This window comes from Pseudomonas fluorescens, assembly GCF_040448305.1.
GTDB lineage: Bacteria > Pseudomonadota > Gammaproteobacteria > Pseudomonadales > Pseudomonadaceae > Aquipseudomonas > Aquipseudomonas fluorescens_BH.
The window spans coordinates 2,009,265-2,239,950 of sequence record NZ_CP148752.1 but is presented as its reverse complement, the minus strand read 5'-3'; the positions used below and the strand labels follow the sequence as shown (position 1 = coordinate 2,239,950).

Annotated in this window: 203 protein-coding genes, 5 tRNA genes and 7 pseudogenes (2 of these 215 only partly in view); 120 read left to right on the top strand and 95 right to left on the bottom strand. The window is 56.5% G+C overall.

Annotated elements, in window-relative coordinates; translation table 11 throughout:
* From asd to leuC, 5 genes are all read right to left on the bottom strand, one after another.
* A protein-coding gene (gene asd, locus WHX55_RS10225; protein ID WP_007975660.1) for an aspartate-semialdehyde dehydrogenase crosses the window boundary here: on the bottom strand, positions 1–544 show its 5' portion. It extends 569 nt beyond the left edge of the window; only the first 544 of its 1,113 coding nucleotides appear in the window; the start codon lies at positions 542–544; the stop codon falls past the left edge of the window.
* A gap of 66 nt (positions 545–610) precedes the next feature.
* Positions 611–1,693 carry a 3-isopropylmalate dehydrogenase gene (gene leuB, locus WHX55_RS10220; RefSeq protein ID WP_056722174.1) on the bottom strand — a complete coding sequence of 361 codons (1,083 nt, stop codon included), beginning with the start codon at positions 1,691–1,693 and terminating at the stop codon, positions 611–613.
* A gap of 51 nt (positions 1,694–1,744) precedes the next feature.
* Positions 1,745–2,512, bottom strand: coding sequence for a class I SAM-dependent methyltransferase (locus WHX55_RS10215; RefSeq protein WP_150756479.1), 768 nt, complete (start codon positions 2,510–2,512; stop codon positions 1,745–1,747).
* 156 nt (positions 2,513–2,668) lie between these two features.
* Complete coding sequence (gene leuD, locus WHX55_RS10210) at positions 2,669–3,313, bottom strand: 3-isopropylmalate dehydratase small subunit (protein ID WP_150759155.1); 645 nt, start codon at positions 3,311–3,313, stop codon at positions 2,669–2,671.
* A gap of 10 nt (positions 3,314–3,323) precedes the next feature.
* On the bottom strand, positions 3,324–4,742 hold the full coding sequence (leuC, locus tag WHX55_RS10205; RefSeq protein WP_150756480.1) for a 3-isopropylmalate dehydratase large subunit: 1,419 nt from the start codon (positions 4,740–4,742) through the stop codon (positions 3,324–3,326).
* A 147-nt stretch (positions 4,743–4,889) separates the two neighbouring features.
* Here leuC and WHX55_RS10200 point away from each other — a divergent pair, with 147 nt between their 5' ends.
* Both WHX55_RS10200 and WHX55_RS10195 read left to right on the top strand, forming a co-directional pair.
* Positions 4,890–5,780, top strand: coding sequence for a LysR family transcriptional regulator (locus WHX55_RS10200; protein ID WP_008047336.1), 891 nt, complete (start codon positions 4,890–4,892; stop codon positions 5,778–5,780).
* A 65-nt stretch (positions 5,781–5,845) separates the two neighbouring features.
* On the top strand, positions 5,846–9,124 hold the full coding sequence (locus WHX55_RS10195; RefSeq protein WP_353742521.1) for a PAS domain S-box protein: 3,279 nt from the start codon (positions 5,846–5,848) through the stop codon (positions 9,122–9,124).
* 46 nt (positions 9,125–9,170) lie between these two features.
* Here WHX55_RS10195 and WHX55_RS10190 read toward each other — a convergent pair whose 3' ends face one another.
* The 10 genes from WHX55_RS10190 to gltX all read right to left on the bottom strand — a co-directional run bounded on the left by WHX55_RS10190 (position 9,171) and on the right by gltX (position 15,197).
* Positions 9,171–9,617 (bottom strand): Hsp20 family protein, encoded by a 447-nt coding sequence (locus WHX55_RS10190; protein ID WP_353742520.1) that lies wholly within the window; start codon positions 9,615–9,617, stop codon positions 9,171–9,173.
* 132 nt (positions 9,618–9,749) lie between these two features.
* On the bottom strand, positions 9,750–10,709 hold the full coding sequence (locus WHX55_RS10185) for a tRNA-dihydrouridine synthase (RefSeq protein WP_150756483.1): 960 nt from the start codon (positions 10,707–10,709) through the stop codon (positions 9,750–9,752).
* Positions 10,710–10,863: 154 nt separating this feature from the next.
* The gene (locus tag WHX55_RS10180) at positions 10,864–11,313 is read right to left on the bottom strand and encodes a thioesterase family protein (protein WP_150756484.1); all 450 of its coding nucleotides are present in this window, start codon (positions 11,311–11,313) and stop codon (positions 10,864–10,866) included.
* Positions 11,314–11,362: 49 nt separating this feature from the next.
* Positions 11,363–12,196, bottom strand: a complete 834-nt coding sequence (locus WHX55_RS10175; protein ID WP_150756485.1) for an alpha/beta hydrolase — start codon at positions 12,194–12,196, stop codon at positions 11,363–11,365.
* Positions 12,197–12,225: 29 nt separating this feature from the next.
* A complete protein-coding gene (locus tag WHX55_RS10170; protein WP_057715584.1) occupies positions 12,226–12,765 on the bottom strand; it encodes a TetR/AcrR family transcriptional regulator in 540 nt (179 codons plus the stop codon).
* Positions 12,766–12,951: 186 nt separating this feature from the next.
* A tRNA-Glu gene (locus WHX55_RS10165) sits at positions 12,952–13,027 on the bottom strand.
* Between the two features lie 80 nt (positions 13,028–13,107).
* A tRNA-Ala gene (locus WHX55_RS10160) sits at positions 13,108–13,183 on the bottom strand.
* A 53-nt stretch (positions 13,184–13,236) separates the two neighbouring features.
* Positions 13,237–13,312, bottom strand: a tRNA-Glu gene (locus tag WHX55_RS10155).
* A 79-nt stretch (positions 13,313–13,391) separates the two neighbouring features.
* Positions 13,392–13,467 (bottom strand) — tRNA-Ala (locus WHX55_RS10150).
* Positions 13,468–13,715: 248 nt separating this feature from the next.
* Positions 13,716–15,197: a glutamate--tRNA ligase gene (gene gltX, locus WHX55_RS10145; RefSeq protein WP_007997532.1), complete on the bottom strand. Its 1,482-nt coding sequence runs from the start codon at positions 15,195–15,197 to the stop codon at positions 13,716–13,718.
* A gap of 230 nt (positions 15,198–15,427) precedes the next feature.
* On the opposite strand from gltX, the gene WHX55_RS10140 reads away from it, so the two are divergent.
* Positions 15,428–16,516 (top strand): HlyD family secretion protein, encoded by a 1,089-nt coding sequence (locus tag WHX55_RS10140; RefSeq protein ID WP_353742519.1) that lies wholly within the window; start codon positions 15,428–15,430, stop codon positions 16,514–16,516.
* A gap of 49 nt (positions 16,517–16,565) precedes the next feature.
* On the top strand, positions 16,566–18,056 hold the full coding sequence (locus WHX55_RS10135; RefSeq protein WP_353743036.1) for an MDR family MFS transporter: 1,491 nt from the start codon (positions 16,566–16,568) through the stop codon (positions 18,054–18,056).
* Positions 18,057–18,191: 135 nt separating this feature from the next.
* On the opposite strand, the gene uvrB is transcribed toward WHX55_RS10135, so the two are convergent.
* Positions 18,192–20,207, bottom strand: a complete 2,016-nt coding sequence (uvrB, locus tag WHX55_RS10130) for an excinuclease ABC subunit UvrB (protein WP_150755145.1) — start codon at positions 20,205–20,207, stop codon at positions 18,192–18,194.
* Between the two features lie 335 nt (positions 20,208–20,542).
* Between uvrB and WHX55_RS10125 the strand changes: the two genes are divergently transcribed.
* On the top strand, positions 20,543–21,739 hold the full coding sequence (locus WHX55_RS10125) for an amino acid aminotransferase (RefSeq protein WP_008050829.1): 1,197 nt from the start codon (positions 20,543–20,545) through the stop codon (positions 21,737–21,739).
* Between the two features lie 134 nt (positions 21,740–21,873).
* Positions 21,874–22,083 carry a hypothetical protein gene (locus tag WHX55_RS10120; protein WP_150672795.1) on the top strand — a complete coding sequence of 70 codons (210 nt, stop codon included), beginning with the start codon at positions 21,874–21,876 and terminating at the stop codon, positions 22,081–22,083.
* Here the strand turns inward: WHX55_RS10120 and WHX55_RS10115 are convergent.
* On the bottom strand, positions 22,080–22,310 hold the full coding sequence (locus WHX55_RS10115; RefSeq protein WP_353742518.1) for a hypothetical protein: 231 nt from the start codon (positions 22,308–22,310) through the stop codon (positions 22,080–22,082). The two genes, WHX55_RS10120 and WHX55_RS10115, sit on opposite strands and share 4 nt — an antisense overlap.
* A gap of 230 nt (positions 22,311–22,540) precedes the next feature.
* On the opposite strand from WHX55_RS10115, the gene WHX55_RS10110 reads away from it, so the two are divergent.
* Positions 22,541–22,616: transfer RNA gene (locus WHX55_RS10110), tRNA-Asn, on the top strand.
* 117 nt (positions 22,617–22,733) lie between these two features.
* Here WHX55_RS10110 and WHX55_RS10105 read toward each other — a convergent pair.
* The 3 genes from WHX55_RS10105 to WHX55_RS10095 all read right to left on the bottom strand — a co-directional run bounded on the left by WHX55_RS10105 (position 22,734) and on the right by WHX55_RS10095 (position 27,736).
* Positions 22,734–25,820, bottom strand: coding sequence for an efflux RND transporter permease subunit (locus WHX55_RS10105; protein ID WP_353742517.1), 3,087 nt, complete (start codon positions 25,818–25,820; stop codon positions 22,734–22,736).
* Positions 25,817–26,938, bottom strand: a complete 1,122-nt coding sequence (locus WHX55_RS10100) for an efflux RND transporter periplasmic adaptor subunit (protein WP_353742516.1) — start codon at positions 26,936–26,938, stop codon at positions 25,817–25,819. Before WHX55_RS10100 ends, WHX55_RS10105 begins: the two co-directional genes overlap by 4 nt.
* A gap of 177 nt (positions 26,939–27,115) precedes the next feature.
* A complete protein-coding gene (locus WHX55_RS10095; protein WP_150728387.1) occupies positions 27,116–27,736 on the bottom strand; it encodes a TetR/AcrR family transcriptional regulator in 621 nt (206 codons plus the stop codon).
* Between the two features lie 87 nt (positions 27,737–27,823).
* Between WHX55_RS10095 and WHX55_RS10090 the strand changes: the two genes are divergently transcribed.
* Positions 27,824–29,335: an efflux transporter outer membrane subunit gene (locus tag WHX55_RS10090; protein WP_150728388.1), complete on the top strand. Its 1,512-nt coding sequence runs from the start codon at positions 27,824–27,826 to the stop codon at positions 29,333–29,335.
* Positions 29,336–29,519: 184 nt separating this feature from the next.
* Here the strand turns inward: WHX55_RS10090 and WHX55_RS10085 are convergent, their stop codons facing one another.
* From WHX55_RS10085 to WHX55_RS10075, 3 genes are all read right to left on the bottom strand, one after another.
* Positions 29,520–30,515 (bottom strand): AraC family transcriptional regulator, encoded by a 996-nt coding sequence (locus tag WHX55_RS10085; RefSeq protein ID WP_353742515.1) that lies wholly within the window; start codon positions 30,513–30,515, stop codon positions 29,520–29,522.
* 1 nt (position 30,516) lies between these two features.
* Complete coding sequence (locus WHX55_RS10080) at positions 30,517–31,530, bottom strand: AraC family transcriptional regulator (RefSeq protein ID WP_191624988.1); 1,014 nt, start codon at positions 31,528–31,530, stop codon at positions 30,517–30,519.
* Positions 31,531–31,789: 259 nt separating this feature from the next.
* Complete coding sequence (locus tag WHX55_RS10075) at positions 31,790–33,040, bottom strand: OprD family porin (protein ID WP_150755150.1); 1,251 nt, start codon at positions 33,038–33,040, stop codon at positions 31,790–31,792.
* Between the two features lie 361 nt (positions 33,041–33,401).
* Here WHX55_RS10075 and antA point away from each other — a divergent pair, with 361 nt between their 5' ends.
* The 15 genes from antA (at position 33,402) to WHX55_RS10000 (ending at position 47,537) form a co-directional block, all read left to right on the top strand.
* Positions 33,402–34,805: an anthranilate 1,2-dioxygenase large subunit gene (antA, locus tag WHX55_RS10070; protein ID WP_150755151.1), complete on the top strand. Its 1,404-nt coding sequence runs from the start codon at positions 33,402–33,404 to the stop codon at positions 34,803–34,805.
* A 2-nt stretch (positions 34,806–34,807) separates the two neighbouring features.
* Complete coding sequence (gene antB, locus WHX55_RS10065; protein WP_150755152.1) at positions 34,808–35,299, top strand: anthranilate 1,2-dioxygenase small subunit; 492 nt, start codon at positions 34,808–34,810, stop codon at positions 35,297–35,299.
* A gap of 19 nt (positions 35,300–35,318) precedes the next feature.
* Entirely contained in the window at positions 35,319–36,341 is a 1,023-nt protein-coding gene (antC, locus tag WHX55_RS10060; RefSeq protein ID WP_150728393.1) for an anthranilate 1,2-dioxygenase electron transfer component AntC, read from the top strand.
* Positions 36,342–36,445: 104 nt separating this feature from the next.
* Complete coding sequence (locus tag WHX55_RS10055; protein WP_150755154.1) at positions 36,446–37,606, top strand: ABC transporter substrate-binding protein; 1,161 nt, start codon at positions 36,446–36,448, stop codon at positions 37,604–37,606.
* Between the two features lie 66 nt (positions 37,607–37,672).
* The gene (locus WHX55_RS10050; protein WP_151213217.1) at positions 37,673–38,584 is read left to right on the top strand and encodes a branched-chain amino acid ABC transporter permease; all 912 of its coding nucleotides are present in this window, start codon (positions 37,673–37,675) and stop codon (positions 38,582–38,584) included.
* A 10-nt stretch (positions 38,585–38,594) separates the two neighbouring features.
* A complete protein-coding gene (locus WHX55_RS10045) occupies positions 38,595–39,611 on the top strand; it encodes a branched-chain amino acid ABC transporter permease (protein WP_353742514.1) in 1,017 nt (338 codons plus the stop codon).
* On the top strand, positions 39,608–40,357 hold the full coding sequence (locus WHX55_RS10040; RefSeq protein ID WP_150728322.1) for an ABC transporter ATP-binding protein: 750 nt from the start codon (positions 39,608–39,610) through the stop codon (positions 40,355–40,357). The genes WHX55_RS10045 and WHX55_RS10040 overlap by 4 nt, the downstream gene beginning before the upstream one ends.
* On the top strand, positions 40,350–41,036 hold the full coding sequence (locus tag WHX55_RS10035) for an ABC transporter ATP-binding protein (RefSeq protein WP_150755156.1): 687 nt from the start codon (positions 40,350–40,352) through the stop codon (positions 41,034–41,036). The genes WHX55_RS10040 and WHX55_RS10035 overlap by 8 nt, the downstream gene beginning before the upstream one ends.
* 6 nt (positions 41,037–41,042) lie before the next feature.
* Positions 41,043–41,846 (top strand): alpha/beta hydrolase, encoded by an 804-nt coding sequence (locus WHX55_RS10030; protein WP_353742513.1) that lies wholly within the window; start codon positions 41,043–41,045, stop codon positions 41,844–41,846.
* Between the two features lie 236 nt (positions 41,847–42,082).
* Positions 42,083–43,027, top strand: coding sequence for a PDR/VanB family oxidoreductase (locus tag WHX55_RS10025; RefSeq protein WP_150755158.1), 945 nt, complete (start codon positions 42,083–42,085; stop codon positions 43,025–43,027).
* 17 nt (positions 43,028–43,044) lie between these two features.
* Positions 43,045–44,376, top strand: coding sequence for an aromatic ring-hydroxylating dioxygenase subunit alpha (locus WHX55_RS10020; protein ID WP_150728326.1), 1,332 nt, complete (start codon positions 43,045–43,047; stop codon positions 44,374–44,376).
* The gene (locus WHX55_RS10015) at positions 44,366–44,899 is read left to right on the top strand and encodes an aromatic-ring-hydroxylating dioxygenase subunit beta (RefSeq protein WP_150759137.1); all 534 of its coding nucleotides are present in this window, start codon (positions 44,366–44,368) and stop codon (positions 44,897–44,899) included. Before WHX55_RS10020 ends, WHX55_RS10015 begins: the two co-directional genes overlap by 11 nt.
* Positions 44,899–45,492 (top strand): cysteine hydrolase, encoded by a 594-nt coding sequence (locus tag WHX55_RS10010; protein WP_151213220.1) that lies wholly within the window; start codon positions 44,899–44,901, stop codon positions 45,490–45,492. The genes WHX55_RS10015 and WHX55_RS10010 overlap by 1 nt, the downstream gene beginning before the upstream one ends.
* Positions 45,489–46,277, top strand: a complete 789-nt coding sequence (locus WHX55_RS10005; protein ID WP_150755161.1) for an SDR family oxidoreductase — start codon at positions 45,489–45,491, stop codon at positions 46,275–46,277. The genes WHX55_RS10010 and WHX55_RS10005 overlap by 4 nt, the downstream gene beginning before the upstream one ends.
* Positions 46,278–46,304: 27 nt before the next feature.
* The gene (locus WHX55_RS10000; RefSeq protein WP_353742512.1) at positions 46,305–47,537 is read left to right on the top strand and encodes a dienelactone hydrolase family protein; all 1,233 of its coding nucleotides are present in this window, start codon (positions 46,305–46,307) and stop codon (positions 47,535–47,537) included.
* 68 nt (positions 47,538–47,605) lie between these two features.
* Here WHX55_RS10000 and WHX55_RS09995 read toward each other — a convergent pair whose 3' ends face one another.
* Complete coding sequence (locus WHX55_RS09995; protein WP_353742511.1) at positions 47,606–49,123, bottom strand: nucleobase:cation symporter-2 family protein; 1,518 nt, start codon at positions 49,121–49,123, stop codon at positions 47,606–47,608.
* A 255-nt stretch (positions 49,124–49,378) separates the two neighbouring features.
* Between WHX55_RS09995 and WHX55_RS09990 the strand changes: the two genes are divergently transcribed.
* A complete protein-coding gene (locus tag WHX55_RS09990) occupies positions 49,379–49,660 on the top strand; it encodes a BrnT family toxin (protein ID WP_353742510.1) in 282 nt (93 codons plus the stop codon).
* Between the two features lie 3 nt (positions 49,661–49,663).
* Positions 49,664–49,969 (top strand): BrnA antitoxin family protein, encoded by a 306-nt coding sequence (locus tag WHX55_RS09985; RefSeq protein ID WP_150755164.1) that lies wholly within the window; start codon positions 49,664–49,666, stop codon positions 49,967–49,969.
* Positions 49,970–50,024: 55 nt separating this feature from the next.
* Here the strand turns inward: WHX55_RS09985 and WHX55_RS09980 are convergent, their stop codons facing one another.
* Positions 50,025–50,855, bottom strand: a complete 831-nt coding sequence (locus WHX55_RS09980) for an arylamine N-acetyltransferase (protein WP_150728332.1) — start codon at positions 50,853–50,855, stop codon at positions 50,025–50,027.
* 307 nt (positions 50,856–51,162) lie between these two features.
* Between WHX55_RS09980 and WHX55_RS09975 the strand changes: the two genes are divergently transcribed.
* A complete protein-coding gene (locus WHX55_RS09975; RefSeq protein WP_353742509.1) occupies positions 51,163–51,489 on the top strand; it encodes a hypothetical protein in 327 nt (108 codons plus the stop codon).
* A gap of 161 nt (positions 51,490–51,650) precedes the next feature.
* Here the strand turns inward: WHX55_RS09975 and WHX55_RS09970 are convergent, their stop codons facing one another.
* Entirely contained in the window at positions 51,651–53,222 is a 1,572-nt protein-coding gene (locus tag WHX55_RS09970) for a GGDEF domain-containing protein (protein ID WP_150728333.1), read from the bottom strand.
* Positions 53,223–53,465: 243 nt separating this feature from the next.
* Here WHX55_RS09970 and WHX55_RS09965 point away from each other — a divergent pair, with 243 nt between their 5' ends.
* On the top strand, positions 53,466–53,933 hold the full coding sequence (locus tag WHX55_RS09965) for a hypothetical protein (RefSeq protein WP_353742508.1): 468 nt from the start codon (positions 53,466–53,468) through the stop codon (positions 53,931–53,933).
* Between the two features lie 217 nt (positions 53,934–54,150).
* Here WHX55_RS09965 and WHX55_RS09960 read toward each other — a convergent pair whose 3' ends face one another.
* Positions 54,151–55,905, bottom strand: a complete 1,755-nt coding sequence (locus WHX55_RS09960) for a L,D-transpeptidase family protein (RefSeq protein ID WP_150759127.1) — start codon at positions 55,903–55,905, stop codon at positions 54,151–54,153.
* A gap of 85 nt (positions 55,906–55,990) precedes the next feature.
* Between WHX55_RS09960 and WHX55_RS09955 the strand changes: the two genes are divergently transcribed.
* The 6 genes from WHX55_RS09955 to WHX55_RS09930 all read left to right on the top strand — a co-directional run bounded on the left by WHX55_RS09955 (position 55,991) and on the right by WHX55_RS09930 (position 61,659).
* Entirely contained in the window at positions 55,991–56,719 is a 729-nt protein-coding gene (locus tag WHX55_RS09955; RefSeq protein WP_150755169.1) for a murein L,D-transpeptidase catalytic domain family protein, read from the top strand.
* 79 nt (positions 56,720–56,798) lie between these two features.
* Positions 56,799–58,505 (top strand): copper resistance system multicopper oxidase, encoded by a 1,707-nt coding sequence (locus WHX55_RS09950; protein WP_353742507.1) that lies wholly within the window; start codon positions 56,799–56,801, stop codon positions 58,503–58,505.
* Positions 58,506–58,515: 10 nt separating this feature from the next.
* Complete coding sequence (locus tag WHX55_RS09945) at positions 58,516–59,418, top strand: copper resistance protein B (protein ID WP_353742506.1); 903 nt, start codon at positions 58,516–58,518, stop codon at positions 59,416–59,418.
* Positions 59,419–59,470: 52 nt separating this feature from the next.
* Positions 59,471–59,854: a copper homeostasis periplasmic binding protein CopC gene (gene copC, locus WHX55_RS09940; RefSeq protein WP_150755172.1), complete on the top strand. Its 384-nt coding sequence runs from the start codon at positions 59,471–59,473 to the stop codon at positions 59,852–59,854.
* 3 nt (positions 59,855–59,857) lie between these two features.
* Entirely contained in the window at positions 59,858–60,793 is a 936-nt protein-coding gene (copD, locus tag WHX55_RS09935; RefSeq protein WP_353742505.1) for a copper homeostasis membrane protein CopD, read from the top strand.
* 80 nt (positions 60,794–60,873) lie between these two features.
* On the top strand, positions 60,874–61,659 hold the full coding sequence (locus tag WHX55_RS09930; RefSeq protein ID WP_353742504.1) for a transporter substrate-binding domain-containing protein: 786 nt from the start codon (positions 60,874–60,876) through the stop codon (positions 61,657–61,659).
* Positions 61,660–61,726: 67 nt separating this feature from the next.
* On the opposite strand, the gene WHX55_RS09925 is transcribed toward WHX55_RS09930, so the two are convergent.
* Together WHX55_RS09925 and WHX55_RS09920 are read right to left on the bottom strand one after the other, a co-directional pair.
* Positions 61,727–61,948 (bottom strand): hypothetical protein, encoded by a 222-nt coding sequence (locus WHX55_RS09925; protein WP_353742503.1) that lies wholly within the window; start codon positions 61,946–61,948, stop codon positions 61,727–61,729.
* A 105-nt stretch (positions 61,949–62,053) separates the two neighbouring features.
* Positions 62,054–62,434: a DUF6124 family protein gene (locus WHX55_RS09920; protein WP_353742502.1), complete on the bottom strand. Its 381-nt coding sequence runs from the start codon at positions 62,432–62,434 to the stop codon at positions 62,054–62,056.
* A gap of 774 nt (positions 62,435–63,208) precedes the next feature.
* Between WHX55_RS09920 and WHX55_RS09915 the strand changes: the two genes are divergently transcribed.
* From WHX55_RS09915 to WHX55_RS09880, 8 genes are all read left to right on the top strand, one after another.
* Positions 63,209–64,159 carry a glycosyltransferase family 2 protein gene (locus WHX55_RS09915; RefSeq protein ID WP_353742501.1) on the top strand — a complete coding sequence of 317 codons (951 nt, stop codon included), beginning with the start codon at positions 63,209–63,211 and terminating at the stop codon, positions 64,157–64,159.
* Between the two features lie 2 nt (positions 64,160–64,161).
* The gene (locus WHX55_RS09910) at positions 64,162–65,058 is read left to right on the top strand and encodes a DapH/DapD/GlmU-related protein (protein ID WP_353742500.1); all 897 of its coding nucleotides are present in this window, start codon (positions 64,162–64,164) and stop codon (positions 65,056–65,058) included.
* A complete protein-coding gene (locus tag WHX55_RS09905; RefSeq protein ID WP_151213231.1) occupies positions 65,058–65,684 on the top strand; it encodes a hypothetical protein in 627 nt (208 codons plus the stop codon). Before WHX55_RS09910 ends, WHX55_RS09905 begins: the two co-directional genes overlap by 1 nt.
* A 223-nt stretch (positions 65,685–65,907) precedes the next feature.
* Positions 65,908–66,144 (top strand): phosphopantetheine-binding protein, encoded by a 237-nt coding sequence (locus WHX55_RS09900; protein ID WP_151213232.1) that lies wholly within the window; start codon positions 65,908–65,910, stop codon positions 66,142–66,144.
* A 133-nt stretch (positions 66,145–66,277) separates the two neighbouring features.
* Positions 66,278–67,240, top strand: a complete 963-nt coding sequence (locus WHX55_RS09895) for a lysylphosphatidylglycerol synthase transmembrane domain-containing protein (protein ID WP_151213233.1) — start codon at positions 66,278–66,280, stop codon at positions 67,238–67,240.
* Between the two features lie 17 nt (positions 67,241–67,257).
* A complete protein-coding gene (locus tag WHX55_RS09890) occupies positions 67,258–68,010 on the top strand; it encodes a class I SAM-dependent methyltransferase (RefSeq protein ID WP_151213234.1) in 753 nt (250 codons plus the stop codon).
* 14 nt (positions 68,011–68,024) lie between these two features.
* Positions 68,025–69,164, top strand: a complete 1,140-nt coding sequence (gene rffA, locus WHX55_RS09885; RefSeq protein ID WP_151213235.1) for a dTDP-4-amino-4,6-dideoxygalactose transaminase — start codon at positions 68,025–68,027, stop codon at positions 69,162–69,164.
* A 266-nt stretch (positions 69,165–69,430) separates the two neighbouring features.
* Positions 69,431–71,074, top strand: a complete 1,644-nt coding sequence (locus WHX55_RS09880) for a hypothetical protein (RefSeq protein WP_353742499.1) — start codon at positions 69,431–69,433, stop codon at positions 71,072–71,074.
* Between the two features lie 55 nt (positions 71,075–71,129).
* Here the strand turns inward: WHX55_RS09880 and WHX55_RS09875 are convergent.
* Positions 71,130–71,351: pseudogene (locus tag WHX55_RS09875) on the bottom strand (site-specific integrase); the annotation flags it as partial.
* A 291-nt stretch (positions 71,352–71,642) separates the two neighbouring features.
* Between WHX55_RS09875 and WHX55_RS09870 the strand changes: the two are divergent.
* The 3 genes from WHX55_RS09870 to WHX55_RS09860 all read left to right on the top strand — a co-directional run bounded on the left by WHX55_RS09870 (position 71,643) and on the right by WHX55_RS09860 (position 74,485).
* Positions 71,643–72,386 (top strand): hypothetical protein, encoded by a 744-nt coding sequence (locus WHX55_RS09870; protein ID WP_353742498.1) that lies wholly within the window; start codon positions 71,643–71,645, stop codon positions 72,384–72,386.
* A gap of 121 nt (positions 72,387–72,507) precedes the next feature.
* Positions 72,508–73,938: a replication endonuclease gene (locus WHX55_RS09865; protein WP_353742497.1), complete on the top strand. Its 1,431-nt coding sequence runs from the start codon at positions 72,508–72,510 to the stop codon at positions 73,936–73,938.
* A 22-nt stretch (positions 73,939–73,960) separates the two neighbouring features.
* On the top strand, positions 73,961–74,485 hold the full coding sequence (locus WHX55_RS09860) for a hypothetical protein (RefSeq protein WP_353742496.1): 525 nt from the start codon (positions 73,961–73,963) through the stop codon (positions 74,483–74,485).
* Here the strand turns inward: WHX55_RS09860 and mobV are convergent.
* The 3 genes from mobV to WHX55_RS09845 all read right to left on the bottom strand — a co-directional run bounded on the left by mobV (position 74,476) and on the right by WHX55_RS09845 (position 77,791).
* Entirely contained in the window at positions 74,476–75,498 is a 1,023-nt protein-coding gene (gene mobV, locus WHX55_RS09855; RefSeq protein ID WP_353742495.1) for a MobV family relaxase, read from the bottom strand. The genes WHX55_RS09860 and mobV overlap by 10 nt on opposite strands.
* On the bottom strand, positions 75,495–75,962 hold the full coding sequence (locus WHX55_RS09850) for a hypothetical protein (RefSeq protein ID WP_353742494.1): 468 nt from the start codon (positions 75,960–75,962) through the stop codon (positions 75,495–75,497). The genes mobV and WHX55_RS09850 overlap by 4 nt, the downstream gene beginning before the upstream one ends.
* A gap of 329 nt (positions 75,963–76,291) precedes the next feature.
* The gene (locus tag WHX55_RS09845) at positions 76,292–77,791 is read right to left on the bottom strand and encodes a reverse transcriptase domain-containing protein (protein ID WP_353742493.1); all 1,500 of its coding nucleotides are present in this window, start codon (positions 77,789–77,791) and stop codon (positions 76,292–76,294) included.
* A 587-nt stretch (positions 77,792–78,378) separates the two neighbouring features.
* On the opposite strand from WHX55_RS09845, the gene WHX55_RS09840 reads away from it, so the two are divergent.
* The gene (locus WHX55_RS09840) at positions 78,379–79,815 is read left to right on the top strand and encodes a DUF2971 domain-containing protein (RefSeq protein ID WP_353742492.1); all 1,437 of its coding nucleotides are present in this window, start codon (positions 78,379–78,381) and stop codon (positions 79,813–79,815) included.
* Positions 79,816–79,829: 14 nt separating this feature from the next.
* Here the strand turns inward: WHX55_RS09840 and WHX55_RS09835 are convergent, their stop codons facing one another.
* Together WHX55_RS09835 and WHX55_RS09830 are read right to left on the bottom strand one after the other, a co-directional pair.
* Positions 79,830–80,099: a hypothetical protein gene (locus WHX55_RS09835; protein WP_353742491.1), complete on the bottom strand. Its 270-nt coding sequence runs from the start codon at positions 80,097–80,099 to the stop codon at positions 79,830–79,832.
* Between the two features lie 103 nt (positions 80,100–80,202).
* The gene (locus tag WHX55_RS09830) at positions 80,203–81,240 is read right to left on the bottom strand and encodes a site-specific integrase (protein ID WP_353742490.1); all 1,038 of its coding nucleotides are present in this window, start codon (positions 81,238–81,240) and stop codon (positions 80,203–80,205) included.
* A 686-nt stretch (positions 81,241–81,926) separates the two neighbouring features.
* Between WHX55_RS09830 and WHX55_RS09825 the strand changes: the two genes are divergently transcribed.
* Positions 81,927–82,241, top strand: a complete 315-nt coding sequence (locus WHX55_RS09825) for a hypothetical protein (protein ID WP_223532823.1) — start codon at positions 81,927–81,929, stop codon at positions 82,239–82,241.
* Positions 82,242–82,536: 295 nt separating this feature from the next.
* A pseudogene (locus WHX55_RS09820) lies at positions 82,537–82,899 on the top strand (NUDIX hydrolase).
* Between the two features lie 333 nt (positions 82,900–83,232).
* Here the strand turns inward: WHX55_RS09820 and WHX55_RS09815 are convergent.
* Entirely contained in the window at positions 83,233–85,263 is a 2,031-nt protein-coding gene (locus WHX55_RS09815; protein ID WP_223532821.1) for a hypothetical protein, read from the bottom strand.
* A gap of 316 nt (positions 85,264–85,579) precedes the next feature.
* Positions 85,580–85,792 carry an AbrB/MazE/SpoVT family DNA-binding domain-containing protein gene (locus tag WHX55_RS09810; RefSeq protein ID WP_223532819.1) on the bottom strand — a complete coding sequence of 71 codons (213 nt, stop codon included), beginning with the start codon at positions 85,790–85,792 and terminating at the stop codon, positions 85,580–85,582.
* 2,467 nt (positions 85,793–88,259) lie between these two features.
* On the opposite strand from WHX55_RS09810, the gene WHX55_RS09805 reads away from it, so the two are divergent.
* The 7 genes from WHX55_RS09805 to lhpI all read left to right on the top strand — a co-directional run bounded on the left by WHX55_RS09805 (position 88,260) and on the right by lhpI (position 94,624).
* Positions 88,260–89,135, top strand: coding sequence for a MurR/RpiR family transcriptional regulator (locus tag WHX55_RS09805; RefSeq protein ID WP_223532817.1), 876 nt, complete (start codon positions 88,260–88,262; stop codon positions 89,133–89,135).
* A gap of 13 nt (positions 89,136–89,148) precedes the next feature.
* Positions 89,149–89,904, top strand: coding sequence for a transporter substrate-binding domain-containing protein (locus WHX55_RS09800; protein WP_223532815.1), 756 nt, complete (start codon positions 89,149–89,151; stop codon positions 89,902–89,904).
* 113 nt (positions 89,905–90,017) lie between these two features.
* Positions 90,018–90,737, top strand: a complete 720-nt coding sequence (locus tag WHX55_RS09795; protein WP_223532813.1) for an ABC transporter permease subunit — start codon at positions 90,018–90,020, stop codon at positions 90,735–90,737.
* Positions 90,734–91,444 carry an ABC transporter permease subunit gene (locus WHX55_RS09790; protein ID WP_030131264.1) on the top strand — a complete coding sequence of 237 codons (711 nt, stop codon included), beginning with the start codon at positions 90,734–90,736 and terminating at the stop codon, positions 91,442–91,444. The genes WHX55_RS09795 and WHX55_RS09790 overlap by 4 nt, the downstream gene beginning before the upstream one ends.
* Positions 91,445–91,493: 49 nt before the next feature.
* Entirely contained in the window at positions 91,494–92,735 is a 1,242-nt protein-coding gene (locus tag WHX55_RS09785) for an FAD-binding oxidoreductase (protein ID WP_353742489.1), read from the top strand.
* A gap of 17 nt (positions 92,736–92,752) precedes the next feature.
* Complete coding sequence (locus WHX55_RS09780; protein WP_263293096.1) at positions 92,753–93,541, top strand: amino acid ABC transporter ATP-binding protein; 789 nt, start codon at positions 92,753–92,755, stop codon at positions 93,539–93,541.
* Positions 93,542–93,676: 135 nt separating this feature from the next.
* Entirely contained in the window at positions 93,677–94,624 is a 948-nt protein-coding gene (lhpI, locus tag WHX55_RS09775) for a bifunctional Delta(1)-pyrroline-2-carboxylate/Delta(1)-piperideine-2-carboxylate reductase (RefSeq protein ID WP_223532809.1), read from the top strand.
* Positions 94,625–94,719: 95 nt separating this feature from the next.
* Here lhpI and arsN2 read toward each other — a convergent pair whose 3' ends face one another.
* Positions 94,720–95,169, bottom strand: a complete 450-nt coding sequence (gene arsN2 / locus WHX55_RS09770) for an arsenic resistance N-acetyltransferase ArsN2 (RefSeq protein ID WP_223532807.1) — start codon at positions 95,167–95,169, stop codon at positions 94,720–94,722.
* 208 nt (positions 95,170–95,377) lie between these two features.
* Here arsN2 and WHX55_RS09765 point away from each other — a divergent pair, with 208 nt between their 5' ends.
* Entirely contained in the window at positions 95,378–95,566 is a 189-nt protein-coding gene (locus WHX55_RS09765; RefSeq protein ID WP_223532805.1) for an AbrB/MazE/SpoVT family DNA-binding domain-containing protein, read from the top strand.
* 224 nt (positions 95,567–95,790) lie between these two features.
* Here WHX55_RS09765 and WHX55_RS09760 read toward each other — a convergent pair.
* The 8 genes and pseudogenes from WHX55_RS09760 to WHX55_RS09725 all read right to left on the bottom strand — a co-directional run.
* Positions 95,791–95,969 (bottom strand): annotated as a pseudogene (locus WHX55_RS09760) (S-(hydroxymethyl)glutathione synthase); the annotation flags it as partial.
* A gap of 1,366 nt (positions 95,970–97,335) precedes the next feature.
* A complete protein-coding gene (locus WHX55_RS09755) occupies positions 97,336–97,740 on the bottom strand; it encodes a RidA family protein (RefSeq protein ID WP_353742488.1) in 405 nt (134 codons plus the stop codon).
* Positions 97,741–98,370: 630 nt separating this feature from the next.
* Entirely contained in the window at positions 98,371–99,714 is a 1,344-nt protein-coding gene (locus WHX55_RS09750) for an OprD family outer membrane porin (RefSeq protein WP_353742487.1), read from the bottom strand.
* Positions 99,715–99,880: 166 nt separating this feature from the next.
* Positions 99,881–101,725: a dipeptide ABC transporter ATP-binding protein gene (locus tag WHX55_RS09745; protein WP_353742486.1), complete on the bottom strand. Its 1,845-nt coding sequence runs from the start codon at positions 101,723–101,725 to the stop codon at positions 99,881–99,883.
* 11 nt (positions 101,726–101,736) lie between these two features.
* The gene (gene argH, locus WHX55_RS09740; protein WP_353742485.1) at positions 101,737–103,242 is read right to left on the bottom strand and encodes an argininosuccinate lyase; all 1,506 of its coding nucleotides are present in this window, start codon (positions 103,240–103,242) and stop codon (positions 101,737–101,739) included.
* A 6-nt stretch (positions 103,243–103,248) separates the two neighbouring features.
* Positions 103,249–104,865, bottom strand: a complete 1,617-nt coding sequence (locus tag WHX55_RS09735; RefSeq protein WP_353742484.1) for an ABC transporter substrate-binding protein — start codon at positions 104,863–104,865, stop codon at positions 103,249–103,251.
* Positions 104,866–104,890: 25 nt separating this feature from the next.
* Positions 104,891–105,754, bottom strand: a complete 864-nt coding sequence (locus WHX55_RS09730; RefSeq protein WP_353742483.1) for an ABC transporter permease — start codon at positions 105,752–105,754, stop codon at positions 104,891–104,893.
* Between the two features lie 7 nt (positions 105,755–105,761).
* Positions 105,762–106,682 (bottom strand): ABC transporter permease, encoded by a 921-nt coding sequence (locus WHX55_RS09725; protein ID WP_353742482.1) that lies wholly within the window; start codon positions 106,680–106,682, stop codon positions 105,762–105,764.
* Between the two features lie 193 nt (positions 106,683–106,875).
* On the opposite strand from WHX55_RS09725, the gene WHX55_RS09720 reads away from it, so the two are divergent.
* Complete coding sequence (locus WHX55_RS09720; protein WP_353742481.1) at positions 106,876–107,799, top strand: LysR substrate-binding domain-containing protein; 924 nt, start codon at positions 106,876–106,878, stop codon at positions 107,797–107,799.
* Positions 107,800–107,953: 154 nt separating this feature from the next.
* On the opposite strand, the gene WHX55_RS09715 is transcribed toward WHX55_RS09720, so the two are convergent.
* A complete protein-coding gene (locus tag WHX55_RS09715; protein WP_353742480.1) occupies positions 107,954–108,784 on the bottom strand; it encodes a hypothetical protein in 831 nt (276 codons plus the stop codon).
* An 882-nt stretch (positions 108,785–109,666) separates the two neighbouring features.
* Between WHX55_RS09715 and WHX55_RS09710 the strand changes: the two genes are divergently transcribed.
* Entirely contained in the window at positions 109,667–109,846 is a 180-nt protein-coding gene (locus WHX55_RS09710; protein ID WP_353742479.1) for a hypothetical protein, read from the top strand.
* A gap of 118 nt (positions 109,847–109,964) precedes the next feature.
* On the opposite strand, the gene WHX55_RS09705 is transcribed toward WHX55_RS09710, so the two are convergent.
* The 4 genes from WHX55_RS09705 to WHX55_RS09690 all read right to left on the bottom strand — a co-directional run bounded on the left by WHX55_RS09705 (position 109,965) and on the right by WHX55_RS09690 (position 112,791).
* Entirely contained in the window at positions 109,965–110,588 is a 624-nt protein-coding gene (locus WHX55_RS09705; protein ID WP_353742478.1) for an ATP-binding protein, read from the bottom strand.
* Between the two features lie 429 nt (positions 110,589–111,017).
* Positions 111,018–111,383 carry a hypothetical protein gene (locus WHX55_RS09700; protein WP_353742477.1) on the bottom strand — a complete coding sequence of 122 codons (366 nt, stop codon included), beginning with the start codon at positions 111,381–111,383 and terminating at the stop codon, positions 111,018–111,020.
* A 401-nt stretch (positions 111,384–111,784) separates the two neighbouring features.
* Positions 111,785–112,462 (bottom strand): transcriptional regulator, encoded by a 678-nt coding sequence (locus WHX55_RS09695; protein WP_353742476.1) that lies wholly within the window; start codon positions 112,460–112,462, stop codon positions 111,785–111,787.
* Positions 112,459–112,791, bottom strand: coding sequence for a type II toxin-antitoxin system HigB family toxin (locus WHX55_RS09690; RefSeq protein ID WP_353742475.1), 333 nt, complete (start codon positions 112,789–112,791; stop codon positions 112,459–112,461). The genes WHX55_RS09695 and WHX55_RS09690 overlap by 4 nt, the downstream gene beginning before the upstream one ends.
* 741 nt (positions 112,792–113,532) lie before the next feature.
* On the opposite strand from WHX55_RS09690, the gene WHX55_RS09685 reads away from it, so the two are divergent.
* The gene (locus WHX55_RS09685) at positions 113,533–114,549 is read left to right on the top strand and encodes a GlxA family transcriptional regulator (RefSeq protein ID WP_353743035.1); all 1,017 of its coding nucleotides are present in this window, start codon (positions 113,533–113,535) and stop codon (positions 114,547–114,549) included.
* Positions 114,550–114,667: 118 nt separating this feature from the next.
* Here the strand turns inward: WHX55_RS09685 and WHX55_RS09680 are convergent, their stop codons facing one another.
* The 4 genes and pseudogenes from WHX55_RS09680 to WHX55_RS09665 form a co-directional block, all read right to left on the bottom strand.
* Positions 114,668–116,008 carry an MFS transporter gene (locus WHX55_RS09680; protein ID WP_353742474.1) on the bottom strand — a complete coding sequence of 447 codons (1,341 nt, stop codon included), beginning with the start codon at positions 116,006–116,008 and terminating at the stop codon, positions 114,668–114,670.
* 226 nt (positions 116,009–116,234) lie between these two features.
* On the bottom strand, positions 116,235–117,446 hold the full coding sequence (locus WHX55_RS09675; RefSeq protein ID WP_353742473.1) for a M24 family metallopeptidase: 1,212 nt from the start codon (positions 117,444–117,446) through the stop codon (positions 116,235–116,237).
* 229 nt (positions 117,447–117,675) lie between these two features.
* Entirely contained in the window at positions 117,676–118,635 is a 960-nt protein-coding gene (locus WHX55_RS09670; RefSeq protein ID WP_353742472.1) for a helix-turn-helix domain-containing protein, read from the bottom strand.
* Between the two features lie 119 nt (positions 118,636–118,754).
* Positions 118,755–118,886, bottom strand: a pseudogene (locus tag WHX55_RS09665) (serine dehydratase beta chain); the annotation flags it as partial.
* A gap of 710 nt (positions 118,887–119,596) precedes the next feature.
* Here WHX55_RS09665 and hutC point away from each other — a divergent pair.
* From hutC to WHX55_RS09630, 7 genes are all read left to right on the top strand, one after another.
* Positions 119,597–120,259: a histidine utilization repressor gene (gene hutC / locus WHX55_RS09660; protein ID WP_353743034.1), complete on the top strand. Its 663-nt coding sequence runs from the start codon at positions 119,597–119,599 to the stop codon at positions 120,257–120,259.
* A 391-nt stretch (positions 120,260–120,650) separates the two neighbouring features.
* Positions 120,651–122,330 carry a urocanate hydratase gene (gene hutU, locus WHX55_RS09655; RefSeq protein WP_353742471.1) on the top strand — a complete coding sequence of 560 codons (1,680 nt, stop codon included), beginning with the start codon at positions 120,651–120,653 and terminating at the stop codon, positions 122,328–122,330.
* A 25-nt stretch (positions 122,331–122,355) separates the two neighbouring features.
* On the top strand, positions 122,356–123,522 hold the full coding sequence (locus WHX55_RS09650; protein ID WP_223532134.1) for a CoA transferase: 1,167 nt from the start codon (positions 122,356–122,358) through the stop codon (positions 123,520–123,522).
* On the top strand, positions 123,512–124,654 hold the full coding sequence (locus WHX55_RS09645) for an acyl-CoA dehydrogenase family protein (protein WP_150724758.1): 1,143 nt from the start codon (positions 123,512–123,514) through the stop codon (positions 124,652–124,654). The genes WHX55_RS09650 and WHX55_RS09645 overlap by 11 nt, the downstream gene beginning before the upstream one ends.
* A gap of 95 nt (positions 124,655–124,749) precedes the next feature.
* On the top strand, positions 124,750–126,177 hold the full coding sequence (locus tag WHX55_RS09640) for a cytosine permease (protein ID WP_046043091.1): 1,428 nt from the start codon (positions 124,750–124,752) through the stop codon (positions 126,175–126,177).
* A gap of 73 nt (positions 126,178–126,250) precedes the next feature.
* Positions 126,251–126,865, top strand: a complete 615-nt coding sequence (locus WHX55_RS09635) for a TetR/AcrR family transcriptional regulator (protein WP_223456352.1) — start codon at positions 126,251–126,253, stop codon at positions 126,863–126,865.
* Positions 126,866–126,870: 5 nt separating this feature from the next.
* Positions 126,871–128,094, top strand: coding sequence for a DUF3422 domain-containing protein (locus WHX55_RS09630; protein WP_353742470.1), 1,224 nt, complete (start codon positions 126,871–126,873; stop codon positions 128,092–128,094).
* 549 nt (positions 128,095–128,643) lie between these two features.
* Here the strand turns inward: WHX55_RS09630 and WHX55_RS09625 are convergent.
* Positions 128,644–129,549 carry a LysR family transcriptional regulator gene (locus WHX55_RS09625; protein WP_353742469.1) on the bottom strand — a complete coding sequence of 302 codons (906 nt, stop codon included), beginning with the start codon at positions 129,547–129,549 and terminating at the stop codon, positions 128,644–128,646.
* Positions 129,550–129,667: 118 nt separating this feature from the next.
* On the opposite strand from WHX55_RS09625, the gene WHX55_RS09620 reads away from it, so the two are divergent.
* Positions 129,668–130,510, top strand: a complete 843-nt coding sequence (locus WHX55_RS09620) for a type 1 glutamine amidotransferase domain-containing protein (protein ID WP_353742468.1) — start codon at positions 129,668–129,670, stop codon at positions 130,508–130,510.
* A gap of 95 nt (positions 130,511–130,605) precedes the next feature.
* Here the strand turns inward: WHX55_RS09620 and WHX55_RS09615 are convergent, their stop codons facing one another.
* Positions 130,606–131,286: a GntR family transcriptional regulator gene (locus tag WHX55_RS09615; protein WP_353742467.1), complete on the bottom strand. Its 681-nt coding sequence runs from the start codon at positions 131,284–131,286 to the stop codon at positions 130,606–130,608.
* Positions 131,287–131,482: 196 nt separating this feature from the next.
* On the opposite strand from WHX55_RS09615, the gene WHX55_RS09610 reads away from it, so the two are divergent.
* From WHX55_RS09610 to msrA, 8 genes are all read left to right on the top strand, one after another.
* Positions 131,483–132,283: a shikimate dehydrogenase gene (locus WHX55_RS09610; RefSeq protein ID WP_353742466.1), complete on the top strand. Its 801-nt coding sequence runs from the start codon at positions 131,483–131,485 to the stop codon at positions 132,281–132,283.
* A 30-nt stretch (positions 132,284–132,313) separates the two neighbouring features.
* On the top strand, positions 132,314–133,006 hold the full coding sequence (locus WHX55_RS09605) for an SDR family oxidoreductase (protein ID WP_353742465.1): 693 nt from the start codon (positions 132,314–132,316) through the stop codon (positions 133,004–133,006).
* Between the two features lie 128 nt (positions 133,007–133,134).
* A complete protein-coding gene (locus WHX55_RS09600) occupies positions 133,135–134,226 on the top strand; it encodes a glycerol dehydrogenase (RefSeq protein WP_353742464.1) in 1,092 nt (363 codons plus the stop codon).
* A 104-nt stretch (positions 134,227–134,330) separates the two neighbouring features.
* On the top strand, positions 134,331–135,218 hold the full coding sequence (locus WHX55_RS09595) for a transketolase (protein WP_277529050.1): 888 nt from the start codon (positions 134,331–134,333) through the stop codon (positions 135,216–135,218).
* 2 nt (positions 135,219–135,220) lie between these two features.
* Complete coding sequence (locus WHX55_RS09590) at positions 135,221–136,201, top strand: transketolase C-terminal domain-containing protein (protein ID WP_007977099.1); 981 nt, start codon at positions 135,221–135,223, stop codon at positions 136,199–136,201.
* 220 nt (positions 136,202–136,421) lie between these two features.
* Complete coding sequence (locus WHX55_RS09585; protein ID WP_353742463.1) at positions 136,422–137,732, top strand: MFS transporter; 1,311 nt, start codon at positions 136,422–136,424, stop codon at positions 137,730–137,732.
* Positions 137,733–137,909: 177 nt separating this feature from the next.
* Complete coding sequence (locus tag WHX55_RS09580) at positions 137,910–139,217, top strand: OprD family porin (RefSeq protein WP_353742462.1); 1,308 nt, start codon at positions 137,910–137,912, stop codon at positions 139,215–139,217.
* A gap of 428 nt (positions 139,218–139,645) precedes the next feature.
* The gene (gene msrA, locus WHX55_RS09575) at positions 139,646–140,152 is read left to right on the top strand and encodes a peptide-methionine (S)-S-oxide reductase MsrA (protein WP_353742461.1); all 507 of its coding nucleotides are present in this window, start codon (positions 139,646–139,648) and stop codon (positions 140,150–140,152) included.
* A gap of 424 nt (positions 140,153–140,576) precedes the next feature.
* Here msrA and WHX55_RS09570 read toward each other — a convergent pair whose 3' ends face one another.
* The gene (locus WHX55_RS09570) at positions 140,577–141,530 is read right to left on the bottom strand and encodes an LLM class oxidoreductase (RefSeq protein WP_223532825.1); all 954 of its coding nucleotides are present in this window, start codon (positions 141,528–141,530) and stop codon (positions 140,577–140,579) included.
* A 371-nt stretch (positions 141,531–141,901) separates the two neighbouring features.
* On the opposite strand from WHX55_RS09570, the gene WHX55_RS09565 reads away from it, so the two are divergent.
* The gene (locus WHX55_RS09565; RefSeq protein WP_223532803.1) at positions 141,902–142,339 is read left to right on the top strand and encodes a nuclear transport factor 2 family protein; all 438 of its coding nucleotides are present in this window, start codon (positions 141,902–141,904) and stop codon (positions 142,337–142,339) included.
* Positions 142,340–142,803: 464 nt separating this feature from the next.
* Here WHX55_RS09565 and WHX55_RS09560 read toward each other — a convergent pair whose 3' ends face one another.
* The 4 genes from WHX55_RS09560 to WHX55_RS09545 all read right to left on the bottom strand — a co-directional run bounded on the left by WHX55_RS09560 (position 142,804) and on the right by WHX55_RS09545 (position 148,722).
* Positions 142,804–144,426 (bottom strand): acyl-CoA synthetase, encoded by a 1,623-nt coding sequence (locus WHX55_RS09560; protein WP_223532801.1) that lies wholly within the window; start codon positions 144,424–144,426, stop codon positions 142,804–142,806.
* 136 nt (positions 144,427–144,562) lie between these two features.
* Complete coding sequence (gcvPB, locus tag WHX55_RS09555; protein ID WP_223532799.1) at positions 144,563–146,119, bottom strand: aminomethyl-transferring glycine dehydrogenase subunit GcvPB; 1,557 nt, start codon at positions 146,117–146,119, stop codon at positions 144,563–144,565.
* Positions 146,116–147,519: an aminomethyl-transferring glycine dehydrogenase subunit GcvPA gene (gcvPA, locus tag WHX55_RS09550; RefSeq protein ID WP_223532797.1), complete on the bottom strand. Its 1,404-nt coding sequence runs from the start codon at positions 147,517–147,519 to the stop codon at positions 146,116–146,118. Before gcvPA ends, gcvPB begins: the two co-directional genes overlap by 4 nt.
* A 36-nt stretch (positions 147,520–147,555) precedes the next feature.
* The gene (locus tag WHX55_RS09545; protein ID WP_223532795.1) at positions 147,556–148,722 is read right to left on the bottom strand and encodes an ATP-NAD kinase family protein; all 1,167 of its coding nucleotides are present in this window, start codon (positions 148,720–148,722) and stop codon (positions 147,556–147,558) included.
* 160 nt (positions 148,723–148,882) lie between these two features.
* Between WHX55_RS09545 and WHX55_RS09540 the strand changes: the two genes are divergently transcribed.
* From WHX55_RS09540 to WHX55_RS09530, 3 genes are read left to right on the top strand one after another with little or no spacing between them, the layout of a single operon-like run.
* Positions 148,883–149,488 carry a TetR/AcrR family transcriptional regulator gene (locus WHX55_RS09540; RefSeq protein WP_223532793.1) on the top strand — a complete coding sequence of 202 codons (606 nt, stop codon included), beginning with the start codon at positions 148,883–148,885 and terminating at the stop codon, positions 149,486–149,488.
* Positions 149,489–149,520: 32 nt separating this feature from the next.
* Positions 149,521–150,153, top strand: coding sequence for a hypothetical protein (locus WHX55_RS09535; RefSeq protein WP_353742460.1), 633 nt, complete (start codon positions 149,521–149,523; stop codon positions 150,151–150,153).
* The gene (locus tag WHX55_RS09530; RefSeq protein ID WP_353742459.1) at positions 150,116–150,442 is read left to right on the top strand and encodes a helix-turn-helix domain-containing protein; all 327 of its coding nucleotides are present in this window, start codon (positions 150,116–150,118) and stop codon (positions 150,440–150,442) included. The genes WHX55_RS09535 and WHX55_RS09530 overlap by 38 nt, the downstream gene beginning before the upstream one ends.
* Here the strand turns inward: WHX55_RS09530 and WHX55_RS09525 are convergent.
* From WHX55_RS09525 to WHX55_RS09495, 7 genes and pseudogenes are all read right to left on the bottom strand, one after another.
* Positions 150,387–151,157 carry a cytochrome c oxidase assembly protein gene (locus tag WHX55_RS09525; RefSeq protein WP_353742458.1) on the bottom strand — a complete coding sequence of 257 codons (771 nt, stop codon included), beginning with the start codon at positions 151,155–151,157 and terminating at the stop codon, positions 150,387–150,389. The genes WHX55_RS09530 and WHX55_RS09525 overlap by 56 nt on opposite strands.
* 56 nt (positions 151,158–151,213) lie before the next feature.
* Positions 151,214–153,190 carry a primary-amine oxidase gene (locus WHX55_RS09520; RefSeq protein WP_223532788.1) on the bottom strand — a complete coding sequence of 659 codons (1,977 nt, stop codon included), beginning with the start codon at positions 153,188–153,190 and terminating at the stop codon, positions 151,214–151,216.
* 355 nt (positions 153,191–153,545) lie between these two features.
* On the bottom strand, positions 153,546–154,952 hold the full coding sequence (locus WHX55_RS09515) for an APC family permease (protein ID WP_223532786.1): 1,407 nt from the start codon (positions 154,950–154,952) through the stop codon (positions 153,546–153,548).
* An 82-nt stretch (positions 154,953–155,034) separates the two neighbouring features.
* Positions 155,035–155,829 (bottom strand): SDR family oxidoreductase UcpA, encoded by a 795-nt coding sequence (gene ucpA / locus WHX55_RS09510; RefSeq protein ID WP_353742457.1) that lies wholly within the window; start codon positions 155,827–155,829, stop codon positions 155,035–155,037.
* An 81-nt stretch (positions 155,830–155,910) separates the two neighbouring features.
* Entirely contained in the window at positions 155,911–156,909 is a 999-nt protein-coding gene (locus tag WHX55_RS09505) for a helix-turn-helix domain-containing protein (RefSeq protein WP_223532782.1), read from the bottom strand.
* Between the two features lie 173 nt (positions 156,910–157,082).
* Positions 157,083–157,688, bottom strand: a pseudogene (locus WHX55_RS09500) (SulP family inorganic anion transporter); the annotation flags it as partial.
* Between the two features lie 570 nt (positions 157,689–158,258).
* Positions 158,259–159,029, bottom strand: a complete 771-nt coding sequence (locus WHX55_RS09495; RefSeq protein ID WP_128607829.1) for a DeoR/GlpR family DNA-binding transcription regulator — start codon at positions 159,027–159,029, stop codon at positions 158,259–158,261.
* A gap of 264 nt (positions 159,030–159,293) precedes the next feature.
* Here WHX55_RS09495 and WHX55_RS09490 point away from each other — a divergent pair, with 264 nt between their 5' ends.
* The 4 genes from WHX55_RS09490 to WHX55_RS09475 all read left to right on the top strand — a co-directional run bounded on the left by WHX55_RS09490 (position 159,294) and on the right by WHX55_RS09475 (position 161,711).
* On the top strand, positions 159,294–160,574 hold the full coding sequence (locus WHX55_RS09490; protein ID WP_223532780.1) for an HAD family hydrolase: 1,281 nt from the start codon (positions 159,294–159,296) through the stop codon (positions 160,572–160,574).
* 360 nt (positions 160,575–160,934) lie between these two features.
* A complete protein-coding gene (locus tag WHX55_RS09485) occupies positions 160,935–161,186 on the top strand; it encodes a hypothetical protein (protein WP_043302427.1) in 252 nt (83 codons plus the stop codon).
* A gap of 28 nt (positions 161,187–161,214) precedes the next feature.
* The gene (locus WHX55_RS09480; protein ID WP_008019294.1) at positions 161,215–161,439 is read left to right on the top strand and encodes a hypothetical protein; all 225 of its coding nucleotides are present in this window, start codon (positions 161,215–161,217) and stop codon (positions 161,437–161,439) included.
* A gap of 68 nt (positions 161,440–161,507) precedes the next feature.
* Positions 161,508–161,711, top strand: coding sequence for a hypothetical protein (locus tag WHX55_RS09475; RefSeq protein WP_043302433.1), 204 nt, complete (start codon positions 161,508–161,510; stop codon positions 161,709–161,711).
* 957 nt (positions 161,712–162,668) lie between these two features.
* Here WHX55_RS09475 and WHX55_RS09470 read toward each other — a convergent pair.
* Positions 162,669–162,803 (bottom strand): annotated as a pseudogene (locus WHX55_RS09470) (IS3 family transposase); the annotation flags it as partial.
* A gap of 843 nt (positions 162,804–163,646) precedes the next feature.
* Here WHX55_RS09470 and WHX55_RS09465 point away from each other — a divergent pair.
* Complete coding sequence (locus WHX55_RS09465; protein ID WP_150724743.1) at positions 163,647–163,922, top strand: pyocin activator PrtN family protein; 276 nt, start codon at positions 163,647–163,649, stop codon at positions 163,920–163,922.
* A gap of 1 nt (position 163,923) precedes the next feature.
* Here the strand turns inward: WHX55_RS09465 and WHX55_RS09460 are convergent.
* Positions 163,924–164,214, bottom strand: a pseudogene (locus WHX55_RS09460) (tyrosine-type recombinase/integrase); the annotation flags it as partial.
* Positions 164,215–164,917: 703 nt separating this feature from the next.
* On the opposite strand from WHX55_RS09460, the gene WHX55_RS09455 reads away from it, so the two are divergent.
* Complete coding sequence (locus WHX55_RS09455; RefSeq protein WP_223533103.1) at positions 164,918–165,196, top strand: hypothetical protein; 279 nt, start codon at positions 164,918–164,920, stop codon at positions 165,194–165,196.
* A complete protein-coding gene (locus WHX55_RS09450) occupies positions 165,193–165,468 on the top strand; it encodes a pyocin activator PrtN family protein (protein WP_150724740.1) in 276 nt (91 codons plus the stop codon). The genes WHX55_RS09455 and WHX55_RS09450 overlap by 4 nt, the downstream gene beginning before the upstream one ends.
* Here WHX55_RS09450 and WHX55_RS09445 read toward each other — a convergent pair.
* Positions 165,443–166,594, bottom strand: a complete 1,152-nt coding sequence (locus tag WHX55_RS09445) for a site-specific integrase (RefSeq protein ID WP_150724811.1) — start codon at positions 166,592–166,594, stop codon at positions 165,443–165,445. The genes WHX55_RS09450 and WHX55_RS09445 overlap by 26 nt on opposite strands.
* Before the next feature lie 103 nt (positions 166,595–166,697).
* Here WHX55_RS09445 and dusA point away from each other — a divergent pair, with 103 nt between their 5' ends.
* Positions 166,698–167,708, top strand: a complete 1,011-nt coding sequence (gene dusA, locus WHX55_RS09440; protein ID WP_353742456.1) for a tRNA dihydrouridine(20/20a) synthase DusA — start codon at positions 166,698–166,700, stop codon at positions 167,706–167,708.
* A gap of 54 nt (positions 167,709–167,762) precedes the next feature.
* Here the strand turns inward: dusA and WHX55_RS09435 are convergent, their stop codons facing one another.
* Complete coding sequence (locus WHX55_RS09435; RefSeq protein ID WP_353743033.1) at positions 167,763–168,596, bottom strand: undecaprenyl-diphosphate phosphatase; 834 nt, start codon at positions 168,594–168,596, stop codon at positions 167,763–167,765.
* A 524-nt stretch (positions 168,597–169,120) separates the two neighbouring features.
* On the opposite strand from WHX55_RS09435, the gene WHX55_RS09430 reads away from it, so the two are divergent.
* From WHX55_RS09430 to WHX55_RS09410, 5 genes are all read left to right on the top strand, one after another.
* The gene (locus tag WHX55_RS09430; RefSeq protein ID WP_353742455.1) at positions 169,121–169,861 is read left to right on the top strand and encodes a winged helix-turn-helix domain-containing protein; all 741 of its coding nucleotides are present in this window, start codon (positions 169,121–169,123) and stop codon (positions 169,859–169,861) included.
* A 29-nt stretch (positions 169,862–169,890) separates the two neighbouring features.
* The gene (locus tag WHX55_RS09425; RefSeq protein WP_353742454.1) at positions 169,891–170,325 is read left to right on the top strand and encodes a hypothetical protein; all 435 of its coding nucleotides are present in this window, start codon (positions 169,891–169,893) and stop codon (positions 170,323–170,325) included.
* Positions 170,322–170,633: an EAL domain-containing protein gene (locus WHX55_RS09420; protein WP_353742453.1), complete on the top strand. Its 312-nt coding sequence runs from the start codon at positions 170,322–170,324 to the stop codon at positions 170,631–170,633. The genes WHX55_RS09425 and WHX55_RS09420 overlap by 4 nt, the downstream gene beginning before the upstream one ends.
* A 34-nt stretch (positions 170,634–170,667) precedes the next feature.
* A complete protein-coding gene (locus WHX55_RS09415; RefSeq protein ID WP_353742452.1) occupies positions 170,668–171,354 on the top strand; it encodes a helix-turn-helix domain-containing protein in 687 nt (228 codons plus the stop codon).
* A 351-nt stretch (positions 171,355–171,705) separates the two neighbouring features.
* A complete protein-coding gene (locus WHX55_RS09410) occupies positions 171,706–173,100 on the top strand; it encodes an undecaprenyl-phosphate glucose phosphotransferase (RefSeq protein ID WP_353742451.1) in 1,395 nt (464 codons plus the stop codon).
* 663 nt (positions 173,101–173,763) lie between these two features.
* Here the strand turns inward: WHX55_RS09410 and rfaH are convergent.
* The gene (gene rfaH, locus WHX55_RS09405) at positions 173,764–174,294 is read right to left on the bottom strand and encodes a transcription/translation regulatory transformer protein RfaH (RefSeq protein WP_353743032.1); all 531 of its coding nucleotides are present in this window, start codon (positions 174,292–174,294) and stop codon (positions 173,764–173,766) included.
* 629 nt (positions 174,295–174,923) lie between these two features.
* On the opposite strand from rfaH, the gene WHX55_RS09400 reads away from it, so the two are divergent.
* The 17 genes from WHX55_RS09400 (at position 174,924) to WHX55_RS09320 (ending at position 195,174) form a co-directional block, all read left to right on the top strand.
* Positions 174,924–175,364 carry a low molecular weight protein-tyrosine-phosphatase gene (locus WHX55_RS09400; RefSeq protein WP_353742450.1) on the top strand — a complete coding sequence of 147 codons (441 nt, stop codon included), beginning with the start codon at positions 174,924–174,926 and terminating at the stop codon, positions 175,362–175,364.
* Between the two features lie 38 nt (positions 175,365–175,402).
* A complete protein-coding gene (locus WHX55_RS09395; RefSeq protein WP_353742449.1) occupies positions 175,403–177,631 on the top strand; it encodes a polysaccharide biosynthesis tyrosine autokinase in 2,229 nt (742 codons plus the stop codon).
* Between the two features lie 419 nt (positions 177,632–178,050).
* On the top strand, positions 178,051–179,292 hold the full coding sequence (locus WHX55_RS09390) for an oligosaccharide flippase family protein (RefSeq protein WP_353742448.1): 1,242 nt from the start codon (positions 178,051–178,053) through the stop codon (positions 179,290–179,292).
* A 40-nt stretch (positions 179,293–179,332) separates the two neighbouring features.
* Positions 179,333–180,490: a hypothetical protein gene (locus tag WHX55_RS09385; RefSeq protein ID WP_353742447.1), complete on the top strand. Its 1,158-nt coding sequence runs from the start codon at positions 179,333–179,335 to the stop codon at positions 180,488–180,490.
* A 120-nt stretch (positions 180,491–180,610) separates the two neighbouring features.
* Positions 180,611–181,519 carry a hypothetical protein gene (locus WHX55_RS09380; protein WP_353742446.1) on the top strand — a complete coding sequence of 303 codons (909 nt, stop codon included), beginning with the start codon at positions 180,611–180,613 and terminating at the stop codon, positions 181,517–181,519.
* Between the two features lie 1,212 nt (positions 181,520–182,731).
* Positions 182,732–183,760, top strand: coding sequence for a glycosyltransferase family 4 protein (locus tag WHX55_RS09375; RefSeq protein WP_353742445.1), 1,029 nt, complete (start codon positions 182,732–182,734; stop codon positions 183,758–183,760).
* 14 nt (positions 183,761–183,774) lie between these two features.
* Complete coding sequence (locus tag WHX55_RS09370) at positions 183,775–184,794, top strand: NAD(P)-dependent oxidoreductase (RefSeq protein ID WP_353742444.1); 1,020 nt, start codon at positions 183,775–183,777, stop codon at positions 184,792–184,794.
* 5 nt (positions 184,795–184,799) lie between these two features.
* Positions 184,800–185,645 (top strand): 3-deoxy-8-phosphooctulonate synthase, encoded by an 846-nt coding sequence (kdsA, locus tag WHX55_RS09365; RefSeq protein ID WP_353742443.1) that lies wholly within the window; start codon positions 184,800–184,802, stop codon positions 185,643–185,645.
* Positions 185,645–186,193: an HAD-IIIA family hydrolase gene (locus WHX55_RS09360; protein WP_353742442.1), complete on the top strand. Its 549-nt coding sequence runs from the start codon at positions 185,645–185,647 to the stop codon at positions 186,191–186,193. Before kdsA ends, WHX55_RS09360 begins: the two co-directional genes overlap by 1 nt.
* Positions 186,194–186,493: 300 nt before the next feature.
* Complete coding sequence (locus tag WHX55_RS09355; RefSeq protein ID WP_353742441.1) at positions 186,494–187,429, top strand: KpsF/GutQ family sugar-phosphate isomerase; 936 nt, start codon at positions 186,494–186,496, stop codon at positions 187,427–187,429.
* A 222-nt stretch (positions 187,430–187,651) separates the two neighbouring features.
* Positions 187,652–188,674: a UDP-glucose 4-epimerase GalE gene (gene galE / locus WHX55_RS09350; RefSeq protein WP_353742440.1), complete on the top strand. Its 1,023-nt coding sequence runs from the start codon at positions 187,652–187,654 to the stop codon at positions 188,672–188,674.
* Positions 188,675–189,355: 681 nt separating this feature from the next.
* Complete coding sequence (locus WHX55_RS09345) at positions 189,356–190,468, top strand: polysaccharide biosynthesis/export family protein (protein ID WP_353742439.1); 1,113 nt, start codon at positions 189,356–189,358, stop codon at positions 190,466–190,468.
* A 13-nt stretch (positions 190,469–190,481) separates the two neighbouring features.
* Positions 190,482–191,141 (top strand): YjbF family lipoprotein, encoded by a 660-nt coding sequence (locus tag WHX55_RS09340; RefSeq protein ID WP_353742438.1) that lies wholly within the window; start codon positions 190,482–190,484, stop codon positions 191,139–191,141.
* A 47-nt stretch (positions 191,142–191,188) separates the two neighbouring features.
* Positions 191,189–191,905, top strand: a complete 717-nt coding sequence (locus WHX55_RS09335; protein ID WP_353743031.1) for a capsule biosynthesis GfcC family protein — start codon at positions 191,189–191,191, stop codon at positions 191,903–191,905.
* Positions 191,902–193,983, top strand: coding sequence for a YjbH domain-containing protein (locus WHX55_RS09330; protein ID WP_353742437.1), 2,082 nt, complete (start codon positions 191,902–191,904; stop codon positions 193,981–193,983). Before WHX55_RS09335 ends, WHX55_RS09330 begins: the two co-directional genes overlap by 4 nt.
* The gene (locus tag WHX55_RS09325; protein ID WP_353742436.1) at positions 193,980–194,369 is read left to right on the top strand and encodes a VanZ family protein; all 390 of its coding nucleotides are present in this window, start codon (positions 193,980–193,982) and stop codon (positions 194,367–194,369) included. Before WHX55_RS09330 ends, WHX55_RS09325 begins: the two co-directional genes overlap by 4 nt.
* Positions 194,370–194,715: 346 nt before the next feature.
* On the top strand, positions 194,716–195,174 hold the full coding sequence (locus WHX55_RS09320) for a mannose-1-phosphate guanylyltransferase (RefSeq protein ID WP_353742435.1): 459 nt from the start codon (positions 194,716–194,718) through the stop codon (positions 195,172–195,174).
* A gap of 29 nt (positions 195,175–195,203) precedes the next feature.
* Here WHX55_RS09320 and WHX55_RS09315 read toward each other — a convergent pair whose 3' ends face one another.
* On the bottom strand, positions 195,204–195,788 hold the full coding sequence (locus tag WHX55_RS09315; protein WP_353742434.1) for a hypothetical protein: 585 nt from the start codon (positions 195,786–195,788) through the stop codon (positions 195,204–195,206).
* Positions 195,789–195,904: 116 nt separating this feature from the next.
* Positions 195,905–196,279, bottom strand: coding sequence for a hypothetical protein (locus WHX55_RS09310; RefSeq protein WP_353742433.1), 375 nt, complete (start codon positions 196,277–196,279; stop codon positions 195,905–195,907).
* A 470-nt stretch (positions 196,280–196,749) separates the two neighbouring features.
* On the opposite strand from WHX55_RS09310, the gene tal reads away from it, so the two are divergent.
* Positions 196,750–197,676 (top strand): transaldolase, encoded by a 927-nt coding sequence (gene tal, locus WHX55_RS09305; protein WP_353742432.1) that lies wholly within the window; start codon positions 196,750–196,752, stop codon positions 197,674–197,676.
* A 204-nt stretch (positions 197,677–197,880) separates the two neighbouring features.
* Here tal and rssC read toward each other — a convergent pair whose 3' ends face one another.
* The 3 genes from rssC to WHX55_RS09290 all read right to left on the bottom strand — a co-directional run bounded on the left by rssC (position 197,881) and on the right by WHX55_RS09290 (position 200,622).
* Complete coding sequence (gene rssC, locus WHX55_RS09300) at positions 197,881–198,363, bottom strand: anti-sigma factor antagonist RssC (protein WP_008003418.1); 483 nt, start codon at positions 198,361–198,363, stop codon at positions 197,881–197,883.
* Complete coding sequence (gene rssB / locus WHX55_RS09295) at positions 198,363–199,544, bottom strand: two-component system response regulator RssB (RefSeq protein ID WP_056722032.1); 1,182 nt, start codon at positions 199,542–199,544, stop codon at positions 198,363–198,365. The genes rssC and rssB overlap by 1 nt, the downstream gene beginning before the upstream one ends.
* A 388-nt stretch (positions 199,545–199,932) precedes the next feature.
* Complete coding sequence (locus tag WHX55_RS09290; RefSeq protein WP_150724718.1) at positions 199,933–200,622, bottom strand: VacJ family lipoprotein; 690 nt, start codon at positions 200,620–200,622, stop codon at positions 199,933–199,935.
* Positions 200,623–200,823: 201 nt separating this feature from the next.
* On the opposite strand from WHX55_RS09290, the gene WHX55_RS09285 reads away from it, so the two are divergent.
* Together WHX55_RS09285 and WHX55_RS09280 are read left to right on the top strand one after the other, a co-directional pair.
* A complete protein-coding gene (locus tag WHX55_RS09285) occupies positions 200,824–201,444 on the top strand; it encodes an HAD family phosphatase (RefSeq protein ID WP_150724717.1) in 621 nt (206 codons plus the stop codon).
* Between the two features lie 125 nt (positions 201,445–201,569).
* Positions 201,570–201,833: a DUF4404 family protein gene (locus WHX55_RS09280; protein WP_008020667.1), complete on the top strand. Its 264-nt coding sequence runs from the start codon at positions 201,570–201,572 to the stop codon at positions 201,831–201,833.
* Positions 201,834–202,007: 174 nt separating this feature from the next.
* Here the strand turns inward: WHX55_RS09280 and queF are convergent, their stop codons facing one another.
* On the bottom strand, positions 202,008–202,838 hold the full coding sequence (gene queF, locus WHX55_RS09275; protein WP_150717086.1) for an NADPH-dependent 7-cyano-7-deazaguanine reductase QueF: 831 nt from the start codon (positions 202,836–202,838) through the stop codon (positions 202,008–202,010).
* A gap of 61 nt (positions 202,839–202,899) precedes the next feature.
* Complete coding sequence (locus WHX55_RS09270) at positions 202,900–203,436, bottom strand: cupredoxin family protein (protein WP_353742431.1); 537 nt, start codon at positions 203,434–203,436, stop codon at positions 202,900–202,902.
* Between the two features lie 155 nt (positions 203,437–203,591).
* On the opposite strand from WHX55_RS09270, the gene WHX55_RS09265 reads away from it, so the two are divergent.
* Together WHX55_RS09265 and WHX55_RS09260 are read left to right on the top strand one after the other, a co-directional pair.
* Entirely contained in the window at positions 203,592–204,272 is a 681-nt protein-coding gene (locus WHX55_RS09265; protein WP_007995297.1) for a heavy metal response regulator transcription factor, read from the top strand.
* Positions 204,272–205,621 (top strand): heavy metal sensor histidine kinase, encoded by a 1,350-nt coding sequence (locus WHX55_RS09260; RefSeq protein WP_353742430.1) that lies wholly within the window; start codon positions 204,272–204,274, stop codon positions 205,619–205,621. Before WHX55_RS09265 ends, WHX55_RS09260 begins: the two co-directional genes overlap by 1 nt.
* A 124-nt stretch (positions 205,622–205,745) precedes the next feature.
* Here the strand turns inward: WHX55_RS09260 and WHX55_RS09255 are convergent, their stop codons facing one another.
* The 3 genes from WHX55_RS09255 to WHX55_RS09245 form a co-directional block, all read right to left on the bottom strand.
* Positions 205,746–206,990, bottom strand: coding sequence for a lipoprotein-releasing ABC transporter permease subunit (locus WHX55_RS09255; RefSeq protein WP_151213260.1), 1,245 nt, complete (start codon positions 206,988–206,990; stop codon positions 205,746–205,748).
* Positions 206,991–207,053: 63 nt separating this feature from the next.
* Positions 207,054–207,737: a lipoprotein-releasing ABC transporter ATP-binding protein LolD gene (lolD, locus tag WHX55_RS09250; protein WP_173677889.1), complete on the bottom strand. Its 684-nt coding sequence runs from the start codon at positions 207,735–207,737 to the stop codon at positions 207,054–207,056.
* Positions 207,738–207,744: 7 nt separating this feature from the next.
* Entirely contained in the window at positions 207,745–208,995 is a 1,251-nt protein-coding gene (locus WHX55_RS09245; RefSeq protein WP_150724712.1) for a lipoprotein-releasing ABC transporter permease subunit, read from the bottom strand.
* Between the two features lie 94 nt (positions 208,996–209,089).
* On the opposite strand from WHX55_RS09245, the gene WHX55_RS09240 reads away from it, so the two are divergent.
* Positions 209,090–209,671 carry a PilZ domain-containing protein gene (locus WHX55_RS09240; RefSeq protein ID WP_150724711.1) on the top strand — a complete coding sequence of 194 codons (582 nt, stop codon included), beginning with the start codon at positions 209,090–209,092 and terminating at the stop codon, positions 209,669–209,671.
* A gap of 14 nt (positions 209,672–209,685) precedes the next feature.
* The gene (locus WHX55_RS09235) at positions 209,686–210,408 is read left to right on the top strand and encodes a glycerophosphodiester phosphodiesterase (protein WP_150755192.1); all 723 of its coding nucleotides are present in this window, start codon (positions 209,686–209,688) and stop codon (positions 210,406–210,408) included.
* A gap of 42 nt (positions 210,409–210,450) precedes the next feature.
* Here WHX55_RS09235 and sthA read toward each other — a convergent pair whose 3' ends face one another.
* From sthA to WHX55_RS09220, 3 genes are all read right to left on the bottom strand, one after another.
* Positions 210,451–211,845 carry a Si-specific NAD(P)(+) transhydrogenase gene (gene sthA / locus WHX55_RS09230; protein WP_007984277.1) on the bottom strand — a complete coding sequence of 465 codons (1,395 nt, stop codon included), beginning with the start codon at positions 211,843–211,845 and terminating at the stop codon, positions 210,451–210,453.
* A 207-nt stretch (positions 211,846–212,052) separates the two neighbouring features.
* A complete protein-coding gene (locus tag WHX55_RS09225) occupies positions 212,053–213,027 on the bottom strand; it encodes an FAD:protein FMN transferase (RefSeq protein ID WP_353743030.1) in 975 nt (324 codons plus the stop codon).
* A gap of 491 nt (positions 213,028–213,518) precedes the next feature.
* Positions 213,519–214,982, bottom strand: a complete 1,464-nt coding sequence (locus WHX55_RS09220; protein WP_046041409.1) for a glyceraldehyde-3-phosphate dehydrogenase — start codon at positions 214,980–214,982, stop codon at positions 213,519–213,521.
* 363 nt (positions 214,983–215,345) lie between these two features.
* Here WHX55_RS09220 and mfd point away from each other — a divergent pair, with 363 nt between their 5' ends.
* Genes mfd through WHX55_RS09205 form a run of 3 tightly spaced genes read left to right on the top strand, consistent with a single transcriptional unit; the run spans position 215,346 to position 222,084 of the window.
* Positions 215,346–218,795 carry a transcription-repair coupling factor gene (gene mfd, locus WHX55_RS09215; protein ID WP_353742429.1) on the top strand — a complete coding sequence of 1,150 codons (3,450 nt, stop codon included), beginning with the start codon at positions 215,346–215,348 and terminating at the stop codon, positions 218,793–218,795.
* Between the two features lie 10 nt (positions 218,796–218,805).
* Positions 218,806–219,384: a CsiV family protein gene (locus WHX55_RS09210; RefSeq protein ID WP_150758842.1), complete on the top strand. Its 579-nt coding sequence runs from the start codon at positions 218,806–218,808 to the stop codon at positions 219,382–219,384.
* A gap of 6 nt (positions 219,385–219,390) precedes the next feature.
* Entirely contained in the window at positions 219,391–222,084 is a 2,694-nt protein-coding gene (locus tag WHX55_RS09205; protein ID WP_150724707.1) for a DEAD/DEAH box helicase, read from the top strand.
* A gap of 140 nt (positions 222,085–222,224) precedes the next feature.
* On the opposite strand, the gene WHX55_RS09200 is transcribed toward WHX55_RS09205, so the two are convergent.
* The 3 genes from WHX55_RS09200 to WHX55_RS09190 form a co-directional block, all read right to left on the bottom strand.
* A complete protein-coding gene (locus tag WHX55_RS09200; protein ID WP_007974037.1) occupies positions 222,225–222,962 on the bottom strand; it encodes an S-methyl-5'-thioinosine phosphorylase in 738 nt (245 codons plus the stop codon).
* A gap of 12 nt (positions 222,963–222,974) precedes the next feature.
* Positions 222,975–223,985 carry a beta-N-acetylhexosaminidase gene (gene nagZ / locus WHX55_RS09195; protein WP_056722002.1) on the bottom strand — a complete coding sequence of 337 codons (1,011 nt, stop codon included), beginning with the start codon at positions 223,983–223,985 and terminating at the stop codon, positions 222,975–222,977.
* 158 nt (positions 223,986–224,143) lie between these two features.
* Positions 224,144–224,851 carry a TetR/AcrR family transcriptional regulator gene (locus tag WHX55_RS09190; protein WP_150724705.1) on the bottom strand — a complete coding sequence of 236 codons (708 nt, stop codon included), beginning with the start codon at positions 224,849–224,851 and terminating at the stop codon, positions 224,144–224,146.
* Between the two features lie 229 nt (positions 224,852–225,080).
* Between WHX55_RS09190 and lexA the strand changes: the two genes are divergently transcribed.
* Positions 225,081–225,689: a transcriptional repressor LexA gene (gene lexA / locus WHX55_RS09185; protein WP_007995278.1), complete on the top strand. Its 609-nt coding sequence runs from the start codon at positions 225,081–225,083 to the stop codon at positions 225,687–225,689.
* A 10-nt stretch (positions 225,690–225,699) separates the two neighbouring features.
* A complete protein-coding gene (sulA, locus tag WHX55_RS09180; RefSeq protein WP_150758844.1) occupies positions 225,700–226,176 on the top strand; it encodes an SOS-induced cell division inhibitor SulA in 477 nt (158 codons plus the stop codon).
* 93 nt (positions 226,177–226,269) lie between these two features.
* Here the strand turns inward: sulA and WHX55_RS09175 are convergent, their stop codons facing one another.
* From WHX55_RS09175 to fadA, 5 genes are all read right to left on the bottom strand, one after another.
* On the bottom strand, positions 226,270–226,503 hold the full coding sequence (locus WHX55_RS09175) for a hypothetical protein (protein WP_046041430.1): 234 nt from the start codon (positions 226,501–226,503) through the stop codon (positions 226,270–226,272).
* Positions 226,504–226,597: 94 nt separating this feature from the next.
* Positions 226,598–227,122 carry a DUF6586 family protein gene (locus tag WHX55_RS09170; protein WP_150724703.1) on the bottom strand — a complete coding sequence of 175 codons (525 nt, stop codon included), beginning with the start codon at positions 227,120–227,122 and terminating at the stop codon, positions 226,598–226,600.
* Positions 227,123–227,383: 261 nt separating this feature from the next.
* The gene (topA, locus tag WHX55_RS09165) at positions 227,384–230,011 is read right to left on the bottom strand and encodes a type I DNA topoisomerase (protein WP_150755196.1); all 2,628 of its coding nucleotides are present in this window, start codon (positions 230,009–230,011) and stop codon (positions 227,384–227,386) included.
* Between the two features lie 114 nt (positions 230,012–230,125).
* Positions 230,126–230,362 (bottom strand): DUF1653 domain-containing protein, encoded by a 237-nt coding sequence (locus tag WHX55_RS09160; protein ID WP_353742428.1) that lies wholly within the window; start codon positions 230,360–230,362, stop codon positions 230,126–230,128.
* A gap of 99 nt (positions 230,363–230,461) precedes the next feature.
* Positions 230,462–230,686: the final stretch of an acetyl-CoA C-acyltransferase FadA gene (gene fadA, locus WHX55_RS09155; protein ID WP_007974051.1), read on the bottom strand. Its footprint extends 951 nt past the window's final position; 225 of the gene's 1,176 nt are visible here — the last part of the coding sequence; its start codon lies off the right edge, out of view — the gene reads right to left on this strand; the stop codon is at positions 230,462–230,464.

Sequence of the window (230,686 nt, the reverse complement as noted above, 5' to 3'; positions counted from 1 at the left end):
TCGCGCCCATTTGCTTGATCAGTTCACGCATGTTCTGCGCGCCGGCACCGGAGGCCGCCTGATAGGTCATGGCGCTCATCCACTCCACCAGGCCAGCTTCGAACAGGCCACCGAGGCCCATCAGCATCAGGCTGACGGTGCAGTTGCCGCCGATGTAGTTCTTGGTGCCTGCATCCAGTTGCTGGTCGATCACCTTGCGGTTGACCGGATCCAGAACGATCACCGCGTCATCCTGCATGCGCAGGCTGGAAGCGGCGTCGATCCAGTAACCCTGCCAGCCGGCTTCACGCAGCTTGGGGAAGACTTCGCTGGTGTAGTCGCCACCCTGGCAGGTCAGAATCACGTCGAGGGTTTTCAGCTCTTCAATGCTGTAAGCGTCCTTGAGCGGAGCAATGTCCTTGCCCACGGACGGGCCTTGGCCACCGACATTGGAAGTGGTGAAGAACACCGGCTCGATAAGATCGAAATCCTGCTCTTCCAGCATCCGCTGCATGAGCACGGAACCGACCATACCGCGCCAACCGATCAGACCTACACGTTTCATCGCAACTACACCTTCTTGAAATGTGGGCCGCTACCTTGTCTTGAATTTGGCAGCGGGCCCGAGAGATTACAGATTCCGCAGCGCGGCGACTACTGCGTCACCCATTTCCTGCGTACCGACTTTAGTGCAACCGGCCGACCAGATGTCGCCGGTGCGCAAGCCCTGATCCAGCACCAGGCTGACGGCTTTCTCGATGGCATCGGCCGCGGCCTGCTGGTTGAAGCTGTAACGCAGCATCATCGACACCGACAAAATGGTCGCCAACGGGTTGGCGATGCCTTTGCCCGCGATGTCCGGCGCCGAACCGTGGCACGGCTCGTACATGCCTTTGTTGTTGGTGTCCAGGGACGCCGACGGCAGCATGCCGATGGAACCGGTGAGCATCGAGGCCTGGTCGGACAGGATGTCGCCGAACATGTTGTCGGTGACGATCACGTCGAACTGCTTCGGTGCGCGCACCAGCTGCATCGCGGCGTTGTCGACGTACATGTGGCTCAGTTCGACTTCAGGATAATCCTTGGCCACTTGTTCGACCACTTCACGCCACAGCTGGCTGGAGGCCAGTACGTTGGCCTTGTCCACCGAGCACAGCTTCTTGCCACGAACCATGGCCATGTCGAAACCGACACGGGCGATGCGGCGGATTTCGCTTTCGCTGTACGGCAGGGTGTCGTAGGACTGACGCTCGCCGTTTTCCAGGGTACGGGTACCGCGTGGCGCGCCGAAGTAGATGCCGCCGGTCAGTTCGCGAACGATCAGGATGTCCAGCCCGGAAACGATTTCCGGCTTCAGGCTGGAAGCCTCGGCCAGTTGCGGGTACAGGATCGCCGGACGCAGGTTGCCGAACAGGCCCAGTTGCGCACGGATTTTCAACAGGCCGCGCTCAGGGCGGATGTCACGTTCGATGGCATCCCATTTCGGGCCGCCAACGGCGCCCAGCAACACGGCGTCGGCCGCGCGGGCACGTTCCAGGGTCTCGTCGGCCAACGGCACGCCGTGCTTGTCGATGGCAGCGCCACCAATCACGTCATGGCTCAACTCGAAGCCCAGGGCGAACTTGTCACTGGCCAGCTCCAGCACCTTGACCGCTTCGGCCATGATTTCCGGGCCAATACCGTCACCTGGGAGAATCAGAATCTGCTTGCTCATGCTTTCCTCATGTCATCAGTCGGTGCGCCCATGGACGCACCCGGAAAAATTCTATCGTTCAGCCATCAGCACCAGTACATCGGTACTGAACGAACCATCGGCCTCAATTTCAAAATATTCGCGCACTTCATTGCCCATCGACTGCTGCAACTCGCGGATCGCCGCGCGCATCACTTCAGGTGTGCGCATGCGCTCGACCCAGCTGTTGTACTCCAGGCGCAAGCGCTGACGGGTGGTACTGCGGGTGTGCAGCCCCGCCTCGCTGACCTGACGCAACCACTCGCCGGCGGAATAATCGCGCACATGGCTGGTGTCGCGCAGCACTTCGACGCTTTGCAGGTACGTGTCGAACAGCGGGCTACCCGGTGACAACACGTCGACGAACGCCGCCACACCGCCCGGCTTCAAGACTCGACGCACTTCCCGCAGGGCCACGCCCAGATCGCTCCAATGGTGCGCCGAATAACGGCTGAAGACGAAATCGAATTCACCATCGGCGAACGGCAGGCGCTCAGCGGCACCGTTGACCGTGGTCACGTTGCTCAAGCCACGATCGACAGCGGCAGCAGTCACCACGTCGAGCATCTGCTGCGACAGGTCATAGGCCACCACTTCTTTCACCAATGAGGCTACGTGAAAACTCACGTGACCGGCCCCGCAGCCAAGGTCCAGGACCCGGGCATCGCCCTGCCCGTCCAGCTCGGCCTGTAGCAGGGCGAATTCAGTGCCTTGAGCGTGGACGGCGCTGCTCAGGTAGGCCGAAGCCTGTTCACCGAATTGCTTCTGGACTACCTGGGTGTGCTGGGCGGTGCTGGTCATGGGGACTTCCTTTTGGGGGTGAGTCTTGTGGTGTTTGGGCTGCCGCCTTCGCGAGCAGGCTCGCTCCCACATTGGATTTTCAGTGTTTACAAAATCCCTGTGGGAGCGAGCCTGCTCGCGAAGAGGCCGGCCCTACCTACCGAAATGTCGGATCAATCACGCGTCGCGAAACAACCAAGGCTGGCTCGCACGATGCTTGGCCTCAAACGTCGCAATCGCATCGCCGTCCTGCAAGGTCAGGCCGATATCGTCCAGGCCGTTGAGCAGGCAGTGCTTACGGAACGCATCGATTTCGAAGCTCAACACCTTGCCGTCAGGGCGGGTCACGGTCTGGGCTTGCAGATCGACCTGCAACTGATAGCCCGGATTGGCCTCGACCTGCTGGAACAGTTCGTCGACTTCGGCATCGCTCAAGATGATCGGCAGCAAGCCGTTCTTGAAGCTGTTGTTGAAGAAGATGTCGGCATAGCTCGGCGCGATGATGCTGCGGAAACCGTATTCTTCCAGCGCCCACGGCGCGTGTTCACGGCTGGAGCCGCAACCGAAGTTCTCGCGGGCCAGCAACACGCTGGCGCCCTGGTAACGTTCGGCGTTGAGGACGAAGTCCTTGTTCAGTGGACGCCTGGAGTTGTCCTGATAAGGCTGGCCCACATCCAGGTAACGCCATTCATCGAACAGGTTCGGGCCAAAGCCCGTGCGCTTGATCGACTTCAGGAACTGCTTCGGGATGATCTGGTCGGTGTCGACGTTGGCACGATCCAAAGGCGCGACAAGTCCAGTGTGCTGGGTAAAAGCTTTCATGCTGCGCTCCTTAAATCAATTCACGGACGTCGATGAAACGACCGTTCACAGCGGCGGCCGCGGCCATGGCCGGGCTGACGAGGTGGGTACGACCACCAGCGCCCTGACGGCCTTCGAAGTTACGGTTGGAAGTCGAAGCGCAATGCTCGCCGGACTCCAAGCGGTCCGGGTTCATCGCCAGGCACATCGAGCAACCCGGCTCACGCCATTCGAAACCGGCTTCGAGGAAGATCTTGTCCAGGCCTTCCGATTCAGCCTGGGCTTTAACCAGACCCGAGCCCGGCACCACGATGGCCTGCTTGATGGTCGAGGCCACTTTGCGGCCCTTGGCGATCACGGCCGCCGCACGCAAATCTTCGATCCGCGAGTTGGTGCAGGAACCGATGAACACACGGTCGAGCTGAATGTCGGTGATCGCCTGGTTGGCGGTCAAACCCATGTATTTCAAGGCGCGCTCGATGGAACCGCGTTTGACCAGGTCCATTTCCTTCGCAGGATCCGGCACGTTCTGGTCCACCGCCAACACCATCTCAGGCGAAGTGCCCCAGCTGACTTGTGGCTTGATCTGGGTGGCGTCGAGTTCGACAACAGTATCGAACCTGGCATCAGCGTCAGACACCAGGTCTTTCCAGGCTTCGACGGCAAGGTCCCATTCCGCGCCTTTCGGAGCAAATGGACGGCCCTTTACGTAAGCCACGGTTTTTTCATCCGCCGCCACCAGGCCTACGCGAGCGCCAGCCTCGATGGACATGTTGCAGATGGTCATGCGGCCTTCCACGGACAGGTCGCGAATCGCACTGCCGGCGAATTCGATGGCGTGGCCGTTACCGCCGGCGGTGCCGATCTTGCCGATCACGGCGAGCACGATGTCCTTGGCGGTCACGCCGAACGGCAATTGGCCTTCGACCCGTACCAGCATGTTTTTCATTTTCTTGGCGACCAGGCACTGGGTGGCGAGCACATGCTCGACCTCGGATGTGCCGATACCGTGCGCCAATGCGCCGAATGCGCCGTGGGTCGAGGTGTGGGAGTCGCCGCAGACCACAGTCATGCCCGGCAAGGTTGCGCCCTGCTCCGGGCCGATGACGTGGACGATGCCCTGGCGAACGTCGTTCATCTTGAACTCGACGATGCCGTATTCATCGCAGTTGTCGTCGAGGGTCTGCACTTGCAGGCGCGAGACCTGGTCAACGATGGCGTCGATGCCGCCCTTGCGCTCCGGCGTGGTCGGTACGTTGTGGTCCGGGGTCGCGATGTTGGCATCGATGCGCCATGGCTTGCGCCCGGCCAGACGCAGGCCTTCGAAGGCTTGCGGCGAGGTCACTTCGTGGATGATGTGACGATCGATGTAGATCAGCGCAGAGCCATCGTCGCGCTGCTTGACCAAATGCGAATCCCAGAGCTTGTCGTAGAGCGTTTTGCCGGCCATCAGACGGTTCCTCATCAGCTTGTTTCTATGCCCCGGGTTTTGAAAGTCTCAATAACCCTTTGGCTTGTGAGGCTGATCCTATGGGGTTACATTAAATAACTCAAATTCATATTTTTTATGCTTTGGATAACCAACTGGAATACAACCATGGACCTGGCCAACCTCAATGCTTTTATTGCCATCGCCGAGACCGGAAGCTTCTCCGGCGCCGGCGAACGGCTGCACCTGACCCAGCCCGCGATCAGCAAACGTATTGCCGGGCTGGAGCAGCAATTGAAGGTGCGGTTGTTCGATCGCCTGGGTCGTGAAGTAGGCCTGACCGAGGCCGGGCGCGCCCTGCTGCCGCGGGCCTACCAGATTCTCAATGTCCTCGATGATACGCGCCGCGCCTTGACCAACCTCACAGGCGAAGTGACCGGCCGTCTGACCCTGGCCACCAGTCACCATATCGGCCTGCACCGTTTGCCACCCTTATTGAGGGAGTTCACCCGACGCTACCCACAAGTGGCGCTGGATATTCAGTTCCTCGATTCGGAAGTGGCCTACGAGGAAATTCTCCATGGCCGTGCCGAACTGGCGGTCATTACCCTCGCGCCGGAACCCCATGCGCTGGTCAAGGCCACCCCGGTGTGGGACGACCCGCTGGATTTCGTGGTTGCCCCGGAGCATTCGTTGCTCAATAACGGCAAGGTCAGCCTGGCGGATATCGCCCGACACCCGGCGGTCTTCCCCGGCGGTAACACGTTTACCCATCACATTGTGCAGCGGCTGTTTGAAGCCCAGGGCCTGACGCCTAACATCGCCATGAGCACCAACTACCTGGAAACCATCAAGATGATGGTCTCGATCGGCCTGGCCTGGAGCGTTTTGCCGCGCACCATGCTCGATGACCAGGTGGCGCGCATACCTTTGCCGGGCATACAGCTCACTCGCCAGCTAGGCTATATCCTGCACACGGAAAGGACGCTGTCGAATGCTGCTCGGGCTTTCATGGCCTTGCTGGATGCTCAACTCGATCCGCCAGGGACTCAAGGCTGACTTGTGCTACTCCTATAGAGCCGCGACCCCCTGTGCCAAACGCCCATTCAGCCTAAGGCTTGCCAATGCCCAAATCTGTTGACCGTATTCCGCCAATGCCGCGTATACAGGCACTTGACCCGAAAAACTCCGAACAGAGCTGGGAAAGTGCCTCGCAACTGTTGGCCGCGCTCAACGGCGCGCGCCTGGGTGCCTGGTATTGGGACATCGAGCGCGGGCAGATCAGCTGGTCCCGGGGTACGCAGGCGCTGTTCGGCTTCGACCCCCGCAAACCGTTGCCACGGGATCTGGAATACCTCGACCTGCTGCCCCCGGAGGATCGCGCGAAAACCCTTCGCGCCTTCCACGCGGTCATCGCTGGCGCGCCGTTGGAGCAAGCGATGCGTCACCGCATCCGCTGGCCCGATGGCAGCCTGCACTGGCTGGAAATCAACGGCAGCCTGTTACCGGACAAGCACGGCAGGCCACGGATGATCGGCGTAATCCGCGAGATTACCCACCAGCGCCAGCGCGAACAGGCGTTGAGCAGCTCGGAAAAACGCTTCGCCACCCTGTTTCACCTGTGCCCGAACATGGTCCTGCTGACCCGCCAGGAAGACGGCCTGATCTCCGAAGCCAACCAGTATTTCGAAAGCCTGTTCGGCTGGCCGGTGCAAAACGCGATCGGCCGCACCACTCTGGAGCTAGGCCTGTGGGTGCATCCCGAGCAACGGGACGACCTGGTCAAGGCCACCAAAGCCAAAGGCGACCTGGTCAGCATGGAAGTGCAGTTTCGCGCCAGCAATGGCCAGGTCCACGACGGCATCCTCAGTGCGCAGAAAGTCGAGCTCGAAGGCCAGCCCTATCTACTGAGCACATTCCTTGACACCACCGAACGCAAAGTCGCCGAACAGGCCCTCAAGGACAGCCAGGAACGCCTCGACCTGGCCCTGGACTCAGCGCAACTCGGCACCTGGGACTGGCACATTCCCAGCGGCATGCTCTACGGGTCGGCACGGGCCGCCCAACTGCACGGCCTGGACGCCAAACCCTTTCACGAGTCCTTCGACGAGTTCTTCGAAGGCGTGCCCGGCGAAGAACGCGACACCATGCGCGACGCTTACCGCAGCCTGCGTGAAGGCCCGGCCGGCAACTATCAATTGACCTATCGCGTGCAATTGCCCGACGGCAGCCCGCGCTACCTGGAAAGCCGCGCCCGCCTCTACCGCGATGACAACGGCGTGCCGGTGCGCATGGCCGGCACATTGCTCGACATCACCGACCAGGTGGAGCGCGAACAACGACTGGTGGCCTCCGAAGAAAAATTCGCCACGCTGTTCCAGGTCAGCCCCGATCCGATCTGCGTCACCCACCAGGACTCCGGCCAGTTCATTGAAATCAACTCCAGCTTCACCCAGACCTTCGGCTGGAGCACTGCCGACGTGATCGGCCGCAGCGCCGACGAAATCGGCCTGTGGGACGCTTCGGCGAAAAGCCTGCGACGGATCGAACAAGTGATCCGCGAACAAGGCCTGAACAACGTGGCCATTCTCGTCCAGCACAAGGACGGACAGGTCCTGACTTGCGTGATTTCCAGCCGCCAGATCAGCGTCGGCGACCAGGCCTGCATCGTCACTACGCTGCGCGATATCACCCAGCAACAGCGCTCGGAAGCGGCGCTCAAGGCCAGTGAAGAGAAATTCGCCAAGGCCTTCCACTCCAGCCCCGACGCCATCACCATCACCGAGCGCGACACCGGACGCTATCTGGAGGTCAACGACGGTTTCTGCCGCCTGACCGGTTACCGCGCCGAGGAAGTAGTGGGCCGCACGGTGTATCAGGTCGGGATTTGGGCTGAAGAAAAACAACGCTCGGCGCTGCTGGCCGAATTGCAGATCAAGGGTCGGGTTCATCACCAGGAAATGCTCGGGCGCAACAAGCGCGGCGAACTGCTCACCGTCGAAGTCTCGGTGGAACCGATCACCCTCAACGAAACCGCCTGCCTGCTATTGACCGCACGAGACGTCAGCCTGCTGAAAAACGCCGAAGCGCAGATCCGCCACCTGGCCTACCACGACCCACTGACCAACCTGCCCAACCGCGCCTTGCTGATGGACCGCCTGAGCCAGCAGATCGCCCTGCTCAAACGGCATAACCTGCGCGGCGCGCTGATGTTCCTCGACCTCGACCATTTCAAGCACATCAACGACTCCCTCGGGCACCCGGTGGGCGATACCGTGCTGAAAATCATCACCGCGCGCCTGGAGGCCAGCGTGCGCATGGAAGACACCGTCGCGCGCCTGGGCGGTGACGAATTCGTGATACTGCTCAGCGGCCTTGAAGGCTCGCGCAGCGAGGTCAGCGATCAGGTTCGCGAACTGGCCGACACCATCCGCGAACTGCTGTCCGAACCGATGTTCCTCGACGGCCAGCGCCTGCAAGTGACGCCAAGCATCGGCATTGCGCTGATCCCCGATCACGGCTCGACCCCGACCGACCTGCTCAAGCGAGCCGACATCGCGCTCTATCGCGCCAAGGACTCTGGTCGCAATACCGCGCAGATGTACCACAACACCATGCAGAAGGCCGCGAGCGAACGCCTGCGCATGGAAACCGACCTGCGCCTGGCGCTTTCCCGGGGCGAGTTTCGCGTGCATTACCAACCCCAGGTCGACGCCCGGGGCGACCGCATCGTCGGTGCCGAGGCCCTGGTACGCTGGAATCATCCGGAGCTCGGCCCGCAGTCACCCAACGAGTTCATCAAGGTACTGGAAGACAGCGGACTGATTCTGGAGGTCGGCACCTGGATCCTCGACGAAGCCTGCCAGGCCTTCAAACAATTGATCGACGACGGTCTGGTGAATCCGTACAAATTCAGCCTGTGCGTGAACATCAGCCCGCGCCAGTTTCGCCAGAACGACTTCGTCGAACGGATTGAAAACAGCCTGGCCAGTTATGGCCTGCCCTGCTCCCTGTTGAAGCTGGAAATCACCGAAGGCATCGTCATCCAGAACCTGGAAGACACCATCAGCAAAATGCGCCGCCTGAAAAAACTCGGTGTGAGCTTCGCCATGGACGACTTCGGCACCGGCTACTCCTCACTGACCTACCTCAAGCGCTTGCCGGTCGACACCCTGAAAATCGACAAGTCGTTTATCCGCGACGCCACCAGCGACCCGAACGACGCCGAGATCATCCGCGCCATCGTCGCCATGGCCCACAGCCTGGATTTGAAGGTGATTGCTGAAGGGGTGGAAACAGCGGAGCAGCTGGAGTTCTTGCAGGGGTTGGAATGCCATTTCTATCAGGGGTATTTGCACAGCCAGCCGTTGCCGGTGGAAGAGTTTCAAAAACTGCTGAAGTGACGAGCACAAAAAAGGGCGCCAATGGCGCCCTTCTTCTTGCTCCGACTTAGTGTTGCAGAGCCGGTTTTTGCGTCCCGTTGATCGGGATCCGTTTGGCTTTCGCCTCTTCCGGGATCACCCGCAGCAGGTCGATGCTCAACAGACCGTTGCTCAGGCCGGCAGCCTTGATCTCGATGTGGTCCGCCAGACGGAAGGACAGCTTGAACGCACGCTGGGCAATGCCCTGGTGCAGGAAGGTCACGCCCTCGTTGGCGTCACGTTTGCCACCACTGATGGTCAGCACACCCTTCTCGACTTGCAGCTCCAGGTCATCTTCCTGGAAACCGGCGGCCGCTACGACGATGCGGTATTGATCGTCACCGTGTTTTTCCACGTTGTAGGGTGGGTAGGTGCTGCCTGGCTCATTGCGCAGGGCGGTTTCGAACAGGTCGTTGAAACGGTCGAAACCCACCGAGGAACGGAACAGTGGGGCCAGGGAAAATGCAGTACTCATGTTTCAAATCTCCTGAAAACAATCAGCAAGGTTTTTTGTCTCCGCGACCCGAATTCGGCATCGCGTAACCCTTAGATAAGGACCGCTGATTGCATTTCAAGAGGTTATTTTCTGCTTTTTTTACAAAGAGTTTCAGGCGGCCTCAGCCACCGGCAGACCCAACAAGCGCGAGACGTTATCCAGTTCGGTCTCACGACGCAGGACGGTGAACAGCTCCACCGCCTCGGGATAATTGCGGGTCAGCATCGCCAGCCATTGTTTCAGGCGACCCGGCGACTGGCGTGGCGTCATTTGTGCCTTGGCTTGCAGCCAGAAGTCCTGGATCAGTGGCAGCAACTCGGACCAGGTCATCTCGACGACCTCCTCACCGGCCCGCGCCGCGGCGATCTGCCGGGCGAGATCCGGACGCGAAACCAGACCACGACCGAGCATGATGTCTTCCACGCCGCTGATCTCGCGGCAACGACGCCAGTCTTCGACGCTCCAGATGTCGCCGTTGGCGAACACTGGCACCTTGACCACGTCCTGCACCCGCGGAATCCACTCCCAGTGCGCCGGCGGCTTGTAGCCATCCACCTTGGTCCGCGCGTGCACCACGATGTGTTCGGCGCCGCCTTCGGCCAGGGCCGTGGCACACACCAGCGAACCGTCCGGGCTGTCGAAGCCCAGGCGCATCTTGGCGGTGACCGGAATGTGCGCGGGGACGGCACGACGGACGTGCTCGACGATCTGGTTGAGCAGCTCGGGTTCCTTGAGCAATACCGCGCCACCACGGGATTTGTTGACGGTCTTGGCCGGACAGCCGAAGTTCAGGTCGATCACTTCGGAACCCAGCTCGCAGGCCAGCGCGGCATTTTCTGCCAGGCACACTGGGTCGGAACCGAGCAGTTGCACACGCAGCGGCACGCCGGAAGCTGTCCGGGCACCGTTGAGCAGCTCCGGGCCGAACTTGTGGAAATAGGCAGGTGTGAGCAACTGGTCGTTGACCCGAATGAACTCGGTCACGCACCAGTCAATACCACCCACGCGGGTCAGCACATCGCGCAGGATGTCGTCGACCAACCCCTCCATGGGCGCCAAAGCAATTTGCATGAAAAACACACTCGAGGAAAAACGTGCGGCAGTTTACTGGATTGCGCGAGAAACCGCAGACCCCTTGTGGGAGCGAGCCTGCTCGCGAAAGCGCTCTGTCAGATACATTGATGCTGGATTTTCCGCCGCCTTCGCGAGCAGGCTCGCTCCCACATTAGATTTTTGCTGATTCCAAAGCATGCAACGCCGGGCCATAGCCCTCGATGAACTCTACCGGCATGCGCTTGGGCTTGCCGGTGGACAGCTCGATGCAGACGAACGTGGTCTGCGCGCGCAATAGCGTGGTGTTGTCACTGGGGCGGATCAACTGGAAGTGCCGGGTCATTTTCAGCCGCTGGTCCCAATCGACGATCCAGGTCGCCAATTGCAACTCGTCGTCCTCATAGGCTGCCGCCAGGTAATCGATCTCGTGCCGCACCACCGCCATCGCCCGGTCCAGCCGGCGATATTCGACCAGGTCCAGACCAAGGCGCTGGGAGTGGCGCCAGGCACAGCGTTCGAGCCAGGTCACGTAGACCGCGTTGTTCGCGTGCCCCAACCCGTCAATGTCCTCGGCGCTCACTTGCAGATCAATGATGAACGGCGTTTCCCGATCCCAGCCCATGCCCGACTCCCTGGTCAGATAATTTCGACCGGGGCAGTGTAACGGAAGCTCAGGCGGATTGGCGTGATTGCAGACTGCGCCCGGCCAGCAGTGATAACACGCCATCAATCACCCGCGGGTCGGCCAACACTCGCTGATGACCACCGTCTTTCAGACGCAACAAGCGGCTGTCGAACCAGGCTTCGTGAATCAGCTGGGATTCCTTCACCAAGACGAAGTTGTCGTCTTCGGCGTGGACAATCAGGCCAGGCATGTCGAGTTGATAGTGTGCGACATCCAGCGTCTCGGCTCGCATGCCGACGTCTTGCTCGACCTGGCGAATGAACGCCGAGCGGGCCTTCGGTGGCAGCCCGACATAGCGGGCAAAACCACGCAACACGCCGAGAATTCGCGCCGGAGCGGCAATGGTGACCAGGGTTTCGGTGCGCAAGCCCAACTGGACCGCGAGCATCGCACTGGCGCCGCCCATGGAGTGGCCGATGACCGCTTGCAGGGGTGGCAGTTCGGAAGCAGCTTCAAGCATGGCGCGGGCGAACAGCACCACATTCGCTTCGCTGCCCGGCGAGCGACCGTGGGCCGGACCATCCAGGGCCACGACCGAGTAACCGGCATCGACCAGCGCGGTGATGAGGCTGGCAAACTGCGTCGGCCGCCCTTCCCATCCATGCATCAGCAAGACTGCCGGGCCCTGGCCCCAGCGCAAGGCCGAGAGACCGAAACGCAGGGTGATCCGCTCGGACTTCGCCAACAGTGGCAGCTCCCAGTCACGCAGCGGCAGATCCCGTGGCGTCATGAACGCCTGTCGCATTTTGCTGGCGACCAGTTTCGGGGCAAACCAGCCCAAGGTGCCATTAACGCCACGAACCCACTTTAACGCGCTCATCGCATTCTCCTCAGGCCGCAGCCTTCAGGTCAACGCACTGCCGATTTGGCGGCGCGCAGTAATCGATCGGACAACTCTCCTGGCCCCAGCGCCCGCGCCAGAGCCAGCCCACCCACCATCAAGGCCATGTCGGCCAGGGCTTTTTCGGTTTCTTCAGGGCTGGCCGCCAACTGCGCGACCATCAATTCCACATGCTCATTGAGCGCGACACGAAACGCTTCCGGCAGCCGCCCCAGTTCGCCGACCGATGCCGGGATCGGACAGGCCGATTCGGAGGAGTCACGGTGCTTGCGCGACAGATAAAACGCAGCCACCAACGCGCGGCGCTCTTCGCCGGTCAATTCCGCGTCCATGTCGGCAATCAGGTCGCGGCGGTGACCGAGCAATTGCCTGAACGCCTCGAGCATCATCGCGTCCTTGCTTTCGAAGTGTGCGTAGAAGCCGCCGACCGTCAGGCCCGCCGCGCCCATCACTTCGCCCACGCTTGGTTCGGCCGGGCCGCGCTGAATCAGCGCTGCGCTGGCAGCCTTGAGGATGCGTTCGCGGGTTTGAGCTTTTTTATCGTTCATCGTTGCCTCCGAATATTACGATTGAAATATTATTCTCATAATAAATTTTAGCAAGTCATGGGCGTGACCGCTGGTCTGAAGAACAGTTTTTTTTGGAAATGGAGGAATTTGGCCAAACGCCAGACAAACAAAAGGGCCATTCAATAATTGAATGACCCTTATAAAATCCCGCAGAGCGGGTAATCGTGGCGTCCCCTAGGGGACTCGAACCCCTGTTACCGCCGTGAAAGGGCGGTGTCCTAGGCCACTAGACGAAGGGGACACAAACCCTTCTATACAACTGATCAGTGCTGAGAGCTGATCGATTCAAGGCCGGTGTGGCCAGACCTTGAACTGTAAAATTGGTGGAGCTAAGCGGGATCGAACCGCTGACCTCCTGCATGCCATGCAGGCGCTCTCCCAGCTGAGCTATAGCCCCGGATTTTTCGCCTCGCGGCGGAGCGACATCTTGCAACATCGCTTCTGTAAAACTGGCGTCCCCTAGGGGACTCGAACCCCTGTTACCGCCGTGAAAGGGCGGTGTCCTAGGCCACTAGACGAAGGGGACGCAAACCCTTCTATACAACTGATCAACGCTGAGTGTTGATCGCTTCAAGGCCGGTGTGGCCAGACCTTGAAGTGTAAATTGGTGGAGCTAGACGGGATCGAACCGTCGACCTCTTGCATGCCATGCAAGCGCTCTCCCAGCTGAGCTATAGCCCCTCATCGTTGATGTCATCGCTGAGGACGGGGCGAATCTTAAGGGCGTATCGAAAGTCTGTCAAACTTATTTTTCAAAACAATTGAAATTTTTTGCCGACATAACAACCACTTACCGCCCTCGCCCGGAAAAACGGGGGTCTTGGGAAAGAACGCAGGCTCGTAGGAGCTGGCGAAGCCTGCGATCTTTTCAGGGCTACCGAAGAGCAGGATCAAAAGATCGCAGCCTTCGGCAGCTCCTACAAGGACTCTCAGGCGATAGCGCCCAGCAGCTTTTCCCACTCCTTGTTTTCTTTCTTCGACACACCGCCCAGCAGGTCAATCGCCTGACGCAGACGGAAACGGGTCAGGTCCGGCCCGAGGATTTCCATCGCATCGAGCACCGATACCGAACTCGCCTGGCCAGTGATCGCAGCGAACATCAGCGGCATGGCATCACGTAGCTTCAGCTCCAGGGACTCGACCACCGCCTGAATGGTCGCGGTGATGCTGTCTTTCTCCCACTGACGCAGGCTTTCGAGCTTCCACAAGATCAACTGCATCAACTGACGAACCTGATCGCCCGAGAGTTTCTTGGACTCGAACAGCTTGGCATCCGGATTCACGCCACCGGCAAAGAAGAACCCGGCCAGTGGTGCCACCTGGCTGAAGGTTTCGACCCGGCCCTGCACGTGCGGCGCGATCTTCATCATGTATTCGGAATTGAACGCCCACTTCTGCACCCGTGCGGCGAACTCTTCCACCGGCAGGTCACGCAGCCACTGGCCGTTGAGCCACGACAGCTTCTCGATGTCGAAGATCGGCCCGCCGAGGGACACGCGCTTGAGGTCGAAGTTGTCGACCATTTCCTGCAACGAGAACTTCTCGCGCTCGTCCGGCATCGACCAGCCCATGCGGCCCAGGTAGTTGAGCATCGCTTCCGGCATGAAGCCCATGCGCTCGTAAAAGGTTACCGAGGTCGGGTTCTTGCGCTTGGACAGCTTGCTCTTGTCCGGGTTACGCAGCAGCGGCATGTAGCACAGCTCCGGTTGTTCCCAGCCGAAGTATTCGTACAGCAGGATCAGCTTCGGTGCCGATGGCAACCACTCTTCGCCACGCAATACGTGGGTGATGCCCATCAGGTGGTCGTCGACCACATTGGCCAGGAAGTAGGTTGGCAGGCCGTCGGTCTTCATCAGGACTTGCATGTCCATGCGGTCCCACGGGATTTCAACGTCGCCACGCAGCATGTCCGGCACCACGCAGACGCCTTCGCTCGGCACTTTCATGCGGATAACGTGGGGTTCGCCTGCCGCCAGGCGACGGGCGACTTCTTCCTTGGACAGCAGCAGCGCGCGGCCGTCGTAACGCGGGGTTTCACCGCGAGCCATCTGCTCGGCGCGCATCTGGTCCAGCTCTTCGGCCGTGCAGAAGCACGGGAAGGCATGACCGAGCTCCACAAGCTGCTGGCAATACTTCTGATAAATATCGCCGCGCTCGCTTTGACGGTACGGACCGTGCGGGCCACCGACGTCCGGGCCTTCGCTCCAGTCGATCCCGAGCCAGCGCAAGGCGTCGAAAATCTGCTGTTCGGACTCGCGGGTCGAACGCAGTTGGTCGGTATCTTCGATCCGCAGGATGAACTCACCGCCGTGCTGCTTGGCAAAGCAGTAGTTGAACAAGGCGATATAGGCGGTACCTACGTGGGGATCCCCGGTAGGCGATGGCGCGATGCGAGTGCGGACGGTGGTCATGGCATGTCTCGAAAAGAATAAAAGCGAAGTTCAAACAAGGCGCGAATGGTAACAGGCGACACCCGCCCGGCTCCAGTGAACAGGGCATTTAAGCCAAGGTTGCGTCTGTAACGCCCGTATGGCGAGGTGAATGGCCGAATATCAGCCGATGGCATTTACCGCTTATCGGCTGTATGCCAGATTTGCCTGCTGATAACTTCTCTTACAATTTCTCGACTACAGTTTGCCTCATGCCTGCCCAACTCAAGCGTCGCCTCTTCTCGTTCCTGCTGATTGTCCTGTTGATTGCCGGGGGCCTGTTTGCCCATTGGCTCTTGAAGGGGCGCTTTTATGAAAGCACCGACAACGCCTATGTCCAGGGCGAGATCACCCGCGTGTCGAGCCAATTGGGCGCGCGTATCGATCAGGTACTGGTGCAGGACAACCAGCATGTCGAGAAAGGCCAGTTGCTGGTCAAACTCGAAGGCGACGACTTCCGCCTCGCTGTCGACCGCGCCAATGCCGCCCTGGCCACCCGCGAGGCCGAGCGCCTGCAAGCCCAGAGCAAACTGACCCAGCAGGCCAGCCTGATTGCCGCCAGCGAAGCGCAGGTCGCGTCCAGCCAGGCCAGCCTGGGTCGCTCGCAGATCGACCTGACCCGCGCCGAAACCTTGCGCAAACCCGGCTATATCTCGGAAGAACGGGTGACCACCCTGTCCGCCGACAACCACATTGCCCGCTCGCAAGTGGCCAAGGCCCAGGCCGACGCGCAAAGTCAGCGCCAGCAAGTCAACGCACTCACCGCCGAGATCAAACGCCTGGATGCGCAGATCGCCAATGCCAAAACCGATCTGGCCCAGGCCGAACTGAACCTGACCCGCAGCGAAATCCACGCGCCCATCAGCGGCCTGATCGGCCAGCGAGCAGCCCGCGAAGGCCAATACGTGCAGGCCGGCGCTTACCTGTTGTCGATCGTGCCGGACGAAGACATCTGGATTCAGGCCAATTTCAAGGAAACCCAGATTGGCCACATGCAACCCGGCCAGGAAGCCGAGCTGACCTTCGACGCCTATAGCGACACCCCGATCAAAGCCCGGGTCGACAGCCTGTTCGCCGCCTCGGGTGCGCAGTTCAGCCTGTTGCCGCCGGACAATGCCACGGGCAATTTCACCAAAGTCGTACAACGGATTCCGGTAAAACTGACCTTCGCCGCGGACAATCCGCTGCGCGGCAAGATTCGCCCGGGCATGTCGGTCACCGCCAAGGTGAACATCAAGGACGCCCCTGAAGATGTCACCCCCAAAGTGAGCCACAAAGTCGCCCCAGACGATGGCCGGTGATCAACTGATCCGCCCGGTCGGCGAACCGACCCGGCGGGACTGGATTGCGGTGATGAGCGTGATGCTCGGTGCGTTCATGGCGGTGCTGGACATCCAGATCACCAACTCCTCGCTCAAGGACATCCAGGGCGCGCTGTCGGCGACCCTGGAAGAAGGCTCATGGATTTCCACCTCGTACCTGGTGGCGGAAATCATCATGATCCCGCTCACCGCCTGGCTCGTGCAGTTGCTGTCAGCCCGGCGCCTAGCGGTGTGGGTGTCCCTCGGATTCCTGGCCGCGTCCCTGCTCTGCTCCATGGCGTGGAGCCTGGAAAGCATGATCGTGTTCCGCGCCCTGCAGGGGTTTACCGGTGGTGCACTGATTCCGCTGGCGTTCACCCTGACCCTGATCAAGCTCCCGGAACACCACCGCGCCAAGGGCATGGCCATGTTCGCCATGACCGCCACCTTCGCACCCTCCATCGGCCCGACCCTCGGCGGCTGGCTGACGGAAAACTGGGGCTGGGAATACATTTTCTACATCAACATCCCGCCTGGCCTGATCATGATCGCCGGCCTGATGTACGGCCTGGAGAAGAAAGAAGCCCACTGGGAATTGCTGAAAAGCACCGACTACGCCGGCATTCTCACCCTCGGCGTCGGGCTCGGTTGCTTGCAGGTGTTCCTGGAGGAAGGCCATCGCAAGGACTGGCTGGAATCGAGCCTGATCGTGACCCTGGGCAGCATCGCGCTGGTCAGCCTGATCAGCTTTGTGATCGTGCAGTTCTCCAAACCCAATCCACTGATCAATCTCGGTATTCTCGGCAACCGCAACTTCGGGTTATCCAGTATTTCCAGCGTCGGGATGGGGGTCGGTTTGTACGGCTCGATCTACCTGTTGCCGCTGTACCTGGCGCAGATCCAGAACTACAACGCCCTGCAGATCGGCGAAGTGATCATGTGGATGGGCGTGCCGCAGCTGTTCCTGATTCCGCTGGTGCCCAAGTTGATGAAGTTCGTCTCGCCGAAATGGCTGTGCACGCTGGGCTTCGGGCTGTTCGGGCTGGCGAGTTTCTCTTCGGGCGTGCTGAACCCGGACTTTGCCGGGCCGCAGTTCAATCAGATCCAGATCATCCGCGCCCTGGGCCAACCGCTGATCATGGTCACCATCTCGCTGATCGCTACCGCCTACATCCTGCCCCAGGATGCGGGATCGGCCTCGAGCCTATTCAACATCCTGCGCAACCTCGGCGGCGCCATCGGCATCGCCCTGCTCGCCACGCTGCTGGATGCGCGGACCAAGGTTTACTTTGACTACCTGCGTGAATCCATCGTGCCGAGCAATCCGCAGGTGGCTGAACGGATCGCCTCGCTGGCTGATCGGCTGGGCAATGAAACGGCAGCACTGGGCAAACTCAGCGAGATCGCCCACCAACAGGCGTCGATCATGGCCTACAACGATGCGTTTCATTTTGTCGGGATTGCGTTGGGGATCAGCATGCTGGCGGTGTTGCTGACCAAGAAGTTGCCGGAGGGGTTGAAGGCTGGGGAAGCGCACTGATTGACTGTTGTGCAGTGACGACTGGCCCTTTCGCGAGCAGGCTCGCTCCCACATTGGACCGCGCCGGTCATGACAACTCGGCCAACTGTGGGAGCGAGCCTGCTCGCGATGACGGCCTGACAGGCACTGCAAATGTCAAACAGTGATCAACCGCTCCCGCAACTTGCCAATCTCATCGCGCATCTGCGCCGCGGCTTCAAACTCCAGATCACGCGCCAACGCATACATCTTCTCTTCCAGGGCTTTGATACGCTTGGCGATCTCGCCCGGCGAGCGCAATTCCGCTTCGTACCTGGCGTTTTCCTCGGCAGCCTTGGCCATGCCCTTGCGCTTCTTGCTGCGCGAACCGGGCACGGTGGCGCCTTCCATGATGTCGGCGACGTCCTTGAACACACCTTTGGGGGTGATGCCGTTGGCCAGGTTGAAGGCAATCTGCTTGTCGCGACGGCGCTCGGTTTCGCCAATCGCACGCTCCATGGAACCGGTAATGCGGTCAGCATAGAGAATCGCCCGGCCATTGAGGTTACGCGCCGCCCGGCCGATAGTCTGGATCAGCGAGCGCTCGGAACGCAGGAAACCCTCCTTGTCGGCATCGAGGATCGCCACCAGCGAGACTTCCGGCATGTCCAGGCCTTCGCGCAGCAGGTTGATCCCCACCAACACATCGAAGGTGCCCAGACGCAAATCGCGGATGATCTCGACCCGCTCCACGGTGTCGATGTCCGAGTGCAGGTAACGCACGCGCACGCCGTGGTCGGCCAGGTAATCGGTCAAATCCTCGGCCATGCGCTTGGTCAGCGTGGTGACGAGCACCCGCTCTTCCAGAGCGACGCGCTTGCTGATTTCCGACAGCAAGTCGTCGACCTGGGTCAGTGCCGGGCGAATCTCGATTTGTGGGTCCACCAGCCCGGTCGGGCGCACCACCATGTCAATGACGCGGCCAGCGTGTTCGGCTTCGTAGTTGCCCGGGGTCGCCGAGACGAAAATCGTCTGTGGGCTGATGCGTTCCCACTCATCAAAACGCATCGGCCGGTTGTCCAGGGCCGAAGGCAGGCGGAAACCGTATTCGACCAGGGTTTCCTTGCGCGAGCGGTCGCCCTTGTACATGGCGCCAACCTGCGGAACGCTGACGTGGGATTCGTCGATCACCAGCAAGGCATCGGCCGGCAGGTAATCGTAAAGGGTTGGTGGCGCCGCGCCGGCTTCGCGGCCGGACAGATAGCGCGAGTAGTTTTCGATGCCGTTGCAGTAACCCAGTTCGAGGATCATCTCCAGATCGAAACGGGTGCGTTGCTCCAGGCGCTGGGCTTCCACCAGTTTGTTGTTGGAGCGCAGGTATTCCAAGCGCTCCTGCAACTCGACCTTGATGCCTTCGACCGCGCCCATCAGGGTTTCCCGTGGCGTCACGTAGTGGCTCTTCGGGTAGAAGGTGAAGCGCGGCAGTTTGCGAATGACTTCACCGGTCAGCGGATCGAATGCCGACAGGCTTTCCACTTCATCGTCGAACAGCTCGATGCGGATCGCCTCGAAATCGGATTCCGCCGGGTGGATATCGATCACATCGCCACGCACGCGGAAGGTCGCACGGGCAAAATCCATGTCGTTGCGGGTGTATTGCAGGTCGGCCAGGCGTCGCAGCAATTCACGCTGATCGAGCCGGTCGCCGCGATCCACGTGCAACACCATCTTCAAATAGGTTTCCGGGCTGCCCAGGCCGTAGATACAGGACACCGTGGTGACGATGATCGCGTCCTTGCGCTCAAGCAAGGCCTTGGTCGCCGACAGACGCATCTGCTCGATGTGGTCGTTGATCGAGGCGTCTTTCTCGATGAAGGTGTCCGAGGACGGCACGTAGGCTTCCGGCTGGTAGTAGTCGTAGTAGGAAACGAAATATTCCACCGCGTTGTTCGGGAAGAACGCCTTGAACTCACCGTACAACTGCGCCGCCAGGGTCTTGTTCGGCGCCAGCACCAGGGTCGGGCGCTGCACCTGGGCGATCACGTTGGCGATGCTGAAGGTCTTGCCCGAGCCGGTCACACCGAGCAGCGTCTGGTGCGCCAGCCCGGCTTCGATGCCCTCGACCATCAGGCGGATGGCTTCCGGCTGATCGCCGGCGGGCTCGAAACGGGTGACTAGCTGGAATTCAGACATGAAATACCTCTGGATCACTCTTGCCGGTAAAAACGGCACGAACGAGAAAGACCGCAAACGACCGATGTCGCCCGAAGAAAAAACTGGATTGTGCTCAATGTGGAGCCGATTGCCAGCGCTTTCAAGGCAAACGTCCTACATCGCGCTAAACCTTTGCCGACGCCATTCGACTAACGGTCGATAAATAATCGGAAAAACTTACCCGAAATGCTGATTCGCCTGTCGCCAGCCATCGCCGATGGCCTCTATACTAGCTCCCCGTTTGTGCACCGCTCTAGTGCATTCGGCTGGAGCGCTACACGTCCCTCCACACTCCATTCAGAGCCGCCGCAATAATGAGCCTGTTCTCCGCTGTCGAAATGGCACCACGCGATCCAATCCTGGGCCTCAACGAAGCATTCAACGCCGATACCCGGACCAACAAAGTCAACCTGGGAGTCGGTGTTTACTGCAACGAGGAGGGGCGAATTCCACTCCTGCGCGCCGTTGTCGAAGCCGAAACCATTCGCGCCGCTCAACACGTTTCCCGTGGCTACCTGCCAATCGACGGTATCGCCGCCTACGACCAGGCTGTGCAGAAATTACTGTTCGGCAATGATTCGCCGCTGATCGCTGCCGGCCGCGTGATCACCACCCAGGCCGTTGGCGGTACTGGCGCACTGAAAATCGGTGCCGACTTCCTCAAGCAACTGCTGCCGAACGCCGTCGTGGCGATCAGCGACCCGAGCTGGGAAAACCACCGCGCCCTGTTCGAAACCGCCGGTTTCCCGGTGCAGAACTACCGTTACTACGACGCCGCGACCCACGACGTGAACCGTACCGGCATGCTGGAAGACCTGAACGCGCTGCCAAACGGCTCGATCATCGTGCTGCACGCCTGCTGCCACAACCCGACCGGCGTGGACCTGAGCCCGGCGGACTGGAAAAACGTCCTGGAAGTCGTTAAAGCCAAAGGCCACGTGCCGTTCCTCGACATGGCCTACCAGGGCTTTGGCGATGGCATCGACGAAGATGCCGCTGCCGTACGCCTGTTCGCTGAGTCGGGCCTGACTTTCTTCGCTTCCAGCTCGTTCTCCAAGTCGTTCTCGCTGTACGGCGAGCGCGTTGGCGCCCTGTCGATCGTCAGCGAATCGAAAGAAGAAAGCGCGCGCGTGTTGTCGCAAGTCAAACGCGTGATCCGCACCAACTACTCCAACCCGCCGACCCACGGTGCCAGCGTTGTCGCTGCGGTGCTGAACAGCCCGGAACTGCGCGCCCAGTGGGAAGCCGAACTGGCCGAAATGCGCTTGCGCATTCGTGGCATGCGCACCCAGATGGTCGACCTGCTGGCACAAAAAGCGCCTCAGCGCGATTTCAGCTTCGTCGGTCGTCAGTGCGGCATGTTCTCCTACTCCGGCCTGACGGTTGAGCAAGTTCACCGTCTGCGCAACGAGTTCGGCATCTACGCCCTGGACACCGGCCGCATCTGCGTGGCTGCGCTGAACCAGAGCAACATCAAGGTTGTGACGGACGCTATCGTCCAGGTCATCTGATTACGCCTTGACCTGAAAACGGGAAGCCACTGGCTTCCCGTTTTTTATTTGTTGCAGATTAATCTCAAAGCGGTGGCTCTGCCCTCTAAACTCCACAGGCTTGTATACACCCTGGAATTCCTGCGAGAACCCACATGAAAAACGATGACCTGCGCGCCGACCGCGATGACCTGGATGACCTGGATCACTTCACCCCCCGCGCCCCGACAAAACGCGGCAATAACCTGGTAATGCAAGTCGCTGCTGGTGTATTCCTCGGCGGCCTGGCCCTGTGGCTGGTGCAATTGGGTGCCACGGCGCTCTACGCCAAACTGATGCTTGCCACGATTACCTTCGGCGGTTAAGCCAGTTCGGTCGCACGCTGGCTGGCAGCGTCGTCGTAGGCGACATACAGCGATTCCGCGACCTGGCTCTTGATCGCTTTAGTGCTTTCCAGGCCCAGGACAAAACCTTCGGCCTTGCCACCGGCGCGATTCAACTCATCAACGGTGCTGGCCTGAGTGATCGCGTCGAAGAGTTTTTCGACGTGCGGGCCGACACCTTTGGGCAGGCTGATCTGTGCGATGCTCATGCGAGCACCTCGTTGTTTTCGGGCGTTGTGATGGTCAAGCGAGACATGGCGCGTACCTTTTCGGCGAATGGCCGGCAGCGCGTGTCACCACTTCCGGGCAGCCATGGTAGACCTCGCCGGCGATTCTGGTAACCGCCAATCACCGATAAACCACCGTCCGTCCCGACGAATCCGCCGAGTTGTGATCAGGTGCTTGACTTCTCTTTTTGAATCAGTAACATAGGCGCCATTCCGCGATAGCTCAGTTGGTAGAGCAAGTGACTGTTAATCACTGGGTCCCTGGTTCGAGTCCAGGTCGTGGAGCCAGACAAGGTTCCAGAGAAGGCTTTCAAAATCTCTGCCCCCCCCCCGAAAAACCCGCCTTATGGCGGGTTTTTTCGTTTTGGCGTTTCGTCAGATTCCGGTGGGTACCAGCCGTTTTTATCAAGCAACATGAGTGTTCGCTGCAAGCTCATGCGCGGGCTCCGGCTTGATCTTGAACCAGAGGGCGTACATCGCTGGCAGGAACACCAAGGTCAGCACGGTGCCGGCAAACGTACCGCCAATCAGGGTGTAGGCCAGCGTTCCCCAGAACACCGAATGGGTCAGCGGAATGAACGCCAACATCGCTGCCAACGCAGTGAGAATCACGGGCCTCGCGCGCTGCACAGTGGCTTCGACCACAGCGTTGTAAGGCGACAGGCCGGCTTGCTCATTGGAGTGAATCTGGCCAATGAGGATCAGCGTGTTGCGCATCAGAATCCCTGACAAGGCAATCAATCCCACCAAGGCGTTGATCCCGAACGGCTGCTGGAACAGCAGCAGAATTGGCACCACACCAATCAGGCCCAAAGGCGCGGTGGCGAACACCATCATCATTGCCGACATCGAGCGCACCTGAATAATGATGGTCAGCAACATCAGCGCGATCATGATCGGGAACAACGGCAGCAATGCCTTGTTCGCTTTACCCGACTCCTCGATCGAGCCGGCAAACTCAATCCGGTAGCCAGCCGGCAGTTTTTCGATGATGGGCTGCAACTGCGTTATCAAGGCGTTGGAAACGTCGGGAGGCTGAAGACCTTCAGCCACGTCACCGCGCACGGTTATCGTCGGCGTACGATCACGACGTCGCAGAATGGGCTCCTCCATGCGCACATCCACCACCCCTACCTGGGACAGCGACACGCGCTGCCCTTGGGCGCCGGTCAGCGTGAAGGCGGCAATTTTCGACGGATCCAGACGCGTCTCCCCAGCGGAGCGAGCCACCACCTGAACCGCACGAATGTCCTCGCGCACCTCGGTGACAGGCACCCCCGTGAGCAGGAATTGCAACTGTTGCGCGACGTCGCTCGAGGTCAAGCCGAACGCTTGCAGGCGATCCTGATCCAGCGTGAGATGAAGTGCCGGTGCGCGCTCGCCCAAGTCGGTATTGACGGTCCTCATCATGGGGCTGGCGGTCATGATCTCACGCACCTGCGCGGCGATATCTCGCAACAACGCGGGGTCGGCTCCCATCACCCGGAAAGCCACCGGATACGGTGAATAAGGACCAAATACCAACTGCGTCACCCGCACCCGGGCTTCAGGCGCCAAGCCATCGGCCGCGGCTTGTCTGAGGCGGAGCTTGAGCGCCTCACGCTCTTGCTGGTTCGCCGTCAGGACGACGATTTTTGCGAAGGATGGATCGGGCAGTTCAGGGGCCATCGCCAAGTAGAAGCGCGGCGCGCCCTGGCCAATGTAAGCGGTGACGATCCTGGCTTCCGACTGCTGAGCCAACCACGCCTCGACCTTGGCCGCCGCCACATCAGTCTGCTCGATAGAGGTGCCGTAAGGCATCTGCACCTCGACCAGCACCTCAGGCCGGTCGGACGTTGGGAAGAACTGCTTCTTGACCACGCCCATGCCCAGAATCGCAACAACAAACAAGCCCACGACGGATGTCGCCACCAGGCCTTTGCGGCGGATCACACTGCCCAGCAGACGCCTGAAACGCTGGTAGTTCGGCGTACCGTAAATCGCCGTATGCCCGCCTTCAGGCACCTTGATCTGCGGCAGCAGTTTGACGCCCAAGTAAGGGGTAAACACCACGGCCACCACCCAGGAAGTGATCAGCGCAATGCCAACGATCCAGAACATGTTCGCGGTGTACTCACCAGCGGTCGACTTGGCAAAACCGTTGGGCATAAAGCCGATCGCCGTCACCAACGTCCCCGACAACATCGGCGCGGCCGTGTGGCTCCAGGCATAAGCGGAGGCCTTGATTCGGTCGTAGCCCTCCTCCATCTTCACCACCATCATTTCAATGGCAATGATTGCATCGTCCACCAGCAGTCCCAGCGCCAGAATCAACGAGCCCAGGGTAATTCGATCGAAGTCTTTGCCCGTGGCCGCCATGACAATGAACACGGCCGCCAGGGTCAGCGGCACCGCCGCGGCAACCACAACGCCAACACGCCAGCCCATGCTGAGAAAACACACCAGCAGCACCACGCCCAAGGCAGCAAAAAACTTCACCATGAACTCGTTGACGGAGGCGCCAATATTCACCGCCTGATCCGTGACCTTGGCCAGGCTCATGCCCAAAGGCATCTGCTCGTTGATCGCTCTGGCCTCAGCGTCCAGCGACTTCCCCAAATCCAGGCCGTTCCAGCCGTCGCGCATGACCACGCCGAGCAACAGTGCCGGCTCGCCGTTGTTGCGTACCAGGAACGTCGCGGGGTCCTCATAACCGCGTTTGACCTCAGCCACATCGGACAACTTGAGGGTTCTGCCCTGCACCGTCAGTGGGGTATTACGAATCTTCTGCAGGTCATCAAACGCGCCATCCAGGCGGATGAAAACCTGTGGGCCCTTCGCTTCAACCGAGCCGGCCGGCGTTATCATGTTCTGCGTGTTCAACGCACTGAAGATGTCTCGTGCGGAAATGCCCAGCGTCGCCAGACGCTCGTAGGACAGCTCGACAAAAATGCGCTCGGCCTGTTCACCGATGATGTTGACCTTCTTCACACCCGCCACATGCAGCAGACGCTGGCGCAAGCTCTCGGCTTCGCGCACCAACAGTCGTTGCGGCTCACCCTTGGCCTTGAGCGCATAGAGCGCGAAGGTGACATCGGAATACTCATCATTGACCATCGGGCCGATCACCCCAGACGGCAACCCCTTCTGCTCATCCAGGACTTTCTTGCGCGCCTGGTAAAACTCCTCCTGGACGGCTGAGGGCGGCGTGCTATCGAGCAGATAAACCGTGGTGAATGCCAAGCCGGGTCGGGTAAAGGTCTCGGTCCGATCGTACCAACGCAGTTCCTGCATGCGTTTTTCCAGCTTTTCTACCACCTGGTCTTGCATCTCCCGGGCCGTCGCCCCAGGCCAGGCAGTGACCACCGTCATTTGTTTAATGGTGAATGCGGGGTCTTCCGCACGCCCCAGTTTGAAGAAGGCGTACAACCCACCCACAGAAATCAGCAGGATCAAAAACAGGGTGATTGAGCGCTCGCGTACGGCCAGCGCCGAAAGATTGAAGCCGCTCATCGACTTACCTCAACCACTGAATTTTGCGGAGCATCAGCGAGTTCAGTCCTGACCTTCTCACCCTCATTCAGCAAGTGAGCACCCAATGCGACAACACGATCACCCACCTGCAGATCACCCGTCACGCGCACGCTGGCCTCATTATTCAGGCTGCGAACCTTGATCGGGCGCCATGCCACCTGCTCCGGTTCCCCGTCCACCACCCAGACCCCCGGGCCTTTACCGGCGTCGTAGAGGGCCCCCATGGGCACCTGCAATTCCTTGGTATCAGCAACATCCGTGTCAGCGATAACCACTGAGATCGTCGAACCCAGAGTGGCGTTGGAGAGCGCCCCCTCCAACACATAACGCGCTTCAAACGTTCGGGTCTGTTGGTCGGCAGAGTCGGACAACTGGCGCAAACGCGCTTTACCTGCAGTCTGGTGCTGGCCGTATAGCTCAACCGTCGCCGCCGAGCCCAGCGCAGGACGTAGCGTCTCGGGTAACTGGATCACGGCCTCGCGCTGCCCTGAATGGGCAACACGCACCACCACCTGACCTGCGCCAACCACCTGCCCCGGCTCCGCCAAGGTATCCACTACCACCCCGTCAGCATCCGCCAGCAACGTCGAATAACCGGTCGCGTTTTTCGCCACATCAGCCTGGGCTTGGGCAGCGTTGAGTTGGGCTTTCGCCGAGTCGGCGGCCGCTTTGAACCCTGCGTAAGCTGAAGCAGATACCGCTCCGACGGACACCAGATCACGGTAGCGAAGCTCGTCATCGGAGGCCTGCCGAGCTCGGGCCGTGGCGGCCAGTACCGCTTCCTGCTGTGCCCGAGCGGTCAGCGTCAGGTCGTTGGCATCGATACGCATGAGGGGCTGCCCGCGCTTGACACTCTGCCCAGCATCCACCAAACGCTCCAAGACCTTCCCAGGTACCCGAAAACCGAGATCGCTCTGAACTCGAGCCGCGACGATACCGGTGAATACCCGTGCCGCAGGTGATGAGGGTTGAACCACACCAATGCGCACCAAGGGCATCTGGAGACGAGGATCTGCAGGCGTGGCCTCGTTGCAGGCCGCTAGGGCAAACGGCAACAAGCCAATGAAAATGAATGACAGGTGGGGGCGCTGGATCATAGAGACCTCTCGGTAGCGAATGCTCCATGCTTATTCAAGTGACCATTTATGTCAATAGTCACTAACGAGACGAATGAACATCGCCCACTTGATCAGAGCAAAGCAAAGAGGCTCGATATCTGGTTTTTTCAGGCGCACACGCTGATACGGATGCGCAGCGCATCCGTCATCAGAGGTTTAAGGCATCAGGCTGCGCAGAACAAGATTGGAGATGAGAGAAGGGGCTTCTTCAACTAAATCGAGGTTGTACTGCAATAGCAGAGGATTGATGAAGGGCCGCAGAGCGAGATGAATCGCCTCTACCGTCTCGTCCAGCGGTGTCTTGCGTTCAAACTCGCCGAGCTCACGCCCCTCACGCACGATTTGCAACACGAAGCTCTTGATCTGAGCGTCATAGCCTTGTGAGCTGGGCCAGCGCTCCGACGCGGCGAACGCTGCGATGTCGTAGAGTTTACGGTCGTTAAAGAACAGGCTCACACCAGTAGCGATTACGGTTTTGACCAGGCGCCGAAAACGTTCAGTCGGCGAGATGCCGTCTACATTGATGGCCTGCTCCACTGCCACAACGATTTCAGTCAGGCAATTGGTACAGATAGCGTTACCAATCGCCTGCTTGGATTCAAAGAACTTGTAGATGTAAGCCTTGGAAAAACCGATGGCCTTGGCTAGGTCAGAAACCGTTGTTTTGCCGTAACCGTACTGACTGAAATGCTCGTTGGCCGCCGCAACAATCTGGTCTCGAATGTCGTGATCGGCTGGGCCACGGGCGCTGGGCGAAGAAACGGATGGCTGATTCATGCGAGCAGCTTACTCATCCCAAAGGTGGTTGACAACTTGTGACCAAATTGTAACATCGTCACAAGCCGCCCCTTTCGCAGGTATCGCATGCACCCTCCTCCTCGTTTCGCCGTCTTACTGTGTTTGGGTATGGTTGCAGGTTGCGCAGTGGGGCCCGACTACTCAAAACCCAGCGTGGAATTGCCCGAGCATTTCTCGGCGCAAACGTCCAAGGCACTGGGCGCCGCAAATGCCGATCTCGCCGCTTGGTGGAACGCATTTAATGACCCGATACTCAGTCAGCTGATAAATCGAGCACTTGAACAGAACCTCGATTTAGCCCAGGCAACCGCAAGGATCGAGCAGGCTCGCGCCGGTTTGGGCGCGGCTAACGCAGCCCTCCTGCCGTCGGCTACCGTCAACGGCCAAGCGGCCCGAGCCCGTCAGTCATTGGAGACTCCGTTGGGCCAAGTGCTGAATTCAGACCCTTCCTATAATCGCTACGGCAGTGCCTATGAAGCGAATCTGAATGCCGGCTGGGAGCTGGATGTGTTTGGCGGGTTGCGCCGAGGTAAAGAAGCCGCCTTCGCCGATTATCAGGCCTCGCAAGCCGGAGCGATTGCCACACGCCTGGCAGTGGTCGCACAGACAGCCGATCTTTACATCAGCATCCGTGGCCTTCAAGCACGCCTGGAAATTGCCCGGCATCAAGTAGCCACGCGACAACAACTGCTCACCACCATCGAACACCTCTACGCAAAAGGACTGGCAGCTGAACTGCAGTTGAACCAGACCCAAGGAGCGCTGAATCAAGCGCAGGCAACCGTGCCGGTACTGCAAGCTGGCCTTGATGCGGCAATGAACGCGCTAGATGTCATGCTGGGCAAGGCACCGGGCACTTATAGCGCGCAGTTGACCAAGCCAGCGCCTATCCCTGATGTGCCAGGCCTCACGGACATGGGTGCTCCGGCCGACCTGCTGCGTCGGCGTCCAGACTTGATCGTCGCTGAGCGCCGTCTTGCGGCATCCAGCGCGCGCATCGGAGAAGCCATGTCCGAGTACTACCCCAAACTGTCTGTGGCTGCGCTGCTCGGCAGTGCTACATCGGTATCCAGCGCAAACCTGTTCAGCAACGGCGCCAGTCAGGCTTCGGCGGCACTGGGATTACGCTGGCGGCTGTTCGATTTTGGCCGCATCAACGCTCAAATTGATTTGGCGAAAGGCCAAGAAGCCGAAGCCTTGGCCGCTTACCGCCAGTCCGTTCTGCGGGCCTGCGAAGATGTGGAAAGCGCTGTTTCGGCACGGATCAACCGCGAGCAACAATCGACACGACTCGTCCAGGGCGAGTCGGCGTATGCGAAAGCCCGAGCGACGTCGTTTGTCGCCTATGAAAAAGGCGTGGTCAGCCTGATCGAAGTGCTGGATGCCGATGAACACCTTTTAGCGGCATCTGATGGCAGAGCCCAGGCACAAACTGAATCGGCTCGCGCTGCAGTGGCCACGTTCAAAGCATTGGGAGGTGGCTGGCAGCGAGACGACTCAGATGCTCGCGTTGTCTCAAAAAGAGCGGGAACTCGAATGTTTTTTCCTGATCCAGGGATATCGAAAGAACTCCAATAAAATACGGGCTGGATTAGGATAATCGTAGGGATACATATACTAAAAAACAGAATAATTTCATTGTAGAACAAATGCTTATTTTTCTGTTCGAGTCCAGGTCGTGCCAGACAAGGTTCGGAGATCAAAATCTCTGACCACAAAAAACCCGCCTTATGGCGGGTTTTTTCGTTTTGGCGTTTCTTGTTCATGCCTGAGACTTCATCGTCTGCTTCGGCAACTCTCCAAACCGCTGCCGATAGTAATTGGCAAACCGCCCCACATGCCCAAACCCGAACTCCAGCGCCACCTCAGTCACACTGCAGTGCGGCCGCGCCAGCAAGTACTCCCGGGCGGCTTCAAGCCGTAATCCGCGCAAACGGTCCATCGGGCTTTGACCGTATTCGCGCTGGCATAACGTGTTCAAGCTGCGAATGCTCACCCCGGCGGCAACCGCCAGTTCAGCCAGGCTGATGCCCTGGGCAAGGTGTTCGCGCATACAAACGTCGATTTTTTGCAGTTGGCGGGTGGGCTGCCGCGGCGAAGGCGACTCTTGTTGCGCAACGCCACAATGGCTGAGTAGAAACAGCGGCAGGCTTTGCTCCAGATGCTGTAACCAGCGCGAAGGCGTTGCGCTCGCCTCGCCCTCGGGCAAGTGCTCCAGCAACTCGCTGACCAGACGAAACCAGCGCATCGCCAGCGGGCGTTGCAGGCGGCTGACCGGCGCCAACGTGAAGCCCGACGGCAAGTCATCGGCCAGTGCCCTCTGGCTGGCATCGAGCAATGCCCGGGGCAGCTTGAGGATCAGTTGCTCACAGCCCTCCTCCCACACCACTCGCGCGTGTTCACGCGGGGACAGAATCGCCACTTCTCCGGGGCTAACGCCATAGCCCATGCCGTCGGACTCAAGGGTGGCACTGCCGCGCAGCGGCATCTGTACCAGCACGAAATCTTCGAAAGGCTGCGGCCGGATTTCTACCTGGCCGCCGTAGCGCAGCGCATACAGTTCGCAACTGGCGACCTGGCCGCGATAGAACGCCGTATCGACACCACCCCGTGGCCAATCCAGCTCATGCTCCACCAGCGCTTGCCCCATCAAACGCTGGGTTTCCTGCGCCGAGCGGCTGGTGAAAACCGGCTCGCGGCACATCAGCGACAAGTTCAGGCCCACGCTGTTGGCGGTGGCGGCTTGTAAGGTCGTCATCTCAAAGCGACCGATTGCGACGGGCTTCGCTGCGTTGCAGGGTGGCGCTGGGCGTTTCGTTGAACAGCTTGCGGTACTCGCTGGCGAACCGGCCCAGATGCGAGAACCCCCAGCACATCGCGATCACGGAAATGTTGCGCACCGAGGCGTCTTCAAGGATTTCCTGACGCACCGCGCCGAGGCGATACTTTTTCAGGTAAGCCATGGGCGAGACACCGAAGTGCTTGCGAAAGCCTTCGAACAGCTTGAAGCGGGACACCCCTGCTGCCGCCTCGATGTCTTCCAGGTGCATGTCTTCGCGGGCGTTGCTTTCGATGAAGTCCTTGGCGCGCACCAGGTAGTACGGCAACTTGGCGCCCAATTGGTCACGCAGTTCGGCACTGTAGTTGTTGGGCTGGGAAAGGATCAGGCCCTTGATCAGCGCGCTTTCGATATCGCGGGTGAAGAACACTTGATTGAACAGATCCTGGCCGCGCTCCAGCTCATCGATGTAGTAACGGGCCAGCCGCCACCAGGAGGCCGAGGCACCGTTGACCGCGTCCATCACTGGCTCGAACTTCACCGGCATTTCCAACGGGCGCTGGAGCATGCCTTCCAGGGTCTGGCGCATGGCCATGCGGGTGATCACCACGGAAATCTTGTGGCAGTCACCGGCCATGGTCAGTGCCTGGGTTTCGTGGGGGGTTACGATCAGGCCCTGGTCCTGGCTGGAGTACAACCGGCGACCGTCCTTGAGCAGCTCCTGTTCGCCGCGAATCGGCAGGCTGAGGCTGTAGCAATTGAGGTGTTCGGCATCCTCGACGCCGATGGTCACGTCGGTGCCGTATTCCATCCGGCCCAAGGTCGTGGACATGGATTTGAACACATTGGCCTTGTGGTGAAACTGAATCCGGTTTGGCTGGCTGGTCTGCAGTTCGTGCGGCCCGCAAATGCCGGCCATCCACGCGCGGGCACCGGCCAGGTCGTAGCGATCTATGCGGATATCTCGAAACTGGGCAACATTTGGTTCGGTCATCTCAGTACACCCACGGCAATGGACATCGACACGCTCTTCGGCGCGTATTTTCATTGGGTTTGCAAGGGCTATGCCCAGCCGGTGCGAACAGGCGATATCCGCATTTTTTGGCTAGTAATCGGAAACTATCTGGATATCGAACGCGCTGTGCGGCGTTGATGCGCACAGCAACGGTGCCGGCAAGGGTCAACGCCATGGGTAATGCGCTACCCAAGGCGTCACTTCAGCGCACAACCGCGTTCGATTTGAGGGCAGGACGTTACCAAAATTTCCAGGTGTAAGTGGTGATCAGGCGGTTCTCCACCCAGTCATTGCCGTGGCTGAATTTGGCAACGACGTTGCCGGCCTCCACCCCCACGCCTTTGAGCGGGCCACTTTGCACCACATAAGACAGCACCAGGTCACGCTCCTGCTCCGCCGCCTGGCTGAGGTTGTCGCCACGGTCCACCGACGTACCCTTGAAGTAGCGGGTCATGAAATTCAGGCCGGGCACGCCGAGGGCGGCGAAATCGTAGTCATAACGGGCCTGCCAGGATTTTTCGTTGGGCTTGATGAACCCCACCCGCGACCAGTTCACCAGAAACGGCTGCGGGACAAAACCGCCCAGGGTTGGAAAGTTGCTGTCACCGAGCATGCGTTGATATCCCACGCCGAAGCGGTGCCCGCCCTTTTTCAGCGAGGTCATGGCACCGTAGGAACGGTTGTCGATGTCGCCATAGAGGGCGTCGCCGTCTTCGCTGTTGTTGAAGTAACGCAGGTCGGTCTTTAGCCCATAACCGTCGCCCAGATCCGCCAGATGGGTGATACCCAGGTAGTGCTGCTGATAGATGTCTTCCAGTTGCGCGTAGAAGTAGGTGCCGGTCAGCGAAGGGGTGAAGGCATAACTGGCGCCGGCGAGGTTAAGACCGTCGCTGCCGTGGCGCACGCCGGAACCGGTCTGCAGGTACAGCTTTTCGTAGTTGGAGGAGTTACGCGCCCCGATCTCCGTCAGCCGTCCGGCGGTCAATGTCAGACGGTCGACTTCCTTGGACTCGAGCAAGGCACCGCGATAGGTCGTGACCAGTTGGCGCGAATCGTCAATGATCACCACGGGCAAGAGCGGCCGCAACTCACCGACTTTCAGCTCGGTTTTCGAATAGCGCATTTTCAGCGTCACACCGCCGCGGCCGTATTCATCGGCCTGCTCCTGACGGCTCTGGCTGTAAGGGATGATGGTGTCATCGCCGCGCCCGCCACCGCCGTCCAGACGATAGGCATACTGCGCCTCTGCATCGAGGCCGAACTGCACCGGGCCTTCGGTATAGCCGGAGGCGAAACGCAGGTCGAAACCCTGGGTCCAACTGCCCACTCGCGAATGGGGCGGGTTGTTCTCCTTGTAATCCCGATCAATGTAAAAGTTGCGGGTACCCAGCGTCAGCTTGCTGTCGTTGACCACATCCGCCTGTGCCAACAATGGCGTCAACAAGCCAACTGTTTGAACCCCCCGAACTAACCACGTTTTATGCAACATATTATTTCTTCCCCCTGCCGCTTATAGAGCAACACATGAATAGAAGGCACTTCTGGTACGGAACCCAAGGCCATGAGAAATGGCAGTTTCCAGCGACCTGCAGCGAGACACTCTGATGGTGCTTCGATTGAAATTAAGCCGTAACAAGTTCGTCAGCGGCTATCCCGTTACTGAACGACAAATAGCCATTTGCTCAGCCGACAAGCGCAACAAAAGCCAGTGTTTACGGGGATAACCCGCCAACAGCCGAAGAACAGGGCTTATTTTCCGGATGGGTTTCCACTATTAAGCGGATAGACCCTGCCAGCCACCACGGCATTAAATGAACCCATGAATTAGCCCATTGGCCGAGGACTGGGATATGACAACTGCACGAAGTGTCGAACAGTGGAAAAGTTATATAGAAAGTTGCCTGGACTTCCGCCCGGAAGACGGTGTTTATCGGATTGCCCGCGATATGTTTACCGACCCGGAATTGTTCGATCTGGAAATGGAACTGATTTTCGAGAAGAACTGGATCTACGCCTGCCACGAAAGCGAGATCGCCAATAATCACGACTTCATGACGATGCGTGCCGGGCGCCAGCCGTTGATCATCACCCGTGATGGTGAAGGTCGTCTCAACGCTCTGATCAACGCCTGCCAGCACCGCGGCACCACCCTCACCCGCGTCGGCAAGGGCAACCAGTCAACCTTCACCTGCCCCTTCCACGCCTGGTGCTACAAAAGCGACGGCCGACTGGTGAAGGTCAAGGCGCCGGGCGAATACCCCGAAGGCTTCGACAAGGCCACCCGCGGCCTGAAAAAGGCCCGTATCGAAAGCTACAACGGCTTCGTGTTCGTCAGCCTCGACGTGGTGGGCACCGATACCCTGGAAGACTTCCTCGGTGACGCCAAGGTGTTCTTCGACATGATGGTGGCGCAGTCGCCTACCGGTCAGCTCGAAGTGCTGCCGGGCAAGTCGGCCTACACCTACGACGGCAACTGGAAACTGCAGAACGAGAACGGCCTGGACGGTTATCACGTGAGCACTGTCCACTACAACTACGTGGCCACCGTGCAGCACCGCCAGCAGGTCAACGCCGAAAAAGGCCTGAGCGCCGGCGACACCCTGGACTACAGCAAGCTGGGTGCCGGCGACAAGGAAACCGACGACGGCTGGTTCGCCTTCCACAACGGCCACAGCGTACTGTTCAGCGACATGCCCAACCCGGCCGTGCGCCCGGGCTACGCCAGCATCATGCCGCGCCTGGTCAAGGAACATGGCCAGGGCAAGGCCGAGTGGATGATGCATCGCCTGCGCAACTTGAACGTCTACCCGAGCATGTTCTTCCTCGACCAGATCAGCTCGCAACTGCGGATCATCCGCCCGCTGGCCTGGAACAAAACCGAGATCAACAGCTTCTGCCTGGGCGTGGTCGGCGAGTCGGATGCCGATCGGGAAAACCGCATTCGCCAGTTCGAAGACTTCTTCAACGTGTCCGGCATGGGCACCCCCGATGACCTGGTGGAGTTTCGTGAAGCCCAGCGCGGCTTCCAGGCCCGCCTGGAACGCTGGAGCGACATTTCCCGTGGCGAAGGCAAGTGGGTCAAAGGCGCCACCCGCAACAGCGAAGCCATTGGCATCGCGCCGGCACTGACCGGCACCGAGTTCACCCATGAAGGCCTGTACGTCAACCAGCACGCCAACTGGCAGCGCTTTTTGCTCGAAGGCCTGGCGCGCAAGGCGGCCGAACAACAACCGTTGAAACTGCGTGAGGTGTGAACATGAATTCGCAACTGCAATACCGCATCGAGCAATTTCTCTACCGCAACGCCGAGGCTTGCGATGCCCAGGATTGGGACACTTACCTGGCCATGTTCAGTGACGACAGCGAGTTCCACCTGCCGCAATGGGATTCGGAGCACGTCTACACCACCGACCCGAAAAAAGGCATGTCGCTGATCTATTACCCCAACCGGGGTGGTCTGGAAGACCGGGTGTTCCGCATTCGCACCGGCAAGGCGGCGTCGACCATTCCGATGCCGCGCACCCTGCACCTGATCAGCAACGTGCGCATCGTGCCGCTGCAGGATGATGAGCTGGAGGTGCGCGTCAACTGGAGCACCCTGTATTACCGCATGCAAACCGCCGAACAGTTCTTCGGCCGCGCCACCTACCGCCTGCGCCCCGACGGCGAGAGCTGGAAGATCGCCCGCAAACACGTGGTGCTGCTCAACGACACGATCAACTCCGTACTCGATTTCTACCACCTCTGAACCCTGCGGATTAACGCCCATGACGTACAAGGTCGCCTTCAGTTTCGCCGATGGCAAAACACTCTTCTGCAACGTGCAGAACAATGAAATCCTGCTCGACGCGGCCCTGCGCAGCGGGATCAAGATTCCGCTGGACTGCCGCGAAGGGGTTTGCGCGACCTGCCAGGGCCGCTGTGAATCCGGGCAGTACACCCAGGACTACGTGGACGATGAAGCCTTGTCGGCCAGCGACCTGGCCGAGCGCAAGGTGCTGAGCTGCCAGACACGCGTGCAGTCGGATGCCGCCTTCTACTTCGACTTCGACTCGAGCCTCTGCGGCAGCAGCGGCCCGAGCAGCCTGCAAGGCACCGTGAGCGAGGTGCGGCAGGTCTCCCCAACCACCGCGATCGTGCACGTGGAAGTCGGCGCAGCAGGCGCGGCGCTGGACTATCTGCCGGGCCAGTATGCGCGTCTGCAAGTACCGGGCACCGAGCATCGGCGCTCGTATTCCTTTGCCTGCGCGCCGGGCAGCAGCAACCTGCAATTCCTCATTCGCCTGCTGCCCAGCGGCGTGATGACCGACTATGTGCGCGATCGCTGCCAGGTCGGTGACGTGATTCACATGGAAGCACCGCTGGGTGCCTTTTACTTGCGCCATATCGACCGCCCGCTAGTGATGGTGGCCGGCGGCACCGGGCTGTCGGCGTTCCTGGGCATGCTCGACCAAATCGCCGACCAGCGTGGCTGCGGTCACCCGGTACACCTCTACTACGGCGTGCGCGAGGCCGCGGACCTGTGCGAGGTCTCGCGCATCGAGGCCTATGCCGCAAGGATCCCGGGGTTCCGTTTCACACCCGTGGTCAGCAACACCGACCCCGACTGGCCGGGCAAGACCGGCTATATCGCCGAACACCTGGAGTTGGCCGAGCTGCGTGATCAGCCGTTCGACCTGTACCTGTGCGGCCCGCCGCCGATGGTCGAGTCGATCAAGGACTGGCGCCAGCAGCACGGCCTGGATCAAAGCCGCCTTTACCTGGAGAAGTTCACCGAGAGCAACAGCTGACACAGCGACCCATAACAACAATCAATCGGCCCGACCGAACACTGAATCACTGCCCTCATCGACATCTACCGTGCGTTGGCACGACCTACCTCATAGGCCGCCTCATGAAAAACCTGGTATTGCGTGCATGTCTGGCAACCTCCCTCTGCGCAGCGACGGCTGCCCAGGCCGTGGAGCCTGTCCGAATCGGCTTCATCACCACCCTCTCCACCCCCGCCGGCTACCTGGGCGAAGACTCGCGAGATGGCTTTCAGCTGGCGATCGATCAGGAAGACGGCAAGCTCGGCGGCGTGCCGGTGCAACTCATCGTGGAAGATGATGGCCTGCAACCGGCCAAGGCCAAGCAGATCGCCGACCGCATGAGCCTTGACGGCATCTCGCTGTACACCGGGGTGATTTTTTCCAACGTGCTGGCGGCCGTGATCAACACCACCACCAAGGACGCTTTCTACGTCAGCAACAACACCGCGCCCTCGACCCTGGCCGGTGAAAAGTGCATGGCCAACTACTTCGTCGGCTCTTACCAGAACGACACCCCACACGAAATGGCCGGTGTCGCCGCCAATGAGCTGGGCTACAAGAAGATGGTGATCCTGGCGCCCAACTATCAGGGCGGCCGTGACGCACTGGCCGGCTTCAAGCGCACCTTCAAAGGCGAAGTGACCGAGATCTACACCAAGCTCAACCAACTGGATTTCTCGGTGGAGCTGGCACGCGTGCGTGCGCTGGCGCCGGATGCGATCTTCCAGTTTCACCCGGGTGGCGGCGGCATCAACTTTGCCAAGCAATACGGCGGCTCGGGCCTGTCGGCGCAAATCCCGATGGTGGTACCGGTGTTCTCCATGGATGAACGCATGCTCGCCGCCACCGGCGAAGTGGCCAAGGGCACCAACATCGTCACCCTGTGGAACCCGCAATCGGACAACCCGGCCAACCAGGCCTTCGTCAAGGCTTTCACCGAGAAATACAAGCGCGTCCCGACGGTGTATGCCGCCCAGACTTACGACACGGCACGGCTGATTGGCGCCGCCCTGAAAACCTCCCAGGGCAACCTCAAAGACCAGGCGGCCTTCCGCGCGGCCATGAAGAACGTCAAATTCGATTCCATTCGCGGTGACTTCAGCTTCGCCCAAAACCAGCACCCGGTGATCGACTGGTACCTGCTGCAAGTGCAGGCCGGCGCCGACGGCAAGCTGATCGAAGTGCCGATCAAGACCCTGGCGACCCGCCACGTCGACAGCTACGCCGCTCAATGCTCGATCTGACCGACACCTGAGCCCCGTCCTCGCCCCGCAGTACAGCTGCGGGGCGTTTTCATGAGGAACGCAGTCATGTTATTGCTCGAACAGATTCTCAACGGCCTGCAATACAGCGCCTTGCTGTTTCTGCTGGCCTCAGGCCTGACCCTGATTTTCGGCATCATGGGCGTGATCAACCTGGCCCACGGTGCCTTCTACATGGTCGGCGCTTTCTGTGCTGCCTACACAGCCATGGCCACCGGTTCGTTCTGGCTGGGTGGCCTGGCCGCGCTGATCGGCTCGGCCTGTTACGGCGCGCTGATCGAAACCTCGATCATGCGCCGCCTCTACAATCGCGATCACCTGGATCAGGTGCTGGCGACTTTGGCCGTGGTGTTTTTCAGCAACGAACTGCTGACCCTGATCTTCGGCCGCAGCCCACCGGCGATGCCCACGCCCGAATGGTATTCAAGTTTTGTCGAAGTGTTGCCGGGGCTGATGTACCCGGTCAGCCGGCTGCTGTTCATCGCCGCCGGGCTGATCGTGGCGGTCGGCATGTGGCTGCTGATCAACCACACGCGCCTGGGCATGTTGATTCGCGCCGGTGCCGACGACCATGAAATGGTCGGCGCGCTGGGCGTCAACATCGCCCGGCTGTACACCCTGGTGTTCGTATTCGGCTGCGTACTGTGCGGCCTGGCCGGTTTCATGGCGGCACCGCTGCTGTCGGTGGAGATCGGCATGGGTGAAAAGATCTTGATCACCACCTTCGTGGTCATCGTCGTCGGCGGTGTCGGCTCGGTGCGCGGCGCGTTGGTGGGAGCCTTGCTGATCGGCATGGTCGATAGCCTGGGCCGTGCCTACATTCCGCCGCTGCTGGACCAACTGCTGCCCAGCGAAACCAGCGGCACCCTGAGCGCCGGGCTGATTTCCGCCAGCGCCTACATCGTCATGGCCCTGGTGCTGCTGGTGCGTCCGCGCGGCCTGCTGCCGGCCCGTGCCTGAGGAGAACGCTATGTCACCACGCCTCATCATTGACCTTGCGTGCCTGGCGACCTTCGCCTGCATGCCGTTGCTGGCCCATTGGTTGCACGAACCCTACCTGGTCAGTTTTTTCACTCGTCTTGCAATCTACGGCATGGCGGCCATCAGCCTGGACCTGCTGATCGGCTACGGCGCCATGGTCAGCTTCGGTCACGCCGCGTTCTTCGGCCTGGGCGGTTACATCGTCGGCATCATTGCCTTTCACACTTCCCAAGGCCTGCCGCTGTGGGGCTGGGAAGGCAGCAACAGCGCGCTGGTGGTGTGGCCGCTGGCCCTGCTGGTGTGCGCGCTGCTCTCGCTGCTGGTGGGTTACCTGTCGCTGCGCACCAGCGGCGTGCAGTTCATCATGATCACACTGGCGTTCGGCCAGATGCTCTACTTCGTGCTCGGCTCGCTGTCGTTGTACGGCGGCGACGACGGCATTCTGCTCAACGAGCGCAATACCTTCGGCGCACTGGATCTGGGTGACGCCAACCACTTCTACTACCTGTGCGTGGTCTTGCTGGCCGGCTGGTTGCTGCTGTGCCGGCGACTGGTCAATTCGCGATTTGGTTTTGTCCTGCGCGGGCTCAAGCAGAGCGAGCGGCGCAGTGTCAGCCTGGGCCTCAAACCCTTGCGCTATCGCCTGACGGCGTTTGTGATCGCCGGCACCGGCGGTGGCCTGGCCGGGATTCTGTGGGCCAACTACGCGCTGTTCGTCAGCCCCGACATGGGCGCCTGGCACAAGTCCGGCGAGCTGATGGCGATGGTGATCCTCGGCGGCGTCGGCACCCTGCTCGGCCCACTGCTGGGCGCGGCCACTTACCTGGGCCTTGAACAGGTACTGAGCCAGTGGACCGAGCACTGGATGCTGATCTTCGGGCCATTGCTGTTGCTGGTGGTGCTGTTCGGCAAGAAAGGCGTTTACGGTTTGCTGCTGAGCCTGTTGCAGCGCAAGCCGAAGGTGGTTGCCGTCAAACCGAACACCGCCGTGGAGGCACGCCCATGAGCGCACAACTGTCGATTCGTGATCTACACAAAGCCTTCGGTGCAGTAAAAGCCACCAACGGCGCCAGCCTTGAACTGGCCAAGGGCGAGTTGCACGCCATCATTGGCCCCAACGGCGCCGGTAAATCCACGCTGATCGCGCAGATCGCCGGGGAAATTTTCCCCGACCACGGCCAGATTCACCTCAACGGCCAGGACATCACCCGCGTGCCAGCCTGGCAGCGTCCGCGCCTGGGGCTGGCGCGGGCTTTCCAGGTCAGCCAGCTTTACACCGAGTTCACCCTGCTGGAGAACGTCGCCCTGGCCATCGCCGCCCGCGACGGCAAGGCGTTCGGCATGTGGCGTCCGCTGAGCCGCGACACCCGCCTGCTGGAACCGGCGCTGGGCTACTTGCAGCAGGTGGGCCTGGGCCTTCGCGCGCAAGACCCGGTCCACGAACTTTCCCATGGAGAACGGCGGCAACTGGAGATCGCCCTGGCACTGGCTCAGGAAGCTTCGGTGCTATTGCTCGATGAGCCGATGGCCGGGATGGGGGCCGACGAATCCGCGCGCATGACCGAGCTGCTGCACAGCCTCAAGGGTCGCTACGCGATCCTGCTGGTCGAGCACGACATGGATGCGGTGTTCGCCCTCGCCGACCGCATCACGGTGCTGGTGTACGGCCAGACGGTGCTGACCGGCAGCGTCGAACAAGTGCGCAACGACCCGCAAGTGCGGGCCGCTTACCTGGGAGAAGAACATGCTTGACGTTCAAGGCTTGAAAGCGGGTTATGGCTTGAGCCAGGTGTTGTTCGACATGCACCTGAGCATCGAGCAGGGCCAGGTGGTGTCGCTGATCGGCCGCAACGGCATGGGCAAGACCACCACGGTCAAATCGATCATGGGGTTGCTCAAGCCCAGCGCCGGCAGCATCCGCATCAACGGCACGGAAATGCGCGGTGCAGCGCCCTATCGCATCGCCAAGGCCGGCCTGGGGCTGGTGCCGGAGGGCCGACGCGCCTTCGGCACCTTGAGCGTGCGGGAAAATCTGCTGGCCACCGCCACGCGGGGCAAGTGGGACCTGGCGCGGGTCTATGAACTGTTCCCGCGCTTGCTGGAGCGCCAGGAGCAGCTGTCACGCACGCTGTCGGGCGGCGAGCAGCAGATGCTGGTGGTCGGCCGCGCGCTGCTGACCAACCCCAGCCTGCTGATTCTCGACGAAGCCACTGAAGGCCTGGCGCCGATCATTCGCGAGCAGATCTGGAGTTGCCTGGCCACCCTCAAGGCCGAGGGTGAGACGATTCTGGTGATCGACAAGAACCTCAAGGAAATGGCGCGAGTGGTCGACCGTCATCACATCATCGAGAAAGGACGACAGGTATGGGATGGCACACCGCTGGAGCTGGCCGCTCAACCAGAACTGTCGCAACGCTACCTGGGAGTGTGAGCAACCATGGACCTCAATCAGGCCTACAACAACGTCGCAGCCGTGGGTAATTTTCCACAGATCATGCAGCGCTTTCGCCAGCGCAGTGTCCAGACCTATGCGAGCCACGCCTGGCAGCGTGACGCGGCGTACGGCAATGCCCTGCGCGAGCGTTTCGACTGGTATGCCCAGGCGAATGCCGGGGCGCCGACACTGCTGTTCATTCATGGCGGTTACTGGCAGGCCTCGGACAAGGACGACTACGCCTTTATCGCCGAGGGCCTGATCGAAGCGGGTTTCAATGTCGGGTTGCTGGAGTACACCCTGGCGCCCGAGGCGAGCATGGGCACCATCGTCGGACAGATCGGCAAGGCACTGGACCACCTGCTGGCGCATCGCGAAGCCTTGAACATCGGTCAGCAGGTGGTGCTGTGCGGGCACTCGGCGGGTGGCCATCTGACCGCGCTGTATGCCCGGCATCCGCTGGTGACCCTGGCCATGCCGATCAGCGGCCTGATGGAGCTGGAACCCATCAGCCGCTGCTGGCTGAACGACAAGCTGCAACTGAGCGAAGAGGACATCGAGCGCTATAGCCCGCAAAGGCTGATCGGCGATGGCGCACCGTTGCTGGTGACCGTGGGCGGGGATGAGTTGCCGGAGTTGATCCGCCACTCGCGCGAGTACGCCAGTGCCTGTCGCGAGGCTGGGCACGCCGTGAGCCTTGTCGAGCTTGCAGGGTGTCATCACTTTGCGGTGCTGGACGATCTGGCCAGGGCCGATGGCGAACAGTTGCGGGCCCTGTTGAAACACCTGAACCCCCATTCCCTGTAGGAGCGAGCTTGCTCGCGATGAACCAGAGAACACCGCGGGGAATCAGGTTCCCCGCGTCATCGTTGACAACCATCGCGAGCAAGCTCGCTCCTACAGGGGTGCAGTATCCAGATTGCGCGCGGTGTTTTCAGGAAGTGGATCACTCTCGCCAGATGTGGATACCGGTTTGCCGTTTGCGGCTTTTTTGACCCCCTCAAGCTTCATAAAGTGACTACGAATTCAGACAGGAATTGCGTATGTCCAGCCTCTCGCTCAGGGTCCAACAGATCGAGCCTCTGACCCCCAGAATCCGCCGCGTGCTGCTGGTGTCCAGCAACGTCCAGCCACTGCCGGGTTTCACCGCCGGGGCGCACCTTGAGTTGCATGTCCCAGGCAGTCGCGCTCAACGCCGTGCCTATTCGCTGGTCAACCTGCCCGACGGCGAACACTACGAAATCGCCGTTCAGCTCGAAGAGGCGAGTACAGGTGGATCGCGTTGGGTGCACTCGCTCAAGGTCGGCGATGAACTGCTGGCCGATGCGCCACGCAACCACTTCCCACTGTGTGAAAACTCCGAACATGCCCTGCTGATCGCCGGTGGCATCGGCATCACGCCCATGCTTGGCATGGCCAGGTCGCTGCAAGCGGCGGGCAAGCCCTTCACCCTGCACTACGCCGGTCGCGATGAAGCACAGATGGCCTATCTGCCAGAGACCCGCGCCTGCCTGGACAACCATTGCTGGATCAGCGGCGGCGACCCGCAAAAGCGCTTTCCTGCCGCCGCAATCCTGGCCGCGCCAAGACCTGGCCTGCACCTCTACATCTGCGGCCCGAGCGCCATGCTCAACAGCGTGCTGGCCTGCGCTCGCGAACAGGGTTGGGCAGAAGATCACCTGCATTACGAACTGTTCAGCGGTGCCCTGGAAGTGGCCGGCGATAAAGGCTTTGAGGTGCACCTGCGCGAAAGCGGCGTGAACCTGCAAGTGGCCGCCGGGCAAAGCGTGCTGGAGGCCATGCTCCAGGCCGGCCTGGACCCGATGTTCGACTGCCGACGGGGTGACTGCGGGGTGTGCGTCGCCCAAGTCATCGACGGTCAGCCCGATCACCGCGACATCTGCCTGTCGGAGCGCGACCGCGCCAGCGGCAGTTTCTGCACCTGTGTCTCCCGTGCCAGCAGCGCGCTGCTGGTGCTCGATCTGTGACAAGCCGAGGACATCCCGTGATACCGACCAACGAGCAAATCGCTGCCTTGATCCGCGAGGACAGCGTACACAAGAGCGTCTACACCGACCCGACCCTGTTCAAGCTGGAGATGGAGCGCATCTACGGCAATGCCTGGATCTACGTCGGCCATGAAAGCCAGGTCAAGAACCCCGGCGACTATCACACCACGCGCATCGGCGATCAGGACGTGATCATGGTGCGCGGCGCCAACCAGCAGGTCAGCGTGCTGTACAACCGCTGCCCGCACAAGGGCGCCAAACTGGTGGCCGACGGTGACGGCAGTGTCGGCAAATTTTTCCGCTGCCCGTATCACGCCTGGACCTTCAAACTCGATGGCCAGCATCTGTCGGCGCCGCTCAAGAGCGGTTTCGAAGGCACCTGCTACGACCCCAGGCATCCGGATTTTTCCATGGTCAGCGTCGCCCGCGTCGAGACCTATCGCGGCTTCGTGTTCGCCAGCCAGGCGGCCTTCGGACCGGACCTGAAAGCGTTTCTGGGCGGCGTCATCACCTCCATCGACAACCTGTGCGACCGCTCACCGGTCGGTGAGGTCGAGGTGGCCGGCGGCATCTTCCGTGTTCAGCAGCGCTCGAACTGGAAAGTGTTCTACGAGAACCTGCATGACACCATGCACGCCCGCGTGACCCACGAATCGTCGGTAGACGCTGCGCGTGGCGAAGCCGAAGCCATCGGTGAAATGCCCTTCGAACTGCTGATCATGGACGGTAACGGCGAACCCTACGACTTCTGGGAAAAGCTCGAACTGCGCGCCTACCACAACGGCCACGGCTACATGGAAGCGATCTTCGACCCGGCCGCCGCCGAGCGCGACGAGGTCTCCCGCGCCCACTTCGAATGCCTGAGCCAGGCCTACGGCGAGCAGCGTGCCAAGGAGATCCTGGGCATGAATCGCCACAACACGGTGATTTACGGCAGCGGATCGCCGCACACGGTGTTCATGCAATTCCGGGTCATCCGCCCCATCGCCGTGGACCAGACCATGGTCGAGATCCAGACCTTCCGCTGCAAGGGTGCTCCGGATGCCGTGTTCGACCGCGCGCTGACCTATGCCAACGTCATCAACTCGCCCTCCTCCAACGTGATGCCCGACGACGTCGAAGTCTATGCCCGCTGTCAGGAAGGCAACATGACCCGCGGTGGCGAGTGGATCAGCATGCACCGCTACGCCGGCACCGATAAGCCGCTGGAGGACGGTGCAGTGTCCACCAACGGCACCAGCGAACTGCCGATGCGCAACCAGTTCGCCGCCTGGAAACAGTTCATGACCGCCACCCTGATTGCCAAGGAAAGCACCCATGCTGCTTGACCGCCGAATCGACGTCGACACCCGCCAATTGACCCCTGCCCAGGTCCCTGCCGAGACCCTGCGCCAGATCGAGCAGTTTCTTTATCAGGAGGCGCGCCTGCTGGATGAGCGGCGTTTCTGGGAGTGGGACAAGCTGTTCACCGACACCGGCATGTATTGGGTGCCGCACAAACACGAGCAAGCCAACCCGTTCGACCATATCTCGCTGTTCTGGGAAAACCGCATGCTGCGCGAAGTGCGGATCCGGCGAGTGGAAAACGCCCGCAACTGGTCCCAGCAACCGCAGACCCAAACCGCGCACCTGGTCGGCAACGTGATGGTCGAAGGTCTCGACGCCCAGGGCCTGCTGGTGGTCAGCGCCAGCTTCCAGTACAGCGAATGGCGCCTGGAACAACGCCAGCTCGCCGGTCGCTACACCTATAAGTTGGCCGCCCTGGACGAGGGTGGCTGGCAGATCCAGCTCAAGCGCGTGGATCTCATCAACTGCAACGATGTGTTCGCCAACCTCGAGGTATTCGTGTGATGAACGCGCCGCTGGTGATCGCCCTGCACTATCAGAACGACGTGTTGCACCCCGAGGGCAAGATTCGGGTCGGGCTGGGGGCCGATGACAGCGTGCGCGCCGCGCTGCTCGATGCGGCCGGTCGATTGCTCGCCGGCGCACGCGCCAAGGGCTGGCCGATCGTCCACGTGCGCGTGGCGTTCCGACCGGACTACGCCGACCTGATCCAGAACGCGCCGATCCTGCGCACGGTAGCCACCCTTGGCGCTGTCCGGGAAGGCAGTTGGGGCGCGGAGTTCCTCAGCGCTCTGGCCCCGCTGAACAGCCGCCACGAGTTCGTCGTCACCCATAACCGGATCAATGCGTTTTATGGCTCACCGCTGGAAACCGTGGTGCGCCGGTTCAATCCCTCGCACTTGTTGATCGCCGGCGTGGCGACCCACTCGGTGGTGGAAAGCACCGTGCGCCATGCAGTGGATTGCGGTTTCGAGGTGACGGTCGCAGCGGATGCCTGCGCCAGCGCGGACAGTGGCGCACACACGGCCTCACTGGCGAGCATGGCGCTGATCGCCCGTATCAGTCACGTCAACGAAGCTCTGGAGGACTGGTCATGATGCTCGAAGGCAAAGTGGCGATTGTGACCGGCAGCACCCAGGGGCTGGGGCTGGACATCGCTCGGCAGCTGTTGGCTGAGGGTGCCCGGGTGATGCTGGTGGGGCGCAACGCCGACAGTGGTCAGGCATTGGCGCAAGCGTTGGATTGCGGGTTTTGCGCCTGCGATGTGGAGCGCGACGAAGACATCGACGCGTGCATCGCTGCCACGCTGGCCCGCTTCGGCAGGCTCGACATACTGGTTAACAACGCTTGCCTATACGCCGATCAGGGGCTGGCCTCAGACCGCGCACAGTGGCTGAAAACCCTGAACGTCAATCTGGTGTCGGCGGCGATCTTTACCCAGAAGGCCGCCGTGCATCTGCCCAGCGGTGGCGTGGTGATCAACATCGGCAGTACCGGCGGCAAATTCGGCGCAGCTGGGCGCGCGCTCTACCCCGCTTCCAAGGCCGGCATCCTGCAACTGACGAAAAACCTGGCCATGACCCTGGCCCCGGAGCAAATCCGAGTGCTGAGCGTATCCCCGGCCTGGACCTGGTCGCCCAGCGTCGCCGAGTTCAGCGATAACGATCCGCAGCTGGCTGATCGGGTCGGGGCGCCCTTTCATCCGCTCGGGCGCATCGGTCGGGGTCATGAGATCGGCAGTGTCGTGGCCTTTCTGTGCAGCGCCGGTGCCGGCTGGATGACCGGTGTCGACGTGCCAGTGGACGGCGGCTTTTCGATTCTCGGGCCAGACCGCGGTGTGTCGCCGCGCGTGTGGTTCCAACAACACCGTGACAGCCAATAAATCTGATAACCGAATGAGGTAGATGACATGGGCAAGATGATTGAGATCCGGGCAACGGACAGCAACGCCACGTTCAGCGGTTACCTGGCCCTGCCGGCCAGCGGCAAGGGCCCCGGGGTGGTGATCGGCCAGGAGATTTTCGGGGTCAACGCCAACATGCGCGCCGTGGCCGATTTCTATGCCGAAGAAGGCTATGTGGCGCTGGTGCCTGACCTGTTCTGGCGCCTGCAACCGGGCATTGACCTGGGCTATACCGAAGCCGATTTTGCACTGGCCATCGACCTGTTCCAGCGCCTGGATGTGGACAAGGCCGTCACTGACATCGACGCCAGTTTCAACGCCCTGCGTGCACTGCCTGAAGTCGAAGGCACAGGCCTGGGTTATGTCGGCTTCTGCATGGGTGGCAAGCTGGCCTGGCTGACTGCCACGCGCACCGATGTGGCCTGCGCCGTCGGCTACTACGGCATGGGCATCGAACACCTGCTGCACGAATCGGAAAACCTCAAGGGCCGTTTGGTCCTGCATTTTGCCGAAAACGATGGCTACTGCGACGCCAGTGCCCGAGCCCGAATCAGCCAACACCTGGCCGGCAACGACAAAGCCGAAATCTACGTGTACCCAGGTGTCGACCACGCCTTCGCCCGGGCCGGGAGCTCACACTACGACAAACCGGCCTCGCTGATGGCCCATGAACGCAGCATCGCCGCCCTCAAGCGCGAGATCGGCCCCCACTTCAACCTGTCAGCCCTGTGGGAAGACCACATCCGCCACGAGTTCGAGACCCGCGACGTACCTGCCACCATGGCGACCATGGTCGCCGAGCCCTACGTCAACCATATTCCCACCATGACCGGCGGCGTCGGCGCCAGGGAACTCAGCCGCTTCTACCAACACCATTTCGTCCACGGCAATCCGCCGGACATGAAGCTCATCCCTATCTCCCGCACCATCGGCGCCTTGCAGATCGTCGACGAATTCATCATGTGCTTCACCCACAGCACCGAAATCGACTGGATGCTGCCCAACGTGGCACCGACCGGGAAGTACGTCGAGATTCCGATGCTGGGGGTGATCAAGTTCCGAGGGGACAAGCTGTACCACGAGCATATCTACTGGGATCAGGCCAGCGTGCTGGTGCAAATTGGCTTGTTGAACCCTGAAGGGCTCCCGGTGGCCGGGGTGGAAACGGCGAGAAAGCTGTTGGATGAACAACTGCCGTCCAATACGTTGATGGGGCGCTGGACGCAAAGCGAGCAATAGAGACCGCATGAATGCAAAAGGCCGATCTGTCACTCAACAGATCGGCCTTTTTTTCATCCGTCTAAACGTCAGACATGCTCACTGCTTTTCGCATGCACCGCATGTGGCTCGCCATGTCCGTGGTCCACCTCAACCACCGGAATTTCCTTGCCATCGCAGTCGTGAAGCTTTCCGTCGCTGAAGTAATCCCCTTCGCGCAACGCCGCCAGATCCTGATAACGCAGCACTCGCTCGGTACCGGCCGCAAACACTGATTGCTGGTCGGAGTTACCGGCGGTGAGATGGTTGAAGGTCAGGTTCAGCACGATGGCCATGATCGCCGAAGAACTGATGCCCGAATGGAAAATGGTCGCGAACCAGCTCGGGAAGTGATCGTAGAAGCTTGGTGCCGCGATCGGGATCATGCCAAAGCCAATCGAGGTAGCGACGATGATCAGGTTGACGTTGTTGCGGTAATCGACCTTGGACAAGGTCCGAATGCCGCTGGCCGCGACGGTACCGAACAGCACGATGCCGGCGCCACCCAGTACGGAGGTCGGTACGGCGGCGATGACCCGGCCCATGAATGGCAGCAGGCCCAGGATCACCAGGAACAGACCGCCAGTGGCCACCACGTAGCGGCTCTTGATGCCGGTGACCGCCACCAGACCGACGTTCTGGGCGAAGGCGCTTTGGGTGAAGGATCCGAAGATCGGCGCGAACATGCTCGACAGCATGTCGGCGCGCAGGCCGTTGCCCAGGCGTTTGGAGTCAACCTTGGTGCCGATGATCTCGCCGACGGCCAGAATGTCCGCCGAGGTCTCCACCAGCGTCACCATCACCACGATGCACATCGACAGAATCGCTGCGAAGTGGAAGGTCGGCATGCCGAAGTGGAACGGCGTCGGGAAGCCGAACATCGGGCCCTGGGTTACGGACGAGAAATCTGCCATACCGAGGAACACCGCGATGATCGTACCGACGACCATGGCCAGCAGAATCGACAGGCGGGAGATGGTCGCACTGCCGACCTTGCTCAGCAGCAGAACCAGCACCAGCGTGACTGCCGCCAGACCGATGTTCGCCATGCTGCCGAAGTCCGGCGCATGACTGTTGCCACCCATGGCCCAGCGTGCTGCCACCGGCATCAGCGTCAGGCCAATCGTGGTAATTACGATGCCGGTGACCAGCGGCGGGAAGAATTTTGTGATCCGCGAGAACACTGGCGTAATCAGCAAACCAATCAGGGACGCCGCAATCACCGCCCCCAGAATCGACTGGAACCCGCCCTCCCCGCCACTGCTGACAATCGCCACCATGGTCGCGACGCCGGAGAAGGACACGCCCTGTACCAGCGGCAATTGACAACCAAAAAACGGTAAACCCAGGGTTTGCAGCAACGTTGCCAGCCCCCCCGCAAACAATGAAGCAGCAATCAACAAACCGATGTCCGCCGGCGAGAGCCCGGCCGCCTGGCCGATGATCAATGGCACCGCGACGATACCGCCATACATGGTCAGAACATGTTGCAGGCCATAAGCCATATTCGCGCCGATCCCAAGATTTTCGTCCTCGGGCCGTTGGTGTGAAACATGGGGCGTTTTCATGGAGGGGGTTCCCTGGTTTTTGTTATGCGCACACTGTATGCAATAGTCAGGACAAATGTCTATAGAGTTGTATACAACTTATCAGTCACAAAATGGATACCTGGCCATTTCCGCCTGACACCCACTCTCCTGGCCCCGCCAAAAAACCTTGAAATACATCCCTCGCTGCCCACCCCCGGGTGCTGGCTAGTCTTCTGAATTCCTGGCGACCATCGGTAAGGCCCGCCCCTTCTATATACATATAAAGTATGCATAATGAAGCCATTCGAAATTCAGTTCCACAAGGCCAAGAACGCAGCCAACAAACTCAAGCACCAAGGCATCAGCCTCGCAGAGACTGAACCGGTATTCCATGACGAACGAGCGCTGACCATCGAGGACAACCACCATGATGAACAACGCTGGATCACCCTGGGGCTGGATGCCAAAGGCCGATTGCTGGTCGTTGCGTACACCCATCGCGATCCGAATTTCGTTCGAATCATTTCCGCGCGCGTCGCCACCAAAAGCGAGCGCCGTCAGTATCTGGAGGCATGACCGATGAAAGACGAATACGATTTCAGCAACGCCAGGCGCGGGGCCGTGGTGCCCGCCAAAGGCAAGACCCGCATTACCATCATGCTTGATGACGCCGTCATCGAAGCCGCCCGCGCCCTTGCAGAAAACGAGGGGTACGGCTACCAGACGGCGATCAACAATACGTTGCGCCGAGCCCTGCTCAACGAAGGCAAGACCGCACACCTGAAAAAAACCCTCACCCCTGCCGAACTCAAGGGCCTGGAGCAGAAACTGGCAGAGGCCTTGCGCGAAATCCAACGGGTGATGGAGCCGGGTGTCCGGCCCTGAAACACCAAGGGCCGATCAATCGGATCAGCCCCATGCGATGTCCAGGATCAGCCAGCTACTGCGGCGCTGCAATCAATCGTTGCAGAGTTCGCGCCAATTGCGCCTGTTCCGGTACGCGAATGCCGAACTCGCTGCCCAGCAGGCCAATCAGTTCCTGCACGTCCGTCACCTCCCGCCGCTCGCTGTCGTGGCCAATCCGGTGAATCGCGAAGCTGCCATTGTTGAGCGTACGCCGCCAGCCCTCCCCGGTGCGCGCCACCATCAACTGCTTGACGAAAGACGATTCGGGGTGGGTCGAGACGTACCAGTTGCCCACCGCAAAATCGATATCTTCCTGGCGTTGCAGGTCGAAGATGTACATCGCTCGCCATTCGCCCGCAACATTGGCGCGCAGGGTAAAGCCGTCGACGTGCAGGTCGATGCGATAAGGCTCGTGCGGGGTGGGTTGTTCGGCGCGGGTATCGAGCAACAGGGGCGCGGTCGGCACCATGCCGCCGAAGCCGACGTCGGTGATGTAGCGCACGTCATCGATGATGACCAGGCTCAGGCGATGGGTCCGGGCAGTCCAGGCGCCCTCCGGCTGGCCCATCACCACCCGGCCGCTGATGGCACGGGCGTCGAAACCCAAATCCTGAAGCAAGGCCAGGAACAGGTTGTTGAGTTCGTAACAGTAACCGCCACGACCATCGTGCAAGACCTTCTGCTCGATGGACGGCAAGTCGATCAGCACCGGCTCGCCGGATAACGTGGTGAGGTTTTCAAACGGGAAAACGCCGGTATGGCGCAGTTGCAGTTGGCGCAAGGTTTCCAGGGTCGGTGCCGCAGGTGCATCGAAGCCCAGGCGTCGCAGATACAAAGCACGGTCAGTCAGGCGTGGCTCGCTCATCGTTCAATCCTTTTGCACGCAAGCGGCGGATTAATCCGCCAGTGGCCGCTATGTATACGGGATCAAGCACTGTCGCCGACAATTGATTTAGCCAATCGCCTTGTGCGGATAATGCGCGCAGGCTATTGACGTTGAACGAAGCGATCCGCAACTTCTTCCTGAACGGGCACTCCTAAGGATGAGGTGCCTCCCCCACTGCGGCCCAGTGCCGGTTACGGTCAAGTCCGCGCCACTCGTCATCCGGTCGGCACCCACCGCGCGCCCCTTCACACCAACATCAGGTAACGACTCATCCCAGGAGACGACCATGATGAACATCAGAATGACTTCGCTGCTCTTGGCCGGATGGTTGTCGGCGACGGCCCTGGCCACTTTTGCGGCGTCCGGCGATAGCCCTGGCGCGCCCGGTACGGCACCCGGCGCAACCCGCAACTCAACCCTGCTGCCAGACAACAACCGACCCAGCGATCCCTCGGGCAACAACCGCGGCAGTCGCGGCCCCAGCACGTCAAGCGGCAGCACCGGCGTCAATGGTCCGGGCAGTGGCGCGGGCGGTGGCACCGGAGCACCCGGTGGCGGAACCGGCGGAGCTGGCGGCGGAACGGGTAGCTGGACAGGCAAAAGCCGCCAATGACCTGCAGTCATTGGCCGCTTTTTGTCGCCTGAGGCTTACATCGGCTTGACCGCCGGCGGGTTCCATTTGCCATTCAACGCCTCGGTTTTCGGGCTGTACAGACGCATGGTCAGGTTGAACGGCCGCCAGGCCCGGGAGACGAACCACCGGCGGAAAAAACTTCAACGGTCGGAACGCATCAACGCCTCGACACCGCCAGCCATCGACAACGTTGCCACGCGGTTTCGCCCCGAATGCTTGGCCTGATACAACGCCGCATCCGCCCGCTCGACGAACACGTCCATGCTGTCACGCCCCGACGGCACAAACGAATAGCAACCCAGACTGACCGTCACGTAACCGTTGGGCGAGCCGGTGTGATTGATGTGCTTGTCGATGACGCTGCGGCGGATCTGCTCGGCAATCGTCATGGCGCCATGGATGTCGGTGTCCGGCAGCAGCACCGCAAACTCCTCACCGCCGTAACGCACCGCCAGATCGGTCTTGCGTTGACAGCAACTCTTCAGCGCGCGTGCCACTTCGGCCAGGCAATGATCCCCCACCACATGACCGTAGGTGTCGTTGTAGCGCTTGAAGTAATCGATATCGAGCATGATCAGGCTCAAAGGGCTGGCCTGCCGGGCGCCGCGCCCGAACTCGATGCCCAGTGCCCGCTCGAACAATCGGCGGTTGGCCAGCCCGGTCAGGCTGTCGTGAGTGGCGATCAGCTCCAGCGCTTGCTGGGCCCTGCGCAAATCCGACTCGACCCGCTCGCCAACACGTACTTGATGAAGGAACCCCCACCCGAACAACCCCACGCCCAGCAACACCAGGGCAACGATGAGACTGGAGCGAAACGCCGTGTCGTACCAGCCTGCAAGAATGGCATCAGTGGACGACGCAGCGGCGACCACCAGCGGATACGCCTCCAGCTGTCGGTAGCCGTACATGCGAGTCACACCATCGATGGTGGAGGTGAACAGCGCATTGCCGGAGGTGGCCAGTGGCAGGAACTTCTGGAAAATCTCGCCCTGGGCCAGCGACACGCCGATCTGCGCCTCTACAAAAGGTCGACGCGCCAACAGCGTGCCATCGGTCAAGCCGAGAAACATCGAGCCGTTGTCGTCGAGGCTGAAACTTTTGAAGAACTGGTCGAAGTACGACATCTTGATGCCGGCCAGCAACACGCCCTGGAAATGCCCGTTCCTGTCGTTGACCCGTTTGGAAATCGGAATGATCCACTCGCCGTTTTCCCGACTGCGGATGGCCGGGCCGATATGTGCCACCGACGATACGTTCTGCTGGTGATACTTGAAGTACTCACGATCCGCGACCCCGGCACCCCGGGGCAGGTTTTCAAACGAGGTCACCACCCACTGCCCCTTCTGGTCGAACAGCAGGATGCCGTGCAACTGATCCAGCGCCAGCACCCGCCGGGCGAAAGTCTGCTGCAAGCGTGGCCGTTGGACCGGGCCGAAACCGTCGACCTGAATCCAGTCCACCAGACTGGTCAGCACCAGGTCGGCCTTCATGAAGGTGTCTTCGGCTTGCTGCGCCATGGCGCGCGTCAGGTTCGAAGACGCCACTTGCGCCAGGCTCAGGTCGTGGCGACGGGACTGTTCCAGTTGCAGGTAGAGCAAACCGCACAGGCACAGACACACCGTGGCAATGAACAATACCGCGGCCTTGCGCAGCGGTATGCGTTTCAATGCGACGCCAGGGGCGTGTTCCGGGTCGTTAAAGCGAGTGGGCAAAAGTTCATCCTGTCGGGGGGCAAGGCATGGGCATCGAGCTAAAGCCCTCAGTCTTTGTGGGCCGTAGTTTACGGGGTTATCCGTGATAAATGGGCGACCACTTGCCCAGTGGTCGCGCTGGCCCGGCGGTGCTGGCCGAGCACAACGTCCACACCCTGCTTGTGCTGCAATCATGACCCAGGGCAAGTGCTACCTGCGCGTCAACGAGCTACGATTAGACTGACCTCAATACAGGGAATCGACATGAGCAAGGCAGACGAACTCGCCGCAAAATTGAAACAGACACGGCTGACCAGCGCGGATCAGGCGATCGATGGCTGGCCGGGCCAGGTCTACGAACTGTATCAACGGATAGAGGCCTGGCTGCTGCCCTTGACCGAAGCGGGCCTGGTCCTGCGGCGCAACCCCACCCACGTGTTCGAGAGTCACCCCGATGGCGACGCTTACGACTACGCCATCGACCAGTTGGTGATCACCGGCAACGAGCACAGCATTACCTTTGACCCGGTTGCACGCTTCACCGCCGATGGCGAGGGGCGGGTCGAGATCCACACGACAGGCAACGAACTCGCCCTGTTGCGTACTGTGGACGAGCACGGTGAAACACACTGGTGGCTACAAACGATCGAGCAGGCCACCGCGCAGCTGGACGCGATAGCGCTGACGGAAAGCGATCTACTGGCAGTGGTGCAACAAGGGTTGGAGCTTTAGGGGGGTTGCCGAAGCACTCACATAAAAAAGGGTGCTCCAGAGGCTAATACACACGAAACCTGTGGGAGCGAGCCTGCTCGCGATAGCGGACTGTCAGTCACATTACTTCTGAATGTGCCTCCCTCATCGCGAGCAGGCTCGCTCCCACAAGGATTGCAGTGTTCAAACCCTTGACTGATCGGCATTACGCCCCAGAGGCGCCCTTTCCGGTCTTTGGTTACTGTTGGTTCCGCCCCGTCACCACCAATGGTATCTCTGCGAGACGCAAGTCCAGAGCCGGTAACTTCGTAGGCTGACTCAAGCCCTGCAACACCCTGGCATCGTAATCATAAATGTCGGGCTTGAACGTCACCCGCCCGTCATTGCTCAGGTCCACGGTCCAGTAAGCCAACAACACCGGCACTTTCACCGGCAGCAGGACGTTCTCGGTCCTGCCATTGGCCAGCTGCTTCTGGATGCCGGCGCTGTTCCAGCGCACCGGGTCGTTGAACAACAGCTCGACCAGTTGCAAGGGGTTTTCCACGCGGATGCAGCCTGAACTGGTGGCTCGAACCGTTTTGGCAAACAGTTCGCGGTGCGGCGTGTCATGCAGGTAAATCGCATAGTCGTTGGGGAAACGGATCACCACCTGCCCCAGCGAACTGTCGGGCCCGGCATCCTGACGCAGGTGGATGCCGCGTGGGTTGCTCCAGTCAACGTCCGACGGATCGAGCACATTGCCTTCGCGATCGAGCACGCGAATCCGGTTGGCCGCCAGATAGCCCGGATCGTTCTGGACTTTCGGAATCACGTCCTGCTTGAGGATGGTCGGCGGCACGGTCCAGGTCGGGTTGAACGTGATGTAGGTGATTTCGGCCTGGAACACCGGCGTACTGCGCACCGGTTTACCGACTTGCACCCGCGAACGCCAGATCGGCAGACCGTCGCGGTACATCGCCACCTTGTAGCCGGCGATATCGACGATCACGAACGTGCCCTGAAGCTTGTACAACAGCCACCGGGCGCGCTCCATGTTGACCCGCACCTGATCGATCCGCGCCCCGACCGGCACGTTCAGCGCCGCCAGCGTCGCCGCCCCCGCCACACCATCGACCCCCAGGTATTGTTCGGTCTGATACTTCTTCACCGCGGCAATGACCTTGTCGTCGTAACCGGCTTTTTTCGACAGGTGCGCATCCAGGTAACCGCCCGCCACCAGACGCGCACGCAATTGTGCGACCGCCACCCCATCCATGCCGGGCTTGAGCGATTGCCCTTCGGTCACTTTCGGCCAGCCGCCCGCAGCGTGCAGCTGGCGCAACCGGGCCAGGCCTTCACGCAAATTGCGGTAAATCTCTTCCTGAGGCGGTGCATCGGCGAATGCACGCGCCACGTCGTGGGCATCGAGGGCGGCAAACAGATTGTTCATGGCCTCGTGGGCATCGCCGCCGGCAGGATCGAAATTCCAGTGAATGTCCAGTCGCGACGGATCGACTTTGCCCTGTCGCAGTTGCAGCAGCGCGGTGATGAACGTGCGGGTCGCCGCCATGTCGAACATCGCCCGTTGCGCCGTGGAAGGCACGGCGGCCAGCAGCGATTCATGGGCTTGCGCCAGTTCGGTGATGCGGAAATCCGCCGGATTCAGGCCATCGATCCGAGTGTCTTCAAGGCTCTTGAGCAACTGGGCCACATCACGATCATCCGTCCACGCGGCGCGATAGTTGCGATGCATATAGAAATCCAGCACCACCCGGCTGACATCCACACGCTGATGGCGCCTGGAGGTGAGCAACGGCGGAAAGGCCGATCGCAGCGGCTCCAGCGTCGCCTGAATCGCATGGCCGACCGCATCGCCGGGCGTTGCGGCATCGATTGTGCTGCTCGCCACAGATACCGGCTCAATCGGCGAAATTTGCCCAAACGCCGCACCGCTGATCAGAAAGCCCATAAAAAACATGCGGCTTATGACGAATGACCTTGTTAACTGCACCATGGATAATCCTTAATCCCCCGTTTCAAACGACTGGCTTTCCGCTCGCTGCTAGCTAGACTCGAAATTATCATGATGAGACCCGACTATGGCGCTAAACCGCTTTGGCCTTTTATTTGCCATTTTACTGACGTGCCTTTCAGTAACGTCAGCCTACGCCGATTCGCTTGAAAACGCGCTGGTCAAAGCAGCACCCGGTGCCGACGCCAAAGTGATCGCCCTGGCCGTTCGTGCCACCCAATGCAGCCGTGCCCAAGGCGTCGCCCCCGCCCAAAGACTGGCGGTGATCGATTACTCCCTGCCCTCAACCGAACAACGCCTGTGGGTCTTCGATCTTAAACGGCGCAAGTTGCTGTTTCACGAACTGGTCGCCCATGGCCGCAACAGCGGTGAAAACATGGCCACGCTGTTCTCCAACCGCAACGAAAGCCACGCCACCAGCCTCGGCCTGTTCCGCACCCAGCAAAGCTACCGCGGCCAGAACGGTTACTCGTTGCGCATGGAAGGCCTGGAGCCCGGCTTCAACGACAACGCCTTTGACCGGGCCATCGTCATTCACGGCGCGCCCTATGTCAGCCCGGTGCTGGCCCGTGCCAATGGCCGCATCGGCCGCAGCCTCGGCTGCCCGGCCGTCAGGCCGGCGATTGCCCATCGGCTGATTGATTCGATGAAGGACGGGCAGTTGCTGTTTTCCTACTACCCGGACCAACGCTGGCTGAAGTCCTCTTCCTACATCAACTGCGGCGGCGACACCGTGGCCTCAAGGGAAAAGTCCACTTCAAGCCAGAAAACGACGTCCAACCTGTCAAAACTGTAATCTTCGCCTCAGCCTGCTGAAAGCACCGCCCGCTAGACTAGTCGACAAATTCAACAGGCTGACGGGCGGAACACACGGCATGCACTCCCACACTTCAAGACGCACCTTCGTCAAAAGCCTGGCCATCGGCGGGCTCTTCGGCGGCCTCGGGTTATGGCGCACGCCGGTCTGGGCGATCAACAGCCCCGGCGAACCCCAGGTGTTGGCCGGTCATGATTTCGAACTGTTCATCGGCGAATCTGCGGTCAACTTCAGCGGCAATCCGCGCACCGCGATGACCATCAACGGCGGCATCCCCGGCCCACTGCTGCGCTGGCGTGAAGGCGACACGGTAACGCTGCGGGTGCGCAACAGACTCAAGGACAGCACGTCCATTCACTGGCACGGCATCCTGCTGCCAGCCAACATGGACGGCGTGCCGGGGCTGAGCTTCAAGGGCATCGAGCCCGGCGGCATGTACGTCTACCAGTTCACCGTGCGCCAGAACGGTACCTACTGGTATCACAGCCACTCGGGGTTTCAGGAACAATCCGGCGTCTACGGCCCGCTGGTGATCGACGCCAAGGACCCGGAGCCGTTCCAGTACGACCGCGACTACGTGGTGATGCTCAGCGACTGGACCGACGAAGACCCGGTCGGCCTGATGAAGACCCTGAAAAAACAGTCCGATTACTACAACTTCAACAAACGCACCGTGGGCGACTTCATCCACGACGTCAGCGAAAAGGGCTGGGGGCCGGCCGTCGCCGACCGCAAAATGTGGGCCGAGATGAAGATGAACCCCACCGACCTGGCGGACGTCGGCGGCGCCACTTACACCTACCTGTTGAACGGCCAGGCACCGGATTCGAACTGGACCGGGGTGTTCCGCCCGGGGGAAAAGCTGCGGCTGCGCTTCATCAACGGCTCGGCCATGAGCTACTTCGACGTGCGCATCCCCGGCCTGAAAATGACCGTGGTCGCCGCCGATGGCCTGCACGTCAAACCGGTGAGCGTCGACGAGTTTCGCATTGCCGTGGCAGAAACCTTCGACGTTATCGTCGAACCCACCGAAGCGGCCTACACCCTGTTCGCCCAAGCGATGGATCGCACCGGATACGCACGCGGCACCCTGGCGGTGAAGACAGGACTGGTAGCGCCGCTGCCGCCACTGGACCCGCGCCCCCTGGTGACCATGGATGACATGGGCATGGGCGGCATGGACCACGGCAGCATGGCGGGCATGGATCACAGCAACATGGCCATGGGCGACATGCCCGGCATGCAGTCGCACCCGACCTCGGAAACCGACAACCCGCTGGTGGACATGCAAGCCATGTCCACCTCACCGAAACTCGACGATCCCGGCATGGGCCTGCGTAATAACGGGCGCCGCGTGCTCACCTATTCCGACCTGCGCAGCACCTTCGAAGACCCGGACGGCCGCGAGCCTGGCCGCACCATCGAGCTGCACCTGACCGGCCACATGGAAAAATTCGCCTGGTCGTTCAACGGCGTGAAGTTCTCTGATGCAGAGCCCCTGCGCCTCAAGTACGGCGAGCGGCTGCGGATCGTGCTGGTCAACGACACGATGATGATGCACCCCATCCACCTGCATGGAATGTGGAGCGACCTTGAAGACGAGAACGGCCAGTTCATGGTGCGCAAACACACCATCGACATGCCACCGGGCTCCCGGCGCAGCTATCGGGTCACAGCCGACGCGCTCGGCCGCTGGGCCTATCACTGCCATCTCCTGTACCACATGGAAATGGGCATGTTCCGTGAAGTTCGCGTGGAAGAATGAGGCGCACCCCATGATTCGATTCACCCCGTTTTTTTTAGCACTCGCGACCTCAACGGCGATGGCCGCCAGCGATGACATGCAAGGCATGGATCACAGCCAGATGGACCACGGTCAGATGCAAGGCATGGATCATAGCCAGATGGACCAAGGCCAAATGCAAGGCATGGACGACGGCCAGATGCAGCCCGCCGCACCCAGCGAAAGCCGTACGCCGATTCCGGTGCTGACCGATGCCGATCGCGCGGCGGTGTATGCCGATCCCGCCGGTCACCACGTACACGACAGCACGCTCAATTCATTTTTCCTCGCCGACAAACTCGAGTGGCAGGACGCCGATGACGGCAGCACCCTGGCCTGGGATTTGTCCGGTTGGGTTGGCGGTGACATTGATCGCCTGTGGCTGCGCTCCGAAGGTGAACGCACCAACGGCGTGACCGAAGACGCAGAAATCCAGGCCCTGTGGGGCCACGCCATTTCCCCGTGGTGGGACGTCGTCAGCGGCGTGCGCCAGGACTTCAAACCCGGCGCCCCGCAAACCTGGGCCGCGTTCGGCGTGCAGGGCATGGCGCTGTACAACTTCGAAGCCGAAGCCACGGCCTTCATCGGCGAAGGCGGCCAGAGCGCCGTGCGGCTGGAAGGCGACTACGACATCCTGCTGACCAATCGGCTGATCCTGCAGCCGACCGTCGAGGTCAACGCCTACGGCAAAAACGATCCGCAACGGGGCATCGGTGCGGGCCTGTCCAACACCGAGGCTGGTTTGCGCCTGCGCTACGAAATCCGCCGGGAGTTCGCGCCCTACCTCGGCGTGACCTGGAACCGCACCTACGGCAACACCGCCGACTACGCCAACGACGAAGGCGAGGACCGCAGCGAAACCCGCCTCGTGCTCGGTGTTCGGCTGTGGTTCTGAACAGACTCACCCCAAACCAACAACAACCGCTTCAAGCGGTAAAGGACCTTGCATGCGCATCATCAAACCCACCGCCGTCGCTATCGCGCTGCTCAGCGGCCTGCTTATTAGCACCCTCGCTCAAGCGCACCCCAAACTGCTCGCCTCCACCCCAGCGGAAGGCGCAGAAGGTGCGCCGCCCGAGAAGATCGAACTGCACTTTTCCGAAAACCTCGTCACCCAGTTTTCCGGCGCAAAACTGCTGATGACCGAAATGTCCGGCATGGCCCACGCCCCGATGCCGGTCAAGGCCAAAGTCAGCGGCGGCAGTGATCCGAAAACCATGCTCATTATCCCGACAACACCCTTGACTGCCGGCACCTACAAGGTCGAATGGCGGGCGGTGTCGTCGGACACCCATCCGATCACCGGCAACGTCACCTTCAAAGTGAAATGATCGATGAGCGACTCGGCCAACGTCGTGCTGCGGTTTGTGTTGTATGTGGATTTGATGCTGTTGTTTGGCGTGGCGCTGTTCGGACTCTACAGCTTCAAAGGACAGGAACGGCTATCCGGGACGGTGCTGCCCTTTCGCCGATTGTTGACGGCAACAGCCGGGCTCGGCGCACTGCTGTCCATCGCCGGCATGGTGCTGATGGTCCGCGCCATGAGCGGCGAATCAGACGTTGCCGAGTTGCGCCCTCACCTCGAAATGATGCTGTTCGAGACAGACGTCGGATTGGCCTGTGCTGTACGGATGATTGCATTAGCGGTCGCGGGTGTGGCGTTGATGCTCAACCCACGCGCACCCGGCATCAGCCTGGTGATCGCCGCCACCGCCGGCGGCATCGCCCTCGCCAGCCTGGCCTGGAGCGGGCATGGCGCCATGGACGAAGGCAGTCGCCGTTTCTGGCACTTTACTGCGGACATCCTGCACCTGTTGACGGCGGGTGCCTGGCTCGGCGCGTTGCTGGCGTTTGCCTTGATGGCGCAAACCCGGGCCCTGCAAACCGAAGCTCACATACGGTTGCTGGCTCGCGCGGTCAAGCGATTCGAATCTGTTGGTGCGCTGATCGTTGTGATCATCACCGTGACGGGCGTGGTGAACTACCTGTTCATCGTCGGGCCGAAGCTCGATGAGGCTTTACTCAGCCATTACGGAATTCTGCTGGCGATCAAGGTGCTGCTGTTTGCCGGGATGCTGGTGTTGGCGGCGCTGAACCGCTTTCATCTTGGCCCCTTGCTGGAGCGGTCGTTGCGAAAGGGCCAGTATCGCGCGGCGGCCCATGTACTTCGGCGCAGCGTGGTGGTGGAAATGGCCGCGGCGGTATTGATTGTGGGGCTGGTGGCGTGGTTGGGGACGTTGAGCCCGGAAGTGGAAATGAGCAATCTTTAGGCAGCGTGATTTTTCACAACCGTGAAAGTTTCACTACACTCTCCGCTTGAAAACCACTCCAGCCCAAAAGCCCGATAACAATGAAGAAAATCAAAAGAGCAATGATGCTCGGCGGCTTGCTCGTACTCTCCCTTGACGCCCAGGCAGAACCGTCGCATCTGGACAGCGTCATGCAACAGGGACAACTGCGCGTTTGCACCACCGGCGACTACAAGCCCTACACCCTCAAAGCCGAGGACGGCGAGCATTCCGGCATCGACATCGCCATGGCCCGCGCCCTGGCCGACAGCCTTGGCGTCAAGGTCGAGTGGGTGCCCACCACCTGGAAAACCCTGATGCCCGACATGCTCGCCGGCAAGTGCGACATCGCCATGGGCGGCATCTCGGTCACCCTGGAACGGCAGAAAAAAGCCTTCTTCAGCAGCATCCTGGACGTCGACGGCAAAATCCCGTTGGTGCGTTGCGAAGACCAGGCGCTGTACCAGACCGTCGAACAGATCAACCAACCCTCGGTTCGCCTGGTCGAACCCGCCGGCGGCACCAACGAAGCGTTCGTCCACGCCCACCTGCCCAAGGCGCAATTGCAGTTGCGCGACAACGTGAGCATCTTTCAGGAACTGCTGGATAAAAAAGCCGACGTGATGATCACCGACGCATCGGAGGCGCTGTACCAGCAGAAGCTCAAGCCGGGCCTGTGCGCGGTCAACCCCACGCACTACCTGCAATACGGCGAAAAAGCCTACCTGCTACCCCGCGACGACATCACCTGGAAGCTGTACGTCGATCAGTGGCTGCATTTGGCCAAGGCGACGGGCAACTACCAGAAAATACTGCGCCAGTGGCTGGCGGTGCCTGACGCCAAGTAACGGATCGTTTTTGCTCACAAAAAAGGGCGCTCACAAAGGAGCGCCCTTTTTCATTGCGGACCGCGTATCAGTCGTCGTGCAGCAAACCTGAACCGTATTCGCCGAAGCTATTGCCGAGCGCACTGCCATGGAAACTCATCTTGTCGGGGTTGCTGTTGGTCGGCCCCGGGCCAAAGCCGGCCGGCTGCACCGAGTCGGTCGAATAATCGCTATGGGAGTTCACACCGGAACAGGCACTCAGCAACAAAGCAACGGCCATCAACGAGACTTTGACGAGGTTTGCGATCATTCTTTTATTCCTGTGGGTTGAGGCGCGGGGACATGACCTTTGGCGGTCAGCCTATGCCTCACTTCAACGACACATCATGAAACTTTTCGCCAAGTCAGCGTTGGTTCAGGAACCGTGCGCACCTGGCGATACCTCACCCCCACTGCCTTGCGGATCGACATTGTCCAATGCTCGATTCACCAACAACTCCCCCACCACCGCCAGTTGCTGAATCGACAGAGCCAAACTGCGGGTTGAACCTTCGAGCTTGCAAGCCAGGTCAGTGGTCAAGACGTTCAATGATGCAAGGGTTTCGCAGGCATGACACAGGAGCGTTTCAATATCGACGTTGGGAAGAATGGTGAACACATGGCAGACGGGATCAGCGTGATTCGGGTTTCGCAGACGTTTACTGACCACCCGCTGAGAGTCAGCGGATAGTTGAGCAAGATCGAGAGAATCGGAAGCCATTGCGGTTTCCGGAGGGTCAGGCGTTATCTTTTTCATCGTTTTCGTTCCTAGAATTAACCAAAGGAACTGCCAGCATCACTTCCACATGATGGGGTGGCAGCTGTGCACGGGTGTGGAAGACCGGGGATCTAGGAACCCGACGCACTCGAAAGTGCCCCGCGCACAGCCGCCATAATTTAACAGCAGACATGAAAAAAGCGCCTGCTTAAATTTAGGTGGCGCCCTGTGCGCCCAGATCTTGTGAAGGGCTTCCACACCCTTGTCGCTGAATTTTCAGCGACAAGGGAGGTTAGCCGGGTGATCAGTGGGAGGGCAATATGGGCAATGGGGACGCGACTTGAGGGAAATCTCCTACTTTTTCGTGATGTTATCAACGCAATACCCAGCACCTGCCCAATCGTCCTGAGGCATGCCCAAGCCCCATTAGCCCAAATTCCCTTTGCCTTGCGGATCGACATTGTCCAAGGCTCGATTCACCAACAACTCCCCCACCACAGCCACTTGCTGAATCGACAACGCCAGACTGAAGACCACTACACCCCGACCAGATTGAAAACGAGAGGTAAAGTTTCCAGCACCGTGACACCTTTCCCCCCTTAGCTTAAAATCCGCGCCTTTAACCGACCTATCAACCTGCTTCGTTCGGTGGCCGGTTCCCTGAGGACTGCCAATCGGTTGGCATATGGCATGCCACCCCGCTGCACGTGATGCCAAGTAGCAAACAACAACTCTACAAGCCTGTAAAATCCAGACAGGACGCGTTAGCAGCATGCGTCATCGCACAATCGAATGATCAGGATGAGGCTCAAGGTGATTGATAAAACCGTCTCAGTAAGCTTGGTGGTACCCGTTTATAAAAGCGCAAGTACGCTCCCGCAATTTTACGAGCGCGCGCGCGCGACTCTTGATCAGATTTGCGACGACTGGGAGATTATTCTTGTCGATGACGCGAGCCCGGACCAGACGTGGCTTGCCGCTCTGGCACTGCACGAACAAGACTGCAGAGTCAAAGTCGTTCGCTTCGCGAAGAACAAGGGGCAACAACATGCTACGTTGTGCGGCATCGGCTATGCCTGCAAACGCTATGTCGTGACAATCGACGATGACCTGCAGTGCTTCCCCGAAGACCTCCCCCTGTTTATTGATCAACTTCAAGCCGGCAAGCATGTCGTCATCGGAAAGATCCCGAAGGCTGAAAAACAGCACAGCGCCTGGCGCAACATGGCTTCGCGCATCAACCAGAAACTGGTTAGCAAAGTCATGGGCAAACCGAGCGGTTTCAGCCTCTCGAGCTACAGGGCCATGAGTCAACAGGTGGCAAGACAGCTCGTCAGATACCAGGGTTCACACCCACATATCGCCGCGATGCTTTTTAATTCGGTGCCCGTCAGCATGATGGCGAACGTGAGCATTCGCCACGCGCCGCGCGCCGATGGCGGCCCGAGCACTTACACCCTTGGCAAGATGTTCAAAACGCTTTCGTTCCTTATCGTCAATTACTCCCTGTTGCCACTTCGCTACGTGTCGATCTGGGGCTTTTTGGTCAGCGCGTCGAGCATTTTATTCGCTATGTATGTTCTGTTGCGCACCCTCCTGACCGATCAAATAGTGCCAGGCTGGGCGTCGCTGGCGATCTTGCTGTCATTCCTCGCCGGTAACATCCTCCTGGCACTAGGTGTGCAAGGCGAGTACCTCGGAAGACTGGTCGAAAATGCAACCCACCTTAGTCAATTCCCCATTATAGAAGAGCATGTGGAGTAACGATGACATCCGCTTACCGCGTCGTGGATTATTTCCCTGCTGAACACATTTTAAACAATGGGGTCTTTGCACACCTCGACGAAATCGATGCGCAAACACCAGGCGCACTGGTGTACTGTCAGAACTTGCACTATTTGCAAAAGGCTTTGGCTACGCCCAACGTCGCGTGTGTCCTGTGCCCCGAAAGTTTAAAAAATGAAGAATTAGCGACTGAAAAATCAATTGTATTCTGTGCTGACCCACGTACCTCTTTTTTCCGCCTCTACAACCGTTTGAGTGAAGAGACAAAGTGCGCAACTGCGCAAGCACCGAGCATCGGCGACAATTGCACGCTGCACCCCAGCGCCGTTATCTCGCCACTGGCCACACTGGGTAACAATGTCGAAATTTCAGCAAATGTGGTGATCGAAGGCCCTGTCGAGATCGGAGACAATGTCTACATCGGTTCAAATGCCGTTATAGGCGCCGAGGGCTTGATCACGCTACGCAACGACAACGGCACGCTGATGGTGGTCAAACATCAGGGCGGTGTACGTATTGATTCGGGTTGCCAGATACTTGCTGGCGCAGTGATCGCGAGGTCCTTGTTCCAGCAGCCGACAACCATCAGCGAAAATTGCCAGATCGGCATCATGACCAACATTGGTCATGGCGCCGTGATTGGCAAGAACTCTGTGATTTCTGGCAATACCGTTATTGCAGGACGTACACGCCTGGGGGTCGGCGCATGGGTTGGCGCCTCTTGCTCCATCGCACAGGGCCTTGTGATTGGCGACGCGGTACAAATAAAAATGGGCTCGGTTGTCATCAGCGACATCGCGCCAAACAGCGTCGTTTCTGGAAACTTCGCAATCAACCACAGGGCTAACATGACAGCCCACCTCAGGAAACAAAAGTGATGCACTTCACCGAGCTATCACTGGGATTCAAAGGCGAACGAACCTACATACACGGGTCCGACATGCTCAATGCAACGATGCAGGCCATCACTCGCCATGCGCCGCACGCACGGATCGAAAAGCTGGACTTCAGAATCAGTAGAATGACCAACCACCTACTCACCTGTCACTGGTGGCCGAGAGCAACCCCTCGATCATTGCCAGGTGAGGCTGTCGCTACCTTCACCTTTCAACTCGATGGCATTGATCATGAAGGCAAATTGATTCAAGGCGAAGGTTGCGCCGATACACGACGTGCTTACGACGAGTCGCTGGTTGAAAAACAATGTGTTTTCACACCCGCCCATCGGTCAGTGAGCCTGACGACCATGCCAGATGACTTCTCTCCGATCGAAGTGCTGATATCCATGAACAAGGCACTGCTTCTCAAGGAATTGAGCATACCCAGTGGCAGCCAGTGGGTTTTCTGTCGCTGGGAAAGCCCGAAGTGGCCGCCGTGTTCTGACTTGAGCGGGGTAGGGCTCACACTTGAGCAGACGCTGGGCACTCGATTGACCCGTAGTCGCATTGAGCTCAATGCAGAACATATCGGTACGCTCTACTTCAGCGCCCTCAAGGTCGAGTAGCCTACCGCTGGCATACGAACCTTGCAGCAAGGCGAGGTGCCAGTTCAGCGAGGCTTATGGCTCGACGATCAACACTACACGCCTCTCTCGACAGCTGCTAATGTGCGACATCTTTTGAAGCAGGCAACCTCGTCATCTGCCAGCAATGCCACAAAGCCTCCCTCCCGCAGTACAAACGTACCGGCCGGGGTAACTTCAACACCTATACGATGAATTACTAACCATGCCCCAGACAAAAGAACAACTTATCAACATCATTTCCCAGGCTGATGTTGTAGCAGATGCCTCAACGCTACGCGACAATATTAGCCTCAGCGACCAGGGTGTTGACTCTCTCGGCATGTTCAACATCATTCTGTCTATCCAGGATCACTACGCCATCGAGATACCTGACGAGGATATTGAAGGCCTTAAAACCATCAATGACCTGGTCGATTACATAAAATCAAAACTGCAATAACCGACATCCCTTGTCATGTAGGGGAGGCAGACAGCATGTCCACTCTCCCTCATGCCGTTCTCGACCGTGACAGGGTTCGCCAACCTATTATCTATACAGCGTCAGCCTCACCCTCCTACGTTGAGCACCCTGCATGCCTTTGACGTTTTTGAAATTGTTGATCGCGTTTTTTATCTGTGCATTTCTCATACACACATTTGACCTTAAACTAACGGCATTAATCAGCGACATTACAGCATGGCACTATCTTGCGCTGGCGGCTGTTATCCCAATCACTTTGAGTTCTTTTTTTTCTGTCAACCGCTGGCAAGTGTTCCTGCGGCTCAATTCGATTGACGAAGCGTTAGCAAGCCTCTGGAAAATAAATCTGGTTTCTCAATTTCAAGGTTTGATTTTACCCTCGTCACAGGGAGCGGATGCCTTTCGTATGTTTCACATCGAACGACGCCACCCGAAAAAGCGGGGTACCGCAGGCAGTACGGTAATCATTGAGCGCATGATTGGACTATTGGTGTTATGTACCTTTACCCTTTTTGCCCTGCCCTTCTTACCTGCATCAGACAACTACGCTCTGCTCATCATGACCGTCGGCGCCGTCAGCAGCATAGCCGTAGTGGCCCAAATAATATTGACCAGCGAAAAAATCCATACACTTTATAGCGGCCGCACCGTCAATAACCCGTTACTTTCCCTATTGCTGGGGTATCTTCAGAAACTACATGCCAGCACGATTAACTTCCCCTACCGGCAGGCGCTCACGTCATCCCTGCTTTTTATCTGCTGCTATCAAATATCCCTGATATCGGTAGTGTATTTGGTATTTCGTGCCTATGGCTATGACATCCCCTTCATTCAGCACTTTGCTCTCTATCCGGTCATCGCCATCCTGACCATGGTTCCAATAACAGTGGGTGGGCTTGGGGTACGCGAAGGTTTTTTTGTTTATTTTTATGGTCTACTTGACGTCCCGGCCAATATAGCCGTGGGCGCCTCCCTGGCAAATTACATTCTAATGGTCCTGATTCCTGCCGCTTGCGGTGGCTTTATTTACTTGTGGGATACTATTCAGGAAAATCGCCTGAAAGATAAAAACTAAAACAGAGAGCCAGATTGATGCCCCCAGATCGCACCCCGTTCCCCAAGTCCGCCTTTGAGGCGCTTGCCCAGGCAGAGGCACGCCACTGGTGGTTTCGCGCCCGTAACCGCGTGATCATTTGGGTGCTGAAATCTCGCATCGGCAAAATCCGGAATTTCCTGGAGATTGGTTGTGGTACCGGCTTTGTGCTGGAAGGGATTCACCAGGAATTTCCCGAAACGACACTCTCCGGCACCGAGTTTTTCGAAGAAGGCCTGATGCATGCACGTCGACGCGTGCCCAGCGCAAGCTTTGAAAAGCTGGACGCGCGCGCCATGAGCGATGCAGAGCGATTTGATGTAATTGGCGCTTTTGATGTCATCGAACATATCGATGAAGATGAACAGGTACTGGCGAATCTTTCCCGCGCACTGCATAAGGATGGTCATCTATTGCTGACCGTTCCCCAGCACCGCTGGCTGTGGTCCGCGGCGGATGAACGCGCCTGTCATGTGCGCCGCTACACGCGACGCGAGCTTGTCGACAAGGTAGGCCGCGCCGGCCTTGAGGTTCAATACGTCACATCCTTTGTCACCCTGCTCGTCTCCTTGATGTGGCTGGCACGACAGCGCCCCGGTCAAAAAAATGCGGAAGTAAACAGCGAGTTCGATATTTCTGACCGGACCAATCGGCTCCTTGAGTTCGTTATGAAGATAGAGCTCGGCCTTTTGAAGGCAGGCATCACCTTTCCTCTCGGTGGTTCACTCTTGCTGTTAGCCAAAAAACCATAATCTGGAGACCTACAGTGAGCGACTTTAAAATTCCCTTCAATCGCCCTTTCATGACGGGAAAGGAACTTTACTATATTGCAGAAGCAAAGTTCCTTAATAAGCTTGCTGGTGACGGCCCCTTCACTCGACGTTGCCACCAGTGGCTTGAACAGTACACCGCCAGCGAAAAGGTACTGTTGACGCACTCATGTACTGCTGCTCTGGAAATGTCAGCCCTATTGCTCAATATTGAACCCGGGGATGAGATCATCATGCCCTCTTACACCTTCGTCTCCACTGCCAACGCTTTTGTATTGCGCGGTGGAGTACCGGTGTTTGTCGATATCAGAGAAGACACACTGAACCTGGACGAACGCTTGATTGAGGCTGCGATCACACCTCGCACCAAGGCAATCGTTCCGGTTCACTACGCTGGCGTCGCATGCGAAATGGACACGATTATGGAGATCGCCCGCCGGCACGGTCTCCGCGTGGTTGAGGATGCTGCGCAGGGGGTCATGGCCTCCTATAAAGGAAGAGCCTTGGGCAGTATTGGTGATCTGGGCGCATATAGCTTCCATGAAACCAAGAACGTGATATCCGGCGAAGGCGGCGCGCTATTGGTCAACGACCCGACACTGTCATTACGCGCCGAGGTTATTCGGGAGAAAGGTACGGACCGAAGCCGTTTCTTCAGAGGCGAGGTGGACAAGTACACTTGGCAGGAAGTCGGCTCTTCCTACCTGCCAGGTGAATTGACCGCCGCTTTTCTTTGGGCGCAGCTGGAAGAGGCACAGTCGATTACACAAAATCGCCTGGACAGCTGGAACCGCTATCACCAAGCGCTCGCAGGGCTTGAATCGACAGGCGCAGTACGCCGCCCGATCATTCCGGCAGAGTGCAAACACAATGCACACATGTACTATGTCTTGCTTGCTCCCGGCATCGATCGCCAACGCACGCTAGAGAAGCTTAAACACGACAATATCCACCCGGTGTTCCATTACGTACCGCTGCATTCCTCACCGGCAGGACTGCGCTACGGCCGAAAACATGGCGCGATGACAAATACAGACAGCCTGTCGGACCGCTTGATCCGCTTGCCACTATGGGTGGGGCTGACAGAGGAACAACAGGCAGGTGTCGTCGACTCGCTACAGCGCGCCGTTTCCTGAAGGGGAACACGCAGCGTGCAATTGCTGAACTGCACACTGCGTAGCTGCACCCATGACATTGGACGCACGGTATATCGTTACCAGTAGATAAATGAACTAACCGCTCAGCACATCTGAGGGCTTACCCGGAGTTTCCAGAGAGCTTTCAGGTTCGATGGATGCAATGCAGGTTCAATGCAGGGATTGGGCTATCATTGGCGCCGATTAATAAGCCTTTACTGACGAAGATAGAATAATCGATTTTTAAATCGACTGGGTGTTGAAGAATGAGAGATGTTTTAACAAATAAAATTCCAATAATTGTTCTGGCATTGTTCTTTGCTGTATTACTGAGCGGGGTATTTCTTCCGATTTATTCCGATGAAGTCATGACAAAATTCAGGGTTGCGCGGCTCTTTCTGGAGGACGGAAATGCGGTCACCCTTTTTCCACAATGCACAACAACTGCAGGGCGGACAGTTTCATGGGTATTTTATCCGGCCGGTATATTACTGTCGGCGATCTATGCCCACCTGGGTCCTCTTGGCTTGAGAGTGAGCGGGATTTCTTTATCGCTGATCTGGTTTGCCTTGCTCGCGTATTGGTGCTTGGCGCAGGCGCGTGATGTTGGAGGGGCTCTTCAGCGTTTCGCTGGATTGGTGGCGGTGGCTTCACTGGGTGTCCTACCCTATCTGTGGGTCTTGTCGCGCCCTGAACAACTTCTGATGCTGCTGATGCTGGTGCTTTGTTTGTTGGCACTCTTCTTCAAGGAGCAGAAGTCTGCGCGCGCGCAGGTGGCGATGACTGTCGGGCTTGCATTGTTGCTGACGTTATTTTTCTATGCTCACCCGAAGAGCATGTTCTATGCGCCATTCGCGCTAGCGGCCGTGTGGTTCGCGACGGCAACGTACCACAAAGCGATTCGCTATGGCTTGTGGCTGTTCGTCGTGGTTCTGTGCATTCAGAACTTTCACTATTTCGGCGCGCTGGCGGGCTGTCAGGATGCGCCGAACATTCAAAAAATGCTGGCGTTCAACACATTGTTACCGGGTATGCTGCTCTCTGCACCAGTTGAGTTTGTCAGCGCCGCTTACAATAATTTAATGAGCTTCCCTGACCGGTTGTTGATACATCTTACATTTAATGACACTTTTCAATCGGGCTGGCTGCCTCCCATGGTCGGTAGCTTTGAAGCGTTGCCGTACCTCAATCTTGCCATTTATTATTTTCTGTACGCGTTTATTATCGGAATCCACGTTGTAACCATCCCGATATTTCTGCTGCAAGTGGTTCGCCGCCAAGTGTCTGCGTCTGTCGTGCTGGCGCTGTTGTTGGTCGGCGCAGATTTAATCAATGCGTTTTTTTACAACATCCAGAATTTTTATGCAGCTAATCAATTCATGCCTGTATCGATCATCATCGCAGCCCTGTTGATGCACTCCCGGCGCGCAGTGAAGCCGAGTAACACACCCACGCTAGTAGCCTATTCACTGTTGTTGCTGCTATCTATGGCGTCGATGGTGACACTGTTAGCCCTCGTGACCCCTGCCATCACACGTAACTCCTCCTTCGCGCAATCGAGCTTGCCCGGGCAGCCGCTTTCGATTCCGGTGCTGGGGACTCAGCTTCACCTGGATTCAATCAGCAAGCTGGGGGTGTCATGTGGTATTCCTGCGGAGTCGGCAGAAAATGTCGTAGTGGACCACATGACATATTTTGCCTTTTTGCGCGACAAGCAACCGATCCACGTGCTCTATGTGTCTGAATTCGGCTACGGTGGCGACTTGAGCAACGGCAGGCTGCTGCCATTTCTCAAAGGGCTGAATAGCCCAGGCCTGATCACGCGTTGCGAATGGGTGCCGTCTGAATTCCGGCAGGCGCAAGAGAAGGACGATATGGGCTACTGCTGTGTCAATTTCGGCAAGATCTGACTAGCGTTACCGGCATTAGTGCCCTCGGCACCCCGGAAACGGGAGGCCGAGGGGGCTCGATCATTTCCTTGATCGTCACGCCCTTGCGCTGGGCCTTGGCAATTGCACCAGGTTCGGCCAGCTCAGCTTCGTGCCGCTTGAGCCAGGCCTGGGTCGTGGTCTTGCGATCGAAGGTCTGGCTTTCCTGATAAACTGTCACATCCTTTTGCATGATGCGGATCTGTGCGGTGTACGCTGCAGAGCCATCCTTGCGCTTGCGAACGGTGATCGATCCCATGGATTTTGCTACACGAGTGGTTTGCGTTGTCACATAGCAGCAAGGCTCGCTCAATATTAAGCAAAAACCGTAGTAAACCGTAGCAAATGAGAAGTAGCTAAATGCCGATGAAACCCACAGAAAACCTGGCCTATCCAGCAGATTCGGTATCCAGGAGGTTTTCTGTCGCGCCCATGATGGATAGGTAAATTTTCTCAATTGAATCATTAGCTTAAACAGCATCATGTGCACAACATGTGCACTCCCAGAATACCACGACGGCGCACAGGCGACCCAAGAGCTCTCTTCTAGATGCCAAGCCTTATTAATTTCTCCCGCAAGCACAACCTACCCCTTTTTGAGCGTTTGAAATCTCTGTTTCAAAAATGGGAGGACGTGAGCGATCCGGAACAACTTGCATGGCTCATCGCGCATCAAAGCGCCTTGGAGATGGACATACGCAGCGCCAGTTTGAACCGGGGACATAGCGCTAAGGAACGCAAGGGCAACGTGCAGCGGTATCTAGACACGCTCCTAAAAGCGCGAGACATATGGCTTGAAATCGAAAACGACGATCAAAGAGCCTTAGCCGGTTGCTTCAGAAAAATAGACACGGGCCATTTGGTTACGGAGGTCGTGGGCATTGAGCTGATGCTGAGGTCTTTTCAGCCCACTGAGGACATGGCCGAGTGGCGTAAACCGGCTTTGAATAAGCATCAATCTTGGGGCCCTGACACTGAAATGTTGGATTTGCTTATAGGAGCTGCTCAGCTTTGGCAGCAAGAAAAAGCCCCTAGGTCACATTCAAAAATCGATCCGACTCTCTATGCGGTCGTGTACATGAGCGGCATATGTGAACAGGCAGGCATCGAAACCTCCCCAACTCCTTCCAGCCGGTTCACAGAGGTAGTGCAGGCCTATTTCCAACACACATATACGGGTAATGTTGATGATCCTGGAAATAAAGACCGCACATCGTTCAAGGACTTAATCCATAAGGCTATGGAGCTGAGAAAAACCGACTACAAAGACCATTTTGAAGAACTTGGTTCGTAATCCAGGAGGCTGAAATCCACTGCGAGAGGAGTTTCGGAAAAAAAACCTCAATTCCCAGTCGCTTCAGATTCCCTGGAAATCTCCACTGTAGGCCCCGTCACCAAAGACGGAGCCCACAGACATGCAAGACAATCAGATTTGCCCTCCCTTTCCAACCTGCCTGACCAAACTCCCCAGCGCACGATTTCTATCCCTCATGGAGATTCGCATCTATGCGTCAGAAATCGCATCGCACTTCAAAGAAACCCCTCCCAACACAATCACCAAAATAAAATCTAAATATTTCTATAAAACAGAGTTTTACTCGGTGACTATCACATCGAGCTTATATAGCTCCATCATCCATCGATCACAGTGCAAATACTTTTGGAGACGAGAGTTAGAAAAAAGATCAAACCAAGATCGCCTTGACCACGAGGCAAAAAGTGGAATTGTAGGAAAAACAGGTTTAGCTAACAGCCTAGAGCCTGCTCAGCTCTATTGTTCTGACCCTACCTTACAACGAGCTAGAGAAAAGAGCGCCAACAACGAACGATCACTCGCGAGCTGTTATCTTCACAACACTCTAACGGGAGAAAAAGCCAACCTTCTTGACATTGTTAAAAGCAAAGAAGAAAACAGAGTCGCCGAACTATACAACCTGTGCAAGAGCCTAGAACGGCTCGCAGACTCACAGTCCTTCCAATGGTTATTCATTACTTTAACAGCACCACCAAAATACCACCCAAATCCGACCATTGGAAAAAAGCCACGCAACAGAAAAATCAAAATAAAAGACAGCCATGAATACATCAACAGTAATTGGCGCAAAATTCGCGCAATTTTAAATAGCCGAGGGATTCCCGCAAGCCCGGAAACCTATTTCGGATTTAGAGTCGTCGAACCGCACCAAGACGGATGTATTCACTGGCATCTTATTATATTTTCATCACCGGAAAAAATTAACGAAATCAAAAAAGCCATTCGCGAAAAATTTCCTACCGAGGCATCAGCAGACATCATGCTCGGCAAGACAGGCCCTGGAATGGCCAAAGCAGCCTCTTACATTTTCAAATACCTGACAAAGGGATTTTCAAAAAAAAATGAAGCAGTACAGGAGACGCCTAACAGTAAAGACCTAGAAAGAGAAGCGAAAGATCTAGCTTCAATGAGAAACAAAGAGCGTGTACAAGCTGCAATTAAAGCCTTGAACATTAGGCAATTCCAAGTTTTCGGCGTAAAAAATCTTATAACTACATTTAGACGGATAAACGCACTAAAGCTTAATGACATTTCTCCAGAAACTGGAAGTGTTCTCGAGTACGTAAAAAATGAAATCTGGAGAAACCCAAATGGCTACTACGTGATGCTTTCTAATAGTGAACTTTTCGGTTCCGAATCAAAAATCAAATTGATTATGGAAAGCTCAAAAAACTCGTACGGAGAGACAATAAAAAAATGTAAAGGTATAAAAATCGGGAATAGAGAATTCCTCAACGACTCACCCTTCAAGATCGAGCGTATCCAAAGATCCACTGAAGGCCGTAAAAACTCCAATTACAGTTATACATAATTATCCAAGAGGATCTCGCATAATGATCATTACTAGACAAGAATTCGATGAGACGATGAGAAAGGCTATCGAGTGGGGAAAAGATGGCCGATTTGAAGCAACAATTGCCCGGGTAATCGCTAAGCTCGAAAGCGGCGAGTTGTCCGTCGACGACCTTCCACCCCTTCCATCTCCGCCGCCAACAGATGAAGAAATTAAAGCTCTGCATTTCAATCTCAGCGAGCTCAACGCTGCGTGTGCCCACCAATGGCGCTACGTCTTCCAACATGTCCAACAGACCTTGGCCCCCACGCTAGAGGAAGCTTTAGTATCGTATCCCGGCCCCCTTGATGACTATGGCAACATTCGCTATCCGACGTACAGGGTCGTTGTTTATCCGCCTGGTGATTTCAAGATCGAAGTAGCCGAGGGCGAGGTCTACCTCGTCAATGATGAAATTAGCCATGCCGCACTGATCATCGGTGCTTGCGATCAGCCCGACGGCATCTACATTTTCGCCAAGCGCTACTGCCTGTGCCCGGACGGCAGCGCATTGTTCTACGACTGAGTTAGCGTATTTTCTCTTTCGTATTTGTGGCCCCTAATCGGGGCCATACTTTGTATAGCGGTGCGGTTTTCCAGTATTTCTAGGCGCCTCACTAAAGTGTCTCTCTCTGCTTCTAATGCAAGGACTGAATGCTCATCTGCGTTAGCTTCTCTCTCGCGTTCTTCGAGCGCTTTTAAACGACGTGCCAACGCTTCTTCTGCCTGTTTCAAAAGCATGCGTTTTTGCTCAAAAACCTGTAATCGCGCGCCTAGTTCCTCCGCCTTTTTACTGATCGCTTTACCTCTCGACACCAAGGCTTTTTTCATCGTCGCCCCCACTGCGGCGCCCTGCGCCTGTGACTCTGTAAGCGACTCGGCTTTGCGCCATGCTGCTGTCTTGATGCCCATGGCGGCGGCGGCGTAGTCTTTCGCTTCGAGCTGCGGAGCCAACCCGGCGGCGTTTAGCGTGGCATAAAAGCTTTTGATGTCGTGATGCTTCGCTTTGCTGCCTTCGACGCCCCGGTCAAGTCCCCGTTTTCTGCCGCAAGCTTCGTGGAAATCAGTGTGCATCTGACGCATCCTCGGCGGGCCGCCAAGAAAATCACGGCACGACAAACGATGGTCGGCGGTCATCGGAACAACGTAAGCGACAAGATGCGGCGTGGTCTCATCCAGGTGCACAACCGTTGAAATCACGTTCTCCTTCCCGTGGCGCTTCTGAAGCCACTTTAAGGCATCGTTAAAATAACCCCCGCCCATGTCGTCCAACGGGCCGCCATGGCGCTTAAACGCGTCTGGGGACGCTGTAATTAGGTACTCTATGCACAGCACTGACCGAGCTTTAATTTTTTCAGGCAATCGGTTCTGCAAACGTGCTTTGAGATCTTTAGCGCTTGCTGCCCCGACGACCCGATTTTTTGGGGTCATGGCCGGGTCAGCATTGGGCGTGAGTTGCTCACGGAAGGTGTGCTTTCCGGAGCGCACCACCGCAGCCATCGACTTCAATTTCTTAGTACGGATGATTGCAAAACTCATGAGGTATACCCGCTATCGTCGTGCTCGATACGCGGCTGTCTTTGCCAAGTAGGGACGTATTTTTGTGGAGTCCGCGCCACCGTTAGCGGAATTGTCGCGTTAATTGAGGCACCTTTTAACGCCCCCCCTAGCACTCGCAGAAAAATGTCCAATAACATCGCAATGGCTTGCATGATCAGAACAAAAAGCATTGCTTCTACGCGCAAAACTTCACGGAATTCGTCTTGGTCTACTTCAATATGCCGACGCGCCGCCCCGGTATTCTGCAACTTCAAAAGGGAGTCGAAAGCATTAGGCGCGTCGAATCGGCGAATCTCATAATAGTCATTTCGCAGTCGATCTGGGGACAAGTCCATCAACGCGCGTTGTATTACTTTATCTAGTTGTTCTCCTGGGAAGGTAGTGCCAGCTTCGGCCCACATAACTTTTTGGTTATCAGTCATAAAAAGAGTATTTGCTTGCATAGCGGTTTCCCCGTCTTGTTGTTTATTGATAGTTTGCAGACGGAGCAAAGAGCAAAGCAACACTTTGTGTAACCCACTACACATTCTTCGAATGGTGGGCCAGCGTGCCGCTGGACTGTAGACCAAGGGACTCCGCCCCTTGTAATCCCCGCGCCTCGCCGTCGTGGCAGGGGGCTGGGGGAGAAGCCTTCCCCAGTCCCCTGCTAATAGGCTGTTATTGCGGGGCTGCTATCAAGGATCGCTTCGCTGAGCTGCTCGCCCGTTCCTGCTCGCCCTAAAGGGCTGCGCGGGCTGCGGCCTCCGCACTCTCCTTGACAGCGTCAAAGGCATTAACCGTAGTAGTTATAGGTGTTGGAAGCGGGATTCATAACACCTTCAACGCCAAAGTCCAATAGACCCTTTTTTAGGGCTTGGTATATAAAGTAAAAACTAGGTAACTTCAGTAGCTTCTTTCCGTGAATCTTCTGCCTTCCTAGTTCAGACAATATATTGTTCCGTGAAACATTGAACGGGAAGTTATGGTCACGATTGTGACCCCAGCGCTTCAACAATTTCCCTCTGATATTGATCGCTTTGTAGATTGAGGTTACAAGCCAACCGTCAAGGTCTTTCAGTTGAGCTTCATTATTTATTAGCGGGTAGAAACTCATGACACCTTTGAAAAATATTCGATTGCTTACACCATTAATATAATTCGCGATCATTTGATCTGTTAGATCACCGTAAAGATAGCGTCTAATTTCCATTATAGCGCTAACCAGATTCTCGTCTTTGTTGTTAGCCGGAATTTTTAAGGCGGCGAGCTTTACGCCACGCAGCGGTTGGATTAAATGCTTATAAAGTATGTAGTTAATTTGTCTCTTGATTTTATTTTCAGAAGTTTCTTTGATTGAGATGTTGTCGGTAGAAACTGAATAACCAAGAAACTCGATAGATGGAGTGCTTTCCATTTCGACTTTCATGGTTTGCTTGCAAAGCAATCTTATACCTTTTGATTTTTCTGAATTTATTGCGATTCCAGCATCAAAAGAAAAATTACTTATTATTTGGGATGCCTTGCTGATTTTATCGTAGTCTTTTGACCAGATGATTGTATCATCTGCGTATCGCGCGAAGCGCAATCCCGCTTGTTCCAACTCTCTATCAAGTCGCCAGCATACGAGGTTTGCTAGGAATAAAGATATGGAAGTACCTTGCGGAATACCTTTTCCGCTAGTACCCAGAAATGATCGAATTACTTGATTTTCGTGAGCGCTAATCAGAAAGCCATTTTTATTGAATTGCTCAAACAAGTAACTGTGATCAATACTATCAAAGAATTTAGAGAAGTCGAATTCGGCCACATATATTCTTGAATTTTGATTTAACTCTATCCCAATGTCTTGTATTGCAAAGTGCACATTTCTGTCATTGCGATACGCATATGAAAAGGAGCTAAAACGATGTTTATTTTTTCTTATTAGCTGTTCATATATCATCCGAGATACAGCAGCATCAGGTATCTGATATACCGTTACTGAGCGATGACCGCCAGATGGTTTTGGAATTTGTTTTATAATTGGGTCGTGGGGGGAGTACGTTCCCGCCATGATTTTTTTTGCAATCGAATTCGCAATCTGCTTTTTGTTTTTTTGAACGTAAAAAGGGTTAAATTTTTTATCATTTATCCAATAGCTTGGGGTCTTTACCTCCTTCGCCCCAGGATTTGTCAACCGTTTAGTTTTTCTTTCATGTTCAAGGTGAAGCGCATTGTGATAAGCGTGTTGCCTTTGGGAGAGTTTTAGTGCTTCTGCTTCTATCAGATCAATTAGCTTATTTTCCAGGCTCATTATCTTTCTCCATAAAAAAGCCCGACGTTAGTCGGGCTATCACGGGTGCAACCACGTAAAAGTAAGTCGCTAGATTCGGTGGCAATAAGCTTTATCTCGACACCGGCCATATCTCTGAGTACGTCCCAGAGTACCAGGGCACCCGCTTGCCTCCTGAAGGCATGTCCCGATTCCATCATCTCTAAGCATGGTAGGTCAAGTCATTTTGACATCACTGAGGCCACTGACCTTCTATTGGCTACCTTTCGAACCGGAGACCTACTCACAGTATGGGTTCTGAATCAAATATGGATAAATATCATTGATATATAAGCGGAGCAAAGCTCCTTGCCAAATCGCGTCCCGAGCTGCTGATCGCCCAGAAGCTCGCGGCTGCGTAGATAAAACCCTACCTCGGCCCCACTGAAAGACGTGCGTTCTGATTTGCGTGTCAAGGATCCGCTACGCCTCGCTTATCGCCGTTCCTGCACGGTTCGTACCTCGCGTGAGGGCTGCGGCCACAACGGGATCCCTTGACACCTTTTGCTACCAGCATCAAAAGTACAGGTTCAGTCTCGGTACTCAGACAATAGAAATGGAATTTACAGATGATTTTCTACAGATTCAGATCAACTGACAGACTATTGGCAGGCAATCAAGAGCTCTCAAAGCAAACTATATTTTTCGCCCATCCAAAAAGCCTCAACGACCCTATGGAGGGATATAGAGAAATATATTGGCATGGCGATGAAATAGCTTGGAAAAATCTATTCAGGCACTACCTGCTATGTCTGGAAAGAATATGCATGCTTTCATTACTTTGCGATGAAAATCAGAATCTGACACCGAAGGACATCCCAATCCACGTAAGCATGGACGACTTCCCCACTCAGGAGGCCAAAAAATACTTCTTGGAAATAGCAGAAAAATTCTTCAGCAACGAACATATCACACTATTGATTGAGGCCATTCTAACCAGAACCACCCCAACAAGAAGGGATGAACTTACATTCTACCTAAGTTCGGTACATCCTTTAGCAATTGAACTAATCTTGGAAAAACATGAAGACCTCAAAATAATTCCTCCAAGAGCTAAAAAAAACCGGTCACCAGACGAGCTAATAAAAAAACTAGCCGAAACTCGCTTCGTAGAGAAAATCGAAAAACTAATTAAAAGTACCAGCACACATATAAACCCCGTAGACCATATTTTTTCAGCACAGAAAAATGCCAACTCTCAATTAAATCTAATTGCACGCTACAATGACGCCAAGCGAAGCAACGACTCGAACAAGCACCTTATAATTACGGAGTATCCTGAGACTTACACGAGACTAATAGCTGAACTAATTTATCCAGAATGGTATACAGCGTGCTTTATGTCTTCCTGTGAAAACTCATCCGTATGGGGTCACTACGGTGACAACCACAAAGGAGTATGCTTAATTTTTGAATCAGAGGATGATATAGAGAGCAACTCCCTATCTCTTAGAGGTATAAATGGCTGGGGTTCCAAGGGTGCATCGTACGGAAATATAAAATTTAAGTTCGAACCAATCAATTACGAAGAAGGTTTTGGAGAGATAGATTTCTTCCGTTCCTTAGGCCGCCTAACCCACCAAACTTTAAATTCAACTTGGCACACATTAGATGGAAAATTTAGCATCTGCGCAGAGGACATGAATAAATCCGAGGAAGACTGGAGAAGCATGTACTGGCAAAAATTTTACCGAGATATCAAAGTTAAATCCCCCGACTGGCACTATGAAAATGAACACAGGCTTATCCTGTGTGACATGATGAATAGCCACTCAGCCACCGAAGACCGGGTGTTAACCTATAATTTTGCCAGCTTAAAAGGAATAATTTTTGGCATCAACACAAGCACAGAAAACAAAATTGAAATAATGCGAATAATTGACGAAAAATGTACTGAGCACAGTAGAGAGAACTTTAAATTCTATCAAGCCTATTACTCGCCTCAACACAAATGCATAAAACACACAGAGCTATCACTTATAAGATATTCCGCACCTATCGTGTAAGGTCGTCAATCTGACTACAAGGCGTCTCTGACATGGCGCCTAGAGCCTTTCGCCTCTCGTACTTTGGAATACAAATCTTCGAGAAAACGCTTAACCTCACAAATAGGGTACAAGGGGTTATTTCCAAACTGAATATGTTGCGGCCCTTGCTTTCTCTTTCTCCACGCCTCCAGGGTAGAAACTTTAACATCCGCAAGGATCGCTAATTCCCCCTCAGTAAAAAACCCAAGAGTCCTCGCAATACCTTGGTATTTTTCATCCTCTATAATCATATCTTCTTGCATCATCTACACCTTTGCGCTTGTTCACCACATCAGTTTATGCAGCGAGCGCCAACAAGAAGAGGAGGAGAATTAAGAAAAAAAACTCGATTCTCCTCCTTGTTGCTTATGAAGATGCTAGACGTGATCGAGCAATGTGAACATCCGAGGCATTAATTTCTGTATAACGCTTGAGCATCGCCCATGTTTTATGCCCTGTCATCAGCGCTACATATGGTATCTCTAGACCATCACGGAAAAAATCCGCTGTCGCTTTATGCCTCAGATCATGAAATCTTAAATCTTCAATGCCGAGTTTTTTGCAAGCGCGCGTAAAAGCTGCGCTCACTGAAGCGGCCTTGACATTGAATATTCGACCATTATTACGACCTGAAATTAGGGCAATCACTATACTCCAAGCGTCATCAAACAGCGGGACAACCTGATTATTCCCATATTTCCTCTTTGGATCCTTTCTATCTCTGATCAAAACTGTTTTCGCGCCCCTATTAACATCTTCCACTCTAATTCTTGCAATTTCTCCCTGCCTCATTCCAGTATGAAGCGCAAACTTTACCAAAGTTGGCATATCAATGGACTGTCTGGAATTAGCATTCCAGTATGCATAAAGCCTTTTAAGTTCGGTTTCTGTAGGTTCACGTGATCGCTCGACACTCCTAGTCTTAAGACCAATATGCTTTAAACTTGCTCTAACATCTAGCGCAAGGCGTTCAGGGAGGTCAAGACGTCGCGAATGTCTTGCCCATTTAAGTACAGCAGACAGATTAGATAGATCTGACGCAATGGTCACCCCTCCTGCCCCTTCCTTAATACGTGACTCTACAAAGTCGCGTAAAACCATTGCGTTTAACAAACACAGCCTGACAGAACCAATCCTTTTAATTAGCATATTGAGAGTAGCAGTTTTTGTTTTTCCAAAGCGCTCAACTGACACTTCCACGTACTTATCAATTAAGTCCTTAACAGTTGCCTCTTTGGGCGGCTGAGCATATCCGACAGCAGAAATATATGTCGCTTGCCGCTCAATAGCCTCAGCCCATGACTTAGCCTCGCTTTTTGTCGAAAAAGTAGCTCCTCTGTAGGTACCAAATTTTCTAACCTGTACTCGCCATTTTCCACTGGGGAGTTTCGTAAAAGTAGCCATTCTTCATTCCTTAGTCGTTAGCGGTTGTGCTGCTTGCCGCCGTGATTCTGGAAATTTCTTACCCCATCGAAGAGACTGCAAATCAGGAAAAAAAACCCGATTTCACTCCAGCTAACCTTCCCCTTTTCGATCTGACCAAGCGTGCAGTCGGTGTGCAGTGCGATGCACCTGTATAATGCCGCCCACATGTACCCCTCCTGCCCACCGTGTGCACCTCATGTGCACCAGGCACCAAAACATCGCAAATTCCTGGCCGGAAATATGAATAATTCCCTTTTAAATCAAAACGTTATAAGTAGAAGATTTAGCGTCGCCCCGATGATGGATTGGAACTACTAAGACGAAAGAGAAAGCAAACAAAGGCCTCCAGAGCCACAAAATTTTCTTCGTACCACTTTCGTACCAACGCTATTTGTTAGCCCCCCTCAAATTGCTCAGCCCCTAGTCCCTTGGCGACGGGCAGAAATCGGCCAGGAACGGACGTTTATAGATACGAGCACTTAACCCAGTGCCAGCTGAGATGCTTGTTCGCAACTAGGCTGGGTTCGCTGATGGCTTACGCTGCCGTTGGTCGGCGCCTTGCGCAGCAGTGCGATAGAAAACTATAGGAATAAACCCTCGTGCCGATATCAGTGAGGCAAGGCCTGCGCGCGCCTGACCTTGAACCTGAGCGAACGAGCACATTGATGAGTGACAAATCTTTGGAAGAAAAAGCGGCAGTGATGGTCGACCCACATGAAACGATGGCCAGTATCGGACAGATCACTGCCGGGTGCGATGCCCTGCAACAGCGCCTGGACAAGGCTGATCGCGCGGTTCAGGAGCTTCAGGAGCAACTGGACTTGGCAAAGATGCTGATGACCCGTCTGCTGGCGGCGAGTTTTGCGTCGACCGGCAAACCTTCCGCGCCCCTGACAAACTGGGGGCTAAATGAGATCGACGTTGTCGAACGGGACATGGCCTGCTATTTGAATCCTACCAATGAGGCGAGTGCCGCTTGATAGGTCGCGCACTGAATGCCTACAGGCCGCGTAGATACTGGCTCCAAGCAGAATGCCGCTGTTGGGTTACCACAGCGGTTACCCATCGCGGTGTACCCAACCTGACTGGGCCTGCATGATCGCAGGCCCTTGGCGTTTCGGGTTGGGGTTACTCATGGGTTATCCCCTCACCAGTGACCGCCGCACCTGGCACTTTTTTGAGTTTGGCTTGCTCTAAATTCTGCGTTCGTCGATAAACGCGCCTTGAAGATGACATTTTTATTACAATTTAATGACATGCCTTCCGGGTCAATAGATGAAAGTCAGAGCTACAGTCATATGCGAGAGAGATAGGCATATCTTGCTCGTTCGCAAACCGAAGTCAAAATGGGCTTTGCCTGGTGGCAAAGTAGAAACTGGTGAAGCTATCGCTGGAGCTGCTGCTCGAGAACTTTAAGAAGAAACCGGGCTAAATGTTGATCAGCTCCTGTACATTTTTGAGTTCGATGCAGGCAACACACGCCACCATGTTTTTGAAGCCTCTGTCCCAGAGGCCGAAAACGCTACGCCTCAAAACGAGATCATCGAGTGCATTTGGCATTCTCTGAACACGTTTCATGACTCAGACACAAGCGATGCTACGAAATCGATTGTCAGATCATTTCTACGTCGCCTTTAACTCCCCCTCGGATCGTTCTGGTTCGCACAAAGGTTAATCGTCTCTTTGCATCATTCTGAGTGCCCGCAATGGGTCGTTTTTTGCCCTTCGCGACAGGTAACAATCGCCCCATAACGGACATTCGATCTCAATTGCGGTGGGGGCTTTAAATATTCGGTTCAAAACGCTAAAGCCTGCATAAATCCATGAAAAATCCACCCACCTGGCCATTTTCCGCAAAGCGGCTTGATCTTACCTATAGCCCCGCTTCGCGGAAGGGAGCCAAGGTTACTAGCCATTAGCAGCCGGTCACTCCGCCTTTTAATTTAGTCCCGGTCGGTAGCCGGTTGCTTATTATTTGAGCATCCCTGCAGCACGTGTGATACAGCCCATCCATTCGTGATGAGTGTCGGGGAAGTATACTTTTCCGGAAGCTCGGGTAATCGCTGTATAAAGCAAAGCTAGTTTTTTGGAAAGCAACCTTTTGCCGTGTAGATCCGGGGAGTAGTAGAGGTCTTCTGAGATAGCCATCCTCGAAAATTCAAAATTTTTCGCAGTGAAAACTGTCGCCAGCAATGGGCGTACAGGAGTGTGGTTCGCAAACTCAGCGAGTTCGGCACACTTGTAAAGCCCTGATACACCGAATTTAATACCGACTGAACCAAGCCATTGTTCAACCCTGAGAAAAGCATTGTTCCATTTCATCTCTTCATGGAGTTGGTCCCACGTCCGATAGCGGGCGATAGCACCATGTCTTGGTTTCTCGTTACTCATAAATAAATTCAAGCAGTCGTCTAGAAAAAGCTCAAAATTGTTATTCCAGTCGACTACTGCTGCACCTTGACCCATCTCCCGGCTGCGCACGAGCCAATCGAAAACTCCCCAGTCATCCGCTACCAAAATAACAGTCGACTCCGGAGGGAAGGAGTCAGCGGGATACTCCTCGACAACCATCTCTTTGGCCCTGTCAGCCGTAAAAGGTAGGGCTGAGGCGCCAGGAAAGATCTCTATAAGCGGATTGATGTATCCAACGAGAGCAGGTCCCGCACGCAACGAAGTTGCCATTTCTCGATGTCGAATCATTGCTTTATGCGGGACATATCGACCTTCAAGATTCTGGAATTGGTCGCCTAGAGAGATTACGGTTTGCGGCGATTTGTCGAGAAGCTCAACCATCGGTGCCGTAAGATCATGACTTTCGTCTATTAGTACAGTGTCAATACCATCTGGGACATAAAGTCCTCCCAAAGACATCTGTTTGATCCGGTGGTAACCGCGGACTGGAAGTGAGGGAGCTTCCAAGTCTAGCTGCGTCATTTTGTACCAAAGCTTAGCGGCGGCCGCTGCCACAATCTCCTGATCAATTGGAGATAGCCAACGAGTTTGATCCTGAGGGATATGGCGGGAAGTGATACACAAATCTTTAGACATGCAAAACTTGAAAATCACGGACCAGCACAATGCCGCTACTTGTGAGGCACTTCGATTGCCGATGGGGCTAAGCCCGACCCGCTCCGCAAGCTCCGAGTAAGACAGAGACAATCGAGACTCGGCCACCATCTTGTTTTGGAGAAATCTGTCCCCCTTCGATAGCAGTAACTCTGCCAGACTTTTGAAGGTGGAAGTCCGTACCTTTTCTTGGGAGAATCGGGCCCGAACTGCCTTAAGTTTTGGCTCAACGTCTGCTAGGAAAATAAAACGGCGTTTAGGCATCAAAGCCATGATTTCGTCCAAGACGAAGGTCTTGCCTGTTCCGGCATGCGCCTGTGCTTCAATTGAGTCTTTCTGGTTCGCGCGGATGTTGTGGATCAATCGAAGTTGGTGATCGCTCAACCTGATGACCGCACCACCAGGGCGAACATGTTCGTGCCTCACAGCTCCATAGACAGCCATATAACGCTTGGCGAAATCAAAATCCCAGCTGCCCTCTGGTCGAATGAATGGATGTTTGATGATCGTTTCTTTGTCAACCAGTCCAATGCCTAATTCAGCGGCTTGTGCGAGGCCTGCGATAAAGGCTGTCTGATCGTAAGCATCAGCCAAGGCGGATCTCAGCTGGTCGCTGTGGAGGCCTAGGAATCCCGCAAACTTCCGCTCCATCTCAATGGAGCGGACGGGCGATTTGATTGGTTTGGACAGCTGAAGCACGTAGAGGATCGCTGCTACTTCATACCTTGACAGGCGGGCTATGTCGGGGGCAGCTCCACGAGTTAGCGCGGTACTCAGCGTTTCGCTGAGTGGTATGAACCAGGTAGGTATCTTCATAAGTGTTGTATTCCATCCTTGGCAATTTTCACGGCTATCATGCCATGCCTCTGCCATCATAGTGAGTGAAGGCAATTGATGTTTTTCATCACCACTCATGACTGCTGTGGCCGAAAGCATGAATCGCCTCGGGTTTCTAGGCGCTTACAAATGAGGTTTTGATAGGGACCGACTAAGGCCAACTGTCTTTTGGCCGGTTTCAGCCGGTCGTGGAAGGCAGAAATCGGCCATACCGGCCCCTCTGGCGCGACGGCTAGACGGCTTAACGGATGCCCGCGTTGCGCAGGGCCGCAGGGGTGAAGTCGGTCGTGCTTGGATGGTAGGTGTAGTCGACGCCGCGCTTGCTCTCGTTACCCAGGTTTCCGACAACGTAGCGACCTTCCAGTAAATCATAGGTCGTAATGGCGGCAAAAGTGGCAATGCCCTGCTGATACTCCTAGAACATATGCCCATCCTTGTTCTCGAGCAAGGGAGCCAACAGCTCCTCCAGCGACGGATTCGGGTGGCGAGACAGGACGACACCATTGCGAGTCGTCTTTAGGTACAAGCGGTCGCCGACCGCCAAGCCTAGAGTTTGCAGCACCGCGTTGGGGAGGCGGATGGCACGGTCGCTCTCCCATTCTTCGATGATCACCTGGACGCTGAGCATGTGCGGTTCCTTAGCCTGGAAAACTCACGACAACCATTTTTATCGTTAGTTTCTCCGCTTACCTTTCAATGGGAAATCGATAGAAGAATATGCTCCCCGTGAACTTGACAAACTCACTGAGCGAGCGTTTTTTTCAAACACCCAATAGAAATCAGCTCCTTGATAGTTAGAACGACATCCAGTGCTGGCACTGCGTGAATTGGGATGACAACCTATTAGAAGCTATACAGCCCTGTGTTCTACCATCGTTGATATTCACGCCAATATAGATAAATCAAAGTGCAACGCATTAACCTCCGAGACACAAGTACAGGAACTAGCCCTCCGAAAATCCAACTCTTCCGAAGCGAAACAACAATTACTCGACGTAGCCTCCAATAAAAAATCAAAAACAGCCTATCACGCCCCCTCATTCGCACCGTGACACCCCTGCCCTCGCTAACTGGAGGCACATCTTAAAAATCATCATAATACAAAAAATAGCTGCAAATCACACCCACCATAGCGCCTTAGCGATCTTCAATCGCAACCCTTAGCCGAGTGGCGAAATCGAAACTGTTTTCCATATAGATAGTATAGCGATGGCACGATACCGGCTTGCTAGAGAAATCGAATTTGATTTCCATATAGATATATTAGCGATCGCAAGCTGATTGCTGCCACTCCAGTTCTTACCAATCACCAACCGCAGACCTCTACTGAGTAGCGAAATCGAAACTGTTTTCCATATAGATAGTATAGCGGCAGCACGATACCGGTTTGCTGGAGAAATCGAATTTGATTTCCATATAGATAGTATAGCGATCGCAAGATAATCACTGCCACTCCAGCTCTTACCAATCACCAACCGCAGACCTCTACTGAGTAGCGAAATCGAAACTGTTTTCCATATAGATAGTATAGCGACGGCACGATACCGGCTTGCTGGAGAAATCGAATTTTATTTCCATATAGATAGATATGCGGAAGTATTTGCGCAATATCTCAAAGCTGGAGAGTTCATCACATGCTTGCTATACTGAATCCGAGAAGAAATCGAATTCGTTTTCCAAATAGATAGATACTATGGAAACTAAAACACCCAATCATCGCATGGAGGATACAATGGCAATCGACTGGTACGCACTCACCTCATCATGTTTTTTTGGTTGCAGTTTAGGTGCTACGGATAACCGGGGTGATAGCCTCGGCCATTTAACTGCTCGCCAAAACGCCTGTGGCCGTCAATGGCTTACACAGTCTCTCCTCTAAAGAAAAGGCTGATTGCAAGAGCGAATTTAGCCAACATCTTGAGATGTGATCGAGCCGAGCAGGCGAGAGAATCAACCTCCGTAATATGCGCCCCTCCTCTAGAGATCGCACCCAGATCCAAAATTAGGATTTCTACGAAGAGGCAAGGAAGCGAACTTCGCCAACAATCCCTAGTAAGGGGTACCATTCTGACCCGGCCCACTCTATAGGATGCCCAACATGTCCCTTAATACTCTAACGACCAATCTTCAAACCCTAAAAAAATAATTGTTGGGCTAAGCCTAAACCAGGAATGGGCAGTGAAAGCTGCAAAAAACCTAACCAAGGTAAAAGACTACAGATCCGAAATAGTTATTCTGTCGAGTATTCTGTTTAACAATTGGCGATCATTTTAAGATCTCGAATTCTCAGAACTGTAGTAGTAGAGCCAACCTTCATCTTCTGCAGTCCTCCACCGGAAACCTGGAAAAACGGTCGATGGACTCCACCAGAAGCACGTCACCCTTGTGGGTATCCTTGATGCAGGCACAGTAGCCCCGCCTGAAGCACAAGGGGATGCATCAACAAGATGACCCGGAACCTTGAAAAAGGTATGGCAGCAGTACAGTGCTCAGCTTTACCCACCTAGCGGAAACTAGCCAAACCTACATGTAATCAACTGGTTAAAGCTATTGTACCCATCCCCTACCTAGCCTAAACTTTATTGACCTCGGTGCATCAGGCGGCGACTCATAATCCTTTGCTCCACGGTTCAAGTCCGTGTGGGCCCACCAATAAATTCAATGAGTTAGGCTCGCCATTCGGCGGGCCTTTTTCATTTCTGATTTCGGTAGCTTCGGTGGTAGTTATGGCGCAGCAAATCACCGCCAAGGACTTTAAAGCCGCTATCGACAAACTGAATACCGATCTCTGGACGTTCATCCACAATTGACCGTTTCAGAACTTTGCGTTTCTCCCTCCTCAGGCGTCCTGCCGACGATGCATTAGAAAATGACTGATGTCGCGCTAGGTGACCAAGAGGATGGCGCACATGGGATTCTTGGCTTCTTCACTGTACAAGGTCGTGCTTGGGGCATCCTGAAGCTCCAACCGAGTTGTCGATGCTGCGTATCAGAGTGACGACCATCGATCGTGACAGCTATCTGTCATGTATTGACTTAATGCCAGAAAACACGCATTTTCTTTCGTAAGCGCTGAAAAACAACAGGAAGCAGCCTTGAGCCAGCCCATCAAACAACGCCTTGAAAGCAGTCTTTCAACCGCCGCCGCCTCTGGCCGGGTGATTGCTAACTATATGCTGGCCAACCTCTATGAACTGCCGTTCCAGACTGCCGCTGATATTGCCGCGAAATTGAACGTCAGTGAATCCAGTGTGGGGCGCTTCTGTCGCTCCCTCGGATATAGCCACTTCAAAGACCTGAAAAACGACCTCAAGGTCGACCTGGGCGATGGCCCATGGCTGGTGGGCGATCGCTTGCAGGAGTTTCGCCACCAAGCCAGCCAGGGCCCGCAAGGCCTACCGCGCAGCTTCGAGTTGGAAGTCGCGGCCCTGGTTAAGGTTTACGAATATAGCCTCACCCCGAGCTGGCACAGCGTCAGCCAGCGCCTGGCCACACGGCGCAAGGTGTTCGTCGCCGGGTTCCAGACAGAGCGTGGCATCGCAGCATCCATGGTTCATCTGTTGCAGTACCTGCGCGATGACACACACTGGGTCGACGGTGCCGCCGGGCATTACGCCGACGTGTTGCTCAGTGCCCCCGAAGACAGTGCGCTGGTGGTGTTCGAAGCCCGCCGCTATTCCCGCCACGCCCTGACCCTGTGCCGCAAGGCCCGCGATGCCGGAATCCCTGTAACGCTGATCACCGACACCTTTTGCGACTGGGCCGAACAGAACGCTGATGAAGTGTTCCGCGTGCCCACCGAGTTCAACCTGTTCTGGGAATCGACAGCGGCGATGCTGTCGCTGGTCCACCTGCTTGTCAACGACGTCTGCAAACAGCTGGGTCCCGAGGTCGAAGGGCGTCTTGAAGCCATCGCGGCCTTACACAACGAGTTCGTTGGATACACATCATCACCAAACTCAAAACAATAAAACGAGGTGCTGGATGAAACACGTCATTCGCTTTGCCGGTGTATGCGCAATGGTCCTGGCCGGGGCCACCAGCGCGCAGGCTGAAGTACTGAAGATTGCTACCGAAGGCGCTTACCCGCCGTTCAACTACGTTGACTCGGACAACAAGCTGCACGGTTTCGATGTGGATATCGCCAACGCGTTGTGCGAACGCATGAACGTGCAGTGCAGCATCGTCGCCCAGGACTGGGAAGGGATTATCCCGGCGCTAATGGCGAAGAAATACGATGCGGTCGTGGCTTCGATGATCGCCACCGATGAGCGCAAGCAGAAAATCGATTTCACCCGGCACTACTACCGTACCCCCCTGTCCGTGGCAGTATCCAAGGACTCGAACATCACCGACGCCCAGACGAACTTCAAGGGCCGCACGGTCGGTGCCCAGGCATCCTCGACCCAGGCCATCTATGCCGAAGATCATTACGGCCCAGCCGGCGCCGACGTGAAGCTCTACCCTACCCTCGATGAAGCCAACAGCGACTTGGCGACTGGCCGGATCGACGGGGTGATTGCCGACAAATTCCCGCTGCTGGCCTGGGTCGACAGCGCTGGCAAGGACTGCTGCAAGATCATCGGCGACGTCAACGGCACCACCGCCGATGCCTCGATCGCGGTGCGCAAAGGTGACGATGTCCTGCGCGAGCGCTTCAACAAGGCGCTGGATGAGATCATTGCCGACGGCACCTATAAGAAGATCTCCAGTCGCTACTTCGCCTTCGATATCTATTGATCCCCCGAGCCCTCAGGCGCGCCTGAGGGTCGTTACTTGCCGACATGTTGCACCGCACCCACACACGGGTGCGGTGAGGGCGTGCGAGCTTAATTTACCGAGAGGGTTCGAGCATGTTCGAAAACCTGTCATTGCTATCCTTCGCCAGCGGCGGCTGGGGTTCAGCCTTGCTGGCCGGCGCTCTGGTGACCATTGTCCTGGCCCTGAGCTGCCTGCCGATTGGCTTGCCGCTGGGCCTGGGCCTGGCCTTGGCCGCCCGTTCCCGACGTCGCTGGCTGCGCTCCATGAGCACGGTGTTTGCCACCGTGTTCCGCGGGCTGCCCGAGCTGCTGACCCTGCTGATAATCTATTACGGCTGCCAGATCGGTGCGCAGAAACTGTTGGCCGCGATGGGCTACGAGGCCGAAGTCGCGATCAACCCCTTCGTCGCCGCGATGATCGCCTTCAGTCTGGTGTTCGCCGCGTTTTCCAGCCAGATCTGGCTGGGCGCCTTCAAAACCGTGCCCAAGGGCCAGTTCGAAGCTGCAGCCGCCCTGGGCCTATCCCGACGGACAACCTTTACCAAGGTGGTGCTGCCGCAATTGGTACGCATTGCTTTGCCGGGCCTGTCGAATAACTGGCTGTCGCTGCTCAAGGACACCTCGCTGGTGTCGACCATCTCCCTGGTCGACCTGATGCGCCAGACGAACCTGGCGGTCAGCGTCACCAAGGAACCGATGCTGTTCTACACCGTGGCCTGCTTTGGCTACCTGTTTTTCTCGGCCATTTCCGGCCGCCTGTTCCAGTTCCTGGAGCAGTATTTCAACCGCCATCAACGGAGCGTTCGCCCATGAGCTTCGATGAATTGCAAAATCTGTTCCTCAGCCCTGACTTGTTGGAGCGTTACGGTCCCCGCTTCATCGAAGGCCTGTTGGTGACTGCCAAGCTGGTGGCCATTTCCTTCACCCTTGGCGCCCTGCTCGGTCTGCTGATCGCCTTGGGCCGGTTGTCGAGTAACCGCTTTATCAGCCGTTTTACCGGCGTCTACGTGTATTTCTTCCGCGGTTCGCCGCTGCTGGCACAGCTGTTCATGCTCTATTACGGCCTGGGTTCGTTCAAAGGCTTCTGGCAGGACGTGGGTATGTGGTGGTTCTTCCGTGACGCCTGGTTCTGCACGCTGCTGGCCTTCACACTGAACACCGCGGCCTATCAGGCCGAGATTTTGCGCGGCAGCATCCTGGCCGTGACCCAAGGCCAGCGCGAGGCCTCGAAAGCCCTCAGCCTGTCGCGCTGGACCACCTTTCGCAAAGTCATCTTGCCGCAATCCCTACTGGTCGCCATTGGCCCGCTGGGCAATGAACTGATCCTGATGATCAAGGCCAGCGCCATTGCCTCGCTGGTGACCATCTACGACTTGATGGGAGTGACCAAGCTGGCCTTCTCGCGCAGTTTCGACTTCCAAATCTACCTCTGGGCCGCCGTGCTCTATCTGCTGATTGTGGAAGTCGTGCGGCGCAGCCTGAAAGCGCTCGAGGGCCGCCTCGGCCGTCACCTGCAGTAAACCAAATTTTCTCGGGCTGCCGTGCGCGCCCCTGCATCAGGGATACACCATGCATTGCGAAACCATCGTTCTGGGCGCAGGGATTGTCGGCGTCAGTACCGCACTCCAGTTACAGGCCCGTGGCCGTAAGGTCATGCTCATCGACCGCCAGCAGCCGGGTAACGGCACCAGCCACGGCAATGCCGGGCTGATCGAGCGCGCCAGCGTAATTCCCTACGCGTTCCCGCGCCAACTGTCGAGCCTGTTGCGCTACGCGGGCAACCAGCAGTCGGACGTGCGCTACAGCCTGAAGTACCTGCCCAAGGCCAGTCCATGGCTGCTGCAGTACTGGCGGCACTCCGGGACCAAGGGCTTGGCCGCCGCAACCCGGGCCATGCTGCCGTTGGTGGAGAACTGCATCAGCGAACACGACCTGCTCTCTGCACCGGCTTGCATGGATCACTTGATCCAGGCCAGTGGCTGGGTCGAGGCCTACAATTCTCCACAGGCGTTTGCCAAGGCCCAACGCGACGCTGCTGCGCTCATGGACTATGGCCTGAATTATGAAGTGCTCGACCGCGACCAGATGCATGCCCGTCAACCGGGCTTGCACAGCAGCGTGGTCGGCGGCATTCACTGGCTGGACCCCAAGACCGTTAGCGACCCCGGCGGCCTGACACGCGGTTATGCCGAACTGTTCGTCAAACGCGGCGGCGTGTTCGTCCTTGGTGACGCCCTATCCTTGCGCCAGCGCGTGGGTAAATGGGAAGTGCAGAGCGAACAGGGCCTGGTGATTGCAGACGAAGCCGTGGTCGCCCTCGGCCCGCAAGCCCGGGGCATTTTCGAGCCACTAGGGTATGACATTCCACTGGCGATCAAGCGCGGTTATCACATGCACTATGCCGCCCTGCCTGGCACGCGCTTGCAACAACCGCTGCTTGACCCGGTGGGCGGTTATGTCCTGGCACCGATGGTCGGCGGCATTCGCCTGACCACCGGGATCGAGTTCGCCGACAGCCAGGACCCGGTCAACGAAATCCAGCTACGTCGCTGCGAAGAGCTGGCGCGCGCCTTCTACCCGCTGGGCGAACGCTTGGATGCCGAGCCTTGGCTGGGACGCCGTCCATGCTTGCCGGACATGTGCCCGGTGATCGGCCCGGCGCCACGACACAAAGGTTTGTGGTTCAACTTCGGGCATGCCCACCATGGCCTGACCCTCGGCCCGGTCTGCGGCCGTCTGCTGGCCGAGTTGATGACCGGTGTCCCCCCCTTTACCAACCCTGCCCCGTACAGCGCCGAGCGCTTTCACTGATTGCCGGAGACAAGACCATGCATGCCCTCTCTGCCCGTGTAGACACTCCGCTCGCCGCAAGCCCGGACACCCGTAAGGTTGTGGTTGATATCGCCGGCCTGAACAAGTTCTATGGCGCCTTCCATGTGCTGCACAACATCGATCTGAAAGTGCGCGAAGGCGAACGCATCGTGCTCTGTGGGCCTTCCGGCTCCGGAAAATCGACGCTGATCCGCTGCATCAACCGCCTGGAAATCGCCGAAAAAGGCCGCATTCTGGTCAACGACACCGACTTGGCCCAGACCAACCGCGAGGCCGCCAAGGTCCGCAGTGAAATAGGCATGGTGTTCCAGCATTTCAATCTGTTCCCGCACATGAGCGTGCTCGATAACTGCACCTTGGCCCCAATTTCGGTGCGTGGCCTGAGCCGCAAGAAGGCCGAGGAACTGGCCCAGCACTTCCTGCAAAAAGTCGGTATCGCCAGCCAGGCCGGCAAGTACCCCAGCCAGCTCTCGGGGGGCCAGCAACAGCGCGTGGCGATCGCCCGGGCGTTGTGCATGGAACCCAAAATCATGTTGTTCGACGAACCCACCTCGGCGCTCGACCCGGAGATGGTAAGCGAAGTGTTGGATGTGATGGTTAACCTGGCCGGCAGCGGTATGACCATGCTCTGCGTGACCCACGAAATGGGCTTTGCTCGGCAAGTGGCCGAGCGCGTGCTGTTTCTCGACGGCGGCCAGATCATTGAGGACGCACCGCCTCAGGACTTCTTCAGCGCCCCGAACAGCGCGCGGGCCAAGGCCTTTCTTGCGCAAATTTTACACTGAGGCCACATACGAGCACGGCTTGCCTGCGATGGCTGTGCCGTCCATACGCCAGGCGTAGGCCGTTTATCAACGCACTTGCGCGCACAGCAGTTTCTTTCCGACATCCACTACTGATCTCAGCAAAAGGAATATTCAATGACAAATATGCTGGCGAATAATGCCGCCCCGAAAAACCTTGCGGTTACTGTCTGTGATCAAGCGCAGACAGCGGCACTGCTAGATTTCAAAAAACTCGTGGACGCTATTGCCCAAGCCGCAACCGAACTGGAAGCTGGTTCAATTCTGAGCCCTGAGCGCTTGGTTGTACCCCTGGGTGACGGCGGTGTTTTGCTGAGCATGCCCGCCACCGCCCAGGACATCGGCATCCACAAACTGGTAAACGTCCAGCCGGGGAATGTGCAGCGTCAGCTGCCCACGATCAACGGCACGGTAACCGTATGTGATGCCGTAACCGGACAAATAAAGTGCTTGCTCGACGGCCCAGAGGTCACAGGGCGTCGTACTGCGGCAGTAACCCTCCTGGCGATTCGAACGCTGTTGCAGCGTGAACCGAAACAGATCTTACTGTTCGGGACCGGCGCACAAGCACGTCATCACGTACAAGCTATCAATGCCCTTTACCCACAGTGCAAGCTGTGGGTAAAGGGCATTGACGCGCAAGCGACGGCAGACTTCTGCAACAACAATCGAGACCTGCACGAGCATTTGCAACCGCGCGGCGACAGCATTCCCGACGTGGATGTGGTAATCACCGTAACCACCAGCACAGAGCCGGTCTACAACGAGCTAGCCAAACCTGGTCGATTGATTATCGGTGTAGGTGCTTTCAAGCCAGAGATGGCGGAGCTCGGCAAAGTCACTCTGGACGGTAGCGTTCTCTATGCTGACGATACTGCCGGTGCGCAGCACGAAGCAGGCGACCTATTGCGGGCAGGTGTGGATTGGTCTCAAGTCAGATCGCTGGCCGCAGCCATTCGCGGCCCAATCGATTCGTCACGACCCGCTGTATTTAAAAGCGTTGGTACCGCGGCCTGGGACTTGGCCGCTTCGCGGGTCGCGCTCCACGCCCTTGCCAGCCAATAACCCAACTTCGGAAGCTTTGAATTATATAAATTGCACTCGGCCATCGCTAGCGTTGACTATCCACGCTAGCGGTGGCCCAGAAGCGATTCGATGGGTTACTTCGCACAATGGGAAGTGCTTAAAGTTTTCCGCAGGTAGCTTGCTGAGGAAGGGCACAAATGCTTGAACTGAGCTGTCTGGGTAATTGCGACAGGCGCCTTATCCCTATCAAGCAGTTCGTACCCACTGGTTGCAAAGAAATTAACCGCGTTTTGGGTCAACAAATGCAGTCGGGCTGCACCTTGGGAGGCCGCCAATTGTTCGAGTTCCGACAACACCGCTTTTCCCAGTCCCGCGCCACGATGCTCCTCGCAAACAACTAGAGAGCGCAGCAGAAGATCGGGACCAGCCCCCTCCAATCCTCCATATGCTACCCATTTCCCATCCACTTCGAATCGGTAAAACTGCCGTCCTGGATAGCTCACATCGTCGTAAGGCAATCCAGCCTGACTCAATGACGCACGGAGATGATTCAAACCACTACCCCCTACTTTAATCATCTGCATCGTCAGTACTCTTGTATGCTAGCTGACACTCAAGGCTAGCAGGCTCTCGCTGCTTGATCTCGCCCACTATGAGTTGTGGATTCAACCGGTCGTGACAGGCAGAAAATGACCAGAAGAGGTCATCAGCAGTCAGCATCACGCTTCAACTGGCGAAGACCTCGCGATCATAATGAATCATCCCCGCGAAGACCAAAGTGTGAGTAACATCATGACCGAAGCCCAGCGCTGGACAGTGAAATGCCAAGACCCTGCGGATGGAAGCGGCGACGTCATCATTGACTTGCCGCCTGACCTACTCGCCAGTTTAGGATTGAGCATCAGCGACGTACTGACCATTGAAGTGATCGACGGCGCGATAGTTCTGACGCCTAAGTCGAGCGACTCAGCTACACCCTGAATCGCGCCGGCGCGCTCGACCTAATCTCCAAACGGGCATATGCGAACGGCACATCTGAGCGGCGGCGATTGGACAGATTTTACGTAGCGACTCAGACTTCAAAACAGTGGCTACGTTTTTACACAGCTACGGTCGATTGCGGCCCGTCACGACAGGTAGAAATCGGCCAATAGTGGACGGCGGTGAACCGAATTTTGGTCAGGCTGCCCACTGGTTTTGAGCTAACTGGTGATCGCGCCATGCCCTTCATCCCATCGAAAGTCGCGCGCCTTGACCAGCGTGGCAAGATTATGGCCCACCCCGGTTTCTTTGCGGCATAGGGTGAAGTGGCAGCGATAAAAGAATCGTGGTTCAACCCAAGGAAAAAGCGTGCAGCCCCGCACAGACACTGCCCTGACGCCATGGATAGCTCCATTGAAGAACGATTTATCGGTACTTTATCGATTCGAGGGTTGGTATCGGAAAAGGGTGACCGTCGTGGTACTGGCCTTGCCTTGCCATAAAGAATGCCATACCCAACAGCCGCATTATTGTGATGCAAGGTCGTGGAAGTTAGGTTGTCTTCTTTCTCACGGATGGTCGAGGCAGAGGTTTACCAACTATTCAAATCCAAATTTTACAGCCTTTGTAATGTTTTCAATCAGTCATTCAACGCGGGTACTTTTTCAAGGCACGTAAAGTTGGTTGTTTTTGACCAGGGATAAAAGTCTGACCGTTCCCTATTTGAAAGATACCCACGCCCCGCTGAGATGTTCTGCACCGAACGCCGAGACCGTTAAACGCTAGACTTTCACCTGCTGTAATCCACCTATCTGTCCCGACTTATCGATTCCTGAACAATGCCTTTCATCTTCCGGCAGTCCGAACCTGGCCAGTTCAGAACGGCTGCGGCGACTGCCCTCATAGCTTCTGCGTCACCGTGTAAACCATCCGTGGCATCGACGTTTTTTGCAGAGAGGCACACGGCTGACTGCTCTGCGCCACCGCATAAAAAAAATGATCGCCAGTATCTTCAATGAAGATTGGACGCTTTGTCTTGTCTCTGTAATAAATGAGCTCATGCCACTACTGCTTTAATCTATTAAGAGCGAGTGATCATGAATGACGTCCGAAGCCACTTAAATCTTACTGATTCCACCATCGATATCGCTAGAAAACACCCTCTAGACGAGAGGAGTTTGTAGCTTGCCAGTTTAAATAGACTGAAGCGACCCTGGTTATGGGTTGTTTTTTTAGCTAACAGATGAGGAGCCTGAGAGGCTGCTTTGGGTCCAGAGTGTGTAAAAACGCATGCGCCGTTTTGAAGTCTGCGTTGCTACGTAAAATCTGCTGGTGCTTGTGTATCAGCAGACCAGAAATTTGCGTAGGAGCGCGATTTTTGCTCCAGTCCCGACTGTCAAACGTTTTTGAGCGCGACAGGTACTCAAAATCGGACTGGAAATCGCGTTTCTACGCGAAATCCACATCTGCTGACGTGCCGATAAATTTCAGATTTAACGTAGATGCGCATACTTCAATTTTGGTGAAGCGTTTTTACACACTCTGGGTCGTTTGCTGCCTATTGCGACAGGCAGCACTCGACAGCAGACTATCCGCTAGAACGGCTGGCGTTAATATGAAGCGGCGAGGAGATGTCTCAACACTCACGGGCCTTCCTTGCAGGCCGTGACAAGACTTGGTCTCTGGATGCTTTGGTTGGCGCGGTGACGGCTCTAATTCTATATGTTAATCCGATCCGCAAAAACTGAGCATCGAGCGAAGGAAATACTTCACTCACTATAAGTTTGCCGCACTGCCACACACTTGATTTCCACCAACAGTCCCGGATGTGCCAATTCACTGACACCTATGCACGTCCAAGCGCAAAGACCTTTGGGGAATACCCGATTCTTCACCTCACGAAACAAGGGCATATGCTGCGACATACCCATGTGATAGGTAGTCATCTCGACCACATCCTCAAAGCTGCAGCCTCCAGCGGCGAGCACGCGGTCAAGATTTTCCCAGGCGCTGATGAACTGTTGCTCAGGATCTTGGATAACGTCCAGTTCAGGAGTTCTTCCCACCTGACCGGCACAGTACAGTGTGTCGCCGAACTTGACTGCTGGGACGTAACCCGCTCGTTCAACGATGGGCCTCATAGAGTCTGGAATGATGATTTCACGGTACGGCATCGTTGGGTCTCCAAGCAGGTAATCAGCGGATTTTATCAGCCAAATCGATGAGGGATTTTTACACGGGCGTGACGAAAGCGCGCGCTCCGTAATTCGTTTACCAGTGTTGTGCGGCACAAGTAAGGTCAGTATTTTCTAAGAGATAAAAGAGCTTTTTTGACGTGGTTTCAGACCCCGTAGCTGTCGCACGCTACGCCAAGGGCCCCGTCAGACAGGTCCCAGATTTTGATTCCCTGCAACGGATTGCAACATTCCTCCTCTGAGAAAGTGTGCCATCCGCAGGCCGCGTGCTGATGCTCGGAGCGGCGATGGCTTTGAGCAAAAGAATTTGCCGACTGACAGCCGGAGTTGCGGTTTGCCGGAGTCCCCCCCTCCGCCGAAATGTTGAAACTTGCACAGGCAACCTTAGGCACGCTGCAGCACGAGTCGAGCTTCATGAAGGCTACATCGAAACCGCGCCAGAAGGACCGTTCGATGCAGCCACCTGTCTTCTGATACTGCAATTCATCCCACACGCGGAGCCTTGGGTGGCAGTGATTAGAGAAGGTGTAGATCCCCGCCCAGCTTTGGCTAGAACATTCAATTCCGCCAGGCTGGTACCGGGGTTGAATTTTTTTGGCCGGCTAACCGTTACCAAAGCGAATAGGTGTAATTTATGTAAAAGCGGGTTTGGTCCTGATCCTGGGCCGTAGTTGTCGGGAGCTGGGTGCGATAGTTTCCGCGACGAAGTGAAACGCCTAATCCTTTAAGCGAACCGCTTTGGATCGCATAGTCCAACCGATAATCACTCTCCCATTCGCTATATCGCCCGGTCGTTGCATTACCAATACCTCGGATATCCTGACCTTTGACGTACGTCCATTGTGCTTTAAACCCAGGAACGCCAACGCCAGCAAAGTCATATCGATAAATACCAAAACTGGAGTTTTCACCCGCGCGGGTAAAGTTGTTAATCATGATATCGGTGTAAAGGTAGACGCTGGCGCCTCCTTCTCCCTCCGGGCGCCCGTGACCATCAACCAGGTTGCCGTTGGTAACATAGGGCATACCACCGCCATCACTGACGCGCTGATGCCCCAGGGTCAGTGAATTGCCGCCAAGCGTATAAGTAAAAGCGGCAGACCACGTATTGTTATTTATTTCCCCTAATCCGCCAGCGTTATAACCATTTTTGTATTTGTAATTGGTATTACTACCATTTTTTCCATCCGAATGGCTATTGAAGTAGCGCAGATCAGTTTTGAAGGACTGCTCAGGTGATATCTGGAAATCATGGATCAAACCTAGAAAGGATTGACCGTAGTAATCTTCCAGTTGCGCATAATAATACTGAAGCATCAAGTCCTTCGTGGGCTTCCAGTCTGCGCCCGCAAAACGGAATGCATCGGAACCCTTGCGCCCCCCCGCAGAAATGCCGGCCCAGTTACTGGAGGCTCGACCGATAGCGCGGTTTAGTTGACCTGCCGTATAGGTAACGTCACCAAACTCTTTGGAGGTAACCATTGCGCCTTGAAAGGACTGAGGAAGAAGGCGCGAGTCATTGGCTACCAGGATCGGTAGGTTGGGAGCCAGCGCATTGCCTGCCTTCAACTCGGTTTTGGATAGCTTGATCTTGGCATTGGCACCTAGGCGGCTCCAGTTATCAACCGGGGTGCCATCTGAATCTACGGGGCTGACGGTATTACTGGTAGAGGTGCTGTGAGGAGAAATGCCACCACCCAGGTTCACACCCAGCAATCCCTGGATATCAAGCCCGAACCCTATAAGTCCTTGCGTGTAACCAGAGCTGAAATCAAATCTCAAACCTGTTACTGACTGGCGCTGATCCACTCCGTTAGTCCCACGCTGATCCCCTTCAAAATAGAGCGAGCGAGAGCTAACAGTGGCTTTGCTGTCATCCAGAAAACCGGAAGAGTAGCCGTGTTGATATATTGCGGCCAAGGTAAGGCCGAGCACCATTTTGCCCTTGTTCATCTATATTTTTCCCATGCACAGTAAAGACAGTTGTAAGCCGGAGGTTATTTTTTTTGTTTGCCAAACTTAAATAGCTTCAATACTTCGCAGGAAGCGTATTGAATTTTTATTTTTATAGTTCCGCCCTGGAGCGGCACAGGGCAGCAGATCGACTTCAACTAATCGACTACATAATGGCCGAATTAGCAACAAAGTGGCCAGGCGCCACTTCCAGATAGCTCACATCCGGTGCTTGATAGTTAATGTCGTAAATTCTGCTCGGCACAACTTCCTCCATAAGGCTGAACGGTTTCCTGGGGACGTTTAAATCAGCCGAAGGAACTGCGCTTAATAACTTCTGGGTGTAGGCGTGGTGTGGATTTTCGAATACCGAACGTCGCGGGCCGATTTCAACAATACGACCATGGTACATCACACCAACCCGATGACTGACCCGCTCAACCACCGCAAGATCATGGGAGATGAAAAGGAATGAAATCCCCATATCACGCTGCAAATCCTGCAGAAGATTAATCACTTGAGCTTGAATGGACACGTCCAGTGCCGATACCGCCTCATCGGCAATGATCAGCTTGGGCGATAGCGTCAACGCGCGCGCGATGCAGATCCGCTGCCGCTGTCCTCCGGAAAACTCGTGCGGATAACGTTGCGCATGTTCAGCAGACAACCCAACTCGCTCCAACAGGTTTCGAACCTGCTTGCGTGCCTCAGCGCCACGGGCAATGTTATGAACGTGCAGCGGCTCTAAAAGGCTGTCCTCGATCGTCAGTCGCGGGTTGAGAGATGCATAAGGGTCTTGAAAGACCATTTGAATGTCTCGACGCAGCGTCTTTAAACCGCTCTTGTTCAACGACGCAAGGTTTTTACCACCGAAGAAGATATCTCCTCCCTGTATGGGCATCAGGCCGGCGATTGCGCGCGCGCTGGTCGATTTGCCACACCCGGATTCTCCCACCAGAGCCAGTGTTTCACCTGAGTAAATGTCAAAGTCGATGGCTTCGACGGCATGAACCCGACGTTTGACTTTCCCAAAGAGACCGCCCTTGAGATCGTAGCGAATGGATAACGACTTTACGCTGAGGATAGGCGGATGTTTGTAATCAGGAGCAACGTTACAGAGTGCCTCCGATTCCGGTGAGGTTTCAGCCGTTTTATCATCGATCAAGGGAAATTTCGCGGGCAAACAAGTGCCGTGCATTGAACCAATTTTAGGAACCGCGGCCAGCAGTGCGCGGGTATAGGGTTGCTGAGGTGACTGCAAAATAGCCCTGGCGGAACCCTGCTCGACGGTCTTGCCTTTTTTCATCACCATCACTTTATCTGCGACTTCTGCCACGACACCCATATCGTGCGTGATAAAGATAACGCCCATTGCCAGGCTGCTTTGCAGCTCCTTGATGATACGCAGAATCTGCGCCTGGACTGTTACGTCCAGCGCGGTTGTCGGTTCATCGGCGATCAGCAATGTCGGCTCACAAACCAGTGACATGGCAATCATGATGCGCTGGCGCATTCCACCGGAAAGCTCGTGGGGAAATCGGTTCATGATCTGCTTCGCATCAGGGATGCGTACCAGGTCCAGCATACGTAACGCTTGGGCTTCAGCTTCTGCACGACTGCAGTGCTTATGCAGAACAATGGCCTCGGTGAGTTGAGAGCTTATCTTGAAGACCGGATTCAGCGAGGTCATTGGTTCCTGGAAGATCATCGACATTGAGGACCCTCTGAGATGACGCATCACGGACTCGGGAGCGGATACCAGATCGATTACTTTGTTGTCTTTGGTTTGCAGCTCCATCGAACCTGAAAGAATCCTGCCACCGGCTCGCTTGATCAGCCCCATCATCGCCATTGAAGTTACGGATTTACCGGAACCGGACTCGCCAACGATCGCAAGCGTCTGACCACGCATCACCTCAAACGAAACGTCACGTACGACGGTCGATTCGCGCCCAATAGCGCCGAACCCCACACTCAGGTTTTTAACGCGAACTACCAAATTCTCGTTCATGGGAAGCTCCTTTAATCGACAATCTTCGAGATGGCGGTATCGAGGTCTGCACGAGATTGGGCGACCTTCAGCCGATGTTGGGAAACCCACTCGCAGTCCTCCTGAAGCTCTTTTCGCGCAATCGACAACAACCGCTTGATTTCACCCGGGCCTACTCCACCCGCAGAGATCCGGGTTTCAACAAACCGACGCGGATTCAACGTATCGCGGACCTGCGCGTCAGAGTACTGGAGCGTTGAACCGATGGTTTCCATAGCGGCTTGATCCAGTGCAGCACCCGTCACCATTCCCGGCGATACACCGGCGAGCAAGCTGTTACGAACCAGGCGCGCCACCACGTGGTGAACCTGACGGAACGAGATACCTCGATCTCGAACGATAACATCGGCGAGATTGCTCGCTGTGCACCAGCTCCCCGACAAGAGAGCCGCCATCCGGTCCTCATGCACAACCAGTGTTTCGATGATACCGGTGAACAGATCGAGCATCCCTTCGGTGATCGCAAGGGCATCATGTATCAATGGCAAGTCACGCATTGCTTGATCGCCAGTCCCTTCGGACCTGAACGTCGCCAGCGCCGTGCTGAGCCAGGTAACGGACCCACCCGCTGCCTTCTTGATGGTTTCAAGGCCACTGGGATTTTTCTTCTGCGGGAAAATGCTGCTGGTGCCGCAGTAACCGTCGTGGCTCTCCACCGTCGCGAATTCGACACTCGACCAGATGTGCAGATCGGTAGCGAGGTCGTTCAAGTCAGCCATAACGAATGACAAAGCGCCGATTGTCTCTGCCGCGTACCACGCTTCTCGGCCCAGTTTGGAGTTTTCCACAAGGCTGTCAAAACCCAATAAATGCGTCGTACGCGCCCGGTCCAAAGGCCAGGAGGTACCGGCCAGCCCCACGGCTCCGAGAGGATTTCGATTGACCCTGCTGTATGCCTGCATCAGGCGATTGAAACTATCGTGCAGTCTCGAAGTAAAACTCAGCAGATAGTGGCCAAAGACCCAGGGCTGAGCGTGCTGCATATGTGTATAGCCCGGCATGATCGTGCTCGAGTGCTGAGCAGCCTTGTGAATCAGTGCCGCCTGAAATTCATTGATGCGATCCAGCACGACAAGAATGCGCTTGCGGTCGTACAGACGACGCACTGTCGCACCTTGGTCGATACGACTGCGGCCTGTATGCATTTGCCCTGCCGAATCTTCACCAATTTTGGAGAACAGGTACGATTCAACCTGGAGTAGAAAGCTGCCTTTCTTCACATCAAACGGAAAATCTGATGGAGACATTTCCCGTATCCGTCGAAGCTCCGCCAGGATGGCTTGCCCTACGGATGCAGACAGAATTTTCTGCTCTACGAGCATTACGGTATGAGCCAGGTCAACTTCAACGAATTCATGAAATTGCCGCTTCTCGGTTTCAAGAGCAGGAATGTCATGGTATTTGACCATGCGCTCAGCAGGAGGGGCACTCAAACGAGCATCAGTTAACAGGGTTTCGTTGGCATGTGCATTCGACATTTTAAATCACCGGTCAATAAGTTCTACATTCTTAAAATCGATGGTCCCTTCATAATCAATATCAAGACCATTCAAACCTTTGCGCACGCCGACAACTTGCTCTTGGTCAAAAAGAGGCAGATTGTCTGCATCCTGTTCCCATAGAATCTGTTGGATCTGACCGTAATAGGACATGCGCTTTTTCTCATCCAGCTCACGAGAGGCAAGTTTGAGATATTTGTCTACATCAGGATTGCTATACCCAGTTAAATTCTGTGGATCACCCGTAGACAACTTCCGGCGCAGGCGAATATCCGCATCAGAAATACCTGTACCCAGCAACCACATGTTTGCGTCATTGGTCCCTTTGCCCGTTCCCTTTCCTGGATCAGGGCGATACAAGTTCTTTTGATAAGTGGCCCATTCCCATACTTTGAACTCGGTTTTTAGCCCCACTGCATTGAGATAACCTTGAACAACCTCGGCGACTTGTCGGTCCTTGGTATAACGTCCCGCGGGGGTCCACATAACAACGGTTCCTGGATAGCCTCCTGGATAAACCTCGTTAATGATTTTTTTCGCGGCTTCAGGGTCGTACTTGACCGGAGCAAACGCCTGTCTTGCTTGTGTACCTTCGGGAAATGGACCCGTAGGCACCTTTCCATATCCAAGCAGAACTTTGCTTACTAACGCCTCGCGATCAATTGCCATGCTGACTGCACGGCGTATACGCGCGTCATCGAATGGCGGCTTTGTCAGGTTCATTTCAAAGAAAATCTGGAATGTACTGGGCACGCGGAGCAATGTGGATTTTTTGAGTTCCGTTAGCTCGATCGCGGCTTCTGGCGACAAATTAGCCGCGACGTCAGCATTATTTGTCCGCAGTTCAATTACTCGAGAGGAGTCCTCTCTTACTGGCCGAAATACAATTTTGGAAGGCTTCCCCGCCTCTCCATAAAAAGAGGCATTCCTTTCAATGACGGCCTGATCATTGGGTATCCAGCTATCAAAAATGTAGGGGCCAGTACCGACTGGATGATGTCCATAGGCTCGTCCGAATTTAGCAACCGCTGTGGGGCTATTCATTGACGAGGATTCTTTTGCCAGCAGTTCCAGCATGGTGGGGGAAGGGTTTTTTGTCGTAATCTGTACCTGATACGGCGACACGGCTTCCACCGACAAGATATCCGCATAAAAAGAACGATGCGGAGACCCCAATTTAGGGTTACTAATTCTATCTAGGTTGAACTTCACAGCCTCAGCATTGAAATCCGTACCATCGTGGAATTTGATTCCCTGCTTCAACACAAACGTCCATTGTTTGCCATCTTCCGTTCTGGACCATGACTCTGCCAAATCAGGTACAAAATTGGAGCGATCTTTTCCATCCCAAGCGATCAACCTGTTAAACAAGTGATCAATTACATTATAAGAAGGTACGCTGCGCGAAATGGCAGGATCCAACGTATCTATATCAGAGCCCTGGACGAAGGTTATTTGCCCAGTCTCTTTGGCATGGACAACCGTCGGCAAACTGGCCGACAGCCCTATGATGCCTAGAACAGAAAAACTTCGTATGAGTACTGCCAGGAAACTTAAGCGTCCCATCATCTTGTCTCGCTCTATTATTTTTGTGGAACTCATCGGCGACTACCCGCCCTGATTTCAATTAAGCGTTTCGCGATTTCGGATCGATATAGTCCCGTAGCGCATCGCCAACAATGTTGAAGCTCAATATGGTCAGGACAAGGGCGCATCCAGGCGCGAGCAAGACGTAAGGATGTGTTGTCAGCAACGGTCGCGACTCGGCGATCATCGAACCCCACTCCGGCGTTGGCGGCGGTGGGCCAAGTCCCAGGAAGCTAAGCCCGGAACCAATAAGGATGGCTTCGGCCAACGAGACGGTTGCCTGAATAATGACCAGCGAACCAATATTGGGCAGGATATGCACCAGCAACAATCGCAGATCACCGACACCGATGGATTTCGAGGCCAGTACAAACTCCCGATTTCTCAGCGCCATCACTGGCCCTGCAAAAAAACGGACGTAGATAGGGATGGTTGAAATGGCAATCGCAAGTGTCAGACTGAAGATGCTGTTTCCCGCGACGGTAATAATTAGAATTGCTACCAAGGTCCTAGGGAACGCAATCATGGAATCCATGACCCGCATTACCAAACTGGCGATGGCGCCGTTGTAATATCCGCAAGCTGCGCCTACCGAAACACCAACCAGCATCGCAATACCGACACTCGACACAGCGACAGTGAGTGTGATGCGTGCGCCCCACAGGACTCTTCCCAACAAGTCCCGACCCATTTGATCTGTTCCAAGCAAAGACTCGGTACCCGGACCAATAAGAGATTTGGACAAATTAATTTTAGTCACCGAATCCCAGTCAAACAAGAAAGGTGCGCAAATCGCAGCCGCGATCATTGCCAGGATGACTAGAAACGCACTAAACGCAAACCAACGCTTATTGGATATAAGGAAGCCAACAAAGCCCCACCGACGCTTTTTCGGCAGTTGCATATCAGCCTCAGTTGTAAGTGATGCGAGGGTCGAGGATGCCATATACGAGGTCCACAATTAAGTTGATGATCACTACCAAGGCTGCAAACACAAGGACTGTTCCTTGGACCACATAAATGTCTCGAGCCATAATTGCGTCAATCAGGAAGCGCCCCATACCGGGCCACGCAAATACAGTCTCGACAATAACGGCGCCGCCAAGCAGACGACCGAAGTCCATCCCGAAGACCGTAACAAGTGGAATAGCCGCATTGGAAAGTGCATGTTTAAGAACAACTTTATAGCTGGGCACACCTTTGGCGTAGGCGGTACGAATATAATCTTCTTTCAGCACGTCCATCATCGTGGATCGAGCCAGCCTCGAAAATGTGGCAACGTAAGGCAAGCCCAAGGTGAATGCAGGCAGTATCAAGTGCTGCCACCCTCCTCTTCCGGTGGGTGGTAGCCACCCCAAACTCGCTGAAAATATCGACATCAATATCAGCCCGAGAAAGAAGCCGGGTACCGAGATACCTAAAACTGCAAATGTGGTGAGCGAACTGTCAAGCCACCCCCTGGGTCGTAGTGCAGCGAGAATACCCAGTGGAACGCCAATGATTACTGCCAGCAGCATCCCAGCAGCCGTTAGCTCAATAGTTGCCGGGAGCGTTCTTGAAATGCCTTCCAGCACCGGGGTAAATGTCTGGAACGATTCACCGAAATCGCCACTGGCAATTTTTTTTACATAGATTATGTATTGAGTAGCGAGCGGTTGATCCAGCCCGTAGTTTTTCCGTATTTGCGCAACGTCTTCTGCTGTCGCATCAGGTCCCGCAGCGAGTTGAGCCGGATCGCCCGGAATAAAATGCATCACCAGGAATACCACAATGGATACTCCCAATAGCATCGGTAGCAGGAGTAATAACCTGCGGAGGGTGTAGTTCAGCACGAGTTGTCCTCTTTTTATTTTGCGTCAGCATTACCCGGCAGTATTACGAGGCCATGCTGTTGGGCTAAAAACAACGCAAACAAATCATCGCTCTGTCACATCACTATCGCAAACCGGCAACATGTTGGACGCGCATAACAAAATGTTATACGCTGGCTGGATGGCGCCCGTCCTACGACGATTGAGAGCTACGATGAAACTAAATCCCCGCCAGTTGGAAGCTTTTAGAACGGTCATGCTCACTGGGAGCATGACCGTCGCAGCTGAAGCTCTTCAGGTAAGCCAGCCCGCCGTTAGCAGGCTCATACGCGACCTTGAAATCGTACTTTCTCTTCGACTGTTTCGCCGCGAGGGTAATCGCCTCATTCCCGGCGCGGAAGCACAGGTCTTGTATGCTGAAGTCGATAAGTTCTATCAGGGTATTGAGCGAATTGAGCGCGTGGCAGAAGACCTGGTAATGCTCCGCACAGGAACTTTGAGGATCGGCTCAATGAGCACTCTTGGTCTCAGTGTTGTGGCTGAAGGGGTTTGTCGCTTTGCAAGAAACCACCCCGAGGTCAGAACATCTTTAGACGTTCGAAACTCTTTGGGAATCCTGGAACTGACATCTGCAAACCAAATTGATATTGGCTTTGTTCAGATTCCTTCGGGAGAGTATCCCGGAATCCAGGCGGTACCTCTGCCGCCCACAAGTGCGGTTTGTGTCATGCCAATTGACGATGTATTGGCCTCAAAAGATGTCGTCACACTTGATGACCTACACAAACGTCGACTGATTACGCTTAACACGAATAATCCGCTACAGCGTCGAATTACGTCAGCAATGGAGGCCCGCGGTGTTGCAGGCATCTCCTCCGTAGAAACCACCGCAGCCCACTCCGCCTGCGGTATGGTTTCCGGTGGGCTCGGAATCACAATATGCGATCCTTTTACCGCTTCGTACTCGAAGTATCCGGGGATTACTTTTAGAAAACTTGATCAAGACATACCATTCGAAGTTTCTATGGTGTTCCCCAGTCATCAGCAACGCTCTAAGTTGACGTTAGACTTTATGCGAGCAATGGAGAGTATATTCAAGTCGGAATTCATTTCCATGATTCCCCCTGTGGAGTATTAAACGGAACCTCCTGCAGGCTGCTGCCCCGTCAGGTAATATTGTTGGGAACGTTCGGGGTGCTCTGGAGGCCATCAATAGTAACGAAGACTTCATCAATATGAGGCTCGTGGTTCTCACAACGCCGGAGTAACCAAAAACGGCCATTGGGGTATTTCTACGATACCAAGGGCGATTGAGAGTCGCTTGGAGTTCTAGAGCGTACTTCTTGGCGAACTAGCAGGAATATCCCTGCTTCAAGCTCTGCCAGGTTGCCTGAAATTGAATGATCTACGGAAAACTTGCGCAAGGAACTCAGGAAGAGCCGATAGCCTTTGCCGTTCAGGGCAAAGCCCAGCCCTTCGCTGAGTACATCGTCCAGAACAGCGTACTTTTCGGGAGCAAGCATACGCAGATGCTTGCTGGCGAACGAAACACCCAGCCCGAGGATATTGGTACCTCCAAGGATTGCATCTTCGTCACTGGCGCCAGCAGTCCCTTTCAGCCACTCTTCCAACAAGTTCTCCAGTTTCTCCTTGCCGTTCCGGCGAAGGAGATTTGCCCATACCCGTTGCCCCCGCCCCCAATCGCAAACCTTTTGGCTAAACAGCAGCACATTTATGGGGCTCCCCGCCGAAAGAGCCGCTCCCAGGTTCTCCACATCGCTTGAGGCATCAAACTCCTTGCGTGCCAGCAGAATCGCGCTTTCAAGCGCAGACCTTGAGAACTTGAAACCGCAGAAATCTAGATCCTCAGAGTCGAACTCATGAGTCTTCAGCTCGAAGTCGTTGACTGTGCGCATTACTCCGTCGAAACAGGCAAAAGGCCATGGATGTATCGTCTCAGCGCCAAGTGCATAGGCGTCACAAGCCGGGCAGACGCTGACCCACTGCGTATTCGAGAACAGTCCGAACTGGTGATTTGCTTTGGTCTCATTGAGTGCGGCTTTGAGTGTGCGACCGTTGATGCGTGAAAGGGGTGATCCGCAGGTGTGTTTCTTAGCTGGCATATTGTATTTTTTCGTGCTTAGTGGAGAAATCAAAAAGCTGAGTTAAGGCATCCTTACTAGCATGCACTGAGTCCTCCCCAGTGTTGAAGATATATTCACACTTCTTACGGATCCTTCTTAACTGTTATATGCGATATTTACGAGTGTATCCAGGCAGTTACAGATAGTAACTTTTTTTACTTTTTTTGAGGTCATTTCGAACCACATGCAAGCTTACAGACGCAGTCCTTTGCTATCGTCCGAGCACCTGCTGAGTTATGGCGGGAGGGTGTGTGGAGCTTCAGGAATATCGCACCTGGCTGCTGATTGCTCCGTGTAGACAGCCGAGACATCTGCGTAGGCACGAGTCTTGAGTATTACAAACACAAGGTGCGGAATTGCACTCCACTTGACCACCTGATTGCAACGGTACTGATCACTCGTTTGCATTGCATCTGACCAGCCATTTGTGTCGGACTTGACCAGCAAGCTTAGTAACCATGTTCGGTAGAGAGCTGCCCATTGCTGCCGGCGGCCATAGGCAGAGATCGACCCTATATAGATAGTCCGGTGAAACGTTTCGCATGCCAGAGGGAAACTCCCAAGCGTTTCACCGTGAAACGTTTTGAACGCTTAGTGGGAATTCGACGGGTAGGTATCCGAAAGTCCGATGTAAAATTTTGGCCCTGCTTCGGACGCATGCGCTAGGGACATCAATTTTGCTTCGCTCGCCAGCCGCGTGAGTTCGCAATCCAAAAACAGCCCCATCACACCAGCATGACAGGGGTAGCCTCCTGAGGGCCGGCCAACAGCAATTTATGGCCAACGGACGAATAGCGGATTGAAATATGCTCGGATTGTGCGAGTTTTATGCATAAAGAGTGCAAGCAACCAGAGAGGTAAATGTTCCTGTCCAGAGAATCGCCGTTGGATTTTCCTCCCGCCAGTTTTGAGGCATTGATGGAGGCTATCCGGGCGGTAGACCGGGTGATGTTCTCCTCTGAGCGCTATGCCAAGGTGTTCTCCATGGATCAGCAGACCTTCGCGCTGCCCGCCCATGTCAGCCATCGCCGGAAAGCATGAAGTACGAGGGGCAACCGCTAGATCGATAGTTCTGCGAAATTACGGCTAACCAAATCGATAACGGCTCAACTCGACGGGTTCCCGTCTTCATATGGTTTTACGAACATCAAATTCGCCTCTACTGGCTGAAGTGGCCTATTTCGGGATAGTTGAACAGACGCTCAGCATAGGACTTCGCACTTCCAACTCGGTCGAGCAATTGGAGCGGGCCAGTTCCAACAACTGTAACCGGAAGACTCAACTGCGAAACCCGATGCAGGGCCGTGATGAGGGCGGCCAACTCTGGTTCAGCGACGTACTGAAGGTCATCGATAAAGATCACTACGGCCGTCCGTGCATGCCGCGCCGCTTCACCAACATGAGTCAACAAGGTGGCAAAATCCCCTTCGAGATCGCCGTTGTCGGCCAACCCCGGCTCGGGTTCGTAATCGAAATCCACCTCAATATCTTGGTAGCGTCTTTTTAGTGATTTTACGAAGCCTGAGAGCGCTCGGAGCGCTCTAATAGCAGCGTCTTTGGACGCTTGCATAGTGCTCATGCAAAGCAATGCAGCCCTTAATTGTGGGACAACCTGGGAAGACAACGACCGCTTTTCCGATGCTTCCGCATAGACTGCGTGGATACCAATCGACTCTGCGTCCGTCAGCATCTGATTCAGTAGAACCGTCTTTCCGACACCTCGTGACCCAACAATTATGAGATTTTTTGCTGGTCGCCCAATGCGAACGCGTTCGATCGACACTCGCAATCGTTCACGTAGATCGTCACGTCTAACCAGCTCAGGAGGTCGTGTACCACCACTGGCTGGGTAAGGATTACCTGTTACGACCATAGAAATGTACTCAAATGAACACTCCCTATACTGCCCAAAACCGCCCCTTCGTGACAGGCTGAAATCGGCCGATTCTGTTGAAAAAGTCGGTCATCCAAAACTGCCTGATCATTGATCGGTGAAAACGCCTTTTTTGCACGCTGCTGCGTGAAATCTGCGTCTGCAAACCTCTGCCGAAAATAAAGATTTCAATCTCGGACGCGTACCTTTCAGCTGCGGAAACCGTGGCCGACTTTTTCAACAGAATCGGCCAAGAGCAGTCCCTCAGACGCACTATGAAATGAGGGCCTATTAACATTGCGCCGGGCTTTCCTAGTGTGACCGGAGAAAACTCAAAACCTAGTCAAGGTATTTAATGACAGCGAATTTTGAACTGGCACGGTCGCCGTGTCGATCGGACTCGCCGCTCCAAATAACTGCATTTCCGCCAGCTTGCTTGGCCTTGAGGGCTACCGCCCCTTTCAAACTACTCATAGTTATCGGATTGGATACGCGCTCATCGGTAATAACCCCAAGCATTTGAAATTTTCGAGGTGGTTGACCATTTGTCCAAAAATCAATTCCATCGATAGTCTCCTTTGCACCGCCCTGTCCTTCAAATGTTCCATTTTTCGATTCGTATGGTTGAAAATTTGTAGTCGCATAAAGCGCGCACCCAGAGAACAACACTGCAACGATTATCATTGTGGGAAATAACATTTTCATAAGAAGGCCTTTGGGCAAATGGCTTTGGTGATATCCCCTCCAATTATGGCCAAAAATTGATTGGATGTTGTGTCGCTCGATCATGTTTGGATGAGCTAACCCAAGCGCTACAGGGACTCTTTTTTTCTACCCGGTTGGCTAATCACACCAGAGCCTTCATCAGCGTTTACTGACCCTGACGGCCACTTTCTTTGGGTCGGTTGCTGCCCTTCGTGACAGGCAGCAATCGGCCCAGGCTGTGTGAAAACGCACTGAATACTGTCGGCTTCCGAAATAAATGCGAACTTTTGGAAATAGCTGCAACAAAAAGCCCGCTGAGCGGGCTTGTGGGAGAACCTGTGGCTTTTCTCGGCAACGACATGTAAGCGTTCGATACCTATGTGCGCGACGTGGTAGCCTTATCAGCCCTTGGCTGGCCGCGATTTGGCCGGGGCCTTCCTCGACGATTCAACCAACTTCTGGTTTTCACGCATCAGATCGCCAAAAGATACGTGCTCTACGTACTCTACGGGCATCGACCTTTCGAGCCTCTTGGAAACCAGCTCGGCTCTACGCTTCTTGCGTTCCAATCTACCGTGCGTGATGTGGTTCTTTTGCCGAGGTTTCCCGGAAAGCATAGGTGTATCCGAAATGAATGCTTTCGGGTCCATATGGAAGCGCTTGGCCAGGGCCAAAGCCATTCTAGGGCTGATCGCCCTATCGCCATTGAGAACCTTGGACACCACGAATTTGTCGCCAATTTCGGGCAGATCCGAGCCGGTTAGTTCTAGTGTCTCCATCAAGTCCTTGATCAGTTGCACCGGTGTGATGGTGGCCTTGATCGCAGCGTTAAACGCTTTGAGCTGTTCGCCTTTCTGTTCGTAAGCCAGAATCGCGTCTTCAAGCTCGATAAGGATCTGCTCCTCATACTTGTTGAGGTCATGTCCGTCGGTCAGTTCATCAAGCAGCACAGTGGCGCGAGCGTAATCCTCTGGCCCCTCGATGCCGTTCACGAATTGACCGCGCAGCTGCTCCAGAAGCATTTGAAGACTTTCGAGCGCGGCGCGCACGCTCTGCGAATTTTCAAGAACAGTGGTCATGGTTTTGTTCCTCTTTTGTTACTGGCGTACCACGCGGTAGCGGTGTCGTAGTCAGCATGGGTGTAGATATGCTTCACGTAGAGCTTTTGCCGTTGGTAGTTGACGCCTGCTATCAGCCTGAGATTGTGCCCGCCAATATCAATCGCTACCCACCCCTCGGCAGCGCGGTGCTTAAACAGGTCGATGTTCTTCCCAAAAATACCCTGCAGTTCGTTGTAACTCTGGGGTTCCGCTGCTAACAGCAGTCTGAGACAGCGCTCCAACCCGCTGCGATCGTTGGGGTATCGATCGGCAGCATCCTCAAACTTCTGTTTGATTAATACGTCCATGGGCATTCCTAACCTTTAGGGTCAACTATACGCCAGTTGTCTTTTTTGACAACTACACCCCGTCAGTCCCGCAGTGGAGCTTTGAAGGCTCCGCGAACCGGACCGGCTGTCAGTAGCGTCTCCGCTCTTCGTGGAGCTGGTGGTAAACGGTTGACAGTAACGGATGCAACGCGGATTAGGTTGAATCGCCTAGGGCGGAGCGAAGTAGCGCGGCAGGTGGTCATGCGGCCTCTCTGTCAGGATTGCTCGGGAATCGTGCTCGATCTGGAGAGAGTCAGGTAGGGGCCTCCTGGGTCGACTGCTGCCGGACACGACTGGCTGAGATCGGCCGATTCTGTTGAAAAAGTCGGCCATGGTTTGCGCATCAGAAAAGTACGCGTCCGAGATTGAAATCTTTATTTTTGGCAAAGGCATCCGGGATCGGATTTCACGTAGCAGCGTGCAAAAAAGGCGTTTTCACCGATCAATGATCAGGCCGTTTTGGATGACCGACTTTTTCAACAGAATCGGCCATTTCCGGTCAGTCGTGACAGGTACAAACTCGCCCGCCTGCCTCGCTGTGGTTCCAGATCGTTGCTCTGAGGGGGGATTATCCATCTTGTCATGGTCTATTAACCGGGCACTCGGTGTAAGATCCAGTAACCCCATTAGCAGTGTTAACAATCACAAAAACGAGATGACGTTGCCCCGTCGGCAGCTTGTCAAAGAGCGCGTCACTGATGTAGTTGAGGAGCGGTAATGATGGCGAAACTCCAGACGGCGAAGCCCGTCACAGGACGTGACGCGAATGAACAACGGCCGGTGAAAACCGTAGGTTTTCTGGTCATCCCCAACTTCACCACCATCGGCTTCGCATCCGCCGTGGAAACACTGCGCATGGCCAATCTGGCTGCGCGCAAATCGATGTTCCGCACGGTTATCATCGCTGCCAGCCTGGAGCCGGTTACCGCCAGCAACGGCATGCGCATCCTGCCCGACTACAGCATTACCGATGCACCCAAGCTAGACATGCTATTTGTTGTCGGATCAAACCCGATCGTCTCCAATCACAGCAGCCGACCATTGCTCAATTGGCTACGCAAGTTGGCACATGAGCAGGTGCCACTGGGCGGGATTTGCACTGGAAGCCACTTGTTGGCTCGCGCCGATTTGCTCAAGGGTTATCGCTGCACGATTCACTGGGAAGACATCGAAGCGCTGAAGGAGCGTTTCCCGGGGATCATTATTTCCAACCAGCTGTTCGAGCTCGACCGTGATCGCTACACCTGCTCCGGTGGCGTGGCCTCCATGGACATGACTCTGCAGTTAATCAGCCGCGAACCCGGAGGTCGGGACATCGCAGCCCATGCGGCCGAGTTGCTGTTGTGTGATCGGGTACGTGGCGCCCAGGAGCAACAGCGCGTGCCATTGCGGCAAAAGCTGGGCACTTCGCAGCCCAAGCTCAGCCAGATGGTGGCGATCATGGAAGCCAATCTTGAGGAGCCGGTAGGGCTTGAGGAACTCGCGCGATTGAACGAGGTATCGGTGCGGCAACTGGAGCGCCTGTTTCACAAGCACCTGCAACGCACGCCGAGTCAGTATTACCTGGAGCTGCGCCTTTCACGGGCGCGACAGTTACTGCTGCGCAGCGAATCCCAGGTTCGTGATATCGCCCTCGCCTGCGGCTTCGTTTCCCCGGCACACTTCTCCAAATGCTACAGCCGTTTCTTCGGTGTATCGCCCATTGGTGAGCGTAAGCAAGTGGCTGCCCTGCATTGATTTGCAGGTTGGGTTCAACATTGATTTCAGCTGGAATGGCCACTTCGCGAGCTCGCTCCCACATATTGTAGGAGCGAGCCTGCTCGCGAAGGCGTCCCTTAAGGTCGCAGAAGAAAGGTCAGTCCTGTAACGCCTTATGCGCAGTTTCCCGGCTCGCCAGCATGGCTACCAATGCCACCGCCGCTGCCGCCAGTAGATACCAGGCTGGGGCCATTTTGTTGCCGGTCAGTTGAATCAGCCAAGTCGCGATAAACGGCGCGGTGCCACCGAACACCGCATTGGCGATGTTGAAGCTGAAGGCAAAACCACTAAAGCGTACGCGGGTGGGAAATATCTCGGCGAGGAAGCACGGCAAGGTGCCATCGTTCATCGCCAGGATCGCGCCGAACGCAATCTGAATCATCAGAATCACGATCAGCGGTTGACTCTCCAGCATCCCGAACAATGGAAATGTCAGCGCCAGGAACAATACCGACGCCGTCAGCAACATGGCCTTGCGCCCGAACCGATCCGACAGCTTGCCCATCAGAAAGATCAGCCCGATGTAGGTCGCCAGTGACACTGTCGACGCCAGGAACGAATCACTCTCGCTCATGCCCATTTCAGTGGACAGGTAGGTCGGCATGTAACTGAGCAACAGGTAAAACGCCACGGCATTCAGGCAGGTCACGCCGATCCCGATCATCACGCTGCGTCGGTGCACGGTCAGCAACTCACGAACCGGAGCGTGGGTCGCGCACTCCTTCGCTTCAAGGCGTTTCTCCATCTCCAGGAATTTCGGCGTGTCCTGCAAACTCATCCGGATATAGCGCCCCACCAAGCCAAATGGCGCGGCTAACAAAAAGGGCAAGCGCCAACCCCAGCTGTGCAGATCCTCGACACTCATCCACGCATGCAGTCCGGCGACAAACACCGCACCGAATAGCAAGCCAGCCGCCGTGCTCGCCGGGACGATGCTGGTGTACAAACCGCGTTTACCCTCGGGGGCATATTCGGCAAGAAAGGCCGATGCCCCGGCGTATTCACCCGAAGCGGAAAAGCCTTGGAACAAGCGAATCAGCAACAACAACGCCGGTGCCCACAGGCCGATATGGTTGTAGGTCGGCAGAATGCCGATGCAGAAGGTCGAGATGGACATGATCAAAATCGACCAGGACAACGCACTGCGCCGTCCGTACTTGTCACCGAAGTGCCCCCAAACCAATCCTCCCAACGGTCGGACAATAAACGACAGCGCGAACACCGCAAAGGTCGCCAGCAGTGCAGTGGCCTTGTCTGTTTGCGGAAAGAACGTTAGTGCGATGACGGTGGCCAGATAGCCGTAGGCCGCATAGTCGAACCACTCGACGAAGTTACCCATGAAACTGGCACTGGCTGCGCGCCGCAAGGCCTTGCGCTCGGACGTCTGTTCAAGTTTTTGGGCCAGGGTCGGTGTCAGGCTTGCACTTTGGGTGCTCATTTGGCACCTCCGGTAGTAGAGGTGCGGTGATCAAGATTGGAGATCGGGACGAAGAACATGACAAATACCCTCTATTGTTTTACTTGGCAGGGTTAAGGGTCAATAGATGCTGCGCGCTCTTGGCGTGCATGCGTTGTTTTTTTCCGGTTTATCTCAGCCGCCGGGAAGATTTTTTGCCACTCATCAAATCAAAACGCCGTACAGGTTCACTGTGCGGCGCCGGGTTTTACTTTTTGATGATGTTGTGTTCAGGGCCGTATGGGAATTTTGTGATGTTTTCTCCACCCTGTTCGTTGACGATCAGGATGTCGTGTTCACGATAACCACCGGCACCCGGAAGACCTTCGGGCAGCATGATCATGGGTTCAATTGAAACCACCATCCCCGGTTCCAGTACGGTGTCGATGTCTTCGCGCAGTTCCAGTCCGGCTTCACGTCCGTAGTAGTGGCTCAGCGTTCCGAAGGAGTGCCCGTAGCCGAAGGTGCGGTATTGCAACAGATCGTGTTCAAGGAAGATCTCGTTCAATTGCAACGCGATGTCGCAGCAACGCATACCCGGTTTGATCAGTTTCAGACCGGCCTCGTGCACCTTGACGTTAACTTCCCACAACCGCAGATGCTCGTCGGAGCAGTGGTCCAGGAATAATGTGCGCTCAAGTGCAGTGTAGTAACCGGCGATCATCGGGAAACAATTGAGGCTGAGGATGTCACCTTTGTTGACCTTTCGCGACGTTACCGGGTTATGGGCGCCATCGGTATTGATGCCGGACTGGAACCAGGTCCACGTGTCCATCAGCTCGGAATCCGGGAAGGTTCGGGCTATTTCGCGCACCATTGCCTGGGTGGCATGCAGGGCTACCTCATACTCTGGAACTTGGTCACGCAAGGCTTCGATGATGGCGGCACCACCAATATCCGCCACCCGTGCACCATGACGGATGATCGCGTGTTCTTCGGCGGACTTGATCATTCGCATCCGCATGCACGGTGCGGCGATATCGACCAGTTCAGCCTGCGGATAGCGGCTGGCGAGTTTGTCGCGGTTGAGCAAGTTCAGATGGTCGAACTCAATGCCGATGCGCCCGGCTTTGGGCAAGGCTTGCTGGATCGCGACGAAGTAGTTATCGCGCTGCCAGTCGGTATAGACGATGTTTTCAGTGCCTACAGTACGGCGCCATGGCTGACCGCCATCGATGTTGGCGCTGATGGTTACGGCCGTGTCCTGGGTCACGACCAGTGCGTACTGACGGCCGAAAGAGCAATACAGGAAATCGCTGTAGTAATTTATGTTGTGATAGGACGTGAAGACTGCCGCGTCGATATTGTTCTGAGCGAGATAAGCCCGCAATTTGGCCTGGCGGTTAGCGTATTCCTGAGCAGAGAACGTCGGGCTCACTTTTTCGCCGTTCTTGATCTGGATGGTTTTCGGCATTTGCATGTCATTTATCCTTGTCATTGATTGAGCTACAGAAGGCGCCAATCTGGCGGGCCGCTGAATGTCATTCGAACAGATGCAAACTGAGTTTTTTTGCGCGAATCCGACCTGTAGTTGGTCATATCCGCTATTTCCGGCAGCGCCCGTTCAACGCCCTCATGCAGAAACCAAAATGCCCCCGGCAAGCGCGAGAAAAGCCACTTGAAGGGGGCATTGGAAAAGGCTGACACGATCAGTGTGGGAACGCGCTTGCTCGAGATGAGAGCGGTGCATTCGTAGAGGGCGACTGACTCTGCACCTTCGTGAGCATGTTCGCGGCCAAATGCTCGCGAGGGTGGGCACCGAAGTATTGGCGATAACAGCGATAGAAATGTTGCAGCGAAACGAATCCGCACTCCCGAGCGACACCCAACAGGGACCGTTCACCGGAGCGCAACAGCTGACGCGCATGTTGCAGTCGCAAGTCCAGGTAGTGTCGAGAAGGTGAGCAACCCAAACTGCGTTTGAACAGCCGTTCGAGATGTCGCCGGGAGATCCCCATAGTCTCGACCAGTTCGTCGATACCCAGCGCTGGGCTCAAGTGCTCGCTCATTAATGCCAGTGTTGCCTGCAGCTTCGCCGGCGCGTCATGCAGGGGCAGTAACGGCCGGGCCTGGCGTGCTGCATGTTTTTCCATCCGCAGTATCAAACCACGACCGTGGGTCCGGGCGAGGAGTTCGTGCATCAATCCTTGAGCGGCCTGCGGGCCGACGCAGGTCAGGCGCTGGCGGTCGACACAGAACGGTGCGGCTACCGGCGTCAACCCGCTGTATGTAGCAAGCGCCAACGATGAGGCAGGCTCCGGCAAGCTGCAGCGGAATCCATCCAGGGCACCAATCTGCGCCAGCAGCCAACCCGCGTTGCCCAATGCTCCCAGGCCAATCGGTTGCGCGGCCCAGTGGGTCAGCTGCGCGTGAAGCTCTGGATGATCCGTCCGAAGATGCGGAGTGTCGTCGCCACAGAGGATTAGCACATCAAGCGTTTGTGACTGTTCCAGCGACGCAGTGGCGGTGGAAATTCCGTTGCTGGCCTTCAGTTGGCATCCACCCAGGCTAAGAATTTGCCACTGGCAAACACAGCGGCCCGTTAACTGATTGGCCAGGCGTAATGGCTCCAGCGCACTGGCCAGGGCATAAAAATCGAAGGCTTCCATCAACCAGAAACCAATATGCAGCACCGGCGGTTGTGGTCGGCCAGATTCGGTCAGTTGTAGCATTTCCCGCCCTCCCCTTTGGTCAAGGTCATTCAGCACTCGATGGAGCTGAACGCCAACCGTGCGCGCAAGGCCTCGACAAACAGAGCCCCTGTACGCAGAGGGGCGAAGGTATGGGAACTGGAGGGGCCGATTCCAATCTTGAATAAGTCAAAACACTGATAGCCATGTCGATCTCCGCGCCGCGTCAAAGGTGTCAGCAATGCACCCGATTGTCGGCGTCAGGGATCATCAAGGTATGTCAGATATCGACCCCTAAGTGCTCGCCACTGCCAGTGGCGTGATGGTGGAATTGCAGTGAGTCGGCCTTAGAGACGAACCTCAGTGCTGTCGTCTGCGCGCCTAAACTGATGACTTACGGTTGGCAGATACCGGCCCAGAGTGTGTAAAAACGCTTCACCAAAATTGAAGTATGCGCATCTACGTTAAATCTGAAATTTATCGGCACGTCAGCAGATGTGGATTTCGCGTAGAAACGCGATTTCCAGTCCGATTTTGAGTACCTGTCGCGCTCAAAAACGTTTTTACACAGCCTCGGCCAGAAGCGGCCCTTCACACTGAATCCATGTTGCGACCGGGCTAACAGCGCTTGCTCAAGAGCCATGTACATCTTGAGTTAATTGCCCATCACCCCGCCTCAACCTGGTTGGACTTCCGGGATTCCAGTATTGGCGGCAGGCCGCTCTCAAGTGGTTTAGAACAGCGCCCCCTTACCCCGTCGATGCATTGCATGCATAGGCGTATCCTTGACTGCAGAGTAAACTTCGTTCCTGGCCTATCGGTGCAATTCATTTTTACATTGGGAATTACTGTGTCCAAACCTATTGAGGATAATGCGTCCCTCGAGTCCTTTTCGCTCGAAAGCCCCTCCCCGCTATATGCACGGGTCAAGCAAATCATCATGCAGAAGATTCGCTCCGGTGCGTGGCTACCCAATTCCAAACTGCCCTCTGAAAGTGAACTCCTGAATTTGCTCGGCGTGAGTCGCATGACCATCAACCGGGCGCTACGAGAACTGACCATTGAGGGTTGTCTGGTGCGCATGCAGGGTGTAGGCACTTTTGTAGCCGAACCAAAAGGCCATGCGGCGCTGTTCGAGATCCACAACATCGCGGAAGAGATAGCGGCCCGAGGTCATGAGCATCGCTGTGAAGTTGTCGTGCTTGAGGAGATGCCTGAACGGGCGCGAGCTTCGATGCCCTTTCCCCTCGAGGGGGTCAAGCGCTTGTTCCATTCGGTTGTCGTGCATCACGAAAATGATGTGCCGGTGCAGATCGAAGAGCGCTTCGTCAATGCCGAGGTCGCACCCGCCTATCTGCAGCAGGACTTTACCAAGGTCACGCCTTACGCCTATCTGATTCAACTGGCCCCACTGACCGAAGGCGAGCACGTGGTCGAGTCGATCCACGCCAAATCTGCTGAATGCAAACTTCTGCAAATCAAACGCTATGAACCGTGCCTGCTGATTCGCCGCCGCACATGGGCGGCAATGGGTCAAGTGGGTTGCGCACGCCTGGTTTACCCAGGTTCGCGCTATCGCCTCGAAGGCAAGTTCGGCAACTGACTCACAGGTCGAGCGGCCCCCGCCTGCCGCTCGATAGACATCTCCCCCTAGCCATCCCTCTGAAGCTGTTACCCGTGCCGACCCAATTGGCAGAATGGTGACACTCCTCAAGCCGAGCGCGAAAAAGTGTTACATAACGCACAACTATCGTGACTACCAATCGAAAAGTTGCAACAACATTTTCGTCCATCCCGCCCTGCTCACAAATTTCGTATAAATTTTAACTATTTGATTTAAAACTATTTTATCTATTTTAGAATTTTTATTCGGCTTTCATCAGGCGCATTTGGCCCTTCACTTGCATTCACTTGTACATACAGGTTGGTATAAGATCATACAGACATCATAAGCGTGACTACCACCCCGCTCACCACTGAATGAGGAGATAACCATGACCACCAAGACCACTCGCCTGCGTGATGTCGAAATCCACTCTGCCCGCGGTAACAAGCTGACCGCCAAGAGCTGGCTGACTGAAGCGCCGCTGCGCATGCTGATGAACAACCTCGACCCGGAAGTCGCCGAGAACCCTAAAGAACTGGTGGTTTACGGTGGCATCGGTCGCGCGGCACGTAACTGGGAATGCTACGACAAGATCGTCGAAAGCCTGACCAACCTGAACGACGACGAGACCCTGCTGGTGCAATCCGGCAAGCCGGTCGGCGTGTTCAAGACCCACAGCAACGCCCCGCGCGTACTGATCGCCAACTCCAACCTGGTACCGCACTGGGCGAGCTGGGAGCACTTCAACGAACTCGACGCCAAAGGCCTGGCCATGTACGGCCAGATGACCGCCGGCAGCTGGATCTACATCGGCAGCCAGGGCATCGTTCAGGGCACCTACGAAACCTTCGTCGAAGCCGGTCGCCAGCACTACAACGATGACCTGAAAGGCAAGTGGGTACTGACCGCAGGCCTGGGCGGCATGGGCGGCGCTCAGCCACTGGCTGCAACCCTGGCCGGCGCGTGCTCGCTGAACATCGAATGCCAGCAGAGCCGCATCGACTTCCGCCTGAACAGCCGCTACGTCGATGAACAAGCCACCGACCTCGACGACGCGCTGGCCCGCATCGACAAATACACCAAAGAAGGCAAGGCGATTTCCATCGCGCTGCTGGGTAACGCCGCTGAAATCCTGCCGGAGCTGGTCCGTCGCGGCGTGCGCCCGGACATGGTCACCGACCAGACCAGCGCCCACGACCCGCTCAACGGCTACCTGCCGGCCGGCTGGACCTGGGACCAGTACCGCGCTCGCGCCAAGACTGAACCTGCCGCTGTGATCAAGGCCGCCAAGCAATCGATGGCCGTGCACGTCAAAGCGATGCTGGACTTCCAGAAAATGGGCGTACCGACCTTCGACTACGGCAACAACATCCGTCAGATGGCACAAGAAGAAGGCGTGGAAAACGCATTCGACTTCCCGGGCTTCGTACCGGCCTACATCCGTCCGCTGTTCTGCCGTGGCATCGGCCCGTTCCGCTGGGCTGCACTGTCGGGCAACGCTGAAGACATCTACAAGACCGACGCCAAGGTCAAGGAGCTGATCCCGGACGACGCCCACCTGCACAACTGGCTGGACATGGCCCGCGAACGCATCAGCTTCCAGGGTCTGCCGGCCCGTATCTGCTGGGTTGGCCTGGGCCTGCGCGCCAAGCTCGGTCTGGCGTTCAACGAAATGGTGCGCAGCGGCGAATTGTCCGCGCCCATCGTGATCGGTCGCGACCACCTGGACTCCGGTTCGGTGGCCAGCCCTAACCGCGAAACCGAATCGATGCAGGACGGTTCCGACGCCGTCTCCGACTGGCCACTGCTCAACGCTCTGCTCAACACCGCGAGCGGCGCGACCTGGGTGTCCCTGCACCACGGTGGTGGCGTCGGCATGGGCTTCTCCCAGCACTCGGGCATGGTGATTGTCTGCGACGGCACTGACGAAGCGGACGAGCGTATCGCTCGCGTGCTGCACAACGACCCGGCCACCGGTGTCATGCGTCACGCCGATGCGGGTTACCAGATCGCGATCGACTGCGCCAAGGAACAAGGCCTCAACCTACCGATGATCGGCAACGTCTAAGCCCCGGAATCGAGGAGCCTGCACCATGAGCAGCAGTCCGTTTACCCAACAACTCCAAGGCATTCGCGTGCTTGATCTGAGCCGCGTTTTGGCCGGTCCGCATTGCACGGCCATGCTCGCCGACCTGGGCGCCGACGTCATTAAATTCGAAGTCCCTGACCACGGCGATGACAGCCGTCACCTGGGCCCCTTCAAGGATGGCGAGAGTGTCTATTTCGGCCTGATCAATCGCGGCAAGCGCAGTGTCGAAATGGACTTCAAGTCCACTGCTGATCGTGCCCGGCTATATGAGCTGGTCCGTGACGCAGACGTCGTCGTGGAAAACTTTCGTCCCGGCGTGACACGTCGCCTGGGTATCGACTTCGACACCCTCAAGCAATACAACCCCAAGCTGATCTACGCGAGCATTTCCGGTTTCGGCCAGCATGGTCCGCTGTCGGCTAACCCGGCCTATGACATCGTCGCCCAGGCAATGTCGGGGCTAATGAGCGTCACAGGTTTTGCAGAGACAGGCCCTACACGCAGTGGCGAAGCCATCGGTGATCTTTGCGCCGGTGTTTATGCGGCCTGGGCCATCAGCTCCGCGCTATTCGCTCGCGAACGGCATGCACCCGGCGCCCAGTATATCGACGTCGCCATGTTCGATGTGTTGTTCAGCCTGCAAATGACCGGCCTGTCGAATCTCCTCGCCAATGGCGTTGCGCCTGGGCTGGTGGGCAACCGCCATCCGGTTTCGACACCCTTTGATACTTACCGCGCCGCCGACGGTCAAGTGGTCATCGCCGTGGCGAGCAACAAGCTCTTCCAACGGTTATGCGAATGCCTGGGCAAGCCAGCACTTGGCAGCGACCCACGCTTTGCCGATGACCCGCAACGCACACTCAACGAGCCGGCGCTACGCGCCGAAATCGAAGTCTGGACGCAGCAAATGAGCGTTGAGCAGGTCTGCGACATCCTGCTCGAGGCGGGCGTGCCGTCCTCCCCGGTGTGGAACCTCGCCCAGGCCGCCAGCAGCGAACAGGCCCAAGTACGACAGTTGCTGATTCACCCCGAAGGCTCCGCGCAACCGCTGGTACCGCAACCTGTTTTCTTCAATGGCCGCAAACCCCACGCAGTCACTCACGCCCCACGCCTCGGCGCCGACAACCATGCTTTCGGACTGAACAAACAGGAGCTTTCCCATGAACTTTGAATTAGATCAGGTCGAATTGGCCGTTGTCGAAACCGCTGAAAAACTGGCTCGCGAGGTGATCCAGCCGCGCGCCCAGCATTACGACGAAACCGAGACATTCTGTGCCGAAAGCCTGCAGGCGTTGGCCGAGCTGGGTGGCATGGGTATCAATTTGCCCGAAGAGTACGGCGGACTGGGCATTGGCAGCCTGGCCATGAGCCGCGTCGTTGAAGCCGTGGCTGGCGCCTGCGCCTCCACTGCATCGGCGTTGACGGCGCATTTTCTGGCAACCGATTCGATCCTGATCGGCGGTACCGAAGAGCAGAAGCACGAGTGGCTACCTCGCGCAGCGAGCGGTGAATTACTCGGCGCCTTCGCACTGACGGAGCCGGCAGCAGGCTCCAACCCGGCCGACATGCGCTGCCGTGCGCAGCGTGAAGATGGCGGTTGGCGGGTGCGCGGCAGTAAGCACTACATCACCAATGCCCGCGAAGCAGGCTTCATTGTGCTCTATGCCAAGACCGACGCCGAAGCCGGCCACAAGGGCATCAGTGCCTTCATGATTCCCCAGGGAACGGTAGGGATCAGCTTCTCCAGTCCGGAAAAAACCATGGGACTGCGTGGCAGCACGATCTATGAGCTGGCCCTGGACTGCTGGTTGCCCGAATCGGCATTGCTGGGCATCGAAGGTGCCGGCTTCAACACGGCAATGGCGGTGCTGGACCGGGGTCGCGTTGAAGTGGCGGCCATGTCCTTGGGGATCGCCAATGCCGCCTTGCAAGCGAGCTTGAACTGGGTCCGCGAACGGCAGATCGGCCCCAAGCCGCTTGCCGCCTACCAAGGCACACAGTGGCGTCTCGCCGACATGTATGCACAGCTGGAAGGTGCCCGCATGCTGACCTGGAAAGCCGCCGCTCGCCGCGACAGCGGTGAACGCTTCAGCCTGGACTCGGCCACCGCCAAACTGGTCGCCGCCGAATGCGCCGGTTTCATCACCGATGCAGCGCTCCAGCTCCATGGCGGTTATGGCTACATCCGCGACCTTCCACTGGAACGCTACGTACGCGACGCACGGATCCTGCGCATTTTCGAAGGCACGTCCGAAGTGCAGAAAATCATCATTTCGCGAAGCTTGCTCGACGCCCAGCGCTGATCGAGCGAAAAACCGGGCCTGTTTAACAGGCCCTCCCCTGAGTCACTCCCCCACGAGAAGGCTGTCGTACGGTACGACGCCCGAGAGGAACTGCCATGTCCGCCACCAAAGAAAGTGCGCAGCGCAAGACGTATATAGAACGGCGATCCATCGATTACATACCTGAGTCCGAGCGCCATGGCCGGCTGCTCAGTCAGTTCACCCTGTGGTTCGGCGCCAACCTTCAAGTCACTGCGATCGTCACTGGTGCACTGGCTGTCGTATTGGGCGGCGATGTGTTCTGGTCGCTGATTGGCTTGTTGATCGGGCAACTGTTGGGCGGCGCAATCATGGCGCTGCACGCCGCTCAGGGCCCCCAGTTGGGCCTGCCGCAGATGATCTCCAGTCGCGTGCAATTCGGCGTCTACGGCGCCGTTATCCCTATCGTCCTGGTCTGCCTGATGTACGTGGGCTTTTCTGCCAGCGGCTCGGTGCTTGCGGGCCAGGCCATCAGTCAACTGGTCAATGTCAGTGACGCCGCTGGCATCCTGATTTTCGCGGTGATGATCGTTGTGCTCACAGTGCTGGGCTATCGGACTATCCATTTGATCGGACGCCTGTCGAGCCTAATTGGCGTGGTGTCTTTCTTCTACTTGTTCTACCGCTTGCTGTCAGCTCATGACATCAGCGAGCTGCTTGGAAATCGACACTTTTCACTGGCCAGCTTTCTCTTGGCAATATCACTCTCGGCTTCCTGGCAGATCGCATTCGGCCCCTATGTCGCTGACTATTCGCGCTACCTGCCGAGAAAGACTTCAGCCTGGAAAACCTTTTTGGCTGTGGGCCTGGGCTCAGTGATCGGCACTCAAATTTCCATGGTCTTCGGTGTATTCGTCGCCGCCTTGGCGGGTGATCAATTTGCCGGCCACGAGGTGTCCTACATCGTCGGCATGGGGGCCAGCGGCGTCGTCGCGTCACTGCTGTTTTTCAGTATCGTGTTCGGGAAGGTGACCATTACCACGCTCAACGCCTACGGTAGTTTCATGTCTCTGGCTACCATCATCAGCGGTTTCAGAGGCAACCAGGAAATTTCCAAAACCGTGCGGTTGATCTACATCCTGGTCATGGTCGGATTCGCCACTGCGCTGGCGCTGTTGGGGAGGCATTCGTTCCTTCATGACTTCTCAGCGTTCATCCTGTTCCTGCTGGCCTTTTTCACGCCCTGGAGCGCCATCAACCTAGTTGACTTTTATCTGGTGACCAAGGAGCGCTATGACATCCCCGCCCTCTCCAATCCGGATGGTCGATACGGACGCTGGAATGTCACCGGCATAGCAGTCTACGCCCTCGGCGTAGTGATTCAGATGCCCTTCATAGCCACCAGTTTCTACACCGGCCCCTTGGTTGAAACCTTGGGTGGGACGGACATTTCGTGGTTGATCGGCCTAACCGTACCAGCCCTCATTTACTACTGGGTGGCGCGTAACTCGACGCAACGGATTCCCGCGCAGCTGATTCTTCCGGAAGAAGCCAATCCAGCCTGATTACACACTCACGGCAGGGCGGTCCAGCAGGACCGCCACTGCACTTCTCTCAACGCAGAGCGCCTGACCTCCTATGCTTGCCGCAAACACACCGAAGCACCCCGCCCCGAGTGCCCGCGACCGCCTGCTCGATGTTGCACTGGAACTCTTTGCAACGCGCGGCTACCAGGCCATCGGCCTGCGTGACCTGGCTGGCCAGTTGGGGCTGCATGCCGGCTCGCTGTACAACCATATCGAGAACAAACAAAGCCTGTTGTTCGAACTGATCGAAGGCGCGGTCTCCGACCTGTTGGCCGGTACCAAGCGCCGCATGCGGGGAGCCCGGACGCACCGCGACCGTCTCCAGCGCTTTGTGCACGCATTTGTGGTGTTCAACCTGACCGAGAAACATCGGCTAATGCTGGTGACACGGGAGTTCGTCAACCTCAGCGATGATCAACAACAGGAGATCAATCAGCTGAAGAGCAGCTACGCCACCCTGCTGAAGGCCATCGTTTCCGCCGAGTGTGGCGAAACTGGCTGCATCAGTGACCGCACAGGCCTGATCACAGAGGCCGTCATCGGCATGCTTTACGGACAGTCCCTCTGGCAAATCATTGACGTCCCGGAACAAAAACTCACGGATGCCCTGACTCACTTTGCCCTGGGCATCATTGCCTGCAGCAGAGACTCAGCGCTCAAGGCATAAGCACTATGCACCCGTTACGACATACGCTTCATGACGAACTGCACGCCCGCCCTTCCCTGTACTTCAGCGAGCCGGCTTATGTTTTTCACCTGGCCGTCTTGGGCAGCGACAATGAGCGACAGGCACTGCTCAACAGCCTCTACGACGAACCGGTCAGTGGTGAAATCCCCCAAGGCATCACCAGGCTTGACGAGCATTGGCTGAAATGGGAGCGACATGCGGAGTTCTTTACCCTTACTTACGTCGTCACCGCGAACACGGATCGCCCGCACTGGACTTCCTTGCCTGAGGCCCTGGCAGCAAAGATCAGCCCTTACACCCAGCGGCTGATCAACAGCGTGCAAATTGTGGTGCGCAACCATGACTCATGGGAGGGGGATCATGCGGCGTACGGATTCAAGGACCCGTGCGGCTCGTCCATCGGGGGTGGCGATGCGGCGGTGTGGAGCGACTTCCGGCTGAGCGAATGCGGTGAAAACAGATTTTTGTTCATCAACACTCACCTCAACGCCTACCGCCAAGGTCGAATGATTCGCCGGCTACTTGAGATTGAAACCTATCGCATGATGGCCTCGCTTGCGCTTCCAACAGCGAAGCAATTGAGTTCGCAACTCGATGCCTTCGATAGAACCCTGGTCGACCTGTCGGAGCGAAACGCTGCACCCGACTCCAGCAATGCAAAAAAACTGCTTTCAGAAATTGCAGCGTTGTCGGCCAAAGTCGTCAGTCTCTCAGCCAGGCACCGGCATCGCTTCAGTGCCACACAAGCTTACGCGCAGCTCGTATTCGAACGACTGGCAGAATTGCGGGAGAATCGCGCAGGTGACTACCAGCGCCTGGGAATCTTCATTGAGCGACGCTTCAAACCGACGGTAAGGTACTGCGCCGTGACGGAACAACGGCTCGATGTGCTAGCCAAGAGCGTGGCCAATCTAGGTGACCTTTTGCAGGCGCGCGTACAGGTAGAGATGGAAGAACAGAACGCCGAAATCCTGAAAAGCCTGAACGCCCGGGCCGATGCTCAGATCAAGATTCAGCGGGCGGTTGAAGGCCTTTCCATTATTGCCATCACGTACTACGTGCTGAGCTTGTTGAAATTGCTGTATTCGGGCGTCCATCTGCTGGGAGTCGACTTGTCACCAAGGTCCGCCGTGATTGTAATTGCGCCCGTCGCAGCACTCATACTTTTACACATACTGATGCGGATTAGAGCCGTAAAACATCACTAAATCGTACTGGAAACTGCAGTATCAAGAGGTGGGCGACCCCACTTTACTGTTGATCTGACGATCTTTACGATGAGTCAGCCCAGGCCGAAATCAGCTGACCGCAACCGACTGCTTTCGGTTGAATCCACAGTCGAAATCAGCCCTCCCGGACAGGCAGCGATCGGCCGAGGCTGTGTAAAAACGGTTTAGAGCAGGATTGACAGTCAGAACCAGAACGAAAATCGCGTTCCTACGCAAATTTCAGGTCCGGCTGATACACCAATCATTGGCAGATTTTACGTAGCGACGCAGACTTCAAAACAGTGTCTACGTTTTTACACAGCCTGGGCCAAAAGCAGCCTGTCGTGATGGCGAAAAATGTCCAAACGAGGTTGTTGTCCTTCACCAGTGCACAAGGGAATCTGAAACCGGCAAAAGTGGCTTCACATAAATTTCTCAGCACTCAAATTAGTTTGACGCAAGGAAGCCAATCCATAGTGTTTTTCAGCACCCACACAACGGGCCAGGAAGTTCGATCGCTCACCCTCTTGGGTGTCTAGTTGATGAAGCTCAGGACTGAGTTTTGGCTAAAATGAAGTCGATCAGCGCTCTGGATGCGGCTGACAACTGCCGGTGAGGCGGATAGATAATCGAGAATGGCCTGCTGCGCCCACTCAACTGCACAAGGACCTCTACCAACTCTCCGCGCAGCACCTTGTCGCGGATGATGAAGTCATAGGTCTGGCAGATTCCCAGACCGCTTTGTGCCAGTGAAACGATTCCGAGGACATCATCCGACACCACAACATTGGCGTGCGGTACCCACTCCAGGTTTTCCCCGTCAAGACAAAACAACCAAGGCCCGATCTTGCCGCTGCTGGGCATGATGAACGGCAAGCAAACGTGTTCGCTCAACATCTCCAGTGTCGCTGGGACACCGGCGCGAGCCAGGTACTCGGGGGAGGCAACCAGAGACAATCGAGCATCTTCCAGCTTGCGTCCGACCAAGCCACTGTCAGGCAACTGTCCCAAACGAATCGCCAGATCATAGCCCTCGGCAATCAGGTCAACGTTTCGATTGGTGATGCTCAGCTCCACCTGGACAGCAGGATACTGCCGGGTAAATGCGCTGAGCAGCGGTGGCAGACGGTGATGCCCATAGGTTGTCGGTACGCTCATGCGCACGCGTCCACTCAACTCGCCTTCTTGGCCTCGAATGGTTCGCTCCGCCTCTTCGATCTGTGTAAACGCCAGACGGGTCTGTTCCAGGTACAACCTGCCGGCGTCGGTGAGGCTTAGCCTGCGGGTGGTACGTCGCAACAGTTGTACGCCAAGGCGCGACTCAAGCCTGGTCAACGCGCGGCTGAGCACTGAAGGTGTGGTCGCCAGCGCGACGGCCGCAGCGCTGACAGTGCCCTGCTCCACTACCCGTATAAAGGCCTCCACATCACCAAGATGGTCAAATTTGCGCGGCATTATTGCTTTCCAGGTCCAAATGAATTCCATCGCAGGTAGTTTATCGCCATATAACACGCCAATAGAGTGTCCTGCCAAGGGGCGACAACCGTACGCCTGACTATTTTCTGGACTCGACATGAAGACACTGACCCGTATTGCCCTGACCACAGCACTGCTCGGTACCAGCCTGACAGCGAGCGCCAGCAATGTGCTTGTGGTGCTTTCCGATTCGGCGACACTCGATTTGAAGGATGGCAAGGTCTTCGCGACAGGGTTCTACCTGAACGAGCTGTTGCAACCGGTGAAGATGCTGCTCGACGCTGGCCACTCCATCACCTTCGCGACCCCGAATGGCAGGGTCCCGACCGTGGACAAGACGTCTATCGACAAAATGTACTTCAACAACGATGAGGTCGTGCTTGAGACCTACAAGCATCTGCTCGACCAATTGAAACTCACTGTGCCGGATCAATCGCCGGTCATCAGCCTCGCCCGGGTGGAACAGATCGGCTATGCGCATTTCGATGCAGTCTACATTCCTGGTGGCCATGCGCCGATGCAGGATCTGCTGCACAGCCGTTCGCTGGGTCGCTTGCTGATGGACTTCCATGCTCAAGGCAAGACCACTGCCCTCGTCTGCCATGGCCCAATCGCCCTGCTGTCGACCTTGCCTGATGCGCAGAACTTCACCCGCCAACTCCAGACCGCGAAACCGGTGAACGCCAGCGCCGACTGGATCTATGCGGGCTACAAGATGACCGTTATCAGCAACAAGGAAGAGGAAGCAGCCAAAGGCCTGCTCAACGGTGGCGAGATGAAGTTCTACCCGCAAACCGCGCTTGAGAAAGCAGGTGGGTTGTACAGCAGTAACACGGAAAACTGGACGTCCAATTTCGTCGTCGATCGCGAGTTGATCACCGGCCAAAATCCTGCATCGGCCACCGAGGTCGGCAAGGTATTGCTCGGCCGGTTGAAATAAAACGCCCGCTGCGAATGCGTAATACGACAACGCCCGACACTCCTACGGGGAGCTCGGGCGATGGCGTCAGGAACCTTGGAAAGCGGCGACAGGGTTCACGCCTCGGCCAGGTTTTCCTTTTTCTCCAGCCATTCGATCATCAGCTCGCCCCATGCAATGTCGGCTTGCATCGCCCCTTTGGCCTTGGCCGAATCCCGGTCGCGCAAGGCCTCCAGTACTTCGAAATGCTTGTGCTTGGAGCTGGCGAGTTCTCGCTTGGGCACTTCTGCGTGGAAACGGCTCAACAGGGGTCCCATGATGACCCACATGTTCTCCAGGGTTTTGGCCACGACGGGCATACGCGCAGCCGAGATCAACCCAAAGTGGAATTCCCTGTTGAGCAATGCGGCTTGCTTATAGTCGACAGAAACCGCCTTCTGGAAAGCATCCTGAATGGCTTGCAGTTTCTCCAGTTCCGGCTGGGTTACCCGAAGGGCTGCCATGCCCGCGGCCTCGCCTTCCAGCAGATGTCGGATCAACTGGATTTCCCGCAACTGGCTGACCGTCAGCTCAGGGACATAAATGGACGTCGCGGCCTTCATGTCCAGAGCGTGGTCGCTGACCAGGCGGAAAATCGCTTCACGCACAGGGGTGATCGACACGCCGAACTCTTCGGCCAGGGCGCTGATCCGCAAACGGTCCCCGGGTTGGTACTGCCCATCCATCAGCGCGGTGCGGATGATGGCGTAGACCCGTTCGCTCAAGTTGCCTTTATCGATGGGCTTATGCACGGTCACAGTTACTCGGTCTCCACTGTCAGTAAGGTTGTGCCCACCTGCCGGATAGATACAACGGCAGCCGGTGGCGACGATAACGCATCATACATCATGACCTTTTCATCGCCACTGCATTCGAGACGTAGTCTTGGTGTTGACGCATCGCAAGAACGAGGATATATCATGCATCATTACAAATTCACCAAGGAACAATTAAATGCCTATCAGCGGTAAAACACGGGTCGTCGTTCATTTGACTTACCCCGCCAAGCACCTGCGTACGCCTGAGTTTTTCAACCCACTGCTGGAGCGCCTAGGTTTTGACGGCGTGCTGGTGCCCTGGGAAGTCTCACCGCAAAACCTCGCCACGGCGTGGGAAGGATTGCGCGGAATAGAAAATCTGGCGGGGGTGATCGTCACCGTTCCGCACAAGCTGGAGGTGGCGAAATTGTGTGATGAGCTCAAAGGCACAGCCAGCCTGCTTAATGTGTGTAACGTTGCCAAACGCTTGCCTGATGGGCGCTTCAGCGGGCGCATGTTCGATGGCGACGGCTTCGTTGCCGGCCTGAAAAAAGAGGGCCATTACCTGAACAACAAACGGGTGTTGTTGCTCGGTGCGGGCGGCGCGGCCACCGGCATCGCCCATGCGTTGCTGGCCGAAGAGATCCGGGAATTGGTGATCAGCAATCGTACGCCGGCCAAGGCCGAAGAGCTGGTCGACGAACTTCGCCGAATTTTTCCTGCTCGCCAGATCAATGCCGGTCCCGCCGATGGCAGCGGTTTCGACGTGGTGATCAATGGCACCGCGTTGGGACTTAAAGCCGATGATCCCTTGCCCCTGGCGGTCGATACCCTGGCCCCGGGTACGGTGGTCGGCGAAGTAGTGATGAATCCGGATATCACACCCTTGCTCAGTGCCGCCGCCGAACGCGGCTGCGTGATTCACAAAGGTGCGCACATGATCACCGGCCAGATTGATTTGCTGGCCGAGTTTCTGTTTGCCCAATGCGGCACTTGATTCGCCTTTGACCAACCTGGAGAAAACACCATGAAAAAAACAGCCATCGTCACCGGCGGCGGTTCGGGCATCGGCCTGGCCACCGCACAACGCTTGCTCGCTGACGGCTATGAAGTGTTCACCGTCGGCCTCGGTGAACCCGAGCAACACGTGGAAGGCATTTACTACCAAGAACTGGATGTGACCTGCGATGAAGCGGTGAACGACTTCTTCAGTCGGTTCGAGCGCGTCGATGCCATCGTCAACGCCGCCGGAATCATCGATCACAACCGCGAGTGGGAGCTTGAAGGTTTCAGTCGGATCATGGACGTCAATCTGACAGCCGTGTTGCGCATCACCAATGCCGCCCTGCCCGGCCTGAAAGCTGCGCGCGGCGCGGTGGTGAATTTCGCTTCGATGTGGGGCATCTTCGGCTCGGCCAAGACCCCGGCGTACGCATCGAGCAAAGCCGCCATCAGCGAGTTGACGCGTTGCATGGCCGTGGCCTGGGCCACCGATGGCGTACGCGCCAATGCCGTGGCACCGGGCTGGATCCTGACCAACCTGTCGCGCCGCGCATTTGAAGACCCGGTGCGCTCGGAAGGCATCATGGCGCGAATTCCCATGAAAGCCTGGGGCGCTCCCGAGGACGTGGCCAACGTGATCGCCTTCCTGGTCTCGGACAACGCGCGGTACGTCACCGGCACCACGTTGCCGGTAGACGGCGGATATTCGATCGCCTGAGGTCAATTCGTCGATTGAGCGCTTGACCGCAAAAAAACATGATATATCATGCATCACAACAAAATCGAGCACTCGGCAACCTGCCGCCGATGCCTCGAATAACAATAAGCAGTGAAGTGAGGTACAGAATGAATCTGGTTTTCGGTTCTCCCGGAAGATACGTCCAAGGCACTGAAGTGCTCGCTCAGGCGGGGACGTATCTGGCGCATTGCGGTCGCAAGGCCTTGGTGGTCATCGACAGCTATGTATTGGGTTTGATCAGGTCGCGACTCAATGACACCTGCGCCCAGGCAGACGTCGAGTTGCACTACATCACCTTCGATGGCGAGATCACCGCAGACGGCATCGCCAAGTTGAGAAGCGCCGCCGCTGCCATCGAGTTCGACATGATCCTGGCTGTTGGTGGCGGCAAGTGCATCGACGCCGGCAAAGCCCTTGCCCACAGATCGGGCCGTGCACTCATCACCATGCCCACCGTGGCCTCCAACGATGCGCCAACCTCAAAAAACTACGTGGTCTACGACGCCCATCATCAATTGAGCGAAGTCGGCCACCTGCTGTGCAGCCCCCGCTATGTGCTGGTCGATACCGGCCTGATCGCCCAGGCGCCCCGTCAGTTTCTGCTGGCCGGTATCGCTGATGCCCTGACCAAGAAATTCGAAGCCGAGCAGTGCTTCAGTTCGGCTGGCGTAAACATGTTCGGCGCACGCCCGGCGCTGTCTGGGCTGGTGCTGGCGCGCGAGTGTTATCAGGTGATTCGTCAATACGCAGAACCGGCACTGGCCCAAGCCGGCAGCGGCCAGGTGACACCGGCCTTCGATTACTTGATTGAGGCCGTACTGCTGATGAGCGGCCTGGGATTCGAAAGCGGCGGCCTGTCCATCGCCCACGCCATGACCCGCGGCCTGTCGAAAATCCCCGGCGCGCAGCAACAGGTCCACGGCTGGCAAGTGGCGTACGGCTTGCTGGTGCAGCTGGTTCTGGAGGATCGCGACGCCGAACTCATGGGCGACATGTTGAGCTTCTATCAACGCATCGGCCTGCCTCGCAACCTGGCCGAACTGGGCGTATCGAGCATCGATGACGCGCTGCTGATGCAAGTGGCCGAGCCCACGCTCAAAGCGCCACACGCGCGCAACTTCGTCTCGGTCTCGGGCGGCCCGCTGACCTGCGACGAGTTGATCGGTGCCATGCGCGCCCTGGAAGGCCGGAGCCACTGACCGCGCACCGAAAACCCGTTGAACCCGCAACCACCCGGTTGAAGTTCAACCCGCACCACTGAGATTCAACTTCAGCAAATTCATGCCTGTGATTGGAGGTAGAGATGTCTACACCCCGCAAAACGCTCGAACAGTGGAAAGCCAGCAATTTTGTGCCTTCTGCCGAGACCGTCAAGAAGCTCAAGGACCGGGCGAAATTCGTTCGCCTTGAAACGATCCGCCTGATCGAAATCGCCAAGACCGGCCACTACACCTCGGTGTTTTCAGCCGCCGAACTGTTCTCGGCGCTGTACTACGACGTGATGACGATCCGTCCCGAAGAGCCGAAATGGCCGGGCCGCGACCGCTTCCTGATGGGCAAGGGCCACGCCGCCGTAGGTCAGTTCCCGATCTTGGCTGACCTGGGGGTGTTCCCCAAGGAGTGGCTCGATGAGTACACCCGCCTGGGCAGCCCTTTGGGCGATCACCCTGACATGCGCAAAGTGCCCGGCATCGACTTCTCCTCCGGCTCCATCGGCCACGCCCTCTCCGGTGGCCTGGGCATGTGCCTGGCCCAGCGCTTCACGGGCGAAGTCTATGACGTGTTCGTCATGCTTGGAGACGGCGAAATGCAGGAAGGCCAGGTCTGGGAAGCGGCCATGAGTGCGGCCCACCACAACGCCAAACATTTGATCGCGATTGTCGACCGCAACGGCTTCCAGCTCGACGGCCAGGTGGACGACGTGATCGGCATCGAACCGCTGGACGAAAAATGGCGGGCATTCGGCTGGGAAGTGCATGTGATCGACGGGCACAACATCGCCGAAGTGACCGAAACCCTGCGCCGGGTGAAGGCCGACGAACGCCGTGAGAAACCGGTCTGCATCATCGCCAAGACCGTCAAGGGCAAAGGCGTTTCCTACATGGAGACCGAGCCAGGCTGGCACCTTGGTTACCTCGACCCGGAAGACGCTAAACGCGCTATCGCTGAAATTGAAGCCATGGAGATCTGAACATGAACGCCCCTCTTTCCCCCAATTCCTGGCAGTACCGTGGCCTCAACGCACTCAACCCGGGCCTGTCGTACCTGTCTGATGCACTGATTGAACTGACCCAGGCCGGTTACCCAGTGATGGCCGGTTCGGCTGACTTGCAGTACTCCAACGGCCTGAACAAATTTGCCAGCCAGTACCCCGAGCGTTACCTGCAGTTCGGTATCTCCGAACAAAACATGGTCACCGCCGCAGCCGGCCTGGCTACCTGTGGTGTGATGCCGTTCGTGGCGACCTTCGCTTCGTTCCTCGGCCTGTTGTGCTGCGAGCAAATCCGCATGGACGTCGCGTATTCGGCGCAACCAGTGCGTCTGATCGGGCACCACACCGGCATTTCACTGGGCTTCTACGGCACCTCACACCATGCCACCGAAGACATCGCCACCATGCGTTCGATTGCCGATCTGGCCGTCGTTTCGCCGGCAGATGGTGCGCAACTGGTCGCTGCCATCAAGGCCTCCGCCACCTACGACAAACCGGTGTATTTCCGCATTGGTCGCGGTCGCGACCCGATCGTTTACGAGGACGGTGTGGTCTTCGAATTCGGCAAGGCCCATGAGCATATCGAGGGTGAAGAACTGACCATCATCGCCTGCGGCATCACCGTGCATGCGGCCCTGGCCGCCGCTCGCAAAATGAACGCCGAAGGACGATCCGTGGGGGTGATCGACATGGCGTCGATCAAGCCGATCGACCGTGACGCCATCCTGCGCGCTGCTGCTCGCAGCAAACGCATGATGACCGTAGAGGAGCACAACGTCCTCGGTGGTCTCGGCGCTGCGGTAGCCGAAGTGCTGTCGGACGAAGGCGTCGGCGTCAAGCTCAAGCGCCACGGCATCTACGACGAATACAGTTTGATCGCACCGCCGACACACTTGTACGAACACTACAAGCTCGATGCCGCCGGCATCGAAGAAGTCGCGTTGGCGCACATTAACGCCTGAGATCCACCCTGCCACTGTGGGAACAAGCTTGCTCGCGAGAGTGATATGTCAGTCGACATCAATGCTGAATGTCCGGGCGTTTTCGCGGGCAAGCCGGATCGCCGTATTCGTTCCTAGAGGGGATTTTTGCTGGATGGGAGATCTCGTTTTTCAGCAAGCCCTATGCAACCCATCGTGACTCACCACATACCGTGGTTCATGAAACATCTCGGAGCCAACAATGAATAATATTACCGAGACCATACCCGACGTTTCGATCGGGCAGGCCAAAACAACCCGTACAACACTGCGCAGAAAGTCATTGATGGCCACCGGCGTGGGAAACTTGCTTGAGTGGTTCGACTGGACGATCTACACCGTCGCATCGGTCTACATCGCCGCGGCACTCTTCGATAAAAGCAATGCCACCTCTGCCCTGCTCAATACCCTGGCCGTGTTTGCAGCGGGTTTTCTGTTGAGGCCTCTCGGCGGCATCTGCTTCGGCATCCTCGCCGATAAACTGGGGCGGCGCACGGTGCTAATGAGCACTATGCTGCTGATGGCCAGTGCCAGCCTGCTGATTGCCTTTATTCCCTCCTATGACGCCATCGGCAGCTGGGCTTCGGCGCTTCTGTTGCTGGCCCGACTGGCGCAAGGTTTTGCCCATGGCGGCGAGACCACCACCTCCTATGCCTACATCGCCGAAATCGCCCCGCCGAAACATCGGGGTCTGTGGTCAAGTACCGTGTTTATCGCCGTTGGTTGCGGATCGTTACTGGCGACGTTTTACATGGCGCTGCTGACGTCACTGCTGTCCGTCAGTGAAATGCAGGAATGGGGCTGGCGCATCCCGTTCGCCTCCGGTGGTCTGTTGGCCGTCTTCGCGTTGTGGTTGCGCCGCAACATGATGGAAAGTGAGCACAGCCCAAGCGCCGCGGGTGTCTCACCCGAGTCGGCCTGGAGTCGCGGTAAAATTATTCAACATGGCATTCGGTTGTTTCTCTATGAAGCCGGTGCCACGTTGACCTACTACACCTGGGTCACGTCGGCGTCGATCTACGCCATCAGCATCAAAGGCATGGACCCGCGCAGTGCATTCACCATGAGCTGCATTGCACAGGTCATCTACCTGGTGTTCCTGCCGATCTCGGGCTGGCTCTCCGATCAGTGGGGACGCAAGATTTCCGCGCTTATCTCGTTGCTAGGTATTGCTGCCACGCTGTTCCCGCTGTGGAGCCTGATTTCCAGTGAGCCGTGGACCTTGATGGTGGCGCAAACCGCAGGCTTGTTGTTGGTGGGCTTCATCACCGGTTGCAAACCGGCGTCGATCTCCGAACAGATCCCGACCCGCTATCGCACCCGTATGTTCGGGGTCTGCATTTCTCTGGGTGTCGCAGTGTTCGGTGGTACAGCCTCGTACCTGACAACCTGGCTGTACTCGGAAAACATTGGCTGGATGTTCAACATCTATCTGATCGTAGTCGCCATCATCGCCAGTGCCGTGGTTCTGATGTGGAAGAACAACCACGGTATGCCAATCGACAAAATCTGAACTACCTCGGTCACTTCATAAAAAAGCCCGTCCCGAATGCACCCTTTGGTCTTTGGAATGGGCTTGCCTGTCTACCCCGACCGCCCAACACGCAACGATCATTGCCGGCACCCGCTACTGCGGGGGCCCCCGTTCATCCACTCCCAACTTCAAACTACAAAAAAAGGGTCGATACAAATGAAAGGAAATAAAGCGGCTGTCACTTTCGCACTGGGTGCTATTGCACTAACCACCCAGGCACACGCGGACTTCCTCAGTGACAGCAAAGCCAACCTGGGCCTGAAAAATTTCTACTTCGACAACGACAACCGCGACGGCACCGCCGCTCCTTCGAAAACCGAAGAATGGGCGCAGGGTTTCATGCTCGACTACAAGTCGGGCTACACCGACGGACAGCTCGGTTTTGGCTTCGACGCGCTGGGACTGCTCGGCGTGACGCTGGACAGTGGCAAGGGGCGCCACGTCGGCAGCAGCATGATTCCGTCAGACAGCGACAACAACGCCGTGGATGAGTGGAGCCGCCTGGGCCTGACCGGTAAAGCCAGAATTTCGAAAACCGAACTGCGCCTGGGCACGTTGCTGCCGAAGCTGCCGATCCTGGTCGCGAACGACGGCCGCCTGCTGCCGCAAACCTTCGAAGGCGGCCAGTTGAGCTCTGGCGAGTTCAAGGACCTGACCCTGGTCGGTGGGCGGATCGAACACGCCACCGGTCGGGGCTCCAGCGATCAAACCGGCTTGGCGGCCTTGGGTGGTGCGCGCGAGAGCAACCAGTTCGACTTCGCCGGTGGCGACTGGAAAGTCACCAAGGACCTGACCGCGCAGTATTACTACGCCCACCTGGACGACTATTACTCGCAGCAGTTTTTCGGCCTGATTCACGTATGGCCGATCGCGGACGGTCAATCGCTGAAAACCGACCTGCGCTACTTCAAGACGGATTCGTCAGGTGAAAACAGCGACGGCACGTCGGGGTACCGGATCAGCGGCTACACCCAAGGCAATGATGGCGAGATCGACAACCAGACCTGGAGCGCCGCGCTGATTTACACCCTGGGTGGCCACGCCGTCACCGCTGGTTACCAAAGCGTGTCCAGCGGCAGTAACTTCACTCAGCTCAATCAAGGCGCGCTGCCGGACAAAGGCGCTGGCGGCTCCAGTCTGTACCTGTACACCGACCGCCTGATTCAATCCTTCACTCGTGCAGGCGAACGCACCGCGTTCGGTCAGTATGCCTATGACTTCGTCGCCCTCGGCGTGCCGGGCCTGAAAGCCTCGGTCATGTACCTCAGCGGCGACAACATCAAGACCACAAGCGGCTCGAACCAGAAGGAGTGGGAGCGAGACATCAGTCTCGACTACGCATTGCAGTCCGGTCCGCTCAAGGGGCTTGGGTTTGGCTGGCGTAACGGCAAATCAAACAGCGAGGCGGCGCGAAACCAGGAGCAGAATCGCTTGATCGTGAGCTATAGCATACCGCTGCTATAACCACTCGATTTCACGATATCGCGCGCACTTCGAGGACGCTAGCCTGGCCCTGTTACCTCAGCGCTGACACAGAGTCAGCGCTTTTTTTGTAATCGTGATCTATGTATTTCGCTGTGGCTTCCAACAGCACTGCCAGAGCCGCCATCGAAACTCAACGATGCGAGCACCCACTGAGTGGCGGACACTTTAGAGGCGAACAAACAATGAGAGGACGGCCGGGGGAAAGATCAGCGTCGGCTAGGCGATTAAAAATCCGGTGTCTGCAATTTCAGCTATAGGTTGAATCCACAGTCAATTGCTGCTCTTCTCGACAGGCAGTAATCGGCTGGAGCGGTCATTCCAGTCCTGTTTGCGCGAAACCTTGGAATTGGTCAACACGCCCTCATAACAATGGCTATACACAACGTCCCCGAGAGGAAGGACAGACCATGACCACACAAACCGAAACTGCCATTCTCGCCGGCGGCTGCTTCTGGGGCATGCAGGATCTGCTGCGGCGCTATCCCGGTGTGCTGCACACGCGGGTCGGTTATACCGGCGGCGACGTGCCGAATGCCACCTACCGCAACCATGGCAACCACGCCGAAGCCATCGAGATCGTCTTCGACCCTGCCGTGATCAGCTACCGGCAGATCCTTGAGTTCTTCTTCCAGATACACGACCCCAGCACGCCCAACCGTCAGGGTAATGACCTGGGCCCCAGCTATCGTTCGGCGATCTACTACCTCAACGAACAGCAACGCGACATTGCCGAGGATACCGCTGCCGATGTCGATGCTTCACACCTGTGGCCAGGCCGAGTAGTCACCGAAATCGAACCGGCGGGGCCTTTTTGGGAAGCGGAACCAGAGCACCAGGATTACCTCGAACGTATACCGAATGGCTACACATGCCACTTCATCCGCCCGAACTGGAAGCTCCCCAAGCGCGCCTGAAAGTCGAGTTTGTGAGGCGCGGAGGTGACCGCTTCTGGCCGAGGCTGTGTAAAAACGTTTTTGAGCGCGACAGGTACTCAAAATCGGACTGGAAATCGCGTTTCTACGCGAAATCCACATCTGCTGACGTGCCGATAAATTTCAGATTTAACGTAGATGCGCATACTTCAATTTTGGTGAAGCGTTTTTACACACTCTGGGCCAAAAGCAGTCGTTGGAAAATTCTATGGGTCCAACAATTTTTCCCACCACTGCTAGGCTTTCCAACTGTTCCGCGTTAGCCGCCTTCGTGCTAGCTGTGCTCCATGGTAAGGCGATTCAAGCCAAGTCGGGCTTCAGTCGCGATACCCTGGACGCGGTAGTCGACCAAGCCTTGTAGACCTGGCCATCAAAATTGGCCGTTCCGTTCCGTTTCGCTTCATTGTCACGCTTCTGGATAGTTGCCAGCAAAATGGGGAACCACATACTCACCCAGCTCCTGAACGACTTCGTGCGCAGGGCGGCGACCGTATTTGAGATTCAAGCCGACATGGTTGACCCCGATCTCTCTCAACGTTTGCAGGTAATGGATCAGGAAGCGATGCCCTGACCTGAACCCGAGATGAATAGGCGTGCGTGCTTCTTCCGGATCTGGCGAGAGATCAACATAAAGTGACTGCGAGAATGGCTTGAAACCTTGAGTCAACGACCGCCATTTTTGAATCGTCACTGCCTGTTGCACCACGTCCTGCGGATAGTAGAGCCAACCGTCAGCATGACTGGCGATCCACTCCAGCGATTGACGCGAGTGTCCCGTCACCATAACGGGGATGGTGCCCAGTAGAGGCTTGGGTAGCAGGTCTGCGACGGACAGTTCTACCCTCGAAGTGGAGATCCTTGGCGACTCTTCGCTCCATACACGGCGCATCACCGCCAATGCTTCCTGAAACAATTCCTGGCGTTTTTCGAGAGAGGCGTTGAAGGCCGAGAACTCGGTTGGCCGGTCCCCTGTCGCAAGACCAAGCACGAGGCGCTGCCCCGACAGCCTGTCTACCGAAGCTGCTGCCTTGGCGAGATGCAAGGGATGACGCAAGGTTGAAACGATGCTGCCCGTCGCGAGCGCGATACGGGTAGTCTGCGCCGCCACATACCCCATGAATACCCATGGGTCATAAATGTGGCCCACATCACCGAACGAAGGAACATTCAGAGGAACATCCCTGAAATACACGGCCGAAAATCCGTAGCGTTCCGCCAACTGCGCGGTACTGATCTGTCGCGCTACATCCATCTCCGGGATAGCCCCTGCGTAGGACTCAATCGCGAAGTAAAGCCCAAGAGTCAGGTGCCCCTCGCGGTACATGGCCGAGTATCCGCGGTGATCTTTGAAGTCATGCATGATTGACGATTGATCCAAGTGAAGAAGTGCCGGCACGCATCATCCTGGCCAAGCCTGGTTAGGCAGAAGCTGATTACATACGCCGTGTATGCCGACAAAAATACAACATACAACCCGTATGTCAATCGACAGATTTGCCCCTTCACCACAAAAATCCCCCCGCTGCTCAATCGATTTCTACAAAAACTCAGCCTTCCAACGCTCCAGGATTTACACAAAAACAAACGGTATGCATGCCACTTGACGTGCGCAACGTATGTTAAATAGCATAACTAACATACGACGCGTATGAAAAGTCTTGCCACACGGACAGCCATACCTCCGTCACCCGCAGAAAAGTTCCTACACCACGCAAGCCAACAGGAGTATTTATGATCGACAGTCTCGCTGGGTACCAGTCGCCCTCCATGATTTCCGACACCGCGACCCGGGAATCCCTCAATGCCTTTATCACGAAAATCCTGCTGGGCTTTTCCACGCCTGGCTCGGACGTCGCCAAGTACTTCGCCGATCCGGACGTCGCGATCGCCGGCTCAGGCTTGGACGAGTTCTTCATGGGGACCGAAGCGGTACAAAATGGCGTGACGTGGGTGACCACCCTGAACATCCGATGGGAACCACGACTGGTGGTGTCCTGGATGCGCGATGACATTGCCTGGGCGCAGATCCGCATCGACGGCCACACGATTGAAAACGCTGAGCCAACGGTCGTCCAGTACGTTGCGACCGGGGTATTCCAGCGCAAGGGCGACGGCTGGACCTGGTTGTACTGGGGTGGCGGCGAACCGCAAAAAGTAGCTCGGCTGTAATCAGACACTGCCGCAAGTTCGACCAGATCCGAGGCCGTTAGCTCCAAACATTCCTTTGTAGATCGACGACAACGGTGGTCAACAAACGAGTGGATTGCCGCCAACGGCCAAGGTTCGTCATCCCCCCCAACCCAGCCTGTTTACCCAACCTCGATTTCCCGTCCCCTGCCCACCATCGGGATTGCACCGGAGGCCCAGATGCCTTTTTTCAGAACCTATGCCTTTCATCTCGACGATGCTTCGCTCGAGAAGTATTGCCGACCCGCGTTTTTTTTGCCTGCGATACGTTGATGCAGGAAGAGGTCGACGAGCCTGGCGTCCCCCACGCCAATGAAACCTGCGAACAAGATCTGCAAACGCTGAAGTCTTCAGCGAACCATCAGCCTTCTCCATTTCATCTGGAGAGCGGCTGATGGCCTTTGCCAGCTACTCCATCTAACGCCCTCTAAACTTGGGCACTCTTTTCAGAGTGCCTTGGCCCAATCGCGCAACAAGTACTTCTGGATCTTGCCTGTCGATGTTTTCGGCAACTCGCTGAACACCACGGTTTTCGGCAATTTGAAGCCCGCCAGATGTTCACGACAGAACAGGATGATATCGGCTTCCCGGGTGTCCTGATAATCGACTTTGAGCTTGATGAAGGCGCAAGGGGTTTCGCCCCACTTTTCGTCCGGGCGGGCGACCACTGCGGCCTCCAGTACTGCCGGGTGACGATAGAGAACGTCTTCGACCTCGATGGTGGAAATGTTCTCGCCGCCCGAGATGATGATGTCTTTGAGGCGATCCTTGATTTCGACATAGCCGTCAGGGTGACGGACCGCCAGGTCGCCGGTATGGAACCAGCCGCCTTCGAACGCTTCACTTGTCGCTTTGGGGTTCTTCAAATAACCCTTCATGACCGTGTTCCCGCGCATGAAGATTTCGCCGACACTTGTGCCGTCCAAGGGGACCGGTTCAAGGGTTTGCGGATCGGCAACCATCAGCCCTTCCAGGGTCGGATAGCGTACGCCTTGGCGCGACTTGATCCTTGCACGCTCATACAGCGGTTGCTCGTCCCATTGCGCATGCCAGGCGCAAACGGTCACTGGGCCGTAAACCTCGGTCAGGCCATACACGTGAGTGACCTTGATGCCCATCTCCTCCACCGCGCCGATGACTTTGGCCGGTGGTGCCGCGCCTGCCAGCATGGCGTCGACCGGATGATCGAGGGTGACTTTGGCCGAGTCGGGCAAGTTGACCAGCCCATTAAGAACAATCGGTGCACCACACAGATGGCTGACCCGATGTTCGTGAATCAACGTGAGAATTTTGTACGGGTCGACACGGCGCAGGAACACGTGAGTCCCTGCCAACGCAGTCACCGTCCACGGATAGCACCAGCCGTTGCAATGGAACATCGGCAATGTCCACAGGTACACCGGGTGGTGACCCATGGCCCAAGTCATCTGATTGCCCAGTGAATTGAGATAGGCCCCGCGGTGGTGGTAGATGACGCCCTTTGGATTGCCCGTGGTGCCGGATGTGTAATTGAGCGAGATGGCTTGCCATTCATCCTCAGGCCATTGCCAGGCGAACTGCGGGTCGCCTTCAGCGAGGAAAGCTTCATAGTCTAGCGCGCTGACCGCGCAGCCTTCGCCGTACTCCGGGTCGTCCACATCGACCACCAGTGGCGGATGGGAGAGCAAGCTCAAGGCCTCACGAATGACCGCGTGGAACTCTCGATCGGTGATCAAGACCTTGGCTTCGCCGTGTTCAAGCATGAAGGCAATGGCTTGCGCGTCCAGGCGTACGTTCAGGGTATTGAGCACTGCGCCGATCATCGGCACGCCAAAGTGAACTTCAAGCATGGCGGGAATGTTGGGCAACATCACCGCCACTGTATCGCCCTTGCCGATACCCCACCGGCTCAGTGCACTGGCCAGGCGCCGGCAACGCTCATAAGTCTCTTGCCAGTTGCGCCGGATGGCGCCGTGGATCACAGCGGGATACTCACCGTAGACAGAGGCTGTGCGCTCGATAAAGCTCAGCGGAGAGAGGGCGATATGGTTGACTGCCGAGGGCGCCAGACCCGTTTCGAAAATCGACATGAGGTTTTCCTGTGGGGAGATCACCAGCCTGTTTTGCTGTGCTGGAAAACTCCAATGGCTTATTGTTAGCTCTGATCAGGTTTCAAAACGGCCCCGCCTGATCAGTGGGGCCGCTGCAACGTTGGAAACGCTTGGTTTAAGCAGTCTGTTGCTTGGTTTTGCGCAAGTGCGCTCGCCAGGTCATGGCCCAGTGTGCCGGGTCTTCCAGCGGTGCGCTCTTCAACCGGTGGATCGCCTGGTTGTGCGGCGAAGTCTTGACGATCTCCGGGTTCGAGTAGGCCTCGTCGGATATGTGTGCAAGCACCGCAATCCAGGTGTCCAGCGCCTCCTTGCCATACATCTCGCCCGGCTCGGGGGTAAACGGTTCTGGCACCAGCCATGGGTGATGGCTGCTCCACATCGGGTCAATACCGAAATCGCTCATGCGATTCTGCACGTCGTGGACGTCGACCCCGGTGTCTTCCTTGAGCTGCTCAAGACTGTAGCGGGTCATCTCCATCCGCGGGCTTGTGGCCTCAGGATGTGAGCGGGTCACGCCACGGATCGCCAGCAGGCCTTTTTCCATGTAGTTGTTGGCCAGGACCGAAATATCTGACGCCTCTGCCATCCCCTTTGCGCCCATGGAACGGGACCAGGCGTAGGCCTTAAGGATGACCGGAACGTTACCCCAGAACTCGCGGATCTTGCCGGAACTCTGCGGACGATCGTAATCAAGGCTGTAGCGTTCACCGTCAAAGGCCACCACCGGCGCCGGCAGGAACGGTGCAAGTTCTGCCGAACAACCATAGGCGCCCACTGCCGGGCCCCCTACTCCACTTTTCGGTGCGCCGAATGTCTTGTGCAGCATGAACATGCACGCATCGAAACCGAGCTCTCGCGCACGAATCTTGGTCATCGCGCCGTTGAAGTTGGCGTGGTCGTAGAAGCACAGACCGCCCGCTTCATGCACCACGCGCACCCACTCGCGAATTTCCGGGTTGTACACGCCCATGTCGTCGGGGTTGTTCACCATCAGCGCTGCCGTGCGGTTGGACACGGCGGCCTTGAGGGATTCGAGCGACGGGTAACCGTTCTCCTCGATCATCAGGGTGATGACCTTGAACCCGGCGGCAGCGGCAGTCGCGGCACTGCTGGGGTGAGTCTGGATCGTGGTGATGATTTCGTCACGCTGCTCCAGTTCGCCACGGGAAGCGTGGTAGGCACGGGTCACGGCGCAACTGGTGTACGCAGCGTCAGCACCGCCGCCTGCCTGGAAGATGAACTGATCCATCCCGGACAGCTCGCGCAAGATCGTGTCCATGCCATGCACCACTTGCAGCGCGCCTTGCAAGGTGTCCTCGTCCTGATACGGATGAACGTGAGTGATTTCCGGGCGCCAGGCCATCGCCTCGTTGATCTGCGCGTTGTACTTCATGGTGCACGTGCCGAACAGGCTGATGTTCATCATGCCCAGGGTCTGCTGCGACAGACGCAAGTAGTGATACAACACCTCGGGCTCGGACATTTCAGGCAACGCCGGTTTGCTTGAGCGCCGCATGTTCGCGGGAATCAAACCGTCTGCGCTGCCGACAGCCGCTTGCACGTCAGCCTCAACATCGGAAAAGATCACACCGCGACGGCCGGGATAGCCCATCTGCAGAATGACGGGTTCGCTCCAGACGGGAGCATGGTATTCCTTCAGTGTTGTGATCATTGTGCGATTACCTTTTTGAGTGCAGCGGTCAGACGCTGAACATCGGCTTGTGTGTGAACCTCGGTGACGCAGTACAGGGCGCTGGCCCCAAGCGCTGGAAAGTCCTGTGTCAAGTCTTTGCCGCCGAAGATCCCGAGCGCGAGCAACCGCTTGTTGATGTCCTTCACGCTCAGTCCAGTGGCGTCGAAATTCACCACGAATTCCTTGAAGAAACCGGAAGGGAATGTCACTTCCACGCCCGGAATTTCTCCCAGCAACTTCGCCGCATAGTGAGCACGTTGCAGGATGAGATTGCCCACATCCTCGAAGCCTTTTGGCCCCATCATCGCCATGTAAACGGCGTTGGCGATGGCCCACATGTAAACCGAGTGACCGGTCCAATCATTGCCCTTGTCACGCAAGCCGTAGGACGATTGTTCGAACAGGCTCAGGCCAAAACCGTATTCGCCGGGGTTGGTGGTTTCGGCGATGCTGATAAACAGCGTCGGGTATTGGTGGGCGTACAGTTCTTCGTCACGGGTCGCGATGAAGCCGCTGACGCCGCCACCACAGTTCATGTGCACACCCAGCGGTTGAGTGGTGCCCACCACGATGTCGGCGCCGAAATCAATCGGTGCGGCCAGCACGCCGAGGGAGATCGGATCGACGCCGACGATGACTTCGGCGCCCGCGGCATGAGCAATGGCGGCAATCTCCGCGCCTTGCTGTTCGATCACACCGAAATACGACGGTGTTTCGAAATAGACAGCAGCGGTTTTCGCGCCGATTGAGGCGCGCAGGTGATCAAGATCGAGCAAGCCGGTTTTCGGGTCAAAGTCGACGAGTCGCACGACGATATGGCCCGGCATTTCCACGGGTTCGCAATAATTGCGGATGATGGAAAGTCGCTCCGGATCGATGGCGCGGACTACCGCCACTTCGCTGCGTCCGGTAATGCGTGTTGCCATGCGAATGGCGTGGCCCGCAGCGCAGCCCCAACTGCGCACGGGCAGGCCGACCAGGTCCATGTTCAGCAACTCGCCGAGCTGGCTGCAGAACTCGAACCAGGCTTGATTGCGACCGTGGTCGGAGCTCGGCTCGCCAAAAACCGATGTCAGCCACTCGTTGCGGCGCACGACCTCGTCGCACGCTGCCGGAACGTGGTGCTGCCAACAGCCGGCACCCAGGAAGTTGAGGTTTTGCTCGCAAGTCTTGTTCTTCGACAGCGTGCTGACCAGGTGCCGACGCAGTTCGCTCTCGTTGAGAGCCGGGGGCAAATCAATCGGACGTTGCAGGCGGTGTTCATTGGGAATTTGCTGGAACAATTCCTCGATGCTGTCGACACCAATCGAGTCGAGCATCTCCTGTTTGAGTGCAGGAACAGAGTTCGCCATGTAGGGGTGGGCGACATGATTACTCATGGGGTTATCCTCGTTTTTTTCGGATGAAACAATTGATCAGGATCGAACCCTGAAGAAGACGGACCGGTCAGGTCCTGTGTGCACGCGTATATGGCCGCTGAGCATGGCGTCGACTTCGGCGTCACCGGTGTCGACGCGCAGGCAGCCGGTATCGAGGGAAAGGAGCTTGTCCATCGAGGTGATCACGATGATGTGGTCGCGCCCAGCCCGACGGATGACCTCGGCGCTGATTTGCTGATTGCCACGGCCGAACAAGCTGCCGTGACCGCCCAGAACGCCGACGATGATGCGGGTCTCGTGCCCTTCCATCAGGCGGATCAACTGGTGTTCATTGAGATCAGCGCCAACCAGCGCACCGTCCATGACCGCATCTACGCCAAGCAGCGTCGACGGCAGGCCGAGTTCGGTCATGACGCGCCGTGTCGTGGTGCCCGGCCCCAAGAGGTACAGGCAGCCGGGTTTCATCTCCCTGACAACCTGTCGGGACATGGCGTCGAGCGCCATGTTTTCGTTGGCCACGGAACCAGCCTTGGCGTTTTGCGTCAGGTGACGTTCGTGCGGGCTACGGGCGTAGCCATACAGCCGCGCCGACACCTGATCGCTGCGCATGGCAGCCTCATCGATGTCCATGACCTCGGCTTCGCGAAAGCGCACCGAGGGTTCGGCGGCAACGAAGCGTGCCGCAATATTTCCAGCGTTCTGCGGATTGGTACCGAACACGGCAGAATACATTTTCACGCCCGTCGGGATACCCAGGATGGGCACGCGATCGCCGACCATTTCCAGCACATCCCGCGCCGTGCCATCGCCCCCGGCGAAAAGAAGCAAATCGACCGAGGCGTACGCCATGACGAGCGCGGCATTTCGGGTGTCATCGGGCCGGCTCGCTCCCGGTGAAGATGTGTAGACGACAATCGGATCGAGGCCGGCGGCGAGCGCTACATCTTCGCCCAGTTCTCCAGAGCCGGTGATGAGTCGAAATGGAGTCGTCGAAGCCGCCAGACGCTTGAGCGCGAGCAAGGCCCGATCGCTTGAAACGGGTTGCGCACCACGGCGCCTTGCTTCCTGCAGAACCTCGGCACCGTCGGTGCCCTTTAACCCCACACGCCCGCCCATCCCGGCGACCGGGTTGACGATAAATCCCAGGGTTTTCCCCTGACCTACGGGGTGGAGTGAAATATCGGAATCGCGCTGTTCACGCATTGCTCGGTATCCTGTGCGAAATGGCGGGGCTCCAGAGCCTGAGAGCACACTGCTCAAGCTAATTGCATACGCCGCGTATGTAAGACACAATACGACATACGCGAAGTATGTCAACTTACATACGCTACGAATGTTAAATTCTTTATAGGGAACACGACCGATGGCGCAGAAGCGTGCGGACATGATTGCGGAGACTCGCGGCAAACTGACCAAGGCTGCGCGAGACGCATTTGCTGCGAAGGGATATGCGGAAAGTTCGATGGACGATTTCACCGCTCAAGCGGGTCTGACCCGGGGTGCGCTGTACCATCACTTTGGCGACAAAAAGGGTTTGCTACAGGCCGTCATCGCCCAGATCGATGGGGAAATGATGGAGCGTCTATCGGTGATTATCGAAGAGGCGAGCACAACTTGGGACGGCTTCATCGATGAATCCATCGCTTACATCAAGATGTCCCTGGAGCCGGAAATCCAGCGCATCGTGTTCCTCGACGGGCCAGCGGTGCTGGGCGACCCGTCGCAATGGCCGAGCCAGAACGCTTGCATCCGTAGCACTCAACGCAGCATTCAAAAGCTGATTGATGAAGGGACGATCCGCGTGGTCGACACCGAAGCGACGGCGCGCCTGATCATGGGTGCCCTGCTCGGTGCGTCCTTGTGGATTGCGCATGCTGAGGATCCCCATACGGCCTCTGAAAAAGCCGTCGAGAGTTTCCGGGCACTGGCTTCCGGGTTGCTGCTGACCAGCCACCCGGTGAATCAGTAACAAACAAGCGATAGACGACATAACGGTGCCGCATGATGCACAGGCAGGCTCAACACTTCGACGAAATCATCGAACACGCCGCGTCACTGCCGCACTGGTCGCAGCACTACGACAAACTGACACCCGGTGCTTTCCACGGTTACCTACAGGACGTGCAACTGAACGGCGTCCGATTGTTCCGTGAAACCCTGAGCAGCGGTGTCGCGCAGCACACTCACACGCCTGCCCAGTGCATAAACCTGCTACTGCCGGTGAACCTGCCGTGTAAGCCCGACGTTGTGCCGAATCGAAGCATCCTTGCCGACGGGCTGAACTTCCTGCCCTATGACGACGACTTCTTCTTTGTCACACCGCCGGACACTGACTACATCGTGGTATCCCTGGATTGCCAGGTACTTGAACAACTGTTGGTCGCCGAGGACGTCGAACTGTTCTACCGCCGACCCAGGGGGTACGGGATGAAGGTGCCCGTCGGGCGGTTGCAAGGTGCGCAGGTCGCCATGACGGGCCTACTTGATCAGCTCGAAACCCTTGATGAACTCAGTGATCAGGCCCTTCAGAACTACGTACTCACTACGCTGCTCGACTTGCTTGAGCCGCAAAGCCCAGTGCGATTACAGGGGCTGGGTGGGAAGCCACCAGCACATCGTCAATTACTGCCATGAGCGCGTGCTGCTGAGCCCTGCCGGGGAGTCGCTGTCGATCCTGGACTTGTGCCGGGAGCTGAAGATCCCCCGCCGCACGCTGCATTACAGCTTCGAAAAAATCGTCGGCAACTCGCCACTCACATATTTACGCGCCATTCGTTTAAACGCTGCCCAGCGAAGCCTTACCGAACACCCGGCCCCCAGCGTCGCCGATGTGGCGTACCGCTGGGGGTTCACCCATCAAAGCTATTTCAGCCAGGAGTACAAACGCCTGTTTGGGCATTCACCCTCGGCCCATCGGCGTTGATAGTCGGCGGAGGTTTGCGATGCATAACACGATCGGCCCACAGCAGAAGCAACGCCGACAGGCACATCAGTGCGCCACCCAAAATCTGGTCCAGTTGAGCACTCATAGTCCCGGCACCGTGCATGTGCGTCATCGAGTGACCGTGCATGGGGTACAAGGGAGGACTGAGCAGCAGCATTACACCGACCAGCACCTGCGGCAGCGCCACCGCCACCGCCAGGCTGAAGCTCCACTGCTTGCGCAAAGGAACATCAGCGCGCTGGCAATAACCCCCCATCACCCGGCATAACCACAACCCGCTCACGGCCATGGCCCATTTCATCAGCGCATACAGCGTGGCATCGTCCATCAATCGCTGATGCAGTTGAGGCAGCATCCATACGCCGCTCATTGCACCGAACGCGATCACCCCCCAAATGCGCACCGCCCTCCCTTCCCTCCTGAAACCTGCTTCGGTGGCCGGCTCCCGGGCGACGGCAAACAGTAAAAGGATCGGTGCCAGGTGATGAATCAAGGCGCTTTGCAGGCAGTGCAGCCAGACACTGTGGCGCGCAGCGGCGTCCAGCGCCGGCTGCATGCCCAGCAAAAACACCAGCGCAGCACCGCCCAGCAACAGCGGTTGACGCCTCCAGCCCTTAGGCCCGCCGCTCACCCAGCAAACAAATACGGCAATTGCCAATAACTCCAGCCAGGCCCAACTCGAAAATCCAGACATGACAACACCCTCGACCCAAGCGCAGAGCGCTTGGGCATTCATCGATTGAGACCTGATCAGGCGTTGTGTTTGCAGCAACTGGCCGGCTGACCGTCCTGGACACTGGCGTGGTCCCTGCTCGCCGGCAAGTCCATGGCCGGGTTGCCGTTGAAGAAGTTATTGGGCTTGAGCTTGAACCCGACGTATTCCACCGGCATCACCGGGAAATCCTCCGGTTTGCAGATGTGGGTATGGCCAAAGGTGTGCCACACCACCAGGTCCTGGTTCTGGATCTCGCGGTTGTTCTGCGTGTACAGCGGGAGGCCGTCACCCCGATGCTGGTTGGGGTAATCGCCGGAGCCGTAACGCTCGCCGGGCGCGTAAGGCGTCACCCACAGGTGCTTGCTGGCAAACCCGGCGCGTCGGCCAAACGAACTGTCGGGTTGGGCGAGCATGACCGGATTGTGCTCGGCCATCAGTTTGTAGCCGGGGTGATTGCCGACGGCGTTCTTGACGTTCGGATTGATGATCTTCCAGAAGCGCCCGGTCTGGCCGTTGGCCTCACGGGCTGCGTCCAGCTCATGGGTAAACGTGGTGGTCACACTGTCGAAGACGTTGCCCCAGGTATTGCCCTCGCCTTGCGGGCGCGACTGGAAATTGGTTTCAGTCACCGAGTTGTGCTCGCCATCCACCATCATGTGCAAACGCGCACTGAAGAAATGCTGGTGGGTCGGGCCATAGAACTCGGGCGTGACCATGCCGCCCCCACTGGCTGGGCGTTGACCGGGGACCAACGCGGCGGTCTGGATGATCCCGGTTAGCTTGGCTTCGAGTTGAATCGTGCCGTCCTGATAGAGGTACCAGAAAAAGCCATAGTCGTAGTTGGCCACGGTGCAGAAGAAGCTGATCACCAGGCGCCGGGAACGACGCATTTCGAACACGCCAGTACGAAACTCATAGTGTTTCCACAGCGTGCCGTAATCTTCCTCGTGCATGCAGATGGCGTTTTTCATGACAAAAGGTTCGCCCTGATCATTGACCGAGGGCACATCGAAATAACGAATCGCCCCTAGGCAGTCACAGCCCAACTCCAGTTGGTTGGCCAGACGGCCGAGTCCGTATTCACCGCCGTCGAACGCGCATTTCCAGTAATGATTGAGCTCGTTGTCCGAATAGGGAACGCCCATGTCGGTGACACTGGCGCGATAGAGGATCGGGCGCACGACGTCACCGTCCTTGTAACCCAGCTGGTGCAGAACCAGACCTTCGCGCGGTGTGAAACCGACGCGGAACTCCCAGTTCTGCCAGTTCACTTTCCAGTCATCGACGGTGAAGCTCACGCCCTCGGGCTGCGTGATGTGCAACGATTTGAGTCCGTCGCGCGGCTGGCCCAGGGACGCTGAATCGTAGTTGATCGTTGCCTTGGGGATCGGCGTCAGACGGCCGTCGTCCAACAGTTCGATGACCTCGCCCTTGTTCAGGTCGATGATTGCAACCAGTCCTTCAATCGGGTGGGCGTAGCCGTTGTCGGTCAGCTTGTCACGGTAAAACGCGACGCCGCGCATCAGCCGCTTGCCCTGATAACGTTCGTCATCGCCGAAATGTCCAAACGACCAGGGATCGATCTGCACGTTTTCGATATCGGCATCGGTGAGGCCCCGGCGCTTGACCGCCGCGCGCCAGGCGGGATCGTTTTGCACGGCTTCCACGCACAGATCGAACTCCTCAATCATGATCGGTGCATGACCCTGGGTTTCAATGTCGACCGCTTGCCAATCGATCAGGGTTTGGCTGTTCAAATCCACCAGCGCTTCGAAGGTGTTGCCCGTCAATTTGTCCAGCACCAAGGCAAATGCACGCCGAGAAAATGCCTGGCCTGGCACATGGGCCAACACCTCACGCTTATCCGGTTCGGCGAGGTGCAGATAAGGGAAGCGGCATTTATCGTGAAGGTTTTTTTCCCGCTTCAGGATGCCACTCGCCAAAGCAAGTTCCTCTAGCGAAAGCGGGTCAAGCGGGTGGGTCGCGGTCGTTATTTTAAGATTCACGTTCATGCTTCGTACTCTTCCAGTCAAATGTACTTTTGGGTTTAAAGGCATTCGGACGATGAAGAAACTGCAGCACTGCGGTAGGTCGGCATGTAAATGCTACGACCAACTACCGCAGGCGCATTAACACAAATTGGCAGAAACATAGCGGGCTCTCGCCAAACTAAAAGAACTGGCATGTTTCTGGCTTTTTAATCACTCAAGGTACAGCGGATAAATGATCCGGCAACGCTGCGGTCAGGTCGGCAACCCTCCTGCGCGTTCCAGTTATCCAGACTTGCGTCATCACTTCGATGGCAATCGCACTATCAAAGTGCAACCTGCCCTAATGCGGTGCTACAGCGTCCTACAGGCTGTTGAATCAACTATTCTTTGAACGACCTTTAATCACGCCGTAAAAGAACAGCACCACCAGAAGTAAGGGCGTTCCATTCACCCAGGCCGATTCACTTCCGGTCAGTAGCCCGTAGTTCTCATAGATCAGGTAAACCGCCAGGCTAAGCCCCGCGAGCGCAACCAGCGGGCTGACCAGGACTTTGAGATATCTGCGATCGCTGATTTTTTTGAAATGGGCAACCACCGCCAGCGAAATGAATGCCTGAAGCCCGATGAGCCCAAGCGTTGCCAACGCCAGCGTCACCGGGAAGAGGAAGACAAAGGCGTCGTAACCCAGCGATGTCGGTACGGCAATGCAGACTGCAACCAACACCGTCACTAAAAGACTCGCATTGGCCGGGGAGTTTCTTTGCGGATGAATGTTCGATAGCACACTCGGCAAATGTTTATCTTTGGCCAGCACATGCACGTAGCGAGTGGCCGCGTTGTGCAGCGACAACAAACAGGCAAAGTTGCTGGTGCACAACATGATCGAAACAATGGTGGCCGTTGTGCCTCCCAGGCGTGTCGAGAACAGGTTGATGATCAGCTCGCCTTGCGCCGTTGCCGCTTCGCCCTTAATCGCCTCTACCCCGATGCCGCCGACGATCAGCCAGATAATCACGAAGTAGGCGACAGCCACCAATGCCACCGCGAGACGCGTGGCCCCCGGAATGGATTTTTCCGGCCGCTTGGCTTCCATCGCATACAGCGCTGCGGACTCGACACCGAGGAACGCTGCCAGCGCGACCATCATTCCAACGCCCAGGCCGGGCGACGTTATTGCATCAATCGATACCGCCTCAACTGGGAAAGCCGCGAGGCCTTTATCCATGAAAATGGAGATGCCCAGCAAAAACAGCATGAAGAACTCTGCCAGCACCAATGGCACCAGGACCTTCGCGGCAAAATCAATATTCGCCCGGCCTAAATAAGACGTCAGCGCCATGAACAACAAAGTCCATGACGTCCAGCCAATATCTACGCCAAATGTTTGCAGGGTCAAATTGGTGTAGTAGCCCGATACGATCGCCAGGGCAATGGTAATTGCCAGGTAGGACGCCAATGCTACCCAGGCCGCGCCCGCGCCAACCCTTGGGCCAAAGACTACCGATAGATACCTGTAAAACGCGCCTGCGCCCGGGATCGCTCGAATCAACTCGCCATAGCCTACCGAGAAACAAACCATCAAGAATCCCGCCACCAAAAATGTTCCGGCCAACCCCGGGCCGTTGCCGAGTTGAAAGCCAATGGGGGCGGCTGTGAGAACGGCGCCTAAAGGTGCTGCGGCGGCAATCACCAACAATGCGATCTGATAAGTACCCAGATTGCCTTTCAGCTTTTCGCCGACTAAAGGCGCATCTTCATGCAGGGATTCGGTTAGCTCTGTCATCACAAAAGCTCCACTCTATTATTTTTATGGATCACGCAAATGGGTCGATGCAGTAGCGTCCTTGCTGAAAACTCAACGTGTGTTACATCCCAATGCTGACTGTCTCGGGCAGCGTGCTGGCACCATCGATCACGATTTGCGTACCGTTGATGTAACTGGACTCGTCGGACGCGAGGAATGCCGACAGCTCACCGACTTCATCGGGCCTGCCCAGGCGTTTCATTGGAATGGCTGTGGCCAGTTCATCAAGAACCGACTTCGGATCGTCCGGATTGACTTGCCTGGCGACCTGCTCCGCCATCGGCGTCCATATGAAGCCCGGGCAAATGGCATTGACCCGAACGTGATGGGGAGCCATTTCCACCGCCAGCGCCTTGGTGAAGCCAATCAGCGCGGACTTGGACAAGGCATAGGCCACCTCGCCCGGATCGGCCGTCAGGTCACCGGTGACGGACGACATGACGACCACTGCACCGCCGCCGGATTTGATCATGTGTGGCAGAACCGCTCGGGCGGTATGCCATGCACCTTTGACGTTAACGTTGATGTGCAAGTCGAGATCGGCGTCGCTGGAATCCAGAAACTTCGCCAGTCGGCAAACGCCAGCATTGCAGACCAGCGCATTCAACTGGCCAAAACGCTGCATGCCTTTTTCGGCAATGAGGCGCATGGCCTGCGGATCGGTCACATCACCGACTTGCGCAAGCACTTCCACGCCGTAGGTATTTTGAATCTCTGCTGCCACTTCATGGATCGACTCATCAAGATCTACCAGGATCAAGTTGGCCCCGTATTTTGCGTAGATCGTGGCATGAGACTTACCCATTCCTTTTGAAGCCCCGGTAATCAAGGCCACTTTCCCGTTTAACTTACTCATGATGTCCTCCGGCTTTTTTGAACAAAGCAATCCCGTCATGCCCAGGTCATGTCCCCGGGCATGCTGTTTCACAACCAGGTTTTAAGTAATTACCGTCGAACGATGGTTTTTAAGTGTTTCGGACGGCCGTTCGCCAAACAGATGTTTGTAGTAGACGCTGAACATGCCCATATGCCAGAAGCCCCAATTGGCGGCCACTTCACTGATCAAGGTCGGTTTATCGCTGGAAACAAGTTCCGCCCTGACGCCGTTCAAACGTATGTAGCGCAGATAAGTCACGGGGCTGATACCCAATACTTTGTTGAAGGCATAGTGCAACGAGCGATGACTGGTGTGCAGTCCCTCACACAAATCGGTAACCGTTAACGCTTCGCTTTTTCTTGAAAGAATATAATTGCGCGCACTGTCTACAACATGGCGATGAATGAACTGCTCTGCGTGAGATTTCTTCGACACGGGCAGGTCCGCTGTCATGCCAAGGAGCAAATGCATGATGTCGAAAGTCAGCTGTTTTCTGGCTGACGCCGATTCGAGGATTAAAGGATTGGCCTCGACGGCGCGGAAGAAGTTATCGAACCCTTGCCTGAAGGCTGCGCACTTTTCGGGCGCCAGTGAACTGACTTCCTTGGTCAGCGCGATGACACTCTTGTCATCAAACTCGTCATCCAGGGAGTATTTCCTGAAGGCTTCAACATCGACGGATGCGCCATAAATATCCGAATAGCCCGGGGTCTTGAATTTGAGTTCGGAATCCGGCCGGAGAAAGAACACTGAATCAATGCAATCGAGCTCTTTACCACACCAGTAACCGTGGCCGCGCAACGCGATGGGAATGCCCAAGGCAAATTTGCCAGGCAGGGTCTGCCCATGTTGATCCACCGCTTGATTCATCACCTCGCGGAAGATCTGCACCACACCCACGGAAATTTCAGTGACCGAACCTGCGAATTGCCCTGGGCTTATCTGCAGATACTCTTGCTGCCACTCCGATAAAGAGTTCGCCAAGACGTTGGCGTCGGTGACAGAAACGCTCTGTAAACCTGCTTGGTGAGATTTTTGCTGGACCGGTTGCGATCTCATGGCATATCTCCTGGGCGCATCAGTGTTCTTTTTATTATTCGAATGGCGGCTTTACCGTCTATCGAGCCTGTGCCTCGCGTCCTATGCTCAATGGCTACAGTTTCAAATTTACACGATGCTTATGGGGCCGGGGGGCAAGGGGTCTGAGATTGCGCATTTTTTTGATAGCCGAGTCATCCTGTAGCAACGGCGGCATCACTCACTGCCCCCTCGTTCTCCCAACCCGCCAGATCAACCGGATGACTCTGCACATAACTGCCGACGGCATCGTCTATCGTGGGGAAAAACGCGCCTCCCCGAGTAACGTGTACAACCCGAATCGCTTGAGCTTACCTTGACCGGGGTCTTTCATCTCGGTCACGCACAATGTGATGCCCGCTGCGCGCAGGGTTTCGTCCACTTCGGCCAGAATGTCGGCCGAGCTCACATCCATGCGGGTGATAGGTTCCGCCGCGATGACCAGCCAGCACCAGCGGCTTCGGCCGCGGGCGTGCGTGACGAACTGCTGCTGATCGCAAAACCCTGAAAAAACCGGCGGCCAGGTTGGCTACGCCCTGGCCGACCATTTCCTGATTCGGATCAACGTAGGTTCTGGTCCGCGCCGCGTAGACGCGAGACAGTACGCTGGTGTCGGCGAATGAAACCAGCGCCACGGCGCAACCGCCAATCAGCACGGGGACGATATTGGTGCTGGTAATCCAAGGGATGGCAAATCCCGGCAGTCCTTGTGGGATCGAGCCGAGGACCGACACCCCGGAGCTTGCCGCAAGGTCCAGCACAGCCGAGCCGGACCTCTTTCTCCCGAGGCATCTCTTGGCTGAATTTTGCAGTTGCTGAACGTCCGCTGTGGGTCCAGGCTGTGTGAAAACGCATTCACTGTTTTGAAGTCTGCGTTGCTACGTAAAATCTGCCGATTGTTGGTTGGTCAGCAGACCGAAAATTTACGTAGGAACGCGATTCTTGCTCCGATTCTGACTGTCAAATTTGCTCTAAAACGTTTTCACACAGCCTGGGTCGAGGCTGTGTAAAAACGTTTTAGAACACGTTTGACAGTCGGGGATGGAACAAAAGTCGCGTTCCTACGCAAATTTCTTGTCTGCTGATTACACAAGCACCAGCAGATTTTACGTAGCAACGAAGACTTCAAAACGGCGCATGCGTTTTTACACACTCTGGGCCGATTGCTGCCCGTCACCAAGGGCAGAAATCGACCCATTGCAAGCGATCGCAGCCAATACAGTTACGGTCAGTTTGCCCGCGCCAAGAGTCGCATCGTGCAAGATCTACCCGGTTGCGCCGCACTAGAGCATCACGCTGCGTCAGTGCCTGTTGCAACCGCCAAGCCACTGCTACGCCAGGACAATACGTTTGAGCTTGGCGTTCAGTGCGGCGAACGCCGCTTCGGTACTGGCCTTGTGGTTGGTGATGAGCACGTCGATGCGTTCTGGCGGGCAGAAAGCGACGCGGCTCTCCACGCCTATCTTGCTGTAATCGGCGAGGATGACCACCCCTTCGGCGTTGTCAGCCATGGCGCGCGCCACTTCGGCTTCGCGGTGGTCGTAGTTGCTGGCACCGCGCTGGGCGTCGATGCCGACGGGCGATAACAGCGCGAGGTCGGCCCGATAGCGGCCAATTTCCGCCACCGTGGTGCCGCCAACCGTAGCGGGGGCACGGTCGTCGAGCGAACCGCCCAGTACGATCACCTCGTTGTGCTGGCCGCCCGGCACGGCGGGATTACGCAATTGCAACGCCACGTTGAACGAGTTGGTGATCACGGTCAGCCCTCCCAGCTTGGCCAGCTCTTCGGCGAGGATGACGGTGGTGGTGCCCGCGTCGATAAACACAGTCTGTCCGTGCGACAGCAGACTGACCGCTGCGCGCGCGAGGTCACGCTTGAATTTGACGTTGATGTTCGCCCGCTCGGCGATGGGCGCTTCGTCCTCAACGCGGATGGCGCCGCCGTGTATCCGCTTCAACTCCCCCTGTTCTTCCAGAGCGACCAGGTCGCGCCGCACCGTCTCGCGTGAAACATTCAGCTCGGTGACGATGCGGTCGGTGGTGACGCGCTGCAAGGTCGATAGCAATGCGCGGATCCGCTGGTAACGCTCTTCTTGCCACATACCGGGTGTCCCTGCTGTTCGAGTCGCTGTCCGAGCACGCATTGTGGAGGGGCGTCAGTCGCTGTCAAGTTTGGCGCGGCCCCATGATCATTGAGCTGACACGGTCTGTGCGTCATATTTGTGCAATGTTGAGGCATTATTGTTTTTTTGTGTATTTGGAGCTAGCCTCGTGGCCGGACGGTTTCTTCCCCTCGTCCATATTTCGAAACACGCTTTCGCCATCGCCTCGGTTGTAACCTCTCGTCTAGAAGTAGGAGCTATGCCATGCAGCGTCGCCAGTTTCTGAACACCCTCGCCACCGTTTCCGTCGTCTCTCCGCTGTTGTTGTCATCCCGCCTAACGCAAGCCGCCACGCCCCCGGCCACACCAAGTGCGCTGGACCCGGCGCGCTGGTCGCCGCTTAACCAAAAGCGTCTGCAGGCGGTGATCGATGAGCACGGCGTCAAGAGCGCGTCCTACCGTCCAGAGCAGCGCCCGTACGCGGTGTTCGACTGGGACAACACCTGCATCATGAACGACTGTGAAGAAGCGCTGCTGGTCTACCAGATCAATCATCTGCAGTACAAGCTGACGCCCGATGAGTTCGCCGCTGTGGTGCGTCAGGACGTGCCGAACGGCGCGTTCATGAAGGACTACACCACGGTGGACGGCAAGCCGGTCAAGATGGAAGACATTGCCAGCGACGTGGAAGCGGATTACCGCTGGCTGCATGCCAACTACAAGGGGCTCGCCGGCGACAAGAGCCTGGAAGAGATCCAGGCCAGCGAGCAGTACAAGGATTTTCTCGCCAAGCTCTACTTCATGTACGACGCGATCTGCGACAGTTACCCGGTGGAGATCGGCTACAAGTGGATTCTGTACTTCTACAAGAACATGACCACGGCTGAGTTGCAGGCGATGGCCGAGGCTTCCAACAACTACGCCATCGGCGACGCGCTGCGCAAGGTCAAGTACGAGAGTTCACGCACATTGCCGGGCAAGGCCGGTGTGGTGGCCGATACCCACTTCCATGGCATTCGTATCCATGAGGAAATCCGCGGCCTGATGCACACACTGCGCGCCAACGGCATCGACGTCTATGTCAGCACCGCCTCGATCGACGATGTGGTACGCGTGTTCGCGGGCAATCCTCATTACGGATACGGCGTGCCGCCTGAGAACGTGATCGGCCTACGCATGGCGATGGAAGGCGGCAAGTACACCACTCGCTATCAGCCAGACTGGCACTTCAATTACGGTCCGGGCAAGACCGTCGGCATCAAGAACGTGCTGGTTAAACAGAAGGGCTATGGCCCGGTGTTGGTGGCTGGCGACAGCGATGGCGATGCCTGGATGCTGCGCGACTTCAACGATACGGCGGTGGGGGTGATCGTCAACCGCATGAAGAAAGGCGAGATCGGCGCCGACAGCCAGCAGGCCGCTGCCCAACTTGGCAAGCCGGACGCCCGTTTCGTCCTGCAAGGGCGCGACGAGCACACGGGCCTGATGATTCCAGACGAGAAATCGCTCAAGTACGGCAAAGACGAGCTTAAGCTGTTGGCTTGATGGCACTGGCTCGCGGGTGTCCGGCGGCCATCCGCGAGCCGCAGTGCAACTCGCCTTGTATCTGCGGGAATGATGATTCTGCGTCGGAAAATCGGTACCGCTGCCGGCCCGAGTGAGTCTGTAAGTAGTATCGAGTCAAAATTGTGAGTTGCCCCAGGTTTTCGAGGCGCGCCCCACAGGCCGCTTTTGGCCGTTCTCTGCCGATCATGGTTACAAAGCGTGCTGGTCAAATCCGATGCAATCGGTGGTCAGAACGAATGCAAATGACTGGTCAGGTCGAATGCAAGCGGGTGATCAAGTAGAGTGCAATTTCGCAGCTGAATATCGGATTAGTGTTGTGGGGACTTGTAAGGGGTGATGATGGGGCTCAACAAACCAGTGCAGGACCTGAAGCGCGATCTGCAGGGTGTCGCCTCTGATCTGAAGTGGTCGGCCGTGGAGTTAGTTCGGATTGCCGAGCGGCTAAGCCACGCAGGTAATGGACCAGACGCTGAGGCGCTTCGAAGGATGATCACAATCTTCCAGCAAGGTGAGAATCGGTTAGATGGCTGGATTAAAGAAATCGGTGCAGGTCAGGTAGTCCGGCCGGCGAAGGCAGACCACTGCCAATGATCGCGGAAGGGATTGGCAGGAGGTTGTCATGGCACTTAACAAACCCAATCAAGAGTTACGCCGCGACTTGAAAGCCGCTGCATATTCCCTCGAAGAAGCTGCCCTGGAAATGTTCAGGCTTGCAAAACAGCGCGGGGATACAGAGCTTCTGGAGGCAATGGAGACGATCGAAAAGCTGCATGAGCAAGCTGATCGGCTGACTGCTTACACAGATGAGGTGAAGGCGGGAAGGATTGTCCGGAAGGCTGAATAGCCATGCGTCTGGCGGGCGTATTCGCGCTAGATCTGAAATACAAGCAATGCCCTGTAAACGGTTACTCAATGAAGAAGAAGCTGACGGACAGTAAAGCAGCAGTGACTGCTGCTGAAATTGAGCGTTCTATCCAAGCCCTGAACAAAATGGCTGAACGCCTATGGGGGGATGGCCGGGAAGCCGAGGCGAAAGCTCTCCTCGATGCCTTGGACGCATTAAACCGGGCGCTTGATCGGATCAGGATTGGAGAGAGTCGCAGGGTTCTCCATTGAACGGCACAAACTAGCTGGCGGGTTATGAAGGCGAGAAGAAGTGTGCGGGGGAAGGCGGAGTAGGCGCGTGGTATGACGGCGAGATGTTGTAGCGGCTTGGCGGTCGTACCGATGTAACTCAAATGCCCGGTCCAGAGCCGGGCTTCTCGTATCTGCCCCTGTCATGCCTTCGTCACACCTACCAAGCACAATGCAGTCAGCCAAAGGGATTTGGCCCATCTACAGAGAGCCCGGCTAATGTGCCGGGCTTTTTCGTTTCTGCGACATGCTTTTCACCAATCGCTCACATGGTGGAGCGCAGATTAACCCTGCTCCTTTGAAGAATTCCCATTTGGCCCGCCCGCATGCGGGCCATTTTTTTGGTCGCTGCCACGATTTCTACAAGAACTGGAGAAGCGACCATGTCAGATGACTGCGAAATTGCACTCCACTTGACCACCCGCTTGCATTCGACCTGACCAGTCATTTGCATTCGTTCTGACCACCGATTGCATCGGATTTGACCAGCACGCTTTGTAACCATGATCGGCAGAGAACGGCCAAGAGGAGCCGTTCGACTAAGGACGGCTTCCGGTCAAATCTTCGGATAGCGTGGTCTGTGTCCCTACTTGGTGAGCGGCAAATTCCTCAGCCCCAAACCTCTGAACCTCCATGCCGATATTACTCAGTCGCTCCAACCGGGCGCTTTCTCCCAGTACATAGGGCTCCTGGTCTTGACGCGGAATTCACTTATATCTTGTGGTATCGAGCGCGGACGTGTGACAAGCCGACGCCAAACGCCTTTCGCGGTTAACGCTTCGGCTTTCCGTGATCAGTTGGTGATAACAGTGCATTGATCCATGGAGACAGCTCCCGAAGTACCTTCGACGAAAATCGCAGTTTGACAGCTCATGACAAACGCCTTGCCATTGGTCTGGGCGCGACCCGCTTGAATTCCGGGCGCAGCTCAGCCTACTCGTTTTGCTGCCGCTGCGTCTGGGGCTTGCTATAGAGCTTGATCCAGGCATACAGACTGTGCACTGACACGCCCAGCCATGCGTCTACTTCGGCAACGGATAGGTTGCGTTCGATCAATTGCTTGTCCGCTTCGATCTTGAATTCTTAGGGGTAACGCTGACGACTCATAGCGCCTCCTATTTGGGCCTCATTATCAGGCTCAGAGGTGTCCAGCTTTCTGGCGAAAACGGACTTTTCAATTCGCTTACGAGTTACTCGTAGGTTCTTCTCGATCTGCAAAAACGACTCCCGGATCACTGACGGGCACCTATGAGGAACTCATAGGTGCCTTTCAATACGAAAGGACCGTGCGATTTTCGAAATAGTGCACCTATGAGTAACCTGCAGGCCACAGCAGATCCATTGATGTGTTGTACGTGGTTACTGGGGTCAGAACGCCTACGCCTGTCGGAGCTTTAAGTAACGAAGAAGAGGAGCTGATAACGCAATACCGCAGAATTCCTGAGGATGACCAAAAAACTGTCCGCCGCTTTCTAAATGCTTTGGAGCCGACGCTGCGCGCGATGCGCGCCAAGCTGTAACAAATTATGTAGTTGTACAAGTATTCGTATCAAAGCCACACGCGTACTCCGTTTCAATCCAATAACGTCGATTCAGCAATGCACTTTATGGAGTGAGCATGTTGGATCGCGCACCTGAGCAGATCGTTAGCTTTCTGGAATGGCAAGCGTGCGTTGAGGATGAGTGGCGTTTCGACGACCTGGTGATTCACCTGGTTCGCAGATCAAGTCTTTCACTTGGTTAAGCACTCTTACGGCCGCTGATGAAAAAAAGAGGTGTCGAGGAGGTGCAACTCCCCGACACCGACCATCTTTGAAAGGAGAGAACCATGCAAGCTCAAACCCGCAACGGTGGCGCTATCGAGTCTACAACGAACATACAGCTCGCCAAAATTAGCCATCTACAAGGAGCAAGGCCATGAAAACCCTATTTGTTCTCATGGCACAATATAACGGCCTGGCGATCATTCCCTTAGCGCAAGTCTGCCACGACTACTTCACTCACCTAACCCCTGACATGTTTCAACGAAAGGTTATGGCGGGACAAATTAAAATCCCCATCACTCGCCTGGAAGCAAGTCAAAAAAGCGCGAAAGGAGTTCATATCTCGGATCTTTCCGCGTACCTGGACGCGCAACACGCTGCAGCTGTCAAAGAAAGCAATCAGTTAAACAGCGCACCACGCGGAAGCTGATTTACTTCAACGTCTTCGCGGCCAATTTCACGGGCGCCTGTAGGATCTGCTCCAGCCAGTCCCAATTTGCGTATGCATCACCTCGACCGCGTAGATGAGTGTAACGCCGCATTGAGTTCCAATCTCGATGCCCCGACACACTCGCTACCCGAGGAATGTCCCAGTCCATTTCGAAAAGCCGGCTAACGCCATCGTGGCGCAGGTCATGAAAGTGCAGATCCTCGATGCCAAGTATCTGACAAACCCTGGTCCACGAAGTGGATACAGACTCAGCGCTGTACGGAAATATCTCAGGTACCCTTTGGGTTGAGCAGCGCGGTTCGGATGAGGTTGGAGGCAACGTACGTGGAGCGCTGGCAACGATCAGCAAGAACGAAGAGTTCATCAACATGACGCTAGCGGTGCTCATGACGCCTGAGTGAGCAAGTCTCGAGCTTGGTAGGCTACGTGCGGCCAAGGAACTTGCTCTCCACCCATACGACTCGAGTCCCCATCCCAACCTCTGAAGCTTGGACGGCGCGTTTCTTATTTTCCATAAAAATGTCTCACATCAAGGGAAACACAACCGTGTTCCAAGTGGGCTTAGGAGGACTATAAGGAAGGCTCATGCTTGTGAAAAATCATGATATCTGGGAGTAAGGGTGGCTTTTTTTAAGGCTGGATGGGGGGGTAAGCGGCCGTCAAACCAGTACCACCTGAGAGAGTTCCTCTCCAAAATACAGCTGCGCGATACCACGAGCTTGGGCATGCCGTAATTGGGCCCCTTGGAGATGCAGAGATGAATCCAGTGACTCCTGACGGTCGCTACTTTGTAGTCAAAGACCAGCTGTGGCGCTCCACCAACCCATCGCTCAGTGAGGATGTGCGGCAGCTGTTGATCAACGATCTCATGGCAGCGCGACGTGGCCATAAGAGCTGGATCCCGCCCGCTTTTCGTTGTGCCACCGGAGCAGCAATGCAGTCACCTCTTCGCGTAAGCGGCTATTCGCTACAGCATGATGGATGATTGCAAGCCGTTGCTAGCTGAACAGTGGAACTGTCGAACGACAGTAGATGATCAAGACTCCCTGAACAGTGACGCCGCCGTCGCCGCGATTGCTTTCGCATTGGAGAAGGCTTCCGGCGATATCGACGATATTGAATTCCTTCGCTGCTGGAACGAAGGCGACTTCGACTCAATTCGGGACGAGTGGCCTGAGGCACCGGAAGAGGTATTCATTGGCGCAGATCCGCTGTATTGCAGAAAAGCTGAAGATCAAGAGGCCAACCCATGAACACAGCCTTCATCCTGACGGCGCAATACAATGGTCGCGCCCTCATTCCGCTGGACCAGGTGTGCAAGGACTACTTCACACACTTGACCACCGAAATGTTCCAGCGAAAGGTCTTGGCTGGTCAGATCAAAATCCCGATCACTCGCCTAGAGCCAAGCCAGAAAAGCGCAAAAGGGATCCACATCACCGACCTCGCGGCCTACCTCGACTTACAGCGGGAAGCCGCAGTCAAGGAATGCAACCAACTCAACGGCTTAAAACGCGCCTCTTAAGCCATTTCATTGATGCGGCACCTAGCTGTACGGGCGCCTTCAATATTTTGTCATGCCACTCCCAGCCAATGTAAGGATCCCCTCTGCCACGCAGATGGGTATAGCGCCTCAGAGAGTTCCAGTCCCTGTGTCCTGAAACACTCGCTACACGTGGGATATCCCAATCCATTTCAAACAATCGGCTAACACCGTCGTGCCTCAGATCATGGAAGTGCAAGTCTTCAATGCTTGTAAACTTGCAGGCTTTCGCCCACGACGTAGAAATAGATTCAGGGCTATACGGGAATATATCGTCGCCAGCCTTGGGCATTGTCTGAAGTATCCGCCACGCCTCATCCGGCAAGTAACACCAAACATCATTGCCGATCTTCTGGCCAGGGTTCTTCATATCCCGGACCATCACCCGCTGACCGGCCTCATCAACATCAGCCCAGCGAATGCGCGTAATTTCATCGAGTCGCCGCGTGGAAAAGATCGCGAAGCCCACAACCTTGAGCATATTGATGGAACTTCGCCGGCGCCCCTGCATTTCCTCATAGTAACTAAGTATCTTTCCTAACTCAGCCAACGACGAACGACGGTCCCTCTCCCGGCTCTTCAAGTTGTAACCGAGCTTTCGCAATACCTTACGCGCGTCACCCATTGCATGCGGATCAACTTGATAACCCCAGGCGGGCCGGGCAATTGATAACACCGCGCCAAGGTGGGCAAGATCATTGCCTGCGGTCTGAGGCTGCACCCCACCACCTGCTTTACTCATACGCCAGAGTGCGTAGTCCACCAACTGCTGACTGTTTAGGTCAGAATCAACCAACTTACCAAAGTCCGTTTCCGCAATGGCGTTCAACGTGGCCTTCTTTGTTTTCCCCAGCGGTCGGGCTTTCTCCATTTCATCCAGGTAGCGGGTGATCATGTCGCTGACCGTGACCCCCGTTCGGTTCGCCCGCTCAATTGCACCAGGCTCATCCAGCTCCGCGCCGCGCTTTCGCGCCCAAGCCTGAGCTGCCTGTTTTCGGGCGAAGGTCTGACTCTCTTGGTAGACTTGCACTCCGTCGCGCTTGATGCGGATCTGAGCTGTGTAGCTCACACTCCCATCCGCCAGTTTTCTTGCCCTGATAGTCGCCATATCGAAAGTGGTACGCGTCAGTTTTGAAGTGGTACATCGTACCACCGACATTCAAAAAACGCCCGAAAACGCCCTAAAACACGCTAAAAACACGTAGAGCAAAATGGTACAGAACCCCCACTCCAGACCAGTAAATCCAAGACCTGCACTGTCTCGGCGGTTTAGTGTTGCGCCCATGATGGATTGGACCGATAGACACTGCCGTTTTTTCCTGCGCCTATTGTCAAAAAACGCCCTGCTCTACACCGAAATGGTCACCACTGGCGCGCTGCTCAACGGCGACCACGAACGCTTCCTGCGTCACAACGAAGCCGAACACCCGCTCGCCCTGCAACTCGGCGGCAGTGTTCCACTGGACCTGGCTGCCTGCGCGCGCATGGCTCAGGAGCATGGTTACGACGAGGTGAACCTGAATGTCGGCTGCCCGAGTGATCGGGTGCAGAACAATATGATCGGCGCGTGCCTGATGGGGCACCCGCAGTTGGTGGCCGATTGTGTGAAGGCGATGCGGGATGCGGTGTCGATTCCGGTGACGGTCAAGCACCGTATCGGCATTAATGGGCGCGACAGTTACGAAGAACTGTGTGATTTCGTCGGCACGGTACGGGATGCCGGCTGCACCAGCTTTACCGTGCACGCGCGGATTGCGATTCTGGAGGGGTTGTCGCCGAAGGAGAACCGTGACATCCCGCCCCTGCGTTATGACGTGGCGGCGCGGTTGAAGGCGGACTTTCCTGAGCTGGAGATTATTCTCAACGGCGGGATCAAGACGCTGGAGGCCTGCCACGAACATTTGCAGACGTTCGACGGCGTGATGTTGGGCCGCGAGGCGTATCACAACCCCTATGTGATGGCCGAGGTGGATCAGCAGCTGTTCGGCAGCACGGCGCCGGTGATCAGCCGCGCCGAGGCGCTGGCGCAGTTGCGGCCGTATATCGCTGCACACATCGACGCGGGCGGTTCGATGCACCACATCACCCGGCATGTGCTCGGGCTGGGCACCGGGTTTCCGGGAGCACGCAAGTTTCGGCAGTTACTGTCGGTGGATATTCACAAGGCCAAAGAACCTTTGGTGTTGCTGGATCAAGCCGCGGAGCTGCTTGAGGGGCGTTAACGGTTAGCCGCCTCCCTGCGACCAGGCTGCATGTCCTGCAGCCTGGTGCGAGCGTCAGTGCGCTGCAGCCCCGGTCCAGTCAACCCAACCGAATACCCACGTTGCCAGAATCAGCAAACCGAATCCGATCCGGTACCAGGCGAACACTGCATAACTGTGGGCGGCGATAAACTTGAGCAAACCACGCACGGCGATCATCGCGAAAAAGAACGCCGTCACGAAACCCAGCGCAAACACTGGCAGGTCACCGGCCTGGAACAGATCCCGATACTTATAGCCTGAATACACGGCGGCACCGACCATGGTCGGCATCGCCAGAAAGAACGAAAACTCCGTGGCAGCCTTACGCGACAGACCAAACAGCAACCCACCGATAATGGTCGACCCAGAGCGTGAAGTACCCGGAATCATCGCCAGGCATTGCGCGAAACCGACCTTGAGAGCGTCGTTCCAGCGCATATCGTCAACATGCTCGACATACACCACATGTTCCCGCTGCTCGGCCCACAACATGATGATTCCACCCGCCACTAATGCCACCGCTACAGTGATCGGGTTAAACAGATACTCATGGATCTTATCGGCGAACAACACTCCCAAGACCACTGCCGGAAAAAAACCGATCAATAGATTCAAGGTGAAACGTTGGGCATTGCGCTGGGTCGGTAAGCCGGTGACGATCTCGAGAATCTTGCGACGGAACTCCCAGACAACCGCCAGGATCGCGCCCAGTTGAATGATGATGTTAAAGGCCATGGCTCGCTCGCCGCCGAAGCTGAGCAGGTCCGCGACAACAATCTGGTGCCCTGTACTTGATATAGGCAAAAACTCCGTCAGACCTTCGACCATCCCCAAAATCAACACTGTTATGGTTGTCCAAAGATCCATTAATCCCCCCTCAACGACAAATACCAATGCGTCGACTACGCTCTAACTCAACGCCAACACAATAGTAAAGCGCATCAGGCCGCTTAATAAAACTCTGTGTTATGAAATGTCCATGACCGATTTCACCAACATGAACGTTAGATAACAGTTAATATTGGAGAGTGCGAGGCCAGGCAAGAGCGACAACTCGCACTCGAAACAACAAAACCCCGCAGCCTCATGGCACCCGAACAAAAAAAATCAGGCAGCTGAAACTTTAGCGAGATGCATGGTCATATGGATGCGAAAATGCGGGACATTGGGGCAATAGATGGCACAATGCTATGCCGGGTCAGCCCGCGAGATTGTCATCGATGATTAGGCACCTCGAACCACAGGCGGGCAGACGATCACACCAGAATCACCGACGATGTTAAAAAAACGAGACGACCGCTAGAAAAAACAGTGAAATGTTACCAATTGTCAGTCACAAACGAGAATTGCTGCTTTAACATTCAAATGCCCGCACCCATCCGAGTCAAAGCATGATGCTTACAGGGAAAATAACGACTACAGGCCACAGCGACGTGAAGGAGGAGACAGGTATTCTCACCATTGGGCGAACCCACACGCTAGCTGAGGGCTTCAGGGAATTAGTCGCAAGCCACGTAGGCAAGGATATTGCCGTTGATGCGATGTGCTATAGCAACTCATTCAACAGGAACAATAGTACCCATTCATACCGTGCCATTTTTATCGTTATCGACAACCCTCAAGCGTTTGTTGAAAGCCTTGCCCTGGTAGAACATATTCGCGCCGATAATTTGGCGTCAATAATGGTTGTAGCCATCACCGGCAGAGGCACCTACAACAAGATGAAATATTATCTGGCCGGGGCCGACTACTGTATTAATTGCGACACTGTTGCAGACGAAAATACTGACGAACTGTCCGAGTTTTTTAACAGTCCGGAATGGCAAAAAAAGCACAATCTGCTTTTGGACCCCACTCGCATGTGCCTTATTGGCGACTATAAAAAACTGGATGTATCGTTTGCAGAAATGAAAATTCTTGAGGCTTTTTCCCTAACCAAAAACCAGATATTGAGCCATGATGAAATCGCCAGGATCATGGGGCTGAATATAAATTTTTACGACCCAAGAGCCTTGGAAAAGTCGATCAGTCGCCTTCGTGGCAAAATAAAAGGCATGTATGGCACCAACGCCATTCAAAGCATCCGTGGGCATGGATATCGTTTAATCAGGGGTCTGATCTCGACAACCTGATTCTTAATGTAGAAGGGAGTTTCTGTTTTATGAACGCAACAGGGAGCGTGCGACTCTACGGTCACGCAGAGCATTACCTGTCTCGACAATTGATCCTCACTCGGGACGACTGCCCGTTTGGTAGCGAGATCAGAATACATTTTGACGACTCCGCTTCCGCCTCCTACGCGCCAGAGGCGCATCAGATGAGTGGGATCTACAGTGAAGTACTGATGCAAACCAGGCTGATTGCATTTTCGCTGAAAGATCACAACTCCACCAACGGAAATAAATACCTAAGCCGTAGATTTGTTTGCGTAGGACAGTCAGATCTCGCCAACTCTGCGCTCACCGAAGAGCTGATTCAGTCCGGCGCCGCTCTGCGCGAATTTGGCCAGACGCTGGTTATCGTGCTTAATGAGCTCCCCCTCTCGGCAGTCAGCTTCGCAGAAAAAAGAAAATCCTTCACAACGTATATCTGTTGAAAGATCACGGCATAGAAATCGCGCTCGACGACTACAACATCGACGATGAAAGTATCGAAATCTTTACAACCCTGAATCTATTCGACTATATAAAGATTTCCACTTCCTCTCTAGACTTGAGCCTCAAGCTCAGTGGCAACCCAGAGTTATTCAATCGTCTCCACGAACGCATGACCACGCTCACTCACAACACAAAGGTCTCCTTTATAGCGGACAGAGTCGAGCATGCTGCTAGCCATATACTGGCACGCGCGCTGCCCTTCGATTACTTCCAAGGGAGTCATTACTCCCCTGCCGACAACCTTTAAACCAAGACCCAGACGTGCAACTCAGGAGAGAGCCATGGAAAGCAGCACAAACCTCCCCAGAAAATACTTTGTCGTGGTTACACACAACCCCGCACTACAACTAGAGCTTGAGGCATTGCTGTCCAGCAAGCGATATAACGCTTACGGCACGTCACAGGCGAAGATGTTTTTTGAAGGCGTCGCTCCACCCACTTCCGCCCCCAAGCTTATGGAATTTATTTACCCGCATGTGGCCAAAATGGCTCCTCCGGTTATCAAGCATGATACGCAGCGCATACTTTCGAGCTTCAAGTCCGAATGGCAAGCTGCGCAAGCCATAACGAAATTTACTCATTTCACATCAACTGCAAACGACTCCAGGGATGACACCAGGGAATGTGTCTCCCAGCCGGCCAAACCGCACGTTGCGCCGACTGAAACCTGGCGACTGAGCGATGTCAGCGGCGCGTTGATCAAAGATGACGTGGAGATTGCCTTAACTGGCCTGGAGGCCACACTGCTTAAAAAAATGCTGCACCATGATGATCGCGTGGTCAGCAAGGACGACCTTATCCGTAGCATCGGCAGAGAACCTGAGCATTATCGGGGTCTCGAAATGTGCCTGAGTCGGTTACAGGAAAAGTTTAAAAACGCCAGTAACGGCGAACGCCTTTTTCGTGCAGTGAGGAATCGTGGGTACTGCGTGATACAAAAAATCGTACGCGTAAAAAATCTGGCCTGAACAATTCAAATTGTTCGCCCCGGCAGTGCTATACAACAATAATAAAGCACGCCATTTCACCCCCCGCATCTCACTCACCCCCCCTCTATAAAGCCACGTTAAAAAAGCTGAATCCAGACTATTTATAACGCGTCTCTTGTCCAGACATATCAACCAGATACACCACCCACTCGTTAAAAGTCGTCAGACAGTGCCCGCACTAATAATTTAACCTATGCACTGATGACAGCGCCGCCCGCGTGGCGTTTCGGTCGTCAATGCTTCGCCATCTGATATGAACAATAACTCTTGCTGCACGTATTTTGGCTCTTGTCTGTCGAAACGCGAATGGACGTATTTTGGGGATACCGTATGGTTAACAATCTTCGTATCAATCGAAATACCACCCTCAAAGGACTGACCTTCTGGGGACAGTGGGCACTTGGCCAAGGCTTTGTTGTTGCCCTGTTATTAATATTGGTTTACTACCAGACGGGTACGGTAGAGTTCTATTATCGAGTCTGCGCAACGCTTACTGTGCTTGCATCGGTTCCGGCCTATACATGGTGCGGTGTGTATGCAAAGAAGGACAATTACCTGGAGGGCCTGGCAAGACTCCTGATGGGTTGGTCCATGACACTGGCAGCGCTGGCTATTGTCGCCTTCCTCTGCAAGGCCAACGAACTGTTTTCCCGTCAAATCATTCTGACATGGGCTTTCTGCAGCTACATCGGGCAGGCGCTGCTGTACGTCCCACTGCATGGTTTTTCGAAGTACTACCAACGGGCGCTTCAAATTGAGCGTAGAACGCTGATTGTTGGTACTGGCGAGCTGGCACTGGGACTGGCTAACAAGCTTCGTGCCCTCGAGCACTTCCCATTGGTCGGCCTGGTAAGCTCCGACACCACTCCTTTGTTGGAGACAGGTGCGCCACCTGTCGTAGGCCCGCAAGAGGAACTGCTCGAACTGATCAAGACTCATGACATCCGCCGCCTGTACATCACGCTGCCCCTGAGCGAAGCGGTACAAATCGAAGAAATGTATGTCGACTTGCTGGATGCCAACGTAGACGTTGTCTGGGTCCCGGACTTGAACAGCCTGACGCTGCTCAATCACTCGGTCAGTGATGTGGATGGCATGCCGGCAATCCATTTGATTGAATGCCCGCTGTCCAGCCAACCCACTGCCGCACTGAGCAAAAGCCTGCTTGATAAAAGCGTGGCGCTGATGGCCATTGTCGCTCTGAGCCCGTTACTGTTGATCATTGGCCTAGCCGTCAAGTTCACCTCCCATGGTCCGGTATTTTTCAAACAGGACCGTCACGGGTGGAACGGGAAGGTCATCAAGGTCTGGAAGTTTCGCTCTATGCGTGTGCATGACGATCACGAGGTCAAGCAAGCCAGTCGCAACGACTCACGGATCACCCCGATCGGTCGCTTCATCCGTCGCACTTCCATCGATGAGCTACCGCAATTGTTCAACGTCTTGCAGGGCCATATGGCGCTGGTCGGGCCACGTCCTCATGCCGTTGCGCACAATAACTACTACTCCGGCAAGATTCTCGCCTACATGGCGCGCCACCGAATCAAACCGGGGATCACCGGGCTGGCTCAAATCAATGGTTGCCGCGGCGAGACCGACACCATCGACAAGATGCAGAAGCGCGTCGAGATCGACCTCAAGTACATCAATAACTGGTCGTTGTGGCTGGATGTGAAAATCCTGGTGAAGACGCCGTTCACCTTGCTGTCAAAAGACATTTATTGATGGTGCGCCTGCAGGCTAACCAGGGAAAGCAAGCCAAATTCCCAGTGCGTTAGCCTCGTCACCCGTGGCTGGATCTTCACCAGCCACGCCTGCAACTGCACCAACACCGGCAAGTTGTTCTGCTGCCGACTTTCGTGGCGATGTTCATCGCCGACTTCTCTTAAATCTCCGCTCGATACCGCACAGCTTGCTGACCAGATATCAGGGCGATATCGGCACGCCCGGACTTGCCTTCAGGCTGAACCTTTTGCAGCTCAACAAACTTGCGTCAGGCAGGCGCAACGACAGCAGTCGATCGCTAAAAAGTGGATGCCAGGCAATCCCGTGACGACAAAAACCGTATTCGCGAACCGGAACGTCAGCTACGCCGCAAAGATGCGGTCTTGGCTGAGACCGCTGCTTTCCTGGTGCTGCGAAAAAAGCTTAATGCCTACCGGGGGGGAAGCGAAGATGAGGGCAACGGACCTTGTTGCCAGAACGGTATCTGCTCGTTGATTGGCTGGCCGAGCGCATTGTGACGGGAGCCCACAAACATCCTGGCGGATGCGCGGGCTACAACCGCCAGATCCATACCCTGAAATGCGCTTGGCGAATCACAGCGGTACAGCATCGACCTTGAAAGACGCCGCAAGGAAGATGATTACAAGCGAGCAATGCGCCGTATCAATGCTTACTGATATCAACCAAGGGAACGCTAATTCTTTGCTCACGCTGCAGCAGTGTCATCAGGAGCAACACTCGCTGCTCCCCCTCCATCGCGAGGAAGATCGCTTCCACATCGACAAAAGGCCCCTCATTGATACGCACCCTCTCTCCACAGGCAAACCGAGCCTCCACAGGGGCTGCGCTATCGTGCTCATAAAGCTGCGCGATCAAGTCATCACCTACGGGCAGCGGCTTGCCTCCAAAACTGACAATTCGCAATACACCACGGGTAGAACGCAAAGGCGCCCAACTCTCACCCGAGCCGAGCTGGATAAACAGATAACCCGGAAACAGCGATTCGCGAACAGTCCTCCTGCGCCCCTGCAAAACACGCTCGCGCCGGTGCGTAGGGCGGAAACAGGTATATCCCTGGTTAACCAGATTGATCTCTGCACGCTCGTCCTGGCTCGCCTTGCATTGCACCAAATACCATGCACTGGCGGTGAGACTCTCAGGCAAGGTCGTTTGAACAGCCGAAGCACTATGGATGGACACAATCAGCCCCTTCTGCGCCTATATGGTCAAGTAGCTCCGTGGTTTTCTCCCCGACCTTGCGACGGATTTCTCCCAAGGATGGAAACGCACCTGAAAAACGGAGTTGGCCGATCATGGAAACTTCGCCCTTTAAAAACACGCGAAACTTATTTGCAATAAACGGATGCCCGGGAACGCCTTACCCAAAGCAATCGCCTTACACTTATCATCAAACTGCACCCGCGATATTTAACACAACCCAATACGAGACAACACAAAAAACCCGAAAACGTTATAAATCGTCCGATAAGACGCAGAAATGTTATTTAATATCTGGATTTGTATATGGATATTTTTTTTGCTATGTGGCATTCAACAATCACGTGGCATTTAATGGTTGATGTTGTCGTGGGTTGCCAGTTATGATTTTTAGCATAGCAACTGTTAAGCACGCTCCCAGTCCAGATTCCAGCAGACCAGAGTCTTCGCAGTGAAAAGTTTCATTCAGTACGGTAACTCCTCACGGAAAGAGGCGCACACCCAATAGCTGCAAGCCGTCAAAAAAGTGCCATTGAAGAAAAGTAGAATTTCAGTCTTTCCAATTGCACCATCACCGCAAGTGTGGAATTTCCAGGGAGGTTGCCTTGTTTAACAAGATTCTAATCGTTTGCATTGGCAACATTTGCCGAAGTCCTACTGCAGAACATTTGTTGCGAGAAGCACTGGTCCGGTCCGACATCGAAGTCAGCTCCGCGGGTCTTGGCGCGCTACAAGACCACCCTATCGAGCCCACCGCCCAGATAGTACTGGAAGAACATGGCCATCTGCCAACAGAGCACAAAGCCAATCAACTGACCCCTGCCGCCATTAGCGAATCGGATCTGATCCTGGTGATGGAGCAGTCGCACATAGACCGTGTTCTCAAGATCGCGCCTGAAGCGCGAGGAAAGGTCTTCTTGCTGGGCAAGTGGCAGGAAAACCGCGAAATCAGCGACCCCTACCGTCAAGGCAAACCGGCTTTTGTGCATGCATACGCGTTGATTGAAGAAGCCGTAAACGCTTGGGCAAAGCGCCTCGCACGCTAAAACACTCCTCGAATACCTGTTAAGAAAAGAACCCACTTATGCAGCAAACTCCAGCATTAACCTCTCATGACGATGATGATGAAATCGACCTGATGGGCCTACTCGGGACACTGGTCGATCATAAATGGTTGATTGCCGGGATCACTGCTGCCTCTATGGCCGTGGGAACGGCCTATGCGGTGTTGGCCACGCCTGTTTACCAGGCAACTGCCTTGATACAGGTGGAGGCAAAAAAAAATGACATGCTCGGTTTCTCCGATATCAACAGCATGCTGGGTAAAGAGTCACCTTCAACTACAGAAATTGAATTAATCAAGTCGCGCGCGATCATCGGCAAGGTTGTCGACAATCTATCGCTCGATCTTACCGTCGAGCCGAACCGTTTTCCGGTGATCGGCGACTTTATTGCTCGTCGGTTCAAACCAGACGCTACGAATACGGTCGCGGCGCCGTTGTTTGGCATGAGCAGCTTTGCTTGGGGTGGCGAAACCCTGAAAATATTTCAGCTCGAACTCCCACAAGAGCTCCTGAGTAAACAACTCACTTTGGTCAGCGGTGAAAGCGGCCACTTCACTTTGCTGGATGAAGACGACAATATCCTGGTCCAAAGCCAAGTGGGCCAAGCCTATGACCAGGACGGCATCAAACTGCAGGTCGAGGTATTGCAGGCCAATCCTGGCACAACGTTCAGCATTGTGCGTGACCCACGCTTGACCAGTATCTTGGCGTACCAAAAGTTACTTGATGTAGCAGAACGCGGTAAAGAGTCCGGCATGATCGGGCTTGCTCTTGAGAGCGAAAAACCGGCTGAAGCCATTCAAATCCTCAATGAAATCGCCAAGCTCTATGTACGGCAAAATGTTGAGCGGACGTCGGCCGAAGCGGCTCAAAGCCTGGAGTTTCTAAACGATCAACTGCCTCAGGTCCGTAAAGACCTGGAAAAGGCCGAAAACGCCCTGAACAAGTATCAAATTCGTAGTAAATCCATCGATATCAGCCTGGAAGCCAAAGCCATTCTCGATCAGATCGTGGCGCTTGATACCAGCATCTCCGAATTGAAATTGCAGCAAGCGGAGATGGATCGCAAGTTTACCCGTCAGCATCCCGCCTATCGGGCCTTGCTCAGCCAATTAGGCGAGCTGACAGCCAAGCAGAATGGCTTGGCCAAAAAAGTCGAGGGCCTGCCTTCAACACAGCAAGAACTGCTTAGCCTCACCCGCGATGTAAAAGTCAGCACCGAAATTTATACCCAGCTCCTGAATAAATCCCAGGAACTGGATGTGATGCGTGCCGGCACCGTGGGCAACGTGCGCTTGATCGATACCGCCGATGTGGATCTGCTCAAGCCTGTTAAACCCAGGAAGGTCCTGACCGTACTCATCGCCACCCTGTTCGGCGCTTTCCTGGCAATTGCAGTGGTGCTTTTTCGCAAAGCCCTTAACCGCGGCGTGGAAAACCCCGATCAAATTGAACAGCTGGGGTTGCCGGTGTATGCATCCATTCCTTTCAGCACGCTGCAGAAAGGTGAAGAAAGCAAACTCCCCCGTGGCAACCGGGGCCGCGCCAACAACGTCGCACCCATACTGGCCAGCAGTCACCCCACCGACCTGGCCATAGAAGGATTGCGCAGCCTTCGCACCAGTCTGCACTTCGCCATGCTCGAAGCCAGCAATAATCGCCTGATGATCTCCGGCCCGAGCCCCAAGGTGGGTAAAACATTCGTTTCCGCCAACCTCGCCGCAGTTATCGCTCAGACCGGCCAGCGTGTATTGCTTATCGACGTGGATATGCGCAAAGGGTATTTGCATAAAGTATTCGGAACTCCCGCTGAAAACGGGCTTTCTGATTTACTGATCAATCGCTGCGAGTTGGCAACTGCGATCAATAAAACTGAATTCGAGAACCTTGACGTTATCGGCCGCGGACAAATACCGCCCAATCCTTCAGAACTGCTAATGCACGCGAACTTCAGTGCCTTTCTGGAGCAAGTCAGCGCCCAGTATGACCTGGTCATTCTGGATACCCCGCCGTTGCTGGCAGTGACGGATGCGGCGATTGTCGGCCGCCAGTCAGGCACCAGCTTGATTGTGACGCGTTTTGCGCTTAACCCGGTTCGCGAAATTGAATTGACCATGCGTCGCTTTGCTCAAAATGGCATTGATTTGAAAGGCGCCATTTTCAATGGCGTTGAAAAACGTGCCTCCAGTAAATACGGCTATAGCGATTATGGTTATTACAACTACGAATATAAGTCGGACAGCGTTTAATTTACACCACAGTGTTGAATGATAACCGAGCGCGCCTGAGACTCTAGAGGCGCTCATTTACTGCATCGCCAACATCGGATGCGGACCTTTCGATAAATCAAGCCGCTCTCAGGGACTAGCATGTAATCCTGGGGCGGTAGCGTGCCCAAGACCTTGATATTGGCCAAGCCTCCTCTTACGAACCGGCGCTGTCAATTCAAACAGAAACAAATCAAGCCAGCACTCGCATGGACATATTTAAGAGCTAGAAATTTCACATTGAAAAATGCGAACGCATCAAGCTTTCAATATCGCTCCCAAAGCCTTGGCTATGTTTTGTATCAATAGCCACAAAAACCATTTATGGCACCCAGCGACCACCACATCACAAAATATCAATACCTCCAAAGCCCCCATACAAATGAAAAAGCATTAGTGCCATGAGCTTAAAGAAGAAAGACACCGCCATTTCACTAGCCAGCGTAATAATTGGCCAAGCGATTTTCTTTGTATGCCTTTCCTTGATTGGCAGGGAATGGGGACCTGAAGAACTTGGCAAGCTTAATTTTAATTTAAGCCTGAGCATGTTCATCGGTACAATAATGGCCTTCAGATATGAACTTGCCTGCATACAAGACAAAGAAGAAAAATCATACCAGGCGCTAGTCCAAGTAATAACAATAACCGCCTCATCGTTTGTTTTTCTGTACGCCATGGCAAGCATTTGGGACCTTACGGACTCCACAACAATATTGATTTTTTCGACAACCTTTATTCTCCAACAAGCAAGCAGCCTCTACCTAAATACATTGCGAAAATACGTTCTAATTGGGCTTATAAAAATATCTGCAAATGCTAGCTTTGTTGTATCACTGATAATCCTCATTAACTCAAATACTCTTTCAAGCACATTCGAGATATACACCAAAATCAATCTTGCCATTACCATACTTTCCTTGACCTTGATACTTGCAAATACTCAGCACCCTAAACAAATTTTCAACATTAGCTTTCTAAAGGAAAACCTCAGATTTCCGCAATATACACTGCCTGCAACCATTCTTAGCTCAGCACTCACCTATTCCCTACCGATTGCAATGCCATTCCTTTTCGGCCCAATAACAGCTGGCTATTTTGCAGCCACACAACGGTTCGGATTCTTCCCGGTTTCTTTAATAGCGCAAAGCATCAGCGGCGTATTCAGACGCGAAGTAATTTCAGCCATTAACTCCAACAATGGCAATTTACTGAAGACCTATAAAAGCCACGCAAAATTGCTCTTAGCGATATCCGCCTGCTATCTACTATTTGGAAACCTTTTCTTTGGCATGCTCATCAAAGTATTGCTCGGTGACAATTGGAACCAGGCGATCATTTTTTTTCACATAATATCCCCAGTCTATGCCTTACAAATCATATACATTCCTCTTTCGCAAATTTTTATATCAACAAACAATCAAAAAACAGATCTACTCATACAAACACTTACTTTTATCAGCACCGTCGGAGCTCTTCTTGCCTCGTACTATTTTTTACTTAGCCCCCTCCTAACGCTTATTATTTTTTCTGTATCAGGCGTAGCAACTCTCCTGATTGGCTTGAGCCTCACTCACACGACAATCAAAGCAATCACTACAGAAAAATCAATGATATTTCCTCCCTTGAAAAAATATTCTTCATAATTTGAGAGCTTGCATGCGAATAGCATTAATAATCGACTCGATGCAACGCCATCTATTTTTCTCAAGATTGGCGAGTGCACTAAAACACGAGCATCAAATTTTCTTTGCCAGTTCAGAACCGTTGTCAGTTCTTATGGCTCAAATGGAAGGATTTTCGGCCAAGCACCTTTCCAGAAAAGCAGCTCAATCGAAATACTTCTCTACTGCCGACCTCCTCGACATCACCGAAAAATCGATAGAGGTCCTGAATGGACTGTTTTCGGCCACAGATTCATTTCAGGATGCAGTGTCGATCTCCGACGGCTTGTATGAGTACTTAAAGCAGAACGAAGTCGATAAAGTCATTATATGGAATGGTCAGCAACTACTGGGACGAGCTGCAAGCCTTGCCGCGGGCAAGGCAGGGATAAAAGCGCAGTATCTGGAACTAGCAAATCTTCCCGGTAAACTTTTCTCAGACCCGCAGGGTGTCAATGCGCTATCCAGCATTGCACACAACATTGAAATTATCGACAGGCTGCCTGAGGTTCCTGAAGAGGTACATCAATCCTGGTTAAAGAGCTATGAACTGAGCAAGCAAAAACCTCTTCCGCAATCGCAGCGAAAACTAAAAAACACCATACTGTCTGCCGTAAATATAATCTTAAAAAAATCGTTTAAAAGCACATGTACTATAGACATAAAAAAAAGGAAAACCTCAACGCTCAGCCATCAGTTAGAACAGATGAGCGTTCCACCTCACACTAATAACTATATTTTTCTTGCTTTACAAGTATCATCAGACACCCAGATAAAACTTCACTCCAACCACGACAATATTGATGCAATTCATATATCTCGCGAAGAGGCAAACCGAGCAGGGCTTGATTTGATTGTCAAGATTCATCCAGCCGAAAATAGCCCGGAAGAAATCTCCAGAATTGTGAAAGCACAAAAATCAATTGGTTTTATAATCAGCAGTGACAACACAATAGACTTATTGAAAAAAGCGCACACCGTAATAACCATAAACTCCACCGTGGGTTTAGAAGCATTACTTTTTGGCAAGCGAGTAAAAACGCTTGGAAGATGCTTCTACAAAAACTTCGACAACGCACGCATAAAAAAATACATTCATCACTACCTGATAGACGAAGTAAATTATTTCGACAACAGCACAATTAAAACACGTACCGCCCTACAATTAATTGGGGCGTAATTACGATTAGTCCGATGAGAGTCGAGGACGGTGGCAGGCTCGAACTCAGTTCTGGCTAAAAAAGCCTAGCCCCATGCAGTAGCGGCAAGTATTCTCGCTAAAATTATTGGAAATAATACATTGAACATTTTTATACTTCATCCAGGCAAAGCAAACTATCCAGAAATATCAGCTTACCATAACTTCTTCAGCAGAGACTTTAATGTCACCAATGGAACTATAGAGCAGTATGATTCCTTTGAAGACAAGAACAACACCATTCTTTGGTGCATTATGGGATTTTACCCAAAAAAGCTTCATGCAAAACTTATTATTCATGATTATCGATCGCTCTCTGTAGGCCACTTCCCAAAAACCAAAGACCTCATCAAAAAACACTTAAATCAGAAACCAGATATTCGTATATTCCAAAATAAGCGAATGGAAGGAGTTATGGGCTTTCGAGATGACGCCCCCTCTCTTACTCTTCCAATGGGTGTACCTGAATGGATTTTCAATCTTGATGTTGACCATACATTACCAGGTGGAACCTATTGTTATATCGGAGAAATTACGCGAGAGCGTGGAATGCACAAGGTCATACGTGCTTTTCAAAAATACCGAAAGTTTAAAAATGAGACACTTGTACTGGTCGGACCGACCGAAGAAACTATAAAAAATAAATTCTCGGACGACCCCAATATAATATTCACAGGAAAACTACCTCAGGCTGACGCACTTAAAATAGTAAAAAATAGCTCTTTTTGCATAAGCAGAATTCCACACAAATACCCATATTGCTACCAAGCCCCAACAAAACTCCTTGAATACTTCGCACTAGAAAAAAATATATTATGCAATGACGCCCTTTCGAACACTGAAACCGCAAAACTATTAGGTATTGACATCATAATCTGCCCAGATGAAATCTTTACTGAGGACTTGCCTTATGCGCCAAAAAAATGCAAATCCCCCCCCGGAGAGTCAATTAACTGGAACACAGCCATCCAATCATCAAGAGTTTACGAAGCCATAAGAAGTAGAATATAAAATGATCCCAGCACTCCTTATTTCGCTCAGTATTTTCTGCTTTTCGCTGAGTTTATTTAGCATCCGAGCGACAGCTGCTTGTTATTTATTCTTAATTCTGGCGCTAATACTAAACCCGCGCAAGCTCACTACATTTAAAATAAAATACAAATGGATCATTGGCATAGCCGTCATTAATATGGTCCCGCTTGCCATATCACTGAGACATGGAATACACTTTAATTATTATTTAAAGTTTCTAGCCATGTCCATCTACTCGCTAACATTAGTACTTGTCGCACACAATAGAGTCATCACCCAAAAGCAAATAATCGACGCATTAAGATTTTTTTTATTTGCGCACTGCTCATTTTTCATCATCCAGCTAGTGACCTACCAGGCAACCGGATACTTCATTGACTTCAATAACTATGTAAGAGAAGTATCATCCGAAAGTCTTTACAGCACAAAGTCCCTAGAAGATCTATTCATACAGATCCGTGCAACAGGCTTGTTTTCCGAGCCATCATTTTACAGCATGACGGTACTCCCCATTGCTTTACTACTTTCCCTGCACCAAAAAAAACTGACAATAGCTACGAGTTTAGGATTCATCACCTCTGTAGCCAGCCTCTCAATTGCAGCAATCTTAACCACATCCCTCGCGCTAGCTTTAACTCTGCTATTTACGAAGTCAACAAGAGCTCTCTCAGCCCTAATAGTCATCGGGGTATTATGTGCCGCCCCCATTCTATACAAAGTATATACACTGAGAGTTGTAGAATCAGTTGATTATGACGCATTAGCTTCTCGACAATTGATATTTGCAGAATTCAAAGAGCGAGGTCTAGCGAACAATTTAATTGGAAGCGGTTTTTTTTGGGATGAATCCCTTCCGGTTGGAAAAACAATGATGCAGGGTTACAACACACGGGACTCATCTTTTTATGTTTATCTATTTTTTACATCTGGTGCTTTTGGCACAATACTAATACTCAGCTCAATAGTATTTTTCTTACGGAGACACCCCAGATACATAGCAGCGACAGCGATACTTTTTTTGTTCAAGTACCATGCCATGACTGGCATACTCTGGTTACTACTAGTACTTTGCATCATATTCTCCCTCCTCGAGTCGCAAAAAACAAACCCTATCCAAACCTGTAGTAAGTGCTAATGAATACATCAAAAATAGTGCATATAATTGAAGCCTCTGCTACAGGGACTTTATCTATGGCTGCGCTACTGGCAAACTGCCAAGCCAGCAATGGGCATGTGGTTTCGGTTATATACTCTCAGCGCCCAGAAACCCCTGTAGACTTTATAACCCATTTCGACCGCCGCATAAATTTAATCAACATCCAGATGTCAAGCGCCCTTGAGCGCTTGACTTGTCTACCAAAAATCAGAAGCACCCTGAAATCGTTATCTCCAGATTGCGTCTTCATGCATTCTTCATTCGCGGGCTTTTTGGGCCGACTATCGACCCTGGGCGCTTTAGCTCATACAAAACTTTTTTACCTTCCACATTGCATCTCATTCATGCGCAATGACATAGGATCTTTGAAGAAAGTTCTTTTTGTTTTTTTTGAATGGGTCGCTTCTATAAAAAACGCTGATTACGTGGCCTGCTCCGAAAGTGAAAGAACGGCTATTGCAAGGAGTATTCCTTTCCGAAAGTGCCACTTGGTAGAAAACGCTCTCGACTTCAAAGCAATCCCCAGCATGAACCAACAAGACCTTTCTCACAGAAAAAAAACTGTTATCACGGTTGGACAAATTCGCCCCCAAAAAGGGCCTGACTTTTTTTCATCCATTGCCCAAGCAGTAAAAACTGAAGCCCCCCAGATTGAGTTTGTTTGGGTCGGTGACGGCGATGCAAACGCTCGCCAACAACTAGAAGACTCTGGGGTACACGTCATAGGCTGGGTGCCGAAAAGCCAGGTTTGGCAATACCTGGGCGATGCCCGCCTGTATCTCTCGACCGCACAGTGGGAAGGCATGCCTGTTTCGGTGATTGAGGCCAGCTTTGCAGGGCTTCCCGTTGTTGCATCCAGCTGCGCTGGCAACGTCGATGTCGTTGCACATGGAGAGACTGGCTGGCTTTTTAAAACTCCTGCGGAGGCAACGGAATTTATTCTTTCGTCCCTCGAAAATCCTGAATCCTCCCAATCGATAGCCAAGGCGGCATTCGACATTGCCCGGCAGCGTTTCAGCGTCGAGCGCTATTACCAGGAAATGGAATCCCTCATTCAGTCCTAATCGAGACAAAAAACATGACTTGCGCCGTAATATTTGGTGGCACCGGCTTCATCGGCACTTTTTTCGCTGAGCACCTTCTGGCCACAGGTTCATTCTCCAAAGTTTACCTTTTCGACCTGGAGCCAATAGAGTCCAAGACCAGCGAATTTCGCAAATCCCTGGTCCGAAGCCTGAGTAACGTGGAGATCGTCATTGGCGACGTGCGCCAGGAACTCATTTGGCAGCCGTCGGAAAAGGTCGCCCTGATCGCGAACTTTGCAGCTGTACATCGCGAACCTGGCCATGACGACATCGAATACTACGAAACCAACCTTGCGGGTGCCGAAAACGTCTGTGCCTGGGCTGAACGGGTTGGCTGCAACGATATTATCTTCACTAGTTCGATTTCGCCTTACGGCCCCAGTGAGGCGCAAAAAAACGAAAAATCTCTACCTGTGCCGGCTACCGCTTACGGTGGTTCCAAGCTGGCTGCAGAAAAGATTCACCAGATATGGCTCGCCCGAGACCAAGAAAACCGCCATCTGGTTATTGTTCGTCCGGGAGTGGTATTTGGCCCCGGTGAAGGCGGCAATGTTTCCCGCCTCATCAGGGCCGTAATCCGCCGCTACTTCTTCTATATGGGTAACAGCGACACCCGTAAGGCCGGCACTTATGTGAAAGAGCTATGTGCAGCCATGTGGTGGATTCTGGAGCAGCAAAAGCGGGGAGGTGGACATCTGACGCTGTTCAATATGTCCATGAATCCCGGTCCATCCATCCAGGAATATGTGGAAACCACCTGCACAGTAGCCGGAATCCAACGCACTGTGCCCAGTGTCCCCTACCACTTGCTGCTCTCGGTCGCCTATGTCATCGACCTTATCGCCCGCCCCATCGGGATCAAACATCCCTTCAGCCCAGTGCGTATTCGCAAGCTGGTGCGCTCGAACAACACTCTACCAACCCATTTGGTCGAGCACGGCTATCCCTATCAATACACTCTTGAAACGGCTTTCCGTGACTGGAAATCTAACTGCCCTACGGAATGGGAATAATCAATATGCAAATTGCACTAACTGACACTATCAATCTCTCCAACATCGCCCCCTTTACCCTCTTCGGCGGGATCAATGTTCTTGAGGATCTCGACTCCACACTTTTCGCCTGCGCACATTTTGTGGAGGTAACCCGCAAGTTGGGCATTCCCTATGTGTTCAAGGCCTCCTTCGACAAGGCCAACCGTTCCTCCATGCACTCCTACCGGGGTGTTGGCCTGGAAGAAGGCTTGCGCATTTTCGAAGCTGTGAAACGCGAGTTCGGCGTGCCGTTGATCACCGACGTGCATGAGGTCGAGCAGGCGGTACCGGTGGCCGAGGTAGTTGACGTGCTGCAGATCCCGGCCTTCCTCGCCCGTCAAACCGATCTGGTGGTAGCTATAGCCCGCACCGGCCGGGTGATCAACGTGAAAAAACCTCAGTTCATGAGTCCGACGCAGGTCAAGCACATCGTAGCCAAGTGCCGTGAAGCGGGTAACGATAAGGTGGTTCTCTGTGAACGAGGTAGTTCCTTCGGCTACGACAACCTGGTGGTGGACATGCTCGGCTTCACTCAGATGAGAGAGGCCAGCGGCGATTGTCCGGTTATCTTCGATGTCACCCATAGCCTCCAGTGCCGCGACCCGGTGGGCGATGCTTCGGGTGGACGCCGTCGCCAGGTGCTGGAGCTGGCCCGTGCTGGCATGGCCGTTGGTCTCGCGGGTCTGTTCCTGGAGGCCCATCCGAATCCGGATCATGCCCGCTGCGACGGCCCAAGTGCTCTTCCGCTCGAGTTGCTGGAACCTTTCCTTAGCCAAATCAAGATTATCGACGACATCGTCAAAGAAATGCCAAACCTAGAGATTCGCTGATGGCGTGCGCCTATAACGGACTGATCCAGCTAGTGTTATTCGACGTCGATGGCGTGCTGACCGACGGCACACTACATATCGGAGCGGAGGGTGAAGTGTTCAAAAGCTTCAATGCCAAGGATGGGGTAGCGGTTGCCCTGTTGCGAGCGCATGGAGTTCGCTGCGGGATCATCTCCGGCAAGGCCAGCCCTGCCCTCGACTTCCGCGCCCGACAACTCAAATTCGATCTGGTTGTCACTGGCTGCCACGACAAGCTGTCCGCCTACGTCGAACTAAAACGCGATTTTGGTCTGGAGGATGGACAGGTCGCCTTCGTCGGTGACGACGTGATCGACCTGCCGGTCATGCAAAAGGTTGGCATAAGCTACGCGCCAGCCGACGCCCACTGCCTGGTGCTGAGCCAGGCGAACCACATTACCCGTGCCGTTGGTGGAAAGGGTGTGGCCCGTGAGGTTGCCGAGCATCTGCTTTTGCTGGGAGGCTTGACCCTAGATGCTGCCTATCAACCCTTGCTCGACGAATGGAGCCGCCATGCCGTACAGCAATGACCGACCGCAACTGCGGGTGGTCATTACTGTGCGCTGAATTTCCTGTCTACGACCCGGTACTCTCCGGTCGACCTTGTGCGGCTTCCAGTGAGTCGCACGGGCGTTGGAAAGCACCGACTCTGCAGTAGAAACTGACCATTAAACAGGCGTGACTCCTGACAGAAGGAAGGCTTCGCCCTGCACGCTGACAATGACTACGTTATTCCAATTGCAATCAGAGAGTGGCATGCATCCCGCTGATGGTGTGGATACCCGCAAGGGACGTTAAAAAGATCACGAATTCACTACTTAAGGAATGCCATGAACGAAATGAAATTCATCGAAATCGCTAAGCACGTTTTCACCATCGAGGCTCAGGCAGTGGCTCGACTTGCCGAGCGCCTGGACAACTCCTTTGTCGAGGCCGTGCAGCATATTTTGACCTCCAAGGGCCGTGTGATCGTCTGCGGCATGGGGAAATCCGGCATCGTCGGCAAGAAAATCGCCGCAACCCTGGCCAGCACGGGCACTCCCAGCTTCTTCATGCACCCGGGCGAGGCCTACCACGGGGATCTCGGCATGGTCACACCTGACGATGTATTTGTCGCTATCTCCAATTCCGGCGAGACAGATGAGGTGGTGAAGTTGATTCCCTTCCTCAGGAGCAACGGCAACTACCTCGTCGCCTTGACCGGTAAACCGCTATCCACGCTTGCCAAGGCAGCCCATAGCCATCTGGATGTCAGCGTGCAGGAAGAGGCTTGTCCGCTGCAGTTGGCACCAACCTCTTCCACAACTGCCACCCTGGCCATGGGCGATGCACTGGCGATCACCCTGATGAAGGCCCGGGATTTCAAGCCCGAAAATTTCGCCCGTTTTCACCCTGGCGGCTCCCTCGGTCGTCGACTGTTGAGCAAAGTGGAAGACGAGATGGTCACCGCCAATCTACCGTTCGTGAACGTAGAAGCTAACGTGCTGGACGTGATTCATACCATGTCCTGCGGCAGCCTTGGGTTGGCCATCGGCGAGTTTGCAGAAGGCTGGGGACTGGTAACCGATGGCGATATCCGCCGAGCCATCGAGCGCTACAGCGAGGCCGTGTTCGACAAGAGTGCTGCCGAACTCATGAGCCGCGATCCGATCATGGTGCCTGTCGGCACCCGTGTCGAAGATGCGCTGCTGCTGATGGACGAGCGAAACATCACCTCACTGCTTGTGTTTGAAGGCCGACAGATCGTCGGGGTTTTCAAGAAATAAATACTCGCTTATGCGCCAGGGTCTCGTCGGCGGTAGAAAATTTTACTGTAACCGACAGCCCTCAATGGTGCTAACCATACTTGACCACGAACGGAAAGTTCATCTGGTGACTCATCATAGAAATATTTAAACGATCTTAGTTGTTCACTTGATGCCCTTGGCGCTCGTAAGTTCAGATTCAGCTATTCCCCTCTTATTCTTCATTTGAAAGGACTCATTCCTTTGACCAGAAAAATCCTGGTGACGGGCGGTGCCGGTTACATCGGTTCGCACACCACACTCGCTTTGCTCGAAGCGGGATACAACGTAATAGTGTTGGATAACCTCTGTAATAGTTCGATTGAGTCGCTTCATCGAGTGGGGGCTATTTGTAATAGGTTGCCCGAGTTTATTCAGGGGGATATTCGCGACCGTGCGTTGCTGGATGAGCTATTTGCTTCGCAACAGATCAGCGCGGTATTACATTTCGCCGGTTTGAAATCGGTGGGGGAAAGTGTCCGCGAACCACTCGATTATTATGAAAACAATGTCGCAGGCAGTGTCACCCTGTGTCAGGCAATGGCCCACGCCGGAGTTTTCAATTTGGTGTTCAGCTCTTCCGCCACGGTGTATGGCGAGCCGACGCAGATGCCGATCCGGGAGGATTTCCCCACTGGCGTGCCGACCAATCCCTATGGTCGCTCCAAGCTGATGGTCGAGGAGCTGTTGCAGGATCTGGCGACGTCGGAGCCGCAGTGGAGTATCGCCCTGCTCCGCTACTTTAACCCGGTGGGTGCACACCAAAGCGGGATGATTGGCGAAGACCCCAATGGCCTTCCGAATAATCTCCTGCCCTATGTCAGCCAAGTGGCCATTGGCAAACTCCAGCAGCTATCTGTGTTCGGCGCCGATTATCCGACGCAGGATGGTACCGGGGTACGCGACTACATCCACGTTCAGGATCTGGCCGACGGGCATTTGAGTGCGCTACGGACAATCCTCCAAAAAACCGGGGTCAACATCTGGAACCTGGGCACCGGTATCGGTTACAGCGTGCTGGAAATGATTCGGGCATTCGAGCAGGCCAGTGGCCGAGCCGTGCCTTACAAATTGGTTGAGCGTCGCCCCGGTGATATTGCCGAGTGCTGGGCCGACCCCACAAAAGCCGCCAATGAATTGGACTGGAAGGCCAAGCGCGGATTGCCGGAAATGATGGCCGATACTTGGCGTTGGCAAGCTGCTAACCCGCAAGGTTATGGCCAGTAGCATCTCTCGTATGGCGTAGCGATCAGGCGCGAACCATGACATCTGCACCACATACCCAATAAGAATTGTTAGAAACGGCGAGAGCGTTAGAAAACGTCAGACCTGTCAGGCATCCTACACAGGTATTCTTGGGGCAATAATCGCAAGATAAATCTCACTGAGGTATGACCTAGAGGTCCACTCTCATCGAGTTCGAATCAATACTATCCTTAACGTTACTGGACGCTCAGAGTTTTTGGCCTTGCACGCTCGCTTCTTAGTTTCACTGCCAATACCGACGATGCATCAAAAAGGAATCTACCATGACCAAACTACTTGTTTCCGCCCTAATGCTTTCTTTAAGTGCCTCCGTTTTGGCCGCTGAGCCTCCCGCAGCGTCTTCTGCTCCAGGCACACCTGCAAAACCCGCAGCAAACGCTCCTTTGAGTCTGAACACCCCTCTCGTGGGCAGCCTGACCACAGGGACTGCTCTCGGCATCGGCGCCGCGGTTGTAGCCGGCGCCGCTGCGCTGTCATCCAGTGGTGGCGGAAGCAACAATGACGGCGGCACTACTGGCACTACCGGTACCACTGGCACCACCGGTACACGCTAAGCGCACCGCGAGGTCGATAGCCTTCTACCACCCGGAGCAATCCGGGTGGTTCCGTTTTGATGTGTTCCCTCCACAAGTGTCCTCAATCATGATTCGTAGTTTGTCGCTCGCTGTGCTTGCAGGTGTTGCCCTGCAAGGCTGTATGTTCTCACCCGGTCAACACCTGGATACCAGCCAGGTCGGCCGTGAAGGCTCACCGGAAAGCAGTCGGATCGAGTTGATTCCGATAACGCCCAAACTGATTGCCCAGAACGCGGCGACAAAAGTGCAAGTCTCGGTGCCCGCCGAGTTGTTGGCGTACAAGCCGGGCGCTTACCGGATTGGCGCCAATGATGTGTTGTACATCACTGTATGGGACCATCCTGAGTTGACTGCGCCATCGGGTCCACAACAGCAAATTGATGCGAACGGCCGCCTGGTACGCCCGGACGGCACCATGTTTTACCCCTATATCGGCAATATTCATGCCGAAGGCAAAACCATCGAGGAGCTTCGCGGTTTTATTGCTGAGCGCCTGACTCAGTTCGTCGACAGCCCCCAGGTTGACTTGAGTGTTTTGCGGTTTGCCAGTCAAAAAGTCGTTATTTCCGGTGCTATTTTAAAAGCCGGTCAACAACCCATTACCACTTCGCCGCTCAGTGTCGTCGAAGCCATGGGTACTGCTACTGTCGATCCATTGAATGCCGACCTTGCCGGCCTGACACTGACCCGGGACGGACGTGAGTATCCGCTCGACCTGGACTCGCTTAACAGCAAAGGCTCGCTGTTGCATAACGTCTATTTGAAAGACGGCGATCAGTTGTACCTGCCCTACAACGACCGGAAAAAGATCTACGTCATGGGCGAGGTCAACCAGCCTCGGGCGCTCACCTTCAAAATCAATCGGATGAATCTGGCGGATGCGGTCGGAACGGTCGGTGGACTGAACCAGACCACATCCAACGGCAATGCACTGTATGTCATTCGAGGTGCCGAGAACCTTGAAACCGAGCCGGCAAAAGTCTTTCAGCTGGAAGCGGAATCACCTACCGCGTTTGCTCTCGCCAGCCGCTTCGATCTGCAACCCCAAGACATTGTCTACGTTGGCCCTGCAGGCGTGACCCGCTGGAACCGCTTGATCAGTCAGTTGCTGCCTTCGGCCGCTATCCTGGGTACCGGAGCATCGGCCACAAACAATCTCAGTGAAGCCAGCAGTCGATAAGGTTTGAGCCGCTTTGAAAACTTTGCGTAACAGCTCATGCCTGGTGGTGGGATTACTGCTGTGTGGCTGTAATCCCTTGATGCAGGCGTCCCTGGATACCTTTAAAGCCTCCACACTGGGCGCCCAGCCGCTGGAGTTGACTGCGGCGCAAGTGGACGCCGTGCCCTATGCGCAGATCAAGGTCACCACCGACTCCAGCGAAGGTGTATTGGCGAAGCTACGCCAGCAGGGCGACCTGGAGTTCTGGGTCGCCTCCGGCAAACAGGTGTTGTTGATGCGCGACGGTCTGGTCGTGCGCAGCGTCGGCCTGGGCATCAATCTCGACGGCACGCGCTTCGACGGTGAGTCGCCGTTCAAGCTTGGCTTGCAGCGATTGCCCGACGGCTACAGCAGTACCCGCTGGATAGATGTCTATCAGGGGCCGCAGGTCGGACTGGCGGTCAACAGTCGTTTCAGTCGACAAGACATCGAAACCGTCACCATCCTGGACAAGGACTATGCGCTGCTGCGCATAGACGAACGCATCGACATACCCGAGCTGGGATTCAAGGCCACCAACCGTTTTTGGGTCAGGCCTGACGATGGCTTGATCCTGCAGAGCGAACAACATCTTACGCCGGAACTTTTCTTGAAGATTGTGCAATTGCGCCCTGACCGGGAGACGGCTCGGTGAGATATTCGAAAACGCTGTCGGCTTGCCTGTTGCTGGCAAGTTCTGCGATGACTCAGGCCGCTGTCACGGTCACGGGTGATGTAAAAAACGCCGGATCCTTCGCGTTCGTGCCAGGCACACGCTTGCTCGATGCCGTCAACCAGGGACGCCCGAACGCCGAAAGTTACTGGCTGGCCGCCGCCTGGCTGCACCAGCCACTGTTGGAGCAGCAAGTCCGCCTTAAAGCCGGCGTGCTGTTCGATCTGAAGTTGCTTCAACGTGGGGCCTTGCTTGAAGAAAAGAGCAGCCTTGCGGCCTTGGCTGCGCGCCTGTTTGAACAGGTCAGCCGACTACCCGTTACCGGCCGGAAAGTCGCGGCGCTCGACCCCGTGGCGTTGGAGGTTGCGTTCGCCCGCAATTACTCGCTCAGTGACGGCGACCAGCTGATTTACCCTCTACGCCCGACTACGGTCACTGTCCTGGGCGCAGTTGAACAGCCCTGCACGCTGCCTTATCGCGCCTTGCTGCCAGTCCAGGAATACCTCAAAAGTTGTCTGCCAGTGACCGACGCCGATGCCGATTACCTGTGGCTGATTCAGCCCGATGGCCAGGTCAGGCGAGTCGGTAACGCCGCCTGGAACCGCGAAGACGGGGTGTTTGCCGCCGCAGGCAGCACAATTCTGGTGCCCGTGCGCAACGATGATCCGGACCTGCCCACACCCGACTTGAACGAGCAGCTTGCCCAGTTTCTCGCCACCCAACCGCTGCCCGAGGTGGCCCCTTGAAGTTACGTTTCGCCGCCGTAGTGTTGTTGTTGCCCTACAGCTTGGCTCATGGAGAGCCGCGTTTTACCCAGAATGATTTCGGAGGCGTGGGTTTGTTGCAAACCCCCACCGCACGGATGGCACCCGCTGGCGAATTCAGCCTGAACGCCAACCAGACAGCCCCTTACTCTCGCTATAGCATTTCAATACAGCCCCTTGATTGGCTGGAAGGTAGTTTCCGTTATACCTCCATCAGCAACCGTGATTACGGGCCCGAGTCACTCAGTGGCGACCAAAGCTATAAAGACAAAGCTGTCGATGTCAAAGCCCGCCTCTGGCAAGAAAGCCACTGGTTGCCCGAGGTCGCGCTCGGCTTTCGGGATGTCGGGGGCACCGGCCTGTTTTCCAGCGAATACTTTGTGGCGAACAAACGTTACTACGATCTGGATTTCAGCCTGGGCATCGCTTGGGGCTACATCGGTAACCGCGGGGATATCGATAACCCGCTGGGGTACCTCAATGAGCGCTTTGATACGCGCCCGGTAAACACGGACGCCGGCAACGTCAACACCAACGCGTATTTTCGAGGCTCGCCCGCGTTGTTTGGCGGTGTGTCCTATCAGACGCCGTGGTCACCCTTGAGCTTGAAACTCGAGTTCGACGGTAACGACTACAAGCACGAACCGCAAAACAACAACCAGGAGCAGGACTCGCCCATAAACATCGGGGCGATCTTCAAGTTAAGTGACTCTGTCGATTTGACCGCAGGCTGGGAGCGCGGCAACACCGCGTTGTTCGGCATCACTTTTCATACCAATTTCGCCAGCCGCAAGGCACCGGCCAAGCGCTACGACCCCGCTGTCGAAGCGCTGCCGGCACACGCACCAACCACGCCGCTCGATCAGGTCGACTGGGCGGGGGTTTCCAAACGACTGGAAAACAACGCAGGTTATAAGGTCGAGCGTATTGCTCAACGCGATTCCGAGCTGATTGTGTATGGCGAGCAGTCGCGCTATTTCTACTCCGCCAAAGGCGTGGGCCGGGCCAGCCGGATTCTGGACAACAGCGCAAATGACGAAATCGACTGGTTCACGATGGTGAACAAGCGTTACGACATGCCCGTGGAAGAAACCAGTGTGCCGCGCGACACCTTCCGGGCCGTGGTGAACAACCAACAAGACCTTACAGACCTGCACCGCACCACCGAATTGAACCGGGCCACGCCGCACATTGAAAACACGCTGTACACCCAGGCGCTCGAGCGTTTCACCTATGGTATCGGCTTGGGTTACAAGCAAAACATTGGCGGTCCCGACGGCTTGCTGTACCAGCTGACTGCTGATGTGGACGCAGAATACCGCTTTACCCGCAGCACCTGGACGAGCGGGGTCATCAGCACCAACCTGCTGAACAACTTTGACAAGTTCACGTACGACGCGCCGAGCAATCTGCCCCGAGTGCGCACCGATTTGCGCAAGTACGTCATCACCTCTGATGTAACAATGCCGACATTCCAGCTCAACCATGCCAAGCAACTGGATCAAGACTTGTTCGGCATGGTGTATGGCGGTTATCTGGAGTCAATGTTCGCCGGGGTCGGAGGTGAATTGCTGTACCGCCCCATGGGCGAGCGCTGGGCCATGGGTGCTGATTTGAACTTTGTACGCCAGCGTGACTTTGACCAGGGTTTTGGTCTGCGCGATTACGATACCGTGACCGGTCACATCACCACCTATACCGAACTGCCGTTCGAATTGCAGGCGGCGGTCAGTGTTGGACGTTACCTGGCGCGCGATTGGGGGGCCACGGTCGATCTGTCGCATGAGTTCAGTAACGGCGTGAAGTTCGGTGGCTGGGTTACCCGCACCACGGCCTCGAAAGAAGAGTTCGGCGAGGGTAGCTTCGACAAAGGCATCTATATCTCGGTCCCCTTCGACGAGTTGATGAGCGTTTCTACGATGCGTCGCGCCAACCTGGTCTGGGCTCCGCTGACCCGAGATGGTGGCGCGCGTCTTAACCGCCAATATTCGCTGTACACCATGACCGATGGCCGCGACAAAGATGCGTTCTATAAGAACTTTGAGAAAATCACCGAATGAGTTCGTTACTCCTGGGTGTCACACAACTTTCCCAAAGCCTACGCACGCTGTTTTTCATCGGCGTCAGTGTGATCTTGCTGACAGCCGCTTTGCGAGCGCAACCGGTTCCCGAAGCCTTTGCCCAGGAAGACAAGCTGCATCACCTGCTTGGTTTTTTCGCGTTGTCTTTTAGTTGCCAGCTGGCCTTCCTGCGGGTCAAGGCGCGCTGGATCGCCTTGGGCTGTCTGCTGACGGGGATCCTGATCGAATATGCACAAGCACTGATGCCGCTGCGCACGGCATCACCTTACGACGCCTTGGCCAATGCTGTCGGCGTGTTGATCGGCTTGATTGCGTGGCGTTGGGTGCAACCCGTCAAACAGTCCACTGAGCTCCCGGACACTTAAGACTATGGCTTGCCCCGTGAGCATAGCGACAACACGGCTGAAAACATCAAAACACTGAATCGACGCCACCCATTTCTGTTATGCGGTTTTGAATAAGAAAGGCCTGTAAACGTCAGTTAGGCGAATGTAGTCCTCTGTAGGAGCGAGCTCGCTCGCGATGGTCGTTAACGATAACGCGTATTTACTGGCTAAACGCGGCGTTCTTGAGCCCATCGTCGGAACTCCGCCCGGAGCAAGCTCGCTCCTACAATTTCCTTAACTGAACAGCATTGCTGTAAACGGTATTTTTTTGCTCTTGGGTGCCGCATTTTTTGAGCGGCCATAAACTTTTTCAAGGCAGACCACTATGAACGCTTCCAGATCACCGATCGACGCTGTCTATAAGTCGTCGGACCCTTTTGCACCGGGCAATATGGTTTTTGGACAGCCATTCACCGAGGGCAACAGTGGATTGATGGCCTGGTTGCGGACATACGAAAGTGCGCCCTCCACTGTCACCCCACAGCCAAAGTTATTGGTGGAGCGCATCGGGCTCTTTCCTTCCTCAGGTGATATTCGGCGCATGGTCGGTAATCCCATTGCGCTACTCGAGTACTTGCGGACCCTGTATGCCAGTGAAGCACTGGATATGGATGACAGTGACGGCCTGAGCCTGACGTTCACTGAATGGCGCTTCAAGATCTGCCCATCGGAGAGCGAGATCCTGTTGAAGGTTGAGAGTCGAGGCGATGTTGCACTGATGCAGAAAAAAACTGCAGAGCTGCTGGAGCGGATCGAAGAAAAAAATAGTAGTGAATCCTGGTGAGTCCGCTTCGTCAGAACTCGAATCAACATCTACAACCTTGACGATCCGCCGGGAGTGCGCCAGTGAGGCTGCATGAATGCCTTTTCTGCCCCCGAAAGAGTGACTGCGAAAGAGTTCAAGAGCCTCTCAGCCGTATATTTTGGAATACTCGTACTCAGCATGATAATCGCGAGCCCTAGCATGAGGGCCGTGCGGGGAATTTTGCGAACTTCCTTTCTCTCCAGCCTGAAAAGAAATACGCACGCCGCGGCTGACCCCACAACCGCCCCGGCAATCGCTTCCGGCAGAGGATGAATCGTCTGCCCGACATACTGCACGCTGAACCACCAGGTCGACAGCAGCCCCGCCCCCAGTGCCAGCCATCGAAGGCGATGATCCAGTTGGCGCAATAGCAAACTCAGGACAACGGTCGACACCAGGCAGGCATTCATCGCGTGGCCGCTGATGACCGCGATATCCAGGCTTTCCAGGCCGATACCCCAGCCCTTGAACAGCACTTTACTGAGACCGACGACGAAATAGGCTACGAACAGTATGCCTAGCCATAGGAGGGCGAGTTTTCTGGATGCCATGCTCCATAACCAACCAGCGACGACCATGGCCGCTGGAAGCATGATGGTGATTCCGGCGTATTGTGCGATGTACAGTTTTGACACCAATCTACTTACTCACGTCTCATGCAATTTTCCAGTGTGATGGACACTGGCCGCGTGCACAGTAGATACCACGTTCATCGATCAACAAAGCACTTCAGACGATTCTCTACGACAACCACTGAATAACTGGCGATGTGCATTGCCAGTCCGTCCTCCACCAACGCGTCCAGCAAGGCAGCTTGTGCCGCGAAGCGCAGGTCGAGGTTGAGTTTTCGAGAGGCGTGCATCTGATCGATCAGAACATGGGTCACTTGATAAGGGGTGTTGACCCTCAGACGCCCCAACCAGACGGGGATTTTTTTTGCCGTTTTGGATGGCCTGATATCCAGCACGCCCGTTGCCTTGTCCGAAGCGGTGTTCTTCGAAACCTCCACGATTTCTTCAAATACGCCGGTCAACTTTTTTAGTGCGTAGCCAAGCATCAAATCATCAAACGCATCCAAAAACATATACCTCTTCACGTTGTGAAGTTATTTCTACAAACACGAATTCTCAATATCACATTACACTTTATTTTATATATGTACTGGACGTATTTTAACGATCAAAATCTCCGCCAGATAACATTACATTTGTTACCACGGAGATTAACTTTGCCAGGGTGTTAATTGACTTTTTATAACAATCATTGAGCCCGCAATCGAACTATATAGACTTCAACGATATGGGTAATTACACGTAAGGTGCCGCGAGCGTTATCAGAGGACTCGGGCGTCAGATGATCTGATTGCCAGGCGCTGACCGTCAGATCAGTTGAACCTGTGAGCCCGCCTGGCATCCTATTCATCTATACGGCACCCCACCTTTCAAACACCTGTTTTCAGGTTGTTGCCGCAGGGGCCATCGATACACGTACACGCCCTTGAGTGGCTGTCAGCGCTCGGGTAATGTCATCAGACCCATAGGACAGAGCACGCCCATGACTTCCAAGCTGGAACAACTTAAGCAAATGACCACCGTGGTTGCCGACACCGGCGACTTCGAAGCTATCGCTCGCGTTAAACCCGTGGACGCCACCACTAACCCTTCCCTGCTGCTCAAGGCCGCGGCCATTCCTGCGTATGCCGAGCTGCTGAACGGCAGCGTCAATGACTGCAAGGGTGATGTGGGCCTGGCCAGCGACCGTTTTGGCGTGGCCGTGGGGCAAGAAATCCTCAAAGTGATCCCGGGCCGTATTTCCACCGAAGTGGATGCGCGCCTGTCGTTCGACACTGATGCCATGTTGAAGCGTGCCCATCGCCTGATCGAGCTGTACGACAAGGCCGGTATTGGCCGCGACCGCGTGCTGATCAAGATCGCGTCCACCTGGGAAGGCATCCGCGCTGCCGAGATCCTGGAAAAGGAAGGCATCCAGACCAACCTGACCCTGCTGTTCTCCTTCGCCCAGGCAGCCGCCTGTGCCGACGCCGGGGTGTTCCTGATTTCGCCGTTCGTGGGCCGTATCTACGACTGGTACAAGAAAGCCAACGGCAACGACTACACCGGCGCGGATGATCCGGGCGTGCAGTCGGTGACGCGCATCTACAACTACTACAAGGCCAATGACTACAAGACCGTGGTCATGGGGGCGAGCTTCCGCAATCTGGGCCAGATCGAGCAGCTGGCCGGCTGCGACCGCCTGACCATCAGCCCGGACCTGATCGACAAGCTGGCCGCGGATACCGGCAGGCTGGAGCGCAAACTGGTGCCAGGCCATGCCGGTGAAGCGCGCCTGAGCCTCAACGAATCGCAGTTCCGCTGGTTGTCCAACGAAGATGCGATGGCGACCGAGAAACTGGCTGAAGGCATTCGTCAGTTCGCACGGGATCAGGAGAAGCTTGAGGCGCTGTTGCAGGCCAAGCTGTGATCTGAGTGGGTGTAATGCAAAAAGGGCGAACCCTCACAGGTTCGCCCTTTTTTGTATGTGTTTGGTGACTGTCAGGACGCCATCGCGAGCAGGCTCGCTCCCACAGGGATTGGCGGGATGGCTTTGGTCGTGTGCCGAACGAAGAACCTGTGGGAGCGAGCCTGCTCGCGATGGGGCCAGTCCGGCCCACATCACTTCAGGGGATCAGTGCCGCTCCAGCGCATTCACCAGGTCATGGAAGGCTTCACGATTGGTGTCGTTCAGGCCCATGAGGATCTTGTGCGCTTCGAGCACCTTGATCCGCACCACTTCTTCGGATTGATCCTGGTCTGGCAGGTCGTCCAGGCATTCCGGGCACGGCACCGGCTGATCAACGATGTTGAACACCTGCTCGAAGCCCATGGACTGCAGCAGACGGGTGATGTCTTCGTGGGTGGTGACGACGGTCGGCAGCAGGCCGACTTTTTGCCGCGACAGGATCGACAGCTTGGCCAGCAGGCCAAGTGTGGTGCTGTCGATGCTGCGGGTTTCGGTCAGATCGATCACGATCGTGTTGAAATTCAACGCGCTGAAGATCCGCTCAATAGTCGCATCCAACGCCGAACACAGGGTCAGGCGAACTTCACCGACGAACTTCAGGACGAAGGTGCCATCCTGCTCGGCGAACTGGATTCTACCGGTACTCATCAAAGATTCCTGCTCAACACCAACAGGGCGATATCATCCGGCATCTCCCCTAGCGTGGCCAATCCAAAAACCTGCCGCAGCCCATCCAGGGTGCCGCCCGCAGCCTTGACCCGTTGGGGCAACGCTGCCTCTTTTTCTTTGAGTGTGGGTTCTGGCAAAAGGTCCAGAATACCGTCAGACATCAGCGTCAGGCTGAACGTCGGTGGCAGTTCCAGCACGTGGTCTTCGTAGGTGGCTTCGTTGAAGAGGCCCACCGGCAGACCACGCCCTTCCAGATAACGAACACTGTCTGGCGTGTACAACACTGGCAACGGCAGATGACCGCCGATGCTATAGGTCAACAAACCGGTCTCCTCGTCGATGACTCCACCGACCATTGTGACGTGTTTACCCAGCTTACAACTGATCAGGCCCCGGTTGATATGACCAAGAACCTCTGAAGGCTTGAATTCCGGCAAGGTGCCGCTGCGCTTGGATTCGAACAGCAAGCGCGTGGTCATGAACTTCAACAGCACGGTGACGAAGGCTGAAGAGGCGCCGTGACCGGAAACGTCCGCCAGGTAAAAGGCGACCCGGCGCTCGTCGACCCGGAAGTAGTCGACGAAATCACCCGACAGGTACAGCGACGGGATGATCTGGTGAGCAAATTTGAACTCGTCGATGGTCCAGGGGCTGACCGGCAGCATGTTCATCTGCACCTGGCGACCGGCGTTCTGGTCCTCCTGGAGCAGGTTCAGGCTGGCTTCGAGCTCGCGGTTGGCCTTCTCCAGCTTCTCGCGGTAGCGCTGGTTCTCCAGCAACAGGCGCGCACGATCCAGGGCCCGGCGCACGGAGTGCTCGAGCACGGCCAGATCTTCGAGAGGCTTGATCAGGTAGTCCGCTGCGCCCAGGCGCAGGGCTTCGACCGCGTCGTTCATCACGCCGGCACCCGACACCACGATCACCGGCGTTTGCGGCGAACGTTCGGTCACCTGGCGAATGAGTTCGAGTCCGCCCATCTGCGGCATGCGCAGATCGCAGATGACCAAGTCGGGCTTGTCTTGCTCGAATACCTGAAGACCCTGCTGACCATTGCTGGCCTGCAAGACGCTGAAACCACTGTCTTCCAAATAGGCGGCGAGGCTCGCGCGCACTACTTCGTCATCATCGATTATCAGCAGCGTGGCACTGGTTTTTGGCATGTGGGCAAACGGCGCCAGAATTAGGTTGGCGTAGCAGACGGGGACTTTGGCCCGGTACTGACTACTGGATTCGCTTTCTAGCCTCTCTGTCGCACCGCTTTCGGGCATTTGCCCTACACACATGTACACCAGAGGTGCCCTTCTAAGGCGCAGACGGTACTCCCATCCGCGGGGCGTTTCAAGCTCACGCCGATGGTCGCTTGACGTCTTTATTTGTCAAATCACCGAGAGTTATAAGAACAGGCAAATCCGTAACCCAATGGAAGGATGGAACCCATGAGTCAAACCGCTCGGGACTGCAGCGAAAAGCGCGGTTTTATCCGCATGCAGATCTTCGCAGACAAAAAAGGCGGCCTTGATGGCCGCCTTCTCAATTTACCGGTCGAGGTTAAAAATCGTCTTCAACCTGACCGTCTTTCACCTTGAATTCACGGTTCTGCAAGTACGCATTACGGATGAAGGTGTACTTGTCGCCGGTGATCAGCTTCTCGCTCGACAGCAGGTTGGCACGGGTATCGACGATGTCCAGTGCGTGGAACGAGTTACGCACCGGAACGTCGTCTACGTAACGATAAGCACCGGTATAGCTGTCGACGTACTTGGACGGCGCATCACGCAAGGTGCTTGGCCCCAGCAGGGGCAGCATCACGTAAGGGCCGCTGCCGACACCCCAGTAACCCAGCGTCTGACCGAAGTCTTCGTCATTGCGCTGCAGGCCCATTTTGGTGCCGACATCAATGACGCCCAGCAAACCGAAGGTGGTGTTGAAAATGATTCGTGCGGTATCAACGCCTGCGGCGTGAGGTTTGACCTGCAGGATATCGTTGGCCAGGTTGCGCACATCGCCGATGTTGCGGAAGAAGTTGTGAACACCGTCTTCGACAAACTGCGGCGTCACGTACTGGTAGCCCTGGGCCAGGGGTTTGAGCGCGTAAGTGTCGAGCACATCGTTGAACTTGTAAATCGGGCGGTTGACGCTTTCCCAAGGATCATCTTCCGTGGCTGCCTGGGCAACGAACGGAACCAGCATCACACTGGCGCATACACAAATCCTGGCTAGATGATTGCTCCAGCGCATAGAAAAAAACTCCTTGGTTTGTACTGGCCCGGGCGCTTGGCCCAGGCAATAAGCTGGCAAGTATAAGGCGTAAACGCCGTTTAAGGCACTTTGCACGGAATCCACACCGAAGGAATCGTGCCCAAAGTGGGCGATTCAAACCCATGTCACTCAACTGTCACCGTCACCCACTAGCCTTCAGGCTATTTCAGGGACGTATACATGCCGCTCGCCGAAGCCTTGCCCCAAACCGCACCCAGCCTGACCGCCGTACTGTTCGGCCTGAGTGGCTGCCTGGTGGATTTCGGCGCACACACGCACCGGCACGGCAGCCACTCGGCCGAACACGCCGAGGCCACACCCGGCGCACTGGATAGCCTGCGCAGCTTGCAGCGCCAGCAAATCCCCTGCGCCTGGCTCGATGAACTGCCCCCTGCCCTCAGCCAATCCCTGGCCGCGGCGCTGCCGGAATGGATCAAACCTTCGCAACATCCAGCAACAAACACCCCATGGCCCGCCCCGAATGCCTGCTGGCAAGCCTTGATGACCCTGAACGTCGAGCGACTCGACGGCTGCGTGCTGGTGAGCGGCGAACCCCGCTTGCTGCAAGCGGGTCTCAATGCCGGGTTGTGGACCATCGGCCTGGCGTCCTGCGGCTCGCTGTGCGGGTTGACGCCCGAGCAATGGCAAGTGTTGAGCCCGCAGGAGCGCGACATCAAACGCGCCAAGGCGACGATGCAACTGTTCGGTCTGGGCGTACATTCAGTGATCGATCACCTCGGTGAACTCGACACCTGCCTGGCCGATATCAGCTTGCGTCGGCTCAAAGGCGAAAAGCCCTGATCGAGATCATGCACGTTGGGCGCGAGTGGATTAATCTAAAGGTAAGCCATCGACCTTTGGCCCGCCGCCTTGGCCTGCCGCCACGGTCTATGCCAGTGCCTATCGATTAAAGAAGGAAGAACGCCATGCCTGCCCGCGAACTGCAAGAACAGCTCAATGCCCTGCGCGAGCAATTGGAACAGAATCCTCCATTGTCTGATGCCGAACGCGCCGAGTTACACGAACTGATGCAACAGATCGAGTTGAAGCTTGAGCTCGAAACCAAAACCCAGGATTCCAGCCTCGCCGATGGCGTCAACCTAGCCGTGGAACGCTTCGAACTCGAACACCCTACCCTTGCCGGCACCCTGCGCAACATCGGGCAGGCCTTGGCCAACATGGGGATCTGAACCCTGCTGATGCAAAAAAGCCCTGCTATCGCCAGCAGGGCTTTTTCGTTTCTACGACTGGCAATGCAAATCCCCTGTAGGAGCGAGCCTGCTCGCGATGAGGCCGGCACATCCAACATCAATGTTGCCTGACACTCAGCCATCGCGAGCAGGCTCGCTCCTACAATTGGATCTTCATTGACGGACCAGGCGATGGTTCGGCAGTTGCACCTCTTCAGTGCTGCGGTACGGGTTGATATCCAGCCCGCCACGACGCACATAACGCGCATACACCGTCAGTTTCTCCGGTTTCAGCAACCGCTGCAGGTCGAGGAAGATCCGCTCTACACACTGCTCATGGAAGTCCGAGTGCTGGCGGAAGCTGACGATGTACTCGAGCAGGCTCGCGTGATCCAGCGCCGCGCCACGGTACTCCACCGCCACACTGCCCCAGTCCGGCTGGCTGGTGACCGGGCAGTTGGACTTGAGCAAATGGCTGTGCACGCTCTCTTCGACAATGCGCGAATCATCGCAACGCAGCAGTTCCGGCCGTGGATGCTCGTAGTTGCTGACGCTGATATCCAGCTCATCGATGCACACGCCCGGCAAGGCCACGACACCTTCGCTCTCGACATCCTTGAGACTGCGAATACGCACGCCCACCGGTTTGCCGGCAGCCGCCGACAAGTCCTTGGCCAGCGTCGCTTCAAGGCTCGCGGTATCGGCAAACGGCGTCTGGTTCAGGGAGTTGAGGTACAGCTTGAACGACTTCGACTCGATGATGTTCGGCGAATCCGCCGGAATGCTGAATTCGCCGATCGCCACCACCGGTTTGCCCGACGGCAGCAGCCAGGACAGCTCGAAGCAGTTCCAGAAGTCCACGCCTTTATACGGCAGGGTTTGCGCCGTCAGGCCCAGTTCCGCCCACTTCGCGGTACGCGGGATCGGGAACAGCAAGGACGGCGTGTAGGTGGCGATGTATTCGCTGGACTTGCCCAGCGGCGAGTGTTCGGCTGCGGGATGCATGGCGGAAACCTGACTGAAGAATCAGCGGATTCTATCAGCCTTTGCTCCCGCCTTTGAGTGCTTACTGACTGACAGTCAATTTGCCGACCATGCCGGCCTGGTAATGACCGGGGATATTGCAGGCAAATTCCAGATTGGTGGCCTTGCTGAAGGTCCAGGTCAGCTCGGCGGTCTTGCCCGGCTCCACCAGCACGCTGTTGGGGTCGTCATGCTTCATGCTGTGGTCCATTTTGCTGTGATCCATGCCGGCCATGTTGCCGTGGTCCATTGCCTTCATGCCGGTGGGCGTCAGCATTCCGCTCTGTTGCATCTGCAACATTTCCTGCTGGTGTCTGGCGTGCATCGCCGCATCCCCCAGGTTGAGCTCATGCAACAACTGGCCTTTATTGACCAGCACGAAGCGCACGGTTTCCCCGGCCTTGATGTCGATGGACTGCGGCGTGAAGGACATGTCCTCCATCACCACCTCGATGCTACGGGTCGCCTTGGCCGCCGGGGCCGGCTGACCGAAATCGAAGGTATGCCCGGCGTCTGCCCACACCGGTGAACTCAGCGCCAGCAAACAAACGATTTGCGCCACGGATTTGCGTAAAAACATCGTCATACTCCAACAAGATAAGGCTCAGCATGGGCAAAACTCTAAACTGCTGCCACTGCCCGCAACCTGACAGCCAGATTACAACTTTGTCAGGTTGCCCTGCGCCAATGCTGCCCACGGTATAAAGCGTTCGTTCCACTTGCCAAGAGTCGCCCATGAAACTGCTGATCGTCGAAGACCAACCGAAAACCGGCCATTACCTGCGCCAGGGCCTGGCCGAGGCCGGGTTCAACACCGAACTGGTGGCTGACGGCAACACCGGTCAGCAATTGGCCCTCAGCGGCGAATATGCCCTGCTGATTCTCGATGTGATGCTGCCGGGGCGTGATGGCTGGCAGATTCTGCAAGCGGTGCGCAGCGCCGGCCTGGACACGCCGGTACTTTTTCTGACCGCCCGTGACGCCGTAGAGGACAGGGTTCACGGCCTCGAACTGGGCGCCGATGACTATCTGGTCAAGCCGTTTGCCTTCTCCGAACTGCTGGCCCGGGTCCGCAGCCTGTTGCGTCGCGGCAGCGCCACACCCCAGGAGACCAGCCTGCAACTGGCCGATTTGCGCCTGGACCTGATCCGGCGCCGGGTCGAACGCAGCGGCCAGCGTATCGACCTGACCGCCAAGGAATTCGCCCTGCTGGAAATGCTCCTGCGCCGCCAGGGCGAAGTCCTGCCCAAGTCGCTGATTGCCTCCCAGGTCTGGGACATGAATTTCGACAGCGACACCAATGTCATCGAGGTGGCGATCCGTCGTCTGCGCCTGAAGATCGACGATGAATTCCCCAACAAGCTGATCCATACCGTGCGCGGCATGGGCTACGTCCTTGAAGAGCGCCCCGCCTGATGCGCCAGCTGTCCTTGAGCAGCCGCCTGGCGCTGCTGTTTGCCGCCTGCACCGCGGTGGTGTCGTTGTTTGCCGGGGTGCTGTTCAGCCGCGCCAGTGAGGCGCACTTCGTTGAGCTCGACCAGCAACTGCTGGACGGCAAGCTGATTGGCTTGCGTCGGGCCCTGCACGACCTTCAGTCGAGTGACAGCGAGGTGAAACTGGCAGAGGAATTGAGCCGGCAGGCTGACCTGTCCCTGCGAATCACCGGCAGCGACGGCCAGCGCTGGTATGACAGCTCGACCAACATTCCCCAGGTATTGCCGCGCCAGCCCGGATTGTCGACGGTGAGCCATGAAGGCATGGATTACCGAGTCCTCAATGCGCCGCTTTTCGCGGGCAAACCCGAGTCTCCGCAACTGACCTTGCTGCTGGACATCACCCACCACCAGCACTTTCTGCAACGCATGCAGCATTTGATCTGGCTGACCGTCGGCCTGTCAGCCCTGGCCACCGCACTGCTGGGCGCCTGGGCGGCACGCAGCGGTTTGCGCCCGTTGCGGCGGATCAGTGCGGTGGCCAGCGGTGTTTCCGCGCAGTCGCTGAACTCGCGCTTGCCTGAAGAAAACATGCCGCCGGAACTGGCGGAAATGGCCCACAACTTCAACGCCATGCTCGGACGTCTCGACGACTCGTTTCAGCGCCTGTCCGCGTTCTCCGCCGACATTGCCCATGAACTGCGCACACCATTGTCGAACCTGCTGACCCACACCCAGGTCACCCTCACCCGCCCGCGCCCCATCGAGGACTACCGCGAAGCCCTGCACAGCAACCTTGAGGAGCTGCAATGGATGGCGCAATTGGTCAACGACATGCTTTATCTGGCCAAGGCTGATCATGGGTTGTTGATTCCCAAGCGCGAACCATTGGAACTGGGACAGGAAACGGATCTGTTGCTGGAGTTTTTTGCGCCATTGGCGGAAGACGCCCGGGTCACGCTCACACGTGAAGGGCTGGGCCGCATGGAGGGTGATCGCAGCATGTTGCGGCGGGCGTTGTCGAACCTGCTGGACAACGCACTGCGGTTCACGCCGGTCGATGGCGAGGTTCGGGTGCGAATCGCCGATCAGCCAAAAGAATTGCGCCTGACTGTTGAAAACACGGGCCAACAGATTGCCGAAGATCTATTGCCGCGCCTGTTTGACCGGTTTTACCGGGCCGATCCTGCGCGTCGTGAAGGCAGTAGCGAACATGCGGGACTGGGCTTGGCGATCACCCAGTCGATCATCCGTGCCCATGGCGGGCAGATTCGTTGCGAATCGGAGAAGGGGTGGACTAGGTTTGTGATCGATTTGCCAAGGGAAGATTGAGGCCGGCAGTTGCGGCCTCATCGCGAGCAAGCTCGCTCCCACAGGGTCTGGGGGTGTTCACAAATACATGATTCAACCCGGTCTACTGTGGGAGCGAGCTTGCTCGCGATGGCGGTGTTACTGGTTACGAATATCTCAGTGCATAAGCCGGCTCAATCTTCGCCGCCCGCCACGCCGGGTAAACCGTGGCCAGGAAGCTCATGACAAACCCTGCCGTGCAGATCAACGCCACATCCGCGCCTTGCAGCTCAGACGGCAGGTTGCTGACGAAGTACACATCGGAACTGAAGATGTGCTGTCCGCTGACCCGCTCGATCCAGCCCACGATCTGGCTGACGTTCAGCGCGGCAATCACGCCCAACACACCGCCAATCAGGGTGCCGACAATACCGATCACCGTGCCCTGCACCATGAAAATCGCCATGATCTGCCGTGGCGTGGCGCCGATGGTGCGCAGGATCGCGATGTCCGCGCCCTTGTCGTTCACCACCATGATCAGCGTCGCGATGATGTTGAACGCCGCCACCGCGACGATCATCAGCAACAGCAGGCCGATCATGGTTTTTTCCATTTTCATTGCGCTGAACAGGCTGCCCTGGGTGTGGGTCCAGTCGTCAGCCTTGTAGGCGGCGCCCAGCCCCGTGGCGATGTCGTTGGACACTTGCGGCGCCGCATACAGGTCCTTCACCGCCAGGCGCACACTCTGCACCTGATTCGGCTCCCAGTGCTGCATCTGCGCGGCATCGGCCATGTGGATCAGCGCCATGGTGCCATCCAGTTCCGCACCGACCTTGAACACGCCGACCACATTCAGCCGTTGCATGCGCGGGGTGATGCCGCCCGGCGCATTGCTGACTTCCGGCACGATCAGGGTGATCTTGTCGCCGACGTTCAAGCGGAAGCGGCGCGCCGTGATCTCACCGATCACCACGCCGAATTCGCCCGGTTTCAGGGCTTCGAGGCTGCCCTGAACGATGTGCTTGGCAACGATCGACACCTGGCCTTCCAGCGCCGGGTCGACACCGCTGACCTGGATTGGCTGCATCGTGCCCTTGTAGGACAGCATGCCTTCCATCTCGGTGAACGGCACCGCCGCCGTCACTTCCGGGTTTTTCATCGCGGCCGCTGCCACGGGCTTCCAGTCATCAATCGGATTGACGCCGACGATGGTGGCGTGCGGCACCATGCCGAGGATGCGCGAGCTCATTTCGCGCTGGAAGCCGTTCATCACCGACAGCACCACGATCATTGCCAGCACGCCGAGGGCGAGGCCGATCATCGAGGTCATCGAGATGAAGGAAACAAAGCGATTGCGGCGCTTGGCGCGGGTATAGCGCGTGCCGATAAAGATCGATAACGGTCTGAACATTCGCTGGGGCACCGTATGGAAATAAATGACCCGACGCCTTTTCAGGCATCGGGTTTCAGCCAATCAGATAGGAGTGAGGCAACCTTCCTGCAAATGCAGGACGCGATCCATCTGGCGGGCCAGGTTCATGTCGTGGGTCACCACCAGGAACGCCGTGCGCATCGAGGTGCTGAGCTCCAGCATCAAGTCCTGGATCCCCTGGGCGGTGTGGGAATCGAGGTTGCCGGTCGGCTCGTCGAGCATCACCAGGCCCGGATTGTTCACCAGGGCACGGGCGATGGCCACGCGCTGACGCTCACCACCGGACAATTCGGCCGGTTTGTGCTCCAGGCGATGGCCCAGCCCTACCCGCTCCAGCAACGCCGTGGCACGTTGACGCGCTTCGGGGATCGCGGTCTTGCCGATCAGCAGCGGCATGCAGACGTTTTCCAGGGCGGTGAATTCCGGCAGCAGGTGGTGGAACTGGTACACGAAGCCGAGAGCGCGATTACGCAGCAGGCCGCGTTTCTTCTCGCTCAGCGCCGACAGCTCTTCGCCGTCGAGCCAGACGCTGCCCTTGGTCGGTGTATCGAGGCCGCCCAGCAGGTTGAGCAAGGTACTTTTGCCCGAGCCCGACTTGCCGACAATCGCCACACGCTCTCCCGGGTGCAACTCCAGTTGCAGGCCGGCCAACACTTCCACCGACTCCGGGCCTTCCTCGTAGGATTTGCCCAGGCTGCGGCAGCTCAAGATTGCTTTATCACTCATGCCCGACTCACTCATAACGTAGCGCCTCCGCAGGCTGGGTGCGCGCGGCACGCCAGGCTGGATACAGGGTGGCGAGGAAACTCAGGACCAACGCCGCAGAGCAGACCATCACCACGTCCTGGCTCTGCACTTGCGACGGCAGGTAATCGATGAAGTACACGTCGGCGTTGAGGAACTTGTGCCCGATCAGGCCTTCGAGGGCCGAGATCGCGGCGCTGACATTCAGCGCGGCGAAGATCCCGACCACGGCGCCAATGGCCGTGCCGACCACGCCAATGACGGTGCCTTGCACCATGAACGTGCGCATGATCGTGCCCGGCGTGGCGCCCAGCGTGCGCAGGATCGCGATGTCGCCCTTCTTGTCATTCACCACCATCACCAGCGTGGAAATGATGTTGAACGCAGCGACCGCGACGATCAGCAGCAGCAACAGGCCGATCATGGCTTTTTCCATGCGGATCGCCTGGTACAGGTTGCCGTGGGTGCGGGTCCAGTCGCGGGCGTAGAAGCGGTCTTCGCCGAGATCGCGGGCGATGCTCCACGCGGTGCGCGGTGCCTGGAACAGATCGTCGAACTTCAGGCGCAGGCCCTGGACCTGGTCCGGTTTCCAGCGGTGCAGCCGGGCCAGATCCTGCAGGTTGGTGACGCCAAGATAGCCATCGAGTTCACCGGCGCCGACATGGAAGATACCGACCACGGTAAAGCGCTTCATTCGCGGGAACATCCCGGCCGGGGTCACGGTGACTTCGGGCGCGACGAAGGTCAGCTTGTCGCCGATCGCGGCCCCGAGCTTGGCCGCGGCCTTGTCGCCGATGACAATGCCGAACTCACCCGGCACCAGGTCGTCGAGTTTTCCCTGGGTCATGAACTGATCGATGATCGACACCTGGCGCTCTTGCGCCGGGTCGATGGCATTGAGCAGGACTTTCGAGACCTTGCCGTTGTTGGTCAGCAAACCCTGCATTTGCGTAAACGGCGCAACGGCCGTCACCTGCGGGTTCTGCTTGACCTTGGCGGCCAGGCTTTGCCAATCGCTGATCGCCTCGCCGGACTCGATGGTCGCGTGGGGCACCATGCCCAGCACGCGGGTGCGCATCTCATGATCGAAGCCGTTCATCACCGACAGCACCACGATCATCACGACCACGCCAAGGGCGAGCCCGATCATCGAAGTCAGGGAAATGAATGACACAAAATGATTGCGACGCTTTGCACGGGTGTAACGCGTGCCGATAAATACGAAGAGAGGTCTGAACATGTCGGGGCTTGTTCGGAGGGAAAAGGAACGTCCTTGTGGCGGGGGTCGATAACCAGCTTTACACTCAGACCACCGCCGCTACCATGGGTTCGCCATGTCGACATTAGATGAAGAAGATCGCCGCGAATACTACCGTATCGAGGATACGATCGCACTGGAAATTCGGCCCCTGTCCGCTCCCGAAGCCGCTGGCCAAGAAGTGTTGCAGGATGCGTCCCCACTCTTCAACTTGCTCAGCGAACTGCACCTGAGCGAATTCGAGTCGCAACACCTGTTGCGCCAGATCAGCGAACGCGACCGGAACCTCGCGGCGTTCCTCAAATCCCAGAACAAACGCATCGATTTGCTGAGTCAGGTCATCGCTCTGACAGTGCTCGGGCAGATCGGCGAACCGCAGCCGGTGATCATCTCCGAAGGCGGCATCGACTTTCAGCATCCGTCGCCCATTGCCGCCGGCGCACGCCTGTCGGTCAAGCTGGTGCTGATGCCACAAGCCCTGGGCCTGCTGCTGCGCGCCCGCGTCACCCATTGCGACCGCAAGGGCGACGGCTATGACGTTGGCACCGAGTTCGAACACCTGACCGACGCCCAGCGCCAGCTCCTGGCCCGCCACATCTTGCAGAAGCAGGCCCAGGAACGACGCCTGGCCCGCGACCAACTCGAATCAGGCAATTAATTTAAGGAAGAACCGTGACCCTCATCTACGGCCATCGCGGCGCCAAGGGCGAAGCACCGGAAAACACCCTGACCAGCTTTCAGGAATGTCTCAAGCACGGCGTGCGTCGCTGCGAACTGGACCTGCACCTGTCCATGGACGGCGAGTTGATGGTCATCCACGACCCGACCCTCAAGCGCACCACAGACCGTCGCGGCAAGGTCGTCGAACACACGGCGGCTGAGCTTGTGACTTATGACGCACGCAAGGGTGGCCCGGGCTGGGTCAAGCCGTGCCCGATTCCGACGCTGGAACAACTGCTCGAGACATGCGACTTCGATCACTGGCAGCTGGAAGTCAAAAGCGCATCGAGGATGCGTGCCGCGACCACTGTGCTGGCGATTCGCGAAATGGTGCAGCGTCATGGCCTGATGGACAAGGTGACTATCACCTCGAGTTCACGCGAAGTATTGAAGGCCGCGCTGGAACTGGTGCCGGACGTGTCCCGCGGGCTGGTGGCCGAGTACGCCTGGCTCGACCCGCTGAAGGTCGCGGCGAGCTATGGCTGTGAGATTCTGGCGCTGAACTGGACCCTGTGCACGCCGGAACGCCTGCAAAGGGCGCAGCGTCAGGGGCTGCATGTGTCGGTGTGGACCGTCAACGAGCCTGCGCTGATGCGCAGACTCGCCGACTTCGGCGTTGACAGCCTGATTACAGACTTTCCCGGTTTGGCCACCGCCACGCTCGAGAATTGCTGAAATCGGTCTCCCCGGCCGGCTCAGGCCACCGGCCGGAGCCCGTCAAAAAAGCCGGTTGAGGCCGTCGTACGCGGCTACCCGATAGGCTTCGGCCATGGTCGGGTAGTTGAACGTGGTGTTGACGAAATACTTCAGCGTGTTCAGTTCGCCCGGCTGGTTCATGATCGCCTGACCGATGTGCACGATCTCCGACGCCTGATAACCGAAGCAGTGAACGCCTAGCACTTCCAGGGTCTCACGGTGGAACAGGATCTTCAGCATGCCTTGCGGCTCGCCGGCGATCTGCGCCCGCGCCATGCTCTTGAAGAAGGCCTTGCCCACTTCGTACGGCACCTTGGCCTGGGTCAGTTCCTGCTCGTTCTTGCCGATCGAGCTGATCTCCGGAATGGTGTAGATGCCGGTCGGCACGTCATTCACAAAGCGCCAGCTACCGTTATCGACGATGCTGCCGGCGGCCGAACGACCCTGGTCGTGGGCGGCACTGGCCAGGCTCGGCCAACCGATCACGTCACCGGCGCCGTAGATGTTCGGCACGCAGGTGCGGTACGCCTCGTCGACTTCGATCTGGCCACGGCTGTTGACCTTCACGCCGATGTTTTCCAGACCCAACTGATCGGTGTTGCCGGTACGGCCGTTGCACCAGAGCAAGGCGTCGGCCTTGATCTTCTTGCCGGACTTGAGGTGCAGGATCACGCCGTTGTCCACGCCTTCGACGCGGTCGTAGTCTTCGTTATGGCGAACCGTGATGTTGTTGTTGCTGAAGTGATAACTCAGGGCCTGGGAAATTTCCGAGTCGAGGAAGCTCAGCAGTTGACCACGGTTGTCCACCAATTCAACCAATACACCCAGACCGCTGAAGATCGAGGCATATTCGCAACCGATCACGCCGGCGCCGTAAACGATGAGTTTACGCGGGGTGTGGCCGAGGCTGAGGATGGTGTCGCTATCGTAGATACGCGGGTGGTGGAAATCGATGTCCGCCGGGCGATAAGGACGCGAACCGGTAGCGATGATGATGTGTTTGGCCACCAGTTTTTCCACCACGCCGTTGGCGCAGACCACTTCGATGGTTTGCTCGTCGGCGAAGCTGCCGGTACCGAAGAACACGTCGACGCGGTTACGGGCGTAGTAGCCGGTACGCGAAGCGACTTGTTTGGAGATGACTTTCTCGGCGCTTTTCAACACGTCCGGGAACGAGAACCAGCGCGGCTCACCAATGGCCCGGAACATCGGGTTGGTGTTGAATTGCATGATCTGCCGCACCGAGTGACGCAGTGCCTTGGACGGGATGGTGCCCAAGTGAGTGCAGTTGCCGCCGACCTGGCGACGGCTATCGACCATCGCCACCTTGCGCCCTGCCTTGGCGGCGTTCATTGCCGCGCCTTCTCCCGCCGGGCCGGAACCCAACACCACCACGTCGTAGTTGTAGACAGCCATGCGTACTCCTCAGAACAGGCCGCGGCACCCTCGGCACCTGCGGCTAAATCACGCCAATGCGTGGCATGAAGGAACAATTTGGGGCCAGTGCAGAACCCGGACACAGTCTATAGAAGCGTCAACGCCGCGCACATTAACCCTTGGTCGCGTCGTAGGCTACTTTTGCCTGCGCTACAACGCCAGTTTTCAATGCTCAAATCGCCGAAATCATTCGGTTTTTTCGCCACTGAGGCGTTCAAAAGCGTGACTGCTGCGCGTGACGAAACCTGTATCGGCACGAATCACAAAAAATGCGCCGATATCGTGTTTTTCTGCGTAGTCCCAACCGCGCTCGGGGCCGAGAATCAGCAACAGCGTCGATAAGCCATCGGCCATCAACGCGGAAGGATGAATCACCGTGACCGATGCCAGGTTATGTGAGACCGGCACACCGGTGCGCGCATCGAAAGTGTGGGAAAAACGCTGGCCGTCCTGCTCGAAGTAATTACGATAGTCGCCGGAGGTGGACAGGCCATAGCCGTCGACAACAATCACGCGCTCGGCCACCTGCCGATCATCCCGCGGCTCTTCCAGAGCGATGCGCCATGGCGAGCCATCAGCCTTCTTGCCGGACGCCTTGAGCTCGCCTGTCGCTTCGGCGAGGTAATCGTGGATGCCCATCGCCTCAAGTTTTGCGGCAATCGTATCCACCGCATAACCGGCGGCGATGCTGTTGAAATCGACCTCGACAGCGGCGTCCTTGCACAACTGGTCGCCATCGATGCGCAAGTGTTCGTGGCCGACGCGCTTGCGGGCTTCGGCGAGCGCTTCGGCAGCCGGGACTTTTTCCCCGCGAGCCTGCGGACCAAATCCCCAGAGATTGAGCAACGGCTCCACCGTCAGATCGTAGGAGCCGTCGCTTTGCACTGACATTAATTCGCCCACGCGGACCAATTCGAGGATCGACGCCGGCATTGCCTGACAGCCGTCGGCCGGCAATACATTGAAGCGCTCGATGTCCGAGTCGCTGCGGTAGGTGGACATTTGCCGGTCAATGTCAGCGAGGATTTGCTCGACCTGGACGCGGACCTCGTCCTGCGCCGGAAAGCCGGCATGGCGCACATACTTGATCGAATAAGTGCTGCCCATGGTCGGGCCGCCGAAGGTTTCCAGAGTGTCGCCGTTGCCGCAGGCGGACAGCATGATGATCAGAGCCCCAAGGCCATGCAGCCGCCATTTCAACAAATCCCGCCTCTCCAAGAATCCCTGACACGCCGCCAAGGCCAGCCATTATGCGACAGAACTGTAGGAGCGAGCCTGCTCGCGATGAGGCCATCACATTCAGCATCGATAGCTCTCTCAGACCGCTATCGCGAGCAGGCTCGCTCCTACATTGGATGGCTGGCGTGATCACTACCACGCAAACACCACCAAACCCTGTGGGAGCGGGCTTGGTCCGGGCGGCGATCCGACGAAGAGGCCATCACATTTCCTGTCAGACCGCTATCGCGAGCAGGCTCGCTCCCACATTGAATGACTGGCGTGATCACTACCACGCAAACACCACCAAACCCTGTGGGAGCGAGCCTGCTCGCGATGAGGCCAGTCCGAACAACACATCTCTCAACAGACAAAAGCAGCACAAACAAAAACGCCCCGACCAAGGTCGGGGCGCTTCATGTGCAGCTAAAGGCTTAGCGCGGGAATGCTGGCGGGTTTACACCGGCCATGTCTTCCATCACGCGAACCACCTGGCAGCTGTAACCGAACTCGTTGTCGTACCAGACGTACAGAACAACGCGGTTATCCTGGGTGATGGTCGCTTCAGCGTCCACTACGCCTGCGTGGCGCGAGCCAACGAAGTCGGTGGAAACCACTTCCTGGGAGCTCACGTAGTCGATCTGCTTGTGCAGATCCGAGTGCATGGCCATCTGGCGCAGGTACTCGTTGATCTCTTCGCGAGTGGTGGCCTTTTCCAGGTTCAGGTTCAGGATGGCCATCGACACGTTCGGCGTAGGAACGCGAATCGCGTTGCCGGTCAGCTTGCCCTTGAGCACTGGCAGCGCCTTGGCGGCTGCGGTGGCGGCACCGGTCTCGGTGATAACCATGTTCAGCGGCGCGGCGCGGCCACGACGGCTGCCCTTGTGGAAGTTGTCGATCAGGTTCTGGTCGTTGGTGAACGAGTGAACGGTTTCGACGTGGCCGTTGATGATGCCGTACTTGTCGTTGACTGCCTTGAGCACCGGCACGATGGCGTTGGTGGTGCAGGAAGCCGCCGAAATGATCTTGTCGTCAGGGGTGATTTCGCCATGGTTGATGCCATGCACGATGTTCTTCAGCGCGCCCTTGCCAGGTGCGGTGAGGATCACGCGGGCAGCGCCCGGGCAGGCCAGGTGCTGGCCCAGGCCGTCGGCGTCACGCCATACACCGGTGTTGTCGACGATCAGAGCGTTTTCGATGCCGTACTGGGTGTAGTCGACTTCGGCCGGGCTCTTGGCGTAGATAACCTGGATCAGGTTGCCGTTGGCGGTGATGGTGTTGTTGGCTTCATCGATAGTGATGGTGCCATCGAACGGGCCATGGACCGAGTCGCGGCGCAGCAGGCTGGCACGCTTGACCAGGTCGTTCTCGGCGCCCTTGCGGACAACGATGGCGCGCAGGCGCAGGCCGTCGCCACCACCGGTTTTCTCGATCAGGATGCGTGCCAGCAGACGGCCGATACGACCGAAGCCGTAGAGGACAACGTCGGTGCCTTTGCGGGCGGATGCGTTTTGCTGGCCAACCACGTCAGCCAGTTCTTCACGGACGAACTGCTCGGCAGTACGGCCATTGCCTTCGGCCTTGAATTTGGCCGCCAGCTTGCCCAGGTCCACCGAAGCGGCACCGAGCTTGAGCTCGCTCATCGCCTTGATCAGCGGGAATGTTTCGTGGACGGACAGCTCGCTTTCGTCGGACTGACGGTGACGAGCAAAGCGGTGAGCTTTGAGAATCGCAATGACTGAACGATTGATCAGGCTGCGGCCATAGATCGAGCTCACCACGTTGTTATTGCGGTAGAGCTGACCGATAAGCGGAATCATCGCTTCTGCGAGTGCTTCACGGTCGATCCATTCACCAAGACACTGGTCGGGCTTCTGAGTCACGGGAACCTTCCACATGTAGGGGCAGAAAAAAGGGGCTACATTATGCCGCCGAGTGAGCGCCGTAGCAATGCGCGCCCGTCGTGCTTTACGTAACAAATCGTCGTTCAAAAAAATCACGCATCGCGCCAGCCCAATAAAACCGGGGCTTTCAGCGCAGTCAATTTTTTGGTGGTCACGCTTCCTTGTCCGTAACCCTCCGTAACACTCGTTGTTTTTGCCACTACATATTCAGTAATTTTAGGTAAAAAACCGCCGAATTTTGTCTTTACCACTACATTTCGCCCAACCAGCGCTTTAGACGCAGTCAGCAACTGACAGGCGGCATCGTTGACCGCTACAATTGCCGACTTTGTCGCAACGCTTGGAGCTCAACCTTCCGTGCCCGTTCTGCGTCTACCGCTTCTCCCTGCCGCGGCAGGTAAACAGCACTGGGGCAACCTGCCCGGTGCCGCCCTGAGCCTGGCCATTGCCGAGGCCGCCAGCGCTGCCAAGCGCTTTACCCTGCTGCTGACCGCCGACAGCCAAAGTGCCGAACGGCTGGAACAGGAGCTGGGTTTCTTCGCCCCGGATTTGCCCGTATTGCACTTTCCCGACTGGGAAACCCTGCCCTACGACCTGTTCTCGCCGCACCAGGACATCATTTCCCAGCGCATCGCCAGCCTGTATCGGCTGCCGGAACTGAGCCATGGCGTGCTGGTGGTGCCGATCACGACCGCCCTGCATCGCCTCGCACCGACCAAATTCCTGCTCGGTAGCAGCCTGGTGCTGGATATCGGCCAGAAACTCGACGTCGAGCAAATGCGCTCCCGGCTTGAAGCCACGGGTTATCGCTACGTCGATACGGTGTATGAACACGGCGAGTTCACCGTTCGCGGTTCGCTGATCGATCTGTTCCCGATGGGCAGCAAGCTGCCGTATCGCATCGATCTGTTCGACGACGAAATCGAAACCCTGCGTACCTTTGACCCGGAAAACCAGCGGTCGATCGACAAGGTCGACTCGGTCAAGCTGTTGCCGGCCAAGGAATTCCCGCTGCAAAAAGAAGCGGTCACTCGCTTCAAGGCGCGGTTCCGCGAGCGCTTCGATGTCGACTTCCGCCGCTGCCCGATCTTCCAGGACTTGAGCAGCGGGATTACCCCGGCCGGTATCGAGTACTACCTGCCGCTGTTCTTCGAAGAAACCTCGACGCTGTTCGATTACCTGCCCCAGGACACGCAAGTGTTTTCCCTGCCGGGCATCGAGCAGGCCGCGGAAAACTTCTGGAACGACGTGCGCAATCGCTATGAAGAACGCCGCGTCGACCCGTCCCGTCCTTTATTACCGCCCGCCGAATTGTTCCTGCCGGTGGAAGACTGCTTCGCGCGCCTGAAAAACTGGCCGCGTGTGGTGGCCAGTCAACAGGACGTGGAAAGCGGTGGCGGTCGCGAGCGTTTCCCGGCTCGGGAGCTGCCCAACCTGGCCATCGAAGCCAAGGCCACTCAGCCGATGGCGGCACTGGCCGATTTCCTCGACCAGTTCCCCGGTCGCGTGTTGTTCACCGCCGAATCCGCAGGCCGCCGCGAAGTGTTGCTGGAGCTGCTGGAACGTCTGAAGCTGCGCCCGAAAACCGTCGATAGCTGGCCGGACTTTGTCGCTGGCAAGGAACGCCTGGCGATCACCATCGCACCGCTCGACGAAGGCTTGCTGCTGGACGACCCGGCCCTGGCTCTTGTCGCCGAAAGCCCGTTGTTCGGCCAGCGCGTAATGCAGCGCCGTCGCCGCGAAAAGCGCGCTGATGCCAATAACGATGCCGTGATCAAGAACCTCACCGAGCTGCGCGAAGGTGCGCCGGTGGTGCACATCGACCACGGCGTCGGCCGCTACCTGGGCCTGGCGACCCTGGAAATCGACAGCCAGACCGCCGAATTCCTCGCCCTGGAATACGCCGAAGGCGCCAAGCTTTATGTGCCGGTAGCCAACCTGCACCTGATCGCCCGCTACACCGGCAGCGACGATGCCCTGGCTCCGCTGCACCGCCTCGGCTCCGAGACCTGGCAGAAAGCCAAGCGCAAAGCCGCCGAACAGGTGCGTGACGTGGCCGCCGAGTTGCTCGACATCTATGCCCGCCGCGCCGCCCGCGAAGGCTACGCTTTCGCCGATCCGAAGGCCGACTACGCCACCTTCAGCGCCGGCTTCCCGTTCGAAGAAACCCCGGACCAGCAAACCACCATCGACGCAGTGCGCGAAGACATGCTTGCGCCCAAGCCGATGGATCGCCTGGTGTGCGGCGACGTTGGCTTCGGCAAGACCGAAGTGGCGATGCGCGCCGCGTTCATCGCCGTGCACGGCGGTCGCCAGGTAGCGATTCTGGTGCCGACCACCCTGCTCGCCCAGCAGCACTACAACAGCTTCCGCGACCGTTTTGCCGACTGGCCGGTGACCGTGGAAGTGATGAGCCGCTTCAAGTCGGCCAAGGAAGTGAATGCGGCGGTCGCGAACCTGGCCGAAGGCAGGATCGACATCGTCATCGGCACGCACAAGCTGCTGCAGGACGACGTGAAGATCAAAAACCTTGGCCTGGTGATCATCGACGAAGAGCACCGTTTCGGCGTTCGTCAGAAAGAACAGCTCAAGGCGCTGCGCAGCGAAGTCGACATCCTGACCCTGACCGCCACGCCGATTCCGCGCACGCTGAACATGGCGGTGTCGGGCATGCGCGACCTGTCGATCATCGCCACGCCGCCGGCCCGTCGCCTGTCGGTACGCACTTTCGTCATGGAGCAGAACAAGAGCACGGTCAAAGAGGCCCTGCTGCGTGAGCTGCTGCGTGGCGGCCAGGTCTACTACCTGCACAACGACGTGAAGACCATCGAGAAATGCGCCGCCGACCTCGCCGAACTGGTGCCGGAAGCACGGATCGGCATCGGCCACGGGCAGATGCGCGAACGCGAACTCGAACAGGTGATGAGCGACTTCTACCACAAGCGCTTCAACGTGCTGATCGCCTCGACCATCATCGAGACCGGCATCGACGTACCGAGCGCCAACACCATCATCATCGAGCGTGCCGACAAGTTCGGCCTGGCACAGTTGCACCAGTTGCGCGGTCGGGTCGGTCGCAGCCACCACCAGGCGTACGCCTACCTGCTGACGCCGCCACGCCAGCAAATCACCCCGGACGCGGAAAAGCGCCTGGAAGCGATTGCCAACACCCAGGACCTCGGCGCAGGCTTCGTGCTCGCCACCAACGACCTGGAAATCCGTGGCGCCGGCGAACTGCTCGGCGACGGCCAGAGCGGGCAGATCCAGGCCGTCGGCTTCACGCTGTACATGGAAATGCTCGAGCGCGCGGTGAAGTCGATCCGCAAGGGCGAGCAGCCAAACCTCGATCAACCGCTAGGCGGCGGTCCGGAAGTCAACTTGCGGGTACCGGCGTTGATCCCGGAAGACTACCTGCCGGATGTCCACGCCCGCCTGATTCTCTACAAGCGCATTGCCTCGGCCACCGACGAGGACGGCCTCAAGGATTTGCAGGTGGAGATGATCGACCGTTTCGGCCTGTTGCCGGAACCGACCAAGAACCTGATCCGCATCACTGCATTGAAATTGCAGGCCGAGCAACTGGGCATCAAGAAAGTCGATGGCGGCCCACAAGGCGGTCGCGTCGAGTTCGCCGCACAGACGCCGGTCGACCCGCTGACCCTGATCAAACTGATCCAGAGCCAGCCAAAACGCTACAAATTCGAAGGCGCCACGATGTTCAAGTTCATGGTTCCGATGGAGCGCCCGGAAGAGCGCTTTAATACTGTAGAGGCGCTGTTCGAGCGCCTCGTTCCGAAAACTGCTTGAAGGACGCCGCATGCGCCTGTTTCGCTCACTGACCTTGCTGACCCTGCTGATACCAGCGCTGATTGCACCCACGGCATTTGCCGATGACCTGTATCAGGTCGAAATGATTCTGGTCCGTCAAAACGCCGTGCCGGCGATTGTCAGCCGCGCCGCGCCGGAAGACTGGGCGGCTGGCGCCCAACCGGTCAGCCCCGACAGCCTGCGCACGCCAAGCCTGAATGGCGAGGTGGAAAAACTCACCAGCAGCGCCGACTACACGGTGTTGCTGCACAAGGCCTGGCAACAGCCCCTCGGCGAAACGGCCAGCAAAGTGGCGATCAGCGACGGCAAGGAACAGTATGGCCAGTACCCGATCGAGGGCACACTGAACATGAAACTGGGACGCTTTACCGACGTCGACGCCGATTTCTGGGTCAACCAGTTCGACGCCAATGGCATGGTGACTGCCAGCGAGCGCATGAAACAGGAAAGCCACACCAAGAACGGCCAGCTGAACTTCCTCGACAACGGCCACCTCGGCCTGCTGATCAAGATCACTTCGCTGACCGCCCCCGCACCCCGAGCAGCTCCCGAAGAAATTCCGGACTGATTCCCTATGTCCGCGACCCTGAGCAAACCCCTGGCACCATCCTGGGTCAGCCGATTCAAGGAACAGAGCCTGGAGCGTGGTCGCCGTTACGCGCTGGAGAATCGTGTCAGGATCGTCGAGGCCGGCGACGCCACGATCATTGCCGCCTGCGAAGGCTCTGGCGGTAACGTTTACCGTCAGACCATTCGCCTGCGCGAGTCAGCCAAAGGCACGCTGCTGATGGTCGACGCCACCTGCTCCTGCCCGGTCCACAACAACTGCAAACATTGTGCAGCGGTGCTCCTGCAAGTGCAGGAAACCCTCGACTACCCCGCTGCCGCCAAAGATGCCGAACTCCTGGAAAAGCTCCAGGCAGTCCTGGAAAACCGCAGCCCGAAAGCCCCGCCGCAAGTGCTGGTGGACAATGTGCAGCCCGTCCCGCGCCTGTGGCTGGCGAGCATCGAATTCAGCGCATTCGAACCGCGCAACGGCCGGATGCAACGCTACATCCAGCATCGAGCGGCACTGTCCTTCAGTTATCTGGATGAGTACGTTTGCGGGCAGAAAAACTCCGACATCCTGATACGCCAGGAAACCCAGACGCTGCGGATAAAACGCCACCCGGAAGTGGAACAGTCCTACCGCGAGCAGCTGCGAATCCTCGGCTTCAAAGTCGCCACCCGGCAAAGCAAGGCCTTGCCGGAAAGTGCCGGCGAGCTGTTCGAGATGGTCAATGACAGCGCCTGGCTGACCTTTACCCTCAATGAACTGCCGAAGCTGCGCACCCAGGGCTGGGAATTGCAGATCGACGAGGACTTCGGTTTCGACCTGACCGCGGTAGACGACTGGTACGCCACGGTCGAACAGGCACCGGAGCGCGACTGGTTCGATCTCGAACTGGGGATCATCGTCAACGGCGAACGCCTGAGCCTATTGCCGATCCTGCTCAACCTGATGCGCTCCCACACCGAAATCCTCAACCCGGAACGCCTGGCCCGACGCCGCGACGACGAGCTGATCCTGGTCAACATCCCCAATCGCCCGAATTCCGAGCACGGCCCGTTGCAAGTCGCCCTGCCCTTCGGCCGCTTGAAACCGGTGCTGGCCACCCTTGGCGAGTTCTACCTGCAAGAGCCCGGCGACACTACGCTGCGCCTGAGCAAGGCCGATGCCACGCGCCTGAACCCGCTGGAAGATATGCCGCTGCTCTGGGAGGGTGGCGAACAGATCCGCACCTTTGCCCAGCGCCTGCGTGACATCAAGGACCACACGGCCACCGCCCCGGACGGCCTGAATGCGACGCTGCGTCCGTATCAGCTCGAAGGCTTGAGCTGGATGCAGTCGCTGCGGCAGCTGGAAGTGGGTGGAATTCTCGCGGACGACATGGGCCTGGGCAAAACCCTGCAGACACTGGCGCACGTTCTGAGCGAGAAAAACGCCGGCCGCCTCGATCGGCCGTGCATGGTCGTGATGCCGACCAGCCTGATTCCCAACTGGCTCGACGAAGCGGCGCACTTTACGCCGCAGCTCAAGGTACTGGCGCTATACGGTGCCAGCCGCAAAAAGCACTTCGACAAGCTGGCTGACTACGATCTGATCCTGACCACCTATGCGCTGCTGCCCAAGGATGTCGAACGCCTGGCGGCGCAGCCATTGCACATACTGGTGCTGGACGAAGCGCAATACATCAAGAACCCGAACAGCAAGGCCGCACAGGCTGCCCGCGAGCTCAATGCCCGACAGCGCCTGTGCCTGAGCGGCACACCACTGGAAAACCATCTCGGTGAACTCTGGTCGCTGTTTCACTTCCTGTTGCCCGGCTGGCTGGGCGACGTCAAAAGCTTCAACCGCGATTACCGCGTGCCGATTGAAAAACGCACCAGCGAGGTCAGGCTCCAGCACCTCAACGGCCGGATCAAACCTTTCCTGCTGCGCCGCACCAAGGAACAGGTGGCCACCGAGTTGCCGCCGAAAACCGAGATCATCCACTGGGTCGAACTCAACGAAGCCCAGCGCGACGTGTACGAAACCATGCGCCTGGCCATGGACAAGAAAGTCCGTGACGAGATCACCCGCAAAGGCGTGGCCCGCAGCCAGATCATCATTCTCGAAGCACTGCTCAAGCTGCGTCAGGTGTGCTGCGACTTGCGCCTGGTCAACGAGGCGACCCTGCCAAGCCGTGGCAGCACGTCGGGCAAGCTCGACAGCCTGATGGAAATGCTCGAGGAATTGTTCGAGGAAGGTCGACGGATCCTGCTGTTCTCGCAGTTCACCTCGATGCTGTCACTGATCGAAGACGAACTGAACAAACGCGGCGTGGCCTACGCCCTGCTGACCGGCCAAACTCGCGACCGCCGCACCCCGGTGAAGGAATTCCAGAGCGGCAAGCGTCAGATATTTCTGATCAGTCTGAAGGCCGGTGGCGTTGGCCTGAACCTGACCGAGGCGGACACGGTGATTCATTACGACCCGTGGTGGAACCCGGCGACGGAAAACCAGGCGACCGACCGCGCGTATCGCATCGGCCAGGAGAAGCCGGTGTTCGTTTATAAAATGATTGCGCGCGGCACGGTAGAAGAGAAGATTCAGCACCTGCAAAAAGAAAAATCCGACCTCGCGGCCGGCGTGCTGGATGGGCGCAAGGCCGGGGACTGGAAGCTGCAGAGCGATGATATCGAGGCCTTGTTTGCGCCGCTGCCGGAAAACCTCGAAAAGCGCTGAGATCTGCGGCGCTTTTTAGTCCGCCATCGCGAGCAAGCTCGCTCCCACAGTGTCCGCGTCGAACGCAAATTCTACGAACGCCACTGAACCTGTAGGAGCGAGCTTGCTCGCGATGAGGTCAACTCGGTACCAAGCGGGACTCAGCCCTTGAGCACCCGCGCCAATGTCGATTTCACCTTGCCCATGCCGTCATGCAATGCCTGCTCGATCTCGGCCATGGTGATCACCGCCGTCGACTTGCCCGCCGCCGGGTTCACCACCAGCGCCAGACAGGCGTAATCCAGTTCCAGCTCGCGGGCCAGGGCCGCTTCCGGCATACCGGTCATGCCGACGATGTCGCAGCCATCGCGCTCCAGCCGGGCGATTTCAGCCACTGTCTCCAGGCGCGGCCCTTGCGTGCAGGCATACACGCCATGACTGCTGTAGCCCACACCTTCCGCCGCCAATGCCGCAATCAGTTGCTGGCGCAACGGTTCGCTGTAGGGGTAGCTGAAGTCGATATGGGTAACGTGTTCCAGGTCATCGGCAAAGTAGGTGTGCTCACGACCGCTGGTGTAGTCGATCAACTGATGCGGCACGCAGAAATGCCCGGTGCCCATGGCCGCATGGATGCCGCCCACGGCGTTGACCGCCAGAATGGCTTCGGCACCGGCCTGCTTCAGCGCCCAGAGGTTGGCGCGGTAGTTGACCTGATGCGGCGGAAAACGATGCGGGTGGCCGTGACGCGCGAGGAACAGCACTTCCTTGCCGGCATACTCGCCGATCTGAACGTCGGCCGAAGGCGCGCCATAAGGCGTGTCCACTGCCAGTGACTGGCGAATGCTCAGGCCTTCGAGTTGAGTCAGGCCAGTGCCACCGATAATCGCGTAAACCGTCATAACGAGCAGTCCTTAATCAATCAATTGAGCTTCTTTGAGCGCGCCGACAGCGGCCAGCCAGCGCGGGTCTTGACGGTATTCGGTACTGGCGAACGACTGGCCGCGCATCCGCGCAATGCGCTCGGAAGGCTTGACCTTCAAACGCTGGGCAGCGCTCAGGGCCAGTTCGGCGGCAGCGCGATCGTTGCACACCAGGCCCATGTCGCAACCGGCAGTCAGCGCCGCTTCGATACGGCTGGCGGCATCGCCGACCACATGAGCGCCTGCCATGGACAGGTCGTCACTGAAGATCACGCCATCGAACTGCAACTCGCCGCGCAGGATGTCCTGCAACCAGCGGCGGGAGAAACCTGCGGGCTGGGAATCGACTTGTGGATAAATAACGTGGGCCGGCATGACCGCGGCCAGTTGCTTGCTCAGTTTGGCAAACGGCACCAGATCATTGGCGCGGATCTCATCGAGACTGCGCTCATCATTCGGGATCGCGACGTGGGAATCGGCTTCGGCCCAGCCGTGACCGGGGAAGTGCTTGCCGGTGGCGGCCATGCCTGCGCTGTTCATGCCGCGGATAAATGCACCCGCGAGCAAGGCAGCGCGCTCGGGATCTCCTTCGAACGAACGGGTGCCGACAACGGCGCTGCGCTGGTAATCGAGGTCGAGCACCGGGGCGAAGCTCAGGTCCAGGCCAACGGCCAACACTTCGGTCGCCATGATCCAGCCGCACTGCTCGGCCAGGTATTCGGCGTTCGGATTGTCGGCAATGGCGCGCATGGCGGGCAAGCGCACGAAACCCTGGCGCAGGCGCTGCACTCGGCCACCCTCTTGATCCACCGCCAATAGCAGATCCGGACGAATGGCTCTGATCGCCGCACTCAATTCACGCACCTGGCGTGGATGCTCGATGTTGCGGGCAAAGATGATCAGGCCACCCACTTCGGGCTGGCGTAACAATTGGCGATCTTCAGCCGTCAGCCAGGTACCGGCGACGTCCACCATCAACGAGCCTTGCAAGCCAGCAGTCATAAAAATTCCTTGATAACAGTTAACCCGGCCCACACGGATTCGCCGCCTGGCACAGTGCCCGGCAGGTCGGCGATATCAATGGGAAACGGGTTCAGAACGAGAGTCGGCATGGGCGGCTAGCTTAGCGGATGTCAGCTGCCGCGCCCACCCGTGTGCGGTTAAACCTTGGCGGCAACCGGTGTCGATTTGCTGCGTGGACGCAACTGGGCCGTGGCCATGGCCGCATCCGTCACACCGGACTCGGCACGCATGCCGGCAGCCAGGAATGGCACCATCAGGCGCATGACCTGCTCGATGGAGGTGTTCACGCCGAAATCGGTTTCGGCAATCGCGCGCAAGGCCTTGATACCGGACATGCTGAACGCTGCCGCACCCAGCATGAAGTGCACGCGCCAGAACAGTTCGATGGGGGGAATACGTGGCGCCGCTTCGTTGACCAGCATCATGTAGCGGCGGAACACCTTGCCGTACATGTCTTCCAGATAACGACGCAAGTGCCCCTGGCTCTGACTGAACGCCAGCCCCAGCAAACGCATGAAGATAGACAGGTCGTTGCCACTGCGCGGTTGCACCACCAGTGCCTGTTCGACAAGGATCTCCAGCAACTCTTCGAGAGTGGGCTTGATGTCGGGCTTGGCCTGGCGCCGCTCCAGCTCTTTATCGAGACTGATGCAGAACGGCCCGAGGAACCGCGAGAAAACCGCTTGAATCAACGCCTTCTTCGAACCGAAGTGATAGTTCACCGCCGCCAGGTTGACACCGGCCTTGCTGGTGATCAGGCGCAACGAGGTTTCGGCGAAACCTTTTTCCGCGAACAACTGCTCGGCTGCATCAAGAATGCGTTCAACGGTTTCCGACTGGGCCATGGCTACTCCGCCTGACAAACACTTGTTTGAAACATACGTTTCAGCCTGTGCATTGTCAAGTCTGGCAGTTCGTTTCGGGAATGGTCGGTCAGACATTTAACCACACAACGGCGAAGCTTCAATCCACTGACTGTTCGACCGTCCGGCGGCGACTGAAAAATGGAGCATTGCCAAGACCGCCTTACTGTATATAATCCCAGTCACTGTATAAAAAAACAGAGCGATCGATATGCTAAAGCTGACGCCACGACAAGCAGAGATTCTGGCCTTCATCAAACGCTGCCTGGAAGACAACGGGTATCCACCCACCCGCGCGGAAATCGCTCAGGAACTGGGTTTCAAGTCACCCAATGCGGCGGAAGAACACCTCAAGGCTCTGGCCCGCAAGGGTGCAATCGAGATGACGCCTGGCGCCTCCCGTGGCATCCGCATCCCCGGCTTCGAAGCCAAGGCCGACGATTCCACCCTGCCGATCATTGGCCGGGTCGCGGCCGGCGCCCCGATTCTTGCGCAGCAACACATCGAAGAGTCCTGCAACATCAATCCCGCCTTCTTCCATCCGCGCGCCGACTACCTGCTGCGCGTCCACGGGATGAGCATGAAGGATATCGGCATTTTCGACGGCGACCTGCTGGCGGTCCACACCACCCGCGAAGCCCGTAACGGCCAGATCGTGGTGGCGCGAATCGGCGACGAAGTGACCGTCAAGCGCTTCAAGCGTGACGGCAGCAAAGTCTGGCTGATCGCCGAGAACCCCGAGTTCGCCCCTATTGAAGTGAACCTTCAAGACCAGGAACTGGTGATCGAAGGCTTGAGTGTCGGCGTCATTCGCCGCTAAAGGAGGCTCCATGCAGTTCCCACAGCCATCACCACAGCAAACCCAACTGCCGTTGTTCGAAGCGTTCATGGCACAGCCATTGGCGCCGATCCTGAAAGACGTAGTCGAGTCCCCCTGGAGCGCCGAACCTGACGTTTTCAGCGAGCTGTCACTGCGTGGTGCAGCCGGGAACTGCCTGAACCTTCTGGCACCGATCCTCAGGGAATTGAGCCAGGACCAGGACGCACGCTGGCTGACACTGATCGCGCCGCCCGCCAGCCTGACTCAAGCCTGGTTGCGAGATGCCGGCCTCAACCGCGAACGCATTCTGTTGCTGCAACCGCGGGGCACCCAGAGCGCCCAGCAACTGACCTGCGAAGCCCTGCGCCTAGGTCGTAGCCACACGGTGGTCAGCTGGATCAACCCGTTGAGCTCCCAATCGCGGCAACAACTGATCAGCGCCGCCCGCACCGGGGACGCTCAGAGCCTGAATATTCGACTGGGATAACCGGCAGACAAGACGCGCGCTTCACCGCGCAAGGCTTCTCAAGGGACAGAGAAGCCGATGAGTAACGACATCAAGAAAAGCGACAGACGGGGGTCAATGAAGAACCCGCGACCCCTCTTCCTTGTCGAATTCGCCTTCAACCAGGCGACCGGCCATCTGAACACCCACGCTCAACATCGCCTTGGCGACTTCCACGTGCTGGCCTTGCAGGAATGCCTTGGCGTCCTCGGAGAAATCCAAAGTAACCAGAGAACCCTCGTCCTCGGCCCTGCGCAGCTCGATACGGCCGTCTGGTAACTCGACAATTTCTAGAAAGGACGTTGGCATAAAGGACTGTTCTCCACGAAAGGCGGGGATTATATAGGCATCGCGAGGGCTTCGCTTGGGATCTTGACCAGATGTCATCCCAAAAATGTTTCTGTCAGCACTCGTTCAGGCCTTCGCGAAAGCGGATCGCCAACCCCTTCAGATTCTGGCGCCAGCTCTCCAGCTCCTCCCGACTCAGCTCCTCCACTGCCTCCTCTTCATCCAGATTGACAGCCTGAATCAGTGGCTGGGTCACGTCCCCTTTCGGCTTGTGGGGTGCGCGTGGCGGCTGAAACAGCGCAGCATGGGCGGCCAACAGCTTGGCCAGCCAGGTCTCCGGGTTATTGGCCAACTCGACCAGCTCAGCCATTTCCGGAATGGCGATGGTTTCCAGCACCTCGCGAGTCAGCAACAACTCTGCACGGGGCGCATTGGCTTGGGGCAAGCGATAGAAACCGGCGATTTCGTGACACAGACCCAACAGCGCGCCGTACAGGTGAAACAACGCGGATTCGCGTCCGGCCTGGATCAGCGCCAGCGAATTCATCGCCCGACCCTCTTCAGTGCGGGCCAGTGCTTCGAGCGACAAGCCGGCGAAATAAATCTTCTGATTGGTACGGGTATACAGTTCGTGGGCCATGACGGCAGCCTCCACAACGAAATAATTGCTTCATGCAGGTTGGACAGTGTCGTGGATCAGCCGATCCAACCGCAAGCCCAAAACAACCAAGGCCGCATGAAAACCCAAGGGTTCTCATGCGGCCTTGCGCACTGTAGGAGCGAGCTTGCTCCGGGCGGCGTTCCGACGATGGACCTGAGAGCAACGCGGGCATTCTGAAGGCCCGCGTCATCGTTGACGACCATCGCGAGCAAGCTCGCTCCTACAGGGGGATTGGCGGCTTTAAGCCTTGGCTGCCGGGCGCTTGTCTTCGACCGTCCACTTACCGCCGTCGTAGAACGCTTTCCAGCCAGTCGGCTTACCCTCGACCTCAGTCTGCACGTACTGTTCCTTGGTCTTGCGACTGTAACGAATCACAGTCGGGAGGCCATCCGGATCTTTCTTCGGCGCTTCGCAGAGGAAGTGATACTTCGGATCGATCTCATCCTTGTGCGGGACGATTTCCATCACCAACGGAGCACGGGTCTCGCGGTTTTTCGGGAACTGGCTGGCCGCCAGGAACAGACCGGATGCACCGTCGCGCAGGATGTAGGTGTCGTTGACCTTTTCGCATTTCAGCTCAGGCATCTTCACCGGATCCATCTTCGGCGGCGCCGCGTCACCGCTCTTCAGCAGTTTGCGGGTGTTCTTGCACGTCGCGTTGGTGCAACCGAAGAACTTGCCGAAACGGCCGGTCTTGAGTTGCATCTCGCTGCCACACTTGTCGCACTCCAGGCTCGGACCTTCATAGCCTTTGATGCGATAAGTGCCCTCTTCGATTTCGTAGCCATCGCAATCCGGGTTGTTACCGCAGATGTGCAGCTTGCGCTTTTCATCGAGCAGGTAGGCATCCATCGCCGTGCTGCAGATCGGGCAGCGATGCTTGCCACGCAACACCAGCGACTCCGACTCACCCTCGTCGTCCGCAGCGATTTCGTCGCCCGGCACCAGGTTGACAGTGGCCTTGCAGCGTTCTTTCGGCGGCAGGCTGTAGCCCGAGCAACCGAGGAACACACCGGTCGACGCAGTACGGATCTGCATTGGCCGGCCACAGGTGGTGCACGGAATGTCAGTCATGACCGGCTGATTGGCCCGCATGCCGTTTTCCGGGCTTTCGGCTACTTCGAGTTTCTTCTTGAAGTCGCCGTAGAACTCGTCGAGTACGTTTTTCCAGTCGCGTTCGCCCTGGGCCACGTCATCGAGATGCTCTTCCATGCCGGCGGTGAAGCCGTAGTCCATCAGGTTGGAGAAGCTCTCGGCCAGACGCTCGGTGACGATGTCGCCCATCTTTTCCGAATAGAAACGACGGTTGTGCAGCGCCACGTAGCCGCGGTCCTGGATGGTTGAAATGATCGCCGCGTAGGTCGAAGGACGACCGATGCCGCGTTTTTCCATTTCTTTTACCAGGCTGGCTTCCGAGTAACGCGCCGGCGGCTTGGTGAAGTGCTGGGTCGGATCAAGCTTGATCAGCTTCATCGCGTCGCCCTGGGCCATGTCCGGCAGTACGTCGTCATCTCCCGGCTTGGCGATTTGCGGCATGACGCGGGTGTAACCATCGAACTTCAGGATGCGGCCCTTGGCGCGCAGCTCGAAGTCGCCGGCACCGACAGTGACGGTGGTCGACAGGTATTGCGCCGGCAGCATCTGGCAAGCGAGGAACTGGCGCCAGATCAGCTCGTAGAGGCGCTCAGCGTCACGCTCCATGCCCGACAGCTTGCTTGGCTCGGTATTGGCGTCGGACGGACGAATCGCTTCGTGAGCCTCTTGTGCGCCTTCCTTGCTGCTGTAGACGTTCGGGGTTTCCGGCAGGTACTTCTTGCCGAACTCGCCTTCAATATAGGTACGCGCCATCGCCACGGCATCAACCGAAAGGTTGGTGGAGTCGGTACGCATGTAGGTGATGTAGCCGGCTTCGTACAAACGCTGGGCCATCATCATGGTCTTCTTCACACCGAAGCCCAGGCGGTTACTCGCGGCCTGTTGCAGGGTGGAGGTGATGAACGGCGCCGACGGCTTGCTGCTGGTCGGTTTGTCTTCACGCTTGACGATGCTGTAGCTGGAAGCCTTGAGCTTCTCCAGCGCGGCCATGGCCTGGGTTTCGTTGAGCGGCTTGAAGGCTTCGCCTTTCTCGCGGGCCACATCGAAACGCACGGTCGCGCCTTTGGCGGTACCGAGGTCGGCGTGAACTTCCCAGTACTCTTCCGGGATGAACGCGCGGATTTCACGTTCGCGCTCGACCACCAGCTTCACGGCAACCGATTGCACGCGACCGGCGGACAGACCGCGAGCGATCTTGGCCCACAGCAGCGGCGAAACCATGTAGCCCACCACGCGGTCGAGGAAACGACGCGCCTGCTGGGCGTTGACACGATCGATATCCAGCTCGCCTGGCTTTGAGAAGGCTTCCTGAATCGCTTTCTTGGTAATTTCGTTGAACACCACGCGCTTGTAGCGGGTGTCGTCACCACCGATGGCTTCGCGCAGGTGCCAGGCAATGGCTTCTCCCTCGCGGTCCAAGTCGGTTGCGAGATAGATGGTGTCAGCATCCTTGGCGAGCCGGCGCAGCTCTTCGATGACTTTTTCCTTGCCCGGGAGGATCTCGTACTTGGCTTTCCAGCCATGATCCGGATCGACACCCATGCGCGCGACCAGCTGCTTGCGCGCTTTTTCTTTCGGCGACAGTGCCGGCACTTCACCCGCAGCAGCCTTGCCGCGCTTGGCGGCTGGCTCTTTGCTGGCGCTAGCCGAACCGCTGGTGGGCAGGTCTCGGATATGGCCGATACTCGACTTCACCACGTATTCGTTGCCCAAATACTTGTTGATGGTCTTGGCCTTAGCCGGGGATTCCACAATGACCAGCGATTTGCCCATGGATCAGAAAATTCCTGAATTCGAGAAGTGAAAGGCGGTTGGCGCCTGACGCGGCACCGCTATATATAGTGGCAACAAGGTGAGGTCAAGCGCAGGGTTTTGCGCGCACTCAGCTTATGGCTTGTTGAAAAGGCTTTCTTCGGCCTGCACCAAAGCAAAGCGTGGCATCTGTTCGCCGTCAACTTCGACGGACTCCAGGAACATGCTCAAGGGACGCACCCAAAAGCCGTAATCGCCATACAGGGCTTGATAGAAGACCACTTCTTCTTCGGTTTCCGAATGCCGCGCAACACTGAATACGCGGTACTGCGGACCTTTGTAATGTTGGTAGAGCCCGGGTTGTATCGGCATGCTTTGGCCCTCACTGAAATTTTTTCAAAATAAAAATAAAAATAAATCCGGAAAAACAAAAACCGGGGCACTTGGCCCCGGCTTCCATCAACGAGACGCTTAAACGCGTTCGAAGACGGTGGAGATGCCTTGGCCGAGACCAATGCACATGGTGGCTACCCCGAAGGTACCGCCATTCTGCTTCATCACATTGAGCAAAGTGCCGGAGATACGCGCACCGGAGCAACCGAACGGGTGACCCAGGGCGATCGCGCCGCCGTGCAGGTTAACCTTCTCGTTCATCTTGTCGAGCACTTTCAGATCTTTCAGCACTGGCAGGGCCTG

Coding starts and splice junctions, on each gene's coding strand:
- WHX55_RS10140 (WP_353742519.1), top strand. CDS start 15,428: ATGCCTGCCCAACTCAAGCGTCGCCTCTTCTCGTTCCTGCTGATTGTC.
- WHX55_RS09685 (WP_353743035.1), top strand. CDS start 113,533: ATGGCGAAACTCCAGACGGCGAAGCCCGTCACAGGACGTGACGCGAAT.
- uvrB (WP_150755145.1), bottom strand. CDS start 20,207: ATGTCTGAATTCCAGCTAGTCACCCGTTTCGAGCCCGCCGGCGATCAG.
- WHX55_RS09395 (WP_353742449.1), top strand. CDS start 175,403: ATGCAGCAAACTCCAGCATTAACCTCTCATGACGATGATGATGAAATC.
- WHX55_RS09245 (WP_150724712.1), bottom strand. CDS start 208,995: ATGTTCAGACCTCTCTTCGTATTTATCGGCACGCGTTACACCCGTGCA.
- WHX55_RS09995 (WP_353742511.1), bottom strand. CDS start 49,123: ATGAAAACGCCCCATGTTTCACACCAACGGCCCGAGGACGAAAATCTT.
- WHX55_RS10115 (WP_353742518.1), bottom strand. CDS start 22,310: ATGAGCATCGCACAGATCAGCCTGCCCAAAGGTGTCGGCCCGCACGTC.
- WHX55_RS09485 (WP_043302427.1), top strand. CDS start 160,935: ATGGGGCTCAACAAACCAGTGCAGGACCTGAAGCGCGATCTGCAGGGT.
- WHX55_RS09680 (WP_353742474.1), bottom strand. CDS start 116,008: ATGAGCACCCAAAGTGCAAGCCTGACACCGACCCTGGCCCAAAAACTT.
- WHX55_RS09515 (WP_223532786.1), bottom strand. CDS start 154,952: ATGACAGAGCTAACCGAATCCCTGCATGAAGATGCGCCTTTAGTCGGC.
- WHX55_RS09430 (WP_353742455.1), top strand. CDS start 169,121: ATGATGCTTACAGGGAAAATAACGACTACAGGCCACAGCGACGTGAAG.
- WHX55_RS09840 (WP_353742492.1), top strand. CDS start 78,379: ATGATTTTCTACAGATTCAGATCAACTGACAGACTATTGGCAGGCAAT.
- WHX55_RS09270 (WP_353742431.1), bottom strand. CDS start 203,436: ATGTTTTTACGCAAATCCGTGGCGCAAATCGTTTGTTTGCTGGCGCTG.
- WHX55_RS10185 (WP_150756483.1), bottom strand. CDS start 10,709: ATGCAAATTGCTTTGGCGCCCATGGAGGGGTTGGTCGACGACATCCTG.
- WHX55_RS09210 (WP_150758842.1), top strand. CDS start 218,806: ATGCGCCTGTTTCGCTCACTGACCTTGCTGACCCTGCTGATACCAGCG.
- WHX55_RS10080 (WP_191624988.1), bottom strand. CDS start 31,530: ATGACCGAACCAAATGTTGCCCAGTTTCGAGATATCCGCATAGATCGC.
- WHX55_RS09200 (WP_007974037.1), bottom strand. CDS start 222,962: ATGACGGTTTACGCGATTATCGGTGGCACTGGCCTGACTCAACTCGAA.
- antA (WP_150755151.1), top strand. CDS start 33,402: ATGACAACTGCACGAAGTGTCGAACAGTGGAAAAGTTATATAGAAAGT.
- tal (WP_353742432.1), top strand. CDS start 196,750: ATGACTTCCAAGCTGGAACAACTTAAGCAAATGACCACCGTGGTTGCC.
- WHX55_RS10005 (WP_150755161.1), top strand. CDS start 45,489: ATGATGCTCGAAGGCAAAGTGGCGATTGTGACCGGCAGCACCCAGGGG.
- WHX55_RS09755 (WP_353742488.1), bottom strand. CDS start 97,740: ATGCCGTACCGTGAAATCATCATTCCAGACTCTATGAGGCCCATCGTT.
- WHX55_RS09730 (WP_353742483.1), bottom strand. CDS start 105,754: ATGCAACTGCCGAAAAAGCGTCGGTGGGGCTTTGTTGGCTTCCTTATA.
- WHX55_RS09635 (WP_223456352.1), top strand. CDS start 126,251: ATGCTTGCCGCAAACACACCGAAGCACCCCGCCCCGAGTGCCCGCGAC.
- WHX55_RS09715 (WP_353742480.1), bottom strand. CDS start 108,784: ATGCCAGCTAAGAAACACACCTGCGGATCACCCCTTTCACGCATCAAC.
- WHX55_RS10125 (WP_008050829.1), top strand. CDS start 20,543: ATGAGCCTGTTCTCCGCTGTCGAAATGGCACCACGCGATCCAATCCTG.
- WHX55_RS09290 (WP_150724718.1), bottom strand. CDS start 200,622: ATGCGCTGGAGCAATCATCTAGCCAGGATTTGTGTATGCGCCAGTGTG.
- WHX55_RS09505 (WP_223532782.1), bottom strand. CDS start 156,909: ATGAGATCGCAACCGGTCCAGCAAAAATCTCACCAAGCAGGTTTACAG.
- WHX55_RS09285 (WP_150724717.1), top strand. CDS start 200,824: ATGCCGCTCGCCGAAGCCTTGCCCCAAACCGCACCCAGCCTGACCGCC.
- WHX55_RS09540 (WP_223532793.1), top strand. CDS start 148,883: ATGGCGCAGAAGCGTGCGGACATGATTGCGGAGACTCGCGGCAAACTG.
- WHX55_RS09520 (WP_223532788.1), bottom strand. CDS start 153,190: ATGAACGTGAATCTTAAAATAACGACCGCGACCCACCCGCTTGACCCG.
- WHX55_RS09695 (WP_353742476.1), bottom strand. CDS start 112,462: ATGACCACTGTTCTTGAAAATTCGCAGAGCGTGCGCGCCGCGCTCGAA.
- queF (WP_150717086.1), bottom strand. CDS start 202,838: ATGCATCCCGCAGCCGAACACTCGCCGCTGGGCAAGTCCAGCGAATAC.
- WHX55_RS09325 (WP_353742436.1), top strand. CDS start 193,980: ATGAGTTCGTTACTCCTGGGTGTCACACAACTTTCCCAAAGCCTACGC.
- WHX55_RS09845 (WP_353742493.1), bottom strand. CDS start 77,791: ATGAGCCTGGAAAATAAGCTAATTGATCTGATAGAAGCAGAAGCACTA.
- WHX55_RS09815 (WP_223532821.1), bottom strand. CDS start 85,263: ATGCTTTCGGCCACAGCAGTCATGAGTGGTGATGAAAAACATCAATTG.
- WHX55_RS09480 (WP_008019294.1), top strand. CDS start 161,215: ATGGCACTTAACAAACCCAATCAAGAGTTACGCCGCGACTTGAAAGCC.
- WHX55_RS09560 (WP_223532801.1), bottom strand. CDS start 144,426: ATGTCGATTTTCGAAACGGGTCTGGCGCCCTCGGCAGTCAACCATATC.
- WHX55_RS09975 (WP_353742509.1), top strand. CDS start 51,163: ATGATGAACATCAGAATGACTTCGCTGCTCTTGGCCGGATGGTTGTCG.
- mobV (WP_353742495.1), bottom strand. CDS start 75,498: ATGAGTTTTGCAATCATCCGTACTAAGAAATTGAAGTCGATGGCTGCG.
- WHX55_RS10015 (WP_150759137.1), top strand. CDS start 44,366: ATGCTGCTTGACCGCCGAATCGACGTCGACACCCGCCAATTGACCCCT.
- lolD (WP_173677889.1), bottom strand. CDS start 207,737: ATGAGTGATAAAGCAATCTTGAGCTGCCGCAGCCTGGGCAAATCCTAC.
- WHX55_RS10000 (WP_353742512.1), top strand. CDS start 46,305: ATGGGCAAGATGATTGAGATCCGGGCAACGGACAGCAACGCCACGTTC.
- rssB (WP_056722032.1), bottom strand. CDS start 199,544: ATGCCAAAAACCAGTGCCACGCTGCTGATAATCGATGATGACGAAGTA.
- WHX55_RS09830 (WP_353742490.1), bottom strand. CDS start 81,240: ATGGCTACTTTTACGAAACTCCCCAGTGGAAAATGGCGAGTACAGGTT.
- WHX55_RS09445 (WP_150724811.1), bottom strand. CDS start 166,594: ATGGCGACTATCAGGGCAAGAAAACTGGCGGATGGGAGTGTGAGCTAC.
- kdsA (WP_353742443.1), top strand. CDS start 184,800: ATGCAAATTGCACTAACTGACACTATCAATCTCTCCAACATCGCCCCC.
- WHX55_RS09585 (WP_353742463.1), top strand. CDS start 136,422: ATGAATAATATTACCGAGACCATACCCGACGTTTCGATCGGGCAGGCC.
- WHX55_RS09990 (WP_353742510.1), top strand. CDS start 49,379: ATGAAGCCATTCGAAATTCAGTTCCACAAGGCCAAGAACGCAGCCAAC.
- WHX55_RS09870 (WP_353742498.1), top strand. CDS start 71,643: ATGCCAAGCCTTATTAATTTCTCCCGCAAGCACAACCTACCCCTTTTT.
- WHX55_RS09910 (WP_353742500.1), top strand. CDS start 64,162: ATGACATCCGCTTACCGCGTCGTGGATTATTTCCCTGCTGAACACATT.
- WHX55_RS09435 (WP_353743033.1), bottom strand. CDS start 168,596: ATGGATCTTTGGACAACCATAACAGTGTTGATTTTGGGGATGGTCGAA.
- rssC (WP_008003418.1), bottom strand. CDS start 198,363: ATGAGTACCGGTAGAATCCAGTTCGCCGAGCAGGATGGCACCTTCGTC.
- lexA (WP_007995278.1), top strand. CDS start 225,081: ATGCTAAAGCTGACGCCACGACAAGCAGAGATTCTGGCCTTCATCAAA.
- gcvPA (WP_223532797.1), bottom strand. CDS start 147,519: ATGAGTAATCATGTCGCCCACCCCTACATGGCGAACTCTGTTCCTGCA.
- WHX55_RS09545 (WP_223532795.1), bottom strand. CDS start 148,722: ATGCGTGAACAGCGCGATTCCGATATTTCACTCCACCCCGTAGGTCAG.
- copC (WP_150755172.1), top strand. CDS start 59,471: ATGCGCATCATCAAACCCACCGCCGTCGCTATCGCGCTGCTCAGCGGC.
- WHX55_RS09335 (WP_353743031.1), top strand. CDS start 191,189: ATGACTCAGGCCGCTGTCACGGTCACGGGTGATGTAAAAAACGCCGGA.
- WHX55_RS09750 (WP_353742487.1), bottom strand. CDS start 99,714: ATGAACAAGGGCAAAATGGTGCTCGGCCTTACCTTGGCCGCAATATAT.
- WHX55_RS09650 (WP_223532134.1), top strand. CDS start 122,356: ATGAGCAGCAGTCCGTTTACCCAACAACTCCAAGGCATTCGCGTGCTT.
- WHX55_RS09160 (WP_353742428.1), bottom strand. CDS start 230,362: ATGCCGATACAACCCGGGCTCTACCAACATTACAAAGGTCCGCAGTAC.
- WHX55_RS09315 (WP_353742434.1), bottom strand. CDS start 195,788: ATGCTTCCAGCGGCCATGGTCGTCGCTGGTTGGTTATGGAGCATGGCA.
- WHX55_RS09825 (WP_223532823.1), top strand. CDS start 81,927: ATGAGTGACAAATCTTTGGAAGAAAAAGCGGCAGTGATGGTCGACCCA.
- WHX55_RS09675 (WP_353742473.1), bottom strand. CDS start 117,446: ATGCAAATGCCGAAAACCATCCAGATCAAGAACGGCGAAAAAGTGAGC.
- WHX55_RS09965 (WP_353742508.1), top strand. CDS start 53,466: ATGAGCAAGGCAGACGAACTCGCCGCAAAATTGAAACAGACACGGCTG.
- WHX55_RS09225 (WP_353743030.1), bottom strand. CDS start 213,027: ATGCTGTCCGCCTGCGGCAACGGCGACACTCTGGAAACCTTCGGCGGC.
- WHX55_RS09465 (WP_150724743.1), top strand. CDS start 163,647: ATGAAAACCCTATTTGTTCTCATGGCACAATATAACGGCCTGGCGATC.
- hutC (WP_353743034.1), top strand. CDS start 119,597: ATGCAGAAGATTCGCTCCGGTGCGTGGCTACCCAATTCCAAACTGCCC.
- WHX55_RS09765 (WP_223532805.1), top strand. CDS start 95,378: ATGACCGAAGCCCAGCGCTGGACAGTGAAATGCCAAGACCCTGCGGAT.
- WHX55_RS09955 (WP_150755169.1), top strand. CDS start 55,991: ATGGCGCTAAACCGCTTTGGCCTTTTATTTGCCATTTTACTGACGTGC.
- WHX55_RS09265 (WP_007995297.1), top strand. CDS start 203,592: ATGAAACTGCTGATCGTCGAAGACCAACCGAAAACCGGCCATTACCTG.
- WHX55_RS09525 (WP_353742458.1), bottom strand. CDS start 151,157: ATGTCTGGATTTTCGAGTTGGGCCTGGCTGGAGTTATTGGCAATTGCC.
- WHX55_RS09570 (WP_223532825.1), bottom strand. CDS start 141,530: ATGCATGACTTCAAAGATCACCGCGGATACTCGGCCATGTACCGCGAG.
- WHX55_RS09950 (WP_353742507.1), top strand. CDS start 56,799: ATGCACTCCCACACTTCAAGACGCACCTTCGTCAAAAGCCTGGCCATC.
- antB (WP_150755152.1), top strand. CDS start 34,808: ATGAATTCGCAACTGCAATACCGCATCGAGCAATTTCTCTACCGCAAC.
- WHX55_RS09450 (WP_150724740.1), top strand. CDS start 165,193: ATGAACACAGCCTTCATCCTGACGGCGCAATACAATGGTCGCGCCCTC.
- WHX55_RS09415 (WP_353742452.1), top strand. CDS start 170,668: ATGGAAAGCAGCACAAACCTCCCCAGAAAATACTTTGTCGTGGTTACA.
- WHX55_RS09920 (WP_353742502.1), bottom strand. CDS start 62,434: ATGAAAAAGATAACGCCTGACCCTCCGGAAACCGCAATGGCTTCCGAT.
- dusA (WP_353742456.1), top strand. CDS start 166,698: ATGGTACAGAACCCCCACTCCAGACCAGTAAATCCAAGACCTGCACTG.
- WHX55_RS09320 (WP_353742435.1), top strand. CDS start 194,716: ATGAACGCTTCCAGATCACCGATCGACGCTGTCTATAAGTCGTCGGAC.
- WHX55_RS09700 (WP_353742477.1), bottom strand. CDS start 111,383: ATGAAAATGTTATTTCCCACAATGATAATCGTTGCAGTGTTGTTCTCT.
- WHX55_RS09735 (WP_353742484.1), bottom strand. CDS start 104,865: ATGAGTTCCACAAAAATAATAGAGCGAGACAAGATGATGGGACGCTTA.
- WHX55_RS09205 (WP_150724707.1), top strand. CDS start 219,391: ATGTCCGCGACCCTGAGCAAACCCCTGGCACCATCCTGGGTCAGCCGA.
- argH (WP_353742485.1), bottom strand. CDS start 103,242: ATGTCGAATGCACATGCCAACGAAACCCTGTTAACTGATGCTCGTTTG.
- WHX55_RS10215 (WP_150756479.1), bottom strand. CDS start 2,512: ATGACCAGCACCGCCCAGCACACCCAGGTAGTCCAGAAGCAATTCGGT.
- WHX55_RS09895 (WP_151213233.1), top strand. CDS start 66,278: ATGCCTTTGACGTTTTTGAAATTGTTGATCGCGTTTTTTATCTGTGCA.
- WHX55_RS10045 (WP_353742514.1), top strand. CDS start 38,595: ATGTCACCACGCCTCATCATTGACCTTGCGTGCCTGGCGACCTTCGCC.
- WHX55_RS09810 (WP_223532819.1), bottom strand. CDS start 85,792: ATGCTCAGCGTCCAGGTGATCATCGAAGAATGGGAGAGCGACCGTGCC.
- leuD (WP_150759155.1), bottom strand. CDS start 3,313: ATGAAAGCTTTTACCCAGCACACTGGACTTGTCGCGCCTTTGGATCGT.
- WHX55_RS10120 (WP_150672795.1), top strand. CDS start 21,874: ATGAAAAACGATGACCTGCGCGCCGACCGCGATGACCTGGATGACCTG.
- WHX55_RS10085 (WP_353742515.1), bottom strand. CDS start 30,515: ATGACGACCTTACAAGCCGCCACCGCCAACAGCGTGGGCCTGAACTTG.
- WHX55_RS10180 (WP_150756484.1), bottom strand. CDS start 11,313: ATGGGCTGGGATCGGGAAACGCCGTTCATCATTGATCTGCAAGTGAGC.
- sthA (WP_007984277.1), bottom strand. CDS start 211,845: ATGGCTGTCTACAACTACGACGTGGTGGTGTTGGGTTCCGGCCCGGCG.
- WHX55_RS09370 (WP_353742444.1), top strand. CDS start 183,775: ATGACTTGCGCCGTAATATTTGGTGGCACCGGCTTCATCGGCACTTTT.
- WHX55_RS10095 (WP_150728387.1), bottom strand. CDS start 27,736: ATGAATCAGCCATCCGTTTCTTCGCCCAGCGCCCGTGGCCCAGCCGAT.
- WHX55_RS09345 (WP_353742439.1), top strand. CDS start 189,356: ATGATTCGTAGTTTGTCGCTCGCTGTGCTTGCAGGTGTTGCCCTGCAA.
- WHX55_RS09905 (WP_151213231.1), top strand. CDS start 65,058: ATGCACTTCACCGAGCTATCACTGGGATTCAAAGGCGAACGAACCTAC.
- WHX55_RS09710 (WP_353742479.1), top strand. CDS start 109,667: ATGTTCCTGTCCAGAGAATCGCCGTTGGATTTTCCTCCCGCCAGTTTT.
- copD (WP_353742505.1), top strand. CDS start 59,858: ATGAGCGACTCGGCCAACGTCGTGCTGCGGTTTGTGTTGTATGTGGAT.
- WHX55_RS10075 (WP_150755150.1), bottom strand. CDS start 33,040: ATGTTGCATAAAACGTGGTTAGTTCGGGGGGTTCAAACAGTTGGCTTG.
- WHX55_RS09880 (WP_353742499.1), top strand. CDS start 69,431: ATGAGAGATGTTTTAACAAATAAAATTCCAATAATTGTTCTGGCATTG.
- WHX55_RS09175 (WP_046041430.1), bottom strand. CDS start 226,503: ATGCCAACGTCCTTTCTAGAAATTGTCGAGTTACCAGACGGCCGTATC.
- WHX55_RS09260 (WP_353742430.1), top strand. CDS start 204,272: ATGCGCCAGCTGTCCTTGAGCAGCCGCCTGGCGCTGCTGTTTGCCGCC.
- WHX55_RS09590 (WP_007977099.1), top strand. CDS start 135,221: ATGAACGCCCCTCTTTCCCCCAATTCCTGGCAGTACCGTGGCCTCAAC.
- WHX55_RS09670 (WP_353742472.1), bottom strand. CDS start 118,635: ATGGAAGCCTTCGATTTTTATGCCCTGGCCAGTGCGCTGGAGCCATTA.
- WHX55_RS09835 (WP_353742491.1), bottom strand. CDS start 80,099: ATGCAAGAAGATATGATTATAGAGGATGAAAAATACCAAGGTATTGCG.
- WHX55_RS09600 (WP_353742464.1), top strand. CDS start 133,135: ATGAATCTGGTTTTCGGTTCTCCCGGAAGATACGTCCAAGGCACTGAA.
- leuB (WP_056722174.1), bottom strand. CDS start 1,693: ATGAGCAAGCAGATTCTGATTCTCCCAGGTGACGGTATTGGCCCGGAA.
- WHX55_RS09795 (WP_223532813.1), top strand. CDS start 90,018: ATGTTCGAAAACCTGTCATTGCTATCCTTCGCCAGCGGCGGCTGGGGT.
- WHX55_RS09900 (WP_151213232.1), top strand. CDS start 65,908: ATGCCCCAGACAAAAGAACAACTTATCAACATCATTTCCCAGGCTGAT.
- sulA (WP_150758844.1), top strand. CDS start 225,700: ATGCAGTTCCCACAGCCATCACCACAGCAAACCCAACTGCCGTTGTTC.
- msrA (WP_353742461.1), top strand. CDS start 139,646: ATGACCACACAAACCGAAACTGCCATTCTCGCCGGCGGCTGCTTCTGG.
- WHX55_RS09360 (WP_353742442.1), top strand. CDS start 185,645: ATGGCGTGCGCCTATAACGGACTGATCCAGCTAGTGTTATTCGACGTC.
- WHX55_RS10200 (WP_008047336.1), top strand. CDS start 4,890: ATGGACCTGGCCAACCTCAATGCTTTTATTGCCATCGCCGAGACCGGA.
- WHX55_RS09925 (WP_353742503.1), bottom strand. CDS start 61,948: ATGATCGCAAACCTCGTCAAAGTCTCGTTGATGGCCGTTGCTTTGTTG.
- WHX55_RS09780 (WP_263293096.1), top strand. CDS start 92,753: ATGCATGCCCTCTCTGCCCGTGTAGACACTCCGCTCGCCGCAAGCCCG.
- WHX55_RS10190 (WP_353742520.1), bottom strand. CDS start 9,617: ATGAGTACTGCATTTTCCCTGGCCCCACTGTTCCGTTCCTCGGTGGGT.
- WHX55_RS10030 (WP_353742513.1), top strand. CDS start 41,043: ATGGACCTCAATCAGGCCTACAACAACGTCGCAGCCGTGGGTAATTTT.
- WHX55_RS09475 (WP_043302433.1), top strand. CDS start 161,508: ATGAAGAAGAAGCTGACGGACAGTAAAGCAGCAGTGACTGCTGCTGAA.
- WHX55_RS09495 (WP_128607829.1), bottom strand. CDS start 159,029: ATGTGGCAAGAAGAGCGTTACCAGCGGATCCGCGCATTGCTATCGACC.
- WHX55_RS09745 (WP_353742486.1), bottom strand. CDS start 101,725: ATGAACGAGAATTTGGTAGTTCGCGTTAAAAACCTGAGTGTGGGGTTC.
- WHX55_RS09850 (WP_353742494.1), bottom strand. CDS start 75,962: ATGCAAGCAAATACTCTTTTTATGACTGATAACCAAAAAGTTATGTGG.
- WHX55_RS10055 (WP_150755154.1), top strand. CDS start 36,446: ATGAAAAACCTGGTATTGCGTGCATGTCTGGCAACCTCCCTCTGCGCA.
- WHX55_RS09355 (WP_353742441.1), top strand. CDS start 186,494: ATGAACGAAATGAAATTCATCGAAATCGCTAAGCACGTTTTCACCATC.
- WHX55_RS09170 (WP_150724703.1), bottom strand. CDS start 227,122: ATGGCCCACGAACTGTATACCCGTACCAATCAGAAGATTTATTTCGCC.
- WHX55_RS09385 (WP_353742447.1), top strand. CDS start 179,333: ATGCAACGCCATCTATTTTTCTCAAGATTGGCGAGTGCACTAAAACAC.
- WHX55_RS09580 (WP_353742462.1), top strand. CDS start 137,910: ATGAAAGGAAATAAAGCGGCTGTCACTTTCGCACTGGGTGCTATTGCA.
- WHX55_RS09190 (WP_150724705.1), bottom strand. CDS start 224,851: ATGGCCCAGTCGGAAACCGTTGAACGCATTCTTGATGCAGCCGAGCAG.
- WHX55_RS09790 (WP_030131264.1), top strand. CDS start 90,734: ATGAGCTTCGATGAATTGCAAAATCTGTTCCTCAGCCCTGACTTGTTG.
- WHX55_RS09410 (WP_353742451.1), top strand. CDS start 171,706: ATGGTTAACAATCTTCGTATCAATCGAAATACCACCCTCAAAGGACTG.
- WHX55_RS10010 (WP_151213220.1), top strand. CDS start 44,899: ATGAACGCGCCGCTGGTGATCGCCCTGCACTATCAGAACGACGTGTTG.
- WHX55_RS09310 (WP_353742433.1), bottom strand. CDS start 196,279: ATGTTTTTGGATGCGTTTGATGATTTGATGCTTGGCTACGCACTAAAA.
- WHX55_RS09720 (WP_353742481.1), top strand. CDS start 106,876: ATGAAACTAAATCCCCGCCAGTTGGAAGCTTTTAGAACGGTCATGCTC.
- WHX55_RS09280 (WP_008020667.1), top strand. CDS start 201,570: ATGCCTGCCCGCGAACTGCAAGAACAGCTCAATGCCCTGCGCGAGCAA.
- gcvPB (WP_223532799.1), bottom strand. CDS start 146,119: ATGATCACAACACTGAAGGAATACCATGCTCCCGTCTGGAGCGAACCC.
- gltX (WP_007997532.1), bottom strand. CDS start 15,197: ATGACCACCGTCCGCACTCGCATCGCGCCATCGCCTACCGGGGATCCC.
- WHX55_RS09800 (WP_223532815.1), top strand. CDS start 89,149: ATGAAACACGTCATTCGCTTTGCCGGTGTATGCGCAATGGTCCTGGCC.
- lhpI (WP_223532809.1), top strand. CDS start 93,677: ATGACAAATATGCTGGCGAATAATGCCGCCCCGAAAAACCTTGCGGTT.
- WHX55_RS09960 (WP_150759127.1), bottom strand. CDS start 55,905: ATGGTGCAGTTAACAAGGTCATTCGTCATAAGCCGCATGTTTTTTATG.
- WHX55_RS09565 (WP_223532803.1), top strand. CDS start 141,902: ATGATCGACAGTCTCGCTGGGTACCAGTCGCCCTCCATGATTTCCGAC.
- WHX55_RS09535 (WP_353742460.1), top strand. CDS start 149,521: ATGATGCACAGGCAGGCTCAACACTTCGACGAAATCATCGAACACGCC.
- WHX55_RS09455 (WP_223533103.1), top strand. CDS start 164,918: ATGATGGATGATTGCAAGCCGTTGCTAGCTGAACAGTGGAACTGTCGA.
- WHX55_RS10195 (WP_353742521.1), top strand. CDS start 5,846: ATGCCCAAATCTGTTGACCGTATTCCGCCAATGCCGCGTATACAGGCA.
- WHX55_RS09785 (WP_353742489.1), top strand. CDS start 91,494: ATGCATTGCGAAACCATCGTTCTGGGCGCAGGGATTGTCGGCGTCAGT.
- WHX55_RS09865 (WP_353742497.1), top strand. CDS start 72,508: ATGCAAGACAATCAGATTTGCCCTCCCTTTCCAACCTGCCTGACCAAA.
- WHX55_RS09220 (WP_046041409.1), bottom strand. CDS start 214,982: ATGTGGAAGGTTCCCGTGACTCAGAAGCCCGACCAGTGTCTTGGTGAA.
- nagZ (WP_056722002.1), bottom strand. CDS start 223,985: ATGACTGCTGGCTTGCAAGGCTCGTTGATGGTGGACGTCGCCGGTACC.
- WHX55_RS09985 (WP_150755164.1), top strand. CDS start 49,664: ATGAAAGACGAATACGATTTCAGCAACGCCAGGCGCGGGGCCGTGGTG.
- WHX55_RS09860 (WP_353742496.1), top strand. CDS start 73,961: ATGATCATTACTAGACAAGAATTCGATGAGACGATGAGAAAGGCTATC.
- WHX55_RS10090 (WP_150728388.1), top strand. CDS start 27,824: ATGCACCCTCCTCCTCGTTTCGCCGTCTTACTGTGTTTGGGTATGGTT.
- WHX55_RS09425 (WP_353742454.1), top strand. CDS start 169,891: ATGAACGCAACAGGGAGCGTGCGACTCTACGGTCACGCAGAGCATTAC.
- WHX55_RS09630 (WP_353742470.1), top strand. CDS start 126,871: ATGCACCCGTTACGACATACGCTTCATGACGAACTGCACGCCCGCCCT.
- WHX55_RS09980 (WP_150728332.1), bottom strand. CDS start 50,855: ATGAGCGAGCCACGCCTGACTGACCGTGCTTTGTATCTGCGACGCCTG.
- WHX55_RS10035 (WP_150755156.1), top strand. CDS start 40,350: ATGCTTGACGTTCAAGGCTTGAAAGCGGGTTATGGCTTGAGCCAGGTG.
- hutU (WP_353742471.1), top strand. CDS start 120,651: ATGACCACCAAGACCACTCGCCTGCGTGATGTCGAAATCCACTCTGCC.
- WHX55_RS09390 (WP_353742448.1), top strand. CDS start 178,051: ATGAGCTTAAAGAAGAAAGACACCGCCATTTCACTAGCCAGCGTAATA.
- WHX55_RS09605 (WP_353742465.1), top strand. CDS start 132,314: ATGAAAAAAACAGCCATCGTCACCGGCGGCGGTTCGGGCATCGGCCTG.
- WHX55_RS09645 (WP_150724758.1), top strand. CDS start 123,512: ATGAACTTTGAATTAGATCAGGTCGAATTGGCCGTTGTCGAAACCGCT.
- WHX55_RS10050 (WP_151213217.1), top strand. CDS start 37,673: ATGTTATTGCTCGAACAGATTCTCAACGGCCTGCAATACAGCGCCTTG.
- WHX55_RS09620 (WP_353742468.1), top strand. CDS start 129,668: ATGAAGACACTGACCCGTATTGCCCTGACCACAGCACTGCTCGGTACC.
- WHX55_RS10105 (WP_353742517.1), bottom strand. CDS start 25,820: ATGAGCGGCTTCAATCTTTCGGCGCTGGCCGTACGCGAGCGCTCAATC.
- WHX55_RS09490 (WP_223532780.1), top strand. CDS start 159,294: ATGCAGCGTCGCCAGTTTCTGAACACCCTCGCCACCGTTTCCGTCGTC.
- WHX55_RS09255 (WP_151213260.1), bottom strand. CDS start 206,990: ATGTTCAGACCGTTATCGATCTTTATCGGCACGCGCTATACCCGCGCC.
- arsN2 (WP_223532807.1), bottom strand. CDS start 95,169: ATGCAGATGATTAAAGTAGGGGGTAGTGGTTTGAATCATCTCCGTGCG.
- topA (WP_150755196.1), bottom strand. CDS start 230,011: ATGGGCAAATCGCTGGTCATTGTGGAATCCCCGGCTAAGGCCAAGACC.
- WHX55_RS09610 (WP_353742466.1), top strand. CDS start 131,483: ATGCCTATCAGCGGTAAAACACGGGTCGTCGTTCATTTGACTTACCCC.
- WHX55_RS10040 (WP_150728322.1), top strand. CDS start 39,608: ATGAGCGCACAACTGTCGATTCGTGATCTACACAAAGCCTTCGGTGCA.
- WHX55_RS10175 (WP_150756485.1), bottom strand. CDS start 12,196: ATGAGCGCGTTAAAGTGGGTTCGTGGCGTTAATGGCACCTTGGGCTGG.
- WHX55_RS09595 (WP_277529050.1), top strand. CDS start 134,331: ATGTCTACACCCCGCAAAACGCTCGAACAGTGGAAAGCCAGCAATTTT.
- WHX55_RS09690 (WP_353742475.1), bottom strand. CDS start 112,791: ATGGACGTATTAATCAAACAGAAGTTTGAGGATGCTGCCGATCGATAC.
- leuC (WP_150756480.1), bottom strand. CDS start 4,742: ATGGCCGGCAAAACGCTCTACGACAAGCTCTGGGATTCGCATTTGGTC.
- WHX55_RS09930 (WP_353742504.1), top strand. CDS start 60,874: ATGAAGAAAATCAAAAGAGCAATGATGCTCGGCGGCTTGCTCGTACTC.
- WHX55_RS09375 (WP_353742445.1), top strand. CDS start 182,732: ATGGCTGCGCTACTGGCAAACTGCCAAGCCAGCAATGGGCATGTGGTT.
- ucpA (WP_353742457.1), bottom strand. CDS start 155,829: ATGAGTAAGTTAAACGGGAAAGTGGCCTTGATTACCGGGGCTTCAAAA.
- WHX55_RS09625 (WP_353742469.1), bottom strand. CDS start 129,549: ATGCCGCGCAAATTTGACCATCTTGGTGATGTGGAGGCCTTTATACGG.
- WHX55_RS09240 (WP_150724711.1), top strand. CDS start 209,090: ATGTCGACATTAGATGAAGAAGATCGCCGCGAATACTACCGTATCGAG.
- WHX55_RS10100 (WP_353742516.1), bottom strand. CDS start 26,938: ATGATCCAGCGCCCCCACCTGTCATTCATTTTCATTGGCTTGTTGCCG.
- WHX55_RS10025 (WP_150755158.1), top strand. CDS start 42,083: ATGTCCAGCCTCTCGCTCAGGGTCCAACAGATCGAGCCTCTGACCCCC.
- WHX55_RS09890 (WP_151213234.1), top strand. CDS start 67,258: ATGCCCCCAGATCGCACCCCGTTCCCCAAGTCCGCCTTTGAGGCGCTT.
- antC (WP_150728393.1), top strand. CDS start 35,319: ATGACGTACAAGGTCGCCTTCAGTTTCGCCGATGGCAAAACACTCTTC.
- WHX55_RS09640 (WP_046043091.1), top strand. CDS start 124,750: ATGTCCGCCACCAAAGAAAGTGCGCAGCGCAAGACGTATATAGAACGG.
- WHX55_RS09945 (WP_353742506.1), top strand. CDS start 58,516: ATGATTCGATTCACCCCGTTTTTTTTAGCACTCGCGACCTCAACGGCG.
- WHX55_RS10170 (WP_057715584.1), bottom strand. CDS start 12,765: ATGAACGATAAAAAAGCTCAAACCCGCGAACGCATCCTCAAGGCTGCC.